The following is a 230,686-nucleotide window of genomic DNA, read 5'->3' as shown; positions in this document are numbered from 1 at the left end:
ACCTTGGGGACTTGGCTGCTTACTACTCGGATTAATTTTAGGATGGGGTGTACAGCAGCTACGGATAACATTCGGGCTGAGCTTGGACGTTGGCTTCTCAACGATACTTTTGATGATGTTGACGGGCTTGCTCTCAGCGATTGGTTACTGCTCATTACTGATGTTATTCGCCAACCATCACCATGTGTTGGTTCGCTTATTAAAGCAAGTCGGCAGAATGGCCTTTACGCTTTATATATTACAAAGCGTCATGGTTTATCTGATCTTTGTATGGCTCGCTCCACAGTTATGGGGCCAACTCGGTAGGCCAGAGCTGATGGCCTTAGTCATTGTGTTAACCGTTTTTCAAATATGGTTTGCTGATTTCTGGCAGCAGCGCTACGGGCAAGGCCCTTTGGAAAGAGGCTGGCGATATTTAGCCTATCGACGGTTTAGATAACCTTTGTACGTCTTTAAACTTGAATATGGCGAAATTATTCGCCATATTGACCCGTCAAGTAATACCTGAACAAAGCTCAATTTTCGAAAAATCTAGGTGTTACTCTAGACAAGCGCTTTTACGACAATTTATGGAACGCTACGAAATCGTCACTCATTGATTTGAGAATCTTTAGATAAGAAAAAAGACGCCTTTGGACGTCTTTTAACATGAATGTGGCGGTGAGTGAGAGATTCGAACTCTCGGTACGTTGCCGTACACACACTTTCCAGGCGTGCTCCTTCAGCCACTCGGACAACTCACCGTAATATGCTAGCATGTTGTGCTAACGAGGCGCTAATTTAATGATATTCATTAATAGGGTCAAGCAGAAATCTGAAAAAAACTCATATCTTGACTTGTTTGGCTAATTATTGCCTCATTTGTTCAAAAACCCCTCATCAGTCTCCTTGAAGCTCGCATTGATCGTACGTTTAGAGTTAAGATAACTTCACTTTTTGCTGTTGACTATGAGGCTTTACTTTGACCTTAAACGATATTCTAAGCGCTGCAGATTTAGAAGATAAACTTCTTAATGAAGCGAAAACCCAAGGCTTTATTACTGCCATGGCCCTCGCGCCGAATGTTCTTCCTCCTTCAGAATGGTTGCCATTTTTGTGGGGTGGTGATGATACGGCCCCTTTTAGTGATGCAAAGCAGATGGAAAGCTATTTTGGGTTGATTATCCGTTTATGGAATGAATATCGCCCTGCTCTTTTAGACAGCAGTTGGACTTGGCCTGAGGGATGTGAACTGGATGAAGAAGATATCGTCACACAGAATACTCGTGATTTCTGTGAAGGAGTTTTACAGGGCTGGCAATTAACACGTGATGATTGGGAAGTGTTGATGCCAGAAAATAGCCAAGAGAATACTCTGATGGGTGGTGTATTGTTATCGTTGAGCATGTTGTACGATCCAGAAACGTCTTTGGCCACCTTAGCTGAACAAGGCATGAACGATTTAGATCAGTTTACTGAAATCTATAACGCGATTCCTGTGATGCTATGTGGTTTAACTCAGCGCGCCGTCGATTTAGCAGAGTCCGACTCTCAATAACCACGCCAGCAATCACGACCATCTAAAGCATTAACTCAAAAAAACCGCCAGTCGCAACTGACGGTTTTTTCGTTAAGCATTACCTTGTACTTGGCGATTGAGCTGCTCAGCAAAATCAAGCATACGATTTAACGGAATCAGTGATTTTACTCGTATCGCTTCGTCAACAAACACCTCATGTTCACAGCCGCCTTCAAGTAGGGCTTGTTCAATTGCTTTTAGGCCGTTCATTGCCATCCACGGGCAATGTGCACAGCTGCGGCAGGTGGCTCCAGCGCCGGCGGTTGGTGCTTCAATTAGCTCTTTTTCTGGCACCATCTGTTGCATTTTAAAGAAGATGCCTTTATCCGTCGCCACGATCATTTTTGACTGTGGTAAGGTTTTCGCCGCTTTGATTAATTGACTGGTCGAGCCAACCGCATCAGCGAGTTCAACCACACTGGCCGGAGATTCTGGGTGAACGAGAATCGCAGCATCTGGATACAAGGCTTTCATTTTACGTAAGGCATCAGCAGAAAACTCATCATGCACCACGCACTCACCTTGCCACAAGAGCATTTCTGCTCCGGTTTTTTTGGCAATATAAGCGCCAAGGTGACGATCGGGACCCCAGATTATCTTTTTATCTTGTGAATCAAGATGTTCAACAATATCTAAGGCAATACTCGAGGTGACCACCCAATCAGCACGTGCTTTCACGGCCGCAGAAGTATTAGCGTATACCACAACGGTATGATCTGGATGGGCATCGCAAAATTCGGTGAATTTATCGGCCGGACAACCTAAATCAAGTGAACACTCGGCTTTTAAGGTTGGCATCAGAATCCGCTTTTCTGGGGTCAGTATTTTCGCTGACTCCCCCATAAAACGCACACCAGCAATGATCAGTGTCGTCGCAGAATGACGATTACCAAATTTAGCCATTTCAAGTGAGTCGCCGACAAAACCGCCCGTCTCTTCTGCTAAGGCTTGAATTTCTGGGTCAGTATAGTAATGGGCGATCAGTACTGCATCTTTCTCTTTTAGTAACTGCTTAATACTTGCTAAATAAGCCGTTTTCTCCATCTCACTAAGAGGAATAGGCTTCGCTGGGAAAGGGTAAACGGTGTCTATTTTATCCAGTATGTGACTCATTGCTCTGCTCTATGGATCATTGTAATAATCCAGACATTGTACACTGTATCGGTCATCGGACACAAAAAAACCAACTAAGCACCATATAGTATACAGAATAAAAAGCCACTCCGAAGAGTGGCTCAGCATTATCAGGGTGATATAAACACGTTACTTTAATTTATCCTGAGCAGCTTTCGCCGAAGCACTATTCGGATATTCATTAATTACTTGCTGATAATATTTTTTTGCTTGAGCCGTATTATTATTACGCGCAGCGATATCACCGAGCTTGACTAAAGCATCAGCGCGCTTATTCGAATCTGAATAGCTTAATACCGCCGCAAAACTTTTCGCTGATTGTTGATCTTGACGCTTGGCGAAATGTAACTGACCAAGCCAGTAGTGGGCATTTGCCGCAAAACTGGAATCCGGATAATCAGCTTGGAATTTTTCAAATGCAGCTATCGCACCAGCGTAATCACGCTTTTTTAAAATTAAATCCACAGCGTTCTGATAAGCCGCTTGCTCGTTCACATCGCTACTAAAAGTGCCTAGTGGCAGTTCATCACTTTGATTGGCAGCGATGGCATCTGCAGATGGCGATTGTTTAGCTGCACTACGTAAATTATCGAGCTCAACAAACAGTTCACGCTGGCGCTGCAACATTTGCTGCATATCGTAAGTATTTCTTTCTAGTTGCCCACGGAGCTCATTAATTTCTAGTGCCATTTCGTCGAGTTGCTGCTGCATTTGCAACTGCATACGGTTGCGATTTTCAAGCAAACGTTCTAAACGGGCAACATCACCTTCATTTGGCACGGCGCGGTTAGCCGACGTTGAGACTGAACGCTGACTAAGATCGGATACTGGAGCTGGTGCAGCGAGCGTAATGCTCGCTGCACTTGCCAGTAACGTAAGCGTAAAAACTTGCTTTAAGTTACTGAACATGAGGGATACCTCAATTAGTAAACAAGAACAGCTCGGCGGTTCTTCGCGTAAGCTTCTTCAGTTTGACCTAGAACCAATGGTTTTTCTTCACCATAGCTCACGATCGAAATTTGATTGGCTTGTACACCTAGAGCCTCTAAATATTTGGCTACGGCGTTAGCACGACGCTCACCAAGTGCAATGTTGTATTCTGGCGTACCGCGCTCATCAGCGTGGCCTTCTACCGTCACTTTTAGACTCGGGTTTTTGCTTAGGTAAGCAGCATGAGCTGCAAGCATTTCTTCGTAACTACGTGCGATAGTGGCATTGTCAAATGCAAAATAAATGGTTTGTGTTTCACGAAGTGCTTGTTCTTTAAGCTCTTGCTCTGACAACTGCCCATACTCACCAATTGGAGAAACAACGGTGGTGTCTACACTACCCGCGCTACCAGACGTTGTTTGGTTAGTCTGTGAACCTGATGCTGATGCGGCATCATCACTTGAGCTACATGCAGTAATAGCTAAAACAGGTAGCGCAATTAGGAGTCCCTTGAGAACTTTATTAAGTTGCATCTTATTTTCCTTACTATGAAATAGTTAGTTGCTAAATTATATGTTGGCTATAAAAACGGAGACCACGCTGGCGATCTAACTCGTCCATTGGTTGCCGGTAACCTTGCTTTAAATCGCCCATCAATAGAAACCATCGATAAGACGTTGGCTTGATTATACATCGAACTATAAATAACCATGCCACCATTTGGAGCAATACTTGGAGACTCATCTAACAAAGTTTGTGTTAACACTTGTAATGCACCAGTCTCAAGATCTTGTTTGGCGATATGAAAGCCTGAATTACTTCGATTAACCATGATCATGAATCGGCCATCCGGTGTGATCTGCCCACCAAGATTCTGCCGTCCTTGCCATGTCAATCGGTCCACCGCCTGATTTGCCAAATTTACTCGATAAATCTGCGGGTTACCACCCCTATCTGAGGTAAATATGAGCGACTTACCATCCGGGTGCCAAAATGGTTCGGTATTATTTGAACGGCCATGAGTAATTTGTGTCAGCTTACGAGAAGCCAAATCAAGCGTATAGATTTGCAGCGTCCCAGTTTTCGACAGAACTAATGCCAGTGTTTTACCATCTGGAGAAAACCTCGGTGCACCGTTATGCCTTGGGTATGAGGTTAATTTTTCACGTTCCCCAGTGTAGATATCCATAATAAATATCTCAGCTTGACCATTTTGAAAACTAACATACGCCAACTGGCGGCCGTCAGGTGACCACGCTGGAGACATCAATGGCTGTTTAGAACGCAGCACTAAGCGCTCGTTATAACCATCATAATCGGCAACACGTAATTGATAAGGGAAAGAATCTTTATCATTGACGACAACATAAGCGATACGCGTTAGAAAAGCGCCTTTTTCACCGGTTAGTTCTTCATAAACCAGATCAGAGATACGATGCGCATATTCACGCATCCGTGGCGCAGGCACCGTAGCGACTTTGTTAAATAACACATGATCTTTAGACAGCACAAGCTGCCCATCAGCACTTAACGCTCGGCTTTGTCCTTGAGTCAACTGGCCACGAACCACGTCAACTAACTGATAATTAATAACATAATTACCTTGTTGATTGAGAGTAATTGAACCTGTCAATAATGCATCAACACCAATACGTGTCCATGCATCGAATGTAACCTCAGTTTCACTGTAAGGTGTTTGTGGCATTCTATCGGTGGCAATGGGACTAAACTTACCACTGCGTTGTAAATCAGAAGCTATCACCGCCGAAATATCTTCCGGCAGTGGTGTTTTTCCTTCCCATTTAAAAGGAACAATGGCAATTGGACGAGCAGAATTAATACCGTCGGTAATCACCAACTCTAATGCCCCATAGGCAAGTTGCATACTACTGGTGAAAACCAGTAACCATCCTATTATTAATCGCTTTAACACAAACAGTTCCTTTTACTCAGGTGCTACAGTTAAATTAATGTTTTTCAGCCTTTCAATAAGATCCTTTTCATCGGCGGTAGGAAGAGGAAAACTACCAACTTTTGCTACCGCTCTCTTAGTGGCTGCACACAGCCGATTGTCGCCGTTGAGTACTTGAACGTCACCGACTATAGCATCGGCACCAGTAGGAATGAGACGTAGATTAACTCGACACTGTCTCCCCCGAAAACTGTCTTCAAGCAACAGGTTTTGTTGGATCATTTGGGTATAAATTGCTCCCCAACGCTGCGCCTCATTGGCAATATGTTGTGATCGAGCTGCAGAGATACTTTGTGCTTCACTCTCCAGACCAGAAAAAATGCTGTTCATCGCCGCTTCTTGTTCTTTGCGCTCACGCTCTAGTCGAGCCAAACGCTGCTGTTCTTGTCGAGCTTTTTCTGCCGCCTCTTTAGCGGCTTTTTCTTTGGCAATTCGTTCTTGTTCAGCGCGTTTTGCCGCTTCTTGTTCTTGGCGTGCCTTTTCTTGCGCAGCCTGGGCTGCTTTCTCACGAGCAACACGCTCTTGTTCTGCTTTCGCCGCCGCAGCTTCTCTTGCTACTCGCTCAGCTTCGGCTTTTTTGGCCGCTTGCTCTGTAGCTTTACGTTGCGCTTCAGCTCTTGCAGCACGTTCTTGCTCTTGACGTGCTTTCTCTTCAGCCGCTTGACGTTGTTGCTCTTGCTGTTGACGAACACGTTCGGCTTCTCGAGCCGCTTGTGCTTCTCGCGCTTGCTGCTCTTTCAGTTGACGAATACGTTCTTCTTCGGCTTTTCGGTTACGCTCGAGCTGTTCTGTCTCACGACGCAGTTTATCTAGCCGCTCTTGCTCTTGTTTTGCCGCGGCCTCGCGCTGATTACGTATCTGCTGTGCTTGTTGTTGAATCAAGCTCGGATCAATGACAACGGCTTGCATCATGGCACCAGCTGAAGGCGTTTCTGGTTTTGACTGTGTAAAATCCGCTCCCCAAAAAAGCACCACGACCAAAACAACATGAAGCGCAACCGAAATCAGCCATGGTTTTTTATCGGCACGTTGCAATGTTTTTTTTGCTTTCATTAGCAATGGCAAACCTATTATTTTATGTCTGTTAATAGACCGACTTTTGCAACACCGGCTCGACTTAATTCATCTAAGACTAAAACGATTTCCGCATATGGTGTCGCAGCATCTCCCCCAACAGCAACAGGTGAATCCGGTTTTAATGATAACTCTGCTTTTACTCGAACAATCAAATCTTGTAATGAAAGTCCGCGTTGCATTTCTTCATCATTGACACTTAATCCTAAGTTACCCGTTTGATCAACCTCAACAATGATAAAGCTTGCTTCACTGTCGCCAGCAAGCTCTGCCGTTGATTGAGCAATGGTCGTTCTTGGTAACTCAACTTCTACCCCTTGAGTAATAAAAGGTGAAGTCACCATAAAGATGATCAACAACACCAACATGACATCGATATAGGGTACAACGTTGATCTCTGCTGTCATCTTCCGTTTCTTCGGTTGATAGCCAGTCATAGGTTATTCCCTACCCGCCATCGCTTGGCGGTGTAAAATACTGTGGAACTCTTCAGAAAACGTAGCATAGGTATGCTCTAGTTTAGTCACTTTACTGCTGAATCGGTTGTAGGCGATGACAGCAGGAATCGCAGCAAATAAACCCATTGCGGTAGCGACTAAAGCTTCAGCAATACCTGGGGCCACCATCGCTAACGTAGCCTGTTTAACAGCACCTAATGCGATAAAGGCGTGCATAATTCCCCAGACCGTCCCAAATAAGCCGATATAAGGCGTAATTGAACCAACTGTGGCTAAAAAGGGCAAATGCGCTTCTAGATCGTCAACTTCACGCGCTACCGTCACTCTCATCGTCCGCCCAGTACCTTCCATAATATAATCTGGCGCATTGGCATTACTTTTGTGCAAACGAGCAAACTCGGTAAAGCCACTGTAAAAAATCTCTTCGGTACCTTCTAGCGTATCTTTACGCTTTTTAACTTCTTGATACAAAACAGACAAATCGGTACCTGACCAAAATTTATCTTCAAATTCTTCCGCTTGGCGTTCCGCTTGTGCCAATGCTTTATGACGTTTAATAATCACCGCCCAAGATGCAACCGACATACCTAGAAGAATTAACATCACCAATTTAACCAGTAAACTGGCTTGTAAAAATAGATCGAGCATTGAAATATCAGCAGTCACTATGAGTAAACTCCAAAATCATTGATTGAGGCAATCCAGTCGGCCTCATTTTCTGGTTATCGATACATGCTACCTTAACTAAGGCTTTACACAATAGCTGACCGTTAGGATTGACCAGCTCTTGACAGAAAGTTAAAGAGGCTTTTTTAAGTTCAACGACCGAGGTTTTTACGGTTAATTGATCATCCAAACGTGCAGCACGAATGAAATCAACATTTGCTGTTCGGACCACGAAACCAATATTTTGTTCCAATAATCGCTGTTGAGAAAAACCAAACGCACGCAGTATTTCCGTGCGTGCACGCTCAAAAAACTTCAGATAATTGGCATGATAAACCACACCACCAGCATCTGTGTCCTCATAATAGACCGTTATCGGCCAGTCAAAAACTTGCCCCATAATGCTAAGTTGCCTCAGTCATGGTTAGATAAGGGTATTACTATAACGCATCTCAGCGGCGTGAGCACAAGAAGAAGCGTAAGATTTTGTTGGATTACACTAAAAAAATAGCGCTATCTAATAAATAGATAGCGCTAACATTACATTGATATGATAACCGTTTTATTAATAACTTTACGATAAACCTGAAAAACGCAAGAACAAGAAGCCAACAAGGATCGGCAATGAAAAGTAAGGACTAAAAATCCCCTGCCATAACCAATAACGTGGTTTGAAACCGACCCCGTAAACCATACTTGAACACATTGCCCAAATCAGTAATGGACCAATAATGGCATTAAACCCACCAATACTTACTGCATAAGCTTCAGGATCCCACATGACCATTGCAACATGGTAAAATCCTAATAGCATAACTAACGCTCTCAGAGCACCATTATCTAATGGCTGATGCAGCTTAGTGAGTCGTTCAGACCAATTACTCACGGTCTTTATCCATCATTTCAGAGTGCTCTAACCAAAGAGCATTGATGATGCCAAACGCACAAGCCAGCAACACACCAAGAATCCATGCAAAGTACCACATTGTTTCGCTCCTTAGTAAAGTGAGTGTTTGTTATCTTCGATAAACTTGTTATCCAAGCGACCAAACATTTTGTAGTAAGACCATACCGTGTAACTCAAGATAATAGGCACCATAACAAAGGCCACCCCAGTCATTAGGTTAAGAGTTAACTCACTCGATGTAGCATCCCACATGGTTAAGCTATGACTTGGCACTAAATCTGAAGGCATAACAAATGGGAACATCGCAAAACCAGCCGTTAGGATGATTCCTGCGTTACCTAAACTTGAAACCAAGAACCCTAGCGCACATTTTTCAAAACGAGAAGCCAGTACAGCTAAAAGTGGCATGATCACACCCAAAGCTGGCGCAAGCCATAAAATTGGGTACTGTTGGAAATTATGCATCCAAGCACCCGCTTCACGAACCACTTCTTTATTCAGAGGATTTGACGCAGCTGAGGTATCTATCGCACTAATAATAACGTAGCCATCAATATGCTGAATCCAAAAACCACCTAATACGAATAAAGCACAAGTCAATAGACCAGCAATTTGAGCGGTATTGCGCGCACGGACATGTAAGTCACTGGTGGTCTTCATTTGTAACCACGTTGCGCCTTGCATCAAGATCATAAACAAGCTAACCAATCCGCACACTAGAGCAAAAGGATTAAGCAAACCAAAGAATGAACCATGATAACTTGGCATCATCAATTCGTTCAATTGGAAAGGCACCCCCTGTAACAAGTTACCAAACGCGACACCAAAAATGATTGGTGGAACAAAGCCACTGATCGAGATACAAATGTCCCAAGTATTACGCCATTTTGGATCTTCTATCTTAGAGCGATAGTCTAAACCTAGAGGACGTAACCATAATGCCGCTAAGGTAATGATCATCGCCAGATAAAAACCTGAGAATGATGTAGCATAAACCAAAGGCCATGCAGCAAATAGCGCACCACCTGCAGTAATGAGCCATACTTGGTTACCATCCCAGTGAGGGGCAATCGAGTTAATCATTACACGACGCTCAGAATCATTTTTACCCAAAATAGGTACTAATGCTCCAACCCCCATATCAAAGCCATCGGTGATGGCAAAACCGATAAGTAGGACGCCAATCAGTACCCACCAAATCAGTCGTAAGATCTCATAATCAAACATATTGCTTTCTCCTTGCCTAGGCTTCGACTTGACGGTTGACTTTGTCTTCCAACGAGCTGCCATTTTGTTCAAAATGGTAGCGGCCAGTTTTCAAGCTACTTGGGCCTTTGCGAATAAACTTAAGCATCAAATACACTTCAGCAATAAGGAATAACGTATACAGTGCTAAAATCGCAATCAATGATGTCCAAATTTGTCCAGCCGTCAATGCTGATGCTGCAACGTTAACCGGAAGTATTTCACCTACCGCCCAAGGCTGACGACCATATTCAGCGACAAACCAACCTGCCTCAGCAGCAATCCACGGTAATGGAATACTCCATAGTGCCGCTTTGAGAACCCACTTTTTCTGCTCGATTTTTTGGCGACAAGTTTGCACAAACGCCGCGCCGAAGACAAACAGCATAATGAAACCACAAGCAACCATGATTCGGAAAGACCAGAATAGCGGCCATACCGTAGGGATAGAATCGTCTGCTGCTGCTTGGATTTGCGCCTCTGTGGCATCAACAACATTCTCAGTGTATCGTTTTAGCAGTAAGCCATAACCGAGATCTTGCTTAACCTCATTAAAGGCCAGCATATTCTCTTCAGATTTATCACCAGCACGAAGCTGCTGTAATAGGTCGTAGGCATACATACCATTACGGATACGATCTAAGTGCTCTTCACGTAGATCACGTAAACCTGTGACTTCTTTATCTAATGAACGAGTCGCGATAATCCCCATCAGATAAGGAATTTTGACCGCATAATCCGTTTGCATCGTTTCTTGGTTAGGAATACCAAATAGGGTAAACGCAGCAGGAGCAGGTTCAGTGTGCCATTCAGACTCGATAGCCGCTAGTTTTACCTTTTGTACATCACCCAACTCGTAGCCTGATTCATCACCCAGTACAATCACTGATAGAACAGCGGCAATACCGAAAGAGGCGGCAATAGCAAATGAGCGGCGAGCAAACGCAACATCACGTCCCTTCAGTAGGTAGTAAGCGCTGATACCAAGAATAAACATCGCACCGGTGGTGTAACCAGCTGCCACTGTATGAACAAATTTAACTTGTGCGACCGGGTTGAGCACCACATCAGCAAAGCTAACCATTTCCATACGCATGGTTTCAAAATTGAACTCAGCACCTACAGGGTTTTGCATCCAACCGTTAGCAACAAGAATCCACAAGGCAGAGAAACTAGAGCCTAAAGCAACCAGCCAAGTTACGGTAAGGTGTTGGCGTTTAGAAAGCCTATCCCATCCAAAGAAGAACAAACCGACAAAGGTTGATTCTAAAAAGAAAGCGACCAGCGCTTCAATGGCGAGCGGCGCACCAAAAATATCGCCGACGTAGTGAGAATAGTAAGACCAGTTGGTTCCGAACTGGAACTCCATGGTCAAGCCAGTCGCTACACCCAGTGCAAAGTTAATCCCGAAAAGCTTACCCCAGAACTTAGTCATGTCCTTATAGATTTGCTTATCGGTCATTACATAAAGTGACTCCATAATGGCGAGTAAAAACGCCATGCCCAAAGTCAATGGAACGAATAAGAAGTGATACATCGCTGTCAGTGCAAACTGCAACCGCGATAGCTCCACTACATCAATCATGGTAACTCCTTTGTGTCGGCTGAATGACACTTATGACATAACGCCCAACGTATACATGAATTAAACGTAAGATCACCGCTTAATTTCTTGTAATGAATTGTTGCAATTATGTGCCGTTGTGGTTAGTAAATCGTTAAGCTCTAGCTAATATAGCTGCGACTAATACTACTGCCAAAGACCCTGAGTTTCAAAGGGTTTGTTCGGGAAAGCGCTTTGATTTAAATCAATTTCCATGACACATCAATGCGCAAAAAAACAACAAAATGATACAAATCAAGAAAAGCTCAGATTGGGTGTTTTAATAAGGTAAAAAAAAGCAGAGCGGATACGGATATTAAACACAATCAGTTAACAATAAACTCAATTAGTCTATTTTTCGTCATTTTAAGTAATGTGTAAAAATGTGACCGAAATAAAAATATTTTGAACTTATTCTGCTTTTTCTATCGTCGAGTATTCAGCGCTCTTCTCACGTTGGTTCATGTCGCCACTCACTAGCCAGTTAGGCTCTGACATAAACACACCTAAATCATACAGAGCGTGTATGACATGGCTATAAAACGAATACAGGAGATATTTTGCAGATAAGGCCGCTTCAATACTGTCGATGGTTGAAGCGTTCGACAGTATTGAGTTTATTGATCAGGAAAGCGAAGCTTTACTTAGATTGATGCTGAAATGGCGTATCAAATTGAAATCAGAGACTACTTTTCTATTCCAAAATGCAGATAAGCTCGATCGGTTGCAATGCGTCCACGAGGGGTACGCTGCAAATAACCTTGCTGAATAAGGAAAGGTTCTAATACATCCTCAATGGTATCTTTCTCTTCGCCAATCGCTGCGGCCAAGTTATCAAGCCCAACGGGACCACCAGAGAATTTTTCCATGATCGCCAACAGTAGCTTTCTGTCCATATAATCAAAACCGAGATGATCGACATCAAGCATATCGAGCGCTTTACCCGCCGTACCCAGACAGATATGTCCATTGCCTTTCACTTCTGCATAATCTCGTACTCGGCGCAATAAACGGTTAGCAATCCGTGGTGTACCTCGCGCGCGGCGCGCGACCTCTAATGCCCCATCGGCATCCATTGACAATCCAAGGCATTGCGCGCTGCGCTGCACAATATTCTGTAAATCAGCGACATTATAATATTCTAGACGTTGCACAATACCAAAGCGGTCACGTAAGGGCGAAGTGAGCGATCCAGCGCGGGTAGTCGCTCCAATTAGGGTAAAAGGCGGTAAATCTATTTTGATCGATCGTGCCGCAGGACCTTCACCTATCATAATATCTAATTGATAATCTTCCATGGCAGGATAAAGTACTTCTTCAATCATTGGGCTCAAACGATGAATTTCATCAATGAATAAAACATCATTTTCATCCAAATTAGTCAGCAGCGCCGCCAAATCCCCAGCTTTTTCTAAAACTGGACCTGAAGTAGTACGAATATTCACTTCCATTTCGTTGGCGACAATATTAGCTAACGTAGTTTTACCCAGTCCAGGTGGACCAAAAATTAATAAGTGATCAAGAGGTTCACTGCGTTTTTGTGCCGCTTGGATGAAGATTTCCATTTGATCACGAACATGATCTTGTCCTTGATAGTCGGCAAGTTTTTTCGGTCGAATGGCCCGATCAATCACTTCTTCCTCTTTAAAAGCAGGACTGATTGGGGCAATAAGGCGATCGGCTTCGATCATAACAGAGATTCCCATGATGTAATGATAAGGGCAACAGAGTCAGTATTCATTAGCATAGTTCAAGGCGGAAAATGAGACGCTGCCGCCACCCAGATAATAGACTGAACATCATCAAACCATTGATTTTAATGCTTCTCTAATTAATTGCTCACTGGTCATTCCTGGTTTTGCCATTTGAGAAACGACTTTAGAGGCTTGAATGGGTTTATAACCTAAAGAGAGTAAAGCGCTGATCGCTTCTTCCTGTGCATTTTGCTCTGAATGCACTGGAGAGGAGTCTAATGGTGCAGCATCCGTCGCTGGGGTAAATAAGTCACCACTTCCCCAGCCTTTTAAGCGATCTTTCATTTCAACTAACAGACGTTCGGCGGTTTTTTTACCTACTCCAGGTAGTTTAATCAAAGTTGAGATATCCTCGCGTTCAACGCAAGCCACAAACTGACTCGCCGTCATACCGGATAAAATCCCTAGCCCCATCTTAGGACCAACGCCATTAGCTTTAATCACTTCTCGAAATAAAGCTCGCTCGCTCACGGTATTAAATCCATACAAAAGCTGGGCATCTTCGCGAACCACAAAGTGTGTGTAGATGATCGCTTCTTGATTAATGTTCGGCAGCTCATAAAAACAACTCATCGGCATCTGTACTTCATAACCAACGCCATTGACTTCAATCACAATTTGCGGAGGTTGTTTTTCTATTAATAGGCCACGCAGACGTCCAATCACTGGGATTTCCTTGCTAATAACTAGGAGAGAATAGGGTAGATAATAATAAATAACTGGATGGATAGCCAGTTAAACTCAGCGATAACGTCCACGCCGAGCATGAGTGGCTTTACCAGCTAAAGCCAATAACGTTTTATTGGTGTTGGCATGGCAAATAGCGACACCTAATGCATCTGCGGCATCCGCTTGAGGTTTTGCTGGTAATTTCAGCATTTGCTGCACCATATGCTGGACCTGAGTTTTATCTGCCCCGCCCGTTCCAACCACAGCTTGTTTGATCAAGCGTGCCGCGTATTCATAAACGGGTAAATCAGCATTCACGGCGGCGACAATGGCACTACCACGAGCTTGACCTAGCTTTAACGCTGAATCGGCATTTTTCGCCATAAAGACTTGTTCAATAGCAAAAGCGTCTGGCTGAAATTGAGTAATAATTTCACTCACTCCAGCGTAAATTTGTTTGAGTCGCAAAGGGAGTTCTTGATCCGAGGTACGAATACAACCACTGCCAAGATAAATAAGTTGACGGCCTTGTTGACGAATAACGCCATAGCCAGTAATGCGCGATCCGGGATCAATACCCAGGATTATTGACATGTTTTATTCCTAGTTGATATACCTAAACGATGTTTCGTCATTGGGCACCGTTGTTATCAGCATAGCCAAAATAGGACAAACAATGCCTAAAGCGAATCCCATCACTCAATCACGTCAGGTACAAGAAAATACTCAGCAGGAAAAGAATACAGCGGGCGATTCACCCGCTGTATCGTGGAGATGGCACGCTTATTTACGTCGCCAAGTGGTTCCGTTAGGACCATCTTCTAAAATAATCCCCATCTCCGTTAATTTATGACGAGCAAGATCGGCATTCGCCCAATCTTTATTCGCTCGTGAGTCATTACGCAGTTTGATCAGCGCTTCAATTTCACTGGTTTGTTCATCATTGCCAATCGAACCTTGCAAAAAGCTTTCTGGTTCTTGATAGAGAATACCGATCACATCCGCTAACTCACGCATTAATGCCCCCAAAGCACTGGCTTGAAGCATATCTTCTGTTTTAAGTCGGTTGACTTCACGCGCCATATCAAATAATACCGAGTAGGCCTCTGGGGTATTAAAATCATCATTCATCGCGCTGGTAAAGCGGCTAACGTACTCTTCACCACCAGCCGCTGCGACCGTCATATCCAAACCACGTAAAGCAGTATAGAGACGTTCTAAAGACGCTCGAGCTTGGGTGAGGTTTTCTTCACTGTAATTCAACTGACTACGATAATGACCAGACATTAAGAAATAGCGTACAGTTTCTGGGTCATAATGCTGCAACACATCACGAATGGTAAAGAAATTACCTAATGATTTTGACATTTTTTCTCTGTCTACCATCACCATGCCACTGTGCATCCAAGTGTTCACATACTGGGTATCATGAGCACAGCAAGATTGGGCAATTTCATTTTCATGATGCGGGAACTGCAAATCAGAGCCACCACCATGGATATCAAAATGATTACCCAAAATGGATGAGTTCATCGCTGAGCATTCAATATGCCAACCGGGACGTCCCTGACCCCATGGTGATTGCCACATTGGCTCGCCCGGCTTAGACATCTTCCATAATACAAAATCCAGCGGGCTACGTTTTGCCGTCTCAATATCAACCCGAGCGCCCGCTTGAAGTTGAGTCAAATCTTGTTTGGATAATCGGCCATACTCTTTAAATTTGCTGACTTCAAACATGACATCACCGTTATCGGCAACATAAGCAAAGCCACGTTCAATTAACCGTTCTACCAAGGCAATAATTTCTTCAATATAAGCCGTGGCACGTGGTTCGATATCTGGACGCAATATATTGAGCGCATCAAAATCGGTGTACATTTCTTGAATGAGTCGCTCCGTCAATGAGTCGCAAGACTCTTGATTCTCAGCAGCACGTTTGATGATTTTGTCATCAATATCGGTGATGTTACGCACAAAGGTGAGATCGTAACCCAAATAGCGTAAGTAGCGCGATACCACATCAAAAGAGACAAAGGTACGACCATGACCAATGTGACAGAGATCGTATATGGTGACTCCACAGACATACATGCCGACTTTTCCGGCCGTAATGGGTTTGAATTCCTCTTTCTGTCTTGTGAGTGAGTTATAAATCTTCAGCATGATCTCTATCTACTTACCGTTAATTACTAAAATGATAAGCGAGTATAACAACTCTATTATCACTAGGTCATCCATTTGGTGTTTTGAATGCGCAAAAAGTTAGGCTAAAATCAGCCATTCATACAAAACAAGTAAAGGTAATAGCTATGATCACCCTACATACCAATTTTGGTGACGTAAAAATTCAACTCAATACCGAGAAAGCGCCAGAAACCAGTGCCAATTTTTTACAATACTGCCGCGATGGCTTTTATGACAATACGCTTTTCCACCGTGTGATTGATGGATTTATGATCCAAGGTGGTGGTATGACTTCTGGCCTACGTGAAAAAGCGACTCGTGCACCTATCCGCAATGAAGCAAACAATGGTTTGAGCAATAAAACGGGCACACTAGCAATGGCACGCACCATGGACCCACATTCTGCCAGCTCGCAGTTTTTTATTAATGTCAATGACAATACTTTCCTTGATTTTAAGTCTGAAAGTCGTGACGGCTGGGGATACTGCGTATTTGGTGAAGTGATTGAAGGCATGGATATCGTCAATAAAATCAAAACCGTTAGCACAGGTTCTTATGGTATGCATCAAGACGTTCCACTGGATGAAGTTGTGATTACTCATACGACTATTGCAGAATAATCAATGGATGGAGCGCGGCTGCGCTCCATTAACGGCCTTATGTACACATTATTTATCTCAGATCTTCATCTTACCCCTTCACGTCCCGATATTACGGATTGCTTTATTCAGTTCATGCGTAATGATGCGACCCAAGCCGATGCTTTGTATGTATTGGGCGATTTATTCGACTTCTGGATCGGAGATGATGACCCGACCCCTTTTAGTCGACAAATTAAGCAAGAATTTCAGCAACTGACGTCTGCTGGCGTACCGTGTTACTTCATCCATGGTAATCGCGACTTTTTGGTCGGTAAACGTTTTGCGAAAGACACGGGTGTGATGTTACTTGAGCAAGAGGCACGGATTAACTTGTATGGCACATCTGCGGTGGTATTACATGGTGATACCCTATGCACCGAAGATGTTCGTTATTTAGCCTACCGTGAAAAAGTCCATCAACCTTGGCTACAATGGATATTTAACCGATTACCTTATTGCCTAAAAAAACGTATTGTTCGCCGTGTACAAACCGATATTCGCAGCGATAAAGTCCATAAAGCCATGGAGATCATGGATGTCACCCCTAGCGAGGTGGTCAATGTAATGAACAAACATCAAGTGGCGCTGATGATCCATGGTCATACCCATCGACCAGCCATTCATCATATCGATAACGAAGAGACAAAAATCCGGATCGTTCTTGGCGATTGGCATCATCAAGGATCGGTACTACGCTATTCTCCACAAGGCTATGCTTTAGAAACAATCCCTTTTATCACCAAAAGTTGATTAGCTTTTCGAACATAAAAACGCTTTTAAATAACATCCATTGGGTTAGCTTAACAGACGTACTACTATTAATGGTGGTACATTAAGGCGATAGATAACTAAGAAGGGCGTCCTATTGAAGTACTCCTATATTGCAAGGCAACCGATTTTAGATCGAGAGCGTAACACGGTCGGTTATGAACTACTGTTTCGTGATGGTCCTAACAATACCTTCCCACAAATCGATGCCGAACTTGCCACCAGTCGATTGTTATCGGACCACTTTTGGTCAGTACAATATCGTGCCGGAAAATTATGGGAGTTTGTTAATTTTCCTTATCAAAGCTTAATTAACCTCGTACCTACCCTATTTCCTTCCAGTAACTTGGTTGTCGAGGTACTGGAAGGCTGTACACCCACCGAGGAACTGCTTAAGGCGATCATTGAGCTCAAAAAGCTCGGTTATACTATTGCCCTCGATGATTTTGTACCCAGTAAAGAGTGGGTAGCTTTTTTGCCTCATACCCACATTATAAAATTTGATATTCATACCGTTCCTATCGAAAAAGCTCGCTTATTTATTAAGCAATATCAAAAACACAACATACAATTTCTAGCCGAAAAAGTTGAAACCTATCAAGAATTTGAGTCAGCAAAGCAAGCTGGATTTGAATACTTTCAAGGTTATTTCTTTAGTCAGCCAGCGTTAATTCAACGAAAAGCACTGGAACCCGCATTTTTAACCATCGTGCAACTCTGCAAAGAAATTGCCAAGGAAGAGATTAACTATCAAGAGTTAGGAAGATTAATCAGTAAAGATTTGACGCTCTCGTATAAATTACTGACCTTTGTCAATTCTTCGGCCATGGTGAGCTCAAAAATACGCTCCTTTAAACAAGCCCTAGTTTATCTAGGTGAGACAAGATTACGTCGCTTTGTCTCTTTAGTCGCGATTGCCTCCACTCATAAAGATAAGCCTGATGCACTATATGGTTTATCCATTCAGCGAGCTCGTTATTGTGAATTATTGTCTCTCAATATTGCCAATGCCGACCAATCAGGTAATGCTTTTCTAACAGGAATGTTCTCACTGATTGATGGCTTACTCGATCAACCCTTAGCAGATATTGTTGAAGAGATGCCGATTGAGCAGCAGGTCAAAGACGCGATTGTTTCAGGGGCCGGTCAGTTAGGTAAGGTACTGCAACTGATTAAAGCGTATGAACAAGCTGAGTGGCAAACCGTGAACGACCTTGCTCACCAGCTCTCATTACCTGAACAGACCATCAGTGATTGTTATTATCAAGCCGTTCATTGGACTGCGGATTTGTTTAATAGCCATCAGTAGACAGCTATCTTGGTTATCCCTAAACTTCCTCCACAATTTTTCTTATGATGGTTTTATTTTATGGATATCTGTTACTGCCAACGTCAAGTTGAATACGCCAAATGCTGCCAACCGATTCATTCAGATCCTACTGATGCACAGACTCCAGAGCAATTAATGCGAGCTCGCTATAGTGCCCATGTATTAGGCTTAGTCGATTTTGTCATCAATACCTACCATTCTTCTTGCCACGCCGATCTTCAGCGCGAGGCGATCACAGATTCGATCAATAGCCAATGGACAGGATTAGAAATCATACGAACCTGGTTGGGGAGAGATCCTAACGAAGGTTTTGTGCACTTTAAAGCCTTCTTTGTTGATCAGAAGCAAACGCTTTGCTTAGAAGAACAATCACGTTTTGTGAGGGAAAATCAGCAGTGGTTCTACATTGACGGCACCTTTCCAAAACACCATAAAGTCGGACGTAATGAACCATGCCCTTGCGAGAGCGGTAAAAAATTCAAGCAATGCTGTGGGTAAACTGTTTTTAGTCTTCCCAATTACTCTTGCTGATCGATCCATTGACGAAAGATGGCTTTCTGCTGCTGATTCGCTTGCAAATAGAGCTGTTGCAATTGACTGACAAGAGAGTCTTCATCGGCGATAGGCTGAAGCAGCTGAGAATCATTCGGCGTCGTTTTTGCGTGATTATCTACTGTCAGATAACTCATGCTAATTGACGCTTTACCGGATTGTTTATTGTATTCCATCACACTATCAATAAAATTTTGTCCAAGTACAAAACCGCTGATAGCGATAATGTCACTGGTCTGTTCAATTGGTCGTTGGTTGTTAGTATCAATCAATTGCCAAGTAAACTGATCAATCTCTCTTCGTGCTTGCTGGGCGTTGCGATAATCGGGCACCTGAAATGTTAGCTCTTGATTTTCAGCATTAAAGCGCACGATGACTAATTCACTGCTGACCGTCTCTACCGTATCGCGATTCACAAATGGCTGGGAGTAACGAAAAGCGATTTGATGCGTCCCATTAGGCAAAACCAGCGTTTTATTGCTACTAAATAACCCACCTTCGAGCCGCGGTTTTTCTAAATTGACGACGGATAAGTTAATCGCCTCAGGCACCACTAATTGTACTTGAGCATGAGCCAGACTAACCATACTGCAAGCCAGTAAGCATCCACGCCAGATTAGATTGATATAAGTCGTCATTACGATAGTTTCTCCCATAAAACATAAAAAAGCCCAGCATAGCTGGGCTTATAGTAACGATAACGTTATGAATTACCAGTAAACACGAGCACCAATAGCAAGGCTGCTTACGTTTTTCACGTCGTCAGTATCGTTGAAACCGTATTCAACATAAGTACGTGCCCATTTAGCAAACATGTACTCAGCACCTAGATATAGGTTAGTAATGTCTGCTTCATCGTTCTTACCGTCGATAAATTGCGCACCACCGTAAAGCGAGGTTTTTGGAGCAACTTCGTACTTAGCACCTAGATGGAAACCGTTAGATTTCACTTTACCATCAGTCAGTTTGTTCTTATCTTCGTTATAAGCATAAGTAAAACCAACTTTACCTTTACCTAGTAGGTACTCAGCTGTCGCTTCAAAGTAAGTAGACTCAACATTTTTCACGCCAACTTTGTCAGTCATCGAAGCGCCACCAATATGCAGAGCCCATGAATCATAAGTGGTACCAGCGTAGATCTCGAACAACTCAGCATTGGTGTTATTCTCAGCTAGGTTGTATTGTGCTTTCACCCAGCTATTGTCTAGATCCAATTGGTATTTAATTGCACTGCTTTGCCAAAAGTTTTCTTTAGTATCCAGACCACCACGATATGGCGCCAAACCATAATGGTACGAATATTCAGCACCGTAAACATCATCATAGATTGGGATATGTTTACCGTAGGTCATTACACCGTACTCTGAACTCATACCGATGTAGTGCTGACGCAATTCCCAGCTTTCACCAACACGGTACTCAACTTTAGCAACAACGTCCAAACCTTCTTCAAGGGCTTTGTAAGTGAGGTTTACACCGACACGTGAAGAACCTTGGTCGATTTTAGGATCGACACTGTTACCGTTTGCGTCTTTTTTGTTTGTAAACTCAACGTGCTGACGAAGTTGACCGTAGAAATCAACAGTTACGTCGTCTGATTTGTAGATATCTGCTGCGTTTACTGACGTTGCTGCTGAGGCAACCAGTAGTGCGACTAGAGTTTTTTTCATAATAATCCACTGCCTTTTCTTAGTATGGGAATTCCGTTTCGGTTCCCTTAGTTTTAGAAGATGGTCGGCTAACTCTGCGGTTAGTTACCATCGCCACTAAATTCGAGCTTTAGATTGCAAAAGAATACGGCGCATGTCAAATATGAAAAAAAATATTTATAAAAACAAAATAAACCATTAAATAACAACAAGTTAAATCTAAATCCCACTCTATTAATAAGCATTGAAGGTGGAAAATATAATTAATAATAAATGTTAAATAGTTTAACAACACACCAATAATTAGAATTTAAATCTAAATTAAAGTTTACTTTCAGATTAGTAGGCCAAATTTAAGAAAACAAAAAGCATTAAAAACTAAAATGCATCTTGAACATCTTAAGTGTATGAAGGTTCAGTTTTTTTTTGTGAGCAAGATCTAGAATTGATTTAAAAGCAGGCAATTATCGGACTCATGGCGGCAAAGTTTTCGATTTCATCCAACAAAATTCCCCACCGCTCATCCAAAAAGCTGTGTTACTATCCTGCTCCTGCTACTTAGGTCCAGTTATGTTAACCACAAAAATTCAACAATCCATTCGTACCAGTTACCAAAACCTGCACCATCAGTTGGATAATTTTATCCCTCGGCGCGCACAAAATTTTCTGGTCGCAGAAATTGCCAAAACACTCTGTGGTCAATATCACGCTTCAACCCGCATGATCGTTGCAGAAGCAGGAACTGGGATTGGTAAATCACTCTCTTATTTAATGGCCGCTATACCCGTTGCACTACTTAATCAACGTAAAGTGGTGATATCCACCGCAACCGTTGCTTTACAAGAACAGTTGATGCACAAAGATTTGCCACTGTATCGCCGCATCACCGATCAAAACTTTTCTATACTGATCGCCAAAGGCCGACAACGTTATTGCTGCACCGAAAAATTGGCGGTGGCTTGTGGTCACGATAACAATCAGTTAGCGATGTTTGAGAGTAAACCAACAGCAAAAGACACTGAACAGTTGCAGACGCTTTATCAACAGCTAAAAAACGGTCAATGGGATGGTGATAGAGACAGTTGGCCAAGCTCTATCTCTGATTTAGTGTGGTCAACTATTGTCAGTGATAAACACAGTTGTAATGGTAGCTTCGCCACTCATCGAGATTGTCCTTTTCAAAAAGCTCGCTCAGAAATGGATAAAGCCGATGTCATTATCGCCAATCACAGCTTGGTGATGGCCGATGCCGATTTAGGTGGCGGTGTGATTCTTCCTGAACCAGAAAATACCATTTATGTGTTTGACGAAGCGCACCATCTGCCTCATGTCGCTCGTGAACATGCCTCAGCCTCAGCCAGTATGAAAGGCAGCGTTAGTTGGTTAGAAAAGCTCAATCAAGCGCTCGCGCGCGCGATATCGCTAGCGGATGCCAAACGAGTCGCACGCTTTGAAAATGAAGCCCGTAACGCCTTGCAACAACTGATCCCGCTCCTCAATCAACTACCAAATCAGTTTGATGCCAGCGCTTTTGAAGAGAATGTGCTGCGATTTGAACATGGTGAACTGCCTAGCTGGCTTGAAGAACAAGCCAAAGAACTTAAGCTGCATTCTCAAAAAGCCAACCAAACCGTGAGCAAAATTACGGATTTAATCGCCGAACGTGTCAAAGACGGTGAACTGACCAGCCGTTTAGCTGAGCCTGTTCTCGCCGAATTAGGTTTCTTCTTACAACGTTTAGAAAAACTCGCCCAAGTTTGGCAATTAATGGCTGAGCCTAAACGAGAAAAAGGAGCCCCTCTCGCGCGCTGGTTAGCAATCCATAATGAACGAGAAGGCGACTATATTGTTAATGTCTCACCTCTTGAAATTGGTTGGCAGTTGGATCAAAAAATTTGGAGTCGCTGTGTTGGGGCCATTTTGGTTTCTGCGACGATGCGAGCCTTAAATTCATTCAGTTTCTTTTGTCGTCAGGCCGGGATCAGTGAAAAGCCAGAAGATGGCGTACGATTTTTAGCCTTATCGTCGCCGTTTGATTATCAAAACCAAGCCAAGCTATTGATCCCTAAGATGGATTATGAGCCGCAAGCGGCACAATATACCGATCATCTCGTCGAAAAGATTCATCAGTACATTGTCCCTAATCAAGCCAATTTGGTCCTGTTTGCTTCTTACTGGCAAATGAAAGAAGTTGAGCAAAAAATCAGCAAAAAATTTCTAAAAAAAGCTTGGGATTGGCAAATGCAAGGTACAACATCCAGAACTGAACTGCTCAATAAACATAAAATGCTCGTGCAATGCGGTAAAACCAGCATCCTTTTTGGTACTGGTAGCTTTTCGGAAGGACTGGACCTTCCGGGTGAACTTTTACAAAACGTCATCATAACCAAAATTCCTTTTGCTGTGCCTAGTTCTCCCGTTGAACAAGCCCATGCTGAATATATTCAGCAACGCGGGGGTAATCCCTTCTTGCAAATTAGTGTCCCTGAGGCGAGTAAAAAATTAATTCAAGCCGTGGGGCGATTATTGCGTAAAGAAAGTGATTCTGGCCGAGTAGTCCTGCTTGACCGACGTATCGTTTCTAAACGCTACGGTAAAGCACTTTTGGATGCGCTTCCCCCCTTTCAAAGAATTATTGAATAACCATGGTGAAACCGTTATTCCCTGCTCGCTCTAAACGATTGACTCACCGTAAACCTATCACTAACGATGACCGGTTAGGATCGGCGACTAAACGACTGCAACGCTTAATGTGTTATAGCGAACTTATCGACCAACAATATCGTCATCAGGCAAGGCGCTGGTTCGACAGTCAATTGTTTAAGAAAAACGTATACTCCTTGAAGTCATGTGTACATGAAACACAACACACGCTCTCTCAGTTGAGCCAAACTTGCTGTGAATCTAATCCCAACCTAGTGCAAGTACAACACCTAAGCGATCGTTTATGTACTCAATTAGAGGCGTTGCAACGCGTGGTTGACGAATGGGAGAATACTTTGCAACGCGATGGGCTAGACAGCGAACGTCTTACTTTAGCTAAGGATATGAGTGAATCTCAATTAGCCGAACAGTTAATCCAGCATCAACGATGGGAACAGCGTCTATTGACGCTGGTACTTAATCGACAATATCAACTTGAACAAACCTCAGCACGCTACTATCCACAGGCACAACAAGCCCTATCTTTAGCCAAACAGCGTCTTAACCGTTGCCAACAAGCGAAAGCGATCATTGAAGCGCAACTGATTAACCTGCAGAATAACGGCTCACAATAGAACGATGAGAACGAGATATGCCCCCTCTCCCAACTTTAGATGATGCGCCCGATGAAATTAAGTTGGCCGTCGATCTTATCTATCTTCTCGAATCGAATCAGGTGGATCCACGCACTGCCTTACTCGCTCTCGATTACGTAAAACGCGACCTTGAAAGTAAATTAAAGGAAGAGAAATGAAAATTGTCAGTTTTAATATCAATGGATTGCGCGCACGACTGCATCAACTGCAAGCCCTGATCGATAAACATCAACCCGATATTATTGGTTTACAAGAAATCAAAGTACACGATGAAGCTTTTCCTGTCCAAGCGGTAGAGGCGATGGGTTATCACGTCTATTTTCATGGTCAAAAAGCCCATTACGGCGTTGCATTATTGTGTAAACAGCCGCCGCTAGCGATTCAAAAAGGCTTTCCGACGGACAATGACGACCACCAAAAACGAATGATTATCGGCACATTTCTTGATGAGAATGGCGATAAAGTAACGGTATTGAACGGTTATTTCCCACAAGGAGATAATATTCATCACGAAACCAAGTTCCCTTATAAGCGTCAATTTTATCAAGATTTAATGAATTATCTCACTGACTATCACACACCAGATGAAGCGATCATTGTGATGGGTGACATCAACATCAGTCCTATCGATTTAGACATTGGTATTGGTGAAGTGAACCGTCAACGTTGGTTAAAAACAGGGAAATGCTCTTTCCAACCGGAAGAGCGTCAATGGCTACAACGCTTACTGGATTGGGGATTAGAGGACACTTTCCGTAAACTTCATCCCAGCGTTGAAGATAAATTTTCGTGGTTTGATTACCGCTCTAGAGGATTTGATGATAACCGTGGCCTGCGTATTGATACCATTCTCGCGACACCTTCACTCGCTGTAGACTGTGTTGAATCCGATATTGATTATCCACTACGAGCGATTGACAAGCCCTCTGATCATGCGCCGATTTGGGCAGTATTTAAGCGTAATTAATCATTTACTCGGTGACTTGCTATGAACAGTCACCGAGTAAATTACCCTCTGATAGTAGAGCATCTGATCGACGAAAAGCCTATATCAGCGTTTATTTAGCGCTAACTGATCGGCCTTAAATAAGCCAAGAAACGCTTTTCGGCGCACTTGAAGCACCATAGAATCAAAAATGTCAGCAATAAATAAAACAGTCCAGCGACTAAAAACGCTTCAAAAGGGGCATAGTAGCGAGAGCTGACTAAACGAGCTGTCCCCGTAAGATCAAGTATCGTCACAATGCCAGCCACCGCGCTGCCGTGCAGCATAAAAATGACCTCATTACTGTACGCAGGGAGCGCCCGACGTAATGCACTGGGTAAAATGATCCGCCGATAGGTCAACCATGGACTCATGCCATAAGCTTTTGCCGCTTCGATTTCTCCTTTCGATAGACCATTAATAGCGCCACGGATAATCTCGGCAGTATAAGCGGAAGTGTTTAAAATAAAGGCAACCAAAGCACAGAACCAAGCATGTTCCCACCAGGTATCTTTTACTGGGAAGAATTGATCCATGCCGTAATAGATCAAATACAGTTGCACTAACAGTGGAGTGCCACGCAAGAAATAGATATAGCACCAAGCGGGCATCCATATCACCCACAGCGAATTATTTCGAGCAATCGCTAAGGGAATAGCCACAACCAAGCCGATCACTAAAGATAACCCTACCAGCCAAACTGTGGTCCATAACCCAGAAAAATACAGAGGTAAGCTTTGTAAAATGACTGAAAAATCCATCGCTACCTCGTTTGGATAGTAAATTTACGCTCAACCCACTTTAGTAATCCGGTGGAAACGCTGGTGAAAAATAGGAAAATCAAGGCAACAGATAAATAGAAAGTAAAAGGCATTTGCGTTGAACCGGCGGCTAATGAACTGACTCGAACCATGTCCTCTAAACCAATGATCGAGACCAATGCAGTGGTTTTTAACAAGACTAACCAGTTATTACCAAAACCAGGTAGTGCATGTCGTATCATCTGTGGCAACAGAATTCGGCGAAAAGTGAGCAACCCGCTCATACCATACGCTTTAGCCGCCTCTAGCTGACCTTTATCGACCGCCATCATCGCGCCGCGAAAGGTTTCTGCCATGTAAGCCCCAAAGATGAATCCTATCGTCAACACTCCTGCAATAAATGGGCTGACATTGATATAGTCCGGTAGATAAGAGATCCAGCGATGATCGGGATTGCGCGATAATAAGAGTGAATTAAGCCATTCATTGATGGCAAATAAACTGTTATTTAATAAGATTTGCCCACCAAAAAAAATCAGCATCATTAAGACTAAATCGGGGATACCTCTGACTACCGTGGTGTACAACGTGGCAATACTTCTTGCAAAACGGTATGGCGCTAGCTTAGCTAATGCACCGAGCATGCCCAGTATCATCGCTAATAACAGTGACCATAATGCCACTTGAATCGTCAGCCACGCGCCTTGCAAAATAGCTATTTCATATCCTTGAAGATCGAGCATTTACGCCTTCCTTGCTCAAAATATGGGGGCGAATTCACCCCCCAATTGCATAGGTTTTCGTGGTTACTCACCATAAACATCATAACTAAAGTATTGTGCCGCGATTTGTTGATAAATGCCTTTTTCTCGCAGCGACGCTATCGCACGGTTAAGTTGTTCGGTTAGGGCTTTATCTTGTTTACGAACTGCGATCCCCATCCCTTCTCCAAACCATTTAGGATCGGTTAATGAAGGTCCGACAAACTCATAACCGTCGCCTCCTGGTCGATTAAGCATCCCTTCTTCAAGCGCAGAAGCATCGCCCAATACTGCAGCAATTCGTCCATTCGCTAAATCAAGATACGCATCATCAAATGATCCATATCGAACGATATTGACTGAACGACCATAGTTATCGGTTAGGTATTTATCATGCGTGGTGGCTCGTTGAACACCGATGCGTACTCCTTTTAGGCCTTCTGGCGTAAAATCAAGATTAGCGTCCTTTTTAGCAATGAAACGATTCGGGATTTGCGCATATTTTTTTGTAAAATCAACACGCTTTTTACGCTCTTCAGTAATCGACATCGCCGCAATAATGGCATCGTAACGACGAGCTAATAGTGACGGAATGATGCCATCCCAATCTTGTGGAATAATCACGCATTCCACTTGCATTTCAGCACAAAGCGCATTCGCCATATCCACATCAAACCCACGTAATGAACCATCCGCCTCAGTCCAACTAAAAGGAGGATAAGCACCTTCGATACCAAAACGCACTGTTTTCCATTCTTTCGCTTGCGCAATACCCGACAATGCTGAGGCTGCTATCGCTACGATTAATAACCACTTTTTCATTTCACTACTCCTGTGATGGTATGGTTGCCCTGCTCTTTTTCTCCTCAAGAAGGCTTAAGAAACAGTGACGATATAACACGTTGAAATCCCTATCTGAGTTACTGTTAAAACCAAGGGCTTAGCCAAGGTAGCGCGACAGCCTCAGCGTTAATAAATCGATGAGATAAATTGCTTTAATCGAGGAGAATTGGGTTGAGTAAACAATTGGCGAGGATCGCCCTGCTCTTCAACCACACCTTGATGCAAAAACAGCACATGATTAGAAACATCTCGTGCAAAGGCCATTTCATGGGTGACAACCAACATGGTTCGGCCTTCTTGCGCCAAGTCTTTCATTACCCCTAGCACTTCCCCAACCAGTTCGGGGTCTAATGCCGATGTGGGTTCATCAAACAGTAATACTTCTGGTTCAACGGCTAAAGCTCGAGCAATCGCTGCGCGTTGCTGCTGACCGCCAGATAAATGACCAGGGTAATAATCACGGCGTTCATATAACCCAACTTTTTTGAGCAGTTTTTCTGCACTCGCGATGGCTTGATCTTTACCGAACCCCAAAACATGAATGGGAGCTTCAATTACATTTTCTAATACCGTCATATGTGACCAGAGATTAAACCCTTGAAAGACCATGGCAAGGCGCGAACGAATTCGTTGAACCTGCTTCTCACTGACCGGTGACGATGCGCCTTGTCGATTGGTTTTCATTTGGATTAATTCATTGTTCACCCAAATTTCACCGGAAGTCGGTATTTCCAGAAGATTAATACAGCGTAAAAAGGTACTTTTTCCTGATCCCGATGAACCAATAATCGAAATCACATCCCCTTTGTGAGCTTGTAATGAGATACCTTTTAACACCTCATTTTGTCCAAAGGCTTTGTGGAGGTTTTTTATATCCAGCGCGGGTACATCATTCATGCGCTTTCACTCCCTGTCATAAATCAACACTGAGCAATCCTGCTCATTTTTGGTACAAACTAGCATTCAAATTGCGAGTGCGCAACAAATTGTTAACTAAAGGTAATTTGGATTTTTATTTTAAAAATTCGCATTTAAAGTCAAATAAAACCGTCAAACAGTAACATTTAAGACATAAAAAACCACAAGCAGCGAAAGCCATTCATATAAATAAGTATGTTTTTTGTTAACAAAGAGCGTTTTTTGTGTCCTGAATCCCTCTTTGTTAACAGGTTTCCTTTAATGATGAGCTGATTTTTAATACTACGCCCCCGACGAAAAGATCGTCTCGAAGCGTCGCACCCATGATTTTGCGCTTTGTTGCAAATTCTATTTTGTGTAAAAACATTTCAAACAAGTAGGCACTATGTGGCTGATTTTTGGGATTTTATGTAGTTTTATTTCATATAATATCTTAAAGTGATCAAGATCAATCATCCTCGTCGATTAGTACGTTAAACTCGCCAACAAATAAAAAGATTAATAATGCTCTATAGTCATAATGTTAGTTAACACAATGGCATAACAAAACTAACGTTATCTCTACGCAAATAATCGCTTTCCCAATCGCCAGTTACATTGAATTCAACCAGAATTATTAACTTTATTAATATGAGGAATCTATGTCAGACGTCATCAATCAAGAGCGTTCAGACATCGAGACGAAGAGTTATCAAGAACTGCATCGTCCATCATCTGAGTTTGCTAGCCGCTCCGATTATCTAGACCATGAACTGCAAATCATGAAGCCTCGTCGCTTCGCGTTGAATTTGCCTGGTCGTGATTTTCGCTTTGAATGGGAAGATTTGGTCCCAGCTCTCGCTGGAACGATTGGTATTATTGCCATGTACTCAGCGGTAATGATGTCTTGGGCAGAAGGATTAACCGCTGCTTGGGATCATATCGAACTGGGTAAAGAGTTTGCTATTGAGGTCGCTCGGGTTGAAATGCTGATCCCCGCGCTTTTGTTCTGTATTCTTTCTTCTGGATTTTTTAATCCACGCGCTAACCTTGCTGGCAACCACGGACCAATGATCCCCCTCATTGCTACCATCGCCCTGGCAGGTGCTCACCCACTTGCTTTAGCCATTTTATTGGGGGTATTTGGCCTATTACTCAGCTACTTTAAAGGTGGCTCTAAGCTGGTCAACCTGACATCGGAAGGCACCGCTGGCGGACTATTAATCTTCCTCGGTTTTACCGGCGCGATGAGTCAAATTGGCTCCATTCAGACCTGGGCAACCAGTTTGGCATCTGCAACTAACGAAGCGGGGAGCCTTGGTTATATCGGTTTAATCGTATTAGGCATTAACATTGTTATCTATGCACTTTTAGCTAAATACGGTAAACGCTGGTTAGCGATCCCTATCTGTGCTTTTTCTGGTTTAATGATTGCCTTGGCACTCGGTGCTGGCTTTGATTTAACCTTTCAAACGGAAATGGGGCTACCAAATTTAAATCCTGTTTACTGGTGGGGCTCAACCGAACAAGGCTGGATGCTTGGTTTACCTAACTTAGAGCACTTTATTGCTTCGCTGCCTTTCGCCATTCTTGCTGTGGCAATGTGGTCACCAGATTTCTTGGGCCATCGAATTTTCCAAGAGCTTAACTATCCGCGTAAAACAGAAAAAGTCTTGATGGATGTGGATGACACTATGACCATGTGCTCGGTTCGCCAAATGGTGGGTACTGCTGTTGGTGGGGGTAACATTACGTCATCTTGGGGGACTTATATGATCCCGGCAGCCATCGCGAAACGTCCGATCCCAGCAGGCGCGATTTTATTGGGTTCATTGTGCATTATCGTCGCGATTCTTGGCTTTCCAATGGATGTTGCGGTATGGCCACCCGTTATGCGTATTGCACTATTAGTCGGCGTATTTCTTCCACTACTGGAAGCGGGCATGCAAATGGTCAGAAATACCAAAGATGCACAGGCAGCGGGGATCTGTATTTTTGGTTCTGCGGTCGTCAACCCTGTCTTGGCTTGGGCATTGACCATGTTTTTGGATAATAATGGTTTTATCGGCGATAAAGAACGCGCCTCACGCTTATCTTTCATCGATAAAATCATCATTCCTTGTGGGGTATTAATTATCTGTTTAGTCGCGATGCTGGCGGTCGGTATGCTTGAGAGTCAATACGGTCTTAAGGCGTGGCTACATTAAGCAAGATACCGAAATTGAGTCTACAATGATTCACAAGTCTTGGTAGTACCTTGGGTAGTGTGTAAACACTACCCAAACTTTATCTGAATTTTTGAAGTTTTATTGATTTAGTTTAAGGTTTGCAATTTTTTTTTAGCTTACATTGGTTATTAAAGGGAACGAGTAATCCTATTTATACTCAAACAGATGAGTATATTGGTTTAACGATAAATAAGGTTATTCATAGAGTGTACTGCCTCTTGTGTGACACAAGATAGCTGGCTCAACGGCGAAACAGTACGTGTTTTTTCTACTATATAAAGGTAGGTATGTCATGGCAGAGCAATTTGCTAAAGCTTGGGAAGGTTTTGCTGCAGGTGATTGGCAAAACGAAGTTAACGTTCGCGATTTTATTCAGAAGAACTACACCCCTTATGAAGGCGATGAATCTTTCCTAGTTTCTGAAGGCACTGAAGCAACCAATAAGCTTTGGGCACAAGTAATGGAAGGCATTAAACAGGAAAACGCAACTCATGCGCCTGTTGATTTTGACACTTCCGTTATCTCTACCATCACTGCTCACGATGCAGGTTACATTAACAAAGATCTAGAAACTATCGTTGGTCTTCAAACTGAAAAGCCACTTAAGCGCGCGCTGATCCCTAACGGTGGTATCCGTATGGTTGAAAGCTCATGCAAAGCCTACGATCGTGAGCTTGATCCTCAAGTTAAAAAAATCTACACCGAGTACCGTAAAACGCACAATGCAGGCGTATTCGATATCTACACTCCAGAAATTCTTGCTTGTCGTAAATCTGGCGTATTGACGGGTCTTCCTGATGCTTATGGCCGTGGTCGTATCATCGGTGACTATCGCCGCGTTGCGCTATACGGTATTGATTTCTTGATGCAAGATAAACTTGCTCAATTTACTTCGCTGCAAGAGAAATTCGAAAACGGCGAAGATCTGCAAATGACCATGCAGCTTCGTGAAGAGATTGCTGAGCAACACCGCGCGCTTGGCCAGATGAAAAAAATGGCAGCAAAATACGGTTGCGATATCTCTCGCCCAGCAGAGACCGCGCAAGAAGCCATTCAGTGGACTTACTTTGGTTACCTTGCTGCGGTTAAATCTCAAAACGGCGCAGCGATGTCTCTAGGTCGTACCTCTACGTTCCTTGACGTCTATATCGAACGTGATATGAAAGCAGGTAAAATCACTGAAGCTCAAGCTCAAGAGATGATTGACCACTTCGTGATGAAACTACGTATGGTTCGCTTCCTTCGTACCCCTGAATACGATGAACTCTTCTCTGGTGATCCAATCTGGGCAACCGAGTCTATGGGTGGTATGGGTCTTGACGGACGTACACTAGTTACTCGTACTAACTTCCGTTTCCTAAACAGCCTATACACTATGGGACCATCTCCAGAGCCAAACATCACTGTGCTTTGGTCTGAGAAATTACCTGATGGTTTCAAACGTTTCTGCGCTAAAGTCTCGATCGATACTTCATCGATTCAGTACGAGAATGATGACTTGATGCGTCCAGATATGGAATCTGATGACTACGCTATTGCTTGTTGCGTATCACCAATGATCGTTGGTAAACAAATGCAGTTCTTCGGTGCTCGTGCTAACTTAGCGAAAACCATGCTTTACACCATCAACGGTGGTGTCGATGAGAAACTGAAAATCCAAGTTGGCCCTAAAATGGACAAGATCACTGGTGAGTATCTTGACTATGATGAGCTGTGGGACAAGATGGACCACTTCATGGATTGGTTAGCCAAACAATATGTCACCTCATTGAACGCTATCCACTACATGCACGATAAGTACAGCTATGAAGCCGCATTGATGGCGCTGCATGACCGCGATGTACGTCGTACTATGGCTTGTGGTATTGCTGGCCTGTCTGTTGCGGCTGACTCATTGTCTGCTGTGAAATACGCGAAAGTGAAACCGATTCGTGATGAAGATGGTATTGCTATCGATTTCGAAATCGAAGGTGATTACCCTAAATTTGGTAACAATGACTCACGCGTTGATGATATCGCTTGCGAACTGGTTTCTGTGTTTATGAACAAAATTCGTAAACTGAAAACTTACCGCAATGCGATCCCAACTCAGTCTATCTTAACCATCACCTCTAATGTGGTTTATGGTAAGAAAACCGGTAATACACCAGACGGCCGTCGTGCTGGCGCGCCATTTGCACCAGGTGCAAACCCAATGCATGGTCGTGACGAAAAAGGTGCAGTTGCCTCATTGACTTCGGTTGGTAAACTACCATTCGCTGATGCAAAAGATGGGATTTCTTACACCTTCTCTATCGTGCCAAATGCACTAGGTAAAGATCAAGATGCACAACGCGCCAACCTTGCTGGTTTGATGGATGGTTACTTCCACCATGAGTCAGGCATTGAAGGCGGTCAGCATTTGAACGTTAATGTGCTTAACCGTGATACGTTACTTGATGCAGTTAAACATCCAGAGAAGTACCCACAGTTGACCATTCGTGTGTCTGGCTATGCGGTACGCTTTAACTCATTAACGACTGAGCAACAACAAGACGTTATCGCGCGTACGTTCACTGAATCACTATAAGTTATTCAGACCCTCGATATTGCTCAAAAACCTCGCTCTCTGAGCGAGGTTTTCTTTTACATAGTATAAATCGTTGTAATATCACATCCTCCATCATCAGATGAAAAAAATCTGCTTACCTACTGAAAAATAAGCGTTACACTAGAGCCTAATGGATCTGAATGATAGGCATGCCCATCTCTGACCTAATCTTATGTTTACTACGGACAACGAAAAACGTATGGCTTTAACATTACTACGCATACTCCCGCTGATTCTTTTTGCTCCATTTGTGTGGTCATCCACCCAATCGACCCTTTCCCTCAAAGTCGATAATGACGGTGTTTATGGCATGGATAGGGAATACACTAGCGGGCTTTTTCTTTCCTATACCTCAAGACCGATTACCCCCTATTGGTTTGCCAAGCCATTCAGCCTTTCAATCTGGGGAGCATCAAGTATTGATAAATGGGAGATAATGATTGGTCATAAAATGTGGACGCCTTCTGATATTGAGCAATATACCCCTGCACCGAACGAACGTCCTTATGCTGGATTTTTACACAGCGAGTTTAATTACATCAGTTTACATCCCCAGCAAGCACAACGATTTAATCTCACGATAGGTACCACTGGAGATAGTGCGTTATCCGAACAAGCGCAAAAAATCGTTCACAGCATCACCAAATCTGGTGATCCAAACGGTTGGGATTACCAAATCGATGATAAAGTTGCTGGTAGTATTGGTTATCTTAGTCACTTCAATCTTTATCGCACCGCCTATGACCCACATTATGCTTGGGAACTGTCTGCGATTGGCGAAGTGAACGTAGGTAATTTTCGCAGCGATATTTCCTCAGGTATGATGCTGCGCTGGGGAAGTGATTTAGCGGCTAACTTTGGTAGTGCGCAAATTGATAGTGAAACTCCTTTTCGTGCGGGTATGATCGGTGCATCTCGCTCCGCTTGGTTCGTGTTCGCAGGCCTCGAAGCACGTTATCGATTTAATGACTTAACCATTGAAGGGGACAGACCTTTAGATGGATTAGCACTTCCCCCCAGTGCATACCAAGTGACGCTAGAACCTTTACAAGCAACTGCCGTCCTTGGCGCGGTCTGGTACGGCCCCTATGTTGGAGCCAGTTTTACGTTGACCACTAGTAATGCCGATTATAAAGAAAGTAAACACCGCACCCACGGCACTGGAGCACTGTCTTTATTTGCCTTTTTCTAAATTAAGATAGTCACTCTCACTGATTGAGGATTGAGCTTCCCCTTACTGAGCTTAATCCTCTTTGGGACTTTAACACCGTATCATCAGTACAAAACTCATCCAATAGCAGCTAACTTATCCGAAGAAGTCCTATTTAAACCCTACCTTTTGTAATAAAATAGTCGGTAAATTCAGCAAATGAGAGCAACTTATGTCTACTACTGGTCGTATCCATTCATTTGAGTCTTGCGGTACAGTTGATGGCCCCGGTATTCGATTTATCCTCTTTCTGCAAGGTTGCTTATTTCGTTGTAAGTATTGTCACAACCGCGACACTTGGGATACTCATTCAGGTAAAGAGGTCTCTGTAGAAGAGATCATCAAAGAAGCGAAATCTTATCGACATTTTATGAATGCCTCTGGCGGTGGGATCACCTGCTCCGGTGGTGAATCTATGTTGCAACCTGAATTTGTCCGTGATGTCTTCCGTGCGGCTAAAGCCGAAGGAATCCATACTTGCCTTGATACCAACGGATATATCCGCAAATACACCCCAGTGATTGATGAAGTATTGGATGTCACTGATTTAGTGTTACTGGATATTAAACAAATCAAAGATGATGTCCATCAAGACTTAATCGGAGTATCCAATAAACGTACGTTAGATTTTGCACGCTACCTACATACGATTGGCAAAGCGACTTGGCTACGTTATGTCGTTGTGCCCGGTTATACTGACGATGAAGAATCCGCCCATTTACTCGGACAATTTATTCAAGACATGGATAACATTGAAAAAATTGAGTTATTGCCTTACCACAAATTAGGCGCTCATAAATGGGAAGCGATGGGAGAAACTTATCCTTTAGAAGGTGTCAATCCGCCAAGTAAAGAAACCATGGATAAGATTGTTGATATTCTAAAGCAATATCATCACAACGTAAAATACTAGGCTTCCCTTCTACAAATCCAACACCAGCACATGGCTGGTGTTTTGCTTTTTATTTCCCCAGCTCGTATATCGACTCTCCTGCCCAGTACCTAACGACTGAGAAATAAACGTGCTAGAATTGTCGATAATTTACTCGGTTAAGATTAAATCTGTGTTGAGATCATGTTTCACAATCCCCCATTGCTGTTAACCTAATCTTAAGCAAATTTATCCCCAAAATACTTGGCAGTTCAGGTAGGAAGGGAATACCAACATCGATTACAGTGAGGTCAATAATGGAAATGACTAATGCACAACGTCTGATCCTATCAAATCAATACGTTTTAATGTCCCAGCTTGATCCGGCCAACGCCGAGCAATATAAACGGCTACAAACAATTATTGAACGAGGTTATGAGTTACAAATGACCGAACTCAATAAAGAATTTGGTGCAATTTCTGAAGCACAATGCCGAGAAGTAATCGATGTCATGGAAATGTATCATGCCATGCAAGAGTCATACAAAATGCTCGATAGCAAATTGAGTAATGACGTTGATGCTCGCCGCTTAAATTTTCTTGGTTATGATAGTGCCTCTGAAGCTCAACTGGTCAACTACGTGCGTTTTCTAATCAATACTGAAGGTTTATATCCGCAATTTGAACGTGGTGAGCATCACTTCAATAGCCAAGTAGCTATGGGTGAAAAATACCGACGCATGTTGACCACATGGCGAAATTGCCCAAGGCAATATCACTTATCAGCTAACGAACTCAACAAAATTATTAACGCTTAATCTTTACCACCAGTGCGGAGAGAGTGGATTGAGCTATCTCTGCACTAACCATCGTTGCCGTCAATCACATGACACTGTTCAACATAAATGTGCTCTGAAATAACCGCATTCTTATCAATTAAAATAGATAGACGACACCGAGTGTACTGGCCACTGATGAATCTCGACCAATCACAGGGCTTGACGAGATATCACTATCGAGATTGGTATAGCGAAGACCGCCTGATACTCTAACGTGTTGAGAAACGGACCAATAAACCATCGCGCTAATAAAGTACTGCCCACTCCAGCCAGCATTGTATTGTTCTAAGCCACTGCTCAGCGACTCTTGAGCTGACACACCATAAAAATGGTTATTGAGCTTATCAGAATTATAAGCATAACCCACCGAAGGCGTAATGCCCCAACGTGCAAAACGCAATGGGAAGCGCCAAGCCACTTCCGCATAAACACCATCATGTCGTCCAGCGATATCCGAGCCAATAGTTGCCTCCCATAATCCCACTGCCGTACGGTGCTGATAACTCACTCCCCCTAAAATCGTTGACTTACGTTTATTGAGCTGACGTATCTGTGGGTCATCAGAATCATTAGGCTGTAGTGTGCGAGGATCATAAGCCAATCGCAAGATTAGGTTTTGCTGAGAACGAATCGGCAACAGGCGGTATCCAGCATCAAAACCACGAAAAAATAGATGCTCGCCTTCGTAACCAATTATTGGTATCACGGTACGGTTGGAAGGCGTATCTTTATAAACGGCGGGCGAATAGGCAGCAGCAGCACCCACTGACCATTGAGATATCTCAGCGTTAACGTACCAAGGTGTAAATAGCATCGTTAACCCGCTAATGGTTTTCACTATCGAATCTCTCATTCCTCACCTATTTTATCGATTATGTTGCAAAGATAACCATCATAGAAGTTCCCCTTAAGAGAAACAATCTTTGTTGTTCAATCACTTTTCACCACTTTGCTCTGTTGGTAAGAATAAGATTGATAGCAACAATTCATCAGCACAATACCTCTTGGCCAGAGACGTAATTTACGTCACGATTTGTAAATAAATACATAATCTTTAAGCAAAATCATCAATTGCGATCTAGGCTTAACGTATTAGGGATTTGTGTGTTTAAGCGGTTGTATGTCGAAGAGACATTTTTAGAGGGGAACTACCATGAGTATTTTTAACCACTTTCAGGCACGCTATGAAGCAGCCAAGGATGAAGAGATATCGATTCAAACGTTTTTGGATCTCTGTAAGGAAGACAAAAGCGCTTATGCAAACGCGGCAGAACGCTTACTGCTCGCCATTGGCCAACCTGAATTGGTCGACACTGGCAAAGATCCTCGTTTGAGTCGGCTCTTTTCTAACCGAGTCATTTCTCGTTATAAACCGTTCCAAGACTTCTACGGCATGGAAGAAGCGATTGAGCAAATTGTTTCTTATCTTAAGCATGCAGCGCAAGGCTTAGAAGAACGTAAACAAATTCTTTATTTACTCGGTCCTGTCGGTGGTGGTAAGTCATCGATTGCTGAAAAGCTAAAGGCCTTGATGCAGCAATGTCCCATCTACGTATTATCAGCAAATGGTCAACGTAGTCCGGTTAATGATCACCCATTTTGCTTATTTGATGTCAATGAAGACGGTGACTTGCTTAAACAAGAATACGGTATTGAAAAACGCTATTTGCGTTCCATCATGTCACCTTGGGCAGCAAAACGTCTGCATGAGTTTGGCGGTGATATCACGAAGTTTAAAGTCGTTAAAGTACGACCTTCTATATTGGACCAAATTGCGATTGCCAAAACAGAACCGGGCGATGAAAATAACCAAGATATCTCATCGCTGGTCGGTAAAGTGGATATCCGTAAGCTAGAGCACTATTCACAAGATGATCCCGATGCCTACAGCTACTCTGGGGCACTCTGTCGAGCCAACCAAGGGTTGATGGAATTCGTCGAAATGTTTAAAGCGCCAATCAAGGTGCTTCACCCGCTACTTACTGCAACTCAGGAAGGCAACTACAACGGAACCGAAGGGCTTTCTGCACTACCTTTTGACGGTATGATTCTCGCTCACTCCAACGAGTCCGAGTGGCAAACGTTCCGTAATAATAAAAATAATGAAGCGTTCTTAGATCGGGTTTATATCGTTAAGGTACCTTATTGTCTGCGCGTCTCTGAAGAGGTCAAAATATACGAGAAACTACTTGAGCACAGTGAACTGACCAAAGCACCACGTGCACCAAGTACGCTTGAATTACTTGCCCAATTTAGTGTGTTATCGCGATTAAAAGTGCCAGAAAACTCGTCCATTTTCTCTAAGATGCGCGTTTATGATGGTGAAACGCTGAAAGATACTGATCCGAAAGCGAAAAGCTATCAAGAATACCGTGATTACGCTGGCGTTGATGAAGGCATGTCCGGTCTCTCGACTCGTTTTGCCTTTAAAATACTCTCACGAGTATTCAACTTTGACCAATCAGAAGTCGCTGCAAACCCCGTACACCTGTTTTATGTTATCGAACAACAGATTGAACGCGAACAATTTCCACAAGAAGTTGCCGAGCGTTACCTAGAGTTTGTCAAAGGCTATCTGGTTCCGCGTTATGTCGAGTTTATCGGCAAAGAAATTCAAACCGCTTATTTAGAATCTTATTCTGAATACGGTCAGAATATTTTTGACCGTTACGTCACTTACGCTGACTTCTGGATTCAAGATCAAGAGTATCGTGATCCAGAAACCGGCCAACTGTTTGATCGCTCAGCCCTTAACAGTGAGCTAGAGAAGATCGAAAAAACGGCCGGGATCAGCAATCCAAAAGATTTCCGTAATGAAATCGTTAACTTTGTACTTCGTGCTCGGGCTAACAATAGTGGTAAAAACCCAGTTTGGACGAGCTATGAAAAACTGCGCACGGTTATTGAGAAAAAAATGTTCTCTAATACTGAAGAATTACTGCCAGTGATCTCTTTCAATGCCAAAACCTCATCGGAAGATCAGAAAAAACACGACGATTTTGTCGCTCGTATGATGGAGAAAGGCTATACCGAGAAACAAGTTCGCTTACTGTCTGAATGGTATTTACGCGTGCGTAAATCCTCTTAGCAAAACCTTGGTTAATCCTCTGACCCAAAGATTCTGGGTCAGAGGCTAACTGGCCAAAGCGTATGAGTAGTTAGAACTCATCGAGTGACGTTTAGAGGGAGAATCTCATGGCGCAATTTATCGACAGAAGGTTGAACGGCAAGAACAAAAGCGCCGTTAATCGGCAGCGCTTCTTACGCCGTTATAAAGAACAAATTAAAGAGTCCGTTGCGGATGCGGTTAATCGCCGCTCCATAACCAATACGGAGTCAGGTGAAGATGTGGCGATTCCTCATCGAGATATTAAAGAACCCATTTTCCATCAAGGAAAAGGCGGTGTTCGCGAACGCGTTCATCCTGGTAATGATCAATACATACGTGGTGACAAAGTAGAGCGTCCAAAAGGCGGTCAAGGTGGTGGTTCAGGCGAAGGTGACGCCAGTCAAGATGGTGAAGGCGAAGACGATTTTGTATTTCAAATATCTAAAGATGAATACTTGGATATCTTGTTCGAAGACTTAGCACTGCCTAACCTGAAAAAAAATCAAGTCAACAAAATTAAAGAGTGGAAAACTCACCGCGCAGGCTTCCAAACCGCCGGTGTTCCCGCCAACATTGCGATTGTCCGCTCCTTACAACAATCGCTTGCCCGACGCACAGCGATGACATCAGGCAAGCGGCGCCTTATGCATGAGCTTGAGCAAGAGCTGGAAAATATTCGCAACTCTGAGCCAGCTCAACTATTGGAAGAGAGACGTTTAAAAGAAGAAATAGACGAACTACGCCGGAAAATAGACCGTGTACCGTTTATCGATACGTTTGATTTACGTTTTAAAAATTATGAAAAACGCCCGATCCCTTCTAGCCAAGCAGTCATGTTTTGCTTAATGGATGTGTCGGGGTCAATGGATCAGCCTACTAAAGATATCGCAAAACGCTTTTATGTCTTGCTCTATCTGTTTTTAACTCGCACCTATGAAAATGTTGAGGTCGTGTTTATTCGCCACCATACCCAAGCCAAAGAAGTGGACGAACACGAGTTTTTCTATTCACAGGAAACCGGCGGAACCATTGTTTCCAGTGCATTAAAATTAATGCATGACATTATTCAACAACGTTACCCTCTCGGTGAGTGGAATATTTATGGCGCACAAGCCTCCGATGGCGACAACTGGGCTGACGATTCGCCTCGCTGTAAAGAGTTACTGGCGAATAAACTCCTACCTGAATGCCAGTATTATGCTTACATCGAAATTACGCGTCGTTCTCATCAAACCTTATGGCATGAGTATGAAAAACTATCTGAAAGCTTTGATCACTTCGCTATGAAAAACATTCGTAGTGTTGAAGATATTTTCCCTGTGTTTAGGGAGCTATTCCATAAGGAAACGGCATAAGGGGATAAGACTATGACAGTCAAAACAGCCACCACGCAAAAGCGTAAGAAAAAAAACAAACGTCTGGCTGATGGTCCAGATTGGACTTTTGATCTTTTGCATCAATACCACCAAGAAATTAAACGTGTTGCCGAACATTATCGTTTAGACACCTACCCCAACCAAATTGAGGTGATCACTTCTGAACAGATGATGGATGCCTATTCCAGTATTGGCATGCCGATCAATTATAACCATTGGTCATTTGGTAAAAAGTTTATTCATACTGAGAAAAACTATAAGCACGGTCAAATGGGGTTAGCCTATGAAATTGTGATTAATTCAGACCCCTGTATTGCTTACTTGATGGAAGAAAATACCGTCACTATGCAGGCTTTGGTCATGGCTCATGCCTGTTACGGACATAACTCCTTCTTTAAAGGCAACTATTTATTTCAAACCTGGACTGACGCCAGTTCTATTATCGATTATCTACTGTTTGCTAAAAACTACTTAGCTAAATGTGAAGAAAAATATGGGGTGACCGAAGTCGAGCAATTATTGGACTCATGCCATGCGTTAATGAACTACGGCGTCGATCGTTATAAGCGACCAGAAAAGATTTCGATTGCTGAAGAAAAAGCACGCCAAGAAGAACGTGAAGCTTATTTACAATCACAGGTGAATGCCTTGTGGCGAACCGTGCCTAAGAAAGCCAAAGAAGCCGAGTTGCAACGACGTTTTCCTTCTGAACCACAAGAAAATATTTTGTATTTCATTGAAAAACATGCGCCCCTTCTAGAGTCTTGGCAACGTGAAGTCGTGCGTATCGTGCGTAAAATCAGCCAATATTTTTACCCACAAAAACAAACGCAAGTCATGAATGAAGGTTGGGCCACTTTCTGGCATTACACAATTCTGAATCATCTTTACGATGAAGGGTTATTGTCCGATAAGTTTATGCTCGAATTTTTACATAGCCACAGTAGTGTAGTGATGCAGCCTGCGTATAACAGCCGTTACTACAGTGGTATTAACCCGTACGCGCTTGGGTTTGCGATGTTTCGAGACATAAAGCGCATTTGTGAAGAGCCAACGGATGAAGATAGACACTGGTTCCCTGAATTAGTCGATACCAATTGGCTGGATGCCGTACACTTCGCAATGCGCAACTTTAAAGACGAGAGCTTTATTAGCCAATATTTGTCACCAAAGCTTATCCGTGACTTTAAATTATTCGCCATTTCTGATGATGATCATAAAAACTTCATTGAAATTAGTGCGATTCATGATGAGTTGGGATATCGCCAAATTCGTGAAAAGCTCGCGGCACAATATAACTTGAGTAATTTAGAACCCAACATTCAAGTTTACAATGTAGACGTTCGTGGAGATCGTTCATTAACACTGCAATATGTGCCTCATGATCGAATTCCACTCGATCCAAGCTACGATGAGGTGCTCAAACATTTACATCGTCTATGGGGTTTTGAAGTCAAATTAGAAGAACGTAAAGACAACGGTAAACACGAGCTGCTTGCCACTTGTCCAAAGAAAAACGATTAATATTCCGCTGAATAGAACGTTAAACGGAGTATCCATAAATAAGCCCCATCAACCAATGGGGCTTACTATTTTACAAGGCTGAGCTATCTCAATCTCTTGCTACGATGACTTATACCCTTCCTACTTGAAGCTGCAGTGGTGTTGGCTACGCTCGTTCACCCCAATCACATAGTTTGCCTATGCTCATGGGGATTCACTTACTTGCCGCTTACCTGCAACTCCAAGTTGTTTGGGTATACAATGAGAACAATGTGGTCATGTTCCAACTTTATCCGATGAGCTTACGCACCGCCGCTAAATCCTCAGGTGTATCAACACCAGCTGGCGGCGCTTCGAGCGCAACAGCCACATGAATTTTTTCACCGTACCATAGTACCCGTAGCTGCTCTAAATTTTCGATTTTCTCTAATACACTTGGTGACCAGTGTATGTAGGTATTAATAAACCCTGCTCGATAAGCATAAATGCCAATATGGCGCATTAATGGCTGAGTAATCGCCTTGGGCTCAAGAGCAAAATTATCGCGATCCCATGGAATGCTCGCACGACTAAAATACAACGCATAGCCTTGTTGATCAGTCACCACTTTAACGGCGTTAGGATTGAAAATTTCTTGTGGATCATCAATTTCAACTGCTAAAGTCGCCATTGGTGCTTGGCTTGACGCTAAGTTTTCCGCGACTTGGCGAATAATCACTGGCGGGATGAGGGGTTCGTCTCCTTGTACGTTAACAATGACATGCTCATCGTCAATTCCCATTAAAGCAATCACTTCAGCTAGACGTTCCGTACCAGATTGATGATCCGTTGATGTCATGCATACCGCCCCGCCAAAACTTCGGACCGCATGTTCGACTCGGGTATCATCAGTAGCGACAATCACCCGCTCAGCTCCAGCTTGCAATGCTTGCTCATAGACCCACTGAATCATTGGTTTACCACCAATATCAGCCAACGGTTTGCCCGGCAAACGAGTCGATTGATAACGAGCAGGAATGATGACCGTAAATGACATTAACGCCCCTCATCCATTTTCATACTTCTAGCCTCAGGTTCGAGCAGTACTGGAATGCCTTCCTTTATTGGGTAAGCAAGACGATCTAATTTACAAATCAGTTCCTGATTACCTTTATCGTAAGTTAACTTACCCTTGCATACAGGACAAGCCACAATTTCAAGCAGACGGTGATCCATAATGATCCATAACCTCTTTAATTTTATCTAATATGCGCTGTTGGTCAGAGGGTGAAATCTCAGCCGATACGGGTAAATACCACCAATTTTTCTCTGCAAAAGCCGTACACTTAACGGCGTCTTTCTCCGTCATGATCACATTCTTACCTTGGCTGGATAGCTTGCGTAGTGTCATTGCATCAAACGCTTGATGATCGGCAAACGCATGGGTAAGAATTGGAGAGGCACCTAATTGTTGTAATGTATTAAAAAAACGCGCTGGATGACCAATTCCAGCCCAAGCCACTAAACGGCTCAGGGCCGCAACATCAATGCGCTCTCCGCTGATAACATTAACCGCTAAGCTGGGTTTGAGTGTCATGGCAAGTTCACCCATAACCGGTTCTCCGCCATTATTGATCACAAAATCGACTTGCTGTAAACGTCCGACAGGTTCGCGTAATGGCCCCAACGGAAGCAGTTGTTGGTTACCAAATCGGCGAGCTCCATCAACAACCGCAAATTCGATATCTCGTTCCAACGCATAGTGCTGTAAACCATCATCGGTAACAATAAGATCAACCCCTTGGCTGAGCAATGCTTGAACCGCATGCGCACGTATCGGGTCGACGGCCACAGGAGCACCTGTACGTTGATAAATCAGCTTAGGTTCATCACCACATTCCGCCGGTGAAGTTTGCGCGGTAACCAATAACGGGTATTGAGCCGCCTTACCGCCATAACCTCTTGAAACCACGCCCGGTCGATAGCCTTGACGTTGTAATAGCTCAACGAGCCAAACCACGACGGGAGTTTTACCATTACCACCAGCGGTAATATTACCGACAACGAGCACAGGCACTGGGGCTCGGTAACGCGCTTTTTTACCCGACAAGAAGGCCTGTCGACGACGACTGCTAATCAGATAAAACAATCGACTTAAAGGCCACAACAGTGGCCAAAGCAAAAAATAGAGCGGATGGCGTCCAAACCATAATTTGTCTATCACGGGTTAATCGCCAAACTGAATACGGTGCAATTGCGCATACGCACCATTTTGTTTAATGAGATCGGCATGATTTCCGCGCTCAATGATCTCACCTTCATCAACCACTAAAATTTGATCAGCTTGTTCAATCGTTGAAAGGCGATGAGCAATCACTAACACGGTTTTATTTTTCTGTAATTCCTCAAGCGCGGCTTGAATCGCTCTTTCCGACTCAGTATCTAATGCAGAAGTCGCTTCATCTAAAATGAGCACAGGGGCATCACGTAACAGAGCGCGAGCAATCGCAATACGCTGACGTTGGCCACCAGAAAGGCTAGCACCATTTTCTCCAATAACCGTATCTAGACCTTGTGGTAAATGCTGTATAAAGTCCATCGCATGAGCTAAGCGAGCAGCCTCCTCTATTTGCTCTCGGCTATATTGCTCTTGTGCCGCGTAAGCGATGTTATTGGCTATAGTGTCGTTAAATAAATGAACATTTTGTGAAACTAAAGCGAAATGTTGTCGCAAATTACTTAGCTTATAATCACGAATATCGTGGTCATCAAGGTAGATGGCACCAGAATCGACATCATAAAAACGGGTAAATAAATTAGCAATGGTTGATTTGCCCGAACCAGAACGTCCGACGAGGGCAACGGTTTTACCTTGAGGAATGGTAAAACTCACATGCGATAATGCGGGCTTTTCTTTACCTTGATAAGTGAAAGAGACATCTTTTACGGCAACATCACCACGCACTTTATCTGTCACAAACTTACCGTTATCACGTTCTGTTTCAAGATCCATTAAAGCAAATAACGTTTGTGTTGCCGCCATCCCTCTTTGAAACTCTGACGTTACATTCGTTAGCGCTTTTAAAGGACGCATCAGACCAAACATTGCAGTAAAAATAGCGGCAAAAGAACCAGCTGTAAGCTCAGCTCGAATGCTATCAATGCTCGCTAAAAACAAAACAGCAACAAGAGCAAGAGAAGCGATTAATTGAATAACCGGATCAGCCACCGCTTGAGCAGAGACCAATTTCATGGTCTGCTGACGCATTTGATTGCTGACTTTATCAAAACGTTTATTCTCAACCTCTTGACCGCCATAACTTAAAACGACTTTGTGGCCCTTAAGCATCTGTTCTGCAGACGAAGTGACATGTCCCATGGTCGTTTGCATATTTTTGGAGATTTTCCGAAAACGTTTTGATACTACTCGGATAGCAATAGCAACTACTGGAGCAACAACCAATAAAACCAGAGAAAGCTGCCAACTATACCAAAACATTAAAGCCAATAGCCCAACAATACTTGCCCCTTCTCGAACAATACTGACCATCGCTCGGCTCGTGGCCCCCGCGACTTGTTCAGAATCGTAAGTGATCCGAGATAATAATCTACCTGTAGACTCACGATCAAAAAAACTCACTGGCATATGCATAAACTGATCAAAAATCCGCCTACGCATCAACATCACAACATTACCAGACACCCAACTTAGACAATATGTAGAAATAAAACCACTACAACCGCGGATAAACATGACAGCTAAAATAATAAAAGGTAATACTCGCAAAAAACCAGAGTCACTATCGCCAAACCCACTTTCATCAAGTAATGGTTTGATAAGAGATATCATGTAAGTATCTGAGAGAGCGTTGATCACTAAAGCAATCGTTGCTAGAACCAACCCTGCTTTATAAAGACGAATATAAGTCCAAAGACGCTTAAAGGTTTGCCAAGTTGTTTCATCAGAATTGAGTGACATAAAGCTGCTTTATCGATATTAAAAATTAGCTTCATTCTACCTCTTTACGTAGCATCTGCCTATACCAAGGCGTGATTCGACCTTCTCGTAAAGTTAAAATCTGACGATGAGGTCCATGATAACGGAGTGTTATTTGTCCAGCTTCTCCTGTATCAAGCCATGGAACGTCTAAAGATTGATAACGTGCCACAACGTCTGGGTGAGGTAATCGCCATCGATGACCTTTCGCCAATGAAGCAATCGCCAACTGTGGATTGACCTTTTCTATAAACGCTTGTGTAGAGGAAGTTTGACTTCCATGATGAGGAACCACTAACACATCACTATCTAATAACGCGTCCCGACTGAGTAACCACTCACCAATCGCCGTCACATCACCCGTCAATAACATACTATGCCCATACTGCTGATCAACCATACGAACCACACAAGAATGAGGGTTATCAGCGCGCTCAACTAAACGAGGTGGCCACACGACTTCAAAAGTCAATTCTTGCCATTGCCAGAATTCACCTTGAATACACGGAGAGAAATGTTCATTGTGGTAACTAGCGCGAATCCAAGCTGGTTTCAGCCGAGATTGAATATCGACAACACCTCCCGCATGATCATTATCACTATGGCTAATGATCAGCCCATCAACAGCATTTAATCCGCCACGCCGAGTTAATAACGGAATAATCAGTGATGTCGCCACACTGCCTTCATGCCAACTGCTCCCCGTATCGTATAAAACATAACGTCCGTTACGTTCAATGACCATCGCTAAGCCATGTCCAACATCCAACATATCCACTTGCCAGTAAGCCTTCGGTTGTATCGTTAACCAAGTAGCGCTAAAAAGTAACCCAATCGCAATAAGAGATCGCGCTGTCAACAGTGGCCGTAACATCATCACTAAAAATAAGGCCAACAAACCATATTGCCACGCTTGATTAACGGATAACCAACCGTGTTCAGCAAAACGTAACGACCAGCTAAAGGGCATTAAAGCAGTATCAACCCAAGTCCAAAGCCACTGGATATGATCGGCTATCAACGCATTAGCACACAATACGATGAACAGTAGGGGGACCACCACAAAGCTGAACCAAGGAATAAACACAAGATTGTAAAGCGCGGAATAAAGGCTAATGCCAGAAAAGAAGTAAGCCGTCACCGGAGCCATTAGCATCACTAACAATAGATGACCAGTAAGCACTTTCTTCCATAGCGACCATCGGCTATCGATGACGGAGACTTGGTAAATGACAAAGCTGACTGCTAAAAAAGACAACCAAAAACTCGTGCTTAATGAAGCGAAGGGATCCAAGGCCAATACCGCAGCTAACGTTAATAATAGCCGCTGAATAGCTGTCACTCGAACATTGAACATGACTAAAAGGATATTCAACCAACACATCATCAATGCTCGCTGAGTCGGTAGCGTAAAACCTGCCAGCCAAGCATAACCAAGCGCAAACAATCCACCGCAAATAAAAGGCAGCCATAAGCCTTTTATCAAAAGACGGCTACCCATGCCACCTGACAAATAGCCGAATCCAAATGCCATACCGATATGTAACCCTGAAATCGCAGTAAGATGGATTAAACCGCTATTGCGTAATCCTAACCACTGCTGTTCAGTAATCCCACCACGCTCACCAAAAGTGAGGGCTAAAATAAAGCCTTGAACCGCACTAGATCGCGTTCGTTGTTCAATCTGTTGAAAAAATATCGCCCTGAGGCTAGAACTTGGAATGATTTGGTGAGGGGTATGAGGACGAACGTTCGCCTGTGCTATCCAGCCTTGACTCAGAAAAAACGCCTCTTGATCAAATCCGACTTCATTCAATCGTCCATAAATTGGCTTTACCTGGACCACAAATTGAGCGTGGTCACCCAATTGTAAAGCAATCGGGGAATTTAAACGTACCGTAGGAGACAGAAATCGGGGTAAAGATTGACCATTAATTGATCTCACCACAAAAGAGCCGCTAAAACCGTAACGATTTGCAGTAAAAAAGCTGTCAGCGACACCTTTTATGGTAATATCTGTGGCAAATTGTAAGATATTATTGGACTGTGCAGTTACTTTATTTCCGTGTGTTATTATCAACACTAAGGCCAGTGCAATTCCGATGCATCCCCTGCCTCGGCGTGTCACGAGACTCATCATCAATACAACAACAATGCCAATGATAATCGGCCATTTGGGCATCCAAGGCCAAAATGGGGCAGAGAGTATCGTTAACGAGAACGAAGCCAGCGTCCAGTAATTCGATAAGAGAGCCATGTTTCCTTATGCCAAGAAAGTTTATTAAACGTTTTATGCCTGATCACGCTGTTATTAAGCGTCAAAAGGCATTACAAATTTTTGGCTCCGTCCTCTATAACCCGAATCTATGGTGTTTAAATAGACGCTCTGCTGCTGGTGCATTTGCAGTCGGTTTATTTATGGCCTTTGTGCCGCTACCTAGCCAAATGATCATGTCTGCTGGCGTGGCCATTATTTGTGGCGTGAACTTACCTCTTGCCGTTGCTTTGGTATGGATCACTAACCCGATCACTATGCCATTTATCTTTTATTTCTCTTATAAAGTCGGCGCTTGGTTAATGAATACTCCTCCACAGCCCTTTCATTTTGAATTAACGTGGGAATTCCTTCACCATCAAATGCATACTATTGGTCCACCGTTTTTGTTGGGCAGTTTAGTCTGTGGTATTGTCGCAGGCCTATTAGGCTACTTTGGTATTCGGGGTTTATGGCGCTATTCTGTTGTGCGCAGCTGGCAAAAGCGTCGCGTTACCAATACGATAAAATAAACCATATTGATTTTGTTCGTGACTGTGCAGCTTTAGCGAATCATCGTGCGAGTGACACAACATTTTTCTGAGTAACCAGCAGTATACAAAAGATGAAAAAGGACCATTAGGTCCTTTTTCTTTTTATTAACGAAGGGAATAACGGGGTTATTTACTGCTTAGAACCGCAGCAGGATGCAAACGGCTGGCGCGAGAGGCTGGATACCAAGTCGCCAGTAAACTCAAAATAATCGCGGTACTTGAAACCAGCAGGACATCTGACCACTCAAGCTGAGAAGGCAAGAAATCGACAAAATAAATATCCCCTGAAAGAAATTGATGGCCCAATAAAGTTTCTAAACTCTGAATAATCGGCGTTAAATTTAAAGCCATAAACACCCCCACAATGCTACCCACAACGCTACCCATAACACCAGAAAATACGCCTTGCCAAACAAAAATACGTTTAATTAAGCGATCATTAGCCCCCATGGTGCGCAAAATAGCGATCTCTGAGGCACGATCCTTGACTGCCATCATCAGAGTAGAGACGATATTAAAGCTCGCCACTCCAATCACCAGCACCATGACTAAGTACATGATGGTACGAACCATTTCAATATCACGGTACAGAAAGCCATACTTTTGTTGCCAGCTACGTAAATAGACGTACTCTTCTAGCGTATTGCCCACTTCACGAACAATTTGATTGGCTTTGAGAACATTGGCGACTTTAATTGACACCCCCGTGACGTTGTCGTTTAAATTGCTGTATTGCTGAGCGTCTTCTAAAGGCAACAACGCAAGGCTATGATCGATTTGACCGTTTAATTCCAGCAACCCAGCAACCTTTACCCGCACTCTTTTCGGCGCTTGGACTGCCTGCCCAGTATGACTACTTGGGATCAGCAAAGTAATCCAATCCCCCACCGCCGCTTGTAGTTGATCGGCAACACCTTTGCCTAAAATAACTTGCTGTTGAGCAGGAACAAAAGCTTCCCATACTCCAGGGGTAACATAGTCAGCCAGTCGAGATACAGCACGCTCTCTTTGCGTATCCACCCCTCGTACTTCTATGGCTTTTAACTGCGCACCTCGCTCGACCAATGCGGTAAACTTCACGTATGGTGCCGCCGCTTGGACTTGAGGATGCTGAGTCGATTTTTGGACGATATCAGGCCAATGTTCGATTGGCCCACGCACGCCTTCGAATTCACCGTGAGGGATGACCGACAATACACGTTGTTGTAGCTCTCTCTCAAAGCCATTCATCGCCGACAAACCAATAATAATCACTGCAACCCCTACAGCGATGCCTAATGTCGAAGATAAAGAGATAAACGACACCAGCTTATTCCGCTGTTTAGCTCGGCTAAAACGCGCGCCTATTACTAGCGCCAAATCAGCAAACATTATGCCTCCGCAACGTTAAGCAATAGGCCATCTTGCATATGCAGTTGTCGATCCATCTTCGCTGCCAATTCGCCATCATGAGTCACCACTAAAAAAGCCGTATTAAACTCACGATTTAATTCACGCATCAGATCATAAATAGCCAGTGCCGTAGTATGATCCAAATTGCCAGTGGGCTCATCAGCCAGCACTAAGTCTGGTTGATTGACTAAGGCTCTAGCAATCGCGACACGCTGCCGTTCTCCGCCCGATAGCTCTGAAGGACGATGTTGCAAACGGTGACTCAGCCCTACTCTCGCCAACAAAGCCTGAGCCGAGCGTTTCGCTTCGCTGACTTTTTTACCGCCAATTAATAGTGGCATCGCGACATTCTCCAACGCCGTAAAATCAGCAAGCAGATGATGAAACTGATACACGAAACCAAGATGTTGATTACGCATCTTGGCCTGTTTATTTGAACTCAGTTGGTGCAATGGCTGACCAAGAAATTCAACATCGCCACTGCTCGCTTCATCCAGCGCACCAAGTATGTGTAATAAAGTACTTTTTCCTGAGCCAGAAGAACCAATGATCGAGACCAGATCACCGCGTTGCATCGAAAAACTCACCCCTTTCAACACTTGAGTCTGCAACTCACCTTCTTGGTAGATTTTATAAAGCTGCTGACAGCGTAAAAGATCATTCATAACGTAAAGCCTCAGCGGGTTTAACTCTAGATGCGCGATAAGAAGGAAATAAAGTGGCTAAAAAACTGAGCAGTATTGCCAACAATACCACCACCACAATTTGTATCGGATTGATCACCACGGGCAACTCCCCGCCTAATGAAAATAAAGCGACGCCTAATGTGCTCATGATATTGTTAAGGTTACTCGCCAGTAGAGCGCCTAATGCCCCACCAACGACCGCTCCAATCACTCCACTGCTCGCGCCTTGCACCATAAAAATGGCCAGAATTTGTTGATCCGTCATACCTTGAGTTTTTAAAATAGCCACTTCCGCCTGCTTTTCCATTACCACCATAATTAGAGCGGCGATAATATTAAACGCAGCTACCCCAACAATCAGTCCCAGCATTAAACCCATGATGTTTTTTTCCATTCTGACTGCTTGAAATAACTCGCCACGCTGTTCACGCCAATCGCTCCAATGCCAACCGTCAGGTAAAGCAGTCGTCGACAACGTTGCCACATCAAAAGGGTCGGCCATAAACAGTCGCCAACCAGAAATCGTATCATCGTCGAAACGTAGTAACCGGCCAGCATCTCGTAAATGAGTGATCATCAGTTGGCTATCAACATCAGAGCCGGTATTAAACAATCCAGCTACCGTGAAATTGCGTTGGCTAGGAATGCGTCCTAACGGAGTAAATTGACTGGCGCGAGTCACCATTAAGCGAACCGTATCGCCAACAGAAACATTGAGATCGCGAGCAAGGCTGTGACCTAAGAAAACACGATAGGAGCCCGGTTGTAGGTCAGTTAGTCGACCAGCTATCAGATAGTCAGCGATCGGGTCCTTCGCTTGCGGAACCACACCGACCAATAACCCCGCCGATAATTGCCACGAGCTTTGCACCACCGCTTCGCTTCTCACAATCGGTTGTGGCGCTTTGTAAGTAGATAAATCACGAACAAAATCTGGGGCTTGTGCTTGCCATTGGGTTTTTTCCTGTGCTTGTCCGATCACCGCTTGTGGTAAAACCCCCAAAATACGATTTTTCAACTGTGATTCAAAACCATTCATCACCGACAATACCGTCACTAAGGCCATCACACCAATCGTGATCCCAGCGGTTGACATATAAGAGACAAACCGACTGAATCGGTCACCTGAACGTCCACGTAAATAGCGTAAACCGATAAATATCGAAATAGGATGAAACATAATACAAACCAAAGCCATAATAGGCCGCTACTGTAACGAGAATCGGTCCAAGGTTGTAGTTTTTCTTTGCCAAATCTTTGTTAAACGCCGTTATCACAACAAAAATGGCGGTAAGATTTGTTTGCCATCACGCTGATTGATTTACAACAAAACCGTCACTTTGCTTGATTACTGATTCTTTATGACGATAATCAACAGAGGTGAGAAGGAAAACCAATATGACTGACCAAGACTTTTTTTCGGTATATCACGCACTGACGATTAACATAGAGCCGTTAGCGGCTAACTTTAGCTTGCCTTCTCAGATCGATTTTGAGGCGGAAATTCCCGCGCCTTTCGTCGTTGCTAGTGAGTTTAGCCAACTCGACCATTTAAACGATGCTGCGCGACTCGAACTCAAAAATAGCGATTTTAAGCATCTTATCCAACTACTAGAAACACAAAACTCTAAGCTAAATCTGTTGCTTAGCTTTATGCTCGCGCAGCAAGACGACCCCACTCAACGAGCCTCAACCTTGTCGTTTGGAGCCAGTCAATTTACCTATAGAGCCGAACAAACCCTCGCCTTAGGCACTCCGTTACGCATTAAATTATTCCTAGAGCATCCCGCAGCGGCCATTTATTGTTATGGCGAAGTTATCGATTGTGAAACGGATGCAAACTCCACGATTATTGGCGTCAGATATACCCTACTGCGTGATAATGACCAAGATCTCCTCATTAAAGCTGCGCTTTATTGCCAACAAAAACTGTTGCGTCAACGCTCTTTAGATCGAGAAAAACCATAACGACCTACTCTATAATGATGACAAAAACTGTATTAACACTCCCACACCTACGTGGTGCTGGGGATAAGAAGCAACTGGGCAATTTACCTGGTGCCAGTCTCGCGCTAACCATCGCTGAATGTGCTAATCGTCACTCAAGCCATACCTTATTAGCGGTACCCGATCCACAGACAGCATTAAAACTGGTTCAAGAGCTAGAGCAATTCAGTCAAGCCCCGGTTGGCTTATTTCCTGATTGGGAAACCTTACCCTACGATAATTTTTCACCTCATCAAGAGATTATTTCGGATCGCATCGCTCGCTTATATCAGTTGCCCTCTTTAGGTAGCGGGATCACTGTCGTTCCCGTCAGTACCTTATTACAACGCCAAACGCCTCGGGATTTCTTACTGCAACATACCTTGATGATTAAACAAGGCGACCGATTCTCTTTAGCTAAATTGCGTGTTCAGTTAGAAAACTCTGGTTATCGTCATGTAGATCAAGTGTTTGGTCCAGGAGAGTACGCCAGTCGAGGGTCAATTTTGGATCTCTTCCCTATGGGCAGTGACTCCCCTTATCGGATTGACTTTTTTGATGATGAAATTGATACCATTCGAATTTTTGATCCAGAAAATCAACGTTCTATTCAGCAAATTGACCAGATCCGCCTGCTTCCTGCTCATGAGTTTCCGACCACCGAGCAAGCTATAGAAGCATTTCGTGCCCGTTTCCGGCAACGATTTGATGCCCGTCGTGAGCCTGAATCTATCTACATGCAGGTTTCTAAAGGCACGTGGCCAGCAGGGATTGAATATTGGCAACCGCTATTTTTTGAACACACCGAGACACTGTTTGATTACCTCCCGGATCAAAGCCAATTAATTCTGCTAGGTCAGGTTGAAAGCGCTATCGACCAATTTCTCGCTGATGTCGCGTATCGTTATGATCAACGGAACATAGATCCGTTACGTCCCTTACTCGCCCCTGACGAATTGTGGCTAAAAAAAGACGATTTATTCGCGCGTGCGAAAAATTTTGCTCAGTTGCAACTTTCCATCGAACCCATTACCGAAAAAGCGGGTAGAAGTAACTTAGCCATTACCGCGTTACCTGATTTAGCCATTCAACAGCAAAATAAAGAACCGCTTGCCGCCTTACGTCAATTTAGCGAGCAATTTACCGGTAAGATTATTTTCTCGGTTGAATCTGAAGGACGACGCGAAGCACTACTCGAACTGTTGCAACGAATTAAGTTACGCCCTACCGCATTCACTTCTTTTGCCGAAGCATGGCAAAGTGCCGAACGATTGGCCTTGGTGATCGGCGCTGCCGAACGCGGGGCGATTTTCACTGATCAATCTCTTGCCTTAATTTGTGAAGCTGATTTACTCGGAGCTCGAGTAGTTCAACGTCGAAAGAAAGAACGTAAATCCACCAATAGTGATGCGGTGATCCGCCACCTTGCCGAGTTAAAACCGGGACAACCCGTCGTGCATATCGACCACGGTATTGGACGTTACTTAGGCTTGCAAACCCTCGAAGCAGGCGGCATTACTACCGAGTACGTTACCCTTGAATATCAAAATGAAGCCAAGCTTTATGTTCCCGTTTCATCACTGAACTTAATCAGCCGTTATTCCGGAGGTGCAGAAGAATCCGCACCGCTCCATAAACTGGGGGGAGAAAGCTGGGTTAAAGCACGCAAGAAAGCGGCAGAAAAAGTCCGTGATGTGGCCGCTGAACTGCTTGATGTCTACGCTAAACGCGAACTGAAACCAGGGTATCCCTTCCGTTTGGATCGTGACCAATACGCCACCTTTAAAGCCACCTTTCCCTTTGAAGAAACCGACGACCAAGCGATGGCCATCAATGCGGTACTCTCGGACATGTGTCAAGCCAAGGCGATGGATAGACTTGTGTGTGGCGATGTCGGTTTCGGTAAAACTGAGGTCGCGATGCGCGCCGCTTTTGTTTGTACCGATAACAATAAGCAAGTGGCTATTTTAGTACCCACAACTTTATTAGCTCAGCAACATTTTGAAAATTTCCGCGACCGTTTTGCCAATTTACCGATCCGTGTCGAGGTGCTATCACGCTTTAAATCAGCCAAAGAACAAAAGCAGATCATGCAAGACGTTGCCGAAGGCAAAGTCGATATTGTCGTGGGTACACACAAGCTGCTCTCCAGTGATCTCACCTTTGCCGATTTAGGGCTATTAATCGTTGATGAAGAACACCGCTTTGGGGTCCGTCAAAAAGAAAAAGTCAAAGCCATGCGTGCCGATGTAGATATTTTAACGTTAACGGCCACACCGATTCCACGGACATTAAACATGGCGATGAGTGGTATGCGCGATTTATCGATCATTGCGACACCGCCCGCTCGACGCTTAGCGATTAAAACCTTTGTCCGTCAACATGAAGACAGTGTTGTTCGCGAATCGGTGCTGAGAGAGATCATGCGTGGTGGTCAAGTTTACTTTTTACACAACCAAGTCGAAAGCATCGAAAAAGTTGCCGCCGATTTGGAAGCGCTTATCCCTGAAGCTCGAGTCACCGTCGCCCATGGACAGTTGCGTGAACGTGAGCTCGAACAAATCATGAATGATTTTTATCATCAGCGTTACAACGTACTGGTGTGTACCACCATCATTGAAACGGGGATAGATGTACCAACCGCGAATACCATTATCATTAATCGCGCCGATACTCTTGGATTAGCTCAATTACACCAATTACGCGGACGAGTAGGTCGCTCTCATCATCAAGCTTACGCTTATCTATTAACCCCACATCCTAAAGCGATGACCAAAGATGCGCTAAAACGCTTAGAGGCGATAGCTTCACTTGAAGATCTCGGCGCAGGATTTACCTTAGCAACCCACGATTTAGAAATTCGCGGTGCTGGTGAGTTACTCGGCGATGAACAGAGTGGCCAAATTCAATCGATTGGTTTTAGCTTATATATGGAGATGCTGGAACAAGCAGTTGAAGCCTTGAAATCAGGCAAAGAGCCATCATTGGATGATCTACTGCGTGAACAAAGTGAAGTCGAGCTACGAATCCCAGCACTGCTGCCTGATGATTATATCCCTGATATCAACAGCCGTTTATCACTGTATAAACAAATTGCCAGTGTCGCCGATGATACTGAATTGGCAGAACTTAAAGTCGAATTAATCGATCGATTTGGTAAACTGCCGGATGCGGCTTTGAATTTGCTGACCATTGCCCAACTGAAACTCAAAGCTGGTGCACTTAAAATTCGTAAAATCGAAGCGCATGAGAAAGGCGGGTATATTGAGTTCTACCCTAACGCTGACATTAATCCGATGTTTTTGGTTAAACTACTCCATGCACAACCGAAACAATTTGCGATGGAAGGTCCGACTAAATTGAAGTTTATCCTTCCACTGGTTGATAGAAGAGAAAGAATTCAATTTGTTACAGACATGCTGCAAGAATTCCAGCACAATCTATTACCCGTTGCCTAATGGTAGGCTCAATAGAATCAAACACGTGCCCAGCACATTGACGGAGTCATAATGAAAAAACTGATCCCACTACTGCTTTTGCTCGTTGCCATGCCCAGCCTAGCGCAGCGACAATTCGATATTGAAGTGATCATCTTCCAACGTGCAATTGACGCGGAGAAAACGCAAGAGTCATGGCCGGATACGTTGCCTGAGATTAATCTCTCGCGTGCCGGCAACCTGAGTGATGCTCAATATCGGCAAAGTAAAGGCGTACGTATGCTCTCTCAATCGGATTATCAACTGACTGATCAAGCTCAGCGTTTACGCAATCATGCCGGCTTTCAAGTATTATTACATACTGCTTGGCGTCAAGGGGATCAAGGGCGAGCTTCAGCACCGGTCTTTCATATTCAAGCGGGGAAAGACTACTCAACCCAGTTTAATCCTGACGGCAGTGAACGAGTCGCACAAACTCAGCAATACCGCCCAATTGATGATGTAGTCGAGCAGACCATCACTCCACCGCTGTATGGGCTTGATGGCACCCTACAAATTTATGTCCAGCACTTTCTGTTTGCCGAGGCAAATTTTGATTTAAAAAAACCGAGTGTGCGTGAAGTCATCATTCAAGATCCCTCTCTTGACTTAGATGAACTCAACCAAGATACACGCACCACTGTGCAAGATGGGCACCTCATTGCTATATCGCCAACGATGGAAAAACAATCTTTCTTGAAAAGTTATCGTCTCGATCAAAAACGCCGTATGCGCAGTGGTGAAACCCATTATTTGGACCACCCTCTTATGGGTATCATTATCCAAGTCCGCCGAGTCCAATAATCCTATCCAACGCCCTATATGGGCGTTGAGTTGTTATATAGCACGATAGAGAATTCAACGGCAAAGACACACAGTGAAAATGAGGCAATCTGTCATGAGTCCAGAATTCTTAATCAATACTCAACATGTGCAATTGCGCCTTTTATCGATTGATGAAGCCGCTGATTTTGCACAGTTGATCCAAGACTCGCCATCATTACATCAATGGATTGATTGGTGTCATGCCCACTTTAACCAACAAGATGCTGAACGGTTTATTCTGGCGACACGATTAAACTGGATAAAAGCGGATGCCTATGGCTTTGTGGTGATCGATAAAGCAACGCAGCAACTCGTTGGTATGGTGGCGATTAATGAATTTTCTACCACGTTTAATATGGCGAGTTTAGGCTATTGGATAGGAGACGAACATCAACAACAAGGGTTCGCCAAAGAAGCACTGTCCGCCTTGATAGAATGGAGTTTTGCCCAGCTCAAACTGACTCGCTTAGAAATTATCTGTGATCCGAACAATATCCCTAGCCAACAGCTCGCTAAAGCGTGTGGTGCGAAGCATGAATGTCTTGCCCAAAATCGGTTTATTTTCCATGGTCAACCAAAAGCAGGACTGGTTTTTTCAATTATTCCAGAGCCAATCTCGACTGGCTGAAATAAATAGTCACTCTTCATCACGCTAATAACAATCATCCCGCTGAACATGATGTCTGTCTCAGCGGGATGGATTCATCACTTATACCTTTCCTGTCTCTCCAGTTTATGAGAGACAGAGACAACAAAACGGTTGATTAATGCAGCTTTAAGTTCGGACGTAAGACGCGATTAATTCTTCCCACCAACATCATTAGCCCAGTTTTAAAAATACCGTGTAAAGCCATTTGATGCATACGGTATAAAGAAATATAAACCACACGCGCAATACGACCTTCAACCATCATTGAGCCTTTGGTTAGGTTACCCATTAAGCTACCTACGGTAGAAAAACGACTCAGCGAGACTAAAGAGCCATGGTCTTTATAGATATAAGGTTTTAGCTCTCGGCCATTCAGTTTAGCAACGATATTTTTGAACGCTTGTGAAGCCATTTGATGGGCAGCTTGAGCACGAGGCGGGACAAACTTACCATCCGCTTGCGTACACTGGGCCAAATCACCAATCACAAAAATATCGTCATCACGCGTTGTCTGAAGGGTATCTTTAACGACTAACTGGTTGATGCGATTCGTTTCTAACCCTGCGATATCTTTCATAAAATCAGGTGCTTTAATGCCTGCCGCCCAAACCATGATCGTTGCCATGATTTTCTCACCATCTTTAGTGGTTAAACCATCTTTTTCAGCTTTAGTGACCATTGTCGTGGTGCGAACATTAACTCCTAATTTAGTGAGTTCACTGTGTGCAGCAGCAGAAATACGTGGCGGTAATGCTGGTAAAATACGCTCACCCGCTTCAATTAAATTGACATTAAGTTTACTGGAATCTAAGTCCCCAAAGCCGTAGCTGTGTAACTCTTTCACGGCATTATGCAATTCAGCGGATAATTCCACCCCAGTGGCTCCAGCACCAACAATCGCAATATCGACCGTTCCCTGACCATTTTTCGCATGCAGCTTTAAAAATTCATTATTCATTTCGGTACGGAAACGATGCGCCTGTTCAGGACTATCAAGGAAAATACAGTGTTCTTTCACTCCAGGCGTATTGAAATCATTAGACTTCGAGCCAATCGCTAATACCAGAAGATCATATTCCAGTTCACGTTTTGGCATTAACAGCTCATCATGTTCGTCTCTCAGTTCACTCAACGTGATCCGTTTAGCATCACGATCAATCGCTTCTAGACTACCGAGTTGAAACTCAAAACAGTGATTTTTAGCATGAGCACGGTAACTTAGAGCATCGACACCTTCATCCAAAGATCCCGTTGCGACTTCATGAAGTAGTGGTTTCCATAAATGGCTGGAATTACGATCCACTAAAGTGATTTTAGCGCGATTCTTTCGCCCTAATGTTCGACCTAGCTTAGTGGCCAATTCAAGTCCACCTGCGCCTCCACCGACAACAATAATACGTGTCACAATAACTATCCTCAAACAAATGGTAACAATCAGGGATCAGCACGACGAGTCACACTGAGAAAATTAGTCATACAGTTGTAGGTCTGTAGAGGTTTGCTATTTATCACTCTGAACAAAGGAAAAAAACTCAAATTGAGTGTTCTTGGCAAGTTGTTTATCTTGCTCTTCATTTTTTGATACTCATCAAGCTTTCTGAGCTGAAGGCCATTATATAGAGCTAAAATGGTGACGCAACCCTAGATTTTCATCGTTTTCGTCACGGCTATTGCTGCGTTAATCGGTCGGTATATTGATTATTGATCAGATTAATCATTCACAAAACTTTCTCAGATTGCCACAAAAAAAGACCCTACCATAAATTATGATAGGGTCTTGATTCAATTCGAGAAGTATCGTGCTAGCGAAAACTTCCCATTAACTCAGCTTACTTTTTCTTTGCTGGTTTTTGGTCATCTTTTTTCTTGATAACGGTCGTGCCTTCGAAGGTTTCACCTTCAACAAAAGCTTTACCGTAGTAAGAAGTAAACAATACTTCTTTCAATTCAGTGATCAATGGGTAACGAGGGTTAGCGCCTGTACATTGGTCATCAAAAGCACGTACTGATAAATCATCTAATTTCGCTAGGAAATCAGCTTCATTAACACCAGCGGCTTGAATTGAAGTTGGGATATCAAGATCTTTCTTCAGATCTTCTAACCAAGTCAATAAACGCTCAATTTTCTGTGCAGTACGGTCACCCGCTTGACTTAGACCTAAATGATCCGCCACTTCTGCATAACGACGACGTGCTTGAGGACGGTCGTATTGAGAGAATGCGGTTTGCTTAGTTGGGTTATCATTAGCGTTGTAACGAACCACGTTAGAAATCAATAACGCGTTTGCCAAGCCGTGTGGTAAATGGAACTCAGCGCCAATGTTATGAGCCATTGAGTGACACACACCCAAGAATGCGTTAGCAAAAGCAATACCAGCAATTGTTGCAGCGTTGTGCACTTTTTCACGAGCGATTGGGTCTGCAGCGCCATTTTTGTAGCTTGATGGTAGATACTCTTTCAACATCTTCAGCGCTTGCAGAGCTTGACCGTCTGAGTACTCATTCGCCAATACAGAAACATAAGCTTCTAGAGCGTGAGTCACTGCATCGTAACCACCAAAGGCTGTTAGTGATTTTGGCATATTCATCACTAGGTTAGCATCAACGATCGCCATGTGAGGAGTGAGTTCGTAATCGGCTAGTGGGTACTTAGCACCCGTTTTATCATCGGTTACTACCGCAAATGGCGTAACTTCTGAACCTGTACCAGACGTTGTAGTGATACACACTAACTCCGCTTTTTTGCCCATTTTAGGGAACTTGTAAATACGTTTACGGATGTCCATAAAGCGCATAGCAAGCTCTTCGAAGTGAGTTTCTGGATGCTCGTACATCACCCACATGATCTTCGCAGCATCCATTGGTGAACCACCACCAAGAGCAAGAATCACATCAGGTTGGAAGCTTTGCATCGCTTCGGCACCTTTCTTAACCACAGATAGCGTTGGATCGGCTTCCACGTCAAAGAACGTTTGTACTTCCATACCTTGGGCTTTCAACAGAGAAACAACTTCATCAGCGTAACCGTTGTTGAATAGGAAACGGTCAGTCACGAGGAACGCACGCTTCTTACCTTCAAGATCACTCAAAGCAATCGGTAGGCTTCCACGACGGAAGTAAATAGACTTAGGTAGTTTGTGCCACAACATGTTTTCAGCTCGCTTCGCAACAGTTTTCTTGTTGATTAAGTGCTTAGGACCAACGTTTTCAGAGATAGAGTTACCACCCCAAGAACCACAACCAAGAGTTAGCGATGGTGCTACGTTGAAGTTGTACAAATCACCAATACCGCCGTGGGTAGTTGGAATGTTGATTAGAATACGGGCTGTCTTCATTTTGTCACCGAAGTAACGAATGCGATCAGCATTAGTATCTTGGTTGGTATACAGACCTGAAGTATGGCCAATACCCCCAATTTCTACCATGGTCACCGCTTGAGCAACCGCGTCTTCGAAGTTGTCAGCACGGAACAAACCTAGTGTTGGAGACAGTTTTTCGTGAGCAAATTCGTCTTCATACGAAACTTTACCCAAACCTTCACCAACCAATACTTTTGTATCAGCTGGTACTTTAACGCCAGCCATTTCAGCGATAGCGGCTGCAGGTTGACCGACGATTTTCGCGTTCAGAGCACCATCGATCAGCAATACTTTACGCACTTTATCTGCATCTGCTTTGCTCAGAACATGAGCCTTGTGGCTAGCAAAACGCTCTTTTACTTCGTCATACACTTCACTCACAACGATGGCTGCCTGCTCAGAAGCACACACTACGCCGTTATCAAACGTTTTCGACATTAAGATTGACGCAACTGCACGCTTAATATCCGCTGTTTCATCAATAACAACAGGTACGTTACCAGCACCAACACCGATAGCTGGCTTACCAGAAGAATATGCTGCTTTAACCATGCCTGGACCACCAGTAGCAAGGATTAGCGCAATACCTTCATGTTTCATCAGTGCGTTAGAAAGCTCAACGGATGGTTGATCAATCCAGCCGATAATATCTTTAGGGGCCCCCGCAGCAACAGCAGCATCTAATACTAATTTAGCCGCATCGTTGGTTGAGTTCTTAGCACGTGGGTGTGGCGAGAAAATAATGCCGTTACGCGTTTTTAAAGAGATGAGTGATTTGAAAATCGCGGTTGAAGTCGGGTTAGTCGTTGGGACAATACCACAGATGATACCAACAGGCTCTGCAATCGTCATCGTGCCTAGACTTTCGTCTTCTTCAAGTACACCACAGGTTTTTTCGTCTTTGTATTTGTTATAGATAAACTCTGAAGCGAAGTGGTTTTTGATCACTTTATCTTCAACAATACCCATGCCTGATTCTGCCACCGCTTGTTGCGCTAGAGGAATACGAGCTTGGTTTGCGGCTAAAGATGCTGCGCGGAAAATTTTATCAACTTGCTCTTGAGAGTAAGTTGCAAATTCTGCTTGTGCCGCTTTAACGCGAGCCACAAGAGCATCAAGTTCAGCCAAATTAGTTACCGGCATAGTGGATCTCCTAAAATAGAAAAATGTTAAAAACTCTTTATTAAGCTTGCTGTCTCTCAATTTTATTTTGGTCTCACAAGAGCTTAAGTAACGACAGACTTAGTAAATTGCTTTCAGAACTGAGTATAATCTTTCACGGTTTGAAAAAAATTGACTCAGATCAGTTCTCAAAAACTAATTGATACCGCCCAAGAAACACAAGCAGAAAAAAACACATAAGAAGTTGAATTAACAAAGAAAAACAACAAATTAACACATGATTAAAAAAGAGGCTATCAAACACAATAAACTAGAAAAAGTACAACATTTTGTAAAAAAGTTTCATTTTTGTACAACATCACTATCTGTAGCCAATGTTTTATGTGCCAGTTTGAGTATATAGACTCTTCAGCAACTCTCCAACCGCTGAATGTTTTTTTACAGAAACTGTGTTGATGTTAACAATTCACTATTAAAAACCGATTTCGACTGCATTATTTGCAACAATGTATTATCACAATGATCCCATGATTAGTTTTTCTTAATCATGATCAGAGCCATGAACTAGTTTTTTTCATTCGTGATTTTGTTTCGATTAACATACATTATCCTCGCCTATCTACTTTACTCATCGTCAGAGACTGTTTTCATGCATTTTGAACTCGCCATTTTCCTGCAATTTTTTCTAGGACTGGTTGCCGCGGTTAACCCGGTTGGCATCATGCCTATTTTTGTGTCTTTAACCAGCCATATGACGTTGGAAGAAAAGAACAAAACTGCAGCCACAGCCAATATTGCGGTAGCTGTGATTTTAATTACTGCCTTACTTGCAGGGCAAGTTCTACTCGATATGTTCAGTATCTCACTGGATTCATTCAGAGTGGCAGGTGGCTTACTACTACTGAGCATTGCTTTTTCAATGATGAGCGGAAAACTGGGTGAGGATAAGCAAAACAAGCAAGAAAAATCAGAGTACATCAGCCGAGAACAGATTGGTGTTGTTCCGCTGGCGATGCCTTTAATGGCAGGACCTGGAGCAATCAGTTCAACCATCGTCTATAGCTCACGTTATCCAAGTATGTTTGATACCGTAGGTATTGCTTTGACTATTGTCGTTTTTAGTCTCGGCTCTTGGTTGCTGTTTCGCTCCGCACCTTACATTGTGCGTTTACTCGGTCAAACAGGTATTAACGTGATTACTCGGATCATGGGACTGATTCTTGGCGCACTCGGTATAGAGTTTATTGCTAACGGTTTGCGCAATTTATTCCCCGGTTTGACTTAACTGAATTCACTGAATAGCCATCAAAATACATAAAAAAGCGAAAGCACATAGGCGCTTTCGCTTGACGAAGTATGGTTTGATCACTTAGCGCAGACTTATTGCTTCTCCGCCAGAATGATTCGTAATGTACGACGAAGTGGCTCCGCCGCTCCCCATAATAGTTGATCACCGACCGTAAAGGCATTCAGGAAATCATCCCCCATCGACATTTTGCGTAAACGCCCAACAGGGATCGATAACGTTCCAGTGACTTTCGCCGGACTCAGATCACGTGCAGTAATATCACGTTCATTGGGTACAACTTTTACCCATTGGTTATGAGAGGCAATAATCTCTTCAATTTCATCAAGTGGGATATTTTGTTTCAATTTAATCGTCAGCGCTTGTGAGTGACAACGCATCGCACCAATACGAACACAAGTACCATCAATTGGGATCGGAGTATTCTGTAAGCCCAAAATTTTGTTGGCTTCAACGCCAGCTTTCCACTCTTCTTTACTTTGTCCATTGTCACGTTTGACATCAATCCATGGAATTAATGAACCTGCGAGAGGCACACCAAATTGATCAGTAGGAAACGACGCCGAACGCATAGTTTCTGCTACTTTTTGGTCAATATCTAGAATCGAGCTTGAAGGATTGGCTAATTCCGAACTAACCGCATCGTTAATCACACCCATTTGCGAAATTAATTCACGCATGTTTTGTGCTCCTGCCCCAGACGCCGCCTGATAAGTCATTGCACTGGTCCATTCAACCAAGCCTTTTTCATACAAGCCACCCAATCCCATCAGCATCAAACTAACCGTACAGTTGCCGCCAACAAACGTCGTCGTTCCTTGATGAATGCCTTGCTGAATCTGCGCTAAATTGACAGGGTCAAGAGTGATAATCGCTTCAGGATCCATTCGTAACGTAGAGGCCGCATCAATCCAATACCCTTTCCATCCCGCTTGGCGTAAAGCAGGATAAACCTTTTCCGTATAGGCACCGCCCTGACAAGTGATGATGGCATCTAACTGCTTCAAACTGTCAATATCATAGGCATCTTGCAGCATTCCAGCGTCTTTCCCCAAGTTAGGGGCTGCAATGCCAATTTGTGACGTACTGTAGAATACTGGCTCAATAACATCGAAGTCTCTTTCTTCGACCATCCGCTGCATTAATACTGAGCCAACCATACCACGCCAACCGACTAAACCTACTCTCATCGCACTACTTCTCCGTGTGTTCAAATAAAAAATCAACTATCGCCCTGCAAAGGCTGTAATAGCATGTCATGTTATCTACTGTGCTTTATCGTCGATTTAAGTTCAAGCCCCGAAAAAGTCTAACTTGGCGTTTTTTAGCGTTTATTAATTAAAACTTCACTTAATCACTCAGATCTTGCAACACAATAATTTCATGCTACAAACTGTTTCATTTCATTAATGTTTCCAAAAAACAACATTTAACACTACAGTAATGTTTTTAACTGATACAAATCACAACAACTCGCTTTAAGTTCGATATGTAACAACATTTCATGTAAAGTCGCAGCCAAATAATAAGGATGCTTACCTCTCCTTGGTAATATCATCGAACTCGAGGTTCTAAACATGACACAAGCCCCCACACGCTTACCCAGTTTGTTGCAAGTTATTGTGGCACTGGGGCTGTTTTTATTATTAGCATTTTCTTTTACCGCTCAACTTGATTTACCCATTCAATTAGCACTTTATATTGGCTGGTTTATCATTATGGGATTAGGAGTTCGCCTAGGACACCAGTATAAAGAGCTGGAAAAAGCCGCGTTAACCGGTATATCTAACGGTTTAGGAGCGGTATTAATTCTGCTTGCCGTCGGCGCTTTAGTCGGTACTTGGATTGCTGGCGGTATTGTACCAACCATTATCTACTATGGCCTACAAGCCATTCACCCTTCTATTTTCCTGCTTGCCACGATGGTGATCTGTTCTTTAACAGCACTGGCTACAGGAACATCTTGGGGAGCGGCAGGCACGGCTGGGATTGCGATGATGGGCATTGGCCAAGGCCTTGGCGTTCCTGCTCCCGTCACCGCTGGCGCAGTATTATCGGGCTGTTATTTTGGCGATAAAATGTCACCACTGTCTGACTCGGTGATTCTGGCGTCTTCGATGTCGAACGTCGAAGTGATGGAACACATTAAAGGTATGCTACCGATTGCTCTGACCAGTTATGTGATTACTGGCATCATGTTTACTCTATTTGGTTTTCATTACGCTGGTAACGTCGATATGTCACAAGTGCAGTCGGTCATCACCGCAATGGAAACCCAGTTTTATATAACCCCTTACTCTTTCATTCCTGTGCTGATCGTTCTTGGTTTACTCGCCTTGCGTATGCCTTCGTTTCCTGTGATTAGCTTTGGTTCATTGTTAGGTATTATCTGGGCAGTCATGATCCAAGAAGTCGATTTCTTACCCGCCTTTAATACTGCTTGGGCTCCATTTAGCATTACCTCGGGGGTTGATTTTATTGACTCTATCCTTAACCGAGGCGGTATGTCTTCGATGTTAGGATCGGTTGCAGTGATCATCTTTGGTCTCGGTTTTGGTGGTCTACTGGATAAAGTCGGTGTGCTCGAAACGATTGCTAAATTGTTTGAGCGCCGAGTCACCAATAGCGGTTCATTAGCAACCAGTACCATTGGTACGGCTTTTATGGGCAACGTATTTGGTTCCGCGATGTATGTTTCACTTATCCTGACACCAAAAATTTGTGCCAAAAATTATGACCGATTAGGCTATCAACGTAAAAATTTGTCACGTAATGCCGAGTTTGGTGGCACGCTAACGTCTGGGATGGTGCCTTGGAGTGATAATGGTATCTATATGGCCAGTATCTTAGGCGTCGCAACCTTATCTTATGCGCCATTCATGTGGCTAAGCTTTGTTTGCATTATTGTTACGATTTTTACCTCTTATATGGGATGGTTTGTCGACAAATGTGAGCCAACTGCGACGGCGAATGAGGTGTTAACTGACGAAGAGGTTGTGGTTCAACGTCAATCGGTTTAAGGCTGCCGTCACTAATGCCCCAAAAAAAACAAGGAGCACATTATGTGCTCCTTGTTTTTAGCGGTATCGACTGCTCACTCTATCAATACATGAGCAAACCAATACTCATCAGATGGTTAACCCTTTCGGGTTAGCTGATCGCGTAAATTTGGTGGCGTACCTTTAATGGTTAATGTATCCGTTTCCGGATCATAAAAGACACGTTCCCCCATTAACAAGCTATCAAAGCTGATGTTCAATCCACCACCAGCCCCTACATACTTGGTGAGTTTGCGTACCATTGCGCGATCACCAGGAAAGCTTTCTTCCAGTTGGTAACCATGCTCACGAGTAAATTCCAAGAAGCTGGTCCCTTCATGACTGGCAGGTAGCTCACTTGATAACTCTTTAACTTGAACTTCGTCACCGGATTTTATCTGGTCATTACAGTAGTCATAGACCTGTTTTTTGTAGTTAATCGCTTCTTCTTTTTCAAGTTTGGCATCACTACAAAAATCTTCTACGGCTTGCATCAACACTTGATTTTGCTGTTTCGGATCAAGTCCGACTTCCGCTTGTAAAAAATCCAAGAAAAAATCAGACACTTTACGCCCGACTCGCCCTTTAATATAAGACAGATAGCGATTAGAAGATTTATCCGTTTCAAAGCTCGACAAGTCGACCCGCGCAGCAATATCCATTTTATTGATATCAAGGTAATCAGTAGCGCTGATGTCTAAACCCTCTGTCACTTTTAAGCTTTGATTGAGCGGTAATAAACCAATAAACAAATAGTGAGTCGCTAAAGATTGGTATTCCGCCAACACCAAAATACCTTCGTCAGCAAAAGGATACTTAATCAACTCTTGTTTAAGACGCTCGGCGCTTTGTTGTGAGAAAGTGTAAAAATCTTGTTCTCCTTTTCGCAACGCCTGTAACCAGCGTTGTACATCACTGTCCGCTTTAAAAGAGCCAAAGCCTTTTCCTGCTTTTGCATTAAACACGCGATGTAGCTCAGAAACTAAGTTTTCGGTTGAGGTATCATTATCAAGCGATTGAGTCCGGTAATTAACCATTAACTCATCGTTATCGTTTTTGCATAATTGATGCAAAATGACATTGGAAAGGTGCAAACTCATAGTGAAATAATCATCGTACTGGTTTCAGTTGTCAGGCATAGTAGGTTATCATAAGCCGCTTTTACTATCATCTATAGAGTCTTTATGCCTATTACATCGAAATACAGTAACGAACAAGTTGAAACTATCCTAACCGAAATCGCTGCCGTGCTTGATAAACATAATGCGTCTTCGGAACTTACGTTAATGATTGCTGGTAACATCGCGACTAACGTGCTTAACCAAAATGTGGCATTGGCCCAAAGAAAAGTGATCGCAGAGAAGTTTGCTCAAGCCTTGATCTCTTCTCTAGAAAAATAATTTTACTGACCGAGCGGATAATAGAAAAATTCATGGTAGATAGCGGAAATACATATGGTGAACGAGTCTCACGTCTAGTGAGCTGGGGGCATTGGTTTGCTTTCTTCAATATCATTGCAGCGATGCTGATTGGTACTCGTTACATCACTCAAACACCTTGGCCAGATACTTTTTTGGGGCAACTCTATTTAACCGTCTCTTGGGTCGGCCATTTCAGTTTTCTGGTGTTTGCTCTCTACCTACTGATTCTTTTTCCGCTCACTTTTTTAATCCCATCACGGCGGCTATTTCGTTTTTTTGCGGTCTGCTTTGCCACTTTGGGATTAACCGTATTATTAATCGACACCCAAACTTATCAAACAATCAATTTACACTTAACACCTGTTGTCTGGGAGTTAATGTTCAGCGATGAAAGTACGATTAGCGCCGATCTACAACATCTTTTTGTCGTATTACCACTGATCTTCCTCATACAATTGGCACTCTCTGAATGGGTCTGGCGTAAGCAACGTAAATTGTCCCATAAACGTATTGGTCGCCCAATCGCTGCCGTCTTTTTTTTCAGTTTTATTGCTAGCCATTTAATTTACGTCTGGTCGGACGCTTATTTCTATTCACCAGTCACCAGTCAAAAATCAAATTTCCCTCTTTCTTATCCAATGACAGCAAAGTCATTTATGGAAAAGCATGGCCTATTAGATAGAGACGAATATTTAAAACGACTACAGGAAAGCCAGTACAACGTCGATTTGGTCAGCTACCCATTAGAAAAAATTGAATTTGGTCGTCGCCCTAATCAACTCAATATCTTGGTAGTAAGCGTTGATAACTTACGTGCCGATGTACTGAATGAATCGCTGATGCCAAACACCCATCAGTTTGCGGAAAAGGCATTAACCTTTAGCAATCATTACAGTTCAAGTAATGATATGTATGGTATTTTCGGGCTATTTTATGGATTACCTAGCAGTTATGCAGGTAGCATTAAAGTACAAGGAACTTTACCAGTACTGATTGATGTATTAAAAAATCAAAACTACCAATTTGGTCTATTCAGTAGCGATAACTTCTCTGAGCCTCTATTTCAAGAATCCGTTTTCCGTGGACTCCCGTTAGTGAAAATACCGTTTGCAGAGACACCAAGCGTTGATCAACAAACGATTAGCCATTGGTCTCAATGGGTACAACAAACTCATTCACCTTGGTTTAGCTTCATTGAACTTACTACGGTTGATAAATTTAATCAGTTGCTCCCGCACGATAAACAAGCCACTACAACGGATAGATTTCGTCATAGCTACCATCATTCGGTCACTCAAGCTGATCTTGAGTTGGCGACTTTGTTTGATGAGCTGAAAACCTTGGCTTTACTTGATAATACTATTGTGGTCATCACCTCTAACCACGGTACTGAGTTTAATGAAACCAGAAGCAATAGTTGGGGCGCTAACAGCAATTTCAGTCGCTACCAACTTCAGGTACCCATGGTTATCTATTGGCCTGGTAAGGTACCAGCTATGTTTACTCACCGTACTAGCCACTTAGATTTTTCCGTCACTTTACTGCAAGATTTACTCGGAGTATCGTCTAACCCAAGCGATTTTAGCAGCGGTAAAAACTTGTTTAACGAAAGCAAAAGACGCTGGATTCTAGCTGGAGATACTCGTGAGCTCGCGCTGATTTCTGAGCAACAAACGACGGTCATTGATAAATTTGGTAATTTCAAGCTCTATGATGAACATTATCAAAGACTCACTAACGAGAATCCTACGCTACCCATTTTGATGCAAGGTTTAACCGAATTGCAGCGTTTTTATGCAAAAGATAATTAAATCATGGCGTTAAACATTTTTACACTTGACGCTGTAATCAAAAGCCAGTACATTACGCCCATCGGACTGTAGCGCAGCTTGGTAGCGCACCGTCATGGGGTGTCGGGGGTCGGAGGTTCAAATCCTCTCAGTCCGACCAAATTACCCTGTTAAAAAGACCAGCCTTCTTAGGCTGGTCTTTTTATTTACCATATCTTCCTACCGCACTCTTACAATTAACGATATTTTTCTACCAACGCACTAGCGATTGCCTCCGTTTCAGCATCAGCGTTACCGTTAGTATAGGTGGGTCTAAAATGCATCTGGAATGCACCAATAGTTTTCCGAGTTTCTTCATCCATCATACCATGCTGAGGGATTTGATCATAACCATACTGTTTTAATAATGTTTGGATAAGTTGTACGTCTGAAGGTGCATAAGGGGAACGACCATCAAGGTACTTTGCTACGGTTTCTTTATCAGGCCAAGCACCTATCCCCATCGTCGCTAATCTCTCCCACGGAAAGAGCTTTCCTGGATCTTCTTTCCTAAAAGGGGCTATATCACTGTGCCCAAGCACATTATCAGGTGAGATCTGATATCGATGTATGATATCTTTTGCCAAAGCGGCAATTGCAATCACTTGTGCTTCATTAAAGGGATACAGAAGACGATAACCAAGCCTCTCATCTCTATACCCTGGGTTAACTATTTCTACTCCAATAGAGGTATCATTCAAATTATTCCTCCCATTCCAACTGCTAGCCCCAGCATGCCAAGCACGCTTATTTTCATCGACTAACTGAAATATAATAGGTCTACCATTTTTTATCTCAGGTTTTTGGGGAATAAGGTAATGGGCGCTAACATCATCCTCCGTGAGTACCTTTAATGACTGCTCTTCATCCAGAACGGTATAATGAATAATTAAAAAACGTACTCTTTCATTCTGCCCAATTGCTTTAAATTTATGACTAGCAAAATAACCATCACGCTTTTCGTTTGTAGATAATATCGAGCATCCTAACAATCCAATGGTCATAATAAACAACAGCACCATTCTCATGATTGTTAGAGAATAAGTTTTTGGCATATAATTAATACCCTATATAAAGGAACATATTGAAGAGACATCTGCTGTTATAAGTAGTTCCTTTTTAAAATTTTTATAACCCATGTAGGAAAATCCCTATCATTTGATAGGGATTTTAATAATTAGGCTAACTGGGGCAATGTTAACTTGGCGATTTCAAAATAGATAATCAAACCCGTTCCATCCACTAAAGTTGCAATAAAAGGGGCAGACACAACAGCAGGATCAATATTCAATCGACGTAATACCATTGGAATAATTGAAGAAACTAAAGCACTCCATAGTACAATTGCTAGAATAGTTAGCGTGACGACTAAACCTATTTCAAAACCGACACCAAGTGACCAAGCACGGATCCAAGCGGCAACCGCCATTGCTGCGGCAATTAAAGTGCCGGTGGATAATTCTTTCCGTAATACTGTGCCTAAATTACGTAAACTAACTTCACCAACCGCCATTGCGCGAATAATAGTTGTAGTAATTTGTGTTCCACTATTACCACCAGTACCGATTAATAGTGGAATAAAAAAGGCCAATGCAATTGCCGCCTCAAGTTGTTCTTCAAACGCTCGCAGCACCGTTCCGGTATAAGCTTCAGCAACAAAAAGTACTAATAACCATACAATACGCTTTTTCCATAACTCCCAAGGTGTAGTGTCTAAATAGCTACCATCAAGAGGAATAGTACCGCCTTGCATTTCAGCATCTTCTGTCGTTTCCTTTTCCAAAATCGCAGCAGCATCTTCTAGATAGAAAAAACCCACTAATTTGCCTTCATAAACGACAGGAAGTACTGGAACATTATGTTCAAGAAGCAAACGGGCAGCATTCTCTTGATCAACCATCGCATCAATCACGAGCTTATTTTGTTCAACCATCGTCATTAATGACTGTTCTGATGAAGCAACCAATAATGCTTTAGGACTAATTTCTCCTAATAATGCCCCTTGTTCATTCACAACGTACATGTTGTGTAATAAGTTTGGCATATCCCAAGCTTCATAAAGTGTTTGCTTGGCTTGCTCTACCGTTTGAGTAATTTGTAACGTGATGACATCTGAACGCATATGTCGACCCACTGACTCATCTGGCCAAAATAATGCTTCACGATAATACTTTAAATCCTCTAATGGCATCGCTTCAAGCACAACCTCACGCTCTTGTTCATCGAGCGTACGCATTGCATTCTCAATAAATTTTGGCGAAACCAAAGGTAATATTTCTTTCAGTTGTTGTGGCTCAACACACAGTAATAATTCTCCTGTGACATTGGCAGAAATCGTACTAAATAATTCAGAAACTTCATGACTAGATAATGATTCTAATACAATTTTTATTTCTGAATCTGAGAGTTTTACAAGTTTATCAACCCATTTATCACGATAGCGTGGCTGAATTAATTTTTTAGAAAATTCATTAAGTTGTTTAACTTGTGCGGTCTCAATAATTGAGTGGGTGTTTTTCATTACATTTGCATTCATCACATTAACCTCATGTGACTCAGGAATACCCTGAATTGATTGATCTATGATGTAAGAAAACAGCCGTTATTTGACGAGCGAAAGGAAATAGTAGGATAATTCATCCCCGAGTCCCAGCTTCAGCACTATACAACGTATTCGCAAACGCGAAAGCCACTTGGGTTAACACCTTAATCCGATGAAAACTGTCCTGATCTTGGGCATCTCTGGATGTCGTGAGATCAGTGGCCTATGTTTGTACAGGAGCCTCGCCTAACGAGATGCTGTAATTACACAGTCTGTTCATTAACTGAACGGCGCGGATTATAGGAGGGTTAGTTAAAAAAGGTCAATGTAAATATGATTAATATTCAATAAAAAATAAAGCATGAGACAATAAATATTTTTTATTAAAAATAAAAAATACAAATTATGAATACATTAAAAATACATAAAAAGTAAAATATATTAATTTTTCTGTGAATTTTTATATCATTGATGCCGATAGGAAATAACTAATCCAGACTAGGACAAATAATTCATTAACCATTAAAATGGTAAAACCAATAACAATACATCGACAATGACCAATCAAGTGCATAGTTAAAATATATCAATGATAATTAATAGCAGCTCTCAATCTATTTCGATTTGGTGTATTAGCCGCCAGTGTAGCCTATCTAAAAAATTAACCGCCGTTAAAAATGGGGGGCAAAACAGCGATTAATAGATAAGAGATTGAAAACTCTTGATACCGCTAGTTTCTGTTAGGATGGTTTATAATGTGATCTTCCCAGTCAATAACATCGATTTCATAAACAACTTGATTACGCACACTTTGCCCTGCTGCATGCATCGCTACTTTTGACCCAGTGATCAAAGGATGCCATTGGGGTAACGGTTGCTTATCGGCCAGTAACCGATAAGCGCAGGTATCGGGTAACCAATGAAATTCCGCTATCTTATCACGTGTGAGCTTTAAACACTCTTCACCCGATTGGAAACGATTAGGATAGTCTTTGCATGAACAAGTATCGCTATTGAGCCAGCTGCAAGCGACATTGGTGTAGTATACCTCGTCGCTATCTTCATCCATCAGCTTATGTAAGCAGCATTTACCACATCCATCACATAGTGATTCCCACTCTGCTTCGGTCATTTGTTCTAAAGATTTACGTTGCCAAAATGGGATGCTCATGATGTTTACTGCCTAGTTACGATTTCAGCCGGGTGTTATACCTTCCCCATTGATAAACTGCAAGATAACAACGTGATAATTTCGCTGCCGAGAACGAAAAGATCTGCTAGGATCGGCGCCCGCATTAAATGGGTAATCACCAAAAGGTAAAAAATGAACTGTCGTCTCGGTTGTGGTGCATGTTGTATTGCCCCCAGTATTTCTTCGGCTATTCCCGGCATGCCTAATGGTAAACCTGCTGGAGTACGTTGCATCCAACTGAATGAGGATAATCTGTGCCAGCTATTTGGTAAACCAGAAAGGCCAACCGTGTGCCACCAATTCAAACCTTGCCCTGTCGTTTGCGGTGACAGCAATCAACAAGCATTACAAAATCTGATCGAGCTAGAGCAACTAACCTGAATAATAACAAAGAAAAGAGTGAAAAGATAAAAACCTCAAAACAAAGCTAATCAGTCTGTTTCGAGGTTCTTAAAGGTAGGTGGTGGGAACTAAAAGGTAGTATTAAATTTCTGTCTTCCCAGCAGAGAATGAGACAATGTTGTTCCATCGACCAATTCTAATTCTCCACCAACAGGGACACCGTGTGCAATACGACTGGCACTGACCTTATGCTCATGGCACAACTCTGCAATATAATGTGCCGTCGCTTCTCCTTCTACCGTAGGGTTGGTAGCAAGAATGACTTCTGAAATACCACCTTTTTGCAGTCGAAAATCCAACATATCAAGACCGATATCACTGGGACCAATACCATCTAACGGTGATAGATGCCCCATCAGTACAAAATAGCGGCCTGAGAATTGTCCTGTAGCTTCTAATGCTGCAATGTCTGCTGGACTTTCAACCACGCAAAGTTGACCATTTTCTTGTCGTTTCGGATTACGGCAAATATCGCATACTTCTTGTTCAGTGAACGTTCGACACTCGGCACAATGCCCCACTTCAACCATGGCCTGATTCAGCGCTTCTGCTAACTGTAAGCCACCTTTTCTATCTCGCTGTAACAAATGAAAGGCCATACGTTGCGCTGACTTGGGGCCAACCCCAGGTAAACAACGTAAGGCCTCCATCAAATGCTCCAGCATATGACTGGTTCGCATTACTAACCTACTTATTGATTAGAATGGCATCTTCATACCTGGTGGTAATTGCATACCCCCAGTGACAGCGGCCATTTTATCTTTTTGTGTTTCTTCTACACGACGAGCGGCATCGTTAAACGCTGCCGCGATCAAATCTTCCAACATCTCTTTGTCGTCTTCCATTAAGCTTTGATCAATCTCAACGCGACGTACGCTATGGCTACCAGTGATGGTCACTTTCACTAATCCAGCGCCCGATTCACCGACCACTTCCATACTTGCGATTTCTTCTTGTAGCTTTTGCATACGATCTTGCATTTGCTGGGCTTGCTTCATTAAGTTGCCCATACCGCCTTTACCAAACATAGATTATCTCTCTGGTCTGCTTAAATTATTCTACGATAGATGGGGATGAAAATAGAAAATCTCAACCCCGATGGTTAAACTGGTCGCACACTATCATGATCAAGTTGAGCATGAAAACGGCGCTCAATAAATTGTACGTTAGCATCTTGTTTTAAGCTTTCTAGCGCCTGAGTGAGCTTTGCTTGATAGAGACGCTCTCTCAGCTCAAGCGGTGTTTCACCGGATTCACCGATATGAACACTTAAATGACACTCTTCTTGTAATTGGTCATTAAGAGCTTGTAAAAGTTCACTCTGAGCTTTCTCGGTATTTAAGTGAGCATGAGAAGGACGAAGCGTCAGCTCAATCTGGTTTCCCTGCTTATTAAAAGTTGAATTCAAAGCAAGTTGTTCTACTAACTTAGCCGTCTGTAGCTGAGTAATCAACTTAGCCCATGGATCCAGTTCCGCAGCTTCAATGATCAGTTTTTCGATCATCTCTGCTGTTTTTTCGTGTTCTAACGCTCGCTTGATTTGCGTGGGCGTCAATTCATTAGGTGTCGCTTGAGTTGCCTCCTCTAGCGAATGAGTTGACGGCCGCCATTGATAAGTTTGGTCTTGCTCGGTTGGTTCTTGATTAAATATCGAAGACTCATTCGGCGGTATCGGCGTGGACGTCGATTGGGCTCGCTGTGCTACGCGATCTAAAATCGAAGCCGGCTTTGCAGATACCGCATCAGGCTTTTTTACTGGCGTACTTTTCGGAGTCAGTCCTTGCCGCTGAGAGCGCAACTGATGACGTAACCCGGCGACAGGCGGTACAACCACCGCTTGTTCTTGTGCTCGCGTCTCTGGCTGAACAACTGGCGGTTCTGGCTCTTTTATCGCGGGTTGACCATGCTCACCCTCGGGTTGAGGTGATGTTGCCAGTGCCGTCACTGGCCCCTGCATTTGAGCACCCGAACGCTGTGCTGGGTTATCAGAAACCGGCTCAGCGGCTGGCATGGCTAAGCTATGACTCACCGTAACCGATGTCGGTCGAAACGCCATCATACGCAATGCAACCATTTCGATACCAATTCGCGCCGTTGGAGCTAATGGAAGATCCGCCCGACCTTTTAGTACAATTTGATAATAGAGTTGCACTTCTTGTGGAGCTAAAATTTTCGCTAAATGGTAAATAGAATCAGCATCAGGTTGAGCCTTATCCACACTACTGGGCAAGGCTTGACACATAGCTATACGATGCAATTGGGTTGCTAATTGCTGGAGCAATCCATCCCATTCAACCCCATTACTGGCTAACTGTTCAATACACGCCATCATGATCTGTGGCTGCTGACTGCTGATCGCTTGTAATAAATGCAATGCTTGATCAGTATCCAGTGTACCGAGCATATGCGAAACAATATCATGTTCAATAACACCGTTACCAAGCGCAATAGCTTGATCGGTCAAACTTAACGCATCGCGCATACTGCCATCAGCGGCATGCGCGATCATGGCGAGTGACTTACTATCACTGTGCACGTCTTCGGCTTGCAAGATATGTTGAAGTTGTTGTTGGATATTCTCAACGCTGATCGGCTTAAGATGAAATTGTAGGCAGCGTGATAGAATCGTAACCGGTAATTTCTGTGGATCCGTCGTCGCCAGCAAAAATTTGACGTATTCTGGTGGCTCTTCTAACGTCTTCAGCAAAGCATTAAAGCTATGCCGAGATAACATATGAACTTCATCAATCAAGTAGACTTTAAAGCGTCCGCGCGCCGGCTTGTATTGAACGTTATCAAGCAGATCACGAGTATCTTCAACTTTGGTGCGCGATGCGGCGTCAATTTCTAATAAATCGACAAAACGCCCCTGATCGATCTCTTTGCAGGTCGCACATTGGCCACACGGGTTAGCTGTGATGCCTGTTTCACAGTTTAAGCCCTTGGCAAATAAACGCCCAATCGTGGTTTTCCCCACGCCACGAGTACCACTAAATAAATACGCATGATGCAAACGATTCTGCGTCAGTGCATTTTCTAAAGCGGTTAATACGTGAGCTTGCCCTACCACCGCTTTAAATGTGTTAGGACGCCATTTTCGTGCTAAAGCAAGATAACTCATGAAACCTTCCGTTATGGATATTTAGTGACCGTCAAACTCACAAATGCTATAGACCTCTAACCCTAAAGCTTCAAGACGTTTATCGCCACCAATTTCCGGCAGGTTAATCACAAATGCAGCGTGTTGAACAACACCCCCTAATTGACGAATAAGCTGTGTTGTCGCCTCAATCGTGCCACCAGTAGCCAGTAAATCGTCGACCACTAACACTTTGTCGCCTGGTTTGATAGCATCGACGTGAATTTCTAACGTGTCCGTGCCATATTCTAAATCGTACGATTGGGCGAGCGTTTTACGCGGCAGCTTTCCTGGTTTACGAACAGGAACAAAACCGACTCCAAGCTCTAAAGCCAATGGCGCTCCAAACAAAAATCCGCGCGCTTCAGTACCCACCACTTTGTTAAAACCCATGGCTTGATATTTTTCAACTAACAAACGAATGGTGGCTTGATAAGCAACGGCGTCTTCCAACAAGCTGGTGACATCACGAAATAAAATCCCTGGCTTTGGATAGTCGGCAATGGTTTTGATGCTAGATTTGATAAGAGTAAGAGTTTCGGTTGTCATAGCTACATTAACTTCGATTGATTGAGCATGGTGATCATCATCATGGCCAAGAATTAAAATTTATACGCACAAATCAAACTGCACGTTGATTAAAAAGCAAAAGCCCACTCGAAGAGCGGGCACACTTCCCCATAATGCTAGTGATTTTCTTGTTGGTTAGCAACCAACTCATACGTTGGTAAACGAAGAAACCAACTGAGTAGTATCACTAACAGCCCCAAGAGCATTATTTTTAACCACATCAAGGGAACGATAGAAATAGACAAAGCAAAACTTGCGACCATACACAGAGCGCCTCGCCATTTTACTCGCTTAGAAACGGCGCGGTTCTGTTGCCAATTAAGTAGAATTGGCCCTAGTGTAGCATGCCGATGTAACCATGAGTGAAACCTCGGACTACTACGCGCAAAACAAGCACTGGCCAACAACAGAAATGGCGTCGTTGGTAACAGGGGCAATACCACACCTAGAAGGCCAAGTGCTACGCTAAGACCACCAACAACATTGAGTAAAACATGACGAATATTGATGATGGACCTCGCTGAACATTGAGTGAATATACCATCGGTAAAAGCTGTTAACTTTTATTACCTTGATAAATATCTAATGTAAAACTACTGGAACCAAGGCAACTGATCGATACTTGGCAAGCACTTTGGATAGGTAAGTCTTTGGTAATGAAGTTCTTTAAGCAATTATCCCCTAATTTTACGCCGGGAGCAATTGACTGAGAGAGGTAACCATTAGACCAATGGCATCCTAAACCTGCGGGTAAAATAGACAAGGTCTTATCGGTTAAATCAGCAATACCAAACAAAGCACAAACGGGTACCCCACCGTCAGAACACTCGATACCTCGCTCAAAAATTTCGGCCAGATCTTTTAAATCAGCGCTAAAACTACGCAAGTTACGCAAATAGTCATTAAATAAGGCACGGATCAATAACGTACTCGCGACACCTAACTGCTGATCGCTCGACGAATCAACGATATAAAATGCAAACTGCCCATTGATTAACCAAGCGTAATCAAAGACTAATGGCATGGCTTCTGTCGACTGTAACAATCGATAGCTGCACTTCCAAGCACCTTGTGAAGTATCATTATCAGGCAAGAGTGCTTGTAGTAACTCTCTGGCCGTATTGGGGTTTTCGCGTAAATGCTCAAGATGCCAATGCAATTCCTGCTCTTCAGGAAGCTCACCACCCCCATCAACTCGAAACCACTGACTCGAAAAATCACGTTGATCATTGAGGTGATGCATCGCATCTTCTAATGTATTTTCAATCGCACAACTTAGATTTTCATGATTACCAATCGGTTTGGGTAAAAAGTCTTTGATTCCATAGCGAAGTACCTTAGCAACATCCGACATTTCTCCCGTGGCTGACACGACAATCATAGGCAACGACGGATACTCCAAACTCACTTCTTCAACAAACTCAATACCATTGAGTACCGGCATAGAGAGATCACAAAGTAATAGGTCTGGCTCGTTTGAACGTAGTTTTTTCAAGCCATCTAAACCATCTTTAGCTTCAACGACTTTATATCCTTTGGCAGCCAAATAACCACTGGTGACTCGCCTGAAGATAGGATCATCATCAACCAGCATGATCAGCTTCTCTTGGCCAGCATTATCAGCAGATAGATCCCTAGCTTTAATATAATCTTTATACATAGCACCTACTCCACTATGTGCCCACGATTCGTATGATTAGCTCATCAATCTCTATCCATGCTCAGGCTATCTAGCACTCATTTAAGCCATCTGATTGATTAGCCAGAATTCACCGACGTTACCTGATTTCTCTTCTATCAAACCCTACGAATAACATCGTGTACTTGCTCATTAAAAATAGTCTTTAAACGACATTTATACAAATATTCCACTTTTTATCTGCATCACATACTATATGTATGATTTACGAGATTTTACTGGTAAAAATAACCAGCCAGATACCATGCATAAATACGATAATTTACAAAATTAGTTACCATAACGCTAATCAATCTATCATTAGGCAGGCGAAAAAATAGAGCGACCCGACAAATCGTTCTACAAGTTGATATGACTCAAGCCTTACTGGCTGATATCCGTATAAATTAACCCAAACGGTAAAATAATGTGTCAGGAACAATGAAATTAGATGACTTAAACCTTTTTCGACTGGTTGTTGAACACGGCAGCTATACCGCGACCTCCCGTAAAACCATGATACCGGTTGCGACGATTACCCGACGCATTCAAGCTTTGGAAGATTCTTTAAACCTAAGATTGCTCAATCGGCATGCTCGAAAGCTGACTTTAACTGAAGCTGGGGAGCGTTTTTTCAGAGATTGTTCACCGTTACTGCAGCGTTTGGCCAGCATGGCAGAAGCGATCACCGATGAATGCCGGGGGGCATCAGGCACGATTCGACTTTCCGCACCAGAAAACTTAACCAAGCGGATGATGATGCCAATGTTTAATGCCTTTATGCATCAGTATCCAGATATTAATCTTGAATTAACGACCAGTAACCATGCCGTGCAGCTCGACCCTACCGAATGGGATGTTATTTTCCGAGTCGGGCCACAACGTGATTCCAGTTTAATCGCCAGAAAGATCAGTGAAGTTAAAGATATTTTAGTCGCCAGCCCTCTCTATCTAGCTAAACATCCCACCCCCACTCACGCTGAGCAACTCAGCCAATATTCATTACTCAAGGGGGATCCATTACTCAAATGGCAATTATGTAATGATAAAGGGGAAACGTGCATCAATAACGATGTGGGAAGATTTCAAGCCAGTACCCTCAATGTGGTGCGTAGCGCTTGTTCGGATGGATTAGGCATTACTTTAATGCCTGATGTGATGTTAAAAGAATTTCTTGCGGACGGTAGTTTGGTACGTGTGTTACCTGATTGGAGTGCGAATCCACGAGATATTTATATGCTGTACAACCATAAAGACCATCTACCAGAAAAGGTCCGTTTGTTTATTGATTTTGTGATTGCTTATCACATCCACTGATCGATGGTTAGAAAAATAAAGAGGAGAGGGGCGATTGACCACTCTCCTCTTTTTTCAGTTGTTAATCGAGCATCGCTTATGAGTAGAAACGCTCACCTACACTCGCTCGAGTGATTAACGCATCACACGGTGCGAAATGGTCGCCATATTTTTGAGCGTGTTGCTTCATCTGCTCAATCAGTTTATCCAAACCAATTTGATCCATATAGCGGAAAGGGCCACCAAGGAAAGGAGGAAAACCAATCCCAAAAATCGCCCCAATATCGCCGTCACGTGGAGAGTGGATGATCCCCTCATCCAAACAACGAACGGCCTCATTAAGCATGGGTAACACACAACGCATGGCTATCTCTTGCTCATCCCACTTTGATTCTGGAGTTAGATTCAACAATTTGTAAACTGACTTATCGACCTCTTTTTTCTTACTGCCTTTTTTGTAACTGTAGAAGCCTTTACCTGTTTTTCGTCCTTTACGATTATCGTTTAATAAAACCTCAAATACGTCCGGTCCCTTAAAACGCGGTCCAAGCTCATTGACCAAAATAGGCATAATCTTTGAGCCAACATCGATCCCTACTTCATCCAATAACGTAATTGGCCCAACGGGGAAACCAAAGTTCAGTAACGCTTTATCGATTTTTTCTATCGTTTCGCCAGCCATCAGTACATTAGCCGCCTCATTCATATAAGGTGCTAGAATACGGTTAACATAAAAACCAGCGCGATCTTTGACTACAATCGGGGTTTTACCCTGTTTTTTCGCTAACGCCACGACGGTCGCTATCGTTTCAGGTGACGTCGTACTATGTGGGATCACTTCCACTAATGGCATCTTCTCAACCGGACTAAAATAATGTAGACCAACGATGTTTTCTGGCCGAGTGGCCTTTTCGGCAATCTGCGCAATCGGTAATGACGAAGTATTGGTTGCAAAAATGGTACTGGGTTGAGCGTGTTGCTCGACATCCGCTACCATCTGCTGCTTGAGCGCCAAATCTTCAAAAACCGCCTCGATCACCACGTCTGTTTGTTGAAAACCTCTAAAGTCAGTGCCACCAGCAAGCTGCATCATACTGTTTTGCAGTTGTGCTTTACTGATGATTTTGCGTTTACGCTGCTTTTCAAATAAACCATAGTTATAACTTAAAGCATTAAGAATGCCGTCGTTAGATACGTCTTTTATTCTCACTGGCAGTTTTGCTTTAGCCACGCTAACGTGACTGATCCCCGCGCCCATTAAGCCGCCACCTAACACACTAACGTGTTTAACAGGCTTAGGTTCAGCATCACTACCGTGTTCTTTTTTCATTTCCGTGGTAGCAAAAAATATCGAACGTAATGCTTTAGATTCATTGGTCATCACCAACTCACCAAAGCGCTTCGCTTCTTGCTCCAAACCTGCTTTCAATCCTTTATTCAGCCCATGCTCAATGACTTCTAAAATGGCCTTAGCAGCAGGATAATTACCGCGCGTTTTCTGTTCGGTTTTCTTGCTCGCTTGGTCAAAAATAATTTTGCGACCAAGGCCCGTATTGGCAAGCAGTTTTTCTTTTAAAGATGGTTTAGCGTGGCGACGTTTCTTACTATTGTCACCGACAAAACGTAACGCCACCTCTAATAAGACACTCTGAGGCACGCAAGCATCAACAACGCCTAGTTTATAAGCCTTTTTAGCGCGCAGTTGTTTACCAGTCAAAATTAAATCTAACGAAGGAAGTAGACCTATCAAACGAGGTAAACGCTGCGTGCCTCCCGATCCGGGCAGTAAACCTAGCATCACCTCAGGTAAACCTAAACGTGTTTTATCATCATCCGTACACACACGATAATCACACGCCAGTGCCAGCTCTAATCCGCCGCCTAAGCAAGGCCCATGAATCGCAGCCACAACAGGGAATGGTAAATCTTCTAGCTGTTGGAACATCTGCTGCCCACGTGTGGCTAAAGCCTGTGCTTCTTGAGCAGAGGTACAGGCATCCAACATTCGAACGTCCGCGCCGGCAATAAAGTTATCCGGCTTTAACGAATGGATAACTAGGCCTTTAAGCTGTTTTTTCTGCTCATTAAGCTGGTTAAATACCGCCAACATCTCATCGGCAAATGCGGCCTGAAGAGTGTTCATTTTTTCACCGGGGACATCAATCGCGAGCCAAGCAATATGCTGCTCATCAATCGTCAAGTGAAATGCTTTTGCCTCGCTCATTATTCAACCTCCAAAATCATTGCCGCACCTAAGCCACCAGCGGCACAAGCGGTATTCAATGCTAGCCCACCACCACGACGTTGTAATTCACGCAAGGTTTGCGTGATCATTCGCGCTCCCGTCGCCGCAAAAGGGTGACCATAAGCAATCGAACCACCAAGCACATTGAATTTATCCATATCAATTTCACCAATCGCTTTACTGCGGCCCAAGTATTGCTGAGCAAAACTATCGCTAGCGAACATTTTCACATTGGCTAAGGTCTGCGCCGCAAACGCTTCGTGCATATCGATTAATGTTAAATCTTTCAGCTCGATCCCGGCTCGCTCTAGCGCTAATGGCGTCGCGAAAGAAGGCCCCATCAACATATCTTTTTCAACGCCTATCGCCGAAAAAGCATAAGAACGAATGTAGCCAAGAATCTCTAAACCCAACTCTTTAGCTCGCCCTTCGCGCATCAACAGAATAGCTGCCGCACCATCAGTGAGCGGCGTACTGTTAGCCGCAGTCACACTGCCATATTGGCGATCAAACGCAGGACGCAGCTTAGCGTAACCCTCTAAAGTAGAATCAAAACGCACATTATTGTCTTTATCGAGCCACTTCTTATACGGCTCAGGGAAAGCGGTCATCACCTCACCGGCTATCTTGCCTTCATTCCATGCTTGGGCAGCTAAGGTGTGAGAACGATGCGCTAAGGCATCTTGATCAGCGCGTGAGATACCATGCGACTTCGCCATTTGTTCGGCAGTCTGTCCCATCGATAACCCTGTAGAATATTCGGCAACGGCAGGCGGAACTGGCATTAAGTCTTTAACTGATAATGACTTTAATACGTTGAATTTTTGACTCAGTGTTTTCGTTTTACTGAGCGCTAATAAGCTCGCTGCCAGTTTTTTAGAGACACCAATCGGTAAAACAGAAGAGGAATCCGCGCCACCAGCGATACCAATATCAATAGTACCAGCCATAATGCTTTCAGCGACGTTAACCGCGGATTGAAAACTGGTTGCACAGGCACGAGTCACACTGTAAGCGTCCGTATGAATATTCATCCCCGTACCGAGTACAATTTCCCGAGCGATATTAGGGGCTTCTGGCATTTGCACGACCTGACCAAAAACCAATTGCTCGATGAGTTTTGGATCGATCTCTGTTCGTGTGAGCAGTTCATTGACCACCATTTTCCCTAAATCTATCGCGGGTACTTGCGCAAACTCCGTACTTTGACGTGCAAAAGGGGTACGAATACCTGCAACAATAGCGACACGCTCTCCTGAGCGTGTTCTGACTTCCTGCTTGCCCATTATTTCTCCTTAGAATAAGAGGTCTGACCTGGACATCATTGTAATCAAATTGTTACATCAATCAAACAACTGTTTAAATAAACGTGATTGCGGCAGCGAAAGCAGGCAAAAAAAAACCACACAAAACTGTGTGGTTGGAATGTAATACAAAACAATTAACCTAAGCCAATTGAAATAATCAGTTTCCTGATTAGGAGAAAGTAAAGTCAGCCTTCAAAAGGAAGTGTCATCTTGCTCAACATGTTAGCTACTAGAGCTAACGAGATGACAAGAGGTAATATAGCGACTTAAACAAAGCATAGTTTGCATTAGATCAAGTTTATGCAGGTTTAAACCACCAATACCTGCGAAAAATTGTCCTAGATCAATCTTATCTGATATCAACCCGATTCTCGGCTGGTAACAACGGTCAGAAAAGCGCCTCTTTAATAGAGCCAAGACTCTATTTTTAACTTTTTAGTTACATTTTAATGCCAATTTGCTAGCAATTTTAAAGATTTAATAGCGTCTTAGACAATGGTCGGATTTCTATCTCCTATACTTGCGACTAGTATCAGCCAGCCACTGAGCTTTTGCTCAACACAACGCCCATTAGAGGCGATATAACAAGGAAAAAGCACCATGAACAAGACGCGTCTGTTTAAAAAGTCACTACTTGCTGTGACCATCTCTCTTGCTACTCAACAAGCTATGGCGGCGGGCTTTCAGCTCAACGCCCAATCGGCAACGGGCCTTGGTCGTGCGTTTGCCGGTGATGCCGTGATTGCCGATAACGCCGCCGTGATGTCACGTAACCCTGCCGCGATGGCTCTCTTTGATAAAATGGAGCTCTCACTCGGTTTTGAAACAATTACCACTAATATTAAAGTTAAAGATGCAACTTATACCCATTTTACAGGTTCTGGTTACAATTCTCTTAACGCTGATTATAGCGATGCGGGCGGAACCTCTGTTGCACCTAATATTCATTTAATCGTCCCAGTCAACGAGCAATTCGCTTGGGGGGTAAACGCCTATTCTAACTTTGGTACTCGTACCGATTTTGGCTCTAATTACGCCGGTGGTGAATACGGCGGTGAAACAGAAATTCTCAGTGCAAACTTTGGTATTTCTGGCTCCTATCGCATTGACTCACAATGGAGTGTCGGTGCAGGGCTGGATCTTATCTATGGTCAAGGAACTCTGAAACGTAGCGCTAGCAAGCAATTATGTCCAATTATACAGGCAGGCGGTGGTAACTGTAATTTCACCGATATAGATAAAGCGGACGGTTTTGGGGTTGGCTTTAATGTCGGTACCGTTTATGAATTGGATGAGAATAACCGCTTTGGCCTCTCTTATCGTTATAGCCCGACCATTACCGCTAAAGATGGCGATAAAGAAGTCAAATTACCACTCCCAGATATGGCCGAGTTTTCAGGTTACCACCGTATAGACAATACCGCCTTTGCTGTCCATTATAGTGTGCAATACATTGGCTGGAGTGCTTTTGATAAACTGGAATTTAAAAATCAAAGTATTGATGTTAAACCTTATGAGTGGAAAGACGGTTGGCACTACTCTATTGGCGGTACTTACTTCTTAAACCGCGACTGGACACTGCGTGCCGGCTATATGTACGACACCAGTGCGCAAGATAAAATCACCTCAATTTCAGTACCGGATTCCGATCGTCAATGGTTATCAGCGGGCTTTACTTACCAGATTGATGACAAATCTAATTTCGACTTTGGCTTTACTTATCTAATGGGTAAAGATGTCAAAGTAAATGAAACCTCGAAAAATAAAGAGCAAACACTAACTTTATCCTCCATTTCTGGTACCACCAAAGCGGATGCAATCTTAATCGGCTTACAATACAGCCGTAGCTTCTAAGTTTGGTTTAATTCAAATACGTATCTTAATGGGCTGAATCATCAGCCCTTTTTTATTTATTCACCTCACAGGCGCTCTTTTAAGCTTACAACTGTGCTTAAAAGGGGCAGTTACATCCTACATCTGTTCGCTGAACTTTCACCCCACCAGAACATCAACCAGATTAATAGGTAAGTTAATAATATAAAATCGATATAAAACTCTAAATATTGATAATTTATTGTTTTTATTTGTTAAGGCAACTCGCTCTCTTTACACTTTTCGCCACTATTGACTAACCATTTCAGCGAACATAACCATGAACAATAATCAAAAAACGTTATCGATAGCCGTTGCGTTCGGCTTAATGGGACTACCAACCTACGCTCAAGCGGCGGGATTTCAACTAGCAGAATACTCAGCGACGGGGCTTGGTCGAGCGTACGCGGGTGAAGCCGCCATGGCAGATAACGCAGGATCTCAATGGCGTAACCCTGCAATGTTAACCTACCTGCCCGGCACGCAATTTTCTGCCGGGGCGATTTACGTTAACCCTAACATTGATGTCAATGGCACAGTAACCCACCCAAATCTTGGACAAACCACCGCGACAGCAAAAGACTTCGCCCATGACGCTATCGTGCCGAATGCTTATTTCTCTCATCAATTGAATGAACGAACCTTTTTAGGTTTAGCTATCGGCACCAATTATGGCATGGAAACCGAGCTACCTAACTTTGCTGCCAGCCACTTTGGCGATCAGGCGAAAATCATCACCGCCGAAGCGAACGTTAACCTCGGCTATCAACTGACCGATACAATCAGTGTCGGGGCTGGTGTACGCTATGTGATCGGTGAAGGTCATTTTGGAGCGAGTCTGCCAAAGAGCAATGCCTTATCCCAACCTCAAGGAACTATTTTAAAATATATGGAAGGGGACGATACCAGTTGGGGCTGGCAGGCTGGTACTGCATGGCAAATCAACCCAGAACATCGAGTGGCTTTTACCTATAAATCACAAGTCGTGATGGACTTTGATGGTCATGCCGAAGGTCTGCCATATGGGAAACATAAACCGGGGCAACTCGCTGTAACTTTACCAGCAACGGCAGAGCTAGCCAGCTTTCACCAATTAACCGAACAATGGGCATTGCACAGTAGTATTAACTGGACGGATTGGAGCAGCTTTGATCAATTGGTGGCTAACTTTCATGATGGCACCCCTAATGACTTGATTAAGTTAGAAAACTGGAAAGATAACTACCGTTTTTCGTTAGGGACCAGCTACGCTTGGGATCAAGATTTGACCCTACGTGCAGGTATTGCCTACGACTTATCCGCGGTAAGTACAAAATATCGTACAGCGACCATTCCAGAAACCGATCGTACTTGGTTAAGTATTGGTGCGGGCTATCGAGCCACGAAACAACTGACCCTTGATGCTGGTTTTACCTATATTTTCGCTAAAAAAGCTTCGCTGTATGAGCCTCGCGATGGGTCAGATAACCCAGCCGCAGCGATTGGTGGCGCTTTTGCTGGAGAAGTGACTGGGCACGTATGGTTAGTCGGTGTACAAGCCAGCTACGCTTTCTAAACATCAACCAGATTGAAGAAACTTTCCTCTAACAACACGGTAGTAACACAAAGAAGAAGACTGAGGCAAAAGCCTCAGTCTTTGATTGGCAAGCAAAGGAGTTCATTGAATCGTTTTTGTTGTTACTTTTTTACCATAGTGCTCTGCAGCCCGTTCTGCCACTGATTTTAAAAAATCTTCTTAAACTCTATAATTCCTCAACTATTTATGAAAACGATGAATTTGTTAATTACAAAAACATCCAGCGATTTCAAAATCCTTTGTATTAGCCACTATCACAGTAACGAACAGGATGAATGCTTTCGGTAGAAAGCGATAAAAGACTTACGCTATGATGTGGTCCATTATTTTTCTAAAAAGAGCTCAACATAATGTCTAGTGAAAACATCAAGCAACAGCGTCATCAACAACGCCAACAAAAAGTAAAAGAACAAGTTGATGCGCGTATTGCCAATGCTCAGCAAGAAAAAGGCTTATTGCTGGTGATCACTGGCAATGGTAAAGGCAAAAGCACATCAGGCTTTGGCACCATTGCACGCGCCGTCGGCCACGGTAAACAGTGTGCTGTTGCACAATTTATCAAAGGCACGTGGGAAAATGGGGAACGTAATTTACTTGAAAAATTCGGTGTCGAGTTTCAAGTCATGGCGACAGGCTTTACCTGGGATACACAAAATAAACAAACCGATACCGAAGCCGCTCAACAAGTATGGCAAGAGTGTCGACGTATGCTTAACGATGAATCCTTAGATGTCTTACTGTTTGATGAGCTGACTTATATGGTGAGCTATGGCTATCTTGATCTTGATGAAGTGGTTGAAGCGTTACAACAACGCCCCCCTATGCAATCCGTGATCATCACGGGACGTGGCGCTCATCGAACACTTATCGAACTCGCAGATACCGTCTCTGAAGTCAAAAACATCAAACATGCTTTTGATTCAGGCGTCAAAGCCCTAAAAGGCGTCGATTGGTAGTCGTGGATCGCCCAATAAAAAAGCTGGAGTTATCCAGCTTTTTTAGACATCAATGAGCCTTTAACTCAAGGTTACCACGCTTAGCGTCGCAATAACCCTCTCAAGGCCTCCACCGCTTGTTTCGCTTCTTCACCTTTCACTTTATCACCGAGCTTCTCAATACCGCGGTCAATCTCCTGTTGCGCTCTTTGCTTAAGCAGATCATCAAACACCAATCGGTATCTCGGTTCAGTCCATTGGCCAGAAATATGAATCGGGATAGTGACATCTCGCAACTCGTCGATATCTTTACCACCTTGCCCTTTCAGCGTCCCAACAATGGATGTGCGAACCACAAAATCAACCGTTTCGTTTAAGTAATTGGCTTTACCTTCACCACGAATTCGTAATAACGGCGATTGCATCGCTAAATTATTGGTCGACACTTCACCCTTATTCAGTTGCAGCGTCGCCGTCAGCGCACTAAAGTCAGTTTGCTTCACTGCCTCAGATTCGTCTAACGTTTGCCCTCTCAAACGCGCATGATTGGTGCGAATTAACTGAGCGATATTAATGCCATTGACAGCACCATCAGCGAAGTTAATTGTGACCGTTCCCTGCAAGTTTTTCTGAATACCGCTTGGGGTTAGGCTACGACCTCGTACATCTACCGTAATGTTACCCGTTCCCTGTAGTAAGTCATTGTCCGCCACATCAATCAATAATGGCTGAACTTGAACGCCTGTAATGGTCTTCTTAACCTGATAGGTTGCTGGTGTTTTTCGTGCATCAACCTTGGCGCTCGCTTGGATCTTACCCTGATAAAGCTCAGCCGTTAGCGTATTAAGATCGATCACACCTCGGTTAACAGCAAAACGAGTATGTACACGCTCAAGCTTGGCATTGCCTGCTTTAAACCGATCAATGGTTATTTCTCCAACCACATCTAAGTCTTGTAAAGCCGATAAATCTGGTTCAACCTCTACCGGTGGCGAAGTGGGTGCATTCACCGATGGCTGGGCAGCAGAGTTTGACGCCGCTTGATCGAGCCCTAAAAATTCATCGAGATCAATCACAGGGCTATGCAATTGAAAACGGATTTTAGGTATATCCGCCAAATGAATGTTCGCTTGTCCAGATAACGCTATTGCGTTGGCCATCAACCTATCTAACACTACATCCAGCGTACTGTTGGTCACATCAAACACGATACGAGACGCCATTTCTACCTGCAGCGGTGATTGTGGTAAAGCCGCACCTTGTAATGTCGAATTCAGAAGTAACTTATCCAACGAAACGGTACTGATCGCCGCATCAACCTGCAACTGCGCTTGGCCGCTAACGTCAAATGCCATGTCGGCTGCGTTACCTTTCACAGCAAAAGTCAGCGCATTGTCTTGATCAAATTCAAAAGTCGCGAGCTTAAGTTGTAAAGCGTCTATCTGTACTGATGGGTCTTCGAACGTACTATTAAGCGTAATATTGCGTAGAGCATACTGTTTAAAGTCTGCAGACAGTTTTATCTCCGCTTTCCCGCGTACACTAAACCGTTGTTGGTTCGCACTTCCTTTGGCCGAAAAATCCACGCTGGTCCAACGATCGGCGGCAAATTCTGACAGCGTAAGATCAACGTCATATAAGGTACTGTGTGTGCCCGTTTGCTGATCAAGTATTTCTAATCGTGCCTGACTAACAGTCACGCCAGCAAGGCTCAAAGTCCAAGCTTGATCGGCGGTTGTCTCTTCTGGCTGGCTAGATGCTGAGTCGGTCAACACCTCCTCCACCTGTGTGGATGGTTTTTGGTTTTGTGCTTGAGTCAAGCTATCTAAGTTAGAACGACCATCCGACAACGTTTCTAGATAAAATTCGGCTCCTTCAAGGCGAACATTACCAATATGCAGTTGATGACGAAAAAGTGGCATGACCGCGATATCAATCCCAACACGATCGACCTTAAATAGGTTATTTTGAGTAAATCCGTCAGGATTTCTTAACTCGGTTTTACCAAGTTCGAAACCAATCGCTGGAAAGAACTGCCAGCTGATATCGCCTTCAATGACTAACTCAAGGCCCGTTTGTTGTCTGGTTTGCTCAATGATCAGAGGTTTAAATTGATTCGGATTGACGAAAACCACTAACGCGACCACTGCCGCGATAACCATCACCAGCAGCGCCGCAATGAATAGGGACAGTTTTTTCATCTGCTTTTTCCTTGCTTGACGAAAATAAAAAAAGTGGCATCTAAGGTGCCACTTTAATCGGAAAAGATAAAGTCAACGATCAGTAAATTTTATGATTTAAGTAATTTTGCGATATGGGCTTTCAAGACATCAATCGCAATGCGGTTTTTACCACCACGTGGAACAATAATATCGGCGTACTGTTTAGACGGTTCGATAAACTGCATAAACATCGGGCGAACGGTTTTTTGATACTGTTTCAATACCGATTCCATAGTACGTCCACGCTCTTCGACATCACGCTTGACTCGACGTAATAAACAGATATCAAGCGGTGTATCCATAAAAATGGTCGCATGCATTAAATCACGCAGACGAGGATCGGTCAGGAGTAAAATCCCCTCCAAAATGATCACTTTTTTCGGTGTCATGGTACTGGTATTAGCCGTACGCGTATGCTCACTGTAACTGTATTCAGGAACTTCAACCGCTTCGCCGCGGACTAAAGCTTGCAGATGATCGCAGAGTAGATCGTGATCCAGGGCATTAGGATGGTCATAATTGGTTTTGACACGTTCGTCCATGCTCAGATGGCTTTGGTCTTTGTAATAGCAATCTTCCGTGATCACACCGATTTGATGGTCGCCTACTTTCGCGCGCAGTTCATTATAAATGGTACTGGCAATAAGGCTTTTCCCAGAAGCAGAAGCGCCAGCAATACCGACGATGACGCATTGATTATTATCAGACATGGTTCAGTGTACCCGATACGTGTATGTGAGGAGATAAGATAAACCGCCTGATTATAGGGAGTTCGTCGGTTAGATACCAGTTCACTCAACGGTAAATATCCGTATTTTCTGACAGTGAATAAAATTAACCCAAAGCAAACGATTACTTCTCTGAGCAAAAATAAAGGCAGTGATATTGGTTGCTTAACATGTTGGCTGATTTAGCGGCGGTTCACTAACTAAGTCTTACCAGCCGCCAAGTTTAATTCTGCTTTTAGTCGACAAAAGTTAAATCGATGATTTGCGGTTTCGCTTTGCCTTGCCAATACAAGCTGGCACAAATCCGCTCGGCGAGCGCATAATATTGTTGACTATGTTCACTGTCAGGACGAGCAATCACTGTCGGTTTGCCAGCGTCAATATCTTCCCTGAGTGTGACATGCAACGGAATTTGCGCCAGCAATGATAAACCATATTCCGTGGCTAACGTTTGCGCACCACCAACACCAAAAATCGCTTCTTTTTCACCACAATGACGACAAATGTGATAACTCATATTCTCAATTAATCCCACCACGGGCACGTCAACTTTAGCAAACATTGCCGCCCCTTTTCGTGCATCAGCCAAGGCGAGATCTTGTGGTGTGGTGACAATGACCGCGCCTGTCACCGGAATTTGCTGAGATAACGTTAATTGAATATCGCCGGTACCCGGAGGCATATCCACCACCAAATAGTCCAACTCAGGCCACTCAGTTTCATTAACAAGTTGGGCTAATGCTTTTGATGCCATTGGACCGCGCCAGATCGCTGCGTCCGCTTTATCGACTAAATAACCTATCGAATGGGTATAGATACCGTGCGCTTTCACTGGCTGCATCCATTTATTATCACGCACACTTGGCTTGGCATCTTGAGTGCCAAACATCATCGGCACCGAAGGGCCATAAATATCCGCATCCAATAAACCAACTTTGGCACCACTGCCCGCTATCGCGAGCGCCAAGTTAGCGGCTGTGGTTGATTTACCCACCCCACCTTTCGCCGACGTGACGGCAATAATATTTTTCACGCCTTTAACACCATGTGGAACTTTGGTGATCAAGGCCTTAGGAGTAACATTGACTGAATAATCAAAAGCGGCAACGGCTTTCGTTTGCTGCTGATTAGTTATCCAAGCTTGCAGCTCTTGGCGCAGAGCGTGAGCAGCAAATGGGATATGAATTGCAAATTGCCCAGATGCCGTTACTTGAACCACGCCCGGAGAATGCGCCCAATCACTAATTAAATTGGGGTGAGAAAACTGATTGAGCCAAGAACAAAAATCGTGTTTGGACGTAAATGTGAGCATAAGCCCTCCTTTTTTGTTCATGCTACCACTCAATCTGCCCACACTGAACCCCAAAAAAGTTAAGGCCTTATCATGACTCACGCCTTGGCGTGAGTAGCTTCATCAGGTAGTATTGAAGGCTATTTTCAATACCTATCAAACATAGCGAATAATTAAGTATGGCAACTGAACCAAGAAACGTTTCTCCAAGGAAACTGCTGGTAACTTGTGCCCTTCCGTACGCTAACGGTTCCATCCACTTAGGTCATATGCTTGAGCATATCCAAGCGGATATTTGGGTGCGCTACCAACGCCTACGCGGCAATATTGTAAATTTCATCTGTGCTGACGACGCTCATGGCACACCAATCATGCTTAAAGCGCAGCAGATGGGTATTACACCTGAAGAAATGATTGCCGCGGTTAGCGAAGAGCACCAGCAAGATTTCGCCGGGTTTGATATTAGTTTTGATAACTATCACAGCACCCACAGTGAAGAAAACCGTGAGTTGGCTTCGCATATTTATCTTGAACTGAAAAAAAATGGCTTTATTTCTAGTCGCACCATTTCTCAGTTATTCGATCCTGAAAAACAGATGTTCTTACCGGATCGCTTCGTCAAAGGCACCTGCCCAAAATGTAAGTCAGAAGATCAATATGGCGACAACTGCGATGCTTGCGGCGAAACTTACAGCCCGACGGAACTGATCAATCCTAAATCTGCGGTCTCAGGTGCAACCCCTGTGATGAAAGATTCTGAACACTTCTTTTTTGACTTGCCACAGTTTGAAAGCATGCTTAAAGAATGGACTCGTTCTGGCTCGCTGCAAACCGAAACCGCCAATAAAATGCAAGAGTGGTTTGAAGGTGGCTTGCAGCAATGGGATATATCCCGAGATGCCCCTTACTTTGGCTTTGAAATCCCCGGTGAAACCAACAAATTCTTTTATGTGTGGCTCGATGCGCCGATTGGTTACATGGGATCATTCAAAAATCTTTGCAGCAAGCGCAATGATTTAGACTTTGATGAATACTGGCGTAAAGACAGTCAAACCGAGCTTTATCACTTTATCGGCAAAGACATTGTTTACTTCCATAGCCTATTTTGGCCAGCGATGCTTGAAGGCAGTGGTTTCCGTAAACCAACCAATGTTTTTGTGCATGGCTATGTCACGGTTAATGGCGCGAAAATGTCGAAATCAAAAGGGACGTTTGTCAAAGCGAGTACTTACTTAAAACATTTAGACCCTGAGTGCTTACGTTACTACTACGCGGCAAAACTGAACAACCGTATTGATGATCTCGATCTAAACCTTGAAGACTTCACGCAGCGCGTCAATGCTGATGTGGTCAACAAGATTGTTAACCTAGCTTCACGCAATGCTGGCTTTATCAGTAAACGTTTTGATAATCAGTTATCTACAACCTTTACAGAGCCTGAATTGTACGCCGAATTTACCGCGGCCGCTGAACGTATTGCTGACCTTTACGAAACTCGTGAATTTGGTCGCGCAATTCGTGAGATCACCGCACTAGCAGATAAAGCTAACCAATATGTGGATGAAAAAGCGCCTTGGGTTGTCGCTAAGCAAGAAGGCCAAGACCAAGCGCTGCAAGATATTTGTACTGTCGGTATTAACCTATTCCGCGTATTAATGACTTACCTCAAGCCTGTAATGCCAGCGTTAGCTGAGCGGACGGAAGCGTTCTTAAATCAAGAACTGACTTGGGATGGTATTCAAACACCACTGACGGCTCATAGCATAACGCCATTTAAGGCGCTGTTTAATCGTATTGACCCTCAGCATGTTGAAGCGATGATTGAAACCTCAAAACAAGAAGCAGCACTGGAAAAAGCCGCGATAGAAAACGCTCAACCCGTTAGTCAAGCAACAGAGTTAAGCAAAGATCCCATCGCTGCAGAAATCGAATTTGACGATTTTGCTAAAGTTGATTTACGGATTGCCAAAATTCTCTCTTGTGAAGCGGTGCCAAAGGCCGATAAGTTACTAAAATTCCAGTTGGATATTGGTGGTGAGACACGCCAAGTTTTCTCTGGAATAAAAGCCGCTTACTCACCTGAAGAGCTGGTCGGTAAATACACCGTGATGGTGGCTAACCTAAAACCACGCAAGATGAAGTTTGGTATGTCAGAAGGCATGATCCTCGCGGCAGGCCCTGGCGGTGACCAGTTGTGGATTCTTGAGCCTCATGAAGGTGCTCAAGCTGGTATGCGGGTGATGTAACCCCTTACTAACGTGATTGGTGATAGCCCTCTCAAATGAGAGGGCTTTTTTATTGCTCTTGTTCACACTTTTAGCACAAGTTGCACCCTTTTGGTGCACAAATACCAGCAAGAAAAATGTAACCAATTGATTTTTAAGATATAAAAAACTGGCATTAAGCATGCAATATCTAACTCCGGGGAATACTCAACCTAGGTGACGTCGTGATATCTGCTCATCAATAGTGATGACCATTCGGTTAACGCGTACAGCAACCTACATTGAGAAAGGAATCTCTGTTCTGAGCAAGCCACACATACAAGGAGTGGATTATGTTTGTCTTTATTTCCATGCTTATCTCTATCGCGATTCTTGGCGGATTATTTTTCTTTGCCAAACAGAAAGAATCCAACCTACAACGTAAATATCAACTCTTAGTTGATTTACGCGAGTTACTTTATCTTTGTCGTCAACATCGTCAAGCTACCCATCATGAGCTGATGTTTGGTCAAGATCGTCAACAAGAGATTCATTCTCTTCAATCCACTATCGATCAGACTTTAAATCATTTGATTGCCCATGCTCATTTTGATAACAAACCTCTGTATCGTATTTTCCAAGCTAAGTTAACCGCCATTCGCCATGAATGGCCTGACTATAGTGTGGCAAGAAACCAAGTCGCTCACGGCAAAGCGATTCGTCATTGTCTATTTTTAATTGATGAAATCGTCCTTGCTTGGTTAGCTGAATCGCATCGAGACGACCTGAGTGATGAATATCATATGAATTGGCAACAAGTCATCGATAGCATGGATTCACTGACTCAGTTACGTTTGTGTATTGAAGAAATGGGGAGTCAAGAGGGACGGCTTCGTCTTCGTCATTACAGTGAGCTCATGCGACGAAAACTGAGTCAACTCGCGCTGATCAGTCCTTTATCGATAGCCTCACCAGCCTGCTCCGAAGCCATGCACCAACTGAGTGAGATCCATGATAATCCGCATTTAGAGCTCGATGCGAAGCAGTTTTATCAACTGACTTCTGAATTATCGCTAACGATCGCTCAAGTGTACGACCAAATGCTGTCCGAAGTGACTGAAAGCCTATACTTACCGTTACCACAACTCGCGCTGGCTTAAAACTCTGCACCGAGACCTAACATTCAAATAGCAAAAGCGCCACGATTGTGGCGCTTTTTAATACTAACTCAATCAATGATAGCGATTATTTAAGCATCTTACGCGCTGCTTCAACCACCACTTTAATTGAACGAGCTTCGGTCTCTTTTAAGGTGGCGTGATCTGGGATCTCTTTTTGAGTACGGTTAATAATAACGCCCGCTACACAGCCTGCTTTTAAACCAGAGCTAGCACACATGGTTAATAGCGTCGCAGATTCCATCTCAAAGTTCAGCACGCCCATCTCTTGCCACTCTTTCATTGAACCTTGAAAACGGCTAACAACACGACCGGTGAATGTGTCATAACGCTCTTGACCTGGGTAGAACGTATCACTTGATGCCGTTACCCCCATGTGAACGGTAGCGCCGCTCTCTTCTGCGGCTTCTTTCATCGCGGTTGCTACTGCAAAATCCGGTACCGCAGGGAACTCCATCGGTGCAAAGTGTAGGCTAGCGCCATCAAGACGTACTGAGCCAGTGGTAACAATCATGTCGCCGACGTTGACGTGTGGTTGAATTGCACCAGTGGTACCAACACGTAAGAAAGAGCGCACACCTAATTGAGCGAGCTCTTCTACCGCAATCGACGTTGATGGACCACCGATACCCGTTGAACAAACCACAACGGATTGACCATCTAACTCAGCGCGATAGAGCGTGTACTCACGATGACTAGCAAGAAAAACAGGATTTTCCATTAATTCAGCGATTTTTTGTACACGTGCAGGATCACCTGGGATAATCGCCAACGTAGCACCATTTAGATCGGCTTGGGTCACTCCTAGGTGAAAGACAGCTTGAGACATAAGTTACTCCTTGATTGCGGCTTGTTCAGCTCATCATTAATTTCGGGTACCACGTGACTCTATCCCAGTCCACAACAACATTTAGTGACAAACATCACAACTACGCTAGCAATAAAAACCAACATTTCAAAGAAAAACGGTTTGCATCACAAAAATGAGCAATTCAAATGCAACTCCACACTATTCGCTCGTGATTCAACTCAAATGACTTTAATCCCTATGGCTCACTCTAATCCGCTACTGATGGCTTAAAGCGTAGTAAACGCAAAGCATTTAGAGTAACCAACGCCGTCGCACCACTATCAGCCAATACTGCCATCCATAATCCCGTGATACCAAGTAAACTGGTCACCAACAAAATGGCTTTTAAACCTAAGGCTACTGTCACATTTTGCCGAATATTATTCAGTGTAGCGCGAGATAATTCGACCATTCCTGCCAACTCAATGAGTCGATTATGGGTTAATGCTGCGTCCGCCGTCTCTAACGCCACATCGGTACCGCTGCCCATCGCAATACCGATACTGGCCTGCTTCATCGCAGGAGCATCATTAATGCCATCCCCCACCATTGCAACCGGTTGAAGCTGTGATAATTGCTCGACCACTTGCACTTTATCCTCAGGCAATAAACTGGCTTGAAAATCCATACCGAGCTTATCGGCGATAGCTGCGGCACTGCGTGGGTTATCCCCAGTCAACATGATGCTGTTAATGCCGATTTTTTTCAGTTGTGCAATCGCGGCTTGCGCCTCATCACGTAATGTATCTTGCCAAGCAATAACGCCTATCGGTTGCTTATTTTGCAAAGCAACAGCGACCGTTTTCCCTTGCGCTTCGAGTTGCTCAATCGATTCAGTGACAGCGGCACTAACCACCACATCGAGCTGAGTTGGCGACAACAGTGAATAGCGTTGACCAGCAACCAAGCCTGTGATACCGCGCCCGGATAAGGCTTGTTGCTCAGATGCTGAGGGGATAACATAACCTTGAGCTTGCACTTTATCTACTAACGAAGTGGCTAAAGGATGGCTAGAGCCTTGCTCAATAGCCGCTACTGCAGCTAACCATTGAGATGACGGCAGCTCCGTTAAGCTGATCATATCCGTTACCTGTGGCTTTCCTTGCGTTAGCGTTCCGGTTTTATCAAACACCATCATGGTCACTCGGCCAAGCTGCTCAAGTGCCGCTCCCCCTTTGATTAAAGCACCGCGTCTTGCTGCCGCCGCTAAGCCAGAGGTAATCGCCGCAGGGGTTGAAATCACTAACGCACACGGACAAGCAATGAGTAATAACGCCAGTCCACGGTAGGTCCAGGTTTCCCATGGCTGAGCAAACATTAATGGTGGAATGAGCACAACCAATAAAGCAATCAGCATCATCAGCGGGGTATACCAACGGCTAAATCGATCTAAAAACCGCTCCAAAGGCGCTTTACGAGATTCAGCTTGCTCAATAAGGTGTAAAATACGGTCAATGGCATTTTGTCCCGGTAATGAAGTGATCTGCACTTGGATCAAACGATCAACCACTACAGAGCCCGCAGCGAGCGTGTCACCAACTTGCTTTTCAACCGGAATCGATTCTCCGGTTAATGCACTTTCATCAATGCTCGCCGCTTGATCCATCAACTGCCCATCAGCAGGTAAACGCCCGCCAGGAGCAACCTCAACGTGATCACCAGGTTGCAGATCTTGCACATCAACTAACACGCGCTGGCCGTGTTCTATTTTCGTCGCTTGATCAGGCACCAGCGCCATCAGCGCTTGAACTCCTGAACGCGCTCGTGCAGCCGCAATGCCTTCTAAGCGCTCGCCAACCAAAAACAGTAATAACACCATCGCCGCTTCTGCCGTCTCACCAAGATACAAAGCGCCCAGTGCGGCGACAGTCATTAACGTTTCAATCGCAAACGGCGTACCTGACTTTGCCAATTGCCAAGCTTTACGCCCAATCGGAACCAAGCCTAACAAACAGGTTAGTGTAAATATCCACTGCGCTAACTCGCTCGACCACTGAGTCATTAGAGCAGCGACTAGCATCGCTGAACTGATCAAAACCAGACGTCGATTGTCTGCTTGTGTTAACCACGTTCGAGGGGATGAGTGAGAAGATGCGACTTTAGAGGTCGAGTGCTGGATCTGAAAACCAGCACGACTAACGGCTTGTTCAACCGCCGCAACCGTTGCTTGCTGATTAAACTGCACCACCAACTTTTCTGTCGCAAACAGAACCTGGGCAGTGACAATATCTGGAATTTTCTGTAACGCCGTTTCTATTTTCCGCGCACACGATGGGCAATCCATCCCCACCACTTGCCAACTGCGTTGGAACTTAGCAACCGAGTCATGCAAATTGTCCGCAGCACTGCGCGTGTTTTTATCTTCAGTTGGTTGAGCGCAGCAAGCAACCTCAGGTTGCACTTGATGGGTGGTTGACGCTGCAGAACAACAAGACGCCTGACTATGAGTGGCATGAGAACCATGAGTGACACCGCACCCTGAATGCTTAACAGACATCAATCAATCTCCTAATTTGATGATGTGTTGAGCTTACACCTTGGAGCTAACTCCAAGGTCAAGTGTTTTTTGCGCATTTAACTATAGGCTCTTGAGCTAAGTTCAAAAAGAGAGAGCGAGTCTCTACAAAACCTTTATCCCACCCTATAAGCCAATGTTCTCACTTTAGTTGTTTAGCGATTAAACTGGGTGTTTAAAACTGGTGGCGAGGTTTTTACCGATCGCTAACAGTACATTACGACGGGTAATGATACCCACTAACTTTCCTTGCTCTATCACCGGATAGACTTTCGGCTTACCGACTTTCATCATATCAGCCAGTTCGATGATTGACGTCTCCGGAGAAACCGACAGCACTTCTTGATGCATGCAGTCACTTACCGTATGAGAGTCATGGCAGAAGTAACTGGCTTTAACTAATTTATCGAGCAAATCTTGTTCAGAAAGAAAGCCGATCACTCTCTTTTGATCATCAATCACTGGCCCACCAAGATGTTCAGAACCACTTACGCGCTCTAAAGCCGCACTGAGTGACATCTCAGGACTAAAGGTCACCGCTTTGACGGTCATGTAATCTCTTACTTTGAGTGAATCCATTACTATCTCCTTGGCGTTCTTAACCATCGCTATGCCATGAGCACATCTCTGAGCTTAGTGATGGCTATCCCATAATGATTAAATAGACAAACAAGTCCTTAATGACACTCCGAGTCAATTAAGGTGCCTATAGTAAGTGTTGACTAATTTCTTGATTTTACTAGAGAGGAAGACGATTTTTTTGTAACAAAGCGAACGTTTTAAGCGAGATATTAAGGCCGAGCCGTTTTAGAGAGGGTACGCCCCGAGTCAGCCAAACAAAAAGCTGGCTCGGGATTTTGATTTACCAACGTTTAGCCGCCTGATGATCGGATTCGCGCGATTCTATCCAGCGTTCAGAGTGTGTGGTGCGTTCTTTCTTCCAAAACGGGGCTTGAGTTTTTAAGCTATCCATAATGAATTCACAAGCAGCAAAACTCGCACCGCGATGGGCACTCGCAACGCCAACAAACACAATTTGCGCACCAACATCCAAATCACCAATCCGATGAATGATACGAACGTGTTGTAAGGGCCAGCGCTGTTGGGCTTGATCACACAGATGACTGAGCGCTTTTTCAGTCATTCCTGGGTAATGTTCAAGACGTAAGCCGATCACATCATCACCGAGGTTGAGATCACGAACTTTACCGACAAATGTGACAACTGCGCCAGCAGCACTATCTTGCGCTAACACCGCATACTCATCGGCCAATGAAAAATCAGCCGTTTGTACAGAAACTCTGCTATCCATCGGTCTCACCCGCCAGTAACTGGTGGAAAAAAGGCCACTTCATCACCCGACTGCAAAGGATGAGTCATAGCCACAATGGTATGATTAACAGCAACCAGTAACTTATCCGCATCTAACGCTAGTGACCACTTATCGCCTTGCAGCACAAGATGCTGTCTAAGAGACTCAACGGTTGCAAAATTGGCTGGCATCTCGACCCGATCACAGCCAACCAACTCTCGAGTCTGTGCAAAAAAAACAACGTTAATCATAGCGTAGCCTTAAAATGCCCGGACTTACCTCCGGTTTTTTCTAATAAACGCACCTGTTCAATGACCATGTCTTTTTGTACCGCTTTACACATATCATAAATAGTCAAAGCGGCAACAGATGCTGCCGTTAACGCTTCCATCTCAACACCAGTTTTCCCTGCTAGCTTACACACGGATTCAATTCGTACACAACTTTCAGCTTCGATAGCTTGTAAATGAACTTCCACTTTAGAAAGCAACAACGGGTGGCAAAGAGGAATTAAATCCCACGTTTTTTTAGCGGCTTGAATACCAGCAATCCGTGCGGTAGCAAACACATCGCCTTTGTGATGCTGCCCAGAAATAATTAACTGCAATGTTTCTGGTGCCATACGAATATAAGCTTCTGCACGTGCTTCACGCACACTATCGAGTTTGGCCGATACATCGACCATATTCGCTTCACCGTTGGCATTAATATGGCTAAATTCAGTCATGTTTTTCTGTTACCCAGCGAGATGAGGCATAAAGTTACATGGACGATGGCTCGCATCTAATTGCTGCTGGATAATTTTCGTCCATCCCGTACGGCAAGCCCCCGTCGAACCCGGCATAGCGAATATCACCGTGTGATTGGCAAATCCCGCTAAGGCTCGTGACTGAATCGTTGAAGTACCAATTTCTTCATACGATACCATTCTAAACAGCTCACCAAAGCCCTCGACCTCTTTATCAAAAAGTGGTTTCAATGCTTCAGGAGTACTATCGCGAGCGGTAAAGCCTGTACCACCAGTAATTAAGATGGCTTGAATCGCCTCATCAGCAATCCACTGTGACACGATGGCACGAATTTTATATTTATCATCGATCACAATTTGCTTATCCGCCAATAGATGCCCCGCAGCTTGCAATTGCTCAGCTAAATAGCCACCAGAGGTATCGTTTTCTTGCGTACGTGTATCGGATACGGTTAGTACCGCAATGTTAGCGGGTTGAAATTTACTTTCTGCATGCCCCATGTCATCACCTTATCTTTTTCATTGTCTGTCCCCAAAAGGCTAGCCACCAATGGATGCCAAATGGGGAGTTATACCTGTATTACCGTCATGTAAAAAATGACTAACAGACTTATGTTGTAACTGGGTTTGAATACGTTCAATTAATGCTGATTGCTGGCTATCTTCTTGTAATAGATCACGTAATGAGAGACCTTGCTCACCAAAAAGACAAAGATGCAGCTTACCTAACGCAGAGATGCGTAACCGATTACAGCTATGGCAAAAATCTTTCTCGTAAGGCATGATCAACCCTACTTCGCCTTGATAATCAGGATGCCAATAAACCTGAGCTGGCCCATCGTGGTGCGCTCTTACTTTTAGTAACCAGCCATCGGCAATCAGTTGATTGCGCAGGGCGACACCAGAAAGATGATGACGAGCAAATAAATCATCCATCTCCCCTGTCTGCATCAGTTCAATAAAACGCAGTTGGATTGGTCGATGTTTAATCCACGCCAAAAATTGAGGCATGGTGTGCGCATTAAGATCTTTCATCAATACGACATTAACTTTCACTTGCGCAAAACCAGCCTCAAAAGCTCGCTCGATTCCCTGCATGACTTGATAAAAACGATTTTCACCGGTGATCTGCTGAAACATCCTCGGGTCTAAACTATCGACACTCACATTAATATCGGTCAATCCCGCCTGCTTCCAAGCCATAACATGATCAGCCATCCGGTAGCCATTGGTGGTGGTGGCAACTTTATCTATCCCATGCTGCTCAGCGACCGTCTGAATAATGTCGGTAAAATCTTTGCGTAAACTCGGTTCTCCCCCAGTAATTCTCACTTTAGAGGTTCCACAACAGGCAAACGCCTTCACCACGCGTTGAATCTCAGGCAGAGTTAAAAAAGCAGAGTTTTTGGTTCCCGAGGGTCGGTACCCCTCTGGTAAACAGTAGGTACACTTAAAATTGCAGACATCAGTCACAGACAGACGTAAATAGTAAAATTTACGCTGATATTTATCTTCGAATGGTTGCGCCACGGAACACCTTTCCAAATACGGGAGGCAAAAAAGTTTCCCACTTTGCCCTTGTGGATCAATTCCACTGGCTTAAATGACTTATCTTCAAAAACGTTGCGCTTAAGAAAACTTAGTGCAGATAAGCTCGGAGTTATGGCAACAATAAGCGTACGATCGACGCTTATCGGTTGCAGCGAACGGATAAAATACTTAAATATTGTGTGTGTTTCCAGCTTCTACTGAAAAAAAACGGTTTTGATGCATAAATTACCACAAAATGAGTACCATCCGCTTGAGCATTACTCTAAATTGTAGGCCATCAAAGAACAACTCGAAATATAACATGTCCCTCTATGATGATAAAAAAGTGGTCGCCATTGGTGGCGGCCACGGATTAGGCAGAATACTCGCTGCATTAAAAGTCTTTGGTTCTAATGCGACAGGCATTGTTACTACTACTGATAATGGTGGTTCTACTGGGCGTATCCGCCACTGCCAAGGGGGTATCGCTTGGGGAGATACACGCAACTGCATTAATCAGTTAATCACAGAGCCATCCATAAGTTCGATGATGTTTGAGTACCGTTTCAAAGGCGCTGGTGAACTGAACGGGCATAATCTTGGCAATTTAATGTTAACCGCCTTAGACCACCTCTCGGTACGCCCGCTAGAAGCGATTAACTTGATCCGTAACATGCTCAAAGTCGATGTCAATATTGTACCAATGTCAGAGCATCCAGCTGACTTAACCGCCCTATCGGTAGAGGGGAAATGGGTCACAGGGGAAACCAGTGTTGATGAAATGGCCCAAGATCTACTGAGGCTGGATCTTGATCCAGAAGTCCCCGCCACTAAGGAAGGCGTCCATGCTATCTCTCAAGCAGATGCGATTATTCTCGGTCCGGGCAGCTTTCTCACCAGTATTATGCCACCGCTATTATTACCTGAAATCGGCCAAGCGATCGCAGAGAATACCCGCGCCAAATTGATTTTTGTTGAGAACCTTTCCCCAGAATATGGCCCAGCGGGACGCATGAGTTTGCAGCAGAAACTAGAATGGTGTGAACGTGCTTGTAGCGCTCGCCATATTGACGTAGTGATTGGTGCCATTAAGCATCCTGAGCTCAATCATCAATGGAATTGTGTCACTCGCGATCTCGCTTCTCCCAATCGTGATTGGCGGCATGATCGCGTCAAGTTACGCAACGCAATTGAAGAGCAATTGATCGGCTAAAAGCGACAATCCACTTTTTATCAATCACCAAGTTACGAGAATAAAAAGGGCTGTAATTGAACAGCCCTTATCGAAGAAACTAACCACTTTGGTCACTCATGGTTAAAATTTGATTCTATCGGCTAAATGACTGACTGCAACCGCGAAGTAGTGCGAGCGGTTCCATTTCATCAACACATTATAATTGTTATAAACCAAATAAATTCGCCCACTTTCATCGTCTGGCATAATGAGCCAAGCTTTGATGTCCTCTTTCAACTGTGGTAGCGGTTGACCATCATAACGAGTGATACCAAGCTCACTCCACTCGCGCAGCAACTTGCCTTTTTCAGCCTGACGGCCTTCCAAAGCTTTATCAAAATTAGCTGGAATTTTTACCTGACGCCCCCAAGTATAACGATCATCCCAACCAGATTTACTTAGATAATTAGCCGTTGACGCGAATACATCTGCCTTGGTGCCCCAAATATCTTTTTTACCGTCACCATCACCGTCTGCGGCAAACGCTAAAAAGGAGCTAGGCATGAACTGACATTGTCCCATCGCCCCTGCCCATGAGCCTTTCATTTCATCAACCGTAATATGCCCTTGTTGCAAAATTTGTAATGCAGCCATGGTTTCCTTACGGAAAAACTCTTCACGCCGACCATCATAGGCCATTGTTGATAAGGCATCGATAACAGGGAAATTGCCAGTAAAACTACCGAAATTACTTTCCACGCCCCAAAGTGCCACAATAAAACGCGGCTGAACACCATATTGCTTACCAATACGCTGTAATTCATCATAATGCTTTTCATACAGGGCTTGAGCTTGTTTGACTTTCCAATCAGGCACTGCACGAGGAATGTATTCATCTAAAGTTAAACGTCTTTCCGGTTGATTACGATCTGCGGTGACGGCTCTAGGTCGATATTCCACATTAGCAAACGCTTCTGCCAATATTTGCTCAGAAATGCCTTCTTGACGCGCCTGTTGCTTTAACCCTTCAAGATATTGCTCAAAACTCACCGTATTGGCTAGCAAAGGAGCCGATAGCGTTAACCCTAAAATAACTGACAGTAATTTTCTCAAGATGCCCTCCTCAAGCGATCCTAATCAGCAGTGGTTTGTCTACTTTGTGCTTTCTGCTGTTTATGTATATCCAATAAATTTTCTGTTGGTGGGGGAAGCTGTAAGAAGAACCCCGTTTCTTGCAACGCTGTCTTTACCTTATCCACATCCACTCGAGCTAGCTGACGATTGGTCAAGTTGACTAACATGACAAAGATAGGTTTACCAAAGGTCTCAAGTAAAATGTCAGGAACTTGTGAAAAATCATCCCTTTTCGGAATATACAGATAAGTCCCTTCTTTTTTCGAACTTTTATAAATAGAACAAAGCATGCCAACCCTTTTGTATTGTGTTATCTGCGAGATATGCGGTCAAAGAGAGTATACACCCAAATGACTTGGATATATTTTGAATAACCACAATGAAAATTGCGAGTAAATCACGTATTTGACCGCAAGATAACTTGCTGTCACTGAGCGCTGAATATAACATGACAGCCATTGTCTCCGACAACGCTAATTATTCTATACCCAAGTAACCTCAAAATAAGTATGCTCCTTTTTTCGAGTGTTGTGAGCTGATTTGGGTATATAACCAGCGTTACCAACATTTATTGAGGTCAACGTTATCATGTCTCATACACCTGACCTAAAAGGCAGCAGCTTTACTTTATCTGTATTGCACCTTGCAGATCATCATGTTGCCACTGCGATCGATTTTCTTAAACAAAAAGCGGATCAAGCTCCTGCTTTTTTTGCTAATGCACCAATTGTGCTTAATATTAATAAAGTCGGCGGTGAAATGGATTTTCATGCTCTTAAACAAGGCATTCGTGAAGCCGGCTTTGTTCCCGTTGGCATTACTGGCTGTAAAGATAAACGTTGTCAACGTCAAGCATTCGAGGCGGGCTTTGCCGTTATGACAGCCAGCAATACGCCAGCAAACGCGCCGGCAACAATGGCGCCGACGAAAGTGATTCATACGCCAATCCGCTCAGGCCAGCAAGTTTATGCTAAAGATGGTGATTTAGTGATTCTTAGCCATGTGAGCCCAGGCGCAGAAGTCATCGCCGACGGTTCAATCCATATTCATGGTACATTACGTGGCCGAGCGATTGCTGGGGCGAGTGGTCAAAGAGAAGCAAAAATAATTTGTAATGATTTACAAGCCGAGCTGGTGTCTATTGCAGGAAATTACTGGCTAAGCGATCAAATTGATAGTCAATTTTGGCAAAATAAAGTGATGCTCAGCTTAAATGATGAGTCACTGCATTTTGATAAATTGACAATTTAGATTCGAAAGGAAATTAATTAAATGGCACGCATTATTGTTGTAACGTCAGGAAAAGGCGGAGTGGGTAAAACCACTTCCAGCGCAGCCATTGCCTCAGGGCTGGCGCTGAAAGGTAAAAAAACCGCGGTGATTGATTTTGATATCGGGCTGCGCAATCTCGATTTAATCATGGGGTGCGAACGACGAGTGGTGTATGATTTTGTCAATGTTCTCAATGGCGAAGCCACTCTGAATCAGGCGCTGATCAAAGATAAACGCAATGAAAACTTATTTATTTTGCCAGCTTCACAAACGCGAGACAAAGACGCTCTGACCAAAGAAGGGGTACAGCGTATCCTCAATGAGCTTAATGAGATGGGGTTTGAGTTTATTATTTGTGACTCTCCTGCAGGTATTGAGCAAGGCGCGTTAATGGCGCTCTATTATGCAGATGAAGCGATTGTCACGACGAACCCTGAAGTCTCTTCTGTACGTGATTCAGACCGTATTCTCGGAATTTTAGATTCAAAATCACTGCGTGCCGAACAAGGTCTTCCGCCAGTTAAACAGCATTTACTATTAACACGTTATAACCCAACAAGGGTTAATCAAGGCGAGATGCTCAGTGTTGAAGACGTTGAAGAAATTTTGCATATTCCGCTGCTGGGGGTTATCCCTGAGAGCCAAGCCGTATTAAACGCCTCAAACAAAGGTGTCCCAGTGATTTTTGATGAGCAATCTGACGCAGGTCAAGCCTATGATGATACAGTCGAAAGACTGCTTGGCCAGCAAGTAGAGTTTCGTTTTCTTACTGAGCCGAAAAAAGGCATCTTTAAACGACTTTTTGGAGGCTAAATTAGTATGTCTTTACTTGAGTTTTTCCGCCCACAGAAAAAAAACTCGGCTAGCTTGGCTAAAGAGCGCTTACAAATTATTGTTGCCGAGCGCCGCAGCCAAAGCGATCCTGCGCCAACCTATTTACCACAACTTAAAGAAGACATTCTGAAAGTGATTGCTAAATACGTTGCGATTGATCCATCGATGGTTGAGCTTTCTTTTGAGCATAAAGATGACGACATTTCTGTTCTGGAGTTAAACGTAAAACTCCCTGATGAAGAGAAGTAAGTCAGCGCAACAATACTGACGCAGCTTTATCAACAGGCCATCCCAACAGAGCAAAGGTTGGGATGACTACTGTCGACTGCCACTTAGTGGCTGATAAATGTTATCCGATCAGCTTATTGAGTCGCTCACCGAGTAAAGGTAAACGCCAATTTTGCATTAAGTCTGGCAGGTGATCCGGTTCACGTTGCTGGTTCCAAACCCAACTCACCAACTGATTTAACTGCTTTTTCGATGCTAAAAACTCGCTTGCTAAACCTGAGGTTTGCGATACCATCTTAACCTCATCTTTGAGTTTTTTGAATAGCTGCTTATAGCCAGGGTAATCCATTAACGGCACGATCGCCGCAGGATAACTCTCTACAGGTGTCTGTTTCGCTTGTTTAACAATCGTTGCTATCGCATCACTATGACGACGAATCACATGTGGGTCTATCCCCGCTTCTTCCATTTGCTTTGGAGAACTCAGTGCTAGACGGGCAATCGTCAGTAAATCATGCTCACGGATGACAAAATTTAAAGCTAAATCGCGTTTAACCGCTTGTTGATAACGCCAAGTAGCAAGCGGTTTTAAAATCGCTAACTCTTTAGGTTTGAGTTGCCAAGCCCCTTTGATCTCAAGGTAAGCTAATTGTGCATCAAACATTCGAGTCCGTTTTTCAACTTGCAGTTGTGACTCTTGTAAAACGGCATCCCACCAGCCAGCTTGGGTGACTTTATCGAGTAGCTGTTCATACATCGGCAGTAAATAAAAAACATCCGCGGCGGCATACTCTAATTGTTTTTCAGACAAAGGCCGCGCAAGCCAATCGGTGCGAGATTCACTTTTATCTAACTCAACATTGAGTAAATCATTCGCCAAAGCAGCAAAGCCGGTTGATAAGCCATAACCAATAAAGGCCGCCATCAACTGAGTATCTACCATCGGAAATGGCACACAGCCTAGACTGTTATGAAATACTTCCAGATCTTCCCCGCAGGCATGCAACACTTTTAAGACAGAAACGTCTTGCAGCAGCTCAATAAATGGAGCCATATCCACCATCGCCAGCGGATCGATAAGTGACAGCGTCTCTCCATCAAATAGTTGGATTAAACCTAATTGCGGAAAGAACGTCCGGGTGCGGACGAATTCAGTATCAAGCATGACAACGTCTGCCTGACGAGCAAGTGCACACACTCGCTGTAACTCATGCTGCTGATTAATAATTTGATAATTCACAAATGGCTCACTCTGCCTGTGTTGATTTGGGGGCGCTAAGATAAAAAAATGCCGACGAGAATGGTCGGCATTGTAACATTAAAACGCTATTGCGCACTTAAGCACATTTCGACTTTTCTGCCAGTTGCGCATCGTTTTCTTCACGCAGTACGCGACGTAAAATCTTACCAACGTTAGTCTTAGGCAGCTCTTCTCTGAACTCAATCAGTTTAGGAATTTTATAACCCGTCAAGTGCTTACGACAGTGAGTAATAATTTCTTCTTTCGTTAAACTTGGGTCGCGTTTAACCACATAAATTTTAACGACTTCACCAGACACTTCATGCGCTTGACCAATCGCCGCCACTTCTAGCACTTTGCCATGCAGTGCAACAACATCTTCTATTTCATTCGGGTAGACGTTAAATCCAGACACAAGAATCATGTCTTTTTTACGGTCAACGATGTAGATCATACCCTCTTCATCAAAGCGCACAATATCCCCTGTCGACAACCAACCATCTTCATTAATCACTTCTTTGGTGGCTTCAGGTCGCTGCCAATAGCCTTGCATTACCTGTGGGCCACGTACTTGAAGTTCGCCGGTTTGATCATTGGCCACGACGTTCCCTTCATCATCAACCATACGAACTTCAGTCGAAGGCACGGGTAAACCAATCGCGCCAGAGTAATCGGACAAGTCATAAGGGTTACCGGTGACCAAAGGTGAACATTCCGTTAAACCATAACCTTCGAGTAAATGGATACCGGTGATCTTTTTCCATTTTTCAGCCACTGCGCGTTGTACGGCCATACCACCGCCAACCGACAATTGGAGATGACTAAAATCCAGTTCATGAAAATCTTCATTATTCACTAACGCATTAAACAGCGTATTCACACCAGTAATCGCCGTGAATGGATATTTTTGAAGTTCTTTGATAAAGCCGGGGATGTCGCGAGGATTGGTGATCAGTAGATTACGCCCCCCCATTTCGATAAACAGTAGACAGTTTACCGTGAGTGCAAACACGTGATAAAGCGGCAATGCCGTTACCACCAATTCACGTCCTTCACGTAAAACCGGACCATATGCACCCTTGGCTTGCAATACGTTAGCGACCATGTTGCGATGAGTCAAAATCGCACCTTTCGCTACCCCCGTTGTCCCACCGGTATACTGTAGAAACGCAATGTCTTCACCGGACATAAAAGGCTTAACGTATTGTAAACGACGCCCCTTATGCAATGCCTTACGCATTGATATGGCGCCCGGTAAATCATATTTAGGAACCATACCTTTGACATACTTGACCACAAAATCAACCAAGGTCCCTTTAGCGCGAGGTAACATTTGCCCAAGACTGGTCAAGATGACATGCTTAACTTGAGTGTTCGCGACAATTTGCTCTAAAGTATTCGCAAAATTGGAGACGATTACGATCGCACGAGCATCGGCATCATTTAATTGATGTTCTAATTCACGTGGGGTGTATAGAGGGTTGACGTTAACCGCGATCATTCCTGCTCGTAATACGCCAAATAGAGCGACGGGATATTGCAATAGATTCGGCATCATCAACGCTACTCTATCGCCCTTTTTCAGCTTTAATTCATTTTGTAAATAAGCAGCAAATGCTCGACTGCGCTCTTCCAACTTACGAAAAGTCATTACCGACCCCATATTCATGAATGCGGGTTGGTCAGCGTATTTATGGACAGATTGTTCGAACATTTCGACCAATGATAAATATTGATCGGGATTAATCATTTCTGGTACGTCAGTGGGATAACGTGAGAGCCAAGGTTTATCCACAGTAATACTCCTCGTAATAGGCTGGCATAATCAAGATTATCTTTGTTATAAAAATGATCACTATTACAGCACAGCCAGAGCGCTTGAGCACGAAAGACTCAAACACTTGTTTAAATTTTGTTAACTAAGCCAAGAATTAGTTCTGCGACCTGTAAAGGTTGTTGAAGATGACAATGATGTCCACCAGCAATAAGTGATGATTGACCATGCAGCCCACTATAATGAGTTAGATCTGTTTGCAATGAAGCAAATCCTTGATCTCCTAAAATAACATGATGTGGACAAACAATATTATCCATCACCGCTTGAGCGTGCTGCAAAGTTTGGCGATACAATGAATCGCACAGTAACTTATTATCATGACGCCACCGCCACTGAGCTCCCACTTGATGAAGACCTCGTCTCACCACTGGTTCAATCAATTCATCAGGCAGTTGATTCACCCGAGCACGATGCTCAATCGCCTCCTCGACGCTAGAGTAAGAACGAGTTGGCTTACGCCTTATTCGTTGTCGACTCAACACCCCTTTCCGTAATCGTTGGACACTATCCACCGCATCTTCCGTTAAGGGTAAAAAACCTTCAATTTGCACTAATCCTGCGACTTGTTCAGGAAAGGCGGCACTATAGCAACTTGCGATTAAAGCACCAAGTGAATGCCCCACTAGCACCAGTCTGTTTGGCGAAAGATTGTGCAATACTTGATAAACATCATCGATATAATCATGAAAGGAATAATAATTCGCCGCAGGTTTATGGCTTGATAAACCATGCCCGGGCAAATCAATAGTACAAAAATGCCCTTCAGGGGCAAGTTGCTGGAGTAATGAAATAACCGGAATAAAGCTGGCGGCATTGTCTAACCAGCCATGTAAAAAAAGGACACTGTAGTCAGATTGCCGTACATCACCTACCGTTAACCCAGCAATCTCACCATAAGCAATAGTAAAAGTTTCGCTGCGGAGCATCACTTCACTTCTTGAATCACTCGGCCACTACGCGGAAAGTCCTCAACGTGACGGCAATAGAAACTCCGACATGGGAAAACATAAGGCGTAATGTCATCAATAATGACTCGCTCTTCCACTCGCCATAAATGTGAACCACGTACCTTCATCACCGGGAACGTATACTCAAATTCGCCTACGGTACCCATTTCTGGTTGAGTGGTAGTGCCAATAAAAGTCACTAATCGACCTTGACCATAAGCAATCGGGTCGACAAAACCATCAATATAGCCAATAAAACGACCTTGAGGCTCATCCGTTAGTAGCGGCTTACCAGCCTTATCTATCGGTAAATTGACCACTTCAATACGGGTTCTATCGACCAAATTTGTTACCTGAGCGATAACGCCGCCTAAACGTACCTCATTAACGGTATCGCTGGGTTGAGTCAACCACTGTTGGTAATCAGTAATCAGCGCATCGTTGTCCGTCGCTAAGGTCGGTGGTAGCGACGAGCAAGCCGTCAATAAACTAAGTAGAGCGCAAGCAGGTAAGAATAACCAACGGTTGGATAACATAAAAAGCCCCTTAATTAGATATACAGATCGACACCGAGCATTTGTGTAAGTTCCTCTTTCTTAGCATGATTCATAATATCTAAATATTCTTCCATTGCCTTACGCGCTCGTCCTTCGGGTAAATCATAATGCAGTTGCGCGCGGTGAAGATCGGCAGAATCTATCTGACGTATTGAATGAGCAACCGCCTCGGCGACTTTACTGGTTGAGGCCGCCGAAGATGAAGAATGAGAGACTTGGTTTTTCTTCGCTTTTGACACCCGTTGAGTATTGGTAATTCGTCCTGGCGGCAAGCCATTGATTGAACCATTAATTGCGACCATAATGCTCCTTATCTACCTGTACGGGCCAAAGAAGAAACCGATCTTCTCCTGAGACACTTAAACCGACTTTATCTTAATAAAGCATAGCGGTTATTCTCGTCCTGGCAGTTTTTTCCACGCGACTGTATCCCTTAAATAACAAGGCGTGGCTTGCTCTACAGGGACATACAGGCCTTTTTTCCATGCTTGTTGTGCCAATACCACCATATCTTGCGCTTGAGGATACAACACCTCGCTTTGTGCTGTACGCAATGGCAAAGTCGCGAGGGTTTCGGCATTAGCTTGCCAACCGGTTCCCGTCATCGTCCAACAATCCTTATCCTCTGCTTGAACCGCAAGATGATCAAGTAGCCGAGAGGGAGCAATCACACACTCAGCGTCAAGTTCAGACCAACTGCCGTCGGCTTGGCGAACAAAACGCCCCCAGTAAACCTCACTCATTCGTGCATCAATGGCACAAGCGACGTGAGTCGCGCCCTGCTCTCGGTAAGCGGCTTGTGCCATCGCAGCTAAAGTCGAAATACCGATCATCGGTACATCAGCACCAAAGGCTAAACCTTGTGCAATTCCGATACCAATTCGGACTCCGGTGAAACTCCCAGGGCCACGGCCAAACGCCAGTGCATCTAACTCTTGCAATGTGATGCCCGCTTCTTTAAGCACTTCATCGACCATTGGTAGAATTTTTTTGGTGTGATCTCGTGGTGCCACTTCACTACGTGAGTAAAGTTTATCACCGACCATCAAAGCAACCGAGCACGCCTCGGTTGCGGTATCTAAAGCAAGAATGGTTGCACTCATGAATATCTCTAATTAGTGTTTGTTACAGAAAGAGATTGCAGAAAGTCTTTTACCACCGTCAAATCACGTGTTCGTGGTATCGGAGGCAAACTAGCTAAAAATACGCCGCCATAATCACGGGTAACTAAACGATTATCACAGATAATCAATACGCCTTTGTCTTTCTGATCTCGAATGAGTCGTCCTACTCCCTGTTTAAGAGTAATGACAGCATCAGGTAATTGGACCTGAGCAAAAGGATCGCCACCGCGTAAACGACAGTCCTCAATTCGCGCCTTTAATAGCGGATCATCTGGAGAAGTAAACGGCAGTTTATCAATAATAACACAGCTTAGGGTATCGCCTCTAACATCAATCCCTTCCCAAAAAGCCCCTGTCGCGACTAAGAGCGCATTACCAAGCTCCATAAATTGCGCCAGCGTTTTTTGCTTACTGGTTTCCCCTTGCAACAGTACCGGAAGGCTCAAATGCTCACGAAATCGCTCACCCAACTCGCGCATCATAGTATGTGAGGTACACAAAAAAAAGCAGCGTCCTTGGTTTTGTTCAATTACCGGGGCGAGCATTTCAACCAACTTATCCGCTAACCCTGCGCTATTGGGTTCTGGCAAGTAACGGGGGACGCACAGTTTCGCTTGCTGTTGATAATCAAAAGGGCTCGGTAAGGAAAATTGCTCACTGGGTTTTAGCCCCAAACGCTGGGTGAAGTGTGCAAAATCTTCATTTACGGCTAACGTTGCCGAAGTGAAAATCCACGCACCAGACTTGAGATTAATTTGCTCTTGAAACTTATCAGCGATCGATAATGGCGTAATGTGTAAACTAAAATGCCGTGGCGTGGTATCAAACCAATAAGAGTATCCGGTGATTGAGACATCACAAACCCGAACAATACGTGCTTTTAAGGTATTCGCGCGCTCAAAAGCGGTATCAAGCAACTGACTTCGACCAAGGGCAAGCTTTAACACGTCGATAGCAAAAGTTAAACTCTCTTCTAATCGCTCTACTTGCTGAGCAATACTGGGCACCGCCAGCGCGTCTCGCCAATTGCCGCGAAAACCAGAGTCCCCCAATAGTACGCGCAAATCCATCGCCGTTTGCTGGAGTTTATCGCCAACTTTTTGCAGTTGGCGCATATCTTTTGCTTCAGTACGATAGCCAATTTCAATATCTTTGGCTAAGTCTTGGATCTGTCGGCTTGAAACCGATTGACCAAAATATTGGCTTGCAATATCAGGTAACTGGTGCGCCTCGTCAAAAATAAACACCTCAGCTTCTGGAATTAGCTCACCAAATCCGGTCTCTTTGATGGCCAAATCCGCTAGGAAAAGATGGTGGTTAACGACTACGATATCGGCGTCCATAGCCTTACGTCGCGCTTTTGAGACAAAGCAATCTTGATAACTTAAACACTCTTTGCCTAAACAGTTATCGTTGGTCGAAGTAATGGTCGGGATGATCATGCTATCTTCCGCCAACTCATCACACTCACCGAGATCGCCGCTTTTGGTCGATGATGACCAACTGCGTACTTTAACCAATTGGGTTAATAATGTTGGATCGCTTTGCGCATGATGGCTTTCAACCATTTGTCGGCTCAGCCTATCTAAACAGAGATAGTTAGCACGCCCCTTCAAAAGCGCCACTTTGCCATAAAACCCCAACGCATTGACCATTAAAGGTAAATCTCGATGAAATAGCTGCTCTTGTAAGTTTTTTGATCCCGTACTGATGATGACTTTTTTGCCACTCAGTAATGCAGGAACCAAATAAGCAAACGTTTTACCCGTTCCCGTACCTGCTTCAACCACTAATTGTGATTGATTCTCTATCGCTTTAGCAACGGCCAACGCCATATCAACTTGAGCTTGACGCCCCTGAAAACCAGGAATGGCTTTGCCCAAAGCCCCATGTTGAGAAAAGGTTTTAGCGATCATGACAGCAATAATGACGGTGAGGAATGGAGCGATTATGGCAGGTTTGTTACGACAGCGCGAATCGAAATCCGCTTCGCGCTGAGAGGATAACTAAAAAACGTTTTATTTGCGATTGAGATAACGCGCTAGCCAAGGAGGAGCGTCGTAACCATTACTGGCTGTCGGCATCATGGCTTTTGCGGCATCCACTGGGGAAGCTTTACTTTCCCACATCGCATCCAATAGTGCTTCATCAATTGGATTTTCACCCATCAGAGCATGCACACGCTCTACATATAATTTACGTGCAAGTAGTTCTTTGTCCATACACACCACCTTAAATGGTACTCAGCAAAAGACTGAAAGAGGAAGCCGCTTGGATCTAGCCGTGATAGTTGTTGAATCCTTATTAATAATAGATTAATTATAGTCGCTACAGTGTGGTCTGCATCACCGTTCTTGCAGCCTTGATTTATTTTACAGACCGAGAAAAATACTCACGGAAGTTATCAATGGAAAAAAAAACCCTCCTGACGCATTGCAGTGATGCCCCAGGATTGATCTCAAAAATCACTAATATTTGTTATAAACATCAACTTAACATCATTCATAACAATGAATTTGTCGATAATACCAGCGGTCATTTTTTTATGCGCACCGAGTTAGAAGGGTATTTTAATGACACCACATTTCTCGCCGATCTTGATCAAGCTCTACCACCGGGTACCAAACGCAAACTGATAGGTTCGGCTCGTAAGCGCATCATTATTATGGTGACCAAAGAAGCACATTGTCTTGGCGATATTTTAATGAAGACTTACGATGGTAGCTTAGAGGTGGACATCGCGGCTGTGGTCGGCAATTACGATACTCTGCAAGGCCTGACTGAAAAATTTGATATTCCTTATCATTATGTCTCTCACGAAGGACTTAATCGCCAAGAGCATGAACAGAAGATCCTCGACGTCATTGAGCCTTACTACGTCGATTTTGTTGTGTTAGCCAAATATATGCGGGTACTCACGCCCGGTTTTGTGGAAAAATTCCATCATAAAATCATCAATATTCATCATAGTTTTTTACCGGCTTTCATCGGTGCAAAACCTTATCAACAAGCTTACGAGCGTGGCGTTAAAATCATTGGCGCAACCGCACACTTTGTCACTAACGATCTCGATGAAGGGCCAATCATTAAACAAGATGTGATTCCGGTTGATCATACCTTTAGTGCACAAGACATGGCTCAAGCGGGTCGTGACGTGGAGAAGAATGTACTCAGCAAAGCCATCAACAAAGTGATTAATGATCACGTGTTTGTTTATGGTAATAAAACTGTGATTTTATAGTCGCCCAGACCAAATCGCAACGCTTCAGATAGATAAACTAAGGGGCCTTATCAGCCCCTTATGTTTTTATATTCTAATGATTAATGGCGCACTTACAATTTCACCGCTAACTCGACGCCTTGGCGAATCGCCCGTACCGCATCAAGCTCTCCGGCAACATCGGCTCCGCCAATCACATGCACTTTATCCCCCAAACTTGCCCATTGATCAGCAAACGGTCGAACCGACTCTTGCCCAGCGCACACAATAACCGTATCAGCGTCTAACAGTTTCTGCTGACCATCCAATGTGATGTGTAGCCCCTGGGCGTCTATTTTCTCATAGCCGACCCCACCTAACATATTAACGCCACGTTTCTCTAGCGTACGTTTGTGGATCCAACCTGTTGTTTTGCCTGGGCCTTTACCCACACGTCCTTTACGACGCTGTAGCAGCCAAACTTGCTTATCACTGACCGCATCAGGATATGGGTATAACCCGCCTGGGTGGACAATCTCTTTATCAATTCCCCACTCATGTAACCAGTCATCTAAATCGTGATCCGTAGGCTCGGTTATCATTGTCGCAACATCAATACCAATACCACCAGCACCAATAATAGCCACCTTTTCACCTACAGGTGTCTTTTCGCGGATTAATGTCTGATAATCAATCACTTTCTCTGGGTTATCTAGCCCTTCTAAATTGATCTTTCTGGGTTCGACTCCTGAAGCCATCACGACTTCATCGTAACCGTCCAACATATCGAAAGTAACCGCTTGGTCTAAATGCAATTTAACCCCAGTCTGATCGATACGATTGGCAAAATAGCGAATGGTTTCACGAAACTCTTCTTTACCTGGAATTTGCATCGCTAATCTAAATTGTCCGCCGATACGATCATTACGTTCAAACAAATCGACCTCATGACCTCGCTCGGCCAATGTCGTTGCACAAGCAAGGCCCGCGGGACCTGCGCCCACTACCGCAACTTTCTTTTTATGGGTAGCTGGTTGGATACGAATTTCGGTTTCATAACAAGCGCGAGGGTTCACCATACAAGTGGCTCGCTTAGCCTGGAAAATATTATCTAAACAGGCTTGGTTACAACCAATACAGGTATTGATCAGTGCCGCTTTATTTTGCTCAGCTTTACGCACAAAATCAGGGTCAGCCAAGAAAGGACGGGCCATTGAAACCATATCAGCTTGGCCACTAGCCAGTATTTTTTCCGCTTGTTCAGGCGTGTTTATCCGGTTACATGTCACTACTGGCACCGTAAGATGCGATTTGATTTTTTCCGTCACCCAACTGAACGCCGCACGTGGTACTTGCGTGGCAATAGTCGGGATCCGCGCTTCATGCCAACCAATTCCGGTATTAATGATGGTCACTCCCGCTTTTTCTAATCCCTTAGCGAGCTGTAAGACCTCTTCAAAGGTACTGCCTTCTTCAACTAAATCGAGCATAGATAGACGGAAAATAATGATGAATTCTTTACCGACCGCTTCGCGTATCGCACGTACGACTTCAAGAGGAAAACGCATGCGATTTTCATAGCTACCGCCCCAATCATCGTAACGAACGTTCGTTCGTTTACAAATAAACTGGTTAATGAGGTAGCCTTCAGAGCCCATGATTTCAACCCCATCGTAACCCGCTAACTGAGCTAACTCAGCACTATGAGCAAAGGCTTGAATAGTATTACGTATCTGTCGAACACTCATTTCACTTGGGGTAAATTTAGCAATCGGCGCTTTAATCGCCGAGGCACTCTGTGCGAACGGATGCATCGCATAGCGTCCAGCATGCAATAGCTGCAGCGCAATCTTGCCACCATGACGGTGTACCGCCTCAGTCACCACTTGGTGTGCTTTGGCATGCTTAGTCTTGCTAAATTCAGCACTAAATGGATGCAATCGACCACGTAAGTTTGGCGAAAAACCACCGGTGACAATTAAGCCAACGCCACCTTTCGCTCGTTCTTCATAAAAAGCAGCCAATTTACTTAGTCCCTCTTTATGTTCTTCAAGTCCAGTATGCATTGATCCCATTAATACGCGATTACGCAGTTGAGTAAATCCTAAATCTAAAGGCTGTAATAGGTGTGGGTACATGGTGACATCACTTTTTTGTTATCTTTATGGTCGGACCAGAATAATCCTGCCCATAATAAAAATCAAACAAGTGTTTACATTTTTATAACACCGATCAATCTTGCTGTTGTTTGACCTTATGAGATCACGTAGGATGATAGGAATAATTATCGACACGCCGTCCTGCATTGCATCGGAGATACAATGAAACCACTATTTCGATTTATTGGGCTGATTTTCAAAGGGATTTGGAAAGTTATTACCTTTATTCGCCTTGCAATAACCAACCTTTTCTTTCTACTCAGTATTGCCGTTATCTATTTTCTCTATCTAAGTGCTGACTCATCCGCTCCAGTGGTTAAACAACCATCCGCCTTAGTCGTCAATCTATCTGGCCCAATTGTCGAGCAAAGCACTTCCCTTAACCCAATGGATTCGTTAACCGACTCTCTCTTCGGACGAGAAATGCCTCGAGAAAATGTCCTATTTGAGATTGTTGAAACACTGCGTTATGCCCAAAATGATGACAACATCACTGGTTTAGTCTTAGCTTTGCGTGACATGCCAGAAACCAATCTCACTAAGCTGCGTTATATTGCGAAAGCCATCAATGAATTTAAAGCCTCTGGTAAGCCAGTTTATGCGGTCGGTGATTTTTATAATCAAAGCCAATACTATTTAGCCAGCTACGCGGATAAAATTTATCTTGCTCCGGATGGTGCAGTGTTACTTCGTGGTTACAGTAGCTATAACCTTTACTACAAAAGCTTGTTAGATAAATTAAATGTCAATACTCACGTATTTCGAGTCGGTACTTACAAATCGGCTGTTGAACCTTTCATTCGTGATGATATGTCAGACCAAGCTCGTGAGTCTGCTTCTCAGTGGCTGAGCCAATTATGGGGGGCTTATATCGATGATGTTGCGACCAATCGCCATATTGACGCGCAAACTCTCAATCCAACGATGGACGAGTTTTTAGCGCTCATGAAACAGGCATCTGGAAATCTTGCCGATTTATCACTCAATATTGGCTTAGTCGATGAATTAGCGACCCGCCAACAAGTTCGTGCGCAATTGGCCGAGGTCTTTGGTCATCACGGCGAAGATAGCTACAACGCGATCAGTTATGATCAATATCGTCCAACAGTGAAACTTCGGGCTAGACCTCAAGCAAAAGATATCGCCGTTGTTGTCGCCAGTGGCGCTATCATGGATGGTAAACAATCACGCGGTAATGTCGGTGGCGATACTGTTGCTAACTTACTGCGTCAAGCGCGCAATAATGATCAAGTCAAAGCGGTCGTATTACGTGTCGATAGCCCTGGGGGCAGCGCATTTGCCTCAGAGGTGATCCGTAATGAAATTGAGGCGCTTAAAGCCGCAGGGAAACCCGTCGTGGCATCAATGTCCAGTTTGGCTGCTTCTGGTGGTTATTGGATTTCAGTGAGCGCTGATCATATTGTTGCTCAACCAACCACCTTAACCGGCTCTATCGGCATTTTTAGCGTCATTACCACCTTTGAAAAGGGGCTCAATCACCTTGGTATTTATACTGACGGTGTTGGAACCTCGCCATTCTCGGGTGTAGGGGTAACCACTGGATTGAATGAAAAAGTCAAAGACGCCATTCAAATGGGCATCGAAAATGGCTATCAACGCTTTATCTCTTTAGTCAGTGAACAACGTGGATTACCGTTAGAAGAGGTCGATAAAATAGCTCAAGGCCATGTCTGGACAGCAAAAGACGCGCAACAAGCGGGTTTAGTCGATACTTTAGGGGATTTTGATGATGCGATACAAATTGCCGCAGATCTCGCCCAATTAGAACACTACAACCTATATTGGATACAAGAACCACTTACACCAGCACAACGCTTTATCAAAAGCCTGTTTAGTGAAGCACACGCCCAACTTGGGGTTAACCTATCGAGCCTCATTCCAAGTGCTTTACAACCAACCACGCAGCAACTATTGCAAGATGCTAACTTATTGAGTCAATTTAATGATCCTAAAGGATATTATGCATTTTGCTTACCTTGCCAAATAGAATAATTGGCACCGTTGAACGCGAAAAAGAACAAGAGCTAACCACCTCTTTCTTGCGCAAAAACATCAAACCATAAAATAAGGGGCGCTTTGCAACAAGCGCCCCTTTTTATTGTAGTGGTTTTCGCTATAATTTTGGCTCTGTTCCCTACAATAAGCGTTGCCTCTATGACTAGAAAGCATATTTATATTGCCTACACAGGCGGTACCATTGGTATGAAAAAGTCGGATCACGGCTATGTTCCCGTGGCTGGATTTATGGAAAAGCAGCTAGCTGCCATGCCAGAGTTCCATCGTGATGAGATGCCAAAATTCACTATTCATGAATATGATCCTCTGATTGATTCTTCCGATATGACCCCTGAAGATTGGCAATTTATTGCCGATGATATTCGTGATAACTATGACAACTATGATGGCTTTGTTATTTTGCATGGTACGGATACCATGGCTTATACCGCATCAGCCCTGTCATTTATGTTAGAGAACTTAGGCAAACCCGTGATCGTTACTGGTTCACAAATCCCTCTTGCCGAACTGCGCTCTGATGGGCAAGCCAACTTACTCAATTCACTGCATCTTGCGGCCAATTATCCGATTAATGAAGTCACCCTATTTTTCAACAATCAGTTGATGCGTGGCAACCGAAGTACCAAATCGCATGCCGATGGTTTTAGCGCCTTTACGTCCCCCAATTTACCTCCCCTACTGGAAGCAGGAATCAATATTCAAATTAGTAAAGAGGTGACGGTGGGGGCAAAACCGGAAGGCGCATTTCGTGTACACAACATCACACCACAACCGATTGGTGTGATCACCATGTACCCAGGCATTTCACATGAAGTGATCCGTAATACATTACTGCAACCTGTCAATGCGATGATTCTTTTGACCTTTGGTGTCGGTAACGCGCCACAAAACCCACAACTATTGGCACATTTAAAAGAAGCCTCTGAACGGGGTGTGATTGTCGTTAACCTAACCCAGTGTTTGGCCGGTAAAGTAAACATGGGAGGATATGCGACAGGCTGTGCACTTGCAGAAGCCGGTGTGATCAGCGGCTATGATATGACACCAGAAGCCGCTCTCGCTAAATTGCATTTCTTACTAAGTCAAAATTTATCTTATCAAGAAATAAAACACAAAATGCAACAAGTGCTCCGTGGCGAGATGAGTTTATAAAAGTATGTGATGCTCACTCATGGCAAGCAGTAAATTGGCCTCCGAATAGGAGGCCAATCGTTCTTTACCTAAACAGGATCACATTACAGGCGGGCAAACAGTCGTATCCTCCAAGAAGACAACCATTATTCTTGGTTTGGATTGACACGAACGATATCTTCTTGCCCATCTTGGAAACGTTTTTTCAATTCTAGTTTCGATTTTAAGACCATTTCACCACCAACGCCTATACTCATATGGTCAGCCTCTACATTATGCCGAGATTGATACAACATCACAGCTTGCATACAAGAATCTCGCTGCGATTGAGAAAGTGGTGTACCTTCTGGCCACTTACCCGTTTCAACGGCAAACAGCAGACGTTGGTAAGCTTCCGGGGTGATAGCATCAACTAACTGATGGGTATCCATTATTTTATCCTTGATGACGAAATGACTGAGCATTACTAGCACCACAACAATAGCGACCTAGCGTAGCGAGTCAACACCAGCCAAATAAATAAGCGTATTGGATCACAAGTGATGATAATGAATGGGATAAAAATTAGCACACTGATTTTAATGACCGTGTTATTGAGCGGTTGCCTAGAGAATCGCAATAATACCGATAAACTGTGTAACGACAATCCAGGCCTACAGTGTGAAAAACTCAATTTAAACGATGGTCAATGCCGCTTACCTAGAACAGATTTAATCTGGCATCGTTTTGAAGTACTCAAAAACCCAACCGTCGATAATAAATTGGAAGAGTATCGACTCGTTCGACTCTATCGCCAATGTTTAGAGTTAGCCTCTCAAATTCAAGTACTTAATGACCCACTACTAACACAAAATCGTTTTAATGCTTTAGTACATTCAGGTGAAGAACTCGATAGATTAACCAAAGATCTTCGACAGATGCGCACTCCTCATGCACTGTATTTTTTATGGAGTCAAACGGGGGACAATATTGCTCGCCGAGAATTTCTTCGTATGGAAGGCTCACCAGAATTAGACACGGCTGAGATGCAATACGCGCTTGCAACTTTCTACATTTCGCGTGATCGAGAAAAAACCATTCAACTGCTCACTCGAGCTTTAGAGCTCAGCTCACCAAGAGCAATCAATACTGAGATTTTTCAGTCACTGGCTAGCACCCATCAGGCGCTTGGCCATCAAGAACTTGCCTACTTATGGGCAATGGTAGGTAAACAATTTGATGTCCCTGTTGCCTCTCCTGCCGAAATGGCGCTGCTTTATCCTTTTAATGCAGAACAGTTTCAACAGCTCGATAACCAAGCCAATCAGTTAGCACGAACGATTCGCCGAGGTGAGTTTTCTCGCCATAGTGTGCCGAGTTTTGATGGACGCTAAATGTAATATTTCAACCATCAATGACGAATTTTCACCCATTATTACGGCTTTTTGGTGAAAGTTAACGACACTGAATTAACGCAGAAACGCTCACCTGTCGTCGGAGGGCCGTCAGGAAATACATGCCCTAAATGGCTGTCACATTGCGCACACCGAATCTCCGTACGAGTCATTCCGTGACTGAGATCCTCTAAATATCGAATAGCCTCAGGATCCAGAGGCGCATCAAAACTAGGCCAACCGCAACCTGAATCATACTTGCTCTTCGAGCTAAACAGTGGAGCTTCACAGCAAGTACAATGATAAATTCCCGTTTGCTTATTATGCAGTAACTTACCACTAAAAGGAGCTTCTGTTCCCTGCTGGCGGCAGACATAATAGGCTTCCTCACTTAGGGTTTCTCGCCAGTAATCATCAGGCTTAATACTGTTTTTGCTCGAATCGTTGAACGCCATTCTTATTCCTCTTTACTTCACTCAACACGATGCTTTTTTATCTGCAAAACTTGCCTATTTTACACTTTGTAGCACATACTTTCTTTCCGAAATTCGAATGATATTTAACGTATAACACTCGACGTTAGACTGACTATTCTACGTCAATTGGTAGGGATAAAAAGCAGCATCAAGTCTAAATATTAACCACTTGCAACTGATTGTTAAAAAAAACGATGCTTTTTTTTGACTTTAAACAAGTTAAGTCCGATTATCTGTTGCAGACATTTACTGGATTCTGTAATTTTACTACCAGTTATCTTTAATCAGAAATTAAGTTGTGGAGCAACTATAATGACTATCAAAGTAGGTATTAACGGTTTTGGCCGTATCGGCCGTTTTGTATTCCGTGCAGCACAAGAGCGCAACGACATTGAAGTAGTTGGTATCAACGACCTTATCGACGTTGAATACATGGCTTACATGTTAAAATATGACTCAACTCATGGCCGTTTCAACGGTACCGTTGAAGTAAAAGATGGCAACCTTATCGTTAACGGTAAAACCGTTCGCGTTACTGCTGAACGCAACCCAGAAGATCTAAAATGGGACGCAATCGGTGTTGACGTTGTTGCAGAAGCAACAGGTCTATTCCTAGACGACGCCACTGCACGTAAGCACATCACTGCTGGTGCGAAGAAAGTGGTTCTAACTGGTCCTTCAAAAGACAAGACGCCAATGTTCGTAATGGGCGTTAACCACAACAGCTACGCTGGTCAAGACATCGTTTCTAACGCTTCTTGTACTACTAACTGTCTAGCGCCTATCGCTAAAGTACTAAACGACAAGTTTAGTATCGTGTCTGGTCTAATGACCACTGTTCACGCAACGACAGCGACTCAAAAAACTGTTGATGGTCCTTCTGCAAAAGACTGGCGCGGTGGCCGTGGTGCTTCTCAAAACATCATCCCATCTTCAACTGGTGCAGCAAAAGCAGTAGGCGTTGTTCTTCCTGAACTAAACGGCAAACTAACTGGTATGGCTTTCCGCGTACCAACGGCTAACGTATCTGTTGTTGACCTAACTGTTAACCTAGAGAAAGGCGCTTCTTACGCTGAAATCTGTTCAGCAATGAAAGAAGCTTCTGAAGGCGAACTAAAAGGCGTACTAGGCTACACTGAAGATGCAGTTGTATCTCAAGACTTCATCGGTGAAGTGCAAACTTCTGTATTCGATGCTAAAGCAGGTATCGCGCTAACTGATAACTTCGTTAAAGTTGTATCTTGGTACGACAACGAAATCGGTTACTCAAACAAAGTTCTAGACCTAATCGCTCACATCTCTAAGTAATGTCGTGATTAGCGAAGTCATTCGTTGAGCAACAAAATTAACTAAAAGGCGGCCACAGTGTCGCCTTTTTCGTCTTTTTTATTCACGAGATCTTGTTAGCCCTTTACCATCGATATTAAGTGCTGAATGTCTTAATATCCAAACATCAGGAGCTTATCTTTATGGATTTACTACCACTTCCAAGCCTAACGGTACTTTCTGACTGCGTCACGATTGTTGAACAGGATAACGTAAAAATCGTTCGCGTTATTCATGATAAAGCGGTAGCCGGTATTGCGCTGCACGGTGGTCATGTCGTGTCTTTTCAACCTACCGGTCAAGACGACATGATCTGGATGAGCGATAAAGCCATATTTGATGGAAAAGCAGCACTACGAGGCGGAATCCCCATTTGTTGGCCATGGTTTGGCCGCATAGCGACTCCAGCTCATGGCTTTGCCCGCTCAAGTCAATGGCAACTCATCGAACATCGGGAAAACGAGCAAGGGGTGATCGTCGTCCTTGGTCTCGACAGTAACCAGCAAACTCGCTCAATATGGCCGCATGAATTCCAACTTCGTCTGTCTATCGAAATCTCTGATAGCTTAACCGTGCGTTTGGCCATTAAGAACACCGACCAAAAGGCATGGGCCTTTTCAGGGGCTCTGCACAGTTACTTAAATGTGGCTGATGTACGAGAAACAACCATCACTGGAATGGGCAGTGACTATATTGATAGTCTGCAAAACGATCAGTGTTGCCAAGGGGGAAAAACACTAACCCTACACGATAGCATTGATCGGGTTTATACTAAGCCACACGCTCACATTCAAGTGCGGGATCATCAACGTCAGCGTACTTTAGTAGTAGAAAATCAAGGGCATAACTCTGCTGTGCTTTGGAACCCTTGGATTCAAGGTGCTCAATCAATGACTGATATGCAAGACGATGGTTATCTGACCATGCTTTGTGTCGAATCAACTTGGCATGCACCGAGCCTTGCTGAAGGTAAAACACTACAGCCAGGTGAGACTCATCACCTAAGTACACGGATTACGGCTTAATCTTGATTAGGGCGATAGTAACGCCCTTTTTATTTCGAATAAATATCGCTAAACTTGCCGACTTGATTTTCTCTTCGAGAGCGTTATGACTTATCAATGCCCCCTGTGCCACCACTCGTTAACTCTTCATCAACGCAGCTATCACTGTGCAAATCATCATCAGTTTGATCAAGCTAAAGAAGGCTATGTCAATTTGATGCCTGTACAGCATAAACGTTCAAAAGATCCCGGTGACAACAAAGCAATGATGCAGGCAAGGCGACGCTTTCTCGATGGAGCGCATTATCACCCAATGCGCAGTGCAGTGAGCGATCTATGCTCTCGTTACTTGGTCAATACCAACCACCAATTACTCGATATTGGCTGTGGTGAAGGTTATTACACCCAATATATTGCTAGTGCGTTACTTGAACAAAGCCCTCAAGCTAATACCTATGGTCTGGATATCTCGAAAACAGCGATTCGTTTTGCTGCGAAACGTTATCCACAGGTGGACTTTGTTGTCGCCTCCAGCCATCGCTTACCATTTGCCGATAAATCTTTAAACGCTATCGTGCGCATCTATGCGCCTTGTAAAACAGAAGAGCTGCAGCGCGTTCTTGACGATAATGGCGTAGTCATAACCGTCACCCCAGCGGCTCGCCACCTTTATCAGCTCAAAGCGTTGATCTATCCGCAAGTACAACTGCATGACGAAACAGCAGAAATCATCGATGGTTTTGAGTTAAAACATCAAGAATCGCTGCACTACACTATGACACTGTCAGGAACAGAGGCGTTTGACCTGCTACAAATGACGCCTTTTGCTTGGCGCGCGAGTGATCAACTACGTCAAGATCTGCCATTAACACCCCAGTTTGAGTGTGAGGCTGATTTTATGATTCGAGTTTATCAAAAGTTTTAATTGATAATAATTATCACTACATTGATAATTAACTTGGCCTCCAGTAGACTGCTGGCTCATTATTGGAGGCTTTATGCGTATTTTTATCCCCCTTGCACTATCGATATGGCTCATCGGCTGTAGCGCTTCGAACTCTCGTCAAATCAGTGACTTTTACGACTATCAACTGGCTTCGCCTCAAGGAGAGTCGCTAGCATTATCCCAGCTTCCCAATGCGATTAAACGAGCAGATGTGATCTTAGTCGGAGAATGGCATACCCACAGTGCTATCCATAAGTTTCAAGCCGATTTACTGCGAACGTTGATTGAGCAACATCGCTCCATCGTTCTTTCTATGGAACAATTTTCTCGAGATAGCCAACCTTATCTGGATCAATATTTACAAGGCGAGATTGGTGAGCAATACCTTATCGAGCAAAGTAACACTTGGCCAAACTATGCCAGTGATTATCGTCCACTTGTTGAGTTAGCGAAACATCATCAAAGGCCAATTATTGCCGCCAATGCACCAAAAAATATGGTTCGTTGTATTGGCAAACAAGGTATTGAATATTTAGATAGGCTACCTAAAGAACAACGTCATTGGGTCGCAAAAGAGATTAACCTCAATGACTCCCCTTACAAAGCTCGTTTTATGGCCTCAATGCATCACGGTAAACCAGCTCAACATGAGCAACAATTTGCCGCCCAAATGACTTGGGATGAGACCATGGCGGAAAGTATTGTCGATTATCTTGCCGCTCATCCACATCAACAAGTAATGCATATTGCCGGCGCTTTCCACATTCAACAAGGATTAGGTACTGCAGCAGCAATTCATCAACGCAACCCGAATTTAAGCATCGCTATCATCACCCCAACCTGTCAAATCACTGAGCAATCAAGCGATTTTCAGCTACTCGTCTTGCCCATGCCGATTCGTTATCTACAGCCAGCTCACCAATGGCAAGCGATTGAGAGACTCAAAAATCGTAATCTAGATCTCAATTGTGATTAAAATATGCACCTATTAGTCTAACAGGCATACTGTTTGCTTATTAATCAACATTCGCCAAATGTGCAAAAAATGCACAAGTTTTTTTACGCTTGGCCGATATGGGTATTATCGACACGATTTCACGCTACTGATAGCGTGTCATGGTACATAAGTTGCACTTGCTTATGTACCATGACTAAAGGTTAACGTCGTAAGGATATAAGTTAACCGATATTCAATCCGTGATCGATGAACTGCGTTGCTATTGATTAAGGAGAATACAATGAATCCTGTTACCTCTGGTGCTCCACAGACCTATTCCGCCAAAGGGACGGCTTCCTCTGTCATGCCAATGACTAGCGATAATGCCAATGATCTCCAACAAGCCAAAGCAGAACCGAATAAAGTCACCCTATCCGAAGAAGGCAAAGCGCTGCTTGCTGCTTTGCAACAGCTCAATGACTCGGAACAAGATCAAGAGCAACAGCCTGAAGCACAACCCAAATCGGGTACAGCAAAAGCCTTTACCTATGGTGCACTAGGAATGGGGCATCCAGATCAAACTACAGAACCGACGAATAAAGCCTATACTGCGGGAAAATACCTTTCTGCAGCAGCAAAAATTGGTGGCCTTGTACTTCTACTCGCTTGAATAGATTTGTGGCTTTATTTGCTCAACACGAGTCGGTACACTTAGCCGTTGTTGATTAATAGTAACGACTTGAAAGTCTCTGCAGTCGCAAATAACCAGCGCTTGGTCAAGAAAAGCCTTATCGGCTTAACGTGGTACTGAACTGCCGCCTTCAATTCGTATCGAAACACTACCTGATTGTATTGGACTAACCATGACACGACTATCTCTACAAGAGCAAATGCTCAAAGCGGGCCTTGTGAATGAAAAAAAACTTAAAAAAGCCCAAAAAAGTTCGAAGAAATCACGCGTACAAGCGCGAGAGGTAAAAGCCGCCGTTGAGGCAAATAAACAAGAGCAAATAGAACGTGATAAGGCATTAAATAAACAGCAAAAAGAACAATTGCTGACCAAGGAAATTCGCGCTCAAGTGAAACAGTTAATTGAAATGAATAAACTGCCGCACAATAACGGAGATATTCAATATCACTTTACCGATGGAACGTTGGTCAAAAAACTCTACGTTGATAACCCTACTCGTGATCAACTCAGTAAAGGTCATCTCGCGATTGCTCGTTATGAAGAGAGTTACGCCATCATTCCTAATATTGTCGCTCAGAAAATTTGGCAACGTGATGAGAACAGTATTATTCCTCTACCAGAAGAAGATAAACAAGCCCATGATGAAGAAGACCCTTACGCTGATTTTGTCGTCCCTGATGATTTAATGTGGTAGAGCCGCAGAATAGACCCACTTATCGCCACCGCTCTTCGACTTTTAACGATTACAATCACTCTCGATAATTAATCTATGAGGGTCAATCAAACCTATTGCAGAAAGGCTGCAATAGGCAGAATTTGGATAAAAAAAAGGGGCTCCGAGGAGCCCTGAATCGAAAAAAGTGATAGCAAAGGGGGAAAGGACTTTTGAGCTACAGGTGCGCTATAAGCTCTTTGGGTCTGAACCATTGCTGCCATTCAAACGCTGTAGTTCCCAACTCTACAGGTTTGAACTTTCACTTGACGCAGTACAACCCTTACAATACCGCGTATGACTTACATCCTGTATGTTATGTTGATCCGTCGACAAAAATGTACTGGTTATTACTCTGTGTTGTGTTTCGCAAACTATCCCACTATAGATTCACGCCCAACCTGTCTGAATACTTAACCCGAACCCACACCATCGAACCATAATGTGGGCATGTGATTACTATAAGTAATTCGATGTATCCATGTTGTATAGATAAAGCGTAGGCGTATATAATTTTTATAAAGAAAGAAGATCGCGCATGATATATTCAAGTCCATCTGATACGAAGATGATGCGAGTCAGTGCTTAACCATCAAACCCCATCCACTAAACGATAACCCACCCCTGTTTCAGTAATAATGTGCTTTGGTTGAGCAGGAATATCTTCGATTTTATGACGCAATTGAGCGACGTGAATACGTACATAATGGTGATGCTCTATATAGTTACTTCCCCATACTTCTTTTAAAATTTGCTTATGAGTCAAAACCTTACCCATATTCTTGGCCAGTAATTTGAGAATGTTGTATTCGGTTTTTGTTAACTTAACCACTTGTCCATCTTTGGTCACACGCTGTAAAGCTAAATCAATCACGACTTGGCCAAATTGATACTGTACTAACTCCTGCTGATCGGGTTGTTCAAATAAGCGCAAGGCAACTCGAATCCTCGCCAGTAACTCCTCACTCCCAAACGGCTTAGTCAAATAATCGTTGGCACCAGCATCAAGGGCGAGCACTTTATCGGTCTCTCGTTCTCGAGCTGAGATGATAATGATGGGGGTCTGTGTCCAGCTACGCAACTCTTTGGTCAGCTCAATCCCATCTTTATCCGGTAATCCTAAATCTAATAAAATAAGATGGGGATTCCAATTGGCGATCAACGCAACCCCCTGCTCTGCCGATGAAGCGGTTTTGACTTGATATTGATAACCTGTGATCAGGACATTTAAAAAACGCTGAATAGGTGCTTCATCTTCAATAATTAAGATTTTTATTTCACTGTTCATACAGTTCCTTTAAATCATACAATCGACAAGGAATACTCACATTAAAACAGATGCCACCGCTCGCAAGGTTATGCGCGCTGATCTCACCTCGGTGAGCTAAAACAATCACCTGACAAATTGCCAAGCCCAACCCAGTACCATCTTTTTGCTGATCATTGAGTCGATAAAATCGTTCAAAAATACGTGTTAATTCTGGCTCCGGCACGCCCGGCCCATTATCCGCTACCGTTAAAATGAACCGTCCGTTAGTATAATCGGTCGTGATCGTAATTTGGCTGTCTCGCGGAGTATACTTAATGGCATTTTCAAGTAAATTTAAAATAACTTGCTCAATCAACAAGCTGTCTAATTCAACCAGCATCGGCGTACTGGTAAACTGAATGTGATGATCGGTCAGTCGTGAATTCAGTATCGCTAATACGCTGCCAATCAGCTCTTCTGGCTCAACCCAATCAAGCTTAGGGACCAAAGCACCTGTGGTATAACGGGTAATATCGAGCAGCTTAGTTAAACTACGATTTAGCCTACGCCCTTGCTCGGCAATGGACTGTAATAGTTCATCTCGAATCGTCGAAGATAAAACAACACCGTTATCAGCTAAGGTCGTAGCCGCACCAATAATCGTCCCTAAGGGTGTTTTAAGATCATGAGAAACTGATGCTAATAAGGTACTGCGCATCGATTCTAATTGATTGGCGGCTTCCACTTGAGCTAACGCTTGATTGGCCTGAGATCGCGCTAACGACAAACTCAATAAAGATAAAACCCAAGGCTCAACACGTTGTGGCGGCTGATCGGTTTGTATCACTAATGCCCCCAACTCTCTCTCACGATCTTTTAGCCAATATACCGATGCCGCTGATAACGGCTGATTAGGCTGCCAACTGTCGATATCTGACAAAGTCCATTGTTCATGTTGGGCGACTAGTCGCCAGTCTGGGGAGGACAAAAACACAGCGCCACGTAATGCTGACTCTTTGCTCAAAAATTGCACCGTTGCTTGCGCGATTTGCTCACTAGTGCGTAGCGCCGAAAGATGGCAAGCTAACTGGTAATATTTTTTATGCTTGTATTGCAAGCGTTTATTTTTCTGTATTTCCTTCCGTTGTGACTGTGTTATATTAATCGCGAATATCCCACTAAAGACCATCACCGCATAAGTAATGATGTGCTGTGCATTCTGAAATCGGAACGAGTGATAATCCGGTAACAGAAAGTAATGAAAGATAATGACCCCAGCTAAAGTCATTATGTAAGCATGGCTAGGCCGAAGTACCGATGCGCTTAATATGTTTAGTAACAAGAACAACATCGCCATATCGGTCTCTATCATAGCTTGGCGGTAAATCACCCCGATGACGGTTATCAAACCGTACAGCAATATCAGTATGATGATTTTATATCCATCGTACTTTTTCAGCATGTTCTGCATCTTAACCATTTTATTTCTCGTGTTTTCGTCACGTTAAGTGAGGGAATCATACTTGTTTAGCCTTAAGTCACAACCATTGTGATTAACCAGAGGTTCCAGAGTGATGAATTGGATTACTGATGCGAATACCGCGGTAGCTCAAGTTGCTTACCAATTAAGTGAAGTGATCGCCGTTTACCCGATCACCCCTAGCACAACTATGGCAGAAAAATGTGAGTCATGGGCAGCACAAAAACGACCTAATCTTTTAGGGGAAGTACCTCAGCTGATTGAAATGCAATCGGAAGCAGGAACCATTGCTGTTGTACATGGCAGCGCAATGAGTGGGGCATTAGCAACAACCTTTACCTCATCACAAGGTTTATTACTGATGATACCAACCTTGTACAAACTGGTTGGTGAATTGACGCCATGCGTGATTCACGTTGCGGCGCGTGCTTTAGCTACCCATGCTTTATCGATTTTTTGTGACCATTCAGATGTGATGAGCATAAGACAAACCGGCGTTGCCATGTTATGTGCAACGGATGGCCAGCAAGCGCAAGATATGGCATTGATCGCAACGCTTTCTTCCTTGCGTTGCCGCTTGCCGTTTATTCATTTTTTTGATGGATTCATTACCTCTCATGCTCTGACCAATCTTATTGCTCTTGATGAGCAAACCATTAAGCAATTACTTTGCAGTGATGATCTACTTGCGTTTCGTCAGCGAGCGTTAACCCCTGATAGGCCAAGCCTACGCGGTGCAACCGCAGATAGTGATAGCTATTTCCAATGCCGAGAAGCGCAAAATAGCTATCATCAACAAACGCCATTTATCGTACAAAGCATCATGGATGACTTTGCCGCGCATACTGGACGACAATATCATTTAGTCAGTTATACTGGTCACCCACAAGCAACCCAGGTTATTGTGGCACTTGGTTCCGTCACCGAAACCCTGAAAAGCTATGTTGATCAACAGGTCAATCTCGGCCAGAAAGTTGGCGTGATCAGCATACATCTTTATCGCCCTTTCCCCAGTGAAGCGCTGTTAGAAGCCCTGCCAGATACTGTGCAACAAATCGCAGTGTTAGATAGAACCAAAGAGCCAGGATCGAGCGGAGAACCATTATATCTTGATGTATTACATGCATTACAAACCCTGCCTCGCTCGATTGCTTTATATCGTGGTCGATATGGGTTAGCTGGAAAACCCTTTTATCCTGAAGATGCTGAACAAATTTTTAATATGCTTTCAGCTCCTCAAGCGCAACAAAAAAGAGAATTTGTGATCGGTATTTCCGATGACAAAACAAATCTTAACTTACCCATCGCCCAATTCACTCATAATGACGATCATTTACAACAAGTGCTTATGTATGGTTATGGGGGAGATGGTAGCGTTTCCGCTGGGAAAAACGTGCTTAAGGTTTTAGGTCAACATTATCAATCGAACGTCAATGCGCAATTTGAGTACGATTCAAAAAAATCACGGAATATTACCACCACGCACTTACGTTTTTCATCACAGCCGATTCGAACGCCTTACCCAATCCGTCAAGCGCAGCTCATTTCACTGAGCCAAGAAGGGTTATTACGGGATGTAGACATCAGTACTCACCTCGCTCATCGCGCCATTTTACTGATCAATACTAATAAAACAGGCAGTGAGCTGTGGTATAAACTTCCGACGTCACTACAAGCCGTAATTCAAGCGAAACAAATTCGTGTGATCAGCCTTGATGCCGATCAACTAGTGGCACAACATCAGCTTAATAATAAAACCAGTGTGGTCATGCAGGTCGCGACTACCCTACTGTTAACCAATCAACAAGATAACCAAGCCCTGCTTACCCAACTGCGCAACCTATGTGAACAACAGTTACAAGGAAAGCCAGCCGAGCTGATTGCACAAAGTATTGCGTGTATCGAAGCCACACCAGAGAATATTAATTACAATCCTTTTGCTGCTCATGTCGCCTCTAGCTTTATCGCCCCAACGCCATGTGCTTCTGCAGAACCCTTATCGTTAGTTGAACAACTACTCGCTAGACAAGGAAATAGCTTACCAGTTTCTGCCTTTCCCGCCGATGGTTGCTGGTCAACCAACACATCACATCTCGAAAAAAGGGATATTTCCGAGCAGCTACCTGTCTGGTCGGAAGATTTATGCACTCAATGTGGTTACTGCGTCGCGATTTGTCCGCACTCAGCCATTCGAGCGAGAATTGTCGAGCCAACAGAAAGCGAAGATTTATCACCATTAAAAACCATGCCTTACCGCTCTCGTCATCAACCAGATGCTATCTATACTTTGCAAGTATCGCCGAACGATTGTACTGGCTGTCAGCTGTGCGCTAATGTTTGTCCTGGTAAAGATAAGAAAAATCCTGAACGTAAATCCTTGATGATGGTCGCCAAACCCGATTGTTATGATCAGGAGGTAGGCCGATTTGAACGCTTTGAAGCCTTACCAACACAAAATATTTATCAACAAGAACGTATTGATGTCAAAACGCTCCAACACGTTGAACCTTACTTTGAATACCCCAATGCCTGCGCAGGATGTGGTGAAACTGCCTATATCCGCACCCTAACTCAACTGTTTGGCGACAGACTGTATATTGCTAACGCAACCGGATGCTCTTCTATCTTTGGTGGTAACTTACCAACAACACCTTATAGTCAAAATGCGGATCGACGAGGGCCGGCATGGGCGAATAGCTTATTTGAAGATAATGCCGAGTTTGGTCTGGGTATGAAGCTGGCTGTCAAAGCTCTTCAATCACGAGCAGAGCATGTATTAGCCCAACAAGGGGGGACGGATAACATTCAAGCGTTGAATATTCCTGAACGTCGCCAGCAAATTCAAGCTTTGCAAAATCAGATTGAAGCACAACCTCAGCACGCTGAGTTGCATCTTCTTTTAGATTACTTAGTTGAAAAACAAGTATGGCTAATCGGCGGTGATGGCTGGGCCTACGATATTGGATTCGGTGGACTCGATCATGTACTGAGAAGTGGTGAAAATATCAACATATTAGTGCTTGATACTCAATGCTACGCCAATACTGGGGGACAAAAGTCTAAATCAACCCCACAAGGCCAAACGGCGAAATTATGCAGCGAGCCTAATCCAAATCCAGCGAAAGATTTAATTGAGCTTTACCGCCATGTCCCCGGTGTTTATGTGGCTAGAATTGCACTAGCGGCTAATATGAATCACACCATTAAGACCTTAAAAGCCGCGGGTGAACACCAAGGTCCATCTTTAGTGATCGCATACTCACCCTGTATTGAACACAATTATGACTTAGCACACAGCGCCGAGTTTACTCGCAACTTAGTTAAAAGTGGCGACTGGCCACTCTATGCCGAAGTCGGAGGAAAAGTTACTGAATAACAGCGATAAAACTCAAACCAGCTAGCATAAATATCACTTTACTGGTTGGTTTGAGCCACTTAAGGAAATAAAAACTCCTTTTTTGCTCGTATTTTATTCACTTGAAATCAAAGGGACTTTACAAGCACGAAGAAGCCTTATATCATTCCCGCCACACGGAGAGATGGCTGAGTGGTTGAAAGCACCGGTCTTGAAAACCGGCGATGGTTAATAGCTATCCTAGGGTTCAAATCCCTATCTCTCCGCCACATTCTAAGCCCCTGAGTAATCAGGGGCTTTTTCGTATCTATCTCCCAACGATTCCCTTATCAAGGACACACACCTTAATCTCAAGCTTAAAAGACATACACTTATAAATCATCCGATAACGCTGTGATCCATTTAAAAACTAACCTTGATGTGAAATTCAGAAACTGCCTTACTTAGATTTAAAAGTAAAACATCAAATAGTTGAGTGATTTTAATATGAGGAACTACCGCAAGCACAATGGCCGACCGGTATTTTATAATGAGAGTGGAAGGTGTCCGTGCTGCTTATTCCAACAGGTAAAGCTGTACTTTATGTTTATTAAACGCCACTTTCGCTATTGCCGCTTGCTGCCGAGTACCAATAGCTGTCGCACGCGACTTCTCTAGACCAGTGCAGATTTTTAGCCAATCCCTTGAATTAAAACTTAACCGTAACAGAATATTAGGCATTTTATCACTCAAAGACATTTTCCCATCTCGAAATTGGCGAGCGGTCCAGTCAACCAACTCTAAGTAATCCATTAGACGAAAAGGGATCTCCTCTTTAGGCTCATTAGCTGGATTACCAATAAACGGATGCAAACAAGGCGCTGTCACTACATTATTATTTAGCGCATCTATTCGGGCTTTTAGCGAAGTAAATTCACTGCGTTCTGGGATATTGGTAATCCCCGCTCGAATAGGGTTTAAATCGACATAAGCCATTGCCGCAACCAGTGCTTTTTCATCCAATAACGCTTGGCTTTTAAAGCGGCTCTCCCAGAAATGCCCGGTACAATTATCTTCTCGATTAGCTTGACAAGCGATATCGTAATTAAGCTCTTTCATAAACCAACTTAAGCTCGATAACCTTGCTCGCCAAACTTCAATTAATTCAATGCAGCGTCTTTCTTCTATCTGACCAGTCAGCTGCTTATTTTTCCAGCGTTGGATGAGTACTGGCAGTTTATGGATTTGACTCCAACGCTCAACAACTTGATGAAGTGTAAGCTTTAACGCCTTTTCTTGATTAATGTTAACCACTAAGTGGTAGTGATTACTCATGATTGCGTACGCACAAATATCAATGCAATACACATGGGTTAATGCATAAATTTTTTGTTCTATCCATTCTCTACGATGTTCGTAACAGCGATTAGTGATAATATCTTTCCCACATAAAAAGCTGCGCCTAACACAGCGAGAAACACAGTGATAATAAGAGGTCACATCTGTAGAAACGAGTTGTTGCCTGGCCGTGGTCAAAGTCATGTCTCCTATCTTGCTTGGAGAAACCTTAACAACAAATGGTCAATAAATGTGCTAGCGTGCTACCAAAAAACTAGAAATCATACTTTTTCCATACTTTTGGTGTGTGTCCTTTTAAAAGGGGTATTGTGTCCTTTTAAAAGGAGTATAAGATCAGGTTAGATGCGATCGATGGGAAAACTTATGACGATAACCTTGGCTACGATTAACCTATTTAACTACTTAGAACCACCCAACGCGTTTTATCAATTTGATAATATTTATTCTCATGAACAATGGCAGAGAAAAAACGCTTGGTTTACCACAAAAATTCAGCAATTAAATGCCGATGTGATTGGTTTTCAAGAAGTCTTTAGCTTTGCAGCGCTGCGCCAACAAATGAATGCGTTGGGTTACCCGCACGTAGTGTGTGTCGACAGCCCGATCATTGAGGATGGGTACATTTATCGCCACCCGGTGGTTGCGCTTGCTTCTCGCTATCCGTTAACTCAAGTAAGTCCATTACAAGCTTTTTTACCTGAGCAAAAACAAGCGTTCAGTTTTCATCGTATTCCTCTGCACGCGACGATTGAAGTCCCAAAAATTGGGGCTATCGATGTCTATGTCGTGCACTTTAAATCTCAGCGCGCCACAGAAGCAGCCCAAACACCGAACAATCTCGTAGAAGAATGGCAACAAGAAACCCTTGGTCGTTGGTTATCTACCGTGCAACGTGGTTTTGAGGTGAATTTAACCCATCAATACATTGTGCATACACGTCAGAACACTCAACGTCCATTTGTATTGATGGGAGATTTTAATAAATCTTTGCATCATGAAGAGTTTCAAGGGCTGATGTCTCAAGCCTTGTATCGTAAGCCTGAGACACAAGAACCGTTGAGTGATTATGTGTTTTATGATAGCTGGGATATTTATAGCAAGGGCAGCGAGCAAACACGCCAAGCCACGCACTACGCTGGCGCTAGCGGATCTGTGCTCGACTACATTCTGCTTTCTGCTGATTTTTCCCCTTTCGCTTCGAGCTATAAAGGCCATGTCAGCCACTACACGGTTTTCGATCAGCACCTGATTAATCCAAGCTTTGCCGATGACAGCTTCAGTACCGATCATGCTTTAGTCGCGGTCACCATCACGGTTTAATCGTTACTCAATAGCGTTCTACCAAACCGGTATGACTGACAACGCTACCTCCAGAAAAATCTCACACAAGCTTTGCTCTGCGCCCGCTTTTGGTCTTTAATATCGCCAGACTCAAACTAAAAATAGGAAAGCAATATGTCGTCAGATTTTTACGGCACCAGTGCCAATTACGCACGTAAAGAAAGTGGTTACCGAGAAAAAGCGCTCAAACTATATCCGTGGGTGTGTGGTAAATGCGCTCGGGAATTTGTGTACTCCAATTTACGTGAGTTAACCGTGCACCATAAAGATCATGATCACACCAATAATCCCGAAGATGGCAGCAATTGGGAACTACTTTGTTTATATTGCCATGATCATGAGCATTCAAAGTATCTCGAACATGAACGTTACGGCGTTGAGTCAACGGCTAAGCTTGATGAGCACCAAAGCGCGACTTACAACCCGTTTGCTGATTTAGCTAAAATGATGAAGAAATAACTAGACGACTGGTCTAGTTATTTCTATAGTGTCGTCATGAACACGAAAACCAATGATACTCGCCAACATATTTTAGATGTCGGCTACCAACTGGTAGTGAGTAAAGGCTTTACCAATGTTGGCTTATCCGAATTGTTAAAAACCGCCGATGTACCAAAAGGCTCGTTTTATCATTACTTTAAATCGAAAGAGCAATTTGGCGAGGCATTAATCAATGATTACTTTGCTGATTACTCACAGCGAATTCATGCCCTATTTGCCGACCAACACGGCACCGCTTACCAGCGATTAATGCGTTATTGGCAATACTGGTATGAGCAAAGTGAAGGTCAGTGTCATGCGCAGCGTTGTTTAGTGGTCAAGTTAAGTGCTGAAGTCGCCGATCTTTCTGATGCGATGCGCATCGCACTATTGAATGGGGCGAATGCCATTATCCGTGCGATTGCTCAATGTATTGAGCAAGGGGTCAATGAAGGCTCAATTGACGTTCAGCACAGCCAACTAACCGCTGAGCTACTGTATAATTTGTGGATTGGCGCTAGCCTACTGAGCAAACTACGCCAAGATAATCAAGGACTTGCCCAAGCGCTACTCACTACTCGGCAAATTTTACAAGGTAAACCCGCGAGCTAAATAATAACGCTCGCCTAATGATAAAGTACCGCTATTTCGATAGCGGTTTTTTACCCACTCACATTAGACGACCGGTCTAATTTGACAACTGGAATTTGATGTATGACGCAAACAATCAACCGCCAAATCGTACTCGCTTCTCGGCCACATGGTGCTCCAACAGACAGCAACTTTCGTTTACAACACGTGGCCAAACCAACACCAGCGCAAGGTGAAGTATTACTGCGCACCATTTACCTTTCTCTCGATCCTTATATGCGTGGACGCATGAGCGATGCTAAGTCTTATGCCCAACCTGTTGCGATTGATGATGTGATGGTCGGTGGCACTGTGTGCCAGATTGAAGCTTCTCATCACCCAGATTTTACTGTTGGTGAGTGGGTACTTGCTTATACCGGATGGCAAGACTATGCCATTTCAAATGGTGAAGGCTTATTGAAACTCGGTAATGCCCCGAAAACGCCTTCTTACGCATTAGGCGTGATGGGGATGCCTGGTTTTACTGCTTACATGGGACTGCTGGATATTGGTCAGCCTAAAGCAGGAGAAACCTTGGTTGTCGCCGCAGCAACGGGACCGGTTGGCGCAACCGTTGGCCAAATTGGCAAAATTAAAGGTTGCCGGGTAGTAGGCATTGCAGGAGGAGCAGAAAAATGCCGCTATGCCAAACAAGTTCTAGGATTTGATGAGTGCCTTGATCATAAAGCGGATGATTTTGCTCAACAGCTCAGCCAAGTATGCCCACAAGGCATCGATGTTTACTATGAAAATGTCGGCGGTAAAGTCTTTGATGCAGTTCTGCCGCTGCTAAATACTTCAGCTCGTGTGCCTGTCTGTGGCTTGGTTTCTCAATATAACGCGACTGCCTTACCCGCTGGCCCTGATCGCCTCCCCTTACTGATGGCGACTTTACTGACTAAACGCATTCGCATGCAAGGCTTTATCATCTTTGATGATTATGGCGATCGTTATAGCGAATTTGCTCACCAAATGAACCAATGGCTCAAGGAAGGAAAAATCCAATACCGCGAGCAAATCATCACTGGATTAGACAATGCGCCACAAACTTTTATCGGTTTATTGGAAGGTAAAAACTTTGGCAAAGTCGTCATTGAAGTCAATCAACCACTTTCAATCTAAAAGGAATTGCTCATGATCACCCTGCACCATCTTAATCAATCACGCTCAAAGCGTATTATTTGGTTACTGGAAGAATTGAGACTCGACTATCAAATTGTCGCTTATCAACGGGATAAATCTACTTTTCTCGCACCACCGGAACTAAAAACTGTACACCCTCTCGGTAAATCTCCGGTGCTTGAAGATGATGGGTTGATCGTCACCGAATCGGCTGCCATCACCGATTATTTAATTGAAAAATACGGCCAACAATTTGCCCCGCAACGTGGCAGTATTGATTACGTTAACTATCAACAATGGCTACATTTTGCTGAAAGTTCTGCAATTTTACCGTTATTACTACAAATGTTTGTCGCCAAAGATGGTTGCCAGACCAACTTTTTAAAAGGCTATGCTGATCACGAAGCGGCGCAAGTGATGGGCTATTTTGACCAATCTTTAGCAGGTAAAACCTATTTAGTTGCCGAGCGGCTTACCGGAGCCGATATTATGATGTCGTTTATTGCAGAATTATTAGTAAAAGATGGTGTGATCGACAACTATCCCAATATCGCGCGTTATTTACGCCAGCTAGCTACTCATCCAGCTTATCAAAAAGCCAATCAAATTGAAGCGCAACATGCTTAGTGCAACATTAAGGTTCCACATTGCACAATATATCGCCAAACCACTTGCCGTTGCAGGTAAGTGGTAAGTGAGATTACCCCCAATGGCATAGACAAACGGTGCCATTGGGGTAAACGAACTCAGCCAACATAGCAGCATCTCAAAGTAAGAAGGAGATAGATTCATACTGTGTTATTGACTGATAGTCGCTAATTTAACGCCTATCCTGTCGCCAATAGACTAAACTAGAACTATCCATAGTGACCATTAAGAAGCGCCATTGATGCAGAACGAATCGATTTTAAAGCATCACACCACACCATTTTATCCCGAGACTCAGATACCACTTTCGGAATTAATGTTGGCATTAACTACCGCGCTAGATATGACGGAAGGACAGCCACCAGAGCATTGTATTCGTTGCTGCTGGATTGGTATGCATATAGGTCAAGCCATTGGCCTAGATGAGAGGCAACGCCACGATCTGTTTTTTACCTTATTACTCAAAGATGCGGGCTGTAGTAGTAACGCGGCACGTATTTGTGAATTGTACATGACTGATGATCGTACATTTAAACGTAATTACAAAACCATCGGCACCAGTTTATCCAGCGCGATAAACTTTGTCATCAGGCATGCCGGCGCTGGGCAAAGTTGGGTCGAAAGGATCAGCACCACACTGGATATTTTGAAAAATGGCGGAGATTACGCCCAAGAGTTAATTCAAACCCGCTGCACGCGAGGGGCGGATATTGCTCGTGAGCTACGCTTTTCTGAGCCCGTTGCACAAGGCATACACAGTTTAGATGAACATTGGGATGGCAGTGGAAAGCCCGAGCAGTTACAACAAGATCAAATCCCACTTTACTCCCGTATTGCCCTGCTCTCTCAAGTCGTGGACGTATTTCAATACCAACACAATCTCGCCGCAGCTTTACAAGAAGTGCAATCACGCAGTGGTCAATGGTTTGATCCAACGTTAGTGGATACCCTACTCTCCATTGCTCAAACCCAATCCTTTATTGATGGTCTAAAAGCACAAGATATACGTCAAAGAGTCATGGCAATGGCTCCAGCCCAAGCGAATATTTATCTCGATGATGACTATTTCGATGACATCGTCAGTGCCTTTGGCAAGATTGTGGATGCGAAAAGTCCCTATACCGCTGATCACAGCCAGCGCGTAGCGATATATACGGATTTGATCGCCGAGCAGCTAGGTATTGACCTTCTCCAACGCCGTTGGCTAAAACGCGCGGCTTTGCTGCATGACTTGGGAAAACTGGGAGTCAGCAATACTATTTTAGACAAGCCCGGCAAGCTCAACGAGCAGGAATGGGAAGCGGTTAAAGCTCATGCTTCACTTACCGAACAAATCTTACTTAATATCTCAGCGTTTCGCTCTCTGGCAACTATTTCAGCCGCTCATCATGAGAGACTGGATGGAACGGGCTATCCGCGACAATTAGCAGGTGAAGAGATTTCACTAATGACTCGGATCATCACTACCGCTGATATCTTCGATGCGATTACCGCAGAAAGACCATATCGCGGCGCGATTCCTATCCCTCAGGCGCTGCAAATAATGCAAGAGAACCTGCACACCGCTATTGATGTAGATTGCTTTAATGCATTAACGATTGCGATTCAAAAATTACCTGAATGGCAATCAAGTGAGCATTAACAAGACAATCTAGGCGGCGCTGAGGAGTTTCTCTTGGTGAGCAAGATACTCATCATAAGTGCCTTGAAACACCTGTAGCCGTTTATCTTTGATCTCAATAATCGATGTCGCCAGCGAAGATACAAACTCTCGGTCATGGCTAACAAAAATCAACGTGCCTTTATAGCCTTTTAATGCTGTGTTTAGCGCTTCAATCGCTTCCATATCCATGTGGTTAGTGGGTTCATCCATCACCAAAACGTTAACGTCTAACATCATCAATTTACCAAACATTAAGCGTTTTTTTTCTCCACCGGAGCAGCTTTTGGCTTTTTTGTTGGCATCATCAGCACTAAACAGCAAACGCCCCAAAATACCACGCACAATTAGATCATCATGCTTTGCGGTGCGCCATTGTGAAATCCACTCAAAGACGGTTAAATCGTTATCAAAATCAGCGGTATTGTCTTGAGGACAATAACCGATGGAGGCATTTTCTGACCATTTCACTACGCCTTGCGTTTGAGCCAATTCACCGACTAAACAGCGCAATAAAGTACTTTTACCGACACCATTTTCACCGATCACCGCCAAACGAGTACCCGCTTCTAACAACAAATTACCTTGCTCAAATAAGGGGCCCTCATCAAAAGCATGGGCTAGCTCTTGTAACTCAAGGGCTTGACGATGTAATTTTTTCCCTTCACCAAAGGTAATATGTGGACTCACTCGGCTACTTGATTTCACTTCATCAAGTTTGATTTTATCCATTTTCTTGGCGCGAGAACTGGCCTGCTTAGCTTTAGAAGCATTGGCACCAAAACGGTTAACGAAATCTTGTAACTCATTCAACTCAGCGGTTTTTTTAGCATTCCCCGCTAACAGTTGCTCACGAATCAAGCTTGATGCTTCTAAAAAGTAATCATAATTACCCGGATAAATGCGTAGCTCACCATAGTCAATATCAGCCATGTGGGTACAGACGGCATTAAGAAAATGGCGATCGTGAGAGATGATGATCATGGTACATTTACGCTGCTGCAACTCTTCTGCTAACCAGTTAATGGTGTGAATGTCCAAGTTGTTGGTCGGCTCATCAAGCAATAAAATATCGGGGTTAGCAAACAGAGCTTGCGCTAATAAAACACGCAGTTTCCAACCTGGGGCGACTTGTTGCATCAAACCAAAATGCAGCGATTCTTCAATACCGGCTTGCAGTAAAATATCCCCCGCGCGACTTTCCGCGGTATAGCCATCCATCTCGGCAAATTCGCTTTCTAGCTCAGCCACCGCCATGCCATCGGCTTCACTCATTTCCGGTAATGCGTAAATACGCTCACGCTCTTGTTTTATTTCCCACAGCTTACGATCGCCCATGATCACGGTATCAATCACGCTAAATTGCTCAAAAGCAAATTGGTCTTGACTCAGAACGCCGAGCTTTAGGCCAGGTGTCATCGAAACGTTACCAGAGCTTGGTGTCAGCGCGCCACTGAGGATCTTCATGAAAGTCGACTTACCACATCCGTTCGCACCGATTAACCCGTAACGGTTACCGTTGCCAAATTTAGCAGAAATATTTTCAAATAAGGGTTCGGCACCAAATTGCATGGTGATGTTGGCAGTAGAGATCAAAGAAGTCTTCCTAGGTATGAATATGAATGAACCGTTGGGGTGACAACCGCTAAGAGCCACACGCCAATCAATAGATATTGATCCCCTAAACATGGCCCGATACCAAGCTGGCTATCGGTGAACGTTATCAGGGTATAGATAGGCGGCGAATTATACAGATTTATACCGCGAATGATAGATATGAGAGATTAATCACAGAAGTATTCCCATGGCGTAGCGTTAAATTCGCCAATCCTCATCCGGATGCTCTGCTTGAGTTAAGTGGCTAAAAGCTTGAAATTGGCTGATAAAGATTTGACCAGTGAAATGTTCTAAAAACGTTGAACGTCGCATCTCATCCATCACTGGTCCTTTCACTTCAGACAAATGCATGGTAATACCCGATTGAGCAACACGCTCTGCGATCAAATGTAAACTTTCTAAGGCACTGCTATCGATACGATTAACGCCAGACAGCATCAACACCAAATGCTGGGTTTCAGGGTAGCTGGCTAAATACTCCGGTATTTTATCTTCTAAATAACGGGCATTGGCAAAATATAAGCTTTCATCGATGCGTAAAGTTAACACCGTTTTGCTCTGTTTAACTTGAAAACGCTGCACATTACGAAAATGTTCACTCCCTTCGATTAATCCAACCACCGCGATGTGTGGCTGACTGGTTCTCCATAAAAAAATCACTAATGAGAGTAACACACCGATAATGATCCCCCATTCAATATTGATAAAGAGCACTCCAGCAATGGTACTTAGCATGACCACGCCATCGCTTTTTGCCGCGCGCCAAGTGGTAAAAATGGCTTTAATATCAATCAAAGCCGATACAGCAACAATAATAATCGCCGCCAAAACCGCGTGAGGGAGATAGCTAAACAGTGGGGTGAAATACAGTACAGTGATGCCGATCCCTATCGCGGTCAACATGCTCGCCAATGGTGTTTCCGCTCCCGCATCATAGTTAACCACTGAACGAGAAAGTCCCCCCGTAACCGGAAACCCGCCCTGTATCGCAGAGGCAATATTCGCCCCACCCAAAGCGATGAGCTCTTGATTTGGTTCAATTCGTTGACGTCTTTTCGCCGCTAACGTTTGCCCAACCGACGCTGACTCAACAAATCCCACCACGCTGATCAGCAGCGCTGCTGGCAACAGTTGAACCACTAAGTTGGCTTCAAACACCGGCATCACGAAACTTGGCAACCCCGTCGGGATAGCACCAACCACACTCACCCCTTGAGTATGGTGTGGAAAGTAATGAATGATCAATATGCTCGCGACCATGACCATCACCGGCAGTAATTTACTGATATGGCCCGCCCACGATGCAGAGCAACCAAGGTTTTGTAACACAGAGGCAAAATAACGTCGGCCAAGCAGCAATAGAACTAAGCTCCCCAGCCCCATCCATAAGGTAGGATAGTGCACCGCAGCCAGTACTTCAGCGAGCGAGTCAGACGCCGCTGATAAGCCCAGTAACTTAGGTAATTGCCCCCAAATAATCACAACGCCAGAGGCGGTCATAAAACCAGAGAGTACCGAGTGACTTAAAAACGTCGTTAAAAAGCCTAAGCGAAACACCGCCATGATTAAGAGCATCAGCCCAGATAAAAACGCCAGCGTCGCCGCAGCAGTTACATAAGCGTGTGTCCCAACATCATGTAAGGGTGCAATCGCTTCTGCGGTCATTAACGAAATCACCGCAACGGGGCCAACAGCCAACGTTTTACTGGTTCCTAATAGAGTGTAAGCCACCAGAGGTAAAATACTGGCATATAAGCCATAAACTGGAGGTAAACCAGCCACAATCGCATAAGCTAAACTTTGTGGCACCAGCATCAAGGTGACAATGATAGCCGCCACTCCGTCTTTGCTGGCAGCCTGGCGAGTGTATGCCGGCAACCAAGTCACTATGGGCAGATATTGACGCCAAGCAGGCTTCATTGGCTGATTCCTATTTACTTTAATTTCACTCACCGCACTTGAGCTTAACGCTGAGCAAATCGTTCGCCGAGACCATCAAGCTTAAAGCCTTGCTTGGTAGCAATCTTCAGACGCTCACTGAACATCGCGCTATCTTGACTTGCCAGTGACCACAACATACTAGAACGGGTTCCGGTACGACAAAAGGCCAAAATAGGTTGAGGAAGAGTCTGTAACAATTCGCCAAATTGATGGATCTGAGCTTCGCTAATTTGGCCACCCACCACGGGTAAATGAACATAAGCTAAACCAAGCTGCTCAGCATGTTGTTTAATCGCTTGATTTAATGGCTGGCCACTTTCCTCGCCATCAGGCCGATTATTGATCACCGATTTAAAACCTAAACCAGCGATCTGTTCGATATCACTAGGCTCAATTTGCGGCGCAACAGTCAGTTGTGGAGTTAATCTAATCAATGTCAACATCAGGCTATCCTTGTTAGTTAAACTTTATTAAGCGGAATTTTTAGATACTGAACACCATTGTCTTCAGCCGGCGGTAATACGCCAGCACGCATATTGACCTGAACTGAGGGTAAGATCAAAGTCGGCATCGATAAAGTCGCATCTCGAGCTTGACGCATGGCTACGAACGCCGCTTCTTCCACACCATGACCCACATGAATATTATGCATACGCTCTTCACCAATCGTGGTTTGAAACAGATACTCTTCTCTTCCCGGCGCTTTATAGTCATGGCACATAAATACACGCGTTTCATCGGCTAAAGTGAACAGTTTTTGAATGGAGTGATAAAGCGTTTTCGCATCTCCGCCCGGAAAATCACAACGCGCGGTACCGTAATCAGGCATAAACAGCGTATCACCAACAAAAGCACTGTCACCAATCAGGTAAGTCATACACGCTGGTGTGTGTCCCGGAGTATGAATCGCTTTAGCCTGAAGGTTGCCTACCGTAAATGACTCTTGATCGGTAAATAAATGATCAAACTGGCTACCGTCCACCGCAAAATCGCTTTCTGCGTTAAACAGCTTTCCAAAGGTATCTTGCACCACAGTAATATGCTGACCTATCGCCAGTTTACCGCCCAGTCTTTGCTTGAGGTAGGGCGCAGCACTTAGGTGATCGGCATGGACATGGGTTTCTAAAATCCACTCCACCGATAAACCTTGTTGTTCAACAAAGGCGACCAGTTTATCAGCAGACTCATAAGATGTTCTGCCTGACGCTGGTTGATAATCAAGCACCGAGTCGATGATTGCACATTTTGATGTACTAGGGTCAACCACGACATAACTATAAGTGAACGTGTTAGCGTCAAAAAATTCATGTACATTTGGTTTCATTACTGCCACCTCGACAAAATTAGTGAAAGCTTATTTAGTTTATACTAATTCAATGATTGGTTTTTTGCCAGTAAAACGAGTGAAATTTAATCCACTTTATTTCATCGATTTCCATGCCCAAATGGCTGCAGCTATCACCATACTCATCCCGCCACCTAGATACAGCGTTTCAATACTGGCTCCCACTTCCACTAAATGCTCTAGGAAAAGAATGATCATGATCACAACCGCGACTTGCAATAAAGTGATTTTTAAATCGTGAAAATTTCTAATCGCGAGGGCAGAAAGAAATGGGCTTGCCTCTAAGGCTGATGGACGAATAAAAAGACGGTATAAACTGGCAGCAATAATTTGAAAGGTAATCGCAATCAGTGAGATGTCTAAGACTTTAAGTAACCTTACCGCCAACATTTTTCCTTGAGTAACGCCAGATGGAATCCCACCCCACAAGTTACTAACGATGCTGAACATGATGGAGAGGACAACGAGATATAAAATCACCGCAGCAACAAAGCTAGTCACGATAACCGCTAACACTAAAAATCGACTACTACCAAATAAACGATCCATCATAATGATTACTCTTTTTAACCGAAAAATAAGCAGCTCAGGTACATAAAACCGCTGTTTTTAAACTTACTTTGATAAGCAACTTATAATCTATCATAGCTGATCGCTCGATGGGCAAAGCCAATGACGACCTTTGTGAGCATCTCAGCATCCCCCATCAAAAGTAAGCGCAGATCCATTGTTTTATTGATTGTTCATCACCAAGAATAATGATTGTCATCAAGCCTTAACGATGTATTCACATAAAAGTCATCTTGACCTTCTACCGTGTACGGACTTGTTTAAGGATGACAACCTGAGGTTTTATCAATGAAACTGCTAGCTCAATGCGTTGCACTGGCGTTAATCGCCACACCACTTGCTCACGCACAATTCTCACTCGACTCACGTTATAAAGATAATGATGGCGATCTGGTTGCAGATATTCCCACTAATCCATCAGCATGGATAAACCCATCAACTCTGATTTTTGCTTATACGCCTGTCGAAGACCCTGCGGTTTACGCGGATGTCTGGAAACCATTTTTAGACCATATGGCGAAAATAACAGGTAAACGTGTCCAGTTTTTCCCGGTCAATTCTAACGCAGCGCAGATTGAAGCCATGCGTTCAGGACGTTTACACATCGCTGGGTTTAACACAGGTTCAAACCCATTAGCGGTAGCGTGTGCAGGTTTTCGTCCTTTTGCGATGATGGCCAGAGAAGACGGCAGCTACGGTTATGAAATGGAAATTATTACCTACCCAAGCTCTGGAATTGAAAAGATTGAAGATCTGCGTGGTCGCACCTTGGCATTTACTGCAGAAACCTCTAACTCGGGATTTAAAGCGCCACAAGCGCTACTTGAAGCGAGTTACCAATTAACCGCAGGCAAAGATTATACCCCCGCCTTCTCGGGCGCTCACGATAACTCCATTTTAGGCGTGGTTAACCGCGACTACGATGCCGCTGCCATTGCCAATTCTGTTGCCAAGCGCATGGTCGCAAGAAACGTGATTAACCCAGACAGCTATAACACGATCTTTAAATCCGATAGCTTCCCTACCACAGGTTATGGCGTGGTGTACAACCTACACCCTGATTTACAAGAAAAAATCCGCCAAGCCTTTTTCAGTTTTGATTGGAAAGGTACAGCGATGGAAAAAGAATTCTCTCAGTCGGGTGAAGCACAGTTTATTCCTATTACCTTCAAAGAACACTGGTCTGTAGTACGTGAAATCGATCAAGCCATGGGTGTTCAATACACCTGTCGTTAACCCTTAAACGCAAGATGATACTGATTCATCTTGCGTTTTTTATTATCAAGGAGTGGATTCATGTTGACCATCAATGGATTAAGCAAAACTTATCAAACGGGCGATAAGGCCCTCAATAACGTTTCATTTAGTGTTCCCAAAGGACAAGTTGTTGGCTTAATTGGCCCTTCTGGGGCAGGAAAATCAACCTTAATTCGCTGTATCAACCGTTTAGTCGAACCTAGTGATGGGGAAATTACCCTAAATAATTTAACGGTCAATCAGCTTTCTCAAACTCAGTTACGACAAGCCCGACGCAAAATTGGCATGATATTTCAAGAATATGCCCTCGTGGATCGCTTAACGGTGATGGAGAACGTCCTTTCAGGGCGATTAGGTTATGTTTCGTTTTGGCGTAGTTTTTGGCGGCAATATCCGGGGCAAGACATTAGCAACGCTTATCGTCTACTGGACCGCGTTGGCTTACTTCAACATGCTGACAAAAGAGCCGATGCATTATCTGGCGGACAACGCCAACGGGTAGGTATTGCTCGTGCTCTAGCTCAAGATCCAGAACTGCTCTTGATTGACGAGCCAACCGCTAGCTTAGACCCTAAAACCAGTCGCCAAATCATGCGCTTATTGGTTGAAATGTGTAATGAGCGTGGCTTACCTGCGATTATTAATATTCACGATGTCGTCCTCGCCCAGCAGTTTACCGACCGAATTATTGGTTTGAAAGCGGGTGAAGTCGTGTTTGATGGCTCTCCACAGCAACTGACCGAACAAGTATTAACCCAAATTTATGGTGAAGAAGACTGGACGAGTATGCGCCAACCTGAATCCAATCAAGACTCAGAGTTAATCGCCAGTACCGATCCTCAATTGGTGAACGCATGAGTAAAACCGCTTATCCCGAACAGTGGCGAAAGCCACCACAAATCATTAAAAACAGCGTTTGGCGATGGACTTTAAGTATTCTTTGCTTGGCCTACTTATGGATAGCTATCGGCAGTGTGGATATAAACTGGCTTCGCATTTACGAAGGATTAGAGCGAGCGCAACGCTTTATTGCTGGCTTTTTGCAGCCTGATTTCTCTACTCGCTGGCGAGATATTTCCGCTGGTATGATCGAAAGTTTAACCATGACTTTAACTTCCACTGTGGTAGGTATTGCTTTAGCGATTCCAGTGGGTCTTGGAGCGGCTCGAAACTTAAGCCCAACTTGGGTTTATATGATATGTCGCGCTTTTATTGCCCTTAGCCGTTCTTTGCAAGAAATCATCGTTGCGATCTTTTTCGTCGCTTTATTTGGCTTTGGTGCTTTTGCGGGTTTTTTGACCTTAACTTTCGCTACGATTGGTTTTATCGGTAAATTGCTGGCCGAAGAAATAGAAGGAATAGATCCGACACCGATCGAAGCAATCCAAGCTACTGGAGCCTCTTGGCTACAGCGAGTGAATTACGCTATTCAGCCGCAGGTGTTACCGCGTCTACTTGGGTTGTGCTTATACCGACTCGATATTAACTTTCGTGAGAGTGCCGTAATCGGAATTGTTGGGGCCGGTGGCATTGGCGCAACACTCAATACCTCTCTCTCGCGCTACGAATATGACAGTGCTGGCGCCATTCTCTTACTGATTATTACGATTGTGATGCTCAGTGAATATGCTTCTGGCTATCTACGGAAATACGTGAAATGAACCCTCTCAACTCAAGCCTAACTTGGCAATATTGTACGCCAAAGACTCAATTATTACTTTGGGTGGGTTGGATGTTACTGCTGGCTTTGTTTATTTATTGCTGGAATATCATGACAGAACATACCATGTGGGTGTTTGTCTACGATGCTCCTCAAGCCGCTGCTGATTTATTAGACAGAGCCTTTCCTCCCCGTTGGTCTTATATGGAGCGTTTGTGGTTGCCATTATGGGACACGCTCAATATGGCAACCCTAGGTACCTTATTGGGTGTCATTTTGGCTACACCACTGGCATTTTTGGCCGCCAGCAATACCACGCCCTCTAGAGTATTAGTGAGGCCGATCGCGTTGTTTATCATCGTCGCTTCCCGCTCAATTAACTCTTTGATCTGGGCATTGCTACTGGTTTCGATTCTTGGTCCTGGTTTACTGGCTGGTATTTTGGCCATAGCACTACGCTCAATCGGTTTTGTTGGTAAATTATTGTATGAAGCGATTGAAGAAACCGACCTCACTCAAGTTGAGGCCATTACGTCCACTGGAGCAAGTCGATCTCAAGTATTAAATTATGCGATTGTGCCGCAAGTTCTACCGACATTCTTTGGGATTAGTGTTTTTCGTTGGGATATTAATATCCGCGAAAGTGCGATCTTAGGTTTAGTTGGAGCGGGTGGCATCGGTATGCAATTGCAATCGAGTTTAAATGTCCTCGCTTGGCCTCAAGTCACCTTGATTATTTTAGTCGTCTTGGCAACGGTAGTCGTGAGTGAATGGATCTCTGCCAAGGTTCGTCAAGCAGTGATTTAACGTGGTTGGCTCTTAATATTCAACGTTAGGGCAATAAAAAAGTGGAGAGTTCTTCTCCACTTTGTTGTCTTTATCCGACTCAATAACAACCGATATGAACTCGGTTGTTATACTTTAAAACGCTGTAACTGCTCATCCAATTGGTTGGCACTATCAGCCAGATGCTGGCTTTGTTCAGCCAAATCTTGCGCCGATTGGCTAATATGATCAGCCGACAGATTGATATGGCTCACATTGCTATTCATCTCTTCTGCTACGGTGTCTTGCTGCTCCGCTGCAGTGGCAATTTGGGTCACCATGTCATTCGCGCGAGTAAGCTCAGTCACCATCTGTTTTAACATTTGCTTAGTTTCGGTTGCGGTTTGTACGTTTTCCGTCACACGGCTATGACATTGCTTCATTGCCTGAGACGCACTGCCCGCTCTGGCAATCAAAGACTCGATCGTTTGCTGAATTTGATGCGTCGATTGCTGAGTACGGCCAGCCAAATGACGCACTTCATCCGCCACCACCGCAAAGCCACGACCTTGCTCCCCAGCACGCGCCGCTTCAATCGCCGCATTGAGCGCCAATAAGTTAGTTTGTTCAGAGATGGCTTGAATCACATCAACAATTTCATTGATACCTGCAACGTCATTACGTAGCGCTTCAACCAATTGATCGGTTTGTGAGACTTCTTGAGATAACTGCTCGATGTTTTGCTCGGTTCTCTCCATCATGCTATTGCAACTTAACGCTTGATTGGCGACATCATCCGTCGATGCAGCAGTTTGCTCGGCATTTTGCGCGACATCACGAATGGTTGCATTCATTTCATTCATGGCCGTTGCTAATTGCTCTAGTTGCATTCGCTGCGATTGAGTACTGGTTGCAGTCTCCTCACTGGCCGAAGCAATTGATGACGCCATCTCAGCGGCGTTCATTGCTGACTGCTTGGCGGTAATTAAAGCTTGATGGGTGCTTTCGATCATCGAATTTATCGAACGCCCTAAGCTAGCAATCTCATCACGTCCTTTAGGATTAAAACGCACCGTCATATCCCCTTGCGCTGCGCGCTGAACCTTGGTAACGAACAAAGCCAGAGGATCGGTGATATTTTTACCAATAATGCTCGAAAATAGCAAAGTAATCACTACCCCTGCTAAAGCAAAACCGACATAGAATAAGGCATTTTGATAGACGGTTTGATTGATATCATTAACGATAACGCCGGTGCCAATAACCCAATTCCAACCACTGGCTTGCGCAACATAGGAAATTTTGTCTTCAATCGGGCCACTGGGTGGTACAAAAGTATATTCAACAAATCCGGCTCCTTGGCGTTGCACAACCTGAGCCATTTGTTGCCAATGAAAACGACCAGCACCATCACGAACTTGACTCATATCTTGATTGTCCATTTCGGGGCGTAAAGGATGCAGTACTAAACGAGCATTGGCGGTCATCACCCAAAAATAGTTATCATTGTCATATCGGAGTGCCTTGATCGCTTCGATCGCTCGTTGCTTAGCTTCTTCTTCACCAATTCTTGGTGCTAAACGAGCATAATAATCGACTAAACTGACCACTGATTGAACTTGATTTTCAACACTTTGTTGACGTTCTTGAAAGGCCATTTCTCGTAACTTACTTACCCCATAAAGGCTAATAAGAACAATAATAGTCAGAGAAATAAGTTCGATCACCAAGATTTTCTGACGAACGTTGAGGGCTCTAAGTATCTTTAACATGGTGTATTCCTAGCGCAAGCGTGATAACGGGCATTTTTGCCTCTGTATAATGATTCCATCCTGATTCTTTGTGATATTCATCCAAGAACCAATGCTTACTATGGAAAATATTAACCGCCTATGCAACAGGGCTATTATTTTTATGTGGATTTATTCTAACTTTCACGCAACAAATCCTAATTACTTCATCAATCAGTGGCAAATCGTCGCACAACAACACCTTTATGCTGCTGATGCTCAGCGTGCAGACGAGCTTTTTCTTTTACTGCTTGTCGACCTTCTCTTGGTTTTAAAAGCCGGACGTTTAACTGGCGGTAAAGCTCGCAACGAAGCGGGAACAGGTTGTTGTTTGACTTGCTCTACCCATTGACTGATTTGCCGCTCCAGATCTTCAATAAAGGGTTGATAAGCTTGACCTCTTTCCGCCATTGCTTGTAACTGATGTTCCCAATGTGCCGTCATATCAGGGTAAGTCGCTTGCAGTGGTAACGCCTCGACTAACCCTTTACCGGCTGGGGTGCTTTTAATCTGTTTTCCTTCTCGTGTCAGCAATTGGCGTTTGAATAATGTATCTAAGATGCCCGCTCGGGTGGCTTCTGTACCAAGCCCATCGGTTTCACGAAGAATTTTCTTAAGCTCTTTATCTTCCACAAAACGGGCGATCCCCGTCATCGCTTGCAACAATGTAGCTTCGGTAAAATGGCGGGGGGGTTCGGTTTTACAGGCTTTTATTTCACCTTCACGACATATTAACTGTGTACCTACAGGCAAAGGTGGAACCGTATCAATTCCCTCTTCGGTTTGCTCTTGTTGCCCAATAACACCTTTCCAACCCGCGAATACCAATTGTCGGCCTTTAGCAATGAAAATTCCTCCCGCGATGGTAAAAACAAGTTTAGCTTCAGCGTACACCGCAGGAGGATAAAATTGCAGTACGTACTGGCGAGCAATCAGCTGATAAATATTCTGTTCTGCGGCAGAAAGTCCATGGGTGTTACTTTGCTTGGGCGTCGGAATAATCGCGTGATGCGCATCAACCTTACTGTCATTCCACGCTTTAGAACGTAATGTACGGTCAGCACTCGCAACCGCAGTTTGTAATGGCTGTAGATTATGCGCAATCGCCGTCAATATCGTACCAGCCTGAGCGAAATGCTCTTTGGGTAAATAACGGCTGTCAGAACGTGGATAAGTGATTAACTTGTATTTTTCATACAATGACTGACAAATATCCAGCACTTGTTGAGCACTCAAACCATAGCGCTTGGCAGCATCAATTTGTAACGCGGATAATGAATAAGGCAGTGGTGGTGCTTGCTTAGTTTGCGTTTGTTCTGACGCTGTAACCATTGCAGGCTGATTTTGAATACGACGGGCAACATTTTCAACCAAAGCGCGGTTTAACACTCGCCCTTCTTCATCTTGCCAAGGCTGGCAGGCTTCACTAGGCTGCCAGCGAGCTCGAATATCAAACTCATGCCCTTCTACTTGATAGGAGATCAAGGCGTGTAAGGTAAAGTAATCGTGAGCAACAAAATGGGCAATCTCTGCATCACGGCGCACCACCAATCCCAGTACAGGAGTTTGCACTCGACCAACAGACAATACTCCTTGATAACCCGCTTGTTGCCCGAGCAAAGTATAAGCGCGAGACATATTCATGCCGTACAACCAATCTGCCCGAGAGCGCGCTAATGCAGAGACTGAGAGTGGAATAAATTCACGATTACTGCGCATCGATGAAAGTGCGCGCTTCACCGCCGGCAAGTTAAGATCATTGATCAATAAACGTTGGATATTGTGCTGCTTTTGCTTAGCAACCTGACAATAATCAATCACCTCATCAACCAATAGCTGGCCTTCGCGGTCAGGATCACCAGCATGGATAATTTCTTGACTGCTTTTCAGTAACTTACGCACGATTGCTAGTTGTTGACTCGCGGTTTTTCTCGGTTGTAGCTGCCACTTTTCCGGAAGAATAGGTAAATCTGCTAAGTTCCACTTCTTGTATCGTGGATCATAGCTATCAGGTTCTACTTGCTCAAGTAAATGACCAATACACCAAGTCACTTTATCACCATTAGCACATTCAATAAAACCTTGCTGCTTCTTATGGGGCTTGGGCAAGGCATCAGCAATGGCTCGGGCTAAACTGGGTTTTTCAGCAATGAATAAGCGGCTCATAACAGTCTAAAATTTAAAAAATTAGGGCCACATTAACCAATGTGGCCCTAAAAAATCAAGCTAAACTGTATTTTTATACAGTATTATGCTTCATCTGTCGCGTTACGTGCAGCAGCTTCTTTAATTAATGGCTGTAATTCACCTTTTTGGAACATTTCCAAAATAATGTCACAGCCACCAATCAATTCACCTTCAACCCATAGCTGCGGAAAAGTCGGCCATTGCGCATACACTGGCAGCTCTGCGCGAATATCTGGGTTTTGTAAGATATCCACGTAGGCAAATTTTTCACCGCACGCCATTAATGCTTGAGCGGCTTGAGAAGAGAAACCACAGCTTGGCAGTTTAGGTGACCCTTTCATATAAAGAAGAATTGGGTTTTCAGCAAGTTGCTGTTTGATTTTATCGATGGTTTCCATTGCTTCCTCTTAATGGATGGCTAAGTTAATCCCCTCCATTCTAAATCATTAAGAGAGAATAAAAAGCACATTCTGTTTATGGGTTTAGCAAACTGAAATGCTAATGATCGCGATTTATTGAGTTAACTGAACTTTTTCTTTCACTTGGGGTGTTAATAAAGTAAAAACTTGCTAAAATAGGTCACAAGTCAGTTTTACCGACTCCATTAGAATAACACTGGAAGCAATCAAAGAAGTGTCTACATCAGCCGTGGGCCGTAACCTATATTTGACCTCGTCTGCTTAGTCGTTTCTTTCCTCTCAACAACGGAGAATTGAACAATGGCATTTGAACTACCAGCACTACCTTACGCAAAAGATGCGCTACAACCACACATTTCAGCAGAGACTTTGGATTACCATCACGGTAAACACCACAATACTTATGTAGTAAAATTAAATGGCTTAATCCCTGGTACTGAGTTTGAAGGTAAATCTCTCGAAGAGATCATCAAAACGTCAACTGGCGGTATTTTTAATAATGCTGCACAAGTATGGAACCACACTTTCTACTGGCACTGCTTATCTCCAAACGGCGGTGGTGAGCCAACAGGAGCAGTGGCAGAAGCCATCAATGCGGCCTTTGGTTCATTTGCTGATTTTAAAGCAAAATTCACCGATTCTGCGATCAACAACTTCGGTTCTTCGTGGACTTGGCTAGTGAAAAAAGCAGACGGCTCGTTGGCAATTATCAATACTTCTAACGCAGCAACACCAATCACTGAAGAGGGAGTCACACCCCTATTGACGGTCGATCTGTGGGAACATGCTTACTACATCGATTACCGTAACCTGCGTCCAGACTACATGAATGGCTTCTGGGCTCTAGTGAACTGGGAATTTGTTGCACAAAATCTCGCGAAGTAATCTCGCTGACCAGCTGGTGAGTGTCAAGTCATACTCAACAGCCGATAGCCTACCTTAAATAAGGTAGGCTTTTTTATTAAAGTTTTTTCTTCATATGCCGTTATTAGTGATGCATTGAGGAGAAAGCATGCAAGTACATACATTAGATAAAGCCGGAATAATTAATGAGTTACAGCTCGGAACTGGGGTCAACCAAGCGGTACAGCAAGGTCGTCATGCCGATTTCGCTTTGTTTATGGCACTCTTCTCCAATGACGTTCGCGATACCGCGCCAGTCGAGCCGATCACCACTCAGCGCACAACTGAAGAACAGCTACGTCAACGCTTTGAACTGCCAGCATGCCAAGCACTACGCAATGATCAAAGCTCTTACGCTATTTCGGCTCAGCAAGCGAGGCTGTTTCATTCTGGTGGTATAGCTAGCGCTAAATTGTCGCACTATTTGCAACCAGAAGTGCTCACCTACCTACCAGAAGATACTGAAAATTTCCCAGAAGAGGTATATTTAAATCTCTCTGGACATGACCGCCGACATCTCGCACAGCAAGAGACCAAGACGTTAATGCTCATGGATCTATACCCTATTCTTAATCAATCACTCAGAAAAGATCAATTACGAGCCCAAGTGTAGGAAGCATCTCAACAACATCGAAAACAGCCTCTTATCAGCCAAAACGTTTGGATCTTTATTAGCCAAAAGCTAACCACACCTAGAGCAACAGTGTATATTTTTGCTTAAGACTTCTCACCGAATGTGAATAAGCGCAAAGAAAAAACGATTACTTTTTAACCTTCCTGGTTTATTTGAAGCAATTCACACCATCATTTCCCCCCTTCAACCATGCTTAATTCACCCAATGGTTATAGTCTCCTCCAAGGAAGGCACACTATGAAAATTAAAAGCGCATTAATTTTAATTACCTCAGCCAATTCGCTACTTGGCGGAACGCTGGCGATGCATTTTTCTCGTTTGGGTGCTAATGTCATAATATGCGATACTGATCATAGTGCTTTAGTCACTACTTGGCAGCATTGCTACGCGATCAGTCATCGTGTTCATTACTACACGTTACCCGACCGTTCTCCAGCAAGTATTCATCAGTTATTTGACTATATTGAAACCACCTACCATTCAGCGCCAGATGTGTTAATCAATCATTGGCCAAGTGTGCATTTTCCTTCTTTAGTCGATGAACAACCTACAGAGCGTTTTATTCAGCAATTAGCAAACATGGCCTCTTCTCTCTTTACCTTTGGTCAAACTTGCTCAGAAAGGATGCGTCAACATCAAGCAAAAGGGGTGATTGTTAACCTCGTCTGGCACAATACCACACAGCAACAAGCGGGAATGGAAAATACGAATTCTATGGTTGCCGGATTTACCCAAAGTTGGGCCAGAGAGTTAACACCCTATAATATTCGCGTCGGTGGCGTAATACCAATGGCGGGACATCATCAGGATTGGCACTGGGCGGAAGTGCAAGATGAGCTGATTCGTAATACGGAATACATTGTAACTAATGACTATTTTAGTGGGCGTGTTATGTCAGCATGATGAAAATGAACAACAGAAATGAAGACTGAAGGCGCAGGTCACTTTATGCTCAGTGACCTGCGCGCATTCAAAGTTATTAACAGATAGCATTGAGAAAACTAGAATCCGCCGTCGAGATAATCATCGAGAAAATCTTCTTGCTCAGAATCATAGCTTTGCGTGTCTCGCTCGGCTTTGAAGTCACGGCGTTGTAAATAAACTTCTCGCGTTAACGCATAAGGATCAGGAGAACGCTGTAGCATGGCCTCTTGAGGCACTAAAGCGGCACGAGTTTCCATTCCTTGAACCGCCCATTTACCAATGCTGCCCCAAATATTCAAATACGCGAGCGGGACATACCACCCATCAACCGTATCAGCCACTTCTCGAACAGTATAAGGTCCATATCCCGGCACCATTAAATAAGGTCCATTGCCCACACCATAATAACCTATCGCATCACCAAATTGCTTATCGTCATGCTTACGAATTCCGGCTTCTGATGCAATATCAATCAATCCTAAAAGTCCAAAAGTACTGTTTAACCAAAAACGGTTAAAGTGATCGAGTGCTTTTTCACCGTTACCCATGATCAGGTTATTAACCATACTGGCCGGCTCATCTAAATTAGATAAAAAGTTCGCTAAACCACGTCTTAATGGTGATGGCACATAATCGACATAAGCCAGCGAAACAGGACGCGCTAGATAAGGGTCTAGGTAATCGTAATTAATTTTCCACATCGCGCGGTTAAACCCTTCTAATGGGTCACTAGGATGTGATTCGTTGCGTGCATCTTCCGGTACCGAGCTACATCCGGCCAGTACCAGCATCAATAAAAACATTGCTATCCGTGACAAACGGCTGGGCATGGTCATAATCCAATTGGTGAAAAGTCATGGCGCTGCTCGACTTTTACGATGTAAATATAGGGTGAATACAACAAAATGAGCCTTAAAATATCATATTATTACCGAATTTGTCTTACTCAATATCACCAAGATATTAACGCTCATTCATCAGCAAAAGAAACTTTCGATTGCTTTGAATCATTTTCGGTAGTCGCTGAAAAGTATCAACGCACTATTTAACGGCCTTTGATACTAACACAGCACGCTAAACACAAATAGAATAAGAGTGAAACTCGCTTTAAAGCTAATCATTATCGATGAAAAATCAGACAGCCATCGGCCATTATCAAATAACAGGTAATTATCTGTTATTTATTGTTTACAGAAATAAAAACCAAAAGGAAGCACAACGCTCCCATTTAGTTTTTATTTAAAGAGATGGTTTACGAGTCGGTTTCTTACCAGTACTAGTCGTAGACATACGCCCTTCTGGGTCACTACTTAAAGGCGGAATGGATTCTTTACCAGCCAATTTTTTTTGCAATGATAGCATTAATTCAGCTTCAGCTTTCGGTAACTCACACTCCTCGATGAGTTCATCAATGTCGGCACCTAGCTTAACCATTTTACTTGCCCGACTATATAGGCGGGCATCGGTATCAACATTTTCTAACTGCTTAAGACGATCACTTAAATGAGTAATAATCTCTTGTTGTCCGGTAACCTTTTGTCCCAGTCCTATCGCTGCAGAACGCACCTCAAATAACTGCTTGGTAGTTTTTTGCAACTCTTTATCAAGCTGGCGAACTTGCTGACGAAAATAATCGCCTTGACGAGTTAATGAGCGGCGCAAAAACCACAATCCAAGCGTAAAGAGTACGATAATCAACGCCGCTCCCCCCATAAGGATGGGAGGCGTAAAGTATAAAAAATCACTCATTAAAGATGAGCCATATCGTCCCACTCTTCTTGCGATAGCAGTTTATTGAGATCGACTAAGATCAACAGTTTTCCGTCGCGATTACTCACTCCTTGGATAAACTTAGAACTCTCTTCCGTACCCACACTTGGTGTCGTATCAATTTCTGATGAACGTAAGTAAACCACCTCAGCAACACTATCAACTAAGATACCAATGACTTGACGCTCAGACTCAATCACAATAATTCGTGTGTTGTCGGTGATTTCACCTTGCATTAAGCCAAAACGCGAACGCGTATCGATAACAGTCACAACGTTACCACGTAGGTTAATAATACCTAAGACATAGTCAGGCGACCCTGGGACGGGTGCGATTTCGGTGTAACGTAACACTTCACGGACTTGCATCACATTGACGCCATAAGTCTCTTCTTCTAGTTGAAATGTTACCCACTGAAGCACTTCATCATTTGAGTGTTCTTTTCTCACTTCTACTTCAGACATACCTTTTCCTCTTTAAGTCGTGACCGACAAAATATGTATTATTTATCGAGCGCTTGGACATCAAGGCCTGCATTAAGCATAGCGATTAATGCATTAACATGAATCAAAGCACACATTTTTTCTTTAACCATACCAGCAAGCCATGGCCGCTTGCCAACTTGCTCTCGCCAACGAACCTTGTCGCTACTTAACCACTCTGTACCTAATAGTTTAGTACAAGCTAAGCCCCACAGGCTGTTATCTAACATAACTATGTATTGATATTCTTTTTTGTACGTGTCATCAGCTAGCTTATCAGACATTACCCATTTGGCGGTATCAACGACATCCAGCTGTGAATCACGGTTAGTTTGCAGACCTAAATACCATGCGGGACGTCCAATCAAATGATTCAATGTGGTTTTACGATGGATACCACCTAACTCATCCAGTGGCACTGCGAAAGTAACGCCATTGACATCGAAGTACAAAACTTGAAAATTTTGTTCACGAACTGAGCATTGCCACTGGCCGATACCGAATGGATCAGGTTGTGGTTCTTCACTGACTAACGTGTCATTGGCTATCTCTGGCTCAACAATCACCTCAGGCTCTACCACCAAAGGCTGAGGAGATGGTTGTTCAACAAACATCTCAGGCTCTTTGACCGTGGTGACAGGATCAGCTTCAACGAGCGCCTCTTCAATTTCCCATTCTTGAATTTCTTCTACCGATCTCTCAATAACCGTTTGAGCTATCTGAGCGGTGTTTTCTGCCATGACAACTTCAAGATCAAGATCGGCAACAGGATTATTATTCTCTAGCTGACTGAGTAAACGCTGTACATCATCTAAATTAGGTAGCTCAAATTCAACCAATTCTTGTTCGATGTAACTATCTGCGCTGCGCTGACGAGCAGGCAGCGGTTGAGGTTCATCTATTGGCTGACTAAGCGTGGTCGTAAAAGGACCATCTTGCCAATCTGGCTGTTCCAGCTCTTCCTCTAATAAAGCCGCGAAGTAATCATCTAACGCTTGTTCACTAGATAGTAAGGAGTTACTCATCGATAGCCAACCTCTCTAAGAAGAGTAACAACTGTTTATAAGCAAACACACCTCGGCTCCCTTCTGCAAAATGCGAAGCAGGTAGACGCTTTAAACTTGCATCACGAAATTTAGTATCAATAGGAACAGCTGAGGCCCATACCTGTTCAGGATAATCTTTTTTTAGTTGAGTCAACGTTTGCAATGACGCACGAGTTCGTTTGTCATACATCGTAGGCACAATGGTCACTTTAAACTCACGATTACGTGACTTTTGCATGATCGCTAATGTACGGACCATACGTTCTAAGCCTTTCATTGCTAGAAATTCAGTTTGCACTGGAATTAAAATACGATCACTCGCTGCTAACGCATTGACCATCATCACTCCGAGAATCGGTGGACAATCGATCAGTACGTAGTCATAACGATGGCGTAAAGCAAGTAATGAACGTTTAAGTATCAGCCCCATACCGCTGCGATTACCCATCACGCGATCTAAAGTCGCTAATGACATATGAGCAGGAATAAGATCCATATTTTTAATATCGGTGCGCAGAATTAATGGCTCAACATTTTGTTCATTAAACTCACGCAACTGAAACAGATCAAACAAACTCGTCGGTACGGCATCAGAATCATAGCCTAAATAAGTCGTTAATGATGCATGGGGATCGGTATCGACCAGCAAAACGCGCTTACCTTGTTGGCTTAATAAGCCAGCAAGGGTAATGGTCGTAGTCGTTTTACCTACGCCTCCTTTCTGGTTTGCCACACTCCAAACAATCATTAACGTTTCCTTAACTCAAGCCAACTTCAATTAACATGCGTTCCGCGATACGATCTAACGGCAAATCTTCAGATGAAATACCCGCCTTGGAAACCGCTTGAGGCATGCCATAAACAACACAACTCTCTTCATCTTGTGCCCATACAGTTGCTCCAGCAGATTTCAGCATTCGAGCCCCTTCACGGCCATCAGCCCCCATCCCTGTCAGAATCATTGATAAAACTTTCTCACCAAAAATTTTAGAGGCGGAACCAAATGTTACGTCAACACATGGCTTATAGTTCATCCGCTCACCACCATCAATAATACGCAATCTGGCTGCTCCTGGGCGTCCATCTAACATCATCTGCTTTCCACCAGGTGCAAGATAAGCGGTACCAGGCTTAAGAACATCACCATCTTCCGCCTCTTTCACTTGAATCTTACATAAAGAATTAAGGCGACTAGCAAAAGCACCTGTGAACGTGGCTGGCATGTGTTGGATCAAAATTATCGGATGAGGGTAATTAGCCGGTAATTTAGTTAAAATTTTCTGTAAGGCTACGGGGCCTCCCGTTGACGTACCAATCGCGGTTAATTGATATTTTTTACCACTTGCTTTGAAACGTGATAGCGCGGAAGGTGCTGTAGCCAAACGCCCCTGAGCTGGCGTTTGTGAATCAGCTACAGACCGTGGTGAGGCAGTATTGGCCGTGGTTATACTACTAGTTACAACCGGACGACGCATAAAATTGCGTTTTGCCGCAATTTGTAATACTCGTTGCTGCAATAAAGTCACCGCATCTTCTCGATTGCGCGCTATATCCTCAAATTTTTTCGGCAGAAAGTCTAAAGCGCCAGCATCCAACGCATCCAGCGTTGCTTTTGCACCATCATGAGTCAATGACGAAAACATTAATATTGGCGTCGGATTATTGGCCATGATCTCACGTACAGCACTGATCCCATCCATCACCGGCATCTCGATATCCATAGTGATGACATCTGGTTTTAGACGCATGGCTTTATCGACAGCTTCTCGGCCATTAGTCGCGACATCAATCACTTCTAAGCGCGATTCAGCGTTGATGATCTCACTCACTCGGCGTCGAAAGAAACTTGAATCATCAACAACTAAGACTTTAATCGGCATAGTTACCCTTATCAATTGAGTGGTCTATCGACCACTAAATACGCGAAGCAGCTGCGTATTTCTTAAGTAAATCAGAGACATCAAGTATCAAGGCTATATGACCATCACTGGTTATAGTGGCACCTGACATACCAGGCGTACCTTGCAACAGCTTATCGAGTGGTTTAATAACCACTTCTTCCTGACCAATTAATGTATCCACAACAAGACCAACGCGTTGGTTACCAATTTGCACAATCACTACATGACCATGGCCTTTACGAGGCTCAACTTTACCCGCCTGAGGAGCTAACCAATTCTGTAGGTAGAACAGCGGGATAGATTTTTCACGCACAATGATCGTTAGCTGACCATCGACAATATTGGTCCGGCTTAAATCAAGGTGGAAAATTTCATTAACGCTCGCTAACGGTAAAGCAAATGGATGACCTGCAACACCGACCATTAACGTTGGCAAAATAGCCAATGTTAGCGGAACTTTAATGGTAATTTTCGTTCCTTTGGTCAGCTCAGAATCAATATCAATCGAGCCGTTAAGTGTATTAATGGCGGTTTTAACCACATCCATCCCTACACCACGCCCGGAAATATCAGAGATTTTCTCTTTACTGGAAAAGCCCGGCATAAAGATAAGATTAAAGCACTCTTTATTAGTCAGTCGAGAAGCGGCATCTTCATCCATCATGCCACGTTTCACCGCAATTGCTCGCAGTTTATCGGGGTCCATACCACCGCCGTCATCAACGATAGCCAGCTCAATATGGTCACCTTCTTGGGACGCAGAAAGTATGACTTTACCCGTACGTGGTTTTCCTGCAGCAACACGATCGTCTGGCATTTCAATACCATGGTCAACCGAGTTACGTACTAAGTGAATCAATGGGTCCGCAAGCGCTTCAACTAAATTTTTATCAAGATCCGTTTCTTCCCCTTTCAACTCCAAAACAATATCTTTGTTTAGAGTTCGAGCCAAATCGCGAACAACGCGAGGGAAACGGCCAAATACCTTCTTGATTGGTTGCATGCGCGTTTTCATTACCGCGCCTTGTAAGTCTGCGGTAACCACATCCAGATTAGAGACTGCTTTCGACATCTCTTCGTCGTTACTATTAAGACCAAGACTTAACAATCGGTTTCGTACTAAGACCAATTCACCCACCATATTCATGATGGTATCGAGTGTCGAGGTATCAACCCTGACTGACGCCTCAACTTGCGGTTTTTTAGCGCCACCGGAACCTGCGGCCACTAGCTCGTTCTTATCTGAGTTGCTTTCCGCCGGAACAGGCTTGGCTGACACCGCAGGAGCGGCAGCCTTAGGTTTTGACGGTTCTACTGGTTTCTTTTCAGTAGGTGGGCTGACTGGTGCTGTGGGTTTCACTGCTTGAGTGGTATTGGTTGCCGCTGGACGCGTAGCCATTTCTAGCTCTTCAACCGATGGTCCTTTACCACTACCGTGTAAGTCATCTAATAAACGCTCAAACTCTTCATCAGTCATGATATCGCCATTAGCGTTCACATTTGATGGTGTGGATTTTGCAGCTGGCGGTGACGATACCGTTGGAGCGGGCGTTTCTACAGAACTATGTAATGAAGGGCTTTTACCTTTGCCATGCAGCTCATCAAGTAACTTTTCAAATTCATCATCGGTAATATCACCAGAAGCAGCAGGGGCAGAAGCGGCGGCTGGTGAGGGCTGAGATTTGACAGCATCATTGGCTGGTTTTTCCGCACCAGGGCTACGGCCTTTGCCATGCAGCTCATCAAGTAGGCTTTCAAACTCATCATCACTAATATCATCAATCGAGTTAGCATCGATATGATTGTTACTCGGGGCTTGAGCGCTCACATCCTCGGACGGTGCTTCTGCATGAGATTCTGGTTCAGGTTCAGGTTCAATTTCTTCAACAGCATCAATCGACACAGCACCTTCAGGTTCATCCTCAGATTCAGGCTTACACATATCATGCAATTCTTGAATTAATATCGGATCAGCTGGTTGTAATGGTTCTTGATTTTGTACCGCTTGAAACTGTTCATTAACCGTATCCAAAGCACGCAGCATCACATCCATCAAACGAGCGTTGACACTACGTTGACCATTACGTAAATAGTCAAACACGTTTTCTGCGCCGTGACAGGTTTCTACCAGTTCGGTGAGCGAGAGAAAGCCAGCGCCCCCTTTTACAGTGTGAAAACCGCGGAAAATGGCATTGAGAAGTTCACGGTCTTGTGGGTTATTTTCTAATTCTACTAGCTGTTCTGATAACAACTCGAGAATCTCGCCAGCTTCAACCAGAAAGTCTTGAAGAATGTCGTCGTCTAAATCGTAGCTCATACTTTACCCCTAAAATCCAAGACTCGATAATAAATCATCGACATCGTCTTGCGATGAAACTGCATCTATACGCTCATGAGGATTAATAATTGGTCCCTCAGGCTCACAAGGTGCTTTTTCAACTTTTCCTGATTGTTGTAATTGATTTTTACCAAATACGGTCAAGATCTCTACTAAGCGACCTTCCACCTCATTCACTAAGGTGATCACTCGGCGGATAATTTGTCCCGTTAAATCTTGAAAATCTTGCGCCATCAAAATTTCGGTTAATTGCCCTCGAAGCTCACTACTATTGCCTTCTATTTGTGAAAGAAGATCATCAATACGATGGCAAAGTGCTTTAAATTCATTCAAGTCAATTTTACCGCGCATGAGCGCATTCCACTGTGGTCGAATGAGTAGCAAACTTCCATGTAGGTTGTCGGCTATAGGCAAGCAGCGATCAACCGCATCCATTGTTTTATTCGCAGCGACTTCAGTTTTATCAATAACATAATGCAATCTATCTCTAGCATCAGGCATTTCGTCGTTAGCAATTTGACTCATTCGTTCATCAATTTGAAATTGGCGCAATGAATCATGCAGATCACGAGTCAACACGCCGATCTCTTTTAGCATTGGATTGCCTTCAGATTCATACACTTGTTGAACCAGTGTATTGGCGCTATCTTGCTGCCCATTTTCTAATAGTTGAACGAGTTCTTTTGCTTGTTCTAATGAAATCATCCTGTCTTAGCCTTGCTCACATAATGGATAAATACCCGTTCGCTGACTGTTTTTTGTACGCTTAACGTTACCGCTTACATGCAAAAAAATCGCAATGAACTTTTGACCAGTGCTTTAAAATTATAGGCGGTCAAAAATCTTATCTAACTTTTCTTTCAATGTTGCAGCCGTAAATGGTTTTACGATATAGCCATTAACCCCTGCTTGAGCAGCTTCTATGATTTGCTCACGCTTGGCTTCTGCAGTAATCATCAGTACTGGTAAGTGCTTAAGCTCTGCATCCGCGCGAATATTTTTCAGCAGATCAATACCTTGCATACCAGGCATGTTCCAGTCGGTCACCACAAAATCAAAACCACCTTTTTTTAGCATTGGCAACGCCGTCAAACCGTCGTCCGCTTCTTGGGTATTATTAAAACCCAAATCACGAAGTAGGTTTTTTACTATACGGCGCATTGTTGAAAAATCGTCAACAATAAGGATTTTCATATTTTTATTCAAAATTGCCTCCACTGAGTTCAAAGTCAGTGATATTTAGTCGTTTTGTGTCCAAGAACTCAACTTAGTTCGCAGACGTTGCATAGATTGGCTTAGTATTTGACTCACGCGGGATTCACTTACGCCAATTACCTCACCGATTTCTTTTAAGTTTAGCTCTTCATCATAATAGAGCGAAAGTACCAAAGCTTCACGTTCTGGAAGTGATTTTATTGATTCAACCAATGCTTTACGAAACAATTCGTCGGCCACACCCTGAAAAGGGGCATTGTCCTCCTCATCATCCAATGGTGAAATAACATCATCCGATACACCTAAATCTTCGATACCCACTATCCTTGAGCAACTGATATCCGTTAATGCATTGTGATAGTGTTCAAGAGACATCCCTAGGTACTGCGCAATTTCTGCATCGCTAGGGTCGCGACATAATTCACCCTCTAATATCGCGATAGCTTGGCTGATCTCTCGATTATGCTTATGGACCGAGCGGGGAACCCAATCTCCACGACGAATGTCATCTAACATTGCACCACGGATTCGAATCCCTGCATAGGTTTCAAAACTTGCCCCTTTACTTCCATCGTAATTTTTTTGCGCTTCAAGCAAGCCAATCATGCCAGCTTGCATTAAGTCTTCAATGAGTACGCTGGGTGGTAAACGCCCGATTAAATGATGAGCGATACGCTTAACCAATACCGCATACTTTTCCAGAAATAGCTTCTGGCTAGTCATATTACCGTATTGATCGTAAGTCAGCGCTTTATTCACCAAAAGGTTCCTCTACTGGTTCAGTTCGATTAAGCAGTCGCTCTACAAAAAACTCTAAATGACCACTTGGCGTTCGTGGTATGGGCCAAGTGAGTGCTTTATTGGCTAACGAATTAATCGCCAATGAAGCAGGAGAGCGAGGATAAGCATCAACGACAATTTTCTGTCTTTTTACTGCCTGTCTCACATTATCGTCTAAAGGTATGCAGGCGACGAGTTCTAAGCCAACATTTAAAAATCGCTCTGTGACTAAAGTCAATTTTGCGAATAACTCTCTTCCTTCACGATAGCTCCTCACCATGTTGGCGACAATTTTAAATCGCTCAACTTGATGTTCTCTGCTCAAAAGTTTGATCAAAGCATATGCATCGGTAATAGAAGTCGGTTCATCGCATACTACCACAACCACATCCTGCGCCGCACGAGAGAAACTCACTACCATGTCAGAAATCCCTGCAGCCGTGTCGACCAATAGAATATCCATCTCATCTTCAAGGGAACCAAATGCTCTGATTAACCCAACATGCTGAGCATGAGATAACTCGGTCATCGATTGAGTACCCGATGTCGCAGGAATGATTTTTATACCATGCGGCCCTTCAACAATGGAGTCTTTTAATTCACATTCGCCCGCTAATACGTGACCTAGGTTACGTTTAGGGCGAATTCCGAGCATTACGTCAACATTAGCCAATCCTAAGTCGGCGTCCAACACCATGACTTTTTTCCCTTGGCGAGCCATGCAGATAGCCATTCCAAGAGCTACGTTCGACTTGCCAACTCCGCCTTTTCCACCCGTCACTGCAATGACTTTGGTCACTGAAGGTTGAGTTAAACGGCGTAAGCCGCTTGCTTGATCATATATCATTTTATTCGTCATATTTGTCCGCCGCCTAGAATCTCTCTGAATCGCTATTCCAGTAATGAGGTTCATTCTCTGTCGACTTCTCTAGTAACTCATTTGCTTTTGCCACCATGTACTTTGGCTGAGCAATCACTATGTCTTCGGGTACACGCTGTCCGTTAGCAATGTAAGCTACGGGTAGCGCATTTTGAACGACAACACTGACAAACTCTCCTAAGCTCAAACACTCATCGAGCTTAGTCATAATGCACCCAGAAAGAGGAATTCTCCGAAAGTGCTCAATCGTCTCCTGTAGCACTTTACGCTGTGCTGTAGCGGGTAATACAAGGTAGCTATGGATCACTTCATCGCTCTCTTGCATTAAGGTATCCAATTGCTCAGATAGACGTACATCACGTTGCCCCATACCTGCAGTATCAACGAGGATCAAGCGTCGATTACGTAACTGATGAATTACATCGGCTAACTCTTTGGAATCTTTAGCAACTCTTACTGGACAACCCATAATTCGACCATAAATCGAGAGTTGTTCATGAGCACCAATTCGATAGGTATCAGTAGTAATTAATGCGACATTATCTGAGCCATACTCCATCGCTGCACGAGCCGCTAATTTAGCAACCGTCGTCGTTTTACCCACTCCAGTTGGACCCAGTAATGCAACGACACCGCCGCGTTGTAAAATATCTTTTTTGACTACAGGGATTTGATCGGAGACTAAGCCGAGTAAAGCTTTCCAAGCTTTCGGTGGCGGCGTTTCCTCGGGGATATAACAAGCGAGTTGATCAGCCAACTCCAAAGAAACACCCATGCGTTCCAAACGCTTAATCAGCATCGCTCGCAAAGGCTCGCGACGCTCCACTTCTTGCCACATTAATCCCGATACTTGGTGCTCAAGTAAACGTCGAATTGAGTTCATCTCTTCGCGCATACTCTCTAACTCTTGCTGAGTCAGTGTTGGTTCATTGTCTCGTTTCGGTTCGTAACGTGAAGAATCTAAACGGGGTCGTTGACGAGACGTTGGACTCTCTTCGGCCATTAACTTTGCGAGCGCGCTTTCATTCGCCAATTGTCGGTTAGGCGTCGTTTTAGCCTGGTTGCGCTGCAATAATGCTGTTAATGAGTCTTCATTTTCTGCACGATGCTCGGTATCCGGTGTTTGGCTGTACTGTTTTAGCATACTAGCAAAGCGCTGAGTCATGGAAGCACCATTGGCATTGCTGGCTTTTAAACTGACTCGATCGTCTTCCAGCTCTCTTGCGCTATGACGAGTGGATAGATTGGGCTTACGATTATCATGATGAGCTGGCGAGGCTCGATAAGATTTCGTCGCGACAGGAGCAGGGGAGGATGAAGCTGAATCCGCATCAACCGCGGCGACAATTTCGACACCTCCTGCGACTTTTTTGTTCGACATAATGACAGCTTCCGCTCCAAGCTCTTCTTTCACTTGCAGCAGCGCCATTCGCATGTCTTTCGCAAAAAATCGTTTAATTTTCAAGGCAGATATCCGTACTGTTGGTTAACGTGGTTAGTTACCCACTGCCTGTACAATTCGAATCTGTTTCTCATCCGGGATCTCTTGATAGGAGAGAACTCTGAGATTTGGAATTGTATTTTTGACAAACTTAGCTAACGTTGAACGCAAGACACCAGAAGTCAATAATACAGCGGGTTCCCCTTTAAGCTCTTGCTCTTGAGTCGCTTGGCTAAGCGCCATTTGTAAACGTTCCGCCAAACCAGGTTCAATGCCTGCGGACTCTCCGCCTGAAGCTTGCATGGTTTGATGCAATATCTGTTCCAGCTCAGGGATAAGAGTAATAACCGGCAACTCAGGTTCTATACCATTGATTTCCTGTACAATTAATCGTTTCAATGCGATACGTACTGCAGCGGTCAAAATGTCAGGTTCTTGACTCTTACCTGCATATTCAGACAAAGTTTGAACAATCGTGCGGATGTCTCGGATTGGGATCGCTTCATTGAGTAAGTTTTGCAGTACTTTAACCACTACCCCGAGTGATAATTGGTCAGGGACAAAACCATCAACCAATCTTGGTGCCGTGCGTCCAAGTAGTTCAAGTAAGTTTTGTACTTCTTCATGACCAATTAATTGTGCAGCGTTATTGGTCAGTAATTGACTCAAATGTGTCGCTAATACGGTCGAGGCATCCACTACCGTGTAACCCAGTGCTTGAGCATGCTCACGCTGCTCTTCACGTATCCACACGGCTTCTAAACCAAAGGCGGGATCGTAAGTATGTTCACCATCGATCATACCGTATACTTGGCCGGGGTTAATGGCTAGTTCTTGATCGGGTCTAATTTCGGCTTCACCAACAGCAACGCCCATTAAAGTAATCCGGTAACTATTTGGTGTCAGCTCAAGGTTATCGCGAATATGTACTGGAGGAATTAAAAAACCAAAATCTTGTGACAGTTTTTTACGGACACCTTTGACACGATCCAACAGCTCCCCACCTTGATCTCTATCGACCAAAGGGATCAAACGGTAACCCACTTCTAAACCAATCACATCAACAGGCTGTACATCATCCCAAGATAATTCACGTAATGTTGGAGCATCTCCGTCCACTTTAACGGGCAACTTAGCCTCTTCTTTCTCTTTTGTTTGTTTACGTTGCAACCAATACGCAGCGCCACCGGCTAAGGCTGCCAGTAATAAAAAAGAAAAGTGTGGCATTCCAGGCACCACGCCCATAACACCCAGTATCCCAGCGGTAATCGTTAAGGCTTTAGGATTATCAAATAACTGAAAAATGAGCTGTTCACCCATATCTTCATCGGTATTTTGTCGGGTAACCATAATGGCCGCACCGATAGAAAGCAGTAACGAGGGGATCTGCGCCACTAAACCGTCACCAATGGTCAACAGAATATAGATTTCCATCGCTTGGCTAAAACTCAAATCGTATTGGATCATGCCAATGATTAAGCCACCAACAATGTTAATAAACAGGATCAAAATACCGGCGATAGCATCACCTTTAACAAACTTTGATGCACCATCCATTGAACCATAGAAATCCGCTTCTTTCGTCACTTCAAAACGGCGAGTTCGTGCTTGCTCTTGATCAATCAGACCGGCGTTCAAATCAGCATCGATTGCCATCTGTTTACCGGGTAACGCATCAAGCGTAAAACGTGCACTTACTTCTGAAATCCGTCCAGCACCTTTGGTGACAACCATGAAGTTAATGATCATCAAAATAAGGAAGACAACCAAACCAACAGCGTAATTACCACCAATAACTACACTACCAAAGGCTTCAATCACGTTACCTGCAGCACCAGAACCTTCATGTCCATGCAATAACACCACACGAGTTGAAGCTACGTTTAAGGCTAAACGCAGTAACGTAGCGATCAATAATACGGTGGGAAACGCAGCAAAATCGAGCGGGCGACGGGTATAGACGGTTACCAGTAATACCACCATCGATAACGCAATATTAAAGGTAAAAAATAAATCGAGTAAAAACGCAGGAATGGGTAAGACCACCATGGCCAACGTGGCCAATACCATGATTGGCGCGCCAATTGCAGGGAGACTGCGTTGTGGAATCTTAGGTAATTTGTGAGCAAATGGCAGCGTAAATTTCATAGGCCTGCAAATAATAAGTTAATGGAAAATTACGACAAAACGGTGTACGAGATCCTACCGAGTAGCTAAGGATGCAAGTTTTAGTCCAGTTGTGTACGTCAAGAATATGACGACCAGTAGCAAAAGCTTATCTCTCACTAACATCATGTTCATTATGGACGATAAAAAAGCCGCCTAAAAAGCAAGGCAGCTTTATCCCCCAATGGCTGAGAGTATCAACCTCAACTTATTGGGGTAATCGATAATGTTTATTCGCCCTAATTACGGATAGACATTCCATAATACGCTGGCTTGCTTTGTCTCAGGATCAAACTCTAAACCGATAGCACCAGAAGTAGGAAACATAGGCGCAGGTACGCCTGCAACAAACTCTGCCACTAAATAACCGACCAAAGGCAAATGAGAAATAATCAATAATGTCTCGATTTGCTGCGTTTGAATCAGGGCCGTTAGATACTCAAAAACATCTTCCGCCTGACCATAAGGGGTAATATCGTCACAGGTCTCTACCTTCGACACAGAAAAACATCCCGAGATAACCTGCCAAGTTTGCTGAGCTCGTAAGTAAGGGCTGACCAATACTTTATCAAATTGATCTAACCCTGATTGTTTAGCAAACACACGCGCAACAGCCGAGGATGCAACTTTTCCTGTTTCGGTTAACGCCCGCTCTGCATCACTGTCCGCATAATGTTCAGCTTCTCCGTGACGCATAATCACAATTTTCATATCTTTACCTATTAACCTATTGTCGGCATGCTCTTTGCGCTAGGGCACATTGACCATAAGCATAATTATAACAGTCTACGGTTTAAAGACATCGATGAAGCTAACACTCTGCTAAAAAGTTGTTATCACGATGAAAATGACCGTTTGTTCAAAATTTTAATCACCGTCAATTGGCAGGCTGTTATTTCAGCGCCATACTTAATGCTCATCCCTCGTTTGGAGACCCTCTGTGCATATAAGCCCCAATGATAATCATCATTATCGTTATCTCACTTTAGATAATGGATTACGTCTGTTATTAATCCATGAACCTGATGCACAGAAATCTGCGGCAGCACTGGCGGTTCGAGTCGGTCATTTTGATGATCCTAGCGACCGACCTGGCATGGCACACTACCTAGAACACATGTTATTTCTGGGTACTGAAAAATACCCTAAAGTCGGCGAGTTTCAAAATTTTATTAGTCAGCATGGCGGCAGTAATAATGCGTGGACAGGGACTGAGCATAGCTGCTTCTTCTTCGATATCGACCCCAATGCGTTTGCTAAGGCGCTGGATCGTTTCAGTCAGTTTTTTTTAGCGCCATTATTTAATGCAGAAGCCCTAGACAAAGAACGTCAAGCGGTTGACTCTGAATTTAAGATGAAACTAAATGATGACTCCAGACGTTTATATCAAGTACACAAAGAAACCATCAATCCAGCTCATCCTTTTGCGAAATTTTCCGTCGGAAATCAACAGACATTGGCCGATAGAGACGGTGTATCAATCCGTGATGAAGTGATCGCTTTTTACCAAACGTATTACTCAGCCGATATCATGACATTAGCGATCATTGGCCCGCAATCACTTGATGAGTTGCAACGCTGGGGGACAGAAGGCTTTTCGACCATAGTCAATACTCAACAAGCCGCCAAAAACATTACTCCCCCTTTTGTTGAGCAACAACACACTGGATTATGGCTTTATGTTGAGCCATTAAAAGAAACTCGTAAGCTGCTCTTAAGCTTCCCAATGCCGAGTACGGATGCCTATTATCGATATAAACCCCTCTCCTACTTCGCTCATTTACTCGGCTATGAAGGAGAAGGTAGCTTATTACTGGCACTAAGAGAGCGAAACTGGATAACCTCTCTCTCTGCTGGAGGTGGAGCCAGTGGCAGTAACTACCGAGAGTTTTCTATCAGTTGTACTTTAACCCAACAAGGTATTGAACACGTCGACGACATTGTTCAGATGCTATTCCAAACCTTGGCGCTTATTGGCCGTGAAGGACTTAATGAATGGCGCTATCTAGAAAAAAGAGCGGTACTTGAATCCGTTTTCCGCTATCAAGAAACCTCACGCCCTCTGGATATTGTCAGCCACTTAGTCATCAATATGCAGCACTATGAGCCGGAAGACATCATGTATGGTGATTACATGATGCAGGCCTATGATGAGCGCTTATTGAAAACTATTCTCAGCTATCTGGTACCAGAGAACTTGCGAGCAACCCTAATTGCCCAAGGTCTTAGCTATGATCGCAACGCACAATGGTATGGAACACCCTATGCTTGCCGTTCATTTACTCAGCAACAATTAAGTCAATACCATACTCAGACACCTCATTTCCCAGTCAAATTGCCTGAGAAAAATCCTTTTATTTGCCATCAATTAGAACCTAAACCCTTGGTTGATACTACTGAGCAGCCACAGATCGTTGAAGAATTAGCCGGTTTTAGATTATGGCATCAGCAAGAGGCTGAGTTTCACGTCCCTAAAGGCGTGATCTATATGGCTATTGATAGCCCTCATGCGGTGTCAAGCACCCGTAATATTGTTATGACTCGCTTATGCGTAGAGATGTTCCTAGATAGTTTAGCCACCCAAACCTATCAAGCGGAAATCGCTGGGATGAGTTATAACCTCTATGCTCATCAAGGTGGTGTTACCCTTTCCATCTCTGGTTTTAGTCAAAAACAACCGCAATTGATGAAAATGATTTTGGATAAGTTTGCTCAACGTTATTTTCAACCAGCACGTTTTGCCACGATTAAACAACAATTAAATCGTAACTGGCGTAATGCAGCGCATGATCGTCCTATTTCACAGTTATTTAACGCGATGACAGGGTTACTTCAACCAAATAATCCCCCCTATATCGACTTACTTAATGCTCTTGACAGCATAAAACTCGAACATCTCGCCCCCTTTGTGGAATTGATTCTTTCTAAACTGCATGTTGAAATGTTCGTCTACGGGGACTGGCTCGCCCAAGAAGCGCTGGTATTGGGAGAAATGCTAAAAACAGCCTTACGAGTCAATGATCAAGCTTATCAGGAGTCATTGCGCCCACTGATAACTCTAGGCAACCATGGATCTTTTCAACACGAGGTTCATTGTAATCAGGATGATTCTGCGGTCGTGGTCTATTATCAATCGCCAGACAGTCAACCACGCAGTATTGCTTTGTATTCACTCGCTAATCATCTAATGTCAGCGACGTTTTTCCATGAAATACGTACGAAGCAACAGCTCGGTTATATGGTGGGTACTGGTAATATGCCCCTTAACCGTCATCCAGGCATTGTTCTTTACGTTCAATCCCCACACGCAGCGCCAATTGAGCTGATCAACTCAATCGATGAATTTTTAAACGCTTTTTATATGGTGTTGCTCGAATTAAACGAATATCAATGGCATAGCAGTAAAAGAGGGTTATGGAACCAAATTTCCGCGCCAGATCCGACGTTAAGAAGTCGAGCGCAACGATTATGGGTCGCCATTGGCAATAAAGACTGGACCTTTGATCAACGAGAAACCGTACTGGCAGAGCTCAAGCGACTTAGTCGCTCTGATATGATCCGCTTTGTCGTTAATCAATTAAAACCGAGAACCGCCAATCGGTTAATTATGCATACCCAAGGGCAAGGTCATCATCATGCTCCTCCTTTTACTCTTGGGCAACCGATTGATTCGATAGCAGAGTTTCAATTACGCCCTAAAGTTTATGATTTAGGCTAATCTTTCGGACTCAATCACTTGCCTTAAGCTGTAAGGATGCAGCTTAAGGCAAACTCCCTGCCATTTAAAAGCAACCGTTGGGTTTGCAAGCCGCTCCCCTTCACCTTGTGGACTGGAAAGTTTAACCTTAACTCCCAATGCCGCTAATGAATCCCAACGCTTCGCTAATTCAGGAAAGCGTTGCAAAATAGCCTGCAGATAGGCGTGTGCTGATGTGGTCTCCGCGTGAAAAACAAATTCAACGTGCTCCCATCCTTGCGTCGGGTAACACTTTCCTTCCACTGGATAAGGCAGTTCTAAACAGGCGATCGCCCTGTGCTCATAAACAATGGGCTGGCGTAAATCCAACACGATAATAGGCCGACCATTGATATTCGCCTCAGAGAGTAAAGCGCCATACTCCAACCAAGCCTGATGAGCAGCTTGAGCCAGTGGCCACTGGTTGATCCTAAGCGCGATATGATCAATCGCGAACGATGACAGGTCCATGTGTAAAATCTTGCATAATTGATGAATTTTATCCATAAAATCATCAACTTTACTTTTCATCTGCTCAGGGTGAAGTCCAGAGTTGATCAGTAATTCAGACATAATAATCATCCAAAATCGGTATTTTCAGCTGATAGTATCAAGATTCCTCTTTAAAGTAGAAAAATACCTAATTTTCTCCCTATGTGCCTTCTCATAAAATTGTTATTATGAGCGGTAAATTACCAACAGAATCGAGATATGCACTCTACTACCCTGTAGTGAATAAAATGCATACCAAACCAGTTTCCAGAATCAAAGGACACGCGTGTGAATATTCAAGCACTGATTAATGATAAAGTCTCTCAGGCTCTTGAAGCCGCTGGTGCACCTGCAGGAAGTCCTGCAGCAGTACGTCAATCTGCAAAACCACAATTCGGTGATTATCAAGCGAACGGCGTAATGGGCGTCGCCAAACAGTTGGGGATGAATCCGCGAGAATTCGCACAGAAAGTGATTGATGTATTGGATCTCGATGGCATTGCCAGTAAAACCGAAATCGCAGGGCCGGGTTTTATTAATATTTTCTTAAGTGAAGATTTTCTTGCTCAGCAAGCCGAATTGGCCCTTGCTGATGCTCAGCTCGGAGTCAGTAAAGCTGAACCACAAACCATTGTCGTTGATTACTCCGCTCCTAACGTGGCAAAAGAGATGCACGTGGGTCATTTACGCTCGACAATCATCGGTGATGCCGTCGTTCGTACGCTGGAGTTTTTAGGTCATAACGTGATCCGAGCCAACCATATCGGTGACTGGGGAACTCAGTTCGGTATGTTGATTGCCAATCTTGAGCGTGTACAGCAACAGTCTGGCGAAGTCTCGATGGAGCTCTCTGATTTAGAAGCTTTCTATCGCGAATCCAAAAAACTTTATGACGAAGACGAAGAATTTGCTGCTAAGGCACGTAACTACGTGGTGAAACTGCAAAGTGGTGATGCTTTCTGCCTAGAGATGTGGAAGAAGCTGGTCGATGTGACCATGATTCAAAACCAACAAAACTATGACCGCCTCAATGTTTCATTATCGCGTGATAATGTCATGGGTGAAAGTATGTACAACGATATGCTACCGGGTATCGTCGCTGATCTAAAAGAAAAGGGCATTGCTCAAGAAGATGACGGCGCTCAAGTTGTCTTTTTAGATGAATACAAAAATAAAGATGGTGAGCCAATGGGCGTTATCATCCAGAAACGTGATGGTGGTTTCTTGTATACCACTACCGATATTGCTTGTGCGAAGTATCGTTATGAAACACTGGGAGCGGACCGTGTTCTGTACTTCATCGATTCCAGACAGCATCAGCACCTCATGCAAGCGTGGACCATCGTACGTAAAGCAGGCTATATCCCTGAGCATGTGTCACTTGAACACCACGCGTTTGGTATGATGCTAGGTAAAGATGGTCGTCCGTTTAAAACTCGTGCAGGTGGGACTGTGCGTCTTGCCGATCTACTCGATGAAGCACAAGTACGCGCTGCGGCACTGATTGAAGCGAAAAATCCAGATTTAAGCGTAGAAGAGAAAAGCAGTATTGCCACCACTGTCGCAATGGCTGCCGTAAAGTATGCCGATCTGTCAAAACATCGTACCACCGATTATATTTTCGATTGGGACAATATGTTGGCATTTGAAGGTAATACTGCGCCTTATATGCAGTACGCTTACACTCGTGTTGCCTCAATCTTTGCTAAAGCTGGTATTTCAATGGATGAACTTACTGGCCAAATCATTATTGGTGAAGAAAAAGAAAAAGCTTTGATCGCTAAACTGCTGCAGTTTGAAGAAGCGGTACAAGCCGTCGCCCGTGAAGGTCAGCCACACATCATGTGTGGTTACCTATTTGAACTGGCTGGTCAATTCTCTAGTTTCTATGAAGCGTGTCCAATCTTGGTTGCGAGCAATGAAGAGAGCAAGCAGAGCCGCTTGAAACTTGCTGCGCTGACAGCAAAAACCATCAAACAAGGCTTGGATCTACTCGGCATTAACACTCTAGAACGAATGTAAGTAGCGAGTCTCTCGTCAACGACGAATCAATATAATATATTAAGAACAAAAGGCTGGCGTTGTGCCAGCCTTTATTACATCGAACAATCGTCCAAAATGGAGGCAACGATGCCGTTTGAACTTCACCCACAACTGGCAAAAGACACCGATATCATTGGTCACTTCCCACTGTGTGTTGCGTTATTACATAAAGAATCGGCGGTACCTTGGGTGATCCTAGTACCGAAGCGAGAGCATCTGAAAGAGCTTCATCATCTGCCCATGCCCGAACAACAGCAATTTTTATTGGAATCTCAAGCCATCAGCCAAGCACTTGAAGCGTTGTTTCAGCCCGATAAAATTAATCTCGGAGCACTTGGTAATATCGTGCCCCAATTACACATCCATCATATTGCGCGCTTTACCAGTGATTGCGCTTGGCCGGGACCAGTATGGGGAAATACCCAAGGGCAGCAGCGCGACGCCGATGAGCAACAAGCAATGCTAACTCGTTTGCAAGGTATCTTAGCGCTGAGCCACTTATTCTCAAAAGCTTAACGTTAAGCCTTCATTGACAAAAAAGCCGTACATGTACAGTACGGCTTTTTATTTTATTAATGGTAGGGTTAATCCGTCACATCGTAACCGTCATCGATAAGCCATTAACTCGGTTTAGGCAATAACGAACACGAGTCACATAATTAGCTGCATTAGTATCGATTAAGCGTGAAATTGTCCCTTTTTTTATCCACACGTCCAGCATGGCATCAACACCATCTTCACTTAAAGCAAAACGTTGCGCGAGCTCTTTACGAGTCACACACTCTTGTTGTTCAATGCATTGCTTTAGTTCAGATAAAATCATGCTATTTGCACCTGTAGCGATCTCGATTCACGCCCCACTTTCTTAAGCCAATAATAAATCGCTAGTGATAAGCTAATGATACCGACAATCCATAATGAACTAGTTACAGGATGATCATAAAAATGGGTCGCCTGATAAAAGAGTGCAGCAGCACCGTATGCTAAGCCCATCGTCCAAACTGCAATAAACCTTGCGTATTTAGCGCCGAACTCTCGAACATAGGCACCCATTGCTGCCACGCAAGGCGTATATAGCAAAATGAAAATTAAGTAAGAAAAGGCCGCGTAACCACTTACAAAGTGATGTTGTAAATTACCAAAAATTGAAGCGTCGACTTCTTGCTCTTCCGCTAATGCACCTGTATCGGATAAATCACCCACTTCAATACCCAAAGGATCAGCAAAGTTAAGACCCATTAAGTTTTCAGGAATCGATAATACCGCTTCTTGTAAACTGGCCCATAAATCGTACTCTTCATCTTCACTATCAACCGAGGTGTAAAGGTTATTCAGCGTGCCAACAACCGCTTCTTTAGCAAAAATACCTGTAATGATCCCAACCGTTGCAGGCCAGTTATCTTGATTAATACCAATCGGAGAGAATAAAGGAGTGACTACCTGAGCGGCACTAGACAACACTGAGTTATCGCTGTCTTCATTACCAAATGAGCCATCCGTACCAAGTGAATTTAAAAAGCTCAGAATGGTCACAACGATAACAATCGTTTTCCCCGCGCCAAGCACAAAACGTTTCAGTTTTTGCCAAGTTTTGATCAGCACGTTTTGTAACGTCGGTAATTCATAATCTGGCATCTCCATTAGCAAACTATCACTTGACCCTGGGTACAAGGTTTTTTTCAATACCCATCCAGTAAAAATGGCCGCAACAATACCGAGCAGATAGAGAGCAAAGACAATATTTTGGCCACTTTGTGGGAAAAATGCCGCAGCAAATAAAGCATAAACAGGTAAACGAGCACCACACGACATAAAAGGTGCCATCGCGGCGGCCAGCTTACGTTCACGCTCTTGATCTAAGGTACGCGTCGCCATTATCGCCGGTACGTTGCAACCAAAGCCAAGTACCAGTGGTACAAAAGCTTTACCTGGCAAGCCTATTTTTTGCATCACTTTATCCAATACAAAAGCGGCGCGAGACATATAGCCTGAACTCTCTAAAATGGCTAAAAATAGATATAAACAGGCGATCACAGGAATAAAGGTAGCGACGGTTTGAATACCACCACCAAGACCATCAGCAATTAAGGTTACTAACCAAATAGGCAGATGATCATCGAGCAAATAATGACCACCATCAACCAAGAGAGCCCCTACCCCAATATCAAAGAAGTCGATAAATGCACTGCCAATGTTAATGGAAAACATGAACATCAAGTACATGACGACAAAAAAGAAAGGCACGCCAATCCATTTGTTTAAGATAATTTGGTCAGCTTTTTCAGTAAAACTGTGGCTAAGTTTACCTTCACTGCGGCGGACCTGCTGGCAACAGTGATGTAAAAATGTGTATTTTACGTCTGCGACATGCAAATCAATATCAAACTCACACCCTCGCTGTACACTGATCACGTTTAAGCGTTCTGATTCTGGTAACCCATTGATCACCATAAGATCATTTTCTAACGCCCTTATCGCTAGAGAACGGGCCGAGACTTCTTGTTGAGCAAATAGTGGCAATAAGGTACTGATCGCTTGCTCAAACGGTAGACCATAGTCCAACTCCAACTGTTTCAGCGCAATGCCTTGTACCACTTTTTTATGCAACTGTTGCTTGAAGCTAGTAACTTGCTGTTTATTATTGGCAGAGAGTGCTAATACTGGACAGCCCAACACTTGTTCTAATTTTTTAACATCAATGGTTTGTCGCTCACGCTTAAGCGCATCCATTTTATTTAACACCACCACCATTGGGCGGCCCAACTCGCGTAGCTGCAGCGTCATATACAAGCTTCGCTCTAAGCTGGTAACATCGACAACATTGATAATTACGTCCGCAGGGTGAGTCAGGACGGCTCGAGAGGCGATCGATTCATCGATACTATTGCTATCATTGCCACTGTCTAGCGCATAAATACCTGGTAAGTCGGTAATATAAAATTCATCACCTGAGTGTGTGTAACGCCCCGTCTTTTTCTCAACCGTGACTCCCGCCCAGTTACCAACCTGCTGTCTTGCTCCAGTCAATCCGTTAAATAGGGTTGTTTTACCGCTATTAGGATTACCTACGGTTAAAATTTGATATTGCATTAGGCTTTCTCCACCTCAACCGCAGCAGCGATGCTCTCTCGAACGGCCATCGATACCCCTCGAACTTCAATTTGTAAAGGATCGCCCATCGGTGCACGACGGATTAATGTGACTAACGTATTAGGTAATACACCCATTACCATTAATTTTTTACGCACGTCGACCGACAGTTCATTCAATGCCGTGATGAGTCCGGACTCACCCGCTTTTAATTCAGACAATTTCATTAAGGGCCACACAAACAATATTGTTAATGAGAAGGATTGCTATTACTGGATAATACTCGGTAAATAAAGGGCAATCATTGTGTGAAATCAAAGATTGCATAAATTGACATCTTCTCATGACCACATCATCAACCGCCAAGATTGTTATTTCCGCTAAAAAATGACTCGTTAAAAACGTCAAAATCATTTTCTTGTTATAAGACAATTCCTACAATTCACACTATAAACAGTCAAAATAAAAAATATAATCGATAAAAAAACAATGCGTTAGCATAGAAAATCAAGAATGGCGCTTTTGTTAGGTGAGGTTGGCGTTAATTTTATAAGCAAAAAAAGCGGAAGTTATTATAGTCAACTGGTCAGCGGGAATTGACCCGAAGATAGAACTCCAGAGGTGATATGGCACTGCCCATATCACTCCGGCAGCAAGCGAAGGTGTCATTGACACCCGTGGTATAGTCCCCCGGCTATACCACGATATTTTTTTCATCGACCGCTCAATTACTTTTCTCGATCAACTTCTGAGTAATATTCTCCTTAAAAAATCACTCCATACGACTCAACGTTAGCTTAAGTAATACGTAAACGATAACGCAATCAACGAGAATGGTTCTGCTTAGCCCAAAAGCCAGTGAGGTCAATACGACGTAATACTCCGTCGCTATTGGTTTCGGTTATTGTGACTCTTCCGCAAACTGAGAGGGCGATAATCCATATTGATGTTTAAAACGTTGACTAAAATACGATGGGTCGTTAAATCCACACAAAAAAGCAACTTGAGAGACTTTTCCACCACTCATCAATAAACTACAGGCTTGCTCTAAACGATATTCCGTTAAATATTCTTTAAACGTTTTGCCCGTTAGGGACTTCATCCGCCGCTGTAGACTACGCTCCGATAGATACATTTTTTTAGCGATATCAGAGGTCGTAAATTCAGGATCAGCATAACACTCAGCAACAACATAATTGAGTTTTCGTAGCCATTCCAACTCATTATTACTCTGCAGTTTTGATGATAATTCCGACGTTTGTGCCGATTCTATAGGGATAACTTGTGGCCACATCAACTCGATTAAGTTTCGCTCACTGGAGGAGTGAATCGATAAATTTCCACCAGATAGCGCCACCAGTTCATTAAGGGGAAATTGAACATTACCATTAGAAATCACCATCAGTTTATCCAGCAAAACAGATGTAGAACCATAATCTTTGATGATCACGACAACCTGCCCCTCACGTTCAATTGTCTCGATAATCAATGTCTGATGAGCATACAAACGCTTTAACGCATCCGATAATAAGGCGTTAAAAATCACATCTAATCCCGCTTGTTTAACCAGTACATCAGGCAATATATCACTCGGTTGATAATCAATTTTAACATTGGCTCGTTCAAATTCACCGTGCCAGCTATGGAGTACAGTCTCAAGTACCAAAGATAATGAACAACTGATGGTCATCGACTCACCAGATGAATTAAAGGCGCTGATTTGTACTATCTGATCCGTGAGTTGTTCAATCAACAATGACATTTCAGATGAATGATGTGGGTGAGTCTGAACGGCTAACTGTTTAAGTAGTTGCTGGTTTTGACTTTGCCAACGCTCCAACCACAAGTGACGGATCTGTATCTGTTTACGTAATAACAAGTTATGGCTGAGTAATATCTTACTTTGCTGTTGCAACTGACGGGTTTTATTAGCAATCTGCTGCTTAAGCTCCTGATTCACTCGGTCCATTACTCGTGATCGCCACCCGGTCAGTAATCCGCCAGCCAACAATACACTCGCAACATAGCCAGCCATCGCCCAATAGGAAAAATACCACGGTTTTAATACTTGAAAATTTAATGTTTGATCAACTCTATCTTCTCCAATATGTCGCAGCGATAGGGTGTAGTGACCGGGTAAAAGATGATTCAGCGTGAGCTGTGGACCTTCAAACCTTTGCCATGGCTCATGATTGAGACTGAATTCTAATGCCTGCCCTCTTGCATCGGGTAATGCACCAAATTGAAAGCTGATGGCTTGTCCATAGGTCACTCGCAAAGGCGATAAATTAGCCCCACCAATCTGTATCGGTTGGTAGTTGACACTGACTTGGCTAAAAATGAGCGAAGAATGAGGCGGCTCGGCATTAGCCAGGGATGATGTTTGAATCGCCAGAAGGCCAAACATTGACGAAAATAGCATCTGCTCTTGAGTATAAGACGCGGAGCAGACACCGCTTTCTAACTCATTATTGACTAAGCCATGAGGAGAGCCAAAATGTTTATTAATTGAGCCGTCATCATGATAGAGAGTCAGGCCTTTAGAAGAGGCTAACCATATTCCTTGTGGGCTACTGACTATACATTTAAGACGGATATTCTCTTCAATCAACGGCACAGTGAACAACGATAGCTGATCAGCCAAACGTCGAAATACCCCTCGCTCGCTGACAAACCATACTTCCCCCGTTGCCGTTTCCGTTATAGCTAAATTGGTACCATAATCAGCCGTTCGTTTGTCATAAGTAATTTGACTGTTTTTTAAGACATAAACACCATGCCGAGTACCGATTAATAAGCCATGTTCACGACTACTATACAAAGCTGTAACGGCTAAGTCTTGCTTGTTATCCAACAACCAATTGTGACCAAAATCCGTGTAATGCTGCGAATCGGGATGATAAGACCAAAGCTGATTGTTAGAGACCCCCCATAATCGCCCCTCATTATCGATCGTTAAATGTTGAATCGATGAATGGCGTAAAATAAAGGGGAGCAGATTTGACAAGTCACGATGTTGTTTGAATGAACGTAATCTCAAGCCTTGTTCGGTGGCAATCCACAGTCGATCGTCCAACAATAGGGCATCGTTCACCACTCCTGAGTAAACCCGTAATTTTTTACCCTGCTGTTCCCCATCAAATAGATACAAACCATCCTGAGTTATCATTAAATATTGGTTGCTACTTGGTATGGGACGTAAGCGTTTCAGTTTGCTATTGAGACGTTCATGGGTAATGCTATCTGCCAAATAACGCGTAAACTTTTGACTAAAAAGAGAAAAGTAGCGCACACCTTGATCTGTGGCAATCCAAATTCCGCCATGCTGATCATTAGCGAGAGCGTAGATTCGACCTTCAGGTAACCCATAAGGCCCCTGCTCGTTACTGATCAATTGGGTCGTTTTCTCCGTCGCTAAAGAATAGACAAATAATCCTTTATCACTACCAATCCAATACTCACCTTCGGCTTCAATGATCGCAAAGACTTGACCATCACCTATTTTTTTTAATGGGTATTCAGAGTGAAAAATATCAATCAATAGAGCTCCTTTATGAGTACCTACTAATAGATGATTTTTTTTGGGAGAAAAATAGAGCGTCTGGACTGGATTTTTTCCAGACGGACGAATATGTGAAAAGGCTTGAGCCTCAGAGATATACGTACCGACATTGGTGGCTAACACCCACTTATAATGCACCAATTCAGCGTCATTAATGTGCACTTGGCTAGCTTGATTAAGCTGATACAGTTTCGCTAATGAGTAAATTTTGAGTTGCTTGGTTTGTAAATGATAAGTATAAAAATGCGCCCCATCACTGAGCCAAATGTAACCATTTGAAGCACCAATTTTTTCTATTAATATTCCTGGAGTTAAGCTCAGCACTAATTCTGACTCAGCACCGGGCCGTGTTTGGTACAGTTCATTATCGATAAAAGTCCAAAAACGTCCTTGTGCGTAGGTGAGTTGCTGCTGCTTATCACGAAACAGAGAGCCTTGCTTAGGTAGCATCGTTTGCCCATCAAAAAACATGACTTTTCCGTGCACATCGTGAATCCATAGCCCACCTTCATCACCAAGAAATAAATTTTGTGCAATGAAAGTTTTCCCTTGAGCAAGTGTTGGTAATGGATAAAACACCGCTGGTGCGCTATCTCTCGCGTAAGCAGGTAAAATACTCCAACTAAAAATAGAGAATATAAGCAGAATAATGTGCTGCAAAATGCGTCCTTTACTGAATCATAGGCTAGCAACCCAATACAACATGGTCAGGTTATTTCTCAAAGAAAATTAATTAACCAAGACGCCTAAACCACTGTTCAATTAATCACAACTGAACCACGACCTTGTCATTGTAGGATTGGTACTTTGGTGTGTTGATTTCGGCATATGTCGCGACAAAAATCATCAATACCAAGAAAAGTAATCGGCATTTTATACCTAACACATGGTAATAAACAGATTTCGACTACTGATATGAAGCGTAATTAACGCCCAACTTCGAAAAGTGCGAGATCAGTAAGCCTCTCTGAGTAAAATGGGAGGATATAAGTGTAAAAAAGAAGGAAGGTAACGAGGAACCCCACTCACCAAGGCGATTGAGGTCCGAAGTTAAAAACACATACAATAATAAGCAGAAGCTGCGAGGTAAACCTCAGCAGCCCCTCACCACCAGCCATCGCTATTGAGACAAACAGCTATAAAAACTATTGGATAACTGGTCTAAAAACTTAAAGTAACTCCCTGACTGTACTGGTATATTCGAGCCGAGGGGGTCAAGTACGCCAATATGAACGTGACTACCACGAACAACGGTTTCAATTACCGCAGGTTGAAATTGTGGCTCTGAGAAAACACATTTAACTTGATTATCGGTTAATGAACGACGGATGCTTATCAAGGTTTTAGCGCCCGGTTTACGCTCAGGGCTTACGGTAAAATGACCAATATTATTTAAACCATAGCGCTGCTCAAAATAAGCGTACGCATCATGAAAAACATAATATGATTCAGCTTTGACCGCCGCTAACTGGGTAGCGATCGCTTGATCAGTACTATCAAGTTGCTTCAAAAAGCGAGCTAAATTAGCTTCATATTGTGGACGATGATCAGGATCCATCTCGCCTAAACGCTGCGTGATTGCCTGAGCCACTTGTTTGACTTGCACAACTCCAAGCCAAAAATGAGGGTCATGAGTGCCATGATTATGCCCATCATGATCGTGATGATGATGTTCATCTTCTCCATAGGCACGAAGCTCTAAATTAGGGATCTGGCTGAGGGTCAACACATTAGGATGTTGACTTAAAGAACGCGCTAAGAAAGGTTCAAGATCAGGACCAAACCAAATCACTAATGAAGCTTCACGAATCCGCTTTACATCTGAAGGACGCAGGGCATAATCGTGCGGCGACGCATTCGCAGACAACAATACATCCGGTTGACTGACATTTTCAGTGAGCTCATGAGTAATCATTTGAATCGGTTTAATACTGGTCAAAATGCCACTCGCCCATCCCGATAAGGGAAAAGCAATGAGTAAAGTGCACAATGTAAATCGAGAGAGCATGGTAATTTCCTGCTGGTAGCGTTGATAACTGCGAAATGTTACATTATAACATCACCCAATTGCAAACGAGTTTCTTTCATGTCAACACTCATTGAAATGCATGACATCTGTGTTGAGTTCAATCAGCGCCGAGTTCTGGATAAGATTAGCCTTTCTCTGTCCAGAGGTAAAATAACCACTTTAATTGGCCCGAATGGCGCGGGAAAATCGACGTTAGTTCGTGTGCTACTTGGTTTACATCAACAAAACTCTGGAACCCTTTCGCGAGATAAACATCTTAAGATTGGTTATGTTCCACAAAAATTAAAGTTAAACGATACCTTACCACTTAGCGTAAGTCGCTTTCTTCGTTTAGCCGGAAAATACAGTCAACAAGAACAATTAGACGCATTGCGCTTAGTCGGTGCTGAGCATCTTCTTCATCACGATATGCATAAATTATCTGGTGGTGAGAATCAGCGAGTGTTACTAGCACGAGCTTTATTACAGCGTCCTGATTTGCTTGTACTTGATGAACCCGCTCAAGGTGTCGATGTTCAAGGACAAATTGATTTGTATGATCTTATCGACACCATTCGCTTACGTTTCAACTGCGCTGTTTTTATGGTGTCACACGATTTGCATTTGGTCATGGCCAAAACCGATGAAGTGATCTGTTTACATCACCATATTTGTTGTTCTGGTTCCCCAGCCGATATTTCTCAGCATCCGAGTTATCTGGCACTGTTTGGCCATCGTAGTAAAGAAACTCTCGCTTTTTATCAACACAAACATCAGCATCATCATGACTTAGCTGGGCAACCCGTTAAAGGTGATGCTCAAGCCTGTTCACATCATTCACACGGTCATCATCACCATGATTGAGTTTTTACTTCCTTCTATCGCTGCCGGAATTGGCATCGCGATTATTGCCGGGCCGCTTGGCTCTTTTGTCGTTTGGCGACGTATGGCCTATTTTGGTGATACTCTCGCCCACGCGTCATTGCTTGGTTTGGCGCTCGGTTTTCTCCTCGATATCAACCTCTATTTTGCCCTGCTCGTCTGTAGCCTAAGTCTAGCGGTGATCTTAGTGACCATGCAACGCCAGCAATTGATTGCGACCGATACCTTATTGGGAATTCTAGCCCATAGCTCTCTGTCATTAGGTCTGATTGCCGTGAGTTTTCTCGACAATGTCCGTATTGATTTGATGAGCTATTTGTTTGGTGATCTACTGGCCGTCAGTCCCGCAGATTTATGGTTTATCTGGAGTGGTGTTGCAGCGGTCAGTCTCGCCGTCTATCTCTTTTGGCGTCCACTACTTTCCAGTAGCGTGAATGAAGAGTTGGCCAGTGTTGAAGGGGTCAATATTGAATTGATGCGTCTGGTGCTGATGCTACTGATTGGCTTAGTGATTGCTGTCGGCATGAAATTTGTTGGCGCATTAATTATGACCTCACTGATGATTATCCCTGCGGCGACAGCAAGACGCATGGCTAAAACGCCAGAACAGATGGCGTTATTAGCTTCACTGATCGGCATTATTTCCGTCTTGATTGGCATCAGCTTGTCATGGCGATTCGATACTCCGGCAGGCCCTTCAGTGGTCATCAGTGCAACCATGATGTTTATGCTCAGCCAAATGGTTAACCGCCGCTCTGTTTAAACGCCTCAGCCTAACGTCAGTATAAAGGCCTGTTTTAACAGGCCTTTATTTTATCTTACCAACTACCTAAAACAGCAAATATGAGGCAGCTTATCAAGCCTACCACCAGCACGTAAGGAAACTGTGTACGGATATGGTCAATATGGTCATTACCTGTTGCCATCGAAGATACAATTCCAGTATCACTGATCGGCGAGGTCATATCACCAAAAATAGCCCCTGATATTGCAGCCCCAATCAATAAATGTGGATCGAGATCGGCTGCCACGCCGACTTGAATCCCTATCGGAATCATGATCGCAAATGTTCCCCATGAAGTCCCTGTCGCCAAAGACATCACCGCTGCAATCAGAAATACAAATGCTGCCGAAAGTCCAGCTGGTAACACGCCATCAATTAATTGCGTGATGTATTGTCCGGTTTGCAGATCGGCTGATAGGTCACCAACCAAAAAGGCTAAAGACATAATGGCACCCAATGGGATCATATTTGAATAGCCAGCGAGTAAGTGACGGAAAAAAGCATCTAGTGATAAAACGCGAGTTCCAACAAAATAAATCAGCGAAATACAAGTGCCCGCCATGACCGCCCAAAAGACAGCCGTAGAACCAGAGCCAGAGGTAAGATTGCCATTTCCAGTAACCCATAATCCAAACGGCACCATAAGGATGATCGTTAACAACGGCACGATAAAATAGCTTGGTTTACCATTTGCAATAATGGGTTCAACCTGCTGATCACCGGCAATCGGCAAAGCACCTTCTCTTAATACTCGACCTTGTCGCGCCCTTTTATCAGCCTTAGCCATTGGCCCCCAGCCCACGCCCGAAAAAATATAAAACAGCACAGCAAGTAATGATAACCAAGCCATTAAGTTATAGGGCATTGAGGCAAGTAAGATAGAGAAAGACTCCCCCTCTAAATAACCTCGGCTTATTTGAACACCAATGATTGCCATCATTGCAGCGCCCCAGCCATTGATCATCACCGTGGAACAGGTAGCTACACATGAAGATTGAATCACATAGGCCATTTTCTCACGCGACACTCGATAATGATCGGCTAAATCTCTACTGACCGTTCCTGCCGACATGAGAGAAATTGAGCTTTCAATAAAAATGATCATGCTGGTTAACATCGCTAACAACTGTACCGCGATAGGACTTTTGACCAGTTGGGATCGCTCCGTTAAGCTATGAATGATCGCTTGCGTACCGCCGGTAATCTGAATCAAACGAATAATCCCCCCGACCATAAAACAAAATAAAATGGTGCGAGTATTACCTGCATTGGCAAATACCTTAATATAACTGTCTAGAGTATCAGCAATGCCCGTCAATGGATTGAAACCAGCAATCACCGTGTACCCAACAACAGCGCCAATCAATAGCGATAAAATTACTTGTCGAGTCAGCACCGCCAAGGCTATCGTCACTAGTGGAGTTAATAATGTCCAAACGCCATAATCACTCATATGGCTTCCGCCGAAAGTGCAGTGAGTAAATCTGCAATCAAGTCATCGCTATCTTCAATTCCGACCGATAAACGAAATGTGGTATCAAAAATCCCCATCGCTTGGCGCTCTGCTTCACTCATTGAGCCGTGAGACATAGAGGCGGAATGATTGATCATGCTTTCCACCCCTCCTAATGATTCCGCTAAAATAAAGTAACGCAATCGGCTTAAGAAACGTTGGCTATCTGTGCGATTACCTTGGAGCTGAATGGTAACAACCGCCCCTCCAGAGCGCATTTGCGATTGGCATAATGCATAGTGAGGGTGTGTTGCTAAGCCAGGATAATACACCGCTGCAATTGCAGGATGATCACTCAGCGCTCGTGCGACTTTCAATGCATTATCACACTGACGCTGCATACGTAAATCGAGCGTTTTTAAACCACGTAAAGCAAGGTAAGCATCAAAAGGTGATGCGATGGCACCGACGGTTGTTTTAGCAAAATCAATCCGTTTCGCTAGCTCAGGATCAGCCGTAATCAACGCGCCGCCAATCATATCCGAGTGACCACCAATGTATTTACTGGTGGATAGCATCACCAGATCGGCACCGAGGGTTAATGGTGTCTGGTTCCAAGCAGTAGCAAAGGTGTTATCAACACAAGTCAAGATACTGTGGCGACGGGCAAACGCACAAACTTTCTGAATATCCACCAATTCTAGTAATGGATTGGTCGGCGTTTCTATCCAAATCATCGCGGTATTGTCTTGTATTACCGATTCAATAGCAGCCAGATCATTCAAATCTACATAATCAACCGTTAAGCCATTATTCTGTTTACGTAGCTTGTCAAATAAGCGGTGTGTACCACCATACACACCACGCATGGCAATAATGTGTGCATTTTGAGTTAACAGTTCAAGGGCTAAGGATGTCGCTGCCATACCAGACGCCGTCGCTGTCGCATAAGTTCCTTGCTCTAATGCTGCTAATGCACTTTCGTAAGCATAACGCGTGGGATTAGCGACTCGCGAATAGCCATAATCAGCAGACTGTTCGAGATCGGTTTGAATAAAGCTACTTGCGGTATAAATCGGTGGAAAGGCAGCATTATGACCAGCATCATGCTGATCGCCGCCATGGACTGCCAGAGTGGCAAAATTTGGTTTTTTCATGATTTCATCCACATAACATTTGATGGGTGTTCAAACATGCATTATTCAACAATGCAAAGAAGACGCTGAATTTGCCTTATCTGGAGATTTATTTTTGATAATGCTAAGGCTTTTTTTTGTCAAAATGAGACAAGAAGTAACATTGTATTACTTTATGATTGGATACCAAAAATAGAATTCGCTTCTATGTTATGCCTTTTCAACAAGAGCAGCAGTGGAATTGATTGAGATTTCTATTTGGATTTGGGCTCTAGGAGTAACAAGGTCTAAACCCCATAACAAAAAAGCCTCCGTAAATTGGAGGCTTTCGAGATAAGAAACTCATTTTTATCAGCGTATTACCAACCGGTAACTTCACGCAAAGCTTGACCGATATCCGCCAGACTTTTCACGGTTTTCACGCCTGCCGATTCTAGTGCCGCAAATTTCTCTTCTGCGGTACCTTTACCACCAGAAATGATCGCACCAGCATGGCCCATGCGCTTACCTGGAGGTGCAGTCACACCTGCAATATAGGAAACAACAGGCTTAGTCACATGCTGTTTAATAAACGCAGCCGCTTCTTCTTCCGCTGTACCACCGATTTCACCGATCATCACAATCGCTTCGGTTTCAGGATCGTCTTGGAACAGTTTTAGAATATCAATAAAGTTAGAGCCAGGAATTGGGTCACCACCGATACCAACACAAGTTGATTGACCAAAACCTTCATCGGTGGTCTGTTTAACCGCTTCATAAGTTAAAGTACCTGAGCGCGAGACAATGCCCACTTTACCTTTCTTATGAATGTGTCCTGGCATAATACCAATCTTACATTCATCAGGGGTAATCACTCCAGGGCAGTTTGGACCGATCATCCGTACTCCGGTTTGCTCCAACTTGACCTTAACATCAATCATATCGATTGTCGGAATACCTTCGGTAATGGTCACGATCAGCTCAATACCAGCATCAATGGCTTCTAAAATAGCATCCTTACAAAATGGCGCAGGTACATAAATCACTGTCGCTGTGGCACCGGTCGCTTCAACCGCTTCACGTACAGTATTAAACACAGGCAAACCAAGATGAGTTTGACCGCCTTTACCCGGAGAAACACCACCCACCATTTGTGTACCATAAGCTAATGCTTGTTCAGAATGGAAAGTACCTTGACCACCCGTAAATCCTTGGCAAATGACTTTGGTGTCTTTGTTAATTAATACCGACATTATTTGCCCTCCGCAGCAGCAACAACTTTACGCGCAGCGTCAGTCAATGACTCTGCTGCAATGATATCTAAACCCGATTTTGCCAACACATCACGACCAAGTTCAGCGTTAGTACCTTCAAGACGAACAACCACTGGCACTTCAACACCGACTTCTTTCACCGCGCCAATAATCCCTTCAGCAATCATGTCGCAGCGTACAATACCACCAAAAATATTCACCAATACCGCTTTAACATTGTCATCAGACAAAATGATCTTAAACGCTTCAGCCACACGCTCTTTCGTTGCGCCACCACCAACGTCTAAGAAGTTCGCAGGTTTGCCGCCGTGTAAGTTAACAATATCCATGGTTCCCATCGCTAGGCCAGCACCATTAACCATGCATCCCACGTTGCCATCAAGAGCGACGTAGTTCAATTCCCACTGTGCTGCATGAGCTTCACGGGCATCTTCTTGGCTAGCATCGTGCATTTCACGCAGTTTAGGCTGACGGTATAAGGCATTCGAATCGATATTGATTTTACCATCGAGGCACAATAGATTACCGTCACCGGTAATCACTAATGGGTTTATCTCTAGTAGAGCAAGATCATACTGCGTAAACATCTCACTTAAACCCATGAAGATTTTAACAAACTGCTTAATTTGATCGCCTTGTAGACCAAGCTTAAACGCCAGTTCACGTCCTTGGTATGCTTGCGCACCGACTAATGGATCGATCGCCGCTTTATGGATAAGCTCTGGCGTTTCTTCTGCGACTTTCTCGATTTCTACTCCGCCTTCCGTTGAAGCCATAAACACAATTTTACGTGTTGCACGGTCAACAACAGCGCCCAAGTAAAGCTCATTCGCGATACTGGAAGCTTCTTCAACCAAAATTTTAGAGACAGGCTGACCGTTAGCGTCGGTTTGATAAGTAACAAGGTTTTTACCAAGCCACTTTTGGGCAAAAGCTTTCACTGCATCTTTACTTTCATGCAGCTCGACACCGCCCGCTTTACCACGTCCACCAGCGTGAACCTGACATTTTACGACTTTCTTTACTGTACTAATCCGTCCAGCAGCTTCAAACGCTTCTTGCGGAGTATCACAGGCATAACCTTCTGGGACTGGCAAACCGAATTCAGCAAATAGCTGTTTTGCTTGGTATTCATGCAAATTCATTGTGTTATTCCATTTATGTATTTTTATTCCATAGAGCCCAATACATGGTTGGACTTTACGTCTGTAGGAGTACTCTGAGCGAGTAGCCAAATGGCTTAAACAAGGCCGGGCGCTGAGCAAGCCCGGCTTTTTACCCGTTAACCGATGAGAGCAGAACTCTCTCCGATAAACATTACACGTCTAGAAGTAGACGCGCCGGATCTTCTAGTAACTCTTTCACTGTCACTAAGAAACCAACCGACTCACGACCATCAATCAAACGATGATCATAAGACAAGGCAAGATACATCATAGGTAAGATTTCTACTTTTCCATCCACCGCCATTGGGCGATCTTGGATTTTATGCATCCCCAAAATTGCCGCTTGTGGTGGGTTAATGATCGGTGTTGACATCAATGATCCAAATACACCGCCATTAGTAATGGTAAAGTTACCACCGGTAAGCTCTTCTACCGTTAACTTACCGTCACGACCTTTCAACGCCAGCTCTTTAATGCCCTTTTCAATTTCGGCAAGACTGAGCATATCGCAATCTTTTAGGACTGGAGTCACCAAGCCACGCGGCGTTGATACTGCCATGCTGATATCAAAATAATTATGATAAACAATATCTTGACCATCAATGGAAGCGTTCACTTCAGGGTAGCGTTTTAAGGCTTCAGTAACCGCTTTGACGTAGAAAGACATAAAACCAAGACGAATGCCGTGTTTTTTCTCAAATAGATCTTGATACTGTTTACGCAGATCCATAATTGGCTTCATGTTGACTTCATTAAATGTCGTCAGCATCGCAGTGCTATTTTTTGCTTCTAATAAGCGCTCAGCAACACGTTTACGTAAACGTGTCATTGGTACACGCTTTTCACTACGAGCGGCAGCGGCAAGTGGCGCACTAACTGGTGCTACTGCTGAAGTCGAAGCTTGATTTTTCGCTAAATAAGCTTCAACATCTTCACGCGTAATGCGACCACCAACACCTGAACCTTTAACTTGAGCGGGTTCTAAATTATGCTCTGCCAGCAAACGGCGTACCGCTGGGCTTAACGCATCATTAGACTCTTCACTGAGTGCCGCTTTATGGCGTTTATCAGGAGATGGCTCGGTCGAAGCGGTCGAGTCTGCGGTTGGCTCACCAGCAACGGCACCCGGTTTAATCCGTGCCAATAGCTGCTTTGATAGCACGGTAGCGCCTTCTTGCTCTAAAATTGACTCAAGCACCCCAGCTTCAGGAGCTGGTACTTCCAACACCACTTTATCGGTTTCAATTTCAACCAGCACTTCATCACGAGCGACAGCATCACCAGGCTGTTTATGCCATGTCGCTACGGTGGCGTCTGCTACTGATTCGGGTAGATCTGGAACCAGAATTTCAACTGTCATATCGGTCTTTTCCTTTTACTTCTTGTTCTTAGGCTAGGGTCAAAGCGTCTTCAATTAACGCTTTCTGCTGTTTCAAGTGTACCGACATATAGCCCACCGCCGGTGATGCTGATGCTGGTCGACCCGCATATTTTAAATCCGCTCCGGCCGGGATAGCCGCGCGGAAATTGTGCTGGCTACTGTACCAAGCGCCTTGGTTTTGTGGCTCTTCTTGACACCAAACATAATCGACGACATTGGTATAAGGTGCGATTGCTGCTTGTACTTCTTCAATTGGGAATGGATACAATTGCTCAATACGAACAATAGCCACATCATCTTGCTGATTGTTTCGGCGTTGCTCAAGCAAATCGTAATAAACCTTGCCAGAACAGAAAACAACCCGCTTAACTTTCGCGGCATCCAACGAATCAATCTCACCGATTGCTGGTAAAAATGAGCCGTTAGCCAACTCCTCCATACTTGAGGTACAAAGTGGGTGACGCAGCAAGGACTTCGGTGACATCACGATCAGTGGGCGACGCATTTTACGCACCACTTGACGGCGTAGCATGTGATAGACCTGTGCCGGAGTGGATGGAATCACCACTTGCATATTTTGCTCTGCACAAAGCTGTAAATAACGCTCTAAACGTGCAGAAGAGTGCTCTGGACCTTGGCCTTCATAACCATGAGGTAGCAGCATGGTCAAACCACATAAGCGTCCCCATTTTTGCTCACCAGAAGAAATAAACTGGTCGACCACTACCTGAGCACCGTTAGCAAAGTCACCAAACTGCGCTTCCCAAATGGTTAAGCCGCTTGGTTCGGCTGTTGCATAGCCATACTCAAAAGCCAATACCGCTTCTTCTGATAACACAGAATCGATGACTTCAAATGGACCTTGTTTGGTATGAATGTTCGCCAAAGGAACATAAGTACTGGCATCGGCTTGATTATGTAAAACCGAGTGACGATGGAAGAAAGTCCCACGTCCAGAGTCCTGACCAGAAATACGGATACGCTTACCATCGTCAACGAGCGTAGCGTAAGCCAAAGTTTCGGCCATTCCCCAGTCGAGCATTTTTTCACCAGAAACCATACTCATTCGGTCATGGTAAATTTTCTCAACTCGACTTTGCAGCTTATGACTTTCTGGATACTGACACACTTTTTCTCCCAACTCTTTTAGGCGTTGGAGAGGAAATTGATTATCCCAGTTTTCGTTCCATTCACGATTGATATAAGGTGACCAATCAACCGAGTGCATGGTCATCGGCCGCCACTCTTTCACCACCACTTCACCATGATCCAACGCATCACGATATTCATTCACTAACTGAGTCGCGGTTTCTAAGTCACACTCATTTTTATCGGTAAGAATATCAGCGTAGATTTTGCGCGGTGTGGGATGTTTTTTGATTTTCTGATACATCAACGGCTGAGTCGCATTAGGCTCATCCGCTTCGTTGTGACCATGACGACGATAACAAACCAGTTCAATCACTACATCACGTTTAAACTCATTACGATAATCGAGAGCCAAACGAGTCACGAACGCCACCGCTTCTGGATCATCTGAGTTAACATGAAGAATTGGCGCCTGAACCATCTTCGCAATATCAGTACAGTACATGGTTGAACGTGTATCGCGAGGATTGGAAGTGGTAAAACCGACTTGGTTATTGATAACAATTCGAACCGTTCCACCCACACAGTAGCCGCGAGCTAAAGACATGTTAAATGTCTCAGCGACAACACCTTGTCCGGCAATAGCAGAGTCACCATGAATGGTGATCGGTAATACTCGGTTTCCTTCAGAATCACCTAAACGATCTTGACGAGCACGAACTGAACCGATAACCACTGGGTTGACGATTTCTAAATGCGAAGGGTTAAAGGCCAACGCTAAGTGCACATCACCGCCCGGGGTTGCGAAGTCTGCCGAGAAACCTTGGTGATATTTAACATCGCCAGTGCCCCATGTCTCATCATGCTTACCGGCAAACTCGTCAAACAAGTCCTGTGGCTTTTTACCCAATACGTTGACTAACATATTCAGGCGTCCACGGTGAGCCATACCGATCACCACTTCGCGCATACCATGAGTACCCGCGTGACGAATTAACTCTTTCATCATTGGAATTAACGCATCACCGCCTTCCAGTGAGAAACGTTTTGCGCCGGGGAATTTTGCACCAAGATAACGCTCCAAACCTTCTGCAGCCGTTAATTCCTCAAGAAACTTGCGCTTTTCTTCCAAAGTAAACTGAGGTTGGCCTAACACTGGCTCTAAACGTTGTTGAATCCATCGTTTTTGCTCAGTATCAATAATGTGCATGTATTCTGCACCGACTGAACCACAATAGATTTTGTTCAACGATTGATAGATATCTTTCAACTTCATGGTATCTGCGCCAACGGCAAAAGAGCCGACGTTGAACGTTTCTTCCATGTCATCTTCAGTTAAGTTATGGAATGAGGGGTCAAGTTCCGCCACCGGTGGGCGTTTCCATAAACCAAGAGGATCTAATTGGGCAGCTTCATGACCGCGGAAACGGTAAGCGTTGATAAGCTGTAGAACTTTTACTTGTTTTGCATCGACTTCAGGATCACTAACTTGGACATTGTAATGCTTTGTCTCTTGAGCAAGCCGACGGAAGTAGTCACGGACACGCGAATGTGGTTGTTCAACCACATGATCAGGCTGCATAGGCAGACCATCAAAAACACGTTTCCACTCCTCACTCACCAGATCAGGATCACTTAGATACAGTTCGTAGAGATCTTCTACATAAGTTGCATTGGCGCCAGCCAAGTGTGAAGACTCGAGCCATGCCTTCATCACGCCGTTGTGCATTATTTTCCCTTAACCAGTAGTTTTCACGTTTGCTGCGGTCTATGCCGAGCTATAAAAGGCAGGCCCGAAGGCCTGCAATCTTTTCATCTAAACCGAGCGGTTGACCAGCATCGACTTGATATGGCCAATTGCTTTTGTCGGGTTTAATCCCTTAGGACAAACACTTACACAATTCATGATGCCATGGCAACGAAAAACGCTAAATGCATCATCAAGATTTGACAAGCGCTCATCTGTTGCCGTATCGCGGCTATCAATTAACCAACGATAAGCCGCTAGCAATCCTGCTGGACCGATAAATTTATCTGGGTTCCACCAGAACGACGGACAAGAAGTGGTACAACATGCACACATAATACATTCATACAGCCCATCCAAATGTGCGCGATCTTCAGGTAACTGGAGATGCTCACGAGAAGGCGGTATCTCACCGTCAGAAATCAAAAATGGTTTCACTTTGGCGTAGTTATCGTAGAACTGTGTCATATCGACGATTAAATCGCGCACGACGGGTAGACCCGGTAATGGGCGAATAACAATTTTACTGCCTTTCAAAGCAGAAAGAGGGGTAATACAGGCTAATCCGTTTTTACCATTCATGTTCAAACCATCAGAGCCACATACCCCCTCACGGCAAGAACGACGAAAAGCGATCGATGGATCCTGCTCTTTCAATAAGATCAGAGCATCAAGCACCATCATGTCCGAACCTTCTGCAACATCGAGCACATAATCTTTCATGTATGGCTTGCTATCAACATCCGGATTGTAACGATACAAAGAGAAGTTAAGTTTCATAGTTGAGTCCTCCCTTAGTATGTACGAGCTTTAGGTGGAAAAGCATCACGATGAATCGGCGTCATATTGACATCACGCTTGTTCATCTGTTCGGTTTCTGGATCGTAGATGGAATGGCATAACCAATTAGCATCGTCACGTTCAGGATAATCGAAACGAGCATGAGCGCCTCGGCTTTCCGTACGATAATTCGCCGCCACGGCGGTAGAAAATGCCGTTTCCATAAGATTATCTAACTCTAAACATTCGATACGTTGAGTATTAAACTCTTTTGACTTATCGGCTAAATGCGCATTTTTCAAGCGATCACGAATGACTTTCAGCTCTTCAAGTCCGGTTGCCATGGCTTCTCCTTCTCTAAATACCGAGAAGTTATTTTGCATACAACGTTGCAAATCTTTACGAATTTGTACCGGGTCTTCGCCACCAGTACTGTTTTCCCAACGCATCGTACGAGCAAGAGAAGCTTCGATATCTGATTGTGTTGCGGGGCGAGCTTCCGTTTGCGCGGCTAAAGTCTCACCAAGGTGCAATCCTGTCGCACGACCAAATACCACTAAATCTAATAATGAGTTACCACCGAGACGGTTTGCGCCATGAACTGAAACCGAGGCAATTTCGCCACAAGCGAACAAACCTTGCACTTCAATATCTTTGCCGTTTCTATCTTGTTTGATGGCTTGACCAGAGACCTGAGTCGGTACTCCTCCCATCATATAATGACAAGTAGGAATCACCGGAATCGGCTCTTTAACGGGATCAACATGGGCAAAAGTCCGAGACAGTTCGCAAATACCCGGTAGGCGTGATTCAAGAACATCTCGACCTAAATGATCCAGTTTCAGCTTAATGTGTGGACCCCATGGGCCATCACAACCACGACCTTCACGGATTTCAATCATCATTGAGCGAGCAACCACGTCACGGCCAGCTAAGTCTTTCGCATTAGGCGCATAGCGCTCCATGAAACGTTCACCATCTTTATTCAGTAGATAGCCACCTTCACCACGACACCCTTCTGTCACTAGCACGCCAGCTCCAGCAATCCCTGTTGGATGGAATTGCCACATTTCCATGTCCTGCATCGGAACACCGGCGCGCAATGCCATACCCACACCATCACCAGTATTAATGTGCGCATTGGTTGTTGACGCATAAATTCTTCCGGCACCGCCAGTAGCCAGTACCGTCGCTTTCGATTTAAAGTAGCAAATTTCTCCCGTTTCCATGCACAACGCTGTACAACCCAAAACAGCGCCATCTTGGTTTTTAACGAGATCCAGTGCATACCATTCGGAGAAAATGGTCGTTTTGTATTTAATGTTCTGCTGATAAAGCGTGTGCAACAGCGCATGACCAGTCCGGTCCGCAGCGGCGGCAGTACGTGCCGCTTGCTCACCACCAAACTCTTTCGATTGGCCACCAAATGGGCGTTGATAAATCGAACCGTCTTCAAAACGAGAGAAAGGCAGTCCCATACGCTCAAGCTCAATCACCGATTGAGGGCCATTTTTACACATGTACTCAATTGCATTCTGATCACCAATGTAGTCTGAACCTTTAACGGTATCGTACATGTGCCACTGCCAATCATCTTTATGTGAGTTACCCAAGGCTACAGTAATGCCGCCCTGAGCTGAGACCGTGTGCGAACGAGTTGGAAATACTTTAGATAGCAAAGCACAGGTTAAACCTTGCTCTGAGATTTGTAGCGCGGCGCGCATGCCGGCACCGCCAGCACCGATAACAACAGCATCGAATTCACGAACAGGAATAGTCACTTACACACCCCACAATACGAATAGGCCAGAGAAAAAGTATCCAAATAACACCGCAATAACGACCAATTGCAAAACACTACGCAACTTTGAGCACTTGACGTAATCGGTCAATACTTGCCAAAGCCCTATCCAGCCATGAATCAAAATACAAACTAAGGTCAACATGGTGAACACTTTAGTGAAAGTGCTAGAGAAAAACTGAGTCCATGTTAAATAGGTAATGTCAGTGAAAGCACAAAACAACACTACGTAAAGGGTATAAAGGGTCATAAGAATGGCCGTGGCACGAATCAAGAGATAATCGTGTACCCCATTACGACCAAACGAAGAAACATGCTTTACCATACTAATACCCCCGCTAACACTGATAACACTAGCGTGATAACCAATGATATTTTGGCACTCAGCGCACCACTTTCTAACTCTTCAAAATACCCCATATCCATAAGAAGATGACGTATACCACCGACAATATGATAGGCCAATGCTGTTAAGATGCCCCAAAGAACAAACTTGACAAAAAAGCCATTAACGATATGACTCGCCTCCATAAATCCTATTGGTGATGACAAAGAGAGGGACAGTAACCATAACAATATACCGACCGCCACAAACGTTATGATCCCCGCGATACGATGCAGGATAGAAACGATGGCTGTGATCGGAAAGCGTATAGTCTGCAGATCTAGATTAACCGGTCTTGACTTTCTTTCTTTCACGGGCTTGCTCACTCAGCTCTAATTGAAGCATTTATAGTTATCGATGAAATTTGGCAACAAACCGACAAAACCTAACATTTATTCAACAAATAAACGGCGATAACTGCGCTTACATTGTAAAAAAAATGTTAATTACAAGGTTAAGTGTTTTTACCTTGAATTGTTTTGAGCTTTGAATTTATAAGGTTTTTACCAAAATTTGCTACGCCTTTATACGGCTGGCAACATTATACAACAAATGATGTAACAATTTTTGCTACACAGAACAGATTTTTAACTTTATATGTATAAAAAATCAAAGTAAGTGCACACATCGGAGGAGAAAAATTGACTTTAATGGCGATCGGACGTACAAGAATGACACACAAACATCCTGGACGGATTAAATAATAAACAAAGGAGATTGTCTATGGCAGATAAGAAAGCGACCCTTCATATTGAAGGTAAAGCGCCCATTGAGCTGCCGATTATGGATGGGACAATAGGCCCTCAAGTAATCGACGTTCGTCAATTAGGCTCAAATGGCTACTTTACTTTTGACCCGGGTTTTCTTGCCACTGCATCTTGTGAATCTCAAATCACTTATATCGATGGTGACAAAGGTATTTTGTTACATCGCGGCTTTTCTATCGAACAGTTAGCCAATAATGCTGATTATTTAGAAGTCTGTTATATCCTTCTTTATGGTGAAGCCCCTAACCGTGAACAATACGAAGAGTTTAAGAAGATAGTTACTCGCCATACCATGGTTCACGAGCAAATTGCTAGTTTCTTCCACGGTTTCCGCCGCGATGCTCACCCAATGGCGGTGATGTGTGGCGTAGTCGGTGCATTAGCGGCTTTCTATCACGATTCACTGGATATCAATAACGATACACACCGAGAAATTGCTGCTTATCGTTTATTATCAAAAATGCCGACCTTGGCTGCAATGTGTTATAAATACTCGATTGGTCAACCATTTATCTATCCACGTAACGATTTAACCTATGCAGAAAACTTCCTACACATGATGTTTGCTAATCCGTGTGAAGAATATGAAGTTAATCCTGTCGTCGCTCGTGCTATGGATAAAATATTCACTTTGCATGCCGATCATGAGCAAAATGCATCAACATCAACCGTTCGTTTAGCCGGTTCTTCAGGTGCCAATCCTTTTGCTTGTATTGCCGCAGGTATCGCATCACTGTGGGGACCTGCTCATGGTGGAGCGAACGAAGCTTGCTTACGCATGCTAGAAGAAATTGGTTCTGTCGATAAAATTCCTGAGTACGTGACCCGAGCAAAAGATAAAGATGACCCATTCCGCTTAATGGGCTTTGGTCATCGGGTGTACAAAAACTACGACCCACGTGCAACGGTCATGCGTGAAGCGTGCCATGATGTTCTCAAAGAACTCAATATTAGCGATCCACTACTTGATGTAGCTATGGAACTTGAACGTATTGCTCTTTCTGATCCCTATTTTGTGGAGAAGAAACTCTATCCGAACGTTGATTTCTATTCAGGTATTATTCTCAAAGCCATCGGTATTCCAGTCTCCATGTTTACCGTTATCTTTGCTATGTCACGCACGATAGGTTGGATCGCGCACTGGAATGAAATGCATTCAGACGTCAACAACAAGATAGGCCGTCCTCGTCAGCTTTATACTGGGCAAAAACTTCGTGAGTTTGTGCCATTGCATGAGCGCCAATAGGTCGCCACTTCAAATCAACGAACAGAGCAGCCGATGAGGCTCCTCTGTTCAAGCTGATAAAAAATCAAGAGCGAGATTTACTCGCTCTTTTAATTTATACCGGATTATCAATATCAATAAACTCCACCACAAAACCATGTTCGCGGCTTAACCATTCACCCAATGCTTTAACACCATAACGCTCGGTAGCGTGATGGCCCGCAGCAAAATAATGAATGTTTAGTTCTCGTGCCGCATAAGTGGTGCGCTCAGATATTTCACCAGAAATAAACGCATCCATCCCTTGCTCTGCAGCCAGCTCAATATAATCTTGACCACCGCCCGTGCACCAAGCAATATTTTTAATCGGTTTGTCATTTTGCTCAGGAGCAATATGCAATGGCTGACGGTGAAGTACCGTTTGTAGATGCTGGGCAAACTCATCACCAGAGTAATGACGGTTGAGGCAACCGTACATAGCGACAGATTGAGCATGCCCTTCTAGCCCGCCCTCCACTTGAATGCCAAGTAATTGAGCGAGCTGAGCGTTATTCCCCAATTGAGGATGAATATCCAGTGGTAAATGATAGGCAAACAAATTAATGTCATGTTTGATTAACTGTCGCAATCGTTGCCCTTTCATCCCGCGAATCGCCTCTGATTCTCCTTTCCAAAAATAGCCATGATGGACAAGTAGTGCATCAGCTTGACGTTCAATCGCTTGTTCAATTAACGCTTTCGAGGCCGTAACACCCGTGATGATTTTTTTTATTTCCGCTTTACCTTCGACTTGCAAGCCGTTAGGGCAGTAATCTTTCACTAATTGTGGAGACAAGGTCTCATTTAACAACGCTTCTAACTGTAAGTTGTTCATATTTTGTTCCATTAAACTATTGTTATGACGTGTTTATAACAATTTCAGGCTAGAATGTCGAAAACGGAATGGTAACCGTAGATGGTGCTCACGATGGATATAAAACAGCTTATGCAATGGGTGGTAACCACTCCTCCAATCTTTCAAGGGGCAGAGCCAATAGTCTCTAAAGTTCCTTTTATTCAACCGTCTTATCAGCAATGGCCAACTTATCAAGGTAATCAGCGACTAGGATTTATTTATCAATTTTTATGTCAACAATTATTCACCGCGACTCCTCGCTATAATGCCGTATCAGAAGAGATTCAGCTTAATCAACAAGGCACAACTCTAGGCTCGATAGATTTTATTGCCAAAAACCGCAAAACAGAACAATACGAACATTGGGAAGTAGCCATCAAGTTCTACCTACTTCATCAAGAGAAATGGTATGGCCCCAACGCTGAAGATAGGCTAGATCTCAAACTCAACCACATGCTCAACCATCAACTCCCTTTGTCCAGCAATGCTGTTTTTTGTCAGCAATATCCATTATGGGCCAATGCTCGCCCCCATTTGTTGATGCAAGGCCGCCTATATACCAACCCATTCCAGCCAGAACCCATTCCAACGGAATGTTTAGGGTATCCACTCAATCCTTCTCAAATTCAAGGTCATTGGTGTTATCAACATCAACAGTCATTGATTGACGAGCCTTTATATCGATTAGAGAAACCACAATGGTTAACCGGCCGAGATAAACAAAGCCCACGCTATCAAGGCGAAGAATTAGGTTTTGTGCACTGCCAAAGCCAGTCAGGAATATTTTGGTTTATTATGCCTGACGAATGGCCATCAATGACGTGATACAAAACAGGCCATGAACATCCATTCATGGCCTGTTTTTTACTCAACCAATCTCATCATCTGATTCGTTATAGTCCCGCATTTTTAAAGACTTGATTGACAATCTCTTGCGCTTCTTGCTCTATCTGTTTTAAATGTTCCTCGCCTTTAAAACTCTCACAATAGATTTTATAAATATCTTCTGTCCCTGATGGGCGTGCAGCAAACCAACCATGATCAGTCGTCACTTTTAACCCACCAATCGCTGCGCCGTTGCCAGGAGCATGGGTTAAACGAGCAGTAATCACATCTCCGGCTAAAGTTTGTGCCGTGACCATCTCAGCAGAAAGCTGGCTCAAGATAGCTTTTTGTGGTCCATTGGCTACGGCTTGAATGCGGCTGTAGTGCGATTCACCATGCTTCGCCGCCAATTGATCGTAATATTGCTGAGGATTTTTACCAGTTACCGCGGTTATCTCCGCAGCAAGTAAGCACAGAATAATACCATCTTTATCTGTTGACCAAGCGGTCCCATCTTGACGCAAGAACGACGCACCGGCGCTCTCTTCTCCACCAAAACCAAAATGGCCGCTGTATAGCCCATCCACGAACCACTTAAAACCAACAGGTACTTCACACAATTCACGTCCTAAATCAGCCACGACTTTATCGATCATGGCACTCGAAACCAGCGTTTTCCCCACCGCGACTTCTGATTTCCACGCAGAGCGATGTCGATAGAGGTAATCGATACAAACGGCTAGGAAATGGTTAGGATTCATTAAACCCTGTGGGGTAACAATACCATGACGATCATAATCAGGGTCATTACCAAACGCTAAATCGTATTGGTCTTTCAGTGCTAATAAGCCAGCCATCGCATAGGGAGATGAGCAATCCATACGCACTACGCCGTCTTTATCCAGTGACATAAACTGGAACGTAGGATCAATCGCTTCACTAACTAACGTTAAATCTAAATCGTACGTTTGAGCAATTTGTCGCCAATAATCAATTCCGCTGCCACCTAATGGGTCGACCCCCATCTTCAGTTTGGCTTTCTGAATCGCGGCCATATCGACAACATTCACTAAGTCGTCAACATAAGGTTTCACTAAATCAATCTGCTTCAATAAAGGTGACTGTTTCGCTTCAACAATAGCCACGCGTTTCACCCCGCGCAAACCATCGGCAATTAGCTGATTAGCTCGGTTTTCAATCGCTTTGGTAAGCTCACCTTCCGCGGGTCCACCATGGGTAGGATTGTATTTGATACCGCCATCTTGAGGTGGATTGTGTGATGGAGTAATAACAATACCATCCGCTTTATCAGCATGTTGTTGGTTATAGGTCAAGATGGCATGAGAGATACCCGGCGTTGGCGTATAACCATTATCCTGTTGAATAATGACTTCCACCTGATTGGCAATGAGCACTTCGAGCACACTACTTAAGGCAGGTTCAGATAAAGCATGCGTATCTTTACCGACAAAAATAGGCCCGGTTGTATCCAATTCTGTACGTAGATCAACGATCGCTTGCGCGATAGCTAAAATATGATGTTCATTGAACGTGAATTTATCAGCCGACCCTCTATGGCCGGAAGTACCAAATTCAACCTTATGCTGCGGATTACTCGCATCGGGTTGAAACAGGTAGTAATGAGAAACTAAAGCCGGAATATTATGTAAATCTTGTTGTTGTGCTTTTTGTCCTGCACGAGGGTGCATAGCCATAATGACATCCTTTTAAAAATAATAATCAATAAAAAACCTCATAATACGCATTTTTATATGCCCAGTATGAGGTTCTAGTCAGACTTTTAACGGCTGATCGTGTCACTTCAGATAGATAGGGTGACTTTTTCAATGATATCTGCTGGAAAATTCATTTTCAGCATCACTTGCTCGACCATTTGCTGTTTACGGCTGGTGTTGTTATTGGTAATTACCCATAACGGCGTATTTGGAATCGCTTTTGGTTTTGTCGTTTGGCCGTTCGCCAGTAAGGTCGCTTCGTTATCAGCAAAGTAAACTCGCTTGCGTCCCTTAACGATCATGGCATCTGAGAAGCTCGCTGGATCGATACGATAGAGTGTGGATAGAACTAACATAAAACGATCAACGGCTTTTTTCAGTGCAGAAAATTCATCTGAAATCAGTAACTCGCGCATCGCCTTAACACTATCAACTTTTGTCTCTTGAGCCGCATCTTTACTGACCACTAACCCTTTAGGAGCAGTGATAGCCGGTGTAGCCGCAAGACTCTGACTATCAACCTTCAATAAGCGACGTAAAATATCGGAAGCGCTCTCACCAATGTGTAGGGTTTGACTGGCAATATAACGGTATAGATCTTCATCAACCTCAATTGTTTTCATTCGCTTTTCACAATCTCTATGTTTAAACTCTGGGGGATTATAGCGAGATCTTTACCGATACTCTACGTTAAACCCATTACTAATAAGATAAAATGTCAGCACTGCTTAATTACAAACTCGAAGGTGAGGGTCACACCGTCGTTCTGATCCATGGTTTATTTGGTAATTTAGACAATTTAGGGCTACTCGCAAGAGATCTGAAACACGATCATCAAGTGCTGAGTATTGACCTACGTAACCATGGACAATCGTTTCACTCTTCAGAACATAACTACGCCCTAATGGCGCGAGATGTCGATCAACTGCTTACCAAATTGTCGATAACTCAAGCCACCGTTATTGGTCATTCAATGGGCGGTAAAGTTGCGATGAAATTAGCCGATCTAGCACCAGAAACGGTTCAACAGTTGGTGATATTAGACATGGCCCCCGTCGCCTATACCGTACATCGTCACCAACAAGTACTTGATGGGCTCGATGCGGTGTTAGAACAAAAACCGTCCTCTCGTAGTGAAGTGATGACCTTGTTAGCTCAGCATATCGATGAGGAAGGCGTCCGCCAATTTTTAGGGAAATCACTGGTCAACCAAGATAGTGTTATGACTTGGCGATTTAACGTACCAGCCATTAAGGCTAACTATTGGAATATTCTTGGCTGGGAACCAATTGCCAGTAACTCAACCCCGACATTATTTATTAAAGGGGCCGATTCAAATTACTTAATGGCAGAACATCAACCCGCCATCCAGCAACAATTTAGCCGAGCAAAAGCACACGTTATCGCTAATACTGGCCACTGGTTACATGCTGAAAAACCAGCAGAAGTACTCCGTGCGATTCGTAAATTTATCCTCTAAATCGCTTAATCCATAACAAGTTAAGGGAAATTTGAAAGTCAATAGGTGGATTAACTTTAACAAATAACAGTGGTATAGTTCGCGCAAGCAGATTGATTTAAAGGTAAAGACTTTATGGCAAGTGTAGGTATCTTTTTTGGTAGCGATACAGGTAACACCGAAGCTATTGCAAAAATGATTCAAAAACAACTCGGTAAACAACTGGTTCACGTACAAGATATCGCGAAAAGTAGTAAAGAAGATATTGATAACTTTGATCTTTTATTGCTTGGTATTCCCACTTGGTACTATGGTGAAGCGCAGTGTGATTGGGATGACTTTTTCCCAGAACTAGAAGCGATTGATTTTTCAACTAAACTCGTGGCTATTTTTGGTTGTGGTGACCAAGAAGACTACGCTGAGTATTTCTGTGATGCTATGGGTACGGTTAGAGATATCATTCAAGCCAAAGGTGCAACGATTGTTGGCCATTGGCCGACGGAAGGTTATGAGTTTGAAGCCTCTAAAGCCCTAGTTGATGACAGCCACTTTGTCGGTTTATGTATTGACGAAGACCGTCAACCTGAACTTACTGAGCAGCGAGTGACCGCTTGGGTTCAACAAGTATATGAAGAAATGTGCTTAGCTGAGCTAGAAGACTAAAAAGAACCGCCCTAATTTGGGCGGTTCTTTTTAACACAAACTCTTTATGAATGATTGGATCTATTTACCACAATAGCTGGCCTAAAAACGGCGCAATCAGTACCGTCACCATCCCAGCTATCATCATCACGACACTCGATACCACGCCTTCTGCATTACCCATTTGATACGCTTTCGCAGTCCCTGCACCATGGGCAGAAGCCCCTAAACTCGCACCACGCCCAAATCGAGAACGAATCGATAAGAAGGTTAATAGACTTTCACCCACGGCCATGCCAATAACTCCAGTGAGAACGACAAACAGTGCCGTTAAGTCACTTTCACCACCAATGGCGCGCGTTGCTTCCACAGCAAAAGGCGTCGTTATTGAGCGCATCGCCAAGCTACGCTGCAGTAACTCTGGTAATTCAAACCAGCGAGCCAGCAAGACCGTACTGCTTACAGCAACAATCACTGACACAACCACACCAACCGACAATGACAACCAATGACGACGAATTAAGACTCGATTATCGTACACAGGAATCGCAAAGGCGACGGTGGCCGGTCCAAGTAGCCATAATAACCAACGAGACTCTTCCATATAGGATGGATAAGGAATATCCATACCAATAACAATCAGTACCAAAAGGAGTGGAGCTAATAATAAAGGCATTAAAAAAATCGTTCGCTTACGCTGATAAAGCATTTTACAGACGTAATACAGAGCTAAAGTCAGTACCAAACACGTCATACCGAGTAATGAAATCGAGTGCAACATTATTAGGCTCCCGCTAACTTATTACTTTTTCGACGCGCTAATTTAAGCTCGAGACGGTACAATCTATCGACTACCCACGCGGTAATCGCAATCACTAAAACCGTACTCAGTACTAACACTAAAATAATTCTCCCCCCCTGCTCTCGAACCAGCGGCTGATAATTAACCACAGCAACTACTGCTGGAACAAAAAACAGTAACATTTCCGCTAAAAGCCAAGCAGCCCCTCGTCGTAGCCATTCAACGTTGACTATTTTACTGAAGACCAAAGCAAGCAATAACAGCATCCCCGTTAGATTGGCAGGGAGCGGTAAATGAAAATAATCAACCAAGCGATCTGCTATTAACCATATCAGGCCTAACGCGGCAATTTGCCCAACGGTCAGCAAAACGGTTCTGAGTTTTTTCATGGCATCATTCGCTCATAATGTGAAATTAATCACATTATAGAGAGCGTTAAAATTTTCATAAAATGAATTTTTATTATAAAAATTATGCCAATATAGAATAAATCCACCATCAGAGCCTCAGTTATGGATATCAAAGCCCTACGTTATTTTGTGGAACTCATCAATCAACAAAGTTTTACTCGTGCATCAGAGAAGCTTTTTGTTACCCAACCAACGATCAGTAAAATGATCCGTAGTCTTGAGCAAGAAATTGGTCAACCATTACTCCATCGCCAAGGTCATCGCTTTTGGTTAACCGATGCCGGACACATTGTATATTTACGAGCACAAGAAATTTTGGCTCACTTTACTCAACTAGAAGCCGAACTGATCGATCTAAATCAACTCCAAGGGGGGCAACTGCGTTTAGGTATTCCCCCGATGGTTGGCCATCTTTATGCAGGGTTGATCCGGCAATACCGGCAAATCTATCCAGCGGTGGAAATGACGATAGTCGAGTATGGCGGAAGGAAAATAGAACAAGCCGTACTTGATGGAGAGTTGGATGTCGCTATTACTATGTTATCGCGTCATGCAGAACAACATCTCAGCACCTTAGTACTAGACAGTTACCCAATTTACGCAGTATTACCGCAAACCATGCCTTGGTCTGCCATGGCAAAGATCGATTGGTCATCACTCAAAGAAGAACCTTTTTATCTTTATACAGAAGACTTTACCTTAAGCGATTATGTTGATCAGCAATGTCTAACACACGGATTTACACCACAAATTGCGGCGCGAAGTAGCCAATGGGATTTTCTCGTTGCGCTTGTAAAAAGTGGCATCGGAGTCGCCTTTTTACCCGAGCCACTCTGTTTAAGAATCCAAAATGAAGGGGTACTGATTAAACCACTAACCCCAAGTATTGACTGGACATTGAGTGCTATCTGGCATAGTGAACGTTACCTTTCTCGCACCGCAGAAGCTTGGATACAACTTTGTCGCACTCATCCATCGTCTCGATGAACGCGATTACGCAGCATTATCTGTTTGATAATCTCCGTCTTGACGGTACTTAGGTTTTTTACGGACATACAGTTTGCGATGTACTTCAGACACAACTTCACCTTGTTTATCTTTGACATGAATAATAAACTCAGGAAAACATTTATCACCATTCGCCGTCGCAACCAATATCGCGTCCAGTTGAGCTTGAGAAATCAAAAACTCAGCGTATAAATCGCTGTGCCCAGGTTTAATAAAGTTAATGCTCGCCTCTTTATCCCAAACATAATATTGACGACCTAAAATTCCCATCAGCATCAATGAATATACAGGATCCGTTAAAGAGAAGATGCTGCCACCATATTGGGAACGATTGGCATTTTTGTTCCACCAACGAAGCTTTAAACGTAATCTAGCCTCGCGGAAGTCTTCACTGATTGACTCGATTTTTATCCCAGATCCCCAAAAAGGTGGCCAACTATTTAATGCCCACTTCACAATATTGGGTTTATACAACTTCTCAAGTGTTTTATTCATGCTATCCGTGCCTTAGACTCTATCTCATCTTCACTGATCGTGATGCTCGATGAGCATCTAACTCAATGAAGCTACACACAAGTTAATGTTGCATAATTGTAACTGGTCAGATCAGATTTCTCCGTGATGAAACTCGATTTTGTGGTAATTACAGTAACCCTTTGAAGTTCGTGGTTTATTGTTTTAATCGAGTGGCCTATAATGTGGAACAACATTGACCTCTGTTTACGACTGCAGATCATCAACGGGAAAGTATATGTCAGACAATAACCAAGCGCTAAAGGATGCCGGTCTTAAAGTAACCCTTCCACGGCTAAAGATTTTAGAAGTATTACAGCAGCCTGAGTGCCAACATATTAGTGCTGAGGAGCTGTACAAGAAGCTGATTGATCTCGGTGAAGAGATCGGCCTTGCCACCGTTTATCGCGTGTTAAATCAATTTGATGACGCTGGTATCGTGACTCGCCATCATTTTGAAGGTGGAAAATCAGTTTTCGAACTCTCAACCCAGCACCATCACGACCATCTTGTTTGTCTTGATTGTGGTGAAGTGATTGAGTTTTCTGACGACGTTATCGAACAGCGTCAAAAAGAGATCGCTGCACGTTACAATGTTCAGCTGACTAATCATAGTTTATATCTTTATGGTAAATGCGCTGATGGGGGTTGTAAAAATAACCCTTCAGCCCATAAGGCTCGATAAGATAAATAAAAAAACCACCGCAAGGTGGTTTTTTTGTTCGCCAGTCATGGACGAAGATATTGATAGCGTACGAGGCTATTTTGTCAATTACAAATAATCTCGGATCAACACTTCCGCAATTTGTACCGCGTTGGTTGCAGCCCCTTTGCGAACATTATCTGCCACCACCCACAAATTGATTCCGCTATGATGACTAATATCATTACGGACGCGTCCAACTAATACCGTATCTTTACCACCGGAATCACGGACTTGAGTTGGGAAATCTTGTCCTTGAAAAACCTCAATTCCTTCTGTTTGTTCCAAGAGGCTGATGACTTGCTCAGCATCAATTGGGCTACGAGTCTCAATATGCAACGCTTCTGCATGACCATAGAACACTGGAACTCGGACACACGTTGGGTTAACCATTATGGCAGGATCATTGAAGATTTTTTGTGTTTCCCACACCATCTTCATCTCTTCCTTGGTGTAACCATTATCCATAAATTGATCGATTTGTGGGATACAGTTAAAAGCAATTTGTTGACTAAACGTACCTGCATCAACAGGAAGCCCATTCAATAGCTTCGCCGTTTGCGCTGCTAGTTCATCGATTCCTGCCTTACCTGCTCCAGATACGGACTGATAAGTGGTCACATTAATTCGTTCAATGCCAACCGCATCATAAATCGGTTTTAAGGCGACCAACATTTGGATGGTGGAACAATTAGGGTTAGCAATAATATTGCGATTACGAAACTCGGCAATCGCCTGTGGATTCACCTCTGGAACCACTAATGGAACATCGTAGTCATAACGAAATTGAGAGGTATTATCAATGACAATCACCCCTGCATCAGCGGCAATCGGCGCCCAATGGGCAGACAGCTCGCCACCGGCTGAGAACAACGCAATATGAACCGATGACCAATCAAATTCTTCAACGTTTTGTACTCGTATGGTTTTCCCATTAAAGCGATAGGTCTTGCCTTCGCTGCGCTCGCTCGCGAGTAAAAACAGTTCACCGACAGGAAATTTGCGCTCTTGCAATACTTCCAGCATGGTTTCCCCAACCGCGCCCGTTGCACCGAAAATCGCAACATTAAATTCTTGGCTCATTTGTAACCTCTATTGTAAATCCGAGTTGCGCCAGTGGCTCTAATTGACATGAGTCATCACCCACTAGCTTAATTGCGCTATATTCACGCCGATCCCAATACTGTTTGCGCATCTGATCAAACGCATCGGGTTGATGTATCTGCCGACGAAACAGAGCATCATCTCGTCGCACATCATAAATAAGTTGCGTTAAGCTGAGCAAGGTTGCTTCATCCCAAGCACGATTCAACACTGCTTCAGGCACAGGGGCTATGGGTAATAAACTGGATGGATTCGCCCAGAGCGCCTTGCCTAAAAACTCACAGTATTGATTAAAAACCATGGTCGTACCACGAGCTTTACCTTCTAAACCATAACCCGCGATATGGGGCGTCGCAAATGCCAATAATGGCAGCAGTTCTAAATCCACCTGCGGTTCAAATTCAAAAACATCAAGAGCTGCGGTAAAGCCATCACCTTGTTGTAAACGTGCCTTTAATGCCGCATTGTCGACCACAGGACCTCGCGCCGCATTAATCAAAATTTGATCGCCTCGTAAACCAGCCAATATCTGCTCATTAATTAAATGGTGAGTGGGCCACTCGCCCTGCTGAGTGATCGGCGTATGCAAGGTTATCACATCCGCTTCCGTCAACAGTTGCTCCAGAGGCGTAAATACTCGCGTATCCCCTTGCGCCTGTTTAGGTGGGTCATTAAGCAATACGTTGATCCCTAATCCTGTCAAGCAATGGGCTAAGTAGCTGCCCACCTGTCCAGCACCAATGATGCCAATGGTTTTATCAAAAATAGAGAAACCTTGCTGCTGCGAAAGCACCATTAAGACACTAAACACATACTCTGCAACGCCGACTTTATTACAACCGGGCGCGGCGGTAAAAAATATGCCTCGCTCTGCTAGTAATGCTTGATCAACGTGATCCATCCCCGCTGTTGCCGTACCGACAAAAGCCAGTCGATTCGCTTTACTCAATAGATCAGCATCCACTTTAGTGACCGAACGAATCATCAATGCATCAATATCAATTAAATCGCCAGCCGTTAACGTACGGCCTGGTTTAAGAATGACCTCACCAAGCTGACTAAACAGTTGCTCAGCGTAAGGCATATTTTCGTCGATCAAGATTTTCATAGCCGAATTCACACTATTAGATTGTCATTAGGATCATGGTAGGCCTAAAACCCTGAGGGCTCATTTGCCAATACGTGATGAAGATTTTGTTGGGCATTGTGCAGAAAAGCACTCTGTGTGTCGAGCATAAAAATACCCGGTGCCAAAAGGCTACCGGGCAAATACCCAGAACAAAAGGATCTCGTCCCGCTCTCAAGGGACAGAGTCTGCGTCTGTGTGATCGGTGATCCCGATCAGCTCTGGAAATGGCTCACCTTGAACAAGAAGGTGATTAAGCTTGGTATTTTTTGATCACCAACGTGGCGTTAGTACCACCAAAGCCAAAGCTGTTTGACATGACGGTATTGAGCTCTTGTTCACGTGGTTGAGTGACAATATCTAACCCCTCAGCAGCGGGATCAAGATTATCAATATTGATGCTAGGGGCGATAAAATTATGATGCAGCATCAAGGTAGAATAAATCGCCTCATGAACGCCTGCTGCGCCTAACGCGTGCCCCGTCATTGCTTTCGTTGCAGAAATCGCAGGGCTATGACCGCCAAAGATTTCTTGAATTGCACCCAGCTCTTTCACATCACCGACAGGTGTCGACGTACCATGGGTGTTGACATAATCAACGCTATCGACATTTTGCATCGCCATTCGCATACAACGAGCCGCACCCTCACCAGACGGTGCCACCATATCGTAGCCATCAGAGGTTGCACCATAACCCACAAGTTCGCCGTAAATTTTTGCACCGCGTGCCAAAGCATGCTCTAACTCTTCAATTACCAGCATACCGCCGCCACCAGAAATAACGAAACCATCGCGATCAGCATCATAGGTACGAGAGGCTTTATCTGGCGTATCATTATACTTGGTCGATAATGCACCCATAGCATCAAACATCATCGTCAATGTCCAATCCAGTTCTTCACCGCCACCAGCAAACACAATATCTTGTTTACCAAGCTGAATCAGTTCCATCGCATTACCAATACAGTGTGCAGAAGTCGCACAGGCTGAACTGATCGAATAGTTAACACCACGAATTTTAAACGGTGTAGCCAAACAAGCCGATACTGTAGAAGACATCGTACGCGGCACCATATAAGGACCAATACGTTTAACGCCTTTTTCACGTAAAGTATCCACCGCAATAGCTTGGTTAAGTGAAGAAGCACCACCAGAACCCGCCACGATACCGGTACGGTCATTCGATACTTGTTCAGGAGTCAATCCAGCATCGGCAATGGCCTGCTCCATAGAAAGATAAGCATAAGCCGCTGCATCACCCATAAAGCGCATCTGCTTGCGATCAATATGATCCGCTGGGTTTATCTTTAAATCACCCCAAACTTGTGAACGTAACCCCTGTTCTTTGAATTGCTCAGAGGCTGTGATACCTGATTTGCCGGCTTTAAGAGACGCTAAAACTTCTTGGACGTTGTTACCGATACTGGAAATAATTCCCATCCCGGTGATGACGACTCGTTTCATGTGACATTCCTATAATTCAAAATTCCGCTAAATGATAACCAAGATAAGTAACAGAAGTGGTCAGCTTTCCTATAAATCCGTACAATCTTGCTCTATTAATGCCTTATTTGCTAGAAATCATCGCTTATGACTTCCATCACTCATGCACAATTGGCTTGGAATGACGCCGGAACCCCTGTCTCAGACCAATTTGACGACGTCTATTTTTCAAATGCCAATGGTTTAGAAGAGACACGCTATGTCTTTCTTAGTCAGAATCATCTCCCACAAAGATGGCGAGAATATGACCAACGGCACTTTGTGATTGCTGAAACGGGTTTTGGCACTGGATTAAACTTTCTCGCGACATGGCAATGTTTCGATCAATTTCGCCAGCAAAACCCTAATGCAGCGATTAAGACATTGCACTTTATCAGCTTTGAAAAATATCCGCTCAATAAAAACGATCTGATCAAGGCCCATCAAGCTTGGCCGGAACTCACCGACTACGCCGAACAATTGCATCAAGCCTATCCTTTGGCGCTGCCTGAATGCCATCGAATTACGTTGGCAGATGGTGCGGTTATTTTAGATTTGTGGTTTGGAGATATTAAAAACTGCTTACCTCAAGTGGCGGTTTCTGAACATGGTTTAGTTGATGCTTGGTTTTTAGATGGCTTTGCTCCGAGTAAAAACCCAGAAATGTGGAGCCAACGTTTATTTGATGGCATGAGTCAGTTAGCCAAAGAACATTGCACCTGTGCTACCTTTACCGCCGCAGGATTCGTTCGCCGAGGGCTCAATCAAGCTGGATTTATGATGAACAAGGTGAAAGGGTTTGGCACTAAGCGAGAAATGCTCGCCGGTAGGATTGAGCATAAAAAGCCATACTGCAATATTAAGCCTTATTACCAGATTGAAGCGACAGAGTCTGTCCATGATGTAGCGATCATCGGCGGCGGCATTGCTAGCGCAACACTGGCCTACGCCCTAACCCAACGCGGCATCTCCGTTACCTTATATTGCGCGGATAAAGCGCCAGCACAAGGTGCTTCTGGTAATCGACAGGGAGCCATCTATCCGCTACTCAATGGCCAACATAGCAATGTATCTCGTGTCTTTGCCCCTGCTTTTCTGTTTACTCGTCAATTTGTGCAACGTCTCGCGCAGCAGATAGACTTTGAATACGACTGGTGTGGAGTCACTCAGTTAATGTGGGATGACAAGTCTACCGATAAATTAACGCGTCTTACCCAAGGGGAATTCCCCGATCAATTACTGCATTACCTAACCGCAGAGCAAACCAGTTTACAGATTGGCTTGCCTGTTGACGTACCGAGTATTCATTATCCACAAGGTGGTTGGTTATGCCCGGCAGAGTTCACTCAAGGGCTATTAGAGCACTTAACCAACAAAGGGCTAATGACGGCCCATTACCAACAAGCGATTGAATCGTTAACGTGGCAAGCCGATACCATGACATGGCAACTCACTGGTCAAGAGCAACAGTTTCAGCATCAGTGTGTTGTGATTGCCAATGGCCATCAATTTGATAGCTTTACGCAAAGCAAGCACTTACCGCTGGGCAAAGTTAAGGGACAAGTGAGTCACGCACCAACGAATTCGACGTTACAAGCACTACGTTCAGTAGTTTGCTATGACGGTTATCTAACCCCAAGCAGCCCTCGTCATGCTACTCATTGTATCGGTGCGAGTTACGATAGACAGCATATTGACCAAACCTTCGATGCAAAAGCACAGCAAGAAAATAGCACGCGGTTAACTCGTTGTCTGGCTAATCAAACTTGGCCAATGATGGTGGATACTTCTGATAATCAATCACGTCAAGGGGTTCGCTGTGTCAGCCGTGATCATTTACCTTTTGTCGGTAATGTCGGCTTACGTGATGCCATTATTGAGCAATACGCTGATCTACCACAAAAAAGAGAGCATCAAATTCCGACCATTGCCCAATATCCTCAGTTGTATGCCTTAGTGGGTTTAGGTTCCCGCGGTTTAAGCTCGGCACCACTGATGGCTGAAGTCTTGGCTGCACAGATCTGTGGTGAGCCATTGCCTTTACCTGTCGATGTATTGGCCTCATTACATCCAAGTCGTATGTGGGTAAGAAAATTAAAGAAAGGTAAAGCCATTACAGAAAAAGAGTCGTGATCTTGTTGACCACCTTATGCGCGGCTTTTCAGCGCCTAAAACTGAATGTTAAATGCCTCACTATCAACACCCCAACATAGTGAAGCCTCGCTGAAAAGCGAGGCTTCACTAACACAAAACACTAAGCTTAGCTAAGCAGTGCTACTGTGGCTTTTATTTTTTCGGCAATCTCTGGGTTAGTTACTTCGCCCGTTGCTAAGTCAAAATTATCATAGAAGCTAGGAACAGAGAGTGAACCTTTAACATTACCACCGAAAAATGGCGCTGACGCAACCGCTGCGGCCAATACTGACTGAGCGCCACCAGGGCCTGGTGACGTTGCAAAATACACCGCAGGCTTACCTTTAAACAACTCACGATCGATACGAGTCGTCCAGTCGAACAAATTTTTATAAGCAGCAGGGTAATGTCCATTATGCTCAGCAAAAGAAATCACAAAGGCATCGGCTTGCGCTAAATCACGTAAAAAGGCTTGTGCACCTTCAGCTTGACCTAATTCTTTTTCTCGGTCTTCGCTAAACATAGGTACAGAATAATCATTGATATTCAATACAGTCACTTGCGCACCCTCAATTTGCTTTGCCGCGTAGGTGGCTAGCGCTTGATTGATAGATTGAGAGCTGGTGCTCGCGCCAAATGCGATAACTTTCATAGGATAACCTCATTGTTTATATAATAAGCACAGAGTAAACACTCGCCAGTTATCGCGCAACTACAAAAATTTTACGGTGATGTTCAAAATTTCTGAATAAGAACGCTCTGCAAGAATATCAAGCGCTTAATTCACGCCATAAAGCATAAACAATCGCCTGATCAGCAGGGCTAAGCTCTGAACGCGCCTCTTGTAGACTTTGCTCGATGAGCGCTTTAAGCTGCTCAATATCATTGATACCCTGTTCTTCACAAGTCGCTGCCGATAATGAAATATGTCCGCGTAAATACCCGCCCGCAAACAGTTCATCATCGGATGCTGATTCAATACGTGCATCAATGCTATCTAGTAATTTTTCTTCAAATTCAATAATCATCGTCTTCTCATTATTTGACTATAAATTGTTCAGTACTCAATGGCGGTGTGCGATAAAAGCTTCGTAGTGCCTGTGACAATCGTGCTACTCGAGGAGGTAAGCCCGTGGTTAATATCTCCAGCACTTGCTGATGAACCTTGTGCATAAACGCCAGCCTATCTGGCTCATAATCACCATGTAGGTTGTCACAGCTTACCGTAAAGGGGAATCCTGCACTTTGCGCTAAAATCCACTCATAAGCTTGCGGCCTGATTTCTACTCGCTCAAATTCGGCTTGCATTTGTGCCGAGCGACCATCTGGTTCATACCAATAACCAAAATCTTCTAACAAGCGGCGCTCGGGGCCAGCAACGCACCAATGAGCTATCTCGTGTAATGCCGAGGCATAAAATCCACGGGCAAAGATAATTCGATGATAAGGCGTGTGCACATCAGCAGGTAAATAAATCGGTTCGTCGCCACCTAATTCAAGTTTTGTCTGATAATCAGCAAAAAAGGTTTGATTAAAAATAGCGATCAAATCTTGATATTGATGGCTCATCAATAGTTACTCTCAATGGTTCAATGGGCAGCATTCTGGCGATTTTTACGCGAAGGGTAAAGAGTTCAAAGAAAATTATTAGATTAAGTAATCTGGCTTTCCCTTTCCCCCTATAAAAACTCATTCGTCAAAATGACCGATTCGCTCTACACTTGCGCCTTTTTCTGGCACAAGTAATCAACACATTATTAAGGTGAACTATGCTGCTTAGCGTTCTATACATTATTGGCATCACAGCAGAAGCAATGACCGGAGCTCTTAGCGCTGGTCGTCGGAAAATGGATTGGTTTGGCGTTATGCTAGTGGCAAGCGCAACAGCGATTGGTGGCGGAACCGTGCGTGATATTCTTCTCGGACACTATCCGCTTGGCTGGGTAAAAAATCCTGAGTACCTAGCGATTACTTGCCTAGCCGGTGTATTAACCACTGGGATTTATCGCTGGGTAATTAAACTCAAAGGCTTATTTATTCGCTTGGATGCGTTAGGATTGATCGTGTTTAGTATTATCGGTACTAAGGTCGCCTTAGCAATGGGGCATCACGTGATGATCTGTATGGTTGCAGCTTTAGTCACTGGGGTATTTGGTGGACTATTACGCGATTTAATTTGCCGCCAACCGCCACTGGTATTGCATGACGAGCTTTACGCTTCTGTAGCCTTGATTGCCTCAGGGCTTTATCTCACCTTATTAGAACTTGGCATCAATGAGACAACCAATACCATTGCAACGTTAGTGGTCGGCTATCTTCTGCGCATGGCCGCGGTGCGTTTTAAATGGCGCTTACCATCATTCCATTTAGTTGAAACCGATAAACCACTGCACTGATCGTAATACTCTAAAAATGTCGACGATCAAAAGCAATTAACAAGAGTATCAGCGCTTTATAGCGGGCGCTGATACTCTGTTGATAGGCATTATAATATAGGGGTTTGTGTCTGTACTGCTTGGTTTTGCCCACGATGGCGTAGTAAATGATCCATCAAAACAATCGCTAACATCGCTTCAGCAATCGGCACAGCACGAATGCCCACACAAGGGTCATGTCGCCCTTTAGTGATAAGCTCTGTTGGCTCACCTTGACGGGTAATCGTTTGTCCAGGGACAGTAATACTCGACGTCGGCTTTAAGGCGATATTGGCAACAATGTCTTGCCCTGAAGAGATTCCGCCTAAAATGCCGCCAGCATGGTTACTTGCAAAACCGTCAGGAGTAAGTAGATCTCGATGCTCACTGCCTTTCTGACACACCACATCAAAGCCATCACCAATCTCTACCCCTTTAACCGCATTAATGCTCATCAGCGCGTGAGCGATATCAGCATCAAGTCGATCGAATACCGGTTCACCTAACCCTACCGGTACTTTGGTCGCCACAACTTGAATTTTGGCACCAATCGAATCCCCCTGCTTTTTTAAATCACGGATCAGTTGATCAAACTTATCGACCTTGTCAGCGTCAGGACAAAAGAACGCATTGTTTTCAATTTCATTCCAATCCACTTTTTCAATAGCAATATCACCCATTTGGGCAAGATAAGCACGGATCTCAATACCAAATTCTTGTTGTAGGTATTTTTTCGCAATACCACCAGCCGCCACACGCATCGCCGTCTCTCGTGCCGATGAACGACCACCACCACGATAGTCACGAACACCATACTTTTGATGATAGGTATAATCCGCATGTCCGGGACGAAACTTATCTTTGATATCTGAATAATCGGTCGAACGCTGATCGGTATTTTCAATCAATAAACCGATCGAGGTACCCGTCGTTTTACCTTCAAAAATACCAGAAAGGATTTTCACTTCATCCGCTTCACGGCGCTGAGTGGTATAGCGTGATGTACCCGGTCTGCGACGATCCAAATCCACTTGTAAATCAGCCGCACTGATTTCTAGGCCTGGAGGGCAACCATCAATAATACACCCTAATGCAACACCATGACTTTCGCCAAAAGTGGTGACTCGAAAATGTTGTCCAATACTATTTCCTGCCATGTGTTCCTCAAACTTCCCATCAATAAGTAAATCACGATTTACCCATTAGCATCCTTATTCACACCTATACCCTTGTAACTTAAAACTGCAGTGCTGTTGACGACCTGCAACTCCAAATAATTTGCGAGCATCTCATTGAGAAAGGAGCTTTCGTTAATCATGAAATCATACTCGCTTGATTAGCCAATGATGTAAAGTCCGGACTTACGTTTTCCTGAAAAAGCGCCGTACTCCTTCACTTGCGAATATCATAGCAAGCCATTTTCTGGGTACTCAATTACACAGAAAAAGCCATCAATCCCCCATAAAAAACGCCAACATAATACGTCGGCGTAGAAATAGGATAATTCATCACAATGACTATGATTAATGCCAAACTTAATTAGTCACGATACAGTGAGAATTCTTCTGCACAATCAAGCAACTGCTGCTTAGTGAGTAAGAAGACGCCATGGCCACCATTTTCAAATTCTAACCAAGTGAACGGAATATTAGGGTATTGATCAACCAAGTGAATCATTGAGTTACCCACTTCACAAACTAAAATTCCATTATCCGTTAAATAATGAGGCGCATTAGCCAAAATACGTCGTGCCAATTTTAAACCATCGGTACCTGCCGCAAGCCCTAATTCTGGCTCATGCTTAAACTCATCCGGCAAGCTGTTCATATCTTCTTGATCGACATAAGGTGGATTAGTAACAATAATATCGTATTGCTCTTTCGGTAAATCGCGAAATAAATCTGAACGAATGGGGAACACTTGTTGCTCTAAACCGTGATCTTGAATATTTTGTTCAGCAACCTGCAAAGCATCAGCAGAGATATCAATCGCATCTACTTCAGCTTCAGGGAAAGCGTAAGCACAAGCAATCGCAATACAACCACTCCCGGTACATAAGTCCATAATCCGAGTCGGTTCATCAAGTAACCAAGGTGCAAACTGAGCTTGGATCAATTCACCAATTGGCGAACGAGGCACTAACACTCGCTCATCAACAAAAAACTCCAGACCACAGAACCACGCTTTATTGGTTAAATAAGCAATAGGCGTACGCTCATTAATCCGTTTAATGACCCGCTCCACCACACGTAAACGCTCACTGCCCGTCAAACGCGAATTCAGTACATGGGGCGGTACATCAATCGGTAAGTAGAGAGTCGGTAAAATTAACTGAACAGCTTCATCCCACGCATTATCGGTTCCGTGACCATAAAATAACTGTGCCGCATTAAAACGGCTCACCGTCCAACGGATCATGTCCTGAAGGGTATGCAGTTCAGAAACCGCCTCATCTACAAAAATCTTATCCAAAATTGCCTCCGAAAAGCGCTACAATACTGCCAATACCGAAAATAACTGATTATTTAACCTTCATGAACAAAAAAAACACCGACATCAGTCACCCTGATGATCTCGATGCGAATGATGATTTTGCTCTGTTTCACGAGGCAGTAAAAGGCGTAAAAAAGTTGCCTCAGGATACCATAACCCAGCCACCAAACAGAAACCCCAAGCAAAAAGAAATTCGCCGACACTCACGGGAAGCCAGCGATACTCATTTTTATTTTTCCGATGAGTTTGTGCCTTTACTCAGTGATGAAGGACCAACCCGTTATGCGCGTAGTGATATCTCTAAATATGAGGTCAAAAAGCTGCGCCGTGGTGTCTATTCACCCGAGGTGTTTCTCGATATGCATGGTATGACTCAACAGGAAGCCAAACGAGAATTGGGTGCAATGATTGCCTATTGCCTAAAAGACAATGTCCACTGTGCTTGCGTACAACATGGGATAGGTAAACATATCCTAAAACAGAAAGTGCCGCTTTGGCTTGCTCAACATCCTGATGTCCTTGCTTTTCATCAAGCGCCATTAGAATTTGGGGGTAATGGAGCCCTATTGCTCTTATTATCGATTCCGGACAAGTAATACGCGGCCTCAGGAGTAGAACCTAATCTGACGTGCTATGCACTAATAACGCATATCCGGTGGTATAGGAAGATCTTGCGTTTTCAGTACAGGCCGCTGTCCCCCTTTACGGCGGTACTGCTTAATTTGGAAGACGTAAGCCAATACCTGAGCAACTGCAATAAATAAACCATCAGGAATTTCTTGCTCTAACTCCGTGGTGTAGTAGATGGCTCGAGCTAAAGGGGGAGCGGCAACAATCATGATCTCATGTTCACGGGCGATTTCACGAATTTTAAGAGCCAGAAAATCCCCCCCTTTGGCCACAACAATCGGCGCTTTATCCGTTCCTTGTTTATAACGTAATGCCACTGAAAAGTGTTCGGGGTTGGTGATAATCACATCCGCTTGAGGAACATCGGCCATCATTCTGCGTTGTGCTGCTTCACGCTGCAACATACGAATCCGACCTTTAACTTCAGGCTTACCTTCCGTATCTTTGTATTCATCTTTAATTTCTTGCTTGGTCATTTTCAGTTTTTCAGCGTGTTGCCAAATCTGAAAAGGCACATCAATCGCGACCACGACCAGTAGCGAGCAACTGATCAACAAAATAAAATTAAGCAGAATTTCCAAAGCATGAAAAATATTTTGTGGGTAAACATCCATACTGAGTTGGAAAAGATCATTTTTCGAGGCATCAATCAGATAGAAGGCCACTCCCGCGACTAAGAGTACTTTGAGTATCGATTTGAAAAGCTCAACTAAGCTCTGCATACCAAACATACGTTTAAAGCCACTCAACGGACTGATCTTAGACAGCTTAGGCCTCGCCGCTTCAGCAGAAAAACTTACCCCGCCAACACCAGCTGCCCCGATCAGCGCAGCAACAAATAAAGTAATAAGGATGAGGATCAGTGGCAAAATTAAGTGGGTAAGCGTACCAGCAATAATATCGAACAGTTTACTACTGTCGAAAATTTCTTCACGGCTTAGCGAAAACAATCGTCCCATGGTGGTATACAAACGACTGGCCAACATTTCGCCAAACCACATTAAGGCGACTGAACCAATGATTAATACCGATACCGAAGCTAACTCTTTCGACCTTGCAACTTGCCCTTTTTCTTTGGCTTGTTGCAAGCGCCTAGGGGTGGCCTCTTCGGTTCTTTCTTGTCCATCAGACTCTGCCATGAGCGTCTCCTAACAGTTCAAGCGGATCAAACGACACATCTGCTGCTCACCCTCTGCCCAAAACAGATCATAATGAGCAAATAGACCACTAACAATATAGCCACAGATCAGTAAGCCGACTAAAAGGGCAAAGGCAAAACCTAATGAAAAGATATTCAATTGTGGAGCAGCCCGAGTCATTACCCCAAAGGAGAGGTTAACGGTTAATAACGCAATGATCCCCGAAAGTGACATGCTCAACGCCATTTTAAACATAATACCCAGCCATTGAGACAGCTCATAATAATCAACATTAGTCAGCGATCCAGCGCCAATCGGTAAACTGGTGAAACTTAACACCACTAGCTGAATCATAGTTAAATGGCCATCGGTCGCCAAAAAAAACATGGTCGCCAAAAACATAAACAATTGACCTAACAGCGGCGTATTCTGTCCATTCGCAGGATCGACCATCGAAGCAAAACCTAAACTGGCTTGCATACCAAGTATTTGCCCCAGGATAACAAAGGTTTGAATTAAAAATTGCGTCACCATTCCCATGGCAACGCCAATGATGATTTGTTCTAAGGTGGTTAAAAAACCTTGAAAAGAAAGCAGTTGCAAATCATCGCTAATCACCGGGATGGCAGGCATGACGGCCAGTGTGATAGCCAAACCAAGATAAAGGCGAATACGCGGCGACACAAATCGCGCACCAGTGACGGTCATGACCATCAACATGGCTGAAATGCGTGTAAAGGGCCAAAAGTAATGAGCAATAAAATCTAGGACGACACTGGTTGGGTATTCCATCACAGCTCCTAAAATAAGACTTGTGGCAAGCGCTCAACCATGGCGAAAAAGAATTCCATCAGCATTTGAGTCATCCAATGAGCAAACATCATTAATGCCAATAAAGTCACAATCAGACGCGGTAAAAAGCTTAATGTCTGTTCGTTGATTGAAGTTGCGGCTTGAAATACAGCCACAACTAAGCCAATCATTAGGCTTGGTACAATGATCGCGCAAACCATGATCAACACTAACCATAAGGCTTCACGAAATAACTCAACAAACAGCTCTGGTGTCATTTTTCTCTCCCGCTATAAAGCAAAACTGCCCGCCAAGGTGGATAAAATTAAGTTCCAACCATCCACCAAAACAAACAGCATCAGCTTAAAGGGTAAAGAAACGATCATCGGGGACAACATCATCATACCCATCGCCATCAATACCGAAGCAACCACTAAATCAATAATAAGAAAAGGCAAAAACAACATAAAACCAATTTGGAATGCCGTTTTCAATTCAGAAGTAATAAACGCAGGAATGAGGATCGCCATCGATACATCTTCCGGATTTTGCGCATTCGAACCAGCAATGTTCACGAACGTCTCTAAATCTTTGAGTCGCGTTTGTTTAAGCATAAAAGACTTCATGGGGTCTTGAGCTAAGTCGAATGCCTGCCGAGCACTGATCTGTTCATTAAGATAAGGCTGTACCGCTTGTTCATTAATCTGATTGAGCACTGGCGACATAATGAAAAATGTCAAAAAAATCGCGATACCAATAATGACTTGGTTCGAAGGGGTTTGCTGTAAGCCCATGGCCTGACGCAAAATCGACATTACCACAACAATTCGCGTAAATGATGTCATTAAAATAACCATCGCTGGCAAAAAGCCCAGCATGGTCATTAGAGCGAGAATTTGTAGATTAATCGAGTAGTCTTCACCGCCATCCGCGTTAGTTGTCATCGTGAATGCGGGAATCCCACCGCCGCCACTACGACTGGATAAGGCTAAACTCCTTGAACCCGCTTGCTCCCTCTCCATCGCTGAGACGGTAACACCTTGTGCACCAGCGGCAGTCGGGGGAATCGTGGTGGCGAGCTCTTGCTGAGCATAAAGTGGAGACGAAAAAGCCCAAATAAGTAAACTGAGCAGCATCATTGCTTTACAGAATACACGGGTGAGACGGTAATATTGGTGATTATTTCTCATGTTTTTTTAGCAGTTGCGTCAATTGATTGGCAAAAGGCGTTGCTTCCTGCGCCTCTTGAGTTAATGGCGAGTCTAACTTAGCAATCAATTGAATCGAATGACTGGTCACCCCAATCAAAAACTGCTCCTCCCCTGCTTGGACTATCATGATTCGTTCTTTGGTTCCAACCGGAAGTTGACGAATGATCTGAAATCCCTTTTGCTGACCAAAAACTGGGACTTTCATCCGTTTAAGTAACCAAGCTAAAAATAGAATAAAGCCCAGTACGAATAAAAGCGACCCTAAAGTGGTCGCTATATCCAACGAACTGCTGGGAGCGGCAAAAGCTGGGCAACTGAGTAAAACGAGCCCTAAAGTTTTTTTCATCCGCTATCTCAGCTTCTTAATCCGTTCAGTTTGACTAATAACATCCGTCAGGCGGATCCCGAACTTATCATTGACCACAACGACTTCACCATGAGCGATTAACGTTCCATTGACCATGACATCGAGTGACTCTCCAGCAATTCTATCCAATTCAACGACGGAACCTTGGTTTAATTGCAATAAGTTACGAATGCTAATTTTAGATCGCCCTACTTCCATCGAAATGGTCACAGGAATATCCATGATAGTATCTAACTTTCTCCGCTCATCTTCGGTGATCGGCGGTGAAGTGTCTTTTAGTTCATCTAATGGAGCAGCCAGTATTTCATCGACATCAACATCGGGAGCATTCGGATCTTCGCCCAATGCCGCCGCCCATTCATCTGCCAGCTTTTGATCATCTGATTTTGACATCTTTGCTACCTATTTTTACGCTTAAGATTGTTCTTCATCGGCTAATTCGTCATTTTCTAGTTCAGCAATAATATCTTTACCTAAAAAGGCCAAATCGGTTTTCATTGCTTCAGGACGTTTGATTTTTTGTGAAATTTGCACCGCGAGCTTATCACCAGAGCGCCCCATCTTAACGCGATAAGTGGGTAGCTCTTCGACAAACATCGTCGCATGCTCTGGCATTTTTATTGGGATAATATCGCCAACCTGTAGGTCCATTAAATCACGCAGCGCAATGTCTTGTTCTAGTAAGTTAACTCGAAAGTTAATCGGTACATCCATAATTTCATCGCGCAGTGCTGAGCTCCAGCGAACATCGGTTTCCATTTTATCCGATTGAACCCCCGCATCGAGCAATTCTCGAATTGGCTCAACCATCGAATACGGCATAACCATATGGAAATCACCACCTCCGCCATCCACTTCAATATGGAATGAACAGACAACGATCACTTCAGTTGGGCTGACAATATTTGCCATACTCGGGTTGACTTCCGAATCTAAGTATTCAAACTCAACGCCCATAACTGGTGACCATGCCTCTTTATAATCGGCAAAGACAATTTTCAACAATAGTTGGATAACCCGACGCTCGGTCGGTGTAAATTCCCGACCTTCAATACGTGCATGATAACGACCATCACCACCAAAAAAGTTTTCAACCAGAATAAAAACCAGTCGCGCTTCCATCGTTACTAACGCCGTTCCTTTTAACGGACGAAAACGAACCATGTTCAAGCTAGTCGGAACATACAACGTATTTTGGTATTCACCAAACTTCATCATTTGTACGCCGTTAATCGACACTTCGGCAGTCTTACGCAGCATATTGAACAAACTAATCCGCATATGCCGAGCAAAGCGTTCATTAATCAGCTCAAGCGTCGGCATTCGTCCACGGACGATGCGATCTTGTGATGAAAAATCAAATGAAGAGGCTGTCGACGAGTCTAAATTTTCTTCTTCGTCATCAACCCCATCAACGCCATGAAGGAGCGCATCAATTTCGTCTTGGCTTAGTAAATCGGTCACTGACTCACCTACTGCATTACAAAATCGGTAAACAGAACTCGTTCAATCACGGGTTCCCCCACCACTTGTGTCATGGCGGCTTTAATATCTTCCGTCGCTTTATCGCGCAGTTCAACGCGTCCCGATGGAGTACGTAATTGTTCAACTGTCGCTGAAGCAAAAGTCGCTAACAAGGTGCTTTCCACTAAAGGAGAGTGAAAACGCGCCAAGTTTTCATTATTGGTTCCACGAACCATCAATTGGACTTTGACTTGAACCATTCGCCCTCGCGTATCACCGCTGACATTAAATACAAACGGCTGAGCAATGTTAACGTAAGAAACCGGAGCAACGCTAGGAGCGGCTCGACGGTTCGCTGTATCAGAACTTTGCTGATCACTGCCGGAGCTCATTAAAAAGAACGCTGCACCGCCGCCACCTAATAGCAAGACAGCCGCCGCAATGATAATGATCAGCAGTTTCTTTTTACTTTTCGGTGCATCTTGTGAATTTTCATCAGCAGCCATAACATCCTCTACGTGGTTCTGTTTATTTTTATTAGTTTAAGCGTAATAACTGATTCCATCACGCTTTGTTGTTACATTCAAATCAAGTTTGACGTTAGCATCAATATTTTCATCATCGAATAGTGGGTCATCATCACCTAAATGCCCCGCCGAACCACGCTCAGCCGCATAACCTTGCTGCTGACCAGAACTCTGCTGCTGTACTGACGTATCGGCTAATTGCACACCTTGTTGGGCTAACATTTCCCTTAAACGCGGCATCGCTCCTTCCAAAGCATCTCGCGCTTGAACATTGGTGACCGTAAATTGAATGTTAGCACCATCGGCGTGCATATTCATACGGATATGCAAGCGGCCTAACTCTGGCGGATCCAACCGGATATCAATATTTTTTAAATTCTTCGACATCATCATCTGGACTCGTTCGGCCATTTCGTCAGCAACCAACCCTTTGTTAAGCATCAAAGGAAGAGTTTGAGCTTGAATCGGTGTTGCTTCATGACGCAGCGGTGTTGAACCATTCACTCCTGACTGGGTTGCCGTCGCAGCAATTTGTTGAGCTAAAGAATGCTCATCGCCGTCACTCGCTGAACGTGCTTTTACTGTCGCTCCAGCAAGCAAGGTTGAACTCGCTAAAGCCGCGTTAACGCCTTGTCCCTCTAATAATGTAGGTTGAGTCAAAGTTTGAGCGGCCACACGATTCGTGGTAATAGCAGCATTTACTTCAGCTTCCCGAGAAGCCGCATTATTCATCGCTACACTTGCAGAAGAAGACGCTGGTTGAGAAGTGCCGAGAGAAGATGCA

The 230,686-nt window shown here is 43.9% G+C and carries 210 protein-coding genes, 3 tRNA genes and 2 riboswitches (2 of these 215 cut by a window edge); of the genes, 78 read left to right on the top strand and 135 right to left on the bottom strand.

From position 1 onward, the window contains the following. Positions 1-439: the 3' end of a DUF418 domain-containing protein gene (locus tag AACS00_RS04835; protein WP_072669657.1), read on the top strand. 707 nt of this gene lie to the left of the window's left edge; only the last 439 of its 1,146 coding nucleotides appear in the window; the start codon falls outside the window, past its left edge; the stop codon is at positions 437-439. 216 nt (positions 440-655) lie between these two features. On the opposite strand, the gene AACS00_RS04830 is transcribed toward AACS00_RS04835, so the two are convergent. Then, positions 656-743: transfer RNA gene (locus AACS00_RS04830), tRNA-Ser, on the bottom strand. Between the two features lie 218 nt (positions 744-961). On the opposite strand from AACS00_RS04830, the gene AACS00_RS04825 reads away from it, so the two are divergent. Beyond that, positions 962-1,537, top strand: a complete 576-nt coding sequence (locus AACS00_RS04825; RefSeq protein WP_110166667.1) for a UPF0149 family protein — start codon at positions 962-964, stop codon at positions 1,535-1,537. A 72-nt stretch (positions 1,538-1,609) separates the two neighbouring features. Here the strand turns inward: AACS00_RS04825 and nadA are convergent, their stop codons facing one another. The 16 genes from nadA to cysS all read right to left on the bottom strand — a co-directional run bounded on the left by nadA (position 1,610) and on the right by cysS (position 16,136). Further along, entirely contained in the window at positions 1,610-2,671 is a 1,062-nt protein-coding gene (gene nadA, locus AACS00_RS04820) for a quinolinate synthase NadA (protein ID WP_110166666.1), read from the bottom strand. A 150-nt stretch (positions 2,672-2,821) separates the two neighbouring features. Beyond that, positions 2,822-3,601, bottom strand: a complete 780-nt coding sequence (gene ybgF / locus AACS00_RS04815; RefSeq protein ID WP_072669660.1) for a tol-pal system protein YbgF — start codon at positions 3,599-3,601, stop codon at positions 2,822-2,824. Positions 3,602-3,615: 14 nt separating this feature from the next. Continuing rightward, on the bottom strand, positions 3,616-4,155 hold the full coding sequence (gene pal / locus AACS00_RS04810; RefSeq protein WP_072669661.1) for a peptidoglycan-associated lipoprotein Pal: 540 nt from the start codon (positions 4,153-4,155) through the stop codon (positions 3,616-3,618). Between the two features lie 47 nt (positions 4,156-4,202). Continuing rightward, positions 4,203-5,507 (bottom strand): Tol-Pal system beta propeller repeat protein TolB, encoded by a 1,305-nt coding sequence (gene tolB, locus AACS00_RS04805; RefSeq protein ID WP_375152940.1) that lies wholly within the window; start codon positions 5,505-5,507, stop codon positions 4,203-4,205. 60 nt (positions 5,508-5,567) lie between these two features. Further along, positions 5,568-6,647 carry a cell envelope integrity protein TolA gene (tolA, locus tag AACS00_RS04800; RefSeq protein WP_110166665.1) on the bottom strand — a complete coding sequence of 360 codons (1,080 nt, stop codon included), beginning with the start codon at positions 6,645-6,647 and terminating at the stop codon, positions 5,568-5,570. Positions 6,648-6,664: 17 nt separating this feature from the next. After that, entirely contained in the window at positions 6,665-7,105 is a 441-nt protein-coding gene (locus tag AACS00_RS04795; RefSeq protein WP_110166664.1) for an ExbD/TolR family protein, read from the bottom strand. Positions 7,106-7,108: 3 nt separating this feature from the next. Continuing rightward, the gene (gene tolQ / locus AACS00_RS04790; RefSeq protein ID WP_072669665.1) at positions 7,109-7,792 is read right to left on the bottom strand and encodes a protein TolQ; all 684 of its coding nucleotides are present in this window, start codon (positions 7,790-7,792) and stop codon (positions 7,109-7,111) included. Continuing rightward, positions 7,782-8,192, bottom strand: a complete 411-nt coding sequence (gene ybgC / locus AACS00_RS04785) for a tol-pal system-associated acyl-CoA thioesterase (RefSeq protein WP_072669666.1) — start codon at positions 8,190-8,192, stop codon at positions 7,782-7,784. The genes tolQ and ybgC overlap by 11 nt, the downstream gene beginning before the upstream one ends. A gap of 174 nt (positions 8,193-8,366) precedes the next feature. Then, on the bottom strand, positions 8,367-8,678 hold the full coding sequence (gene ybgE / locus AACS00_RS04780) for a cyd operon protein YbgE (protein WP_072669667.1): 312 nt from the start codon (positions 8,676-8,678) through the stop codon (positions 8,367-8,369). Beyond that, entirely contained in the window at positions 8,671-8,778 is a 108-nt protein-coding gene (gene cydX / locus AACS00_RS04775; RefSeq protein ID WP_010319196.1) for a cytochrome bd-I oxidase subunit CydX, read from the bottom strand. The genes ybgE and cydX overlap by 8 nt, the downstream gene beginning before the upstream one ends. A gap of 11 nt (positions 8,779-8,789) precedes the next feature. Continuing rightward, entirely contained in the window at positions 8,790-9,926 is a 1,137-nt protein-coding gene (cydB, locus tag AACS00_RS04770) for a cytochrome d ubiquinol oxidase subunit II (RefSeq protein WP_110166663.1), read from the bottom strand. Between the two features lie 16 nt (positions 9,927-9,942). Beyond that, a complete protein-coding gene (gene cydA / locus AACS00_RS04765) occupies positions 9,943-11,529 on the bottom strand; it encodes a cytochrome ubiquinol oxidase subunit I (RefSeq protein WP_072669669.1) in 1,587 nt (528 codons plus the stop codon). A 704-nt stretch (positions 11,530-12,233) separates the two neighbouring features. Next, positions 12,234-13,238 (bottom strand): Holliday junction branch migration DNA helicase RuvB, encoded by a 1,005-nt coding sequence (ruvB, locus tag AACS00_RS04760; protein WP_110166662.1) that lies wholly within the window; start codon positions 13,236-13,238, stop codon positions 12,234-12,236. A gap of 111 nt (positions 13,239-13,349) precedes the next feature. Further along, a complete protein-coding gene (ruvA, locus tag AACS00_RS04755; RefSeq protein WP_110166661.1) occupies positions 13,350-13,967 on the bottom strand; it encodes a Holliday junction branch migration protein RuvA in 618 nt (205 codons plus the stop codon). Between the two features lie 75 nt (positions 13,968-14,042). Then, on the bottom strand, positions 14,043-14,564 hold the full coding sequence (gene ruvC, locus AACS00_RS04750; RefSeq protein ID WP_072669672.1) for a crossover junction endodeoxyribonuclease RuvC: 522 nt from the start codon (positions 14,562-14,564) through the stop codon (positions 14,043-14,045). A 189-nt stretch (positions 14,565-14,753) separates the two neighbouring features. Further along, positions 14,754-16,136 (bottom strand): cysteine--tRNA ligase, encoded by a 1,383-nt coding sequence (gene cysS / locus AACS00_RS04745; protein WP_110166660.1) that lies wholly within the window; start codon positions 16,134-16,136, stop codon positions 14,754-14,756. A gap of 146 nt (positions 16,137-16,282) precedes the next feature. Between cysS and AACS00_RS04740 the strand changes: the two genes are divergently transcribed. The 4 genes from AACS00_RS04740 (at position 16,283) to AACS00_RS04725 (ending at position 19,394) form a co-directional block, all read left to right on the top strand. After that, on the top strand, positions 16,283-16,777 hold the full coding sequence (locus tag AACS00_RS04740) for a peptidylprolyl isomerase (RefSeq protein ID WP_004394955.1): 495 nt from the start codon (positions 16,283-16,285) through the stop codon (positions 16,775-16,777). A 39-nt stretch (positions 16,778-16,816) separates the two neighbouring features. Continuing rightward, the gene (gene lpxH, locus AACS00_RS04735) at positions 16,817-17,548 is read left to right on the top strand and encodes a UDP-2,3-diacylglucosamine diphosphatase (protein ID WP_110166659.1); all 732 of its coding nucleotides are present in this window, start codon (positions 16,817-16,819) and stop codon (positions 17,546-17,548) included. Between the two features lie 115 nt (positions 17,549-17,663). After that, a complete protein-coding gene (locus tag AACS00_RS04730) occupies positions 17,664-18,875 on the top strand; it encodes an EAL and HDOD domain-containing protein (RefSeq protein ID WP_110166658.1) in 1,212 nt (403 codons plus the stop codon). Positions 18,876-18,935: 60 nt separating this feature from the next. Further along, positions 18,936-19,394, top strand: a complete 459-nt coding sequence (locus tag AACS00_RS04725; RefSeq protein ID WP_110166657.1) for a YchJ family protein — start codon at positions 18,936-18,938, stop codon at positions 19,392-19,394. Positions 19,395-19,414: 20 nt separating this feature from the next. Here AACS00_RS04725 and AACS00_RS04720 read toward each other — a convergent pair whose 3' ends face one another. Together AACS00_RS04720 and AACS00_RS04715 are read right to left on the bottom strand one after the other, a co-directional pair. After that, positions 19,415-20,086 (bottom strand): DUF2057 family protein, encoded by a 672-nt coding sequence (locus tag AACS00_RS04720; protein ID WP_181397461.1) that lies wholly within the window; start codon positions 20,084-20,086, stop codon positions 19,415-19,417. A gap of 72 nt (positions 20,087-20,158) precedes the next feature. After that, a complete protein-coding gene (locus AACS00_RS04715) occupies positions 20,159-21,118 on the bottom strand; it encodes a porin (protein ID WP_110166655.1) in 960 nt (319 codons plus the stop codon). Positions 21,119-21,667: 549 nt separating this feature from the next. On the opposite strand from AACS00_RS04715, the gene dinG reads away from it, so the two are divergent. Genes dinG through xthA form a run of 4 tightly spaced genes read left to right on the top strand, consistent with a single transcriptional unit; the run spans position 21,668 to position 25,363 of the window. Further along, a complete protein-coding gene (gene dinG / locus AACS00_RS04710) occupies positions 21,668-23,740 on the top strand; it encodes an ATP-dependent DNA helicase DinG (protein WP_110166654.1) in 2,073 nt (690 codons plus the stop codon). A gap of 2 nt (positions 23,741-23,742) precedes the next feature. After that, entirely contained in the window at positions 23,743-24,375 is a 633-nt protein-coding gene (gene priC / locus AACS00_RS04705) for a primosomal replication protein PriC (protein ID WP_110166653.1), read from the top strand. Positions 24,376-24,392: 17 nt separating this feature from the next. Then, complete coding sequence (gene rsmS / locus AACS00_RS04700) at positions 24,393-24,554, top strand: pleiotropic regulatory protein RsmS (protein ID WP_110166652.1); 162 nt, start codon at positions 24,393-24,395, stop codon at positions 24,552-24,554. Next, the gene (gene xthA / locus AACS00_RS04695) at positions 24,551-25,363 is read left to right on the top strand and encodes an exodeoxyribonuclease III (RefSeq protein ID WP_072669682.1); all 813 of its coding nucleotides are present in this window, start codon (positions 24,551-24,553) and stop codon (positions 25,361-25,363) included. Before rsmS ends, xthA begins: the two co-directional genes overlap by 4 nt. 101 nt (positions 25,364-25,464) lie before the next feature. Here xthA and AACS00_RS04690 read toward each other — a convergent pair whose 3' ends face one another. The 4 genes from AACS00_RS04690 to AACS00_RS04675 all read right to left on the bottom strand — a co-directional run bounded on the left by AACS00_RS04690 (position 25,465) and on the right by AACS00_RS04675 (position 28,643). Next, on the bottom strand, positions 25,465-26,142 hold the full coding sequence (locus tag AACS00_RS04690; protein ID WP_072669683.1) for an ABC transporter permease: 678 nt from the start codon (positions 26,140-26,142) through the stop codon (positions 25,465-25,467). A gap of 2 nt (positions 26,143-26,144) precedes the next feature. Next, positions 26,145-26,885: an ABC transporter permease gene (locus AACS00_RS04685; RefSeq protein WP_072669684.1), complete on the bottom strand. Its 741-nt coding sequence runs from the start codon at positions 26,883-26,885 to the stop codon at positions 26,145-26,147. Positions 26,886-26,948: 63 nt separating this feature from the next. Continuing rightward, a complete protein-coding gene (locus tag AACS00_RS04680; protein ID WP_004394944.1) occupies positions 26,949-27,725 on the bottom strand; it encodes an ABC transporter substrate-binding protein in 777 nt (258 codons plus the stop codon). A 147-nt stretch (positions 27,726-27,872) separates the two neighbouring features. Continuing rightward, positions 27,873-28,643, bottom strand: a complete 771-nt coding sequence (locus AACS00_RS04675; protein ID WP_110166651.1) for an ABC transporter ATP-binding protein — start codon at positions 28,641-28,643, stop codon at positions 27,873-27,875. Between the two features lie 662 nt (positions 28,644-29,305). Here AACS00_RS04675 and AACS00_RS04670 point away from each other — a divergent pair. From AACS00_RS04670 to AACS00_RS04650, 5 genes are all read left to right on the top strand, one after another. Continuing rightward, positions 29,306-30,850, top strand: coding sequence for a DUF3360 family protein (locus tag AACS00_RS04670; protein ID WP_110166650.1), 1,545 nt, complete (start codon positions 29,306-29,308; stop codon positions 30,848-30,850). 313 nt (positions 30,851-31,163) lie between these two features. Continuing rightward, the gene (gene pflB / locus AACS00_RS04665; protein WP_110166649.1) at positions 31,164-33,440 is read left to right on the top strand and encodes a formate C-acetyltransferase; all 2,277 of its coding nucleotides are present in this window, start codon (positions 31,164-31,166) and stop codon (positions 33,438-33,440) included. Positions 33,441-33,660: 220 nt separating this feature from the next. Next, the gene (locus tag AACS00_RS04660; protein WP_110166648.1) at positions 33,661-34,653 is read left to right on the top strand and encodes a lipid A deacylase LpxR family protein; all 993 of its coding nucleotides are present in this window, start codon (positions 33,661-33,663) and stop codon (positions 34,651-34,653) included. Positions 34,654-34,843: 190 nt separating this feature from the next. After that, on the top strand, positions 34,844-35,584 hold the full coding sequence (gene pflA / locus AACS00_RS04655) for a pyruvate formate lyase 1-activating protein (RefSeq protein ID WP_110166647.1): 741 nt from the start codon (positions 34,844-34,846) through the stop codon (positions 35,582-35,584). Positions 35,585-35,859: 275 nt separating this feature from the next. Then, positions 35,860-36,360 (top strand): YfbU family protein, encoded by a 501-nt coding sequence (locus tag AACS00_RS04650; protein ID WP_110166646.1) that lies wholly within the window; start codon positions 35,860-35,862, stop codon positions 36,358-36,360. Between the two features lie 118 nt (positions 36,361-36,478). On the opposite strand, the gene AACS00_RS04645 is transcribed toward AACS00_RS04650, so the two are convergent. Continuing rightward, a complete protein-coding gene (locus AACS00_RS04645; RefSeq protein ID WP_072669690.1) occupies positions 36,479-37,234 on the bottom strand; it encodes a MipA/OmpV family protein in 756 nt (251 codons plus the stop codon). Between the two features lie 300 nt (positions 37,235-37,534). Between AACS00_RS04645 and AACS00_RS04640 the strand changes: the two genes are divergently transcribed. The 3 genes from AACS00_RS04640 to AACS00_RS04630 all read left to right on the top strand — a co-directional run bounded on the left by AACS00_RS04640 (position 37,535) and on the right by AACS00_RS04630 (position 42,390). Beyond that, a complete protein-coding gene (locus AACS00_RS04640) occupies positions 37,535-39,469 on the top strand; it encodes a PrkA family serine protein kinase (RefSeq protein WP_004394936.1) in 1,935 nt (644 codons plus the stop codon). 107 nt (positions 39,470-39,576) lie between these two features. Further along, entirely contained in the window at positions 39,577-40,845 is a 1,269-nt protein-coding gene (locus AACS00_RS04635; RefSeq protein WP_072669691.1) for a YeaH/YhbH family protein, read from the top strand. A gap of 12 nt (positions 40,846-40,857) precedes the next feature. Continuing rightward, the gene (locus tag AACS00_RS04630; protein ID WP_072669692.1) at positions 40,858-42,390 is read left to right on the top strand and encodes a SpoVR family protein; all 1,533 of its coding nucleotides are present in this window, start codon (positions 40,858-40,860) and stop codon (positions 42,388-42,390) included. A gap of 268 nt (positions 42,391-42,658) precedes the next feature. Here the strand turns inward: AACS00_RS04630 and kdsB are convergent, their stop codons facing one another. Genes kdsB through AACS00_RS04605 form a run of 5 tightly spaced genes read right to left on the bottom strand, consistent with a single transcriptional unit; the run spans position 42,659 to position 48,602 of the window. After that, entirely contained in the window at positions 42,659-43,405 is a 747-nt protein-coding gene (gene kdsB, locus AACS00_RS04625; RefSeq protein WP_110166645.1) for a 3-deoxy-manno-octulosonate cytidylyltransferase, read from the bottom strand. Continuing rightward, a complete protein-coding gene (locus AACS00_RS04620) occupies positions 43,405-43,584 on the bottom strand; it encodes a Trm112 family protein (protein WP_072669694.1) in 180 nt (59 codons plus the stop codon). The genes kdsB and AACS00_RS04620 overlap by 1 nt, the downstream gene beginning before the upstream one ends. Continuing rightward, entirely contained in the window at positions 43,565-44,572 is a 1,008-nt protein-coding gene (gene lpxK, locus AACS00_RS04615; RefSeq protein ID WP_110166644.1) for a tetraacyldisaccharide 4'-kinase, read from the bottom strand. Before lpxK ends, AACS00_RS04620 begins: the two co-directional genes overlap by 20 nt. A gap of 3 nt (positions 44,573-44,575) precedes the next feature. Beyond that, the gene (gene msbA, locus AACS00_RS04610) at positions 44,576-46,327 is read right to left on the bottom strand and encodes a lipid A ABC transporter ATP-binding protein/permease MsbA (protein ID WP_110166643.1); all 1,752 of its coding nucleotides are present in this window, start codon (positions 46,325-46,327) and stop codon (positions 44,576-44,578) included. A gap of 31 nt (positions 46,328-46,358) precedes the next feature. Next, positions 46,359-48,602: a DNA internalization-related competence protein ComEC/Rec2 gene (locus tag AACS00_RS04605; protein ID WP_110166642.1), complete on the bottom strand. Its 2,244-nt coding sequence runs from the start codon at positions 48,600-48,602 to the stop codon at positions 46,359-46,361. Between the two features lie 8 nt (positions 48,603-48,610). Here AACS00_RS04605 and AACS00_RS04600 point away from each other — a divergent pair, with 8 nt between their 5' ends. Further along, positions 48,611-49,132 carry a DUF2062 domain-containing protein gene (locus tag AACS00_RS04600; protein WP_110166641.1) on the top strand — a complete coding sequence of 174 codons (522 nt, stop codon included), beginning with the start codon at positions 48,611-48,613 and terminating at the stop codon, positions 49,130-49,132. A 147-nt stretch (positions 49,133-49,279) separates the two neighbouring features. Here the strand turns inward: AACS00_RS04600 and lolE are convergent, their stop codons facing one another. From lolE to lolC, 3 genes are read right to left on the bottom strand one after another with little or no spacing between them, the layout of a single operon-like run. Beyond that, complete coding sequence (lolE, locus tag AACS00_RS04595; protein ID WP_110166640.1) at positions 49,280-50,524, bottom strand: lipoprotein-releasing ABC transporter permease subunit LolE; 1,245 nt, start codon at positions 50,522-50,524, stop codon at positions 49,280-49,282. Beyond that, positions 50,524-51,210 (bottom strand): lipoprotein-releasing ABC transporter ATP-binding protein LolD, encoded by a 687-nt coding sequence (gene lolD, locus AACS00_RS04590; RefSeq protein ID WP_072669700.1) that lies wholly within the window; start codon positions 51,208-51,210, stop codon positions 50,524-50,526. Before lolD ends, lolE begins: the two co-directional genes overlap by 1 nt. After that, positions 51,203-52,411, bottom strand: coding sequence for a lipoprotein-releasing ABC transporter permease subunit LolC (gene lolC, locus AACS00_RS04585; protein WP_181397459.1), 1,209 nt, complete (start codon positions 52,409-52,411; stop codon positions 51,203-51,205). The genes lolD and lolC overlap by 8 nt, the downstream gene beginning before the upstream one ends. Before the next feature lie 218 nt (positions 52,412-52,629). Here lolC and AACS00_RS04580 point away from each other — a divergent pair, with 218 nt between their 5' ends. The 4 genes from AACS00_RS04580 to AACS00_RS04565 all read left to right on the top strand — a co-directional run bounded on the left by AACS00_RS04580 (position 52,630) and on the right by AACS00_RS04565 (position 58,146). Beyond that, a complete protein-coding gene (locus AACS00_RS04580; protein ID WP_110166639.1) occupies positions 52,630-53,199 on the top strand; it encodes a PilZ domain-containing protein in 570 nt (189 codons plus the stop codon). A gap of 14 nt (positions 53,200-53,213) precedes the next feature. Further along, positions 53,214-56,675, top strand: coding sequence for a transcription-repair coupling factor (mfd, locus tag AACS00_RS04575; protein WP_110166638.1), 3,462 nt, complete (start codon positions 53,214-53,216; stop codon positions 56,673-56,675). Positions 56,676-56,726: 51 nt separating this feature from the next. Further along, a complete protein-coding gene (locus tag AACS00_RS04570; protein WP_110166637.1) occupies positions 56,727-57,497 on the top strand; it encodes a peptidoglycan binding protein CsiV in 771 nt (256 codons plus the stop codon). A 94-nt stretch (positions 57,498-57,591) separates the two neighbouring features. Further along, on the top strand, positions 57,592-58,146 hold the full coding sequence (locus tag AACS00_RS04565) for a GNAT family N-acetyltransferase (protein WP_110166636.1): 555 nt from the start codon (positions 57,592-57,594) through the stop codon (positions 58,144-58,146). Between the two features lie 136 nt (positions 58,147-58,282). Here the strand turns inward: AACS00_RS04565 and AACS00_RS04560 are convergent, their stop codons facing one another. Further along, positions 58,283-59,572 carry an NAD(P)/FAD-dependent oxidoreductase gene (locus AACS00_RS04560; protein ID WP_072669709.1) on the bottom strand — a complete coding sequence of 430 codons (1,290 nt, stop codon included), beginning with the start codon at positions 59,570-59,572 and terminating at the stop codon, positions 58,283-58,285. Positions 59,573-59,996: 424 nt separating this feature from the next. After that, on the bottom strand, positions 59,997-62,669 hold the full coding sequence (gene adhE, locus AACS00_RS04555; RefSeq protein WP_072669710.1) for a bifunctional acetaldehyde-CoA/alcohol dehydrogenase: 2,673 nt from the start codon (positions 62,667-62,669) through the stop codon (positions 59,997-59,999). 628 nt (positions 62,670-63,297) lie between these two features. On the opposite strand from adhE, the gene AACS00_RS04550 reads away from it, so the two are divergent. Further along, complete coding sequence (locus AACS00_RS04550; protein ID WP_072669711.1) at positions 63,298-63,933, top strand: YchE family NAAT transporter; 636 nt, start codon at positions 63,298-63,300, stop codon at positions 63,931-63,933. Between the two features lie 95 nt (positions 63,934-64,028). Here AACS00_RS04550 and asd read toward each other — a convergent pair whose 3' ends face one another. Further along, positions 64,029-65,144, bottom strand: coding sequence for an aspartate-semialdehyde dehydrogenase (asd, locus tag AACS00_RS04545; RefSeq protein WP_110166635.1), 1,116 nt, complete (start codon positions 65,142-65,144; stop codon positions 64,029-64,031). Between the two features lie 387 nt (positions 65,145-65,531). On the opposite strand from asd, the gene nhaC reads away from it, so the two are divergent. Further along, entirely contained in the window at positions 65,532-66,974 is a 1,443-nt protein-coding gene (nhaC, locus tag AACS00_RS04540; protein WP_110166634.1) for a Na+/H+ antiporter NhaC, read from the top strand. A gap of 116 nt (positions 66,975-67,090) precedes the next feature. Here nhaC and yejK read toward each other — a convergent pair whose 3' ends face one another. Beyond that, positions 67,091-68,092 (bottom strand): nucleoid-associated protein YejK, encoded by a 1,002-nt coding sequence (gene yejK, locus AACS00_RS04535; RefSeq protein ID WP_110166633.1) that lies wholly within the window; start codon positions 68,090-68,092, stop codon positions 67,091-67,093. 84 nt (positions 68,093-68,176) lie between these two features. Between yejK and AACS00_RS04530 the strand changes: the two genes are divergently transcribed. The 3 genes from AACS00_RS04530 (at position 68,177) to AACS00_RS04520 (ending at position 70,363) form a co-directional block, all read left to right on the top strand. Continuing rightward, on the top strand, positions 68,177-68,392 hold the full coding sequence (locus AACS00_RS04530) for a YejL family protein (protein WP_072669715.1): 216 nt from the start codon (positions 68,177-68,179) through the stop codon (positions 68,390-68,392). A 32-nt stretch (positions 68,393-68,424) separates the two neighbouring features. Then, positions 68,425-70,224 (top strand): DUF3413 domain-containing protein, encoded by a 1,800-nt coding sequence (locus AACS00_RS04525; protein WP_110166632.1) that lies wholly within the window; start codon positions 68,425-68,427, stop codon positions 70,222-70,224. Between the two features lie 62 nt (positions 70,225-70,286). Then, positions 70,287-70,363 (top strand) — tRNA-Pro (locus tag AACS00_RS04520). Between the two features lie 76 nt (positions 70,364-70,439). Here AACS00_RS04520 and AACS00_RS04515 read toward each other — a convergent pair. The 3 genes from AACS00_RS04515 to AACS00_RS04505 form a co-directional block, all read right to left on the bottom strand. After that, positions 70,440-71,297, bottom strand: a complete 858-nt coding sequence (locus AACS00_RS04515; RefSeq protein WP_219968393.1) for an N-acetylmuramoyl-L-alanine amidase — start codon at positions 71,295-71,297, stop codon at positions 70,440-70,442. 122 nt (positions 71,298-71,419) lie between these two features. After that, positions 71,420-72,778, bottom strand: coding sequence for a magnesium transporter (gene mgtE / locus AACS00_RS04510; RefSeq protein ID WP_110166631.1), 1,359 nt, complete (start codon positions 72,776-72,778; stop codon positions 71,420-71,422). Between the two features lie 97 nt (positions 72,779-72,875). Continuing rightward, positions 72,876-73,045: riboswitch (M-box (ykoK) riboswitch) on the bottom strand. A gap of 469 nt (positions 73,046-73,514) precedes the next feature. After that, entirely contained in the window at positions 73,515-73,955 is a 441-nt protein-coding gene (locus AACS00_RS04505; RefSeq protein WP_072669783.1) for a YcgN family cysteine cluster protein, read from the bottom strand. A gap of 153 nt (positions 73,956-74,108) precedes the next feature. Here AACS00_RS04505 and AACS00_RS04500 point away from each other — a divergent pair, with 153 nt between their 5' ends. Then, positions 74,109-74,357: a YkgJ family cysteine cluster protein gene (locus tag AACS00_RS04500; protein ID WP_110166630.1), complete on the top strand. Its 249-nt coding sequence runs from the start codon at positions 74,109-74,111 to the stop codon at positions 74,355-74,357. Positions 74,358-74,446: 89 nt separating this feature from the next. Here the strand turns inward: AACS00_RS04500 and recR are convergent, their stop codons facing one another. The 6 genes from recR to AACS00_RS04470 form a co-directional block, all read right to left on the bottom strand. After that, complete coding sequence (recR, locus tag AACS00_RS04495; RefSeq protein ID WP_110166629.1) at positions 74,447-75,058, bottom strand: recombination mediator RecR; 612 nt, start codon at positions 75,056-75,058, stop codon at positions 74,447-74,449. Positions 75,059-75,076: 18 nt separating this feature from the next. Next, on the bottom strand, positions 75,077-75,406 hold the full coding sequence (locus tag AACS00_RS04490; RefSeq protein WP_004394899.1) for a YbaB/EbfC family nucleoid-associated protein: 330 nt from the start codon (positions 75,404-75,406) through the stop codon (positions 75,077-75,079). A 74-nt stretch (positions 75,407-75,480) separates the two neighbouring features. Beyond that, on the bottom strand, positions 75,481-77,499 hold the full coding sequence (gene dnaX, locus AACS00_RS04485; RefSeq protein ID WP_110166628.1) for a DNA polymerase III subunit gamma/tau: 2,019 nt from the start codon (positions 77,497-77,499) through the stop codon (positions 75,481-75,483). 21 nt (positions 77,500-77,520) lie between these two features. Beyond that, positions 77,521-78,066 (bottom strand): adenine phosphoribosyltransferase, encoded by a 546-nt coding sequence (apt, locus tag AACS00_RS04480; protein WP_004394897.1) that lies wholly within the window; start codon positions 78,064-78,066, stop codon positions 77,521-77,523. Positions 78,067-78,203: 137 nt separating this feature from the next. Continuing rightward, entirely contained in the window at positions 78,204-78,599 is a 396-nt protein-coding gene (locus tag AACS00_RS04475; protein WP_072669788.1) for a YbaN family protein, read from the bottom strand. A 44-nt stretch (positions 78,600-78,643) separates the two neighbouring features. Beyond that, complete coding sequence (locus tag AACS00_RS04470; protein ID WP_072669789.1) at positions 78,644-79,747, bottom strand: response regulator; 1,104 nt, start codon at positions 79,745-79,747, stop codon at positions 78,644-78,646. Between the two features lie 459 nt (positions 79,748-80,206). Between AACS00_RS04470 and AACS00_RS04465 the strand changes: the two genes are divergently transcribed. Next, positions 80,207-81,082 carry a LysR family transcriptional regulator gene (locus AACS00_RS04465; RefSeq protein ID WP_004394894.1) on the top strand — a complete coding sequence of 292 codons (876 nt, stop codon included), beginning with the start codon at positions 80,207-80,209 and terminating at the stop codon, positions 81,080-81,082. A 76-nt stretch (positions 81,083-81,158) separates the two neighbouring features. On the opposite strand, the gene fadJ is transcribed toward AACS00_RS04465, so the two are convergent. Together fadJ and fadI are read right to left on the bottom strand one after the other, a co-directional pair. Further along, positions 81,159-83,285, bottom strand: coding sequence for a fatty acid oxidation complex subunit alpha FadJ (gene fadJ, locus AACS00_RS04460; protein ID WP_072669790.1), 2,127 nt, complete (start codon positions 83,283-83,285; stop codon positions 81,159-81,161). Continuing rightward, the gene (gene fadI / locus AACS00_RS04455) at positions 83,285-84,592 is read right to left on the bottom strand and encodes an acetyl-CoA C-acyltransferase FadI (protein ID WP_110166627.1); all 1,308 of its coding nucleotides are present in this window, start codon (positions 84,590-84,592) and stop codon (positions 83,285-83,287) included. Before fadI ends, fadJ begins: the two co-directional genes overlap by 1 nt. A 621-nt stretch (positions 84,593-85,213) precedes the next feature. Between fadI and AACS00_RS04450 the strand changes: the two genes are divergently transcribed. The 3 genes from AACS00_RS04450 to cobO all read left to right on the top strand — a co-directional run bounded on the left by AACS00_RS04450 (position 85,214) and on the right by cobO (position 89,017). After that, complete coding sequence (locus AACS00_RS04450; protein ID WP_110166626.1) at positions 85,214-86,467, top strand: outer membrane protein transport protein; 1,254 nt, start codon at positions 85,214-85,216, stop codon at positions 86,465-86,467. A 298-nt stretch (positions 86,468-86,765) separates the two neighbouring features. Beyond that, a complete protein-coding gene (locus AACS00_RS04445) occupies positions 86,766-88,040 on the top strand; it encodes an outer membrane protein transport protein (protein WP_110166625.1) in 1,275 nt (424 codons plus the stop codon). Between the two features lie 371 nt (positions 88,041-88,411). Beyond that, positions 88,412-89,017, top strand: coding sequence for a cob(I)yrinic acid a,c-diamide adenosyltransferase (gene cobO / locus AACS00_RS04440; protein ID WP_110166624.1), 606 nt, complete (start codon positions 88,412-88,414; stop codon positions 89,015-89,017). Between the two features lie 80 nt (positions 89,018-89,097). Here cobO and AACS00_RS04435 read toward each other — a convergent pair whose 3' ends face one another. The 3 genes from AACS00_RS04435 to apbC all read right to left on the bottom strand — a co-directional run bounded on the left by AACS00_RS04435 (position 89,098) and on the right by apbC (position 93,258). Beyond that, entirely contained in the window at positions 89,098-91,197 is a 2,100-nt protein-coding gene (locus tag AACS00_RS04435; protein ID WP_110166623.1) for an AsmA family protein, read from the bottom strand. An 89-nt stretch (positions 91,198-91,286) separates the two neighbouring features. Then, on the bottom strand, positions 91,287-91,928 hold the full coding sequence (gene udk / locus AACS00_RS04430; protein ID WP_072669795.1) for a uridine kinase: 642 nt from the start codon (positions 91,926-91,928) through the stop codon (positions 91,287-91,289). Positions 91,929-92,181: 253 nt separating this feature from the next. Then, positions 92,182-93,258 carry an iron-sulfur cluster carrier protein ApbC gene (apbC, locus tag AACS00_RS04425; protein WP_110166622.1) on the bottom strand — a complete coding sequence of 359 codons (1,077 nt, stop codon included), beginning with the start codon at positions 93,256-93,258 and terminating at the stop codon, positions 92,182-92,184. Positions 93,259-93,416: 158 nt separating this feature from the next. Between apbC and metG the strand changes: the two genes are divergently transcribed. Next, the gene (gene metG, locus AACS00_RS04420; RefSeq protein WP_110166621.1) at positions 93,417-95,483 is read left to right on the top strand and encodes a methionine--tRNA ligase; all 2,067 of its coding nucleotides are present in this window, start codon (positions 93,417-93,419) and stop codon (positions 95,481-95,483) included. A gap of 311 nt (positions 95,484-95,794) precedes the next feature. After that, positions 95,795-96,601: a hypothetical protein gene (locus tag AACS00_RS04415; RefSeq protein WP_110166620.1), complete on the top strand. Its 807-nt coding sequence runs from the start codon at positions 95,795-95,797 to the stop codon at positions 96,599-96,601. Between the two features lie 85 nt (positions 96,602-96,686). Here AACS00_RS04415 and udp read toward each other — a convergent pair whose 3' ends face one another. The 8 genes from udp to moaA all read right to left on the bottom strand — a co-directional run bounded on the left by udp (position 96,687) and on the right by moaA (position 103,574). Then, positions 96,687-97,448, bottom strand: coding sequence for a uridine phosphorylase (udp, locus tag AACS00_RS04410; protein ID WP_004394883.1), 762 nt, complete (start codon positions 97,446-97,448; stop codon positions 96,687-96,689). Between the two features lie 229 nt (positions 97,449-97,677). Beyond that, positions 97,678-99,966 carry a zinc/cadmium/mercury/lead-transporting ATPase gene (locus AACS00_RS04405; protein WP_110166619.1) on the bottom strand — a complete coding sequence of 763 codons (2,289 nt, stop codon included), beginning with the start codon at positions 99,964-99,966 and terminating at the stop codon, positions 97,678-97,680. A 180-nt stretch (positions 99,967-100,146) separates the two neighbouring features. Next, on the bottom strand, positions 100,147-100,563 hold the full coding sequence (locus AACS00_RS04400; RefSeq protein ID WP_004394881.1) for a CBS domain-containing protein: 417 nt from the start codon (positions 100,561-100,563) through the stop codon (positions 100,147-100,149). A gap of 283 nt (positions 100,564-100,846) precedes the next feature. Further along, a complete protein-coding gene (moaE, locus tag AACS00_RS04395) occupies positions 100,847-101,296 on the bottom strand; it encodes a molybdopterin synthase catalytic subunit MoaE (protein ID WP_110166618.1) in 450 nt (149 codons plus the stop codon). Positions 101,297-101,301: 5 nt separating this feature from the next. Beyond that, positions 101,302-101,547, bottom strand: coding sequence for a molybdopterin synthase sulfur carrier subunit (gene moaD / locus AACS00_RS04390; protein ID WP_110166617.1), 246 nt, complete (start codon positions 101,545-101,547; stop codon positions 101,302-101,304). Beyond that, positions 101,544-102,023 (bottom strand): cyclic pyranopterin monophosphate synthase MoaC, encoded by a 480-nt coding sequence (gene moaC, locus AACS00_RS04385; protein ID WP_110166616.1) that lies wholly within the window; start codon positions 102,021-102,023, stop codon positions 101,544-101,546. The genes moaD and moaC overlap by 4 nt, the downstream gene beginning before the upstream one ends. A 9-nt stretch (positions 102,024-102,032) precedes the next feature. Beyond that, complete coding sequence (moaB, locus tag AACS00_RS04380) at positions 102,033-102,545, bottom strand: molybdenum cofactor biosynthesis protein B (RefSeq protein ID WP_004394877.1); 513 nt, start codon at positions 102,543-102,545, stop codon at positions 102,033-102,035. A gap of 39 nt (positions 102,546-102,584) precedes the next feature. Continuing rightward, on the bottom strand, positions 102,585-103,574 hold the full coding sequence (gene moaA, locus AACS00_RS04375; RefSeq protein WP_110166615.1) for a GTP 3',8-cyclase MoaA: 990 nt from the start codon (positions 103,572-103,574) through the stop codon (positions 102,585-102,587). Next, positions 103,563-103,716, bottom strand: a riboswitch (molybdenum cofactor riboswitch). (Overlaps the previous gene by 12 nt.) Positions 103,717-103,896: 180 nt before the next feature. On the opposite strand from moaA, the gene AACS00_RS04370 reads away from it, so the two are divergent. Beyond that, positions 103,897-104,787 (top strand): YvcK family protein, encoded by an 891-nt coding sequence (locus AACS00_RS04370; protein WP_110166614.1) that lies wholly within the window; start codon positions 103,897-103,899, stop codon positions 104,785-104,787. A gap of 102 nt (positions 104,788-104,889) precedes the next feature. Here the strand turns inward: AACS00_RS04370 and AACS00_RS04365 are convergent, their stop codons facing one another. Together AACS00_RS04365 and AACS00_RS04360 are read right to left on the bottom strand one after the other, a co-directional pair. Next, positions 104,890-105,861, bottom strand: coding sequence for a lytic murein transglycosylase (locus tag AACS00_RS04365; RefSeq protein WP_040904182.1), 972 nt, complete (start codon positions 105,859-105,861; stop codon positions 104,890-104,892). 20 nt (positions 105,862-105,881) lie between these two features. After that, on the bottom strand, positions 105,882-106,172 hold the full coding sequence (locus AACS00_RS04360; protein ID WP_072669804.1) for a YcgL domain-containing protein: 291 nt from the start codon (positions 106,170-106,172) through the stop codon (positions 105,882-105,884). 298 nt (positions 106,173-106,470) lie between these two features. Between AACS00_RS04360 and minC the strand changes: the two genes are divergently transcribed. The 3 genes from minC to minE are packed head-to-tail and all read left to right on the top strand — an operon-like array spanning position 106,471 to position 108,237. Next, complete coding sequence (minC, locus tag AACS00_RS04355) at positions 106,471-107,133, top strand: septum site-determining protein MinC (protein ID WP_110166613.1); 663 nt, start codon at positions 106,471-106,473, stop codon at positions 107,131-107,133. 21 nt (positions 107,134-107,154) lie between these two features. After that, complete coding sequence (minD, locus tag AACS00_RS04350; protein ID WP_072669806.1) at positions 107,155-107,967, top strand: septum site-determining protein MinD; 813 nt, start codon at positions 107,155-107,157, stop codon at positions 107,965-107,967. Between the two features lie 6 nt (positions 107,968-107,973). Then, complete coding sequence (gene minE, locus AACS00_RS04345; RefSeq protein ID WP_004394871.1) at positions 107,974-108,237, top strand: cell division topological specificity factor MinE; 264 nt, start codon at positions 107,974-107,976, stop codon at positions 108,235-108,237. A gap of 100 nt (positions 108,238-108,337) precedes the next feature. On the opposite strand, the gene rnd is transcribed toward minE, so the two are convergent. The 8 genes from rnd to AACS00_RS04305 form a co-directional block, all read right to left on the bottom strand. Further along, positions 108,338-109,456, bottom strand: a complete 1,119-nt coding sequence (gene rnd / locus AACS00_RS04340; protein ID WP_110166612.1) for a ribonuclease D — start codon at positions 109,454-109,456, stop codon at positions 108,338-108,340. A gap of 97 nt (positions 109,457-109,553) precedes the next feature. Continuing rightward, a complete protein-coding gene (gene fadD / locus AACS00_RS04335; RefSeq protein WP_040904178.1) occupies positions 109,554-111,251 on the bottom strand; it encodes a long-chain-fatty-acid--CoA ligase FadD in 1,698 nt (565 codons plus the stop codon). Between the two features lie 110 nt (positions 111,252-111,361). Further along, positions 111,362-112,219: an alpha/beta fold hydrolase gene (locus tag AACS00_RS04330; protein WP_072669808.1), complete on the bottom strand. Its 858-nt coding sequence runs from the start codon at positions 112,217-112,219 to the stop codon at positions 111,362-111,364. Then, entirely contained in the window at positions 112,219-112,776 is a 558-nt protein-coding gene (locus AACS00_RS04325; RefSeq protein WP_072669809.1) for a Slp family lipoprotein, read from the bottom strand. Before AACS00_RS04325 ends, AACS00_RS04330 begins: the two co-directional genes overlap by 1 nt. A gap of 14 nt (positions 112,777-112,790) precedes the next feature. After that, positions 112,791-113,099: a chromosome partitioning protein ParA gene (locus AACS00_RS04320; protein ID WP_110166611.1), complete on the bottom strand. Its 309-nt coding sequence runs from the start codon at positions 113,097-113,099 to the stop codon at positions 112,791-112,793. A 90-nt stretch (positions 113,100-113,189) separates the two neighbouring features. Beyond that, the gene (gene tsaB / locus AACS00_RS04315) at positions 113,190-113,900 is read right to left on the bottom strand and encodes a tRNA (adenosine(37)-N6)-threonylcarbamoyltransferase complex dimerization subunit type 1 TsaB (protein WP_110166610.1); all 711 of its coding nucleotides are present in this window, start codon (positions 113,898-113,900) and stop codon (positions 113,190-113,192) included. 8 nt (positions 113,901-113,908) lie between these two features. Further along, positions 113,909-115,837 carry an ATP-dependent DNA helicase gene (locus AACS00_RS04310; protein ID WP_072669811.1) on the bottom strand — a complete coding sequence of 643 codons (1,929 nt, stop codon included), beginning with the start codon at positions 115,835-115,837 and terminating at the stop codon, positions 113,909-113,911. 102 nt (positions 115,838-115,939) lie between these two features. Further along, on the bottom strand, positions 115,940-116,143 hold the full coding sequence (locus AACS00_RS04305; RefSeq protein ID WP_004394863.1) for a hypothetical protein: 204 nt from the start codon (positions 116,141-116,143) through the stop codon (positions 115,940-115,942). A gap of 185 nt (positions 116,144-116,328) precedes the next feature. On the opposite strand from AACS00_RS04305, the gene purU reads away from it, so the two are divergent. Continuing rightward, entirely contained in the window at positions 116,329-117,162 is an 834-nt protein-coding gene (gene purU / locus AACS00_RS04300; RefSeq protein ID WP_072669812.1) for a formyltetrahydrofolate deformylase, read from the top strand. A gap of 92 nt (positions 117,163-117,254) precedes the next feature. Here the strand turns inward: purU and AACS00_RS04295 are convergent, their stop codons facing one another. Beyond that, a complete protein-coding gene (locus AACS00_RS04295; protein ID WP_072669813.1) occupies positions 117,255-119,258 on the bottom strand; it encodes an NADPH-dependent 2,4-dienoyl-CoA reductase in 2,004 nt (667 codons plus the stop codon). 183 nt (positions 119,259-119,441) lie between these two features. Here AACS00_RS04295 and sppA point away from each other — a divergent pair, with 183 nt between their 5' ends. After that, positions 119,442-121,292 (top strand): signal peptide peptidase SppA, encoded by a 1,851-nt coding sequence (gene sppA, locus AACS00_RS04290; protein WP_072669814.1) that lies wholly within the window; start codon positions 119,442-119,444, stop codon positions 121,290-121,292. A gap of 162 nt (positions 121,293-121,454) precedes the next feature. Then, a complete protein-coding gene (gene ansA / locus AACS00_RS04285; RefSeq protein WP_072669815.1) occupies positions 121,455-122,468 on the top strand; it encodes an asparaginase in 1,014 nt (337 codons plus the stop codon). A gap of 125 nt (positions 122,469-122,593) precedes the next feature. Here the strand turns inward: ansA and AACS00_RS04280 are convergent, their stop codons facing one another. Then, entirely contained in the window at positions 122,594-122,878 is a 285-nt protein-coding gene (locus tag AACS00_RS04280; protein ID WP_072669816.1) for a YeaC family protein, read from the bottom strand. Between the two features lie 117 nt (positions 122,879-122,995). On the opposite strand from AACS00_RS04280, the gene AACS00_RS04275 reads away from it, so the two are divergent. Further along, entirely contained in the window at positions 122,996-123,820 is an 825-nt protein-coding gene (locus AACS00_RS04275; RefSeq protein ID WP_072670059.1) for a DUF2989 domain-containing protein, read from the top strand. 41 nt (positions 123,821-123,861) lie between these two features. Here the strand turns inward: AACS00_RS04275 and msrB are convergent, their stop codons facing one another. Continuing rightward, on the bottom strand, positions 123,862-124,275 hold the full coding sequence (gene msrB / locus AACS00_RS04270; RefSeq protein WP_072669817.1) for a peptide-methionine (R)-S-oxide reductase MsrB: 414 nt from the start codon (positions 124,273-124,275) through the stop codon (positions 123,862-123,864). A gap of 333 nt (positions 124,276-124,608) precedes the next feature. On the opposite strand from msrB, the gene gap reads away from it, so the two are divergent. The 6 genes from gap (at position 124,609) to AACS00_RS04240 (ending at position 129,894) form a co-directional block, all read left to right on the top strand. Further along, positions 124,609-125,604, top strand: coding sequence for a type I glyceraldehyde-3-phosphate dehydrogenase (gene gap / locus AACS00_RS04265; RefSeq protein WP_110166608.1), 996 nt, complete (start codon positions 124,609-124,611; stop codon positions 125,602-125,604). A 161-nt stretch (positions 125,605-125,765) separates the two neighbouring features. Beyond that, positions 125,766-126,647, top strand: a complete 882-nt coding sequence (locus AACS00_RS04260) for a D-hexose-6-phosphate mutarotase (RefSeq protein ID WP_072669818.1) — start codon at positions 125,766-125,768, stop codon at positions 126,645-126,647. An 85-nt stretch (positions 126,648-126,732) separates the two neighbouring features. Further along, positions 126,733-127,551 carry a 23S rRNA (guanine(745)-N(1))-methyltransferase gene (gene rlmA, locus AACS00_RS04255; RefSeq protein WP_072669819.1) on the top strand — a complete coding sequence of 273 codons (819 nt, stop codon included), beginning with the start codon at positions 126,733-126,735 and terminating at the stop codon, positions 127,549-127,551. 73 nt (positions 127,552-127,624) lie between these two features. Beyond that, complete coding sequence (locus AACS00_RS04250; RefSeq protein WP_072669820.1) at positions 127,625-128,548, top strand: ChaN family lipoprotein; 924 nt, start codon at positions 127,625-127,627, stop codon at positions 128,546-128,548. Positions 128,549-128,810: 262 nt separating this feature from the next. Further along, complete coding sequence (locus AACS00_RS04245) at positions 128,811-129,179, top strand: hypothetical protein (RefSeq protein ID WP_072669821.1); 369 nt, start codon at positions 128,811-128,813, stop codon at positions 129,177-129,179. 193 nt (positions 129,180-129,372) lie between these two features. After that, positions 129,373-129,894: a DUF2058 domain-containing protein gene (locus AACS00_RS04240; protein ID WP_072669822.1), complete on the top strand. Its 522-nt coding sequence runs from the start codon at positions 129,373-129,375 to the stop codon at positions 129,892-129,894. 610 nt (positions 129,895-130,504) lie between these two features. Here AACS00_RS04240 and AACS00_RS04235 read toward each other — a convergent pair. Together AACS00_RS04235 and AACS00_RS04230 are read right to left on the bottom strand one after the other, a co-directional pair. Next, complete coding sequence (locus AACS00_RS04235) at positions 130,505-131,200, bottom strand: response regulator (protein ID WP_072669823.1); 696 nt, start codon at positions 131,198-131,200, stop codon at positions 130,505-130,507. Further along, positions 131,190-132,623 carry a sensor histidine kinase gene (locus AACS00_RS04230; RefSeq protein WP_083544903.1) on the bottom strand — a complete coding sequence of 478 codons (1,434 nt, stop codon included), beginning with the start codon at positions 132,621-132,623 and terminating at the stop codon, positions 131,190-131,192. Before AACS00_RS04230 ends, AACS00_RS04235 begins: the two co-directional genes overlap by 11 nt. A 112-nt stretch (positions 132,624-132,735) precedes the next feature. Between AACS00_RS04230 and nifJ the strand changes: the two genes are divergently transcribed. Together nifJ and AACS00_RS04220 are read left to right on the top strand one after the other, a co-directional pair. Further along, positions 132,736-136,017, top strand: a complete 3,282-nt coding sequence (nifJ, locus tag AACS00_RS04225) for a pyruvate:ferredoxin (flavodoxin) oxidoreductase (protein WP_072669824.1) — start codon at positions 132,736-132,738, stop codon at positions 136,015-136,017. 157 nt (positions 136,018-136,174) lie between these two features. Further along, positions 136,175-136,265 (top strand) — tRNA-Ser (locus AACS00_RS04220). Positions 136,266-136,551: 286 nt separating this feature from the next. Here the strand turns inward: AACS00_RS04220 and AACS00_RS04215 are convergent. Then, positions 136,552-137,511: a transposase gene (locus AACS00_RS04215; RefSeq protein WP_258306834.1), complete on the bottom strand. Its 960-nt coding sequence runs from the start codon at positions 137,509-137,511 to the stop codon at positions 136,552-136,554. 174 nt (positions 137,512-137,685) lie between these two features. On the opposite strand from AACS00_RS04215, the gene AACS00_RS04210 reads away from it, so the two are divergent. The 6 genes from AACS00_RS04210 to AACS00_RS04185 all read left to right on the top strand — a co-directional run bounded on the left by AACS00_RS04210 (position 137,686) and on the right by AACS00_RS04185 (position 143,197). After that, complete coding sequence (locus AACS00_RS04210) at positions 137,686-138,654, top strand: endonuclease/exonuclease/phosphatase family protein (RefSeq protein ID WP_375152937.1); 969 nt, start codon at positions 137,686-137,688, stop codon at positions 138,652-138,654. A 135-nt stretch (positions 138,655-138,789) separates the two neighbouring features. Continuing rightward, positions 138,790-139,134 carry a YajD family HNH nuclease gene (locus AACS00_RS04205; protein WP_072669826.1) on the top strand — a complete coding sequence of 115 codons (345 nt, stop codon included), beginning with the start codon at positions 138,790-138,792 and terminating at the stop codon, positions 139,132-139,134. A 36-nt stretch (positions 139,135-139,170) separates the two neighbouring features. Beyond that, a complete protein-coding gene (locus tag AACS00_RS04200; protein ID WP_110166605.1) occupies positions 139,171-139,767 on the top strand; it encodes a TetR/AcrR family transcriptional regulator in 597 nt (198 codons plus the stop codon). Positions 139,768-139,869: 102 nt separating this feature from the next. Continuing rightward, positions 139,870-140,907: an NADP-dependent oxidoreductase gene (locus tag AACS00_RS04195; RefSeq protein WP_110166604.1), complete on the top strand. Its 1,038-nt coding sequence runs from the start codon at positions 139,870-139,872 to the stop codon at positions 140,905-140,907. A 12-nt stretch (positions 140,908-140,919) separates the two neighbouring features. Continuing rightward, the gene (locus tag AACS00_RS04190; protein ID WP_110166603.1) at positions 140,920-141,534 is read left to right on the top strand and encodes a glutathione S-transferase family protein; all 615 of its coding nucleotides are present in this window, start codon (positions 140,920-140,922) and stop codon (positions 141,532-141,534) included. Between the two features lie 262 nt (positions 141,535-141,796). Beyond that, positions 141,797-143,197, top strand: a complete 1,401-nt coding sequence (locus AACS00_RS04185; protein WP_110166602.1) for an HD-GYP domain-containing protein — start codon at positions 141,797-141,799, stop codon at positions 143,195-143,197. 9 nt (positions 143,198-143,206) lie between these two features. Here AACS00_RS04185 and AACS00_RS04180 read toward each other — a convergent pair whose 3' ends face one another. The 5 genes from AACS00_RS04180 to AACS00_RS04160 form a co-directional block, all read right to left on the bottom strand. Then, complete coding sequence (locus AACS00_RS04180; protein WP_110166601.1) at positions 143,207-144,811, bottom strand: ABC-F family ATPase; 1,605 nt, start codon at positions 144,809-144,811, stop codon at positions 143,207-143,209. Between the two features lie 219 nt (positions 144,812-145,030). Next, on the bottom strand, positions 145,031-146,752 hold the full coding sequence (locus AACS00_RS04175; protein WP_110166600.1) for a SulP family inorganic anion transporter: 1,722 nt from the start codon (positions 146,750-146,752) through the stop codon (positions 145,031-145,033). Positions 146,753-146,796: 44 nt separating this feature from the next. Next, positions 146,797-147,216, bottom strand: coding sequence for a TIGR01244 family sulfur transferase (locus AACS00_RS04170; protein ID WP_110166599.1), 420 nt, complete (start codon positions 147,214-147,216; stop codon positions 146,797-146,799). Between the two features lie 17 nt (positions 147,217-147,233). Next, the gene (locus AACS00_RS04165; protein ID WP_072669833.1) at positions 147,234-148,097 is read right to left on the bottom strand and encodes an MBL fold metallo-hydrolase; all 864 of its coding nucleotides are present in this window, start codon (positions 148,095-148,097) and stop codon (positions 147,234-147,236) included. A 96-nt stretch (positions 148,098-148,193) separates the two neighbouring features. Continuing rightward, positions 148,194-148,670 (bottom strand): YqhA family protein, encoded by a 477-nt coding sequence (locus tag AACS00_RS04160; RefSeq protein ID WP_072669834.1) that lies wholly within the window; start codon positions 148,668-148,670, stop codon positions 148,194-148,196. Between the two features lie 306 nt (positions 148,671-148,976). On the opposite strand from AACS00_RS04160, the gene phnD reads away from it, so the two are divergent. From phnD to phnE (AACS00_RS04140), 4 genes are read left to right on the top strand one after another with little or no spacing between them, the layout of a single operon-like run. Further along, positions 148,977-149,924 (top strand): phosphate/phosphite/phosphonate ABC transporter substrate-binding protein, encoded by a 948-nt coding sequence (gene phnD / locus AACS00_RS04155; RefSeq protein ID WP_110166598.1) that lies wholly within the window; start codon positions 148,977-148,979, stop codon positions 149,922-149,924. Positions 149,925-149,984: 60 nt separating this feature from the next. Beyond that, on the top strand, positions 149,985-150,803 hold the full coding sequence (gene phnC, locus AACS00_RS04150; protein ID WP_110166597.1) for a phosphonate ABC transporter ATP-binding protein: 819 nt from the start codon (positions 149,985-149,987) through the stop codon (positions 150,801-150,803). Further along, positions 150,800-151,606 (top strand): phosphonate ABC transporter, permease protein PhnE, encoded by an 807-nt coding sequence (gene phnE, locus AACS00_RS04145; RefSeq protein ID WP_110166596.1) that lies wholly within the window; start codon positions 150,800-150,802, stop codon positions 151,604-151,606. Before phnC ends, phnE (AACS00_RS04145) begins: the two co-directional genes overlap by 4 nt. After that, positions 151,603-152,412, top strand: coding sequence for a phosphonate ABC transporter, permease protein PhnE (phnE, locus tag AACS00_RS04140; protein WP_110166595.1), 810 nt, complete (start codon positions 151,603-151,605; stop codon positions 152,410-152,412). Before phnE (AACS00_RS04145) ends, phnE (AACS00_RS04140) begins: the two co-directional genes overlap by 4 nt. Before the next feature lie 107 nt (positions 152,413-152,519). Here the strand turns inward: phnE (AACS00_RS04140) and AACS00_RS04135 are convergent, their stop codons facing one another. The 3 genes from AACS00_RS04135 to AACS00_RS04125 form a co-directional block, all read right to left on the bottom strand. After that, positions 152,520-154,142 carry a methyl-accepting chemotaxis protein gene (locus AACS00_RS04135; protein WP_110166594.1) on the bottom strand — a complete coding sequence of 541 codons (1,623 nt, stop codon included), beginning with the start codon at positions 154,140-154,142 and terminating at the stop codon, positions 152,520-152,522. Between the two features lie 237 nt (positions 154,143-154,379). Then, a complete protein-coding gene (locus AACS00_RS04130) occupies positions 154,380-156,326 on the bottom strand; it encodes a DNA topoisomerase III (RefSeq protein ID WP_110166593.1) in 1,947 nt (648 codons plus the stop codon). An 83-nt stretch (positions 156,327-156,409) separates the two neighbouring features. After that, the gene (locus tag AACS00_RS04125; protein ID WP_072669841.1) at positions 156,410-156,745 is read right to left on the bottom strand and encodes a Grx4 family monothiol glutaredoxin; all 336 of its coding nucleotides are present in this window, start codon (positions 156,743-156,745) and stop codon (positions 156,410-156,412) included. Between the two features lie 321 nt (positions 156,746-157,066). Between AACS00_RS04125 and sodB the strand changes: the two genes are divergently transcribed. The 3 genes from sodB to AACS00_RS04110 all read left to right on the top strand — a co-directional run bounded on the left by sodB (position 157,067) and on the right by AACS00_RS04110 (position 159,206). Continuing rightward, positions 157,067-157,651 (top strand): superoxide dismutase [Fe], encoded by a 585-nt coding sequence (gene sodB / locus AACS00_RS04120; RefSeq protein ID WP_110166592.1) that lies wholly within the window; start codon positions 157,067-157,069, stop codon positions 157,649-157,651. A gap of 127 nt (positions 157,652-157,778) precedes the next feature. Next, on the top strand, positions 157,779-158,282 hold the full coding sequence (locus AACS00_RS04115; RefSeq protein WP_072669843.1) for a VC2046/SO_2500 family protein: 504 nt from the start codon (positions 157,779-157,781) through the stop codon (positions 158,280-158,282). A gap of 258 nt (positions 158,283-158,540) precedes the next feature. Further along, positions 158,541-159,206 carry an SDR family oxidoreductase gene (locus AACS00_RS04110; protein WP_110166591.1) on the top strand — a complete coding sequence of 222 codons (666 nt, stop codon included), beginning with the start codon at positions 158,541-158,543 and terminating at the stop codon, positions 159,204-159,206. A gap of 98 nt (positions 159,207-159,304) precedes the next feature. On the opposite strand, the gene AACS00_RS04105 is transcribed toward AACS00_RS04110, so the two are convergent. From AACS00_RS04105 to sixA, 14 genes are all read right to left on the bottom strand, one after another. Continuing rightward, positions 159,305-160,057: an MlaA family lipoprotein gene (locus tag AACS00_RS04105; RefSeq protein ID WP_072669845.1), complete on the bottom strand. Its 753-nt coding sequence runs from the start codon at positions 160,055-160,057 to the stop codon at positions 159,305-159,307. Between the two features lie 409 nt (positions 160,058-160,466). Further along, positions 160,467-160,976, bottom strand: a complete 510-nt coding sequence (locus tag AACS00_RS04100) for a DUF2802 domain-containing protein (protein ID WP_072669846.1) — start codon at positions 160,974-160,976, stop codon at positions 160,467-160,469. Further along, positions 160,976-161,461 carry a chemotaxis protein CheW gene (locus AACS00_RS04095; RefSeq protein WP_004394823.1) on the bottom strand — a complete coding sequence of 162 codons (486 nt, stop codon included), beginning with the start codon at positions 161,459-161,461 and terminating at the stop codon, positions 160,976-160,978. The genes AACS00_RS04100 and AACS00_RS04095 overlap by 1 nt, the downstream gene beginning before the upstream one ends. Positions 161,462-161,499: 38 nt before the next feature. Next, complete coding sequence (locus tag AACS00_RS04090; protein WP_110166590.1) at positions 161,500-162,504, bottom strand: chemotaxis protein CheW; 1,005 nt, start codon at positions 162,502-162,504, stop codon at positions 161,500-161,502. Further along, the gene (locus AACS00_RS04085; protein ID WP_072669848.1) at positions 162,497-163,273 is read right to left on the bottom strand and encodes a ParA family protein; all 777 of its coding nucleotides are present in this window, start codon (positions 163,271-163,273) and stop codon (positions 162,497-162,499) included. Before AACS00_RS04085 ends, AACS00_RS04090 begins: the two co-directional genes overlap by 8 nt. 10 nt (positions 163,274-163,283) lie before the next feature. Further along, a complete protein-coding gene (locus AACS00_RS04080; protein ID WP_110166589.1) occupies positions 163,284-164,405 on the bottom strand; it encodes a protein-glutamate methylesterase/protein-glutamine glutaminase in 1,122 nt (373 codons plus the stop codon). 34 nt (positions 164,406-164,439) lie between these two features. Continuing rightward, positions 164,440-166,743, bottom strand: coding sequence for a chemotaxis protein CheA (locus tag AACS00_RS04075; protein ID WP_110166588.1), 2,304 nt, complete (start codon positions 166,741-166,743; stop codon positions 164,440-164,442). Between the two features lie 9 nt (positions 166,744-166,752). Further along, the gene (locus AACS00_RS04070; protein ID WP_072669851.1) at positions 166,753-167,469 is read right to left on the bottom strand and encodes a protein phosphatase CheZ; all 717 of its coding nucleotides are present in this window, start codon (positions 167,467-167,469) and stop codon (positions 166,753-166,755) included. 120 nt (positions 167,470-167,589) lie between these two features. After that, positions 167,590-167,958 carry a chemotaxis response regulator CheY gene (gene cheY / locus AACS00_RS04065; protein WP_040904166.1) on the bottom strand — a complete coding sequence of 123 codons (369 nt, stop codon included), beginning with the start codon at positions 167,956-167,958 and terminating at the stop codon, positions 167,590-167,592. A 45-nt stretch (positions 167,959-168,003) separates the two neighbouring features. Beyond that, positions 168,004-168,738, bottom strand: a complete 735-nt coding sequence (locus AACS00_RS04060) for an RNA polymerase sigma factor FliA (RefSeq protein WP_072669852.1) — start codon at positions 168,736-168,738, stop codon at positions 168,004-168,006. Beyond that, positions 168,731-169,618: a MinD/ParA family protein gene (locus AACS00_RS04055; protein ID WP_072669853.1), complete on the bottom strand. Its 888-nt coding sequence runs from the start codon at positions 169,616-169,618 to the stop codon at positions 168,731-168,733. Before AACS00_RS04055 ends, AACS00_RS04060 begins: the two co-directional genes overlap by 8 nt. Before the next feature lie 13 nt (positions 169,619-169,631). After that, positions 169,632-171,068 carry a flagellar biosynthesis protein FlhF gene (gene flhF / locus AACS00_RS04050; protein ID WP_375152939.1) on the bottom strand — a complete coding sequence of 479 codons (1,437 nt, stop codon included), beginning with the start codon at positions 171,066-171,068 and terminating at the stop codon, positions 169,632-169,634. 66 nt (positions 171,069-171,134) lie between these two features. Then, positions 171,135-173,228: a flagellar biosynthesis protein FlhA gene (gene flhA / locus AACS00_RS04045; protein WP_110166585.1), complete on the bottom strand. Its 2,094-nt coding sequence runs from the start codon at positions 173,226-173,228 to the stop codon at positions 171,135-171,137. A gap of 261 nt (positions 173,229-173,489) precedes the next feature. Continuing rightward, entirely contained in the window at positions 173,490-173,957 is a 468-nt protein-coding gene (gene sixA / locus AACS00_RS04040; protein ID WP_072669856.1) for a phosphohistidine phosphatase SixA, read from the bottom strand. Positions 173,958-174,186: 229 nt separating this feature from the next. Here sixA and AACS00_RS04035 point away from each other — a divergent pair, with 229 nt between their 5' ends. Beyond that, positions 174,187-176,964 carry an insulinase family protein gene (locus AACS00_RS04035; protein ID WP_110166584.1) on the top strand — a complete coding sequence of 926 codons (2,778 nt, stop codon included), beginning with the start codon at positions 174,187-174,189 and terminating at the stop codon, positions 176,962-176,964. Here AACS00_RS04035 and AACS00_RS04030 read toward each other — a convergent pair. Then, the gene (locus tag AACS00_RS04030; protein ID WP_072669858.1) at positions 176,956-177,555 is read right to left on the bottom strand and encodes a VOC family protein; all 600 of its coding nucleotides are present in this window, start codon (positions 177,553-177,555) and stop codon (positions 176,956-176,958) included. The genes AACS00_RS04035 and AACS00_RS04030 overlap by 9 nt on opposite strands. Positions 177,556-177,762: 207 nt before the next feature. Between AACS00_RS04030 and argS the strand changes: the two genes are divergently transcribed. Beyond that, the gene (gene argS, locus AACS00_RS04025) at positions 177,763-179,496 is read left to right on the top strand and encodes an arginine--tRNA ligase (protein ID WP_110166583.1); all 1,734 of its coding nucleotides are present in this window, start codon (positions 177,763-177,765) and stop codon (positions 179,494-179,496) included. A 108-nt stretch (positions 179,497-179,604) separates the two neighbouring features. Beyond that, complete coding sequence (locus tag AACS00_RS04020; protein WP_110166582.1) at positions 179,605-180,033, top strand: HIT family protein; 429 nt, start codon at positions 179,605-179,607, stop codon at positions 180,031-180,033. 76 nt (positions 180,034-180,109) lie between these two features. Here AACS00_RS04020 and AACS00_RS04015 read toward each other — a convergent pair whose 3' ends face one another. The 5 genes from AACS00_RS04015 to znuA form a co-directional block, all read right to left on the bottom strand. Further along, complete coding sequence (locus tag AACS00_RS04015) at positions 180,110-180,340, bottom strand: FeoC-like transcriptional regulator (RefSeq protein ID WP_110166581.1); 231 nt, start codon at positions 180,338-180,340, stop codon at positions 180,110-180,112. Then, the gene (gene feoB, locus AACS00_RS04010; protein WP_110166580.1) at positions 180,337-182,607 is read right to left on the bottom strand and encodes a Fe(2+) transporter permease subunit FeoB; all 2,271 of its coding nucleotides are present in this window, start codon (positions 182,605-182,607) and stop codon (positions 180,337-180,339) included. Before feoB ends, AACS00_RS04015 begins: the two co-directional genes overlap by 4 nt. Further along, on the bottom strand, positions 182,607-182,834 hold the full coding sequence (locus tag AACS00_RS04005) for a FeoA family protein (protein ID WP_072669863.1): 228 nt from the start codon (positions 182,832-182,834) through the stop codon (positions 182,607-182,609). The genes feoB and AACS00_RS04005 overlap by 1 nt, the downstream gene beginning before the upstream one ends. A 674-nt stretch (positions 182,835-183,508) precedes the next feature. Further along, on the bottom strand, positions 183,509-186,829 hold the full coding sequence (locus AACS00_RS04000) for an AraC family transcriptional regulator (RefSeq protein WP_258306833.1): 3,321 nt from the start codon (positions 186,827-186,829) through the stop codon (positions 183,509-183,511). A 460-nt stretch (positions 186,830-187,289) separates the two neighbouring features. Then, entirely contained in the window at positions 187,290-188,177 is an 888-nt protein-coding gene (gene znuA / locus AACS00_RS03995; RefSeq protein ID WP_072669864.1) for a zinc ABC transporter substrate-binding protein ZnuA, read from the bottom strand. A 78-nt stretch (positions 188,178-188,255) separates the two neighbouring features. On the opposite strand from znuA, the gene znuC reads away from it, so the two are divergent. Together znuC and znuB are read left to right on the top strand one after the other, a co-directional pair. Beyond that, positions 188,256-189,041 (top strand): zinc ABC transporter ATP-binding protein ZnuC, encoded by a 786-nt coding sequence (gene znuC, locus AACS00_RS03990; protein WP_110166579.1) that lies wholly within the window; start codon positions 188,256-188,258, stop codon positions 189,039-189,041. After that, a complete protein-coding gene (gene znuB / locus AACS00_RS03985; RefSeq protein ID WP_110166578.1) occupies positions 189,034-189,822 on the top strand; it encodes a zinc ABC transporter permease subunit ZnuB in 789 nt (262 codons plus the stop codon). The genes znuC and znuB overlap by 8 nt, the downstream gene beginning before the upstream one ends. A gap of 55 nt (positions 189,823-189,877) precedes the next feature. On the opposite strand, the gene AACS00_RS03980 is transcribed toward znuB, so the two are convergent. The 10 genes from AACS00_RS03980 to sdhC form a co-directional block, all read right to left on the bottom strand. Then, on the bottom strand, positions 189,878-191,296 hold the full coding sequence (locus tag AACS00_RS03980) for a Na+/H+ antiporter NhaC family protein (RefSeq protein ID WP_110166577.1): 1,419 nt from the start codon (positions 191,294-191,296) through the stop codon (positions 189,878-189,880). Then, positions 191,293-192,453 (bottom strand): trans-sulfuration enzyme family protein, encoded by a 1,161-nt coding sequence (locus AACS00_RS03975; RefSeq protein WP_110166576.1) that lies wholly within the window; start codon positions 192,451-192,453, stop codon positions 191,293-191,295. Before AACS00_RS03975 ends, AACS00_RS03980 begins: the two co-directional genes overlap by 4 nt. Before the next feature lie 338 nt (positions 192,454-192,791). Further along, on the bottom strand, positions 192,792-193,664 hold the full coding sequence (sucD, locus tag AACS00_RS03970) for a succinate--CoA ligase subunit alpha (protein ID WP_004394800.1): 873 nt from the start codon (positions 193,662-193,664) through the stop codon (positions 192,792-192,794). After that, positions 193,664-194,830 carry an ADP-forming succinate--CoA ligase subunit beta gene (gene sucC, locus AACS00_RS03965; protein ID WP_110166575.1) on the bottom strand — a complete coding sequence of 389 codons (1,167 nt, stop codon included), beginning with the start codon at positions 194,828-194,830 and terminating at the stop codon, positions 193,664-193,666. The genes sucD and sucC overlap by 1 nt, the downstream gene beginning before the upstream one ends. A gap of 172 nt (positions 194,831-195,002) precedes the next feature. Beyond that, on the bottom strand, positions 195,003-196,211 hold the full coding sequence (odhB, locus tag AACS00_RS03960) for a 2-oxoglutarate dehydrogenase complex dihydrolipoyllysine-residue succinyltransferase (protein ID WP_072669870.1): 1,209 nt from the start codon (positions 196,209-196,211) through the stop codon (positions 195,003-195,005). Between the two features lie 28 nt (positions 196,212-196,239). Then, positions 196,240-199,050 carry a 2-oxoglutarate dehydrogenase E1 component gene (sucA, locus tag AACS00_RS03955; protein ID WP_072669871.1) on the bottom strand — a complete coding sequence of 937 codons (2,811 nt, stop codon included), beginning with the start codon at positions 199,048-199,050 and terminating at the stop codon, positions 196,240-196,242. Between the two features lie 87 nt (positions 199,051-199,137). After that, positions 199,138-199,848, bottom strand: a complete 711-nt coding sequence (locus AACS00_RS03950; protein ID WP_072669872.1) for a succinate dehydrogenase iron-sulfur subunit — start codon at positions 199,846-199,848, stop codon at positions 199,138-199,140. A gap of 14 nt (positions 199,849-199,862) precedes the next feature. Then, complete coding sequence (gene sdhA, locus AACS00_RS03945; RefSeq protein ID WP_072669873.1) at positions 199,863-201,629, bottom strand: succinate dehydrogenase flavoprotein subunit; 1,767 nt, start codon at positions 201,627-201,629, stop codon at positions 199,863-199,865. Further along, entirely contained in the window at positions 201,630-201,974 is a 345-nt protein-coding gene (gene sdhD / locus AACS00_RS03940; protein WP_072669874.1) for a succinate dehydrogenase, hydrophobic membrane anchor protein, read from the bottom strand. It abuts the gene before it with no gap. After that, positions 201,968-202,360 carry a succinate dehydrogenase cytochrome b556 subunit gene (sdhC, locus tag AACS00_RS03935; RefSeq protein ID WP_072669875.1) on the bottom strand — a complete coding sequence of 131 codons (393 nt, stop codon included), beginning with the start codon at positions 202,358-202,360 and terminating at the stop codon, positions 201,968-201,970. Before sdhC ends, sdhD begins: the two co-directional genes overlap by 7 nt. A 397-nt stretch (positions 202,361-202,757) precedes the next feature. On the opposite strand from sdhC, the gene AACS00_RS03930 reads away from it, so the two are divergent. Then, the gene (locus tag AACS00_RS03930; protein ID WP_110166574.1) at positions 202,758-204,047 is read left to right on the top strand and encodes a citrate synthase; all 1,290 of its coding nucleotides are present in this window, start codon (positions 202,758-202,760) and stop codon (positions 204,045-204,047) included. Between the two features lie 94 nt (positions 204,048-204,141). On the opposite strand, the gene AACS00_RS03925 is transcribed toward AACS00_RS03930, so the two are convergent. Continuing rightward, positions 204,142-204,900 (bottom strand): Nif3-like dinuclear metal center hexameric protein, encoded by a 759-nt coding sequence (locus AACS00_RS03925; protein ID WP_181397457.1) that lies wholly within the window; start codon positions 204,898-204,900, stop codon positions 204,142-204,144. A 93-nt stretch (positions 204,901-204,993) separates the two neighbouring features. Here AACS00_RS03925 and AACS00_RS03920 point away from each other — a divergent pair, with 93 nt between their 5' ends. Next, the gene (locus tag AACS00_RS03920) at positions 204,994-205,746 is read left to right on the top strand and encodes a DUF1853 family protein (RefSeq protein ID WP_110166572.1); all 753 of its coding nucleotides are present in this window, start codon (positions 204,994-204,996) and stop codon (positions 205,744-205,746) included. 68 nt (positions 205,747-205,814) lie between these two features. Here the strand turns inward: AACS00_RS03920 and pgm are convergent, their stop codons facing one another. Further along, the gene (gene pgm / locus AACS00_RS03915; protein WP_110166571.1) at positions 205,815-207,461 is read right to left on the bottom strand and encodes a phosphoglucomutase (alpha-D-glucose-1,6-bisphosphate-dependent); all 1,647 of its coding nucleotides are present in this window, start codon (positions 207,459-207,461) and stop codon (positions 205,815-205,817) included. 107 nt (positions 207,462-207,568) lie between these two features. Further along, positions 207,569-208,105 carry a replication initiation negative regulator SeqA gene (gene seqA / locus AACS00_RS03910; RefSeq protein ID WP_072669880.1) on the bottom strand — a complete coding sequence of 179 codons (537 nt, stop codon included), beginning with the start codon at positions 208,103-208,105 and terminating at the stop codon, positions 207,569-207,571. Between the two features lie 92 nt (positions 208,106-208,197). Here seqA and AACS00_RS03905 point away from each other — a divergent pair, with 92 nt between their 5' ends. Then, a complete protein-coding gene (locus AACS00_RS03905; protein ID WP_072669881.1) occupies positions 208,198-208,962 on the top strand; it encodes an alpha/beta fold hydrolase in 765 nt (254 codons plus the stop codon). A gap of 114 nt (positions 208,963-209,076) precedes the next feature. Further along, the gene (fldA, locus tag AACS00_RS03900) at positions 209,077-209,604 is read left to right on the top strand and encodes a flavodoxin FldA (RefSeq protein WP_072669882.1); all 528 of its coding nucleotides are present in this window, start codon (positions 209,077-209,079) and stop codon (positions 209,602-209,604) included. 64 nt (positions 209,605-209,668) lie between these two features. On the opposite strand, the gene AACS00_RS03895 is transcribed toward fldA, so the two are convergent. Together AACS00_RS03895 and AACS00_RS03890 are read right to left on the bottom strand one after the other, a co-directional pair. Then, the gene (locus AACS00_RS03895; RefSeq protein ID WP_072669883.1) at positions 209,669-210,364 is read right to left on the bottom strand and encodes an LrgB family protein; all 696 of its coding nucleotides are present in this window, start codon (positions 210,362-210,364) and stop codon (positions 209,669-209,671) included. A 2-nt stretch (positions 210,365-210,366) separates the two neighbouring features. Next, positions 210,367-210,774: a CidA/LrgA family protein gene (locus AACS00_RS03890; RefSeq protein WP_072669884.1), complete on the bottom strand. Its 408-nt coding sequence runs from the start codon at positions 210,772-210,774 to the stop codon at positions 210,367-210,369. Positions 210,775-210,897: 123 nt separating this feature from the next. Between AACS00_RS03890 and AACS00_RS03885 the strand changes: the two genes are divergently transcribed. After that, on the top strand, positions 210,898-211,782 hold the full coding sequence (locus AACS00_RS03885; protein WP_072669885.1) for a LysR family transcriptional regulator: 885 nt from the start codon (positions 210,898-210,900) through the stop codon (positions 211,780-211,782). Between the two features lie 6 nt (positions 211,783-211,788). On the opposite strand, the gene AACS00_RS03880 is transcribed toward AACS00_RS03885, so the two are convergent. Further along, entirely contained in the window at positions 211,789-212,298 is a 510-nt protein-coding gene (locus AACS00_RS03880; protein ID WP_072669886.1) for a DUF4442 domain-containing protein, read from the bottom strand. Between the two features lie 256 nt (positions 212,299-212,554). Between AACS00_RS03880 and fcrX the strand changes: the two genes are divergently transcribed. Then, on the top strand, positions 212,555-213,001 hold the full coding sequence (gene fcrX / locus AACS00_RS03875; protein WP_110166570.1) for a ferric iron uptake transcriptional regulator FcrX: 447 nt from the start codon (positions 212,555-212,557) through the stop codon (positions 212,999-213,001). Positions 213,002-213,088: 87 nt separating this feature from the next. Here the strand turns inward: fcrX and AACS00_RS03870 are convergent, their stop codons facing one another. From AACS00_RS03870 to fabB, 3 genes are all read right to left on the bottom strand, one after another. Then, positions 213,089-214,102 (bottom strand): aspartate-semialdehyde dehydrogenase, encoded by a 1,014-nt coding sequence (locus AACS00_RS03870; RefSeq protein ID WP_072669887.1) that lies wholly within the window; start codon positions 214,100-214,102, stop codon positions 213,089-213,091. After that, a complete protein-coding gene (locus tag AACS00_RS03865) occupies positions 214,086-215,231 on the bottom strand; it encodes a 4-phosphoerythronate dehydrogenase (protein WP_072669888.1) in 1,146 nt (381 codons plus the stop codon). Before AACS00_RS03865 ends, AACS00_RS03870 begins: the two co-directional genes overlap by 17 nt. A 271-nt stretch (positions 215,232-215,502) precedes the next feature. Then, positions 215,503-216,714, bottom strand: coding sequence for a beta-ketoacyl-ACP synthase I (gene fabB, locus AACS00_RS03860; protein WP_072669889.1), 1,212 nt, complete (start codon positions 216,712-216,714; stop codon positions 215,503-215,505). A 126-nt stretch (positions 216,715-216,840) separates the two neighbouring features. Here fabB and mnmC point away from each other — a divergent pair, with 126 nt between their 5' ends. Then, positions 216,841-218,865, top strand: a complete 2,025-nt coding sequence (gene mnmC / locus AACS00_RS03855) for a bifunctional tRNA (5-methylaminomethyl-2-thiouridine)(34)-methyltransferase MnmD/FAD-dependent 5-carboxymethylaminomethyl-2-thiouridine(34) oxidoreductase MnmC (protein ID WP_110166569.1) — start codon at positions 216,841-216,843, stop codon at positions 218,863-218,865. Positions 218,866-218,992: 127 nt separating this feature from the next. On the opposite strand, the gene AACS00_RS03850 is transcribed toward mnmC, so the two are convergent. From AACS00_RS03850 to AACS00_RS03840, 3 genes are all read right to left on the bottom strand, one after another. After that, positions 218,993-219,517 carry an NADPH-dependent FMN reductase gene (locus AACS00_RS03850; protein ID WP_072669891.1) on the bottom strand — a complete coding sequence of 175 codons (525 nt, stop codon included), beginning with the start codon at positions 219,515-219,517 and terminating at the stop codon, positions 218,993-218,995. 118 nt (positions 219,518-219,635) lie between these two features. Continuing rightward, complete coding sequence (locus AACS00_RS03845; protein WP_072669892.1) at positions 219,636-219,893, bottom strand: YfcL family protein; 258 nt, start codon at positions 219,891-219,893, stop codon at positions 219,636-219,638. Between the two features lie 10 nt (positions 219,894-219,903). After that, entirely contained in the window at positions 219,904-220,434 is a 531-nt protein-coding gene (locus AACS00_RS03840; protein ID WP_110166568.1) for an elongation factor P hydroxylase, read from the bottom strand. A gap of 200 nt (positions 220,435-220,634) precedes the next feature. On the opposite strand from AACS00_RS03840, the gene AACS00_RS03835 reads away from it, so the two are divergent. After that, positions 220,635-221,261: a trimeric intracellular cation channel family protein gene (locus tag AACS00_RS03835; protein ID WP_072669894.1), complete on the top strand. Its 627-nt coding sequence runs from the start codon at positions 220,635-220,637 to the stop codon at positions 221,259-221,261. 89 nt (positions 221,262-221,350) lie between these two features. Here AACS00_RS03835 and aroC read toward each other — a convergent pair whose 3' ends face one another. Continuing rightward, positions 221,351-222,436 (bottom strand): chorismate synthase, encoded by a 1,086-nt coding sequence (aroC, locus tag AACS00_RS03830; RefSeq protein WP_110166567.1) that lies wholly within the window; start codon positions 222,434-222,436, stop codon positions 221,351-221,353. 382 nt (positions 222,437-222,818) lie between these two features. Beyond that, positions 222,819-223,751: a 50S ribosomal protein L3 N(5)-glutamine methyltransferase gene (prmB, locus tag AACS00_RS03825; RefSeq protein ID WP_110166566.1), complete on the bottom strand. Its 933-nt coding sequence runs from the start codon at positions 223,749-223,751 to the stop codon at positions 222,819-222,821. 62 nt (positions 223,752-223,813) lie between these two features. Here prmB and smrB point away from each other — a divergent pair, with 62 nt between their 5' ends. After that, complete coding sequence (gene smrB / locus AACS00_RS03820) at positions 223,814-224,368, top strand: endonuclease SmrB (protein WP_072669897.1); 555 nt, start codon at positions 223,814-223,816, stop codon at positions 224,366-224,368. 42 nt (positions 224,369-224,410) lie between these two features. On the opposite strand, the gene flhB is transcribed toward smrB, so the two are convergent. The 9 genes in view from flhB to AACS00_RS03775 are tightly spaced (at most 43 nt apart) and all read right to left on the bottom strand, a layout consistent with a single transcriptional unit that may run on beyond the window. Then, entirely contained in the window at positions 224,411-225,541 is a 1,131-nt protein-coding gene (flhB, locus tag AACS00_RS03815; protein WP_110166565.1) for a flagellar biosynthesis protein FlhB, read from the bottom strand. A 9-nt stretch (positions 225,542-225,550) separates the two neighbouring features. Then, complete coding sequence (gene fliR, locus AACS00_RS03810; RefSeq protein ID WP_072669899.1) at positions 225,551-226,333, bottom strand: flagellar biosynthetic protein FliR; 783 nt, start codon at positions 226,331-226,333, stop codon at positions 225,551-225,553. Between the two features lie 8 nt (positions 226,334-226,341). After that, a complete protein-coding gene (gene fliQ / locus AACS00_RS03805; protein ID WP_072669900.1) occupies positions 226,342-226,611 on the bottom strand; it encodes a flagellar biosynthesis protein FliQ in 270 nt (89 codons plus the stop codon). Between the two features lie 12 nt (positions 226,612-226,623). Next, positions 226,624-227,469: a flagellar type III secretion system pore protein FliP gene (fliP, locus tag AACS00_RS03800; RefSeq protein WP_372447542.1), complete on the bottom strand. Its 846-nt coding sequence runs from the start codon at positions 227,467-227,469 to the stop codon at positions 226,624-226,626. A 43-nt stretch (positions 227,470-227,512) separates the two neighbouring features. After that, positions 227,513-227,890, bottom strand: a complete 378-nt coding sequence (gene fliO / locus AACS00_RS03795) for a flagellar biosynthetic protein FliO (RefSeq protein ID WP_110166564.1) — start codon at positions 227,888-227,890, stop codon at positions 227,513-227,515. A gap of 3 nt (positions 227,891-227,893) precedes the next feature. Further along, positions 227,894-228,304 carry a flagellar motor switch protein FliN gene (fliN, locus tag AACS00_RS03790; RefSeq protein WP_004394768.1) on the bottom strand — a complete coding sequence of 137 codons (411 nt, stop codon included), beginning with the start codon at positions 228,302-228,304 and terminating at the stop codon, positions 227,894-227,896. Between the two features lie 21 nt (positions 228,305-228,325). Continuing rightward, positions 228,326-229,375, bottom strand: coding sequence for a flagellar motor switch protein FliM (gene fliM, locus AACS00_RS03785; RefSeq protein WP_072669903.1), 1,050 nt, complete (start codon positions 229,373-229,375; stop codon positions 228,326-228,328). An 8-nt stretch (positions 229,376-229,383) separates the two neighbouring features. Further along, positions 229,384-229,881: a flagellar basal body-associated protein FliL gene (gene fliL, locus AACS00_RS03780; protein ID WP_072669904.1), complete on the bottom strand. Its 498-nt coding sequence runs from the start codon at positions 229,879-229,881 to the stop codon at positions 229,384-229,386. 36 nt (positions 229,882-229,917) lie between these two features. Then, a protein-coding gene (locus AACS00_RS03775; RefSeq protein WP_110166563.1) for a flagellar hook-length control protein FliK crosses the window boundary here: on the bottom strand, positions 229,918-230,686 show its end. 971 nt of this gene lie beyond the right edge of the window; the window shows 769 of its 1,740 coding nt (coding positions 972-1,740); the start codon falls outside the window, past its right edge — the gene reads right to left on this strand; the stop codon is at positions 229,918-229,920.

This window comes from Vibrio sp. 11986-1-5, assembly GCF_963878025.1.
Classification (GTDB): domain Bacteria; phylum Pseudomonadota; class Gammaproteobacteria; order Enterobacterales; family Vibrionaceae; genus Vibrio; species Vibrio injensis.
The sequence above is the reverse complement of the archived record's forward strand: the minus strand, read 5'-3'. Positions and strand labels throughout refer to the sequence as shown.

Excerpts from the sequence above, each read along its gene's own strand:
- nadA (WP_110166666.1), bottom strand. The coding sequence starts at position 2,671 with ATGAGTCACATACTGGATAAAATAGACACCGTTTACCCTTTCCCAGCG.
- ybgF (WP_072669660.1), bottom strand. The coding sequence starts at position 3,601 with ATGTTCAGTAACTTAAAGCAAGTTTTTACGCTTACGTTACTGGCAAGT.
- pal (WP_072669661.1), bottom strand. The coding sequence starts at position 4,155 with ATGCAACTTAATAAAGTTCTCAAGGGACTCCTAATTGCGCTACCTGTT.
- tolB (WP_375152940.1), bottom strand. The coding sequence starts at position 5,507 with ATGCAACTTGCCTATGGGGCATTAGAGTTGGTGATTACCGACGGTATT.
- tolA (WP_110166665.1), bottom strand. The coding sequence starts at position 6,647 with ATGAAAGCAAAAAAAACATTGCAACGTGCCGATAAAAAACCATGGCTG.
- AACS00_RS04795 (WP_110166664.1), bottom strand. The coding sequence starts at position 7,105 with ATGACTGGCTATCAACCGAAGAAACGGAAGATGACAGCAGAGATCAAC.
- ybgC (WP_072669666.1), bottom strand. The coding sequence starts at position 8,192 with ATGGGGCAAGTTTTTGACTGGCCGATAACGGTCTATTATGAGGACACA.
- cydX (WP_010319196.1), bottom strand. The coding sequence starts at position 8,778 with ATGTGGTACTTTGCATGGATTCTTGGTGTGTTGCTGGCTTGTGCGTTT.
- cydB (WP_110166663.1), bottom strand. The coding sequence starts at position 9,926 with ATGTTTGATTATGAGATCTTACGACTGATTTGGTGGGTACTGATTGGC.
- cydA (WP_072669669.1), bottom strand. The coding sequence starts at position 11,529 with ATGATTGATGTAGTGGAGCTATCGCGGTTGCAGTTTGCACTGACAGCG.
- ruvB (WP_110166662.1), bottom strand. The coding sequence starts at position 13,238 with ATGATCGAAGCCGATCGCCTTATTGCCCCAATCAGTCCTGCTTTTAAA.
- ruvC (WP_072669672.1), bottom strand. The coding sequence starts at position 14,564 with ATGTCAATAATCCTGGGTATTGATCCCGGATCGCGCATTACTGGCTAT.
- cysS (WP_110166660.1), bottom strand. The coding sequence starts at position 16,136 with ATGCTGAAGATTTATAACTCACTCACAAGACAGAAAGAGGAATTCAAA.
- AACS00_RS04740 (WP_004394955.1), top strand. The coding sequence starts at position 16,283 with ATGATCACCCTACATACCAATTTTGGTGACGTAAAAATTCAACTCAAT.
- lpxH (WP_110166659.1), top strand. The coding sequence starts at position 16,817 with ATGTACACATTATTTATCTCAGATCTTCATCTTACCCCTTCACGTCCC.
- AACS00_RS04725 (WP_110166657.1), top strand. The coding sequence starts at position 18,936 with ATGGATATCTGTTACTGCCAACGTCAAGTTGAATACGCCAAATGCTGC.
- AACS00_RS04720 (WP_181397461.1), bottom strand. The coding sequence starts at position 20,086 with ATGACGACTTATATCAATCTAATCTGGCGTGGATGCTTACTGGCTTGC.
- AACS00_RS04715 (WP_110166655.1), bottom strand. The coding sequence starts at position 21,118 with ATGAAAAAAACTCTAGTCGCACTACTGGTTGCCTCAGCAGCAACGTCA.
- dinG (WP_110166654.1), top strand. The coding sequence starts at position 21,668 with ATGTTAACCACAAAAATTCAACAATCCATTCGTACCAGTTACCAAAAC.
- priC (WP_110166653.1), top strand. The coding sequence starts at position 23,743 with ATGGTGAAACCGTTATTCCCTGCTCGCTCTAAACGATTGACTCACCGT.
- rsmS (WP_110166652.1), top strand. The coding sequence starts at position 24,393 with ATGCCCCCTCTCCCAACTTTAGATGATGCGCCCGATGAAATTAAGTTG.
- xthA (WP_072669682.1), top strand. The coding sequence starts at position 24,551 with ATGAAAATTGTCAGTTTTAATATCAATGGATTGCGCGCACGACTGCAT.
- AACS00_RS04690 (WP_072669683.1), bottom strand. The coding sequence starts at position 26,142 with ATGGATTTTTCAGTCATTTTACAAAGCTTACCTCTGTATTTTTCTGGG.
- AACS00_RS04685 (WP_072669684.1), bottom strand. The coding sequence starts at position 26,885 with ATGCTCGATCTTCAAGGATATGAAATAGCTATTTTGCAAGGCGCGTGG.
- AACS00_RS04680 (WP_004394944.1), bottom strand. The coding sequence starts at position 27,725 with ATGAAAAAGTGGTTATTAATCGTAGCGATAGCAGCCTCAGCATTGTCG.
- AACS00_RS04675 (WP_110166651.1), bottom strand. The coding sequence starts at position 28,643 with ATGAATGATGTACCCGCGCTGGATATAAAAAACCTCCACAAAGCCTTT.
- AACS00_RS04670 (WP_110166650.1), top strand. The coding sequence starts at position 29,306 with ATGTCAGACGTCATCAATCAAGAGCGTTCAGACATCGAGACGAAGAGT.
- pflB (WP_110166649.1), top strand. The coding sequence starts at position 31,164 with ATGGCAGAGCAATTTGCTAAAGCTTGGGAAGGTTTTGCTGCAGGTGAT.
- AACS00_RS04660 (WP_110166648.1), top strand. The coding sequence starts at position 33,661 with ATGGCTTTAACATTACTACGCATACTCCCGCTGATTCTTTTTGCTCCA.
- pflA (WP_110166647.1), top strand. The coding sequence starts at position 34,844 with ATGTCTACTACTGGTCGTATCCATTCATTTGAGTCTTGCGGTACAGTT.
- AACS00_RS04650 (WP_110166646.1), top strand. The coding sequence starts at position 35,860 with ATGGAAATGACTAATGCACAACGTCTGATCCTATCAAATCAATACGTT.
- AACS00_RS04645 (WP_072669690.1), bottom strand. The coding sequence starts at position 37,234 with ATGAGAGATTCGATAGTGAAAACCATTAGCGGGTTAACGATGCTATTT.
- AACS00_RS04640 (WP_004394936.1), top strand. The coding sequence starts at position 37,535 with ATGAGTATTTTTAACCACTTTCAGGCACGCTATGAAGCAGCCAAGGAT.
- AACS00_RS04635 (WP_072669691.1), top strand. The coding sequence starts at position 39,577 with ATGGCGCAATTTATCGACAGAAGGTTGAACGGCAAGAACAAAAGCGCC.
- AACS00_RS04630 (WP_072669692.1), top strand. The coding sequence starts at position 40,858 with ATGACAGTCAAAACAGCCACCACGCAAAAGCGTAAGAAAAAAAACAAA.
- kdsB (WP_110166645.1), bottom strand. The coding sequence starts at position 43,405 with ATGTCATTTACGGTCATCATTCCTGCTCGTTATCAATCGACTCGTTTG.
- AACS00_RS04620 (WP_072669694.1), bottom strand. The coding sequence starts at position 43,584 with ATGGATCACCGTCTGCTTGAAATTGTGGCTTGTCCTGTATGCAAGGGT.
- msbA (WP_110166643.1), bottom strand. The coding sequence starts at position 46,327 with ATGTCACTCAATTCTGATGAAACAACTTGGCAAACCTTTAAGCGTCTT.
- AACS00_RS04605 (WP_110166642.1), bottom strand. The coding sequence starts at position 48,602 with ATGGCTCTCTTATCGAATTACTGGACGCTGGCTTCGTTCTCGTTAACG.
- AACS00_RS04600 (WP_110166641.1), top strand. The coding sequence starts at position 48,611 with ATGCCAAGAAAGTTTATTAAACGTTTTATGCCTGATCACGCTGTTATT.
- lolE (WP_110166640.1), bottom strand. The coding sequence starts at position 50,524 with ATGTTTGCTGATTTGGCGCTAGTAATAGGCGCGCGTTTTAGCCGAGCT.
- lolD (WP_072669700.1), bottom strand. The coding sequence starts at position 51,210 with ATGAATGATCTTTTACGCTGTCAGCAGCTTTATAAAATCTACCAAGAA.
- lolC (WP_181397459.1), bottom strand. The coding sequence starts at position 52,411 with ATGTTTCATCCTATTTCGATATTTATCGGTTTACGCTATTTACGTGGA.
- AACS00_RS04580 (WP_110166639.1), top strand. The coding sequence starts at position 52,630 with ATGACTGACCAAGACTTTTTTTCGGTATATCACGCACTGACGATTAAC.
- mfd (WP_110166638.1), top strand. The coding sequence starts at position 53,214 with ATGATGACAAAAACTGTATTAACACTCCCACACCTACGTGGTGCTGGG.
- AACS00_RS04570 (WP_110166637.1), top strand. The coding sequence starts at position 56,727 with ATGAAAAAACTGATCCCACTACTGCTTTTGCTCGTTGCCATGCCCAGC.
- AACS00_RS04565 (WP_110166636.1), top strand. The coding sequence starts at position 57,592 with ATGAGTCCAGAATTCTTAATCAATACTCAACATGTGCAATTGCGCCTT.
- adhE (WP_072669710.1), bottom strand. The coding sequence starts at position 62,669 with ATGCCGGTAACTAATTTGGCTGAACTTGATGCTCTTGTGGCTCGCGTT.
- AACS00_RS04550 (WP_072669711.1), top strand. The coding sequence starts at position 63,298 with ATGCATTTTGAACTCGCCATTTTCCTGCAATTTTTTCTAGGACTGGTT.
- asd (WP_110166635.1), bottom strand. The coding sequence starts at position 65,144 with ATGAGAGTAGGTTTAGTCGGTTGGCGTGGTATGGTTGGCTCAGTATTA.
- nhaC (WP_110166634.1), top strand. The coding sequence starts at position 65,532 with ATGACACAAGCCCCCACACGCTTACCCAGTTTGTTGCAAGTTATTGTG.
- yejK (WP_110166633.1), bottom strand. The coding sequence starts at position 68,092 with ATGAGTTTGCACCTTTCCAATGTCATTTTGCATCAATTATGCAAAAAC.
- AACS00_RS04530 (WP_072669715.1), top strand. The coding sequence starts at position 68,177 with ATGCCTATTACATCGAAATACAGTAACGAACAAGTTGAAACTATCCTA.
- AACS00_RS04525 (WP_110166632.1), top strand. The coding sequence starts at position 68,425 with ATGGTAGATAGCGGAAATACATATGGTGAACGAGTCTCACGTCTAGTG.
- AACS00_RS04515 (WP_219968393.1), bottom strand. The coding sequence starts at position 71,297 with ATGCCAAAAACTTATTCTCTAACAATCATGAGAATGGTGCTGTTGTTT.
- mgtE (WP_110166631.1), bottom strand. The coding sequence starts at position 72,778 with ATGAATGCAAATGTAATGAAAAACACCCACTCAATTATTGAGACCGCA.
- AACS00_RS04505 (WP_072669783.1), bottom strand. The coding sequence starts at position 73,955 with ATGAGCATCCCATTTTGGCAACGTAAATCTTTAGAACAAATGACCGAA.
- AACS00_RS04500 (WP_110166630.1), top strand. The coding sequence starts at position 74,109 with ATGAACTGTCGTCTCGGTTGTGGTGCATGTTGTATTGCCCCCAGTATT.
- recR (WP_110166629.1), bottom strand. The coding sequence starts at position 75,058 with ATGCGAACCAGTCATATGCTGGAGCATTTGATGGAGGCCTTACGTTGT.
- AACS00_RS04490 (WP_004394899.1), bottom strand. The coding sequence starts at position 75,406 with ATGTTTGGTAAAGGCGGTATGGGCAACTTAATGAAGCAAGCCCAGCAA.
- dnaX (WP_110166628.1), bottom strand. The coding sequence starts at position 77,499 with ATGAGTTATCTTGCTTTAGCACGAAAATGGCGTCCTAACACATTTAAA.
- apt (WP_004394897.1), bottom strand. The coding sequence starts at position 78,066 with ATGACAACCGAAACTCTTACTCTTATCAAATCTAGCATCAAAACCATT.
- AACS00_RS04470 (WP_072669789.1), bottom strand. The coding sequence starts at position 79,747 with ATGTATAAAGATTATATTAAAGCTAGGGATCTATCTGCTGATAATGCT.
- AACS00_RS04465 (WP_004394894.1), top strand. The coding sequence starts at position 80,207 with ATGAAATTAGATGACTTAAACCTTTTTCGACTGGTTGTTGAACACGGC.
- fadJ (WP_072669790.1), bottom strand. The coding sequence starts at position 83,285 with ATGAGCGAGGCAAAAGCATTTCACTTGACGATTGATGAGCAGCATATT.
- fadI (WP_110166627.1), bottom strand. The coding sequence starts at position 84,592 with ATGGGCAAGCAGGAAGTCAGAACACGCTCAGGAGAGCGTGTCGCTATT.
- AACS00_RS04450 (WP_110166626.1), top strand. The coding sequence starts at position 85,214 with ATGAACAAGACGCGTCTGTTTAAAAAGTCACTACTTGCTGTGACCATC.
- AACS00_RS04445 (WP_110166625.1), top strand. The coding sequence starts at position 86,766 with ATGAACAATAATCAAAAAACGTTATCGATAGCCGTTGCGTTCGGCTTA.
- cobO (WP_110166624.1), top strand. The coding sequence starts at position 88,412 with ATGTCTAGTGAAAACATCAAGCAACAGCGTCATCAACAACGCCAACAA.
- AACS00_RS04435 (WP_110166623.1), bottom strand. The coding sequence starts at position 91,197 with ATGAAAAAACTGTCCCTATTCATTGCGGCGCTGCTGGTGATGGTTATC.
- udk (WP_072669795.1), bottom strand. The coding sequence starts at position 91,928 with ATGTCTGATAATAATCAATGCGTCATCGTCGGTATTGCTGGCGCTTCT.
- apbC (WP_110166622.1), bottom strand. The coding sequence starts at position 93,258 with ATGCTCACATTTACGTCCAAACACGATTTTTGTTCTTGGCTCAATCAG.
- metG (WP_110166621.1), top strand. The coding sequence starts at position 93,417 with ATGGCAACTGAACCAAGAAACGTTTCTCCAAGGAAACTGCTGGTAACT.
- AACS00_RS04415 (WP_110166620.1), top strand. The coding sequence starts at position 95,795 with ATGTTTGTCTTTATTTCCATGCTTATCTCTATCGCGATTCTTGGCGGA.
- udp (WP_004394883.1), bottom strand. The coding sequence starts at position 97,448 with ATGTCTCAAGCTGTCTTTCACCTAGGAGTGACCCAAGCCGATCTAAAT.
- AACS00_RS04405 (WP_110166619.1), bottom strand. The coding sequence starts at position 99,966 with ATGTCTGTTAAGCATTCAGGGTGCGGTGTCACTCATGGTTCTCATGCC.
- AACS00_RS04400 (WP_004394881.1), bottom strand. The coding sequence starts at position 100,563 with ATGGATTCACTCAAAGTAAGAGATTACATGACCGTCAAAGCGGTGACC.
- moaE (WP_110166618.1), bottom strand. The coding sequence starts at position 101,296 with ATGGATAGCAGAGTTTCTGTACAAACGGCTGATTTTTCATTGGCCGAT.
- moaD (WP_110166617.1), bottom strand. The coding sequence starts at position 101,547 with ATGATTAACGTTGTTTTTTTTGCACAGACTCGAGAGTTGGTTGGCTGT.
- moaC (WP_110166616.1), bottom strand. The coding sequence starts at position 102,023 with ATGACTGAATTTAGCCATATTAATGCCAACGGTGAAGCGAATATGGTC.
- moaB (WP_004394877.1), bottom strand. The coding sequence starts at position 102,545 with ATGGGGCATGCAGAAAGTAAATTTCAACCCGCTAACATTGCGGTACTA.
- AACS00_RS04370 (WP_110166614.1), top strand. The coding sequence starts at position 103,897 with ATGTCCCTCTATGATGATAAAAAAGTGGTCGCCATTGGTGGCGGCCAC.
- AACS00_RS04360 (WP_072669804.1), bottom strand. The coding sequence starts at position 106,172 with ATGCTTTGTTCTATTTATAAAAGTTCGAAAAAAGAAGGGACTTATCTG.
- minC (WP_110166613.1), top strand. The coding sequence starts at position 106,471 with ATGTCTCATACACCTGACCTAAAAGGCAGCAGCTTTACTTTATCTGTA.
- minD (WP_072669806.1), top strand. The coding sequence starts at position 107,155 with ATGGCACGCATTATTGTTGTAACGTCAGGAAAAGGCGGAGTGGGTAAA.
- minE (WP_004394871.1), top strand. The coding sequence starts at position 107,974 with ATGTCTTTACTTGAGTTTTTCCGCCCACAGAAAAAAAACTCGGCTAGC.
- AACS00_RS04330 (WP_072669808.1), bottom strand. The coding sequence starts at position 112,219 with ATGCTCCGCAGCGAAACTTTTACTATTGCTTATGGTGAGATTGCTGGG.
- AACS00_RS04325 (WP_072669809.1), bottom strand. The coding sequence starts at position 112,776 with ATGTTATCCAACCGTTGGTTATTCTTACCTGCTTGCGCTCTACTTAGT.
- AACS00_RS04320 (WP_110166611.1), bottom strand. The coding sequence starts at position 113,099 with ATGGTCGCAATTAATGGTTCAATCAATGGCTTGCCGCCAGGACGAATT.
- tsaB (WP_110166610.1), bottom strand. The coding sequence starts at position 113,900 with ATGAGTGCAACCATTCTTGCTTTAGATACCGCAACCGAGGCGTGCTCG.
- AACS00_RS04310 (WP_072669811.1), bottom strand. The coding sequence starts at position 115,837 with ATGATCGCTAAAACCTTTTCTCAACATGGGGCTTTGGGCAAAGCCATT.
- AACS00_RS04305 (WP_004394863.1), bottom strand. The coding sequence starts at position 116,143 with ATGGACAAAGAACTACTTGCACGTAAATTATATGTAGAGCGTGTGCAT.
- purU (WP_072669812.1), top strand. The coding sequence starts at position 116,329 with ATGGAAAAAAAAACCCTCCTGACGCATTGCAGTGATGCCCCAGGATTG.
- AACS00_RS04295 (WP_072669813.1), bottom strand. The coding sequence starts at position 119,258 with ATGTACCCACACCTATTACAGCCTTTAGATTTAGGATTTACTCAACTG.
- sppA (WP_072669814.1), top strand. The coding sequence starts at position 119,442 with ATGAAACCACTATTTCGATTTATTGGGCTGATTTTCAAAGGGATTTGG.
- ansA (WP_072669815.1), top strand. The coding sequence starts at position 121,455 with ATGACTAGAAAGCATATTTATATTGCCTACACAGGCGGTACCATTGGT.
- AACS00_RS04280 (WP_072669816.1), bottom strand. The coding sequence starts at position 122,878 with ATGGATACCCATCAGTTAGTTGATGCTATCACCCCGGAAGCTTACCAA.
- AACS00_RS04275 (WP_072670059.1), top strand. The coding sequence starts at position 122,996 with ATGAATGGGATAAAAATTAGCACACTGATTTTAATGACCGTGTTATTG.
- msrB (WP_072669817.1), bottom strand. The coding sequence starts at position 124,275 with ATGGCGTTCAACGATTCGAGCAAAAACAGTATTAAGCCTGATGATTAC.
- gap (WP_110166608.1), top strand. The coding sequence starts at position 124,609 with ATGACTATCAAAGTAGGTATTAACGGTTTTGGCCGTATCGGCCGTTTT.
- AACS00_RS04260 (WP_072669818.1), top strand. The coding sequence starts at position 125,766 with ATGGATTTACTACCACTTCCAAGCCTAACGGTACTTTCTGACTGCGTC.
- rlmA (WP_072669819.1), top strand. The coding sequence starts at position 126,733 with ATGACTTATCAATGCCCCCTGTGCCACCACTCGTTAACTCTTCATCAA.
- AACS00_RS04250 (WP_072669820.1), top strand. The coding sequence starts at position 127,625 with ATGCGTATTTTTATCCCCCTTGCACTATCGATATGGCTCATCGGCTGT.
- AACS00_RS04245 (WP_072669821.1), top strand. The coding sequence starts at position 128,811 with ATGAATCCTGTTACCTCTGGTGCTCCACAGACCTATTCCGCCAAAGGG.
- AACS00_RS04240 (WP_072669822.1), top strand. The coding sequence starts at position 129,373 with ATGACACGACTATCTCTACAAGAGCAAATGCTCAAAGCGGGCCTTGTG.
- AACS00_RS04235 (WP_072669823.1), bottom strand. The coding sequence starts at position 131,200 with ATGAACAGTGAAATAAAAATCTTAATTATTGAAGATGAAGCACCTATT.
- AACS00_RS04230 (WP_083544903.1), bottom strand. The coding sequence starts at position 132,623 with ATGCTGAAAAAGTACGATGGATATAAAATCATCATACTGATATTGCTG.
- nifJ (WP_072669824.1), top strand. The coding sequence starts at position 132,736 with ATGAATTGGATTACTGATGCGAATACCGCGGTAGCTCAAGTTGCTTAC.
- AACS00_RS04210 (WP_375152937.1), top strand. The coding sequence starts at position 137,686 with ATGGGAAAACTTATGACGATAACCTTGGCTACGATTAACCTATTTAAC.
- AACS00_RS04205 (WP_072669826.1), top strand. The coding sequence starts at position 138,790 with ATGTCGTCAGATTTTTACGGCACCAGTGCCAATTACGCACGTAAAGAA.
- AACS00_RS04200 (WP_110166605.1), top strand. The coding sequence starts at position 139,171 with ATGAACACGAAAACCAATGATACTCGCCAACATATTTTAGATGTCGGC.
- AACS00_RS04195 (WP_110166604.1), top strand. The coding sequence starts at position 139,870 with ATGACGCAAACAATCAACCGCCAAATCGTACTCGCTTCTCGGCCACAT.
- AACS00_RS04190 (WP_110166603.1), top strand. The coding sequence starts at position 140,920 with ATGATCACCCTGCACCATCTTAATCAATCACGCTCAAAGCGTATTATT.
- AACS00_RS04185 (WP_110166602.1), top strand. The coding sequence starts at position 141,797 with ATGCAGAACGAATCGATTTTAAAGCATCACACCACACCATTTTATCCC.
- AACS00_RS04175 (WP_110166600.1), bottom strand. The coding sequence starts at position 146,752 with ATGAAGCCTGCTTGGCGTCAATATCTGCCCATAGTGACTTGGTTGCCG.
- AACS00_RS04170 (WP_110166599.1), bottom strand. The coding sequence starts at position 147,216 with ATGTTGACATTGATTAGATTAACTCCACAACTGACTGTTGCGCCGCAA.
- AACS00_RS04165 (WP_072669833.1), bottom strand. The coding sequence starts at position 148,097 with ATGAAACCAAATGTACATGAATTTTTTGACGCTAACACGTTCACTTAT.
- AACS00_RS04160 (WP_072669834.1), bottom strand. The coding sequence starts at position 148,670 with ATGATGGATCGTTTATTTGGTAGTAGTCGATTTTTAGTGTTAGCGGTT.
- phnD (WP_110166598.1), top strand. The coding sequence starts at position 148,977 with ATGAAACTGCTAGCTCAATGCGTTGCACTGGCGTTAATCGCCACACCA.
- phnC (WP_110166597.1), top strand. The coding sequence starts at position 149,985 with ATGTTGACCATCAATGGATTAAGCAAAACTTATCAAACGGGCGATAAG.
- phnE (WP_110166596.1), top strand. The coding sequence starts at position 150,800 with ATGAGTAAAACCGCTTATCCCGAACAGTGGCGAAAGCCACCACAAATC.
- phnE (WP_110166595.1), top strand. The coding sequence starts at position 151,603 with ATGAACCCTCTCAACTCAAGCCTAACTTGGCAATATTGTACGCCAAAG.
- AACS00_RS04135 (WP_110166594.1), bottom strand. The coding sequence starts at position 154,142 with ATGTTAAAGATACTTAGAGCCCTCAACGTTCGTCAGAAAATCTTGGTG.
- AACS00_RS04130 (WP_110166593.1), bottom strand. The coding sequence starts at position 156,326 with ATGAGCCGCTTATTCATTGCTGAAAAACCCAGTTTAGCCCGAGCCATT.
- AACS00_RS04125 (WP_072669841.1), bottom strand. The coding sequence starts at position 156,745 with ATGGAAACCATCGATAAAATCAAACAGCAACTTGCTGAAAACCCAATT.
- sodB (WP_110166592.1), top strand. The coding sequence starts at position 157,067 with ATGGCATTTGAACTACCAGCACTACCTTACGCAAAAGATGCGCTACAA.
- AACS00_RS04115 (WP_072669843.1), top strand. The coding sequence starts at position 157,779 with ATGCAAGTACATACATTAGATAAAGCCGGAATAATTAATGAGTTACAG.
- AACS00_RS04110 (WP_110166591.1), top strand. The coding sequence starts at position 158,541 with ATGAAAATTAAAAGCGCATTAATTTTAATTACCTCAGCCAATTCGCTA.
- AACS00_RS04105 (WP_072669845.1), bottom strand. The coding sequence starts at position 160,057 with ATGCCCAGCCGTTTGTCACGGATAGCAATGTTTTTATTGATGCTGGTA.
- AACS00_RS04100 (WP_072669846.1), bottom strand. The coding sequence starts at position 160,976 with ATGAGTGATTTTTTATACTTTACGCCTCCCATCCTTATGGGGGGAGCG.
- AACS00_RS04095 (WP_004394823.1), bottom strand. The coding sequence starts at position 161,461 with ATGTCTGAAGTAGAAGTGAGAAAAGAACACTCAAATGATGAAGTGCTT.
- AACS00_RS04090 (WP_110166590.1), bottom strand. The coding sequence starts at position 162,504 with ATGAGTAACTCCTTACTATCTAGTGAACAAGCGTTAGATGATTACTTC.
- AACS00_RS04085 (WP_072669848.1), bottom strand. The coding sequence starts at position 163,273 with ATGATTGTTTGGAGTGTGGCAAACCAGAAAGGAGGCGTAGGTAAAACG.
- AACS00_RS04080 (WP_110166589.1), bottom strand. The coding sequence starts at position 164,405 with ATGCCGATTAAAGTCTTAGTTGTTGATGATTCAAGTTTCTTTCGACGC.
- AACS00_RS04075 (WP_110166588.1), bottom strand. The coding sequence starts at position 166,743 with ATGAGCTACGATTTAGACGACGACATTCTTCAAGACTTTCTGGTTGAA.
- AACS00_RS04070 (WP_072669851.1), bottom strand. The coding sequence starts at position 167,469 with ATGATTTCATTAGAACAAGCAAAAGAACTCGTTCAACTATTAGAAAAT.
- cheY (WP_040904166.1), bottom strand. The coding sequence starts at position 167,958 with ATGAAAATCCTTATTGTTGACGATTTTTCAACAATGCGCCGTATAGTA.
- AACS00_RS04055 (WP_072669853.1), bottom strand. The coding sequence starts at position 169,618 with ATGACGAATAAAATGATATATGATCAAGCAAGCGGCTTACGCCGTTTA.
- flhF (WP_375152939.1), bottom strand. The coding sequence starts at position 171,068 with ATGGCGCTGCTGCAAGTGAAAGAAGAGCTTGGAGCGGAAGCTGTCATT.
- flhA (WP_110166585.1), bottom strand. The coding sequence starts at position 173,228 with ATGAAATTTACGCTGCCATTTGCTCACAAATTACCTAAGATTCCACAA.
- sixA (WP_072669856.1), bottom strand. The coding sequence starts at position 173,957 with ATGAAAATTGTGATTATGCGTCACGGAGAAGCTGAACATTATGCGGAC.
- AACS00_RS04030 (WP_072669858.1), bottom strand. The coding sequence starts at position 177,555 with ATGTCTGAATTACTGATCAACTCTGGACTTCACCCTGAGCAGATGAAA.
- AACS00_RS04020 (WP_110166582.1), top strand. The coding sequence starts at position 179,605 with ATGCCGTTTGAACTTCACCCACAACTGGCAAAAGACACCGATATCATT.
- AACS00_RS04015 (WP_110166581.1), bottom strand. The coding sequence starts at position 180,340 with ATGATTTTATCTGAACTAAAGCAATGCATTGAACAACAAGAGTGTGTG.
- feoB (WP_110166580.1), bottom strand. The coding sequence starts at position 182,607 with ATGCAATATCAAATTTTAACCGTAGGTAATCCTAATAGCGGTAAAACA.
- AACS00_RS04005 (WP_072669863.1), bottom strand. The coding sequence starts at position 182,834 with ATGAAATTGTCTGAATTAAAAGCGGGTGAGTCCGGACTCATCACGGCA.
- znuA (WP_072669864.1), bottom strand. The coding sequence starts at position 188,177 with ATGCTCTCTCGATTTACATTGTGCACTTTACTCATTGCTTTTCCCTTA.
- znuC (WP_110166579.1), top strand. The coding sequence starts at position 188,256 with ATGTCAACACTCATTGAAATGCATGACATCTGTGTTGAGTTCAATCAG.
- znuB (WP_110166578.1), top strand. The coding sequence starts at position 189,034 with ATGATTGAGTTTTTACTTCCTTCTATCGCTGCCGGAATTGGCATCGCG.
- AACS00_RS03980 (WP_110166577.1), bottom strand. The coding sequence starts at position 191,296 with ATGAGTGATTATGGCGTTTGGACATTATTAACTCCACTAGTGACGATA.
- AACS00_RS03975 (WP_110166576.1), bottom strand. The coding sequence starts at position 192,453 with ATGAAAAAACCAAATTTTGCCACTCTGGCAGTCCATGGCGGCGATCAG.
- sucD (WP_004394800.1), bottom strand. The coding sequence starts at position 193,664 with ATGTCGGTATTAATTAACAAAGACACCAAAGTCATTTGCCAAGGATTT.
- sucC (WP_110166575.1), bottom strand. The coding sequence starts at position 194,830 with ATGAATTTGCATGAATACCAAGCAAAACAGCTATTTGCTGAATTCGGT.
- odhB (WP_072669870.1), bottom strand. The coding sequence starts at position 196,211 with ATGACAGTTGAAATTCTGGTTCCAGATCTACCCGAATCAGTAGCAGAC.
- sucA (WP_072669871.1), bottom strand. The coding sequence starts at position 199,050 with ATGCACAACGGCGTGATGAAGGCATGGCTCGAGTCTTCACACTTGGCT.
- AACS00_RS03950 (WP_072669872.1), bottom strand. The coding sequence starts at position 199,848 with ATGAAACTTAACTTCTCTTTGTATCGTTACAATCCGGATGTTGATAGC.
- sdhD (WP_072669874.1), bottom strand. The coding sequence starts at position 201,974 with ATGGTAAAGCATGTTTCTTCGTTTGGTCGTAATGGGGTACACGATTAT.
- AACS00_RS03930 (WP_110166574.1), top strand. The coding sequence starts at position 202,758 with ATGGCAGATAAGAAAGCGACCCTTCATATTGAAGGTAAAGCGCCCATT.
- AACS00_RS03925 (WP_181397457.1), bottom strand. The coding sequence starts at position 204,900 with ATGAACAACTTACAGTTAGAAGCGTTGTTAAATGAGACCTTGTCTCCA.
- AACS00_RS03920 (WP_110166572.1), top strand. The coding sequence starts at position 204,994 with ATGGATATAAAACAGCTTATGCAATGGGTGGTAACCACTCCTCCAATC.
- pgm (WP_110166571.1), bottom strand. The coding sequence starts at position 207,461 with ATGGCTATGCACCCTCGTGCAGGACAAAAAGCACAACAACAAGATTTA.
- seqA (WP_072669880.1), bottom strand. The coding sequence starts at position 208,105 with ATGAAAACAATTGAGGTTGATGAAGATCTATACCGTTATATTGCCAGT.
- AACS00_RS03905 (WP_072669881.1), top strand. The coding sequence starts at position 208,198 with ATGTCAGCACTGCTTAATTACAAACTCGAAGGTGAGGGTCACACCGTC.
- fldA (WP_072669882.1), top strand. The coding sequence starts at position 209,077 with ATGGCAAGTGTAGGTATCTTTTTTGGTAGCGATACAGGTAACACCGAA.
- AACS00_RS03895 (WP_072669883.1), bottom strand. The coding sequence starts at position 210,364 with ATGTTGCACTCGATTTCATTACTCGGTATGACGTGTTTGGTACTGACT.
- AACS00_RS03890 (WP_072669884.1), bottom strand. The coding sequence starts at position 210,774 with ATGAAAAAACTCAGAACCGTTTTGCTGACCGTTGGGCAAATTGCCGCG.
- AACS00_RS03885 (WP_072669885.1), top strand. The coding sequence starts at position 210,898 with ATGGATATCAAAGCCCTACGTTATTTTGTGGAACTCATCAATCAACAA.
- AACS00_RS03880 (WP_072669886.1), bottom strand. The coding sequence starts at position 212,298 with ATGAATAAAACACTTGAGAAGTTGTATAAACCCAATATTGTGAAGTGG.
- fcrX (WP_110166570.1), top strand. The coding sequence starts at position 212,555 with ATGTCAGACAATAACCAAGCGCTAAAGGATGCCGGTCTTAAAGTAACC.
- AACS00_RS03870 (WP_072669887.1), bottom strand. The coding sequence starts at position 214,102 with ATGAGCCAAGAATTTAATGTTGCGATTTTCGGTGCAACGGGCGCGGTT.
- AACS00_RS03865 (WP_072669888.1), bottom strand. The coding sequence starts at position 215,231 with ATGAAAATCTTGATCGACGAAAATATGCCTTACGCTGAGCAACTGTTT.
- fabB (WP_072669889.1), bottom strand. The coding sequence starts at position 216,714 with ATGAAACGAGTCGTCATCACCGGGATGGGAATTATTTCCAGTATCGGT.
- mnmC (WP_110166569.1), top strand. The coding sequence starts at position 216,841 with ATGACTTCCATCACTCATGCACAATTGGCTTGGAATGACGCCGGAACC.
- AACS00_RS03850 (WP_072669891.1), bottom strand. The coding sequence starts at position 219,517 with ATGAAAGTTATCGCATTTGGCGCGAGCACCAGCTCTCAATCTATCAAT.
- AACS00_RS03845 (WP_072669892.1), bottom strand. The coding sequence starts at position 219,893 with ATGATTATTGAATTTGAAGAAAAATTACTAGATAGCATTGATGCACGT.
- AACS00_RS03840 (WP_110166568.1), bottom strand. The coding sequence starts at position 220,434 with ATGAGCCATCAATATCAAGATTTGATCGCTATTTTTAATCAAACCTTT.
- AACS00_RS03835 (WP_072669894.1), top strand. The coding sequence starts at position 220,635 with ATGCTGCTTAGCGTTCTATACATTATTGGCATCACAGCAGAAGCAATG.
- aroC (WP_110166567.1), bottom strand. The coding sequence starts at position 222,436 with ATGGCAGGAAATAGTATTGGACAACATTTTCGAGTCACCACTTTTGGC.
- smrB (WP_072669897.1), top strand. The coding sequence starts at position 223,814 with ATGAACAAAAAAAACACCGACATCAGTCACCCTGATGATCTCGATGCG.
- flhB (WP_110166565.1), bottom strand. The coding sequence starts at position 225,541 with ATGGCAGAGTCTGATGGACAAGAAAGAACCGAAGAGGCCACCCCTAGG.
- fliR (WP_072669899.1), bottom strand. The coding sequence starts at position 226,333 with ATGGAATACCCAACCAGTGTCGTCCTAGATTTTATTGCTCATTACTTT.
- fliQ (WP_072669900.1), bottom strand. The coding sequence starts at position 226,611 with ATGACACCAGAGCTGTTTGTTGAGTTATTTCGTGAAGCCTTATGGTTA.
- fliP (WP_372447542.1), bottom strand. The coding sequence starts at position 227,469 with ATGCTGCTCAGTTTACTTATTTGGGCTTTTTCGTCTCCACTTTATGCT.
- fliO (WP_110166564.1), bottom strand. The coding sequence starts at position 227,890 with ATGAAAAAAACTTTAGGGCTCGTTTTACTCAGTTGCCCAGCTTTTGCC.
- fliN (WP_004394768.1), bottom strand. The coding sequence starts at position 228,304 with ATGTCAAAATCAGATGATCAAAAGCTGGCAGATGAATGGGCGGCGGCA.
- fliL (WP_072669904.1), bottom strand. The coding sequence starts at position 229,881 with ATGGCTGCTGATGAAAATTCACAAGATGCACCGAAAAGTAAAAAGAAA.